At 65.6% G+C, this 226,524-nt stretch carries 191 protein-coding genes, 3 tRNA genes and 5 pseudogenes; 104 read left to right on the top strand and 95 right to left on the bottom strand.

Going from position 1 to position 226,524, the window contains the following annotated elements; genetic code table 11:
• Positions 1 to 786 (bottom strand): annotated as a pseudogene (locus EYW47_RS42410) (hypothetical protein); the annotation flags it as partial.
• Between the two features lie 48 nt (positions 787 to 834).
• Positions 835 to 963, bottom strand: a pseudogene (locus EYW47_RS42650) (ESPR domain-containing protein); the annotation flags it as partial.
• Positions 964 to 1,657: 694 nt separating this feature from the next.
• Here EYW47_RS42650 and EYW47_RS07435 point away from each other — a divergent pair.
• From EYW47_RS07435 to EYW47_RS07420, 4 genes are all read left to right on the top strand, one after another.
• Positions 1,658 to 2,521: a hypothetical protein gene (locus tag EYW47_RS07435; protein ID WP_240763579.1), complete on the top strand. Its 864-nt coding sequence runs from the start codon at positions 1,658 to 1,660 to the stop codon at positions 2,519 to 2,521.
• Between the two features lie 98 nt (positions 2,522 to 2,619).
• Complete coding sequence (locus EYW47_RS07430; RefSeq protein WP_133194181.1) at positions 2,620 to 3,840, top strand: HlyD family secretion protein; 1,221 nt, start codon at positions 2,620 to 2,622, stop codon at positions 3,838 to 3,840.
• A 1-nt stretch (position 3,841) separates the two neighbouring features.
• On the top strand, positions 3,842 to 5,956 hold the full coding sequence (locus EYW47_RS07425) for a peptidase domain-containing ABC transporter (protein WP_133194180.1): 2,115 nt from the start codon (positions 3,842 to 3,844) through the stop codon (positions 5,954 to 5,956).
• Positions 5,953 to 7,857 (top strand): TolC family outer membrane protein, encoded by a 1,905-nt coding sequence (locus EYW47_RS07420; protein WP_205710030.1) that lies wholly within the window; start codon positions 5,953 to 5,955, stop codon positions 7,855 to 7,857. The genes EYW47_RS07425 and EYW47_RS07420 overlap by 4 nt, the downstream gene beginning before the upstream one ends.
• A 114-nt stretch (positions 7,858 to 7,971) precedes the next feature.
• Here EYW47_RS07420 and EYW47_RS07415 read toward each other — a convergent pair whose 3' ends face one another.
• Positions 7,972 to 9,165 (bottom strand): urate hydroxylase PuuD, encoded by a 1,194-nt coding sequence (locus tag EYW47_RS07415; RefSeq protein ID WP_133194179.1) that lies wholly within the window; start codon positions 9,163 to 9,165, stop codon positions 7,972 to 7,974.
• A 205-nt stretch (positions 9,166 to 9,370) separates the two neighbouring features.
• The gene (gene uraH, locus EYW47_RS07410; RefSeq protein ID WP_133194178.1) at positions 9,371 to 9,724 is read right to left on the bottom strand and encodes a hydroxyisourate hydrolase; all 354 of its coding nucleotides are present in this window, start codon (positions 9,722 to 9,724) and stop codon (positions 9,371 to 9,373) included.
• A gap of 616 nt (positions 9,725 to 10,340) precedes the next feature.
• On the opposite strand from uraH, the gene EYW47_RS07400 reads away from it, so the two are divergent.
• Positions 10,341 to 11,762, top strand: a complete 1,422-nt coding sequence (locus EYW47_RS07400) for an 8-oxoguanine deaminase (protein WP_133194176.1) — start codon at positions 10,341 to 10,343, stop codon at positions 11,760 to 11,762.
• Positions 11,763 to 11,894: 132 nt separating this feature from the next.
• On the opposite strand, the gene EYW47_RS07395 is transcribed toward EYW47_RS07400, so the two are convergent.
• Positions 11,895 to 12,827: a LysR substrate-binding domain-containing protein gene (locus EYW47_RS07395; protein ID WP_103703842.1), complete on the bottom strand. Its 933-nt coding sequence runs from the start codon at positions 12,825 to 12,827 to the stop codon at positions 11,895 to 11,897.
• A 278-nt stretch (positions 12,828 to 13,105) separates the two neighbouring features.
• Here EYW47_RS07395 and EYW47_RS07390 point away from each other — a divergent pair, with 278 nt between their 5' ends.
• The 4 genes from EYW47_RS07390 (at position 13,106) to EYW47_RS07375 (ending at position 18,260) form a co-directional block, all read left to right on the top strand.
• On the top strand, positions 13,106 to 14,764 hold the full coding sequence (locus EYW47_RS07390) for an ABC transporter ATP-binding protein (RefSeq protein ID WP_133194175.1): 1,659 nt from the start codon (positions 13,106 to 13,108) through the stop codon (positions 14,762 to 14,764).
• A gap of 154 nt (positions 14,765 to 14,918) precedes the next feature.
• Positions 14,919 to 16,025, top strand: coding sequence for an ABC transporter permease (locus EYW47_RS07385; protein ID WP_133194174.1), 1,107 nt, complete (start codon positions 14,919 to 14,921; stop codon positions 16,023 to 16,025).
• A 72-nt stretch (positions 16,026 to 16,097) separates the two neighbouring features.
• Positions 16,098 to 17,027: an ABC transporter permease gene (locus EYW47_RS07380; protein ID WP_133194173.1), complete on the top strand. Its 930-nt coding sequence runs from the start codon at positions 16,098 to 16,100 to the stop codon at positions 17,025 to 17,027.
• A gap of 147 nt (positions 17,028 to 17,174) precedes the next feature.
• Positions 17,175 to 18,260 carry a BMP family ABC transporter substrate-binding protein gene (locus tag EYW47_RS07375; RefSeq protein ID WP_133194172.1) on the top strand — a complete coding sequence of 362 codons (1,086 nt, stop codon included), beginning with the start codon at positions 17,175 to 17,177 and terminating at the stop codon, positions 18,258 to 18,260.
• A gap of 201 nt (positions 18,261 to 18,461) precedes the next feature.
• Here the strand turns inward: EYW47_RS07375 and EYW47_RS07370 are convergent, their stop codons facing one another.
• On the bottom strand, positions 18,462 to 18,671 hold the full coding sequence (locus tag EYW47_RS07370; RefSeq protein ID WP_133194171.1) for a dodecin: 210 nt from the start codon (positions 18,669 to 18,671) through the stop codon (positions 18,462 to 18,464).
• 231 nt (positions 18,672 to 18,902) lie between these two features.
• Here EYW47_RS07370 and EYW47_RS07365 point away from each other — a divergent pair, with 231 nt between their 5' ends.
• The 6 genes from EYW47_RS07365 to EYW47_RS07345 all read left to right on the top strand — a co-directional run bounded on the left by EYW47_RS07365 (position 18,903) and on the right by EYW47_RS07345 (position 25,783).
• Positions 18,903 to 19,829, top strand: a complete 927-nt coding sequence (locus EYW47_RS07365; protein ID WP_240763578.1) for an NAD(P)-dependent oxidoreductase — start codon at positions 18,903 to 18,905, stop codon at positions 19,827 to 19,829.
• A 244-nt stretch (positions 19,830 to 20,073) separates the two neighbouring features.
• Entirely contained in the window at positions 20,074 to 21,666 is a 1,593-nt protein-coding gene (locus EYW47_RS07360) for an ABC-F family ATPase (RefSeq protein ID WP_133194170.1), read from the top strand.
• Positions 21,667 to 21,804: 138 nt separating this feature from the next.
• Positions 21,805 to 21,966: a hypothetical protein gene (locus EYW47_RS40790; RefSeq protein WP_165976509.1), complete on the top strand. Its 162-nt coding sequence runs from the start codon at positions 21,805 to 21,807 to the stop codon at positions 21,964 to 21,966.
• A 293-nt stretch (positions 21,967 to 22,259) separates the two neighbouring features.
• Positions 22,260 to 23,693: an aldehyde dehydrogenase family protein gene (locus EYW47_RS07355; protein ID WP_133194169.1), complete on the top strand. Its 1,434-nt coding sequence runs from the start codon at positions 22,260 to 22,262 to the stop codon at positions 23,691 to 23,693.
• Between the two features lie 170 nt (positions 23,694 to 23,863).
• Positions 23,864 to 25,054 carry an NAD(P)H-dependent flavin oxidoreductase gene (locus tag EYW47_RS07350; protein WP_133194168.1) on the top strand — a complete coding sequence of 397 codons (1,191 nt, stop codon included), beginning with the start codon at positions 23,864 to 23,866 and terminating at the stop codon, positions 25,052 to 25,054.
• 84 nt (positions 25,055 to 25,138) lie between these two features.
• Positions 25,139 to 25,783: an OmpW/AlkL family protein gene (locus EYW47_RS07345; RefSeq protein ID WP_133194167.1), complete on the top strand. Its 645-nt coding sequence runs from the start codon at positions 25,139 to 25,141 to the stop codon at positions 25,781 to 25,783.
• Positions 25,784 to 25,954: 171 nt separating this feature from the next.
• Here the strand turns inward: EYW47_RS07345 and EYW47_RS07340 are convergent, their stop codons facing one another.
• Entirely contained in the window at positions 25,955 to 26,158 is a 204-nt protein-coding gene (locus tag EYW47_RS07340) for a DUF1289 domain-containing protein (RefSeq protein WP_133194166.1), read from the bottom strand.
• Between the two features lie 577 nt (positions 26,159 to 26,735).
• Between EYW47_RS07340 and EYW47_RS07335 the strand changes: the two genes are divergently transcribed.
• The 4 genes from EYW47_RS07335 (at position 26,736) to EYW47_RS07320 (ending at position 30,901) form a co-directional block, all read left to right on the top strand.
• Positions 26,736 to 27,836 carry a polyamine ABC transporter substrate-binding protein gene (locus EYW47_RS07335; RefSeq protein ID WP_133194165.1) on the top strand — a complete coding sequence of 367 codons (1,101 nt, stop codon included), beginning with the start codon at positions 26,736 to 26,738 and terminating at the stop codon, positions 27,834 to 27,836.
• 154 nt (positions 27,837 to 27,990) lie between these two features.
• A complete protein-coding gene (locus EYW47_RS07330) occupies positions 27,991 to 29,154 on the top strand; it encodes an ABC transporter ATP-binding protein (protein ID WP_377784936.1) in 1,164 nt (387 codons plus the stop codon).
• Positions 29,151 to 30,086 carry an ABC transporter permease subunit gene (locus EYW47_RS07325; RefSeq protein ID WP_133194163.1) on the top strand — a complete coding sequence of 312 codons (936 nt, stop codon included), beginning with the start codon at positions 29,151 to 29,153 and terminating at the stop codon, positions 30,084 to 30,086. The genes EYW47_RS07330 and EYW47_RS07325 overlap by 4 nt, the downstream gene beginning before the upstream one ends.
• Positions 30,083 to 30,901 (top strand): ABC transporter permease subunit, encoded by an 819-nt coding sequence (locus EYW47_RS07320; protein WP_133194162.1) that lies wholly within the window; start codon positions 30,083 to 30,085, stop codon positions 30,899 to 30,901. Before EYW47_RS07325 ends, EYW47_RS07320 begins: the two co-directional genes overlap by 4 nt.
• Positions 30,902 to 30,992: 91 nt before the next feature.
• On the opposite strand, the gene EYW47_RS07315 is transcribed toward EYW47_RS07320, so the two are convergent.
• Positions 30,993 to 32,411, bottom strand: coding sequence for a methyl-accepting chemotaxis protein (locus EYW47_RS07315; RefSeq protein WP_240763577.1), 1,419 nt, complete (start codon positions 32,409 to 32,411; stop codon positions 30,993 to 30,995).
• A gap of 241 nt (positions 32,412 to 32,652) precedes the next feature.
• Between EYW47_RS07315 and EYW47_RS42405 the strand changes: the two genes are divergently transcribed.
• Entirely contained in the window at positions 32,653 to 32,781 is a 129-nt protein-coding gene (locus EYW47_RS42405; protein WP_256377750.1) for a hypothetical protein, read from the top strand.
• Between the two features lie 135 nt (positions 32,782 to 32,916).
• Positions 32,917 to 33,687, top strand: coding sequence for a class I SAM-dependent methyltransferase (locus EYW47_RS07310; RefSeq protein WP_133194161.1), 771 nt, complete (start codon positions 32,917 to 32,919; stop codon positions 33,685 to 33,687).
• Positions 33,688 to 33,708: 21 nt separating this feature from the next.
• On the opposite strand, the gene EYW47_RS07305 is transcribed toward EYW47_RS07310, so the two are convergent.
• From EYW47_RS07305 to EYW47_RS07290, 4 genes are all read right to left on the bottom strand, one after another.
• A complete protein-coding gene (locus EYW47_RS07305; RefSeq protein WP_133194160.1) occupies positions 33,709 to 35,223 on the bottom strand; it encodes a flavin-containing monooxygenase in 1,515 nt (504 codons plus the stop codon).
• 114 nt (positions 35,224 to 35,337) lie between these two features.
• Complete coding sequence (locus tag EYW47_RS07300) at positions 35,338 to 36,510, bottom strand: tetratricopeptide repeat protein (protein ID WP_133194159.1); 1,173 nt, start codon at positions 36,508 to 36,510, stop codon at positions 35,338 to 35,340.
• 110 nt (positions 36,511 to 36,620) lie between these two features.
• Entirely contained in the window at positions 36,621 to 37,301 is a 681-nt protein-coding gene (locus EYW47_RS07295) for a PspA/IM30 family protein (protein WP_133194158.1), read from the bottom strand.
• Positions 37,302 to 37,647: 346 nt separating this feature from the next.
• A complete protein-coding gene (locus EYW47_RS07290; protein WP_133194157.1) occupies positions 37,648 to 38,289 on the bottom strand; it encodes a hypothetical protein in 642 nt (213 codons plus the stop codon).
• Between the two features lie 634 nt (positions 38,290 to 38,923).
• Here EYW47_RS07290 and EYW47_RS07285 point away from each other — a divergent pair.
• On the top strand, positions 38,924 to 41,425 hold the full coding sequence (locus EYW47_RS07285; RefSeq protein WP_133194156.1) for a penicillin-binding protein 1A: 2,502 nt from the start codon (positions 38,924 to 38,926) through the stop codon (positions 41,423 to 41,425).
• A 366-nt stretch (positions 41,426 to 41,791) separates the two neighbouring features.
• Here the strand turns inward: EYW47_RS07285 and EYW47_RS07280 are convergent, their stop codons facing one another.
• From EYW47_RS07280 to EYW47_RS07265, 4 genes are all read right to left on the bottom strand, one after another.
• Positions 41,792 to 42,214, bottom strand: a complete 423-nt coding sequence (locus tag EYW47_RS07280) for a YfiM family lipoprotein (protein ID WP_133194155.1) — start codon at positions 42,212 to 42,214, stop codon at positions 41,792 to 41,794.
• 308 nt (positions 42,215 to 42,522) lie between these two features.
• Positions 42,523 to 44,085, bottom strand: a complete 1,563-nt coding sequence (locus EYW47_RS07275; RefSeq protein ID WP_377784888.1) for an efflux transporter outer membrane subunit — start codon at positions 44,083 to 44,085, stop codon at positions 42,523 to 42,525.
• On the bottom strand, positions 44,082 to 47,228 hold the full coding sequence (locus EYW47_RS07270) for an efflux RND transporter permease subunit (protein WP_133194154.1): 3,147 nt from the start codon (positions 47,226 to 47,228) through the stop codon (positions 44,082 to 44,084). Before EYW47_RS07270 ends, EYW47_RS07275 begins: the two co-directional genes overlap by 4 nt.
• Positions 47,225 to 48,346, bottom strand: coding sequence for an efflux RND transporter periplasmic adaptor subunit (locus tag EYW47_RS07265; RefSeq protein ID WP_240763576.1), 1,122 nt, complete (start codon positions 48,344 to 48,346; stop codon positions 47,225 to 47,227). The genes EYW47_RS07270 and EYW47_RS07265 overlap by 4 nt, the downstream gene beginning before the upstream one ends.
• A 413-nt stretch (positions 48,347 to 48,759) precedes the next feature.
• Here EYW47_RS07265 and EYW47_RS07260 point away from each other — a divergent pair, with 413 nt between their 5' ends.
• Positions 48,760 to 49,392 (top strand): TetR/AcrR family transcriptional regulator, encoded by a 633-nt coding sequence (locus EYW47_RS07260; protein WP_133194152.1) that lies wholly within the window; start codon positions 48,760 to 48,762, stop codon positions 49,390 to 49,392.
• Positions 49,393 to 49,411: 19 nt separating this feature from the next.
• Here EYW47_RS07260 and EYW47_RS07255 read toward each other — a convergent pair whose 3' ends face one another.
• Together EYW47_RS07255 and EYW47_RS07250 are read right to left on the bottom strand one after the other, a co-directional pair.
• On the bottom strand, positions 49,412 to 49,642 hold the full coding sequence (locus EYW47_RS07255; RefSeq protein WP_133194151.1) for a DUF2795 domain-containing protein: 231 nt from the start codon (positions 49,640 to 49,642) through the stop codon (positions 49,412 to 49,414).
• Between the two features lie 273 nt (positions 49,643 to 49,915).
• On the bottom strand, positions 49,916 to 50,185 hold the full coding sequence (locus EYW47_RS07250) for a hypothetical protein (protein ID WP_133194150.1): 270 nt from the start codon (positions 50,183 to 50,185) through the stop codon (positions 49,916 to 49,918).
• 344 nt (positions 50,186 to 50,529) lie between these two features.
• Between EYW47_RS07250 and EYW47_RS07245 the strand changes: the two genes are divergently transcribed.
• Both EYW47_RS07245 and EYW47_RS07240 read left to right on the top strand, forming a co-directional pair.
• Positions 50,530 to 50,796 carry an AbrB/MazE/SpoVT family DNA-binding domain-containing protein gene (locus tag EYW47_RS07245; protein ID WP_133194149.1) on the top strand — a complete coding sequence of 89 codons (267 nt, stop codon included), beginning with the start codon at positions 50,530 to 50,532 and terminating at the stop codon, positions 50,794 to 50,796.
• Positions 50,793 to 51,188: a type II toxin-antitoxin system VapC family toxin gene (locus EYW47_RS07240; protein WP_133194148.1), complete on the top strand. Its 396-nt coding sequence runs from the start codon at positions 50,793 to 50,795 to the stop codon at positions 51,186 to 51,188. Before EYW47_RS07245 ends, EYW47_RS07240 begins: the two co-directional genes overlap by 4 nt.
• A gap of 2 nt (positions 51,189 to 51,190) precedes the next feature.
• Here the strand turns inward: EYW47_RS07240 and EYW47_RS07235 are convergent, their stop codons facing one another.
• The 4 genes from EYW47_RS07235 to EYW47_RS07220 form a co-directional block, all read right to left on the bottom strand.
• Positions 51,191 to 52,528 (bottom strand): C45 family autoproteolytic acyltransferase/hydrolase, encoded by a 1,338-nt coding sequence (locus EYW47_RS07235; protein ID WP_133194147.1) that lies wholly within the window; start codon positions 52,526 to 52,528, stop codon positions 51,191 to 51,193.
• 94 nt (positions 52,529 to 52,622) lie between these two features.
• Positions 52,623 to 54,368 (bottom strand): ClcB-like voltage-gated chloride channel protein, encoded by a 1,746-nt coding sequence (locus tag EYW47_RS07230; protein ID WP_133194146.1) that lies wholly within the window; start codon positions 54,366 to 54,368, stop codon positions 52,623 to 52,625.
• Between the two features lie 40 nt (positions 54,369 to 54,408).
• The gene (locus EYW47_RS07225; RefSeq protein ID WP_133194145.1) at positions 54,409 to 55,143 is read right to left on the bottom strand and encodes a glutathione S-transferase; all 735 of its coding nucleotides are present in this window, start codon (positions 55,141 to 55,143) and stop codon (positions 54,409 to 54,411) included.
• Between the two features lie 288 nt (positions 55,144 to 55,431).
• A complete protein-coding gene (locus EYW47_RS07220) occupies positions 55,432 to 56,502 on the bottom strand; it encodes a YeiH family protein (protein WP_133194144.1) in 1,071 nt (356 codons plus the stop codon).
• Positions 56,503 to 56,619: 117 nt separating this feature from the next.
• Here EYW47_RS07220 and EYW47_RS07215 point away from each other — a divergent pair, with 117 nt between their 5' ends.
• From EYW47_RS07215 to EYW47_RS07180, 8 genes are all read left to right on the top strand, one after another.
• Positions 56,620 to 57,615, top strand: coding sequence for a LysR family transcriptional regulator (locus EYW47_RS07215; RefSeq protein WP_133194143.1), 996 nt, complete (start codon positions 56,620 to 56,622; stop codon positions 57,613 to 57,615).
• 330 nt (positions 57,616 to 57,945) lie between these two features.
• Entirely contained in the window at positions 57,946 to 58,734 is a 789-nt protein-coding gene (locus EYW47_RS07210) for a TIM barrel protein (protein ID WP_133194142.1), read from the top strand.
• A 129-nt stretch (positions 58,735 to 58,863) separates the two neighbouring features.
• Entirely contained in the window at positions 58,864 to 59,853 is a 990-nt protein-coding gene (locus EYW47_RS07205) for a sugar kinase (RefSeq protein ID WP_133194141.1), read from the top strand.
• A 135-nt stretch (positions 59,854 to 59,988) separates the two neighbouring features.
• Positions 59,989 to 61,272 (top strand): MFS transporter, encoded by a 1,284-nt coding sequence (locus tag EYW47_RS07200; RefSeq protein WP_133194140.1) that lies wholly within the window; start codon positions 59,989 to 59,991, stop codon positions 61,270 to 61,272.
• A gap of 97 nt (positions 61,273 to 61,369) precedes the next feature.
• The gene (locus tag EYW47_RS07195) at positions 61,370 to 62,335 is read left to right on the top strand and encodes an NAD(P)-dependent oxidoreductase (protein ID WP_133194139.1); all 966 of its coding nucleotides are present in this window, start codon (positions 61,370 to 61,372) and stop codon (positions 62,333 to 62,335) included.
• A gap of 74 nt (positions 62,336 to 62,409) precedes the next feature.
• Positions 62,410 to 63,477 (top strand): substrate-binding domain-containing protein, encoded by a 1,068-nt coding sequence (locus tag EYW47_RS07190; protein WP_133194239.1) that lies wholly within the window; start codon positions 62,410 to 62,412, stop codon positions 63,475 to 63,477.
• A 208-nt stretch (positions 63,478 to 63,685) separates the two neighbouring features.
• Positions 63,686 to 64,504: a YhfC family intramembrane metalloprotease gene (locus EYW47_RS07185; RefSeq protein ID WP_133194138.1), complete on the top strand. Its 819-nt coding sequence runs from the start codon at positions 63,686 to 63,688 to the stop codon at positions 64,502 to 64,504.
• Between the two features lie 87 nt (positions 64,505 to 64,591).
• Positions 64,592 to 64,957, top strand: coding sequence for a DUF3022 domain-containing protein (locus tag EYW47_RS07180; protein ID WP_133194137.1), 366 nt, complete (start codon positions 64,592 to 64,594; stop codon positions 64,955 to 64,957).
• Positions 64,958 to 64,989: 32 nt separating this feature from the next.
• Here the strand turns inward: EYW47_RS07180 and EYW47_RS07175 are convergent, their stop codons facing one another.
• Complete coding sequence (locus EYW47_RS07175; RefSeq protein ID WP_133194136.1) at positions 64,990 to 65,424, bottom strand: PGDYG domain-containing protein; 435 nt, start codon at positions 65,422 to 65,424, stop codon at positions 64,990 to 64,992.
• A gap of 352 nt (positions 65,425 to 65,776) precedes the next feature.
• On the bottom strand, positions 65,777 to 66,340 hold the full coding sequence (locus EYW47_RS07170) for a Spy/CpxP family protein refolding chaperone (protein WP_133194135.1): 564 nt from the start codon (positions 66,338 to 66,340) through the stop codon (positions 65,777 to 65,779).
• A gap of 276 nt (positions 66,341 to 66,616) precedes the next feature.
• Between EYW47_RS07170 and EYW47_RS07165 the strand changes: the two genes are divergently transcribed.
• Together EYW47_RS07165 and EYW47_RS07160 are read left to right on the top strand one after the other, a co-directional pair.
• Positions 66,617 to 67,081, top strand: coding sequence for an Lrp/AsnC family transcriptional regulator (locus EYW47_RS07165; protein ID WP_028216302.1), 465 nt, complete (start codon positions 66,617 to 66,619; stop codon positions 67,079 to 67,081).
• Positions 67,082 to 67,288: 207 nt separating this feature from the next.
• Positions 67,289 to 68,395 (top strand): saccharopine dehydrogenase family protein, encoded by a 1,107-nt coding sequence (locus EYW47_RS07160; protein WP_133194134.1) that lies wholly within the window; start codon positions 67,289 to 67,291, stop codon positions 68,393 to 68,395.
• Positions 68,396 to 68,458: 63 nt separating this feature from the next.
• On the opposite strand, the gene EYW47_RS07155 is transcribed toward EYW47_RS07160, so the two are convergent.
• Both EYW47_RS07155 and cydX read right to left on the bottom strand, forming a co-directional pair.
• A complete protein-coding gene (locus tag EYW47_RS07155) occupies positions 68,459 to 69,049 on the bottom strand; it encodes a P-loop nucleotide/nucleoside kinase family protein (protein WP_133194133.1) in 591 nt (196 codons plus the stop codon).
• A gap of 113 nt (positions 69,050 to 69,162) precedes the next feature.
• A pseudogene (gene cydX, locus EYW47_RS07150) lies at positions 69,163 to 69,276 on the bottom strand (cytochrome bd-I oxidase subunit CydX); the annotation flags it as partial.
• Positions 69,277 to 69,545: 269 nt separating this feature from the next.
• Here cydX and EYW47_RS07145 point away from each other — a divergent pair.
• The 19 genes from EYW47_RS07145 to EYW47_RS07050 all read left to right on the top strand — a co-directional run bounded on the left by EYW47_RS07145 (position 69,546) and on the right by EYW47_RS07050 (position 95,936).
• Entirely contained in the window at positions 69,546 to 70,010 is a 465-nt protein-coding gene (locus tag EYW47_RS07145) for a hypothetical protein (protein ID WP_133194132.1), read from the top strand.
• 186 nt (positions 70,011 to 70,196) lie between these two features.
• A complete protein-coding gene (gene corA, locus EYW47_RS07140; RefSeq protein ID WP_133194131.1) occupies positions 70,197 to 71,174 on the top strand; it encodes a magnesium/cobalt transporter CorA in 978 nt (325 codons plus the stop codon).
• A 158-nt stretch (positions 71,175 to 71,332) separates the two neighbouring features.
• Positions 71,333 to 72,313, top strand: a complete 981-nt coding sequence (locus tag EYW47_RS07135) for a sugar ABC transporter substrate-binding protein (RefSeq protein ID WP_133194130.1) — start codon at positions 71,333 to 71,335, stop codon at positions 72,311 to 72,313.
• 253 nt (positions 72,314 to 72,566) lie between these two features.
• Positions 72,567 to 74,324, top strand: a complete 1,758-nt coding sequence (locus EYW47_RS07130; RefSeq protein WP_133194129.1) for a sugar ABC transporter ATP-binding protein — start codon at positions 72,567 to 72,569, stop codon at positions 74,322 to 74,324.
• Entirely contained in the window at positions 74,321 to 75,388 is a 1,068-nt protein-coding gene (locus EYW47_RS07125; protein WP_133194128.1) for an ABC transporter permease, read from the top strand. The genes EYW47_RS07130 and EYW47_RS07125 overlap by 4 nt, the downstream gene beginning before the upstream one ends.
• A 290-nt stretch (positions 75,389 to 75,678) precedes the next feature.
• The gene (locus tag EYW47_RS07120; RefSeq protein WP_133194127.1) at positions 75,679 to 76,722 is read left to right on the top strand and encodes a LacI family DNA-binding transcriptional regulator; all 1,044 of its coding nucleotides are present in this window, start codon (positions 75,679 to 75,681) and stop codon (positions 76,720 to 76,722) included.
• Positions 76,723 to 76,821: 99 nt separating this feature from the next.
• Complete coding sequence (gene rbsK, locus EYW47_RS07115) at positions 76,822 to 77,826, top strand: ribokinase (RefSeq protein ID WP_165976513.1); 1,005 nt, start codon at positions 76,822 to 76,824, stop codon at positions 77,824 to 77,826.
• Positions 77,827 to 78,036: 210 nt separating this feature from the next.
• Positions 78,037 to 79,848: a methyl-accepting chemotaxis protein gene (locus tag EYW47_RS07110; protein ID WP_133194126.1), complete on the top strand. Its 1,812-nt coding sequence runs from the start codon at positions 78,037 to 78,039 to the stop codon at positions 79,846 to 79,848.
• 395 nt (positions 79,849 to 80,243) lie between these two features.
• The gene (locus EYW47_RS07105) at positions 80,244 to 81,005 is read left to right on the top strand and encodes a 2-keto-4-pentenoate hydratase (protein ID WP_133194125.1); all 762 of its coding nucleotides are present in this window, start codon (positions 80,244 to 80,246) and stop codon (positions 81,003 to 81,005) included.
• 756 nt (positions 81,006 to 81,761) lie between these two features.
• Complete coding sequence (locus EYW47_RS07095; RefSeq protein ID WP_133194123.1) at positions 81,762 to 83,684, top strand: PrkA family serine protein kinase; 1,923 nt, start codon at positions 81,762 to 81,764, stop codon at positions 83,682 to 83,684.
• A 158-nt stretch (positions 83,685 to 83,842) separates the two neighbouring features.
• Positions 83,843 to 85,111 carry a YeaH/YhbH family protein gene (locus EYW47_RS07090; protein ID WP_133194122.1) on the top strand — a complete coding sequence of 423 codons (1,269 nt, stop codon included), beginning with the start codon at positions 83,843 to 83,845 and terminating at the stop codon, positions 85,109 to 85,111.
• Positions 85,108 to 86,838: a SpoVR family protein gene (locus EYW47_RS07085; protein ID WP_133194121.1), complete on the top strand. Its 1,731-nt coding sequence runs from the start codon at positions 85,108 to 85,110 to the stop codon at positions 86,836 to 86,838. Before EYW47_RS07090 ends, EYW47_RS07085 begins: the two co-directional genes overlap by 4 nt.
• A gap of 219 nt (positions 86,839 to 87,057) precedes the next feature.
• Complete coding sequence (locus EYW47_RS07080; RefSeq protein WP_133194120.1) at positions 87,058 to 88,734, top strand: SulP family inorganic anion transporter; 1,677 nt, start codon at positions 87,058 to 87,060, stop codon at positions 88,732 to 88,734.
• A gap of 278 nt (positions 88,735 to 89,012) precedes the next feature.
• The gene (locus EYW47_RS07075) at positions 89,013 to 90,416 is read left to right on the top strand and encodes a GH1 family beta-glucosidase (RefSeq protein ID WP_240763593.1); all 1,404 of its coding nucleotides are present in this window, start codon (positions 89,013 to 89,015) and stop codon (positions 90,414 to 90,416) included.
• Positions 90,417 to 90,510: 94 nt separating this feature from the next.
• Positions 90,511 to 91,752 carry an ABC transporter substrate-binding protein gene (locus tag EYW47_RS07070; protein ID WP_133194118.1) on the top strand — a complete coding sequence of 414 codons (1,242 nt, stop codon included), beginning with the start codon at positions 90,511 to 90,513 and terminating at the stop codon, positions 91,750 to 91,752.
• 7 nt (positions 91,753 to 91,759) lie between these two features.
• Entirely contained in the window at positions 91,760 to 92,716 is a 957-nt protein-coding gene (locus EYW47_RS07065; RefSeq protein ID WP_133194117.1) for a carbohydrate ABC transporter permease, read from the top strand.
• Positions 92,713 to 93,648, top strand: coding sequence for a carbohydrate ABC transporter permease (locus tag EYW47_RS07060; protein WP_133194116.1), 936 nt, complete (start codon positions 92,713 to 92,715; stop codon positions 93,646 to 93,648). Before EYW47_RS07065 ends, EYW47_RS07060 begins: the two co-directional genes overlap by 4 nt.
• A gap of 64 nt (positions 93,649 to 93,712) precedes the next feature.
• A complete protein-coding gene (locus EYW47_RS07055) occupies positions 93,713 to 94,816 on the top strand; it encodes an ABC transporter ATP-binding protein (protein WP_133194115.1) in 1,104 nt (367 codons plus the stop codon).
• Between the two features lie 97 nt (positions 94,817 to 94,913).
• On the top strand, positions 94,914 to 95,936 hold the full coding sequence (locus EYW47_RS07050; protein ID WP_133194114.1) for a LacI family DNA-binding transcriptional regulator: 1,023 nt from the start codon (positions 94,914 to 94,916) through the stop codon (positions 95,934 to 95,936).
• Positions 95,937 to 95,993: 57 nt separating this feature from the next.
• On the opposite strand, the gene EYW47_RS07045 is transcribed toward EYW47_RS07050, so the two are convergent.
• Complete coding sequence (locus EYW47_RS07045; RefSeq protein ID WP_240763575.1) at positions 95,994 to 97,439, bottom strand: cytochrome c peroxidase; 1,446 nt, start codon at positions 97,437 to 97,439, stop codon at positions 95,994 to 95,996.
• Positions 97,440 to 97,747: 308 nt separating this feature from the next.
• Between EYW47_RS07045 and EYW47_RS07040 the strand changes: the two genes are divergently transcribed.
• From EYW47_RS07040 to EYW47_RS07030, 3 genes are all read left to right on the top strand, one after another.
• Positions 97,748 to 100,057 carry an Orn/Lys/Arg family decarboxylase gene (locus EYW47_RS07040; protein ID WP_133194113.1) on the top strand — a complete coding sequence of 770 codons (2,310 nt, stop codon included), beginning with the start codon at positions 97,748 to 97,750 and terminating at the stop codon, positions 100,055 to 100,057.
• Between the two features lie 7 nt (positions 100,058 to 100,064).
• Positions 100,065 to 101,393: an arginine/agmatine antiporter gene (adiC, locus tag EYW47_RS07035; RefSeq protein WP_133194112.1), complete on the top strand. Its 1,329-nt coding sequence runs from the start codon at positions 100,065 to 100,067 to the stop codon at positions 101,391 to 101,393.
• Positions 101,394 to 101,559: 166 nt separating this feature from the next.
• The gene (locus tag EYW47_RS07030; RefSeq protein WP_133194111.1) at positions 101,560 to 103,905 is read left to right on the top strand and encodes an Orn/Lys/Arg family decarboxylase; all 2,346 of its coding nucleotides are present in this window, start codon (positions 101,560 to 101,562) and stop codon (positions 103,903 to 103,905) included.
• 181 nt (positions 103,906 to 104,086) lie between these two features.
• On the opposite strand, the gene EYW47_RS07025 is transcribed toward EYW47_RS07030, so the two are convergent.
• Complete coding sequence (locus tag EYW47_RS07025) at positions 104,087 to 104,983, bottom strand: citryl-CoA lyase (protein ID WP_133194110.1); 897 nt, start codon at positions 104,981 to 104,983, stop codon at positions 104,087 to 104,089.
• 2 nt (positions 104,984 to 104,985) lie between these two features.
• A complete protein-coding gene (locus EYW47_RS07020; RefSeq protein WP_240763574.1) occupies positions 104,986 to 106,188 on the bottom strand; it encodes a CaiB/BaiF CoA transferase family protein in 1,203 nt (400 codons plus the stop codon).
• A 374-nt stretch (positions 106,189 to 106,562) separates the two neighbouring features.
• On the opposite strand from EYW47_RS07020, the gene EYW47_RS07015 reads away from it, so the two are divergent.
• The 4 genes from EYW47_RS07015 (at position 106,563) to EYW47_RS42400 (ending at position 109,470) form a co-directional block, all read left to right on the top strand.
• Positions 106,563 to 107,468 (top strand): DUF2092 domain-containing protein, encoded by a 906-nt coding sequence (locus tag EYW47_RS07015; RefSeq protein ID WP_165976508.1) that lies wholly within the window; start codon positions 106,563 to 106,565, stop codon positions 107,466 to 107,468.
• A complete protein-coding gene (locus tag EYW47_RS07010) occupies positions 107,465 to 108,019 on the top strand; it encodes a DUF6515 family protein (RefSeq protein WP_133194108.1) in 555 nt (184 codons plus the stop codon). The genes EYW47_RS07015 and EYW47_RS07010 overlap by 4 nt, the downstream gene beginning before the upstream one ends.
• 241 nt (positions 108,020 to 108,260) lie before the next feature.
• The gene (locus EYW47_RS07005; protein ID WP_240763573.1) at positions 108,261 to 108,845 is read left to right on the top strand and encodes a Fur family transcriptional regulator; all 585 of its coding nucleotides are present in this window, start codon (positions 108,261 to 108,263) and stop codon (positions 108,843 to 108,845) included.
• A gap of 289 nt (positions 108,846 to 109,134) precedes the next feature.
• Positions 109,135 to 109,470, top strand: coding sequence for a DUF1493 family protein (locus EYW47_RS42400; RefSeq protein WP_133194234.1), 336 nt, complete (start codon positions 109,135 to 109,137; stop codon positions 109,468 to 109,470).
• Between the two features lie 62 nt (positions 109,471 to 109,532).
• On the opposite strand, the pseudogene EYW47_RS42395 reads toward EYW47_RS42400, so the two are convergent.
• The 8 genes and pseudogenes from EYW47_RS42395 to EYW47_RS06965 all read right to left on the bottom strand — a co-directional run.
• A pseudogene (locus EYW47_RS42395) lies at positions 109,533 to 109,808 on the bottom strand (PhzF family phenazine biosynthesis protein); the annotation flags it as partial.
• A 3-nt stretch (positions 109,809 to 109,811) separates the two neighbouring features.
• Positions 109,812 to 110,564: a maleate cis-trans isomerase family protein gene (locus EYW47_RS06990; RefSeq protein WP_133194107.1), complete on the bottom strand. Its 753-nt coding sequence runs from the start codon at positions 110,562 to 110,564 to the stop codon at positions 109,812 to 109,814.
• Between the two features lie 26 nt (positions 110,565 to 110,590).
• The gene (locus EYW47_RS06985) at positions 110,591 to 111,910 is read right to left on the bottom strand and encodes an MFS transporter (protein WP_240763571.1); all 1,320 of its coding nucleotides are present in this window, start codon (positions 111,908 to 111,910) and stop codon (positions 110,591 to 110,593) included.
• Positions 111,911 to 112,037: 127 nt separating this feature from the next.
• Positions 112,038 to 112,922 (bottom strand): LysR substrate-binding domain-containing protein, encoded by an 885-nt coding sequence (locus EYW47_RS06980; RefSeq protein WP_133194105.1) that lies wholly within the window; start codon positions 112,920 to 112,922, stop codon positions 112,038 to 112,040.
• Positions 112,923 to 112,970: 48 nt separating this feature from the next.
• On the bottom strand, positions 112,971 to 113,936 hold the full coding sequence (locus EYW47_RS06975) for a D-2-hydroxyacid dehydrogenase family protein (RefSeq protein WP_133194104.1): 966 nt from the start codon (positions 113,934 to 113,936) through the stop codon (positions 112,971 to 112,973).
• Between the two features lie 138 nt (positions 113,937 to 114,074).
• On the bottom strand, positions 114,075 to 115,196 hold the full coding sequence (locus EYW47_RS06970) for an alkene reductase (RefSeq protein ID WP_133194103.1): 1,122 nt from the start codon (positions 115,194 to 115,196) through the stop codon (positions 114,075 to 114,077).
• Positions 115,197 to 115,286: 90 nt separating this feature from the next.
• Positions 115,287 to 115,433 carry a hypothetical protein gene (locus EYW47_RS40785; RefSeq protein ID WP_165976507.1) on the bottom strand — a complete coding sequence of 49 codons (147 nt, stop codon included), beginning with the start codon at positions 115,431 to 115,433 and terminating at the stop codon, positions 115,287 to 115,289.
• Positions 115,426 to 116,373 (bottom strand): GlxA family transcriptional regulator, encoded by a 948-nt coding sequence (locus EYW47_RS06965; RefSeq protein ID WP_133194102.1) that lies wholly within the window; start codon positions 116,371 to 116,373, stop codon positions 115,426 to 115,428. Before EYW47_RS06965 ends, EYW47_RS40785 begins: the two co-directional genes overlap by 8 nt.
• A gap of 119 nt (positions 116,374 to 116,492) precedes the next feature.
• Here EYW47_RS06965 and EYW47_RS06960 point away from each other — a divergent pair, with 119 nt between their 5' ends.
• Together EYW47_RS06960 and EYW47_RS06955 are read left to right on the top strand one after the other, a co-directional pair.
• Positions 116,493 to 117,293, top strand: a complete 801-nt coding sequence (locus EYW47_RS06960; protein ID WP_133194101.1) for an SDR family NAD(P)-dependent oxidoreductase — start codon at positions 116,493 to 116,495, stop codon at positions 117,291 to 117,293.
• 79 nt (positions 117,294 to 117,372) lie between these two features.
• Complete coding sequence (locus EYW47_RS06955) at positions 117,373 to 118,095, top strand: hypothetical protein (protein WP_205710029.1); 723 nt, start codon at positions 117,373 to 117,375, stop codon at positions 118,093 to 118,095.
• Between the two features lie 10 nt (positions 118,096 to 118,105).
• Here EYW47_RS06955 and EYW47_RS06950 read toward each other — a convergent pair whose 3' ends face one another.
• Together EYW47_RS06950 and EYW47_RS06945 are read right to left on the bottom strand one after the other, a co-directional pair.
• On the bottom strand, positions 118,106 to 119,005 hold the full coding sequence (locus tag EYW47_RS06950) for an IclR family transcriptional regulator (RefSeq protein WP_133194100.1): 900 nt from the start codon (positions 119,003 to 119,005) through the stop codon (positions 118,106 to 118,108).
• Between the two features lie 216 nt (positions 119,006 to 119,221).
• On the bottom strand, positions 119,222 to 120,778 hold the full coding sequence (locus tag EYW47_RS06945; protein WP_133194099.1) for a class I adenylate-forming enzyme family protein: 1,557 nt from the start codon (positions 120,776 to 120,778) through the stop codon (positions 119,222 to 119,224).
• Between the two features lie 353 nt (positions 120,779 to 121,131).
• On the opposite strand from EYW47_RS06945, the gene EYW47_RS06940 reads away from it, so the two are divergent.
• From EYW47_RS06940 to EYW47_RS06910, 7 genes are all read left to right on the top strand, one after another.
• Entirely contained in the window at positions 121,132 to 121,860 is a 729-nt protein-coding gene (locus tag EYW47_RS06940) for an SDR family oxidoreductase (protein ID WP_133194098.1), read from the top strand.
• 88 nt (positions 121,861 to 121,948) lie between these two features.
• Positions 121,949 to 122,578, top strand: coding sequence for a 2-hydroxychromene-2-carboxylate isomerase (locus EYW47_RS06935; RefSeq protein WP_133194097.1), 630 nt, complete (start codon positions 121,949 to 121,951; stop codon positions 122,576 to 122,578).
• Between the two features lie 217 nt (positions 122,579 to 122,795).
• On the top strand, positions 122,796 to 124,502 hold the full coding sequence (locus EYW47_RS06930) for a site-specific integrase (protein WP_133194232.1): 1,707 nt from the start codon (positions 122,796 to 122,798) through the stop codon (positions 124,500 to 124,502).
• Positions 124,503 to 124,642: 140 nt separating this feature from the next.
• Positions 124,643 to 125,074 carry a hypothetical protein gene (locus tag EYW47_RS06925; protein WP_133194231.1) on the top strand — a complete coding sequence of 144 codons (432 nt, stop codon included), beginning with the start codon at positions 124,643 to 124,645 and terminating at the stop codon, positions 125,072 to 125,074.
• Between the two features lie 117 nt (positions 125,075 to 125,191).
• Positions 125,192 to 125,500 carry a hypothetical protein gene (locus EYW47_RS06920; RefSeq protein ID WP_028216367.1) on the top strand — a complete coding sequence of 103 codons (309 nt, stop codon included), beginning with the start codon at positions 125,192 to 125,194 and terminating at the stop codon, positions 125,498 to 125,500.
• A gap of 98 nt (positions 125,501 to 125,598) precedes the next feature.
• Entirely contained in the window at positions 125,599 to 127,602 is a 2,004-nt protein-coding gene (locus tag EYW47_RS06915; protein ID WP_133194096.1) for a DUF5107 domain-containing protein, read from the top strand.
• Positions 127,603 to 127,839: 237 nt separating this feature from the next.
• Complete coding sequence (locus tag EYW47_RS06910) at positions 127,840 to 128,283, top strand: thioesterase family protein (protein WP_133194095.1); 444 nt, start codon at positions 127,840 to 127,842, stop codon at positions 128,281 to 128,283.
• A 14-nt stretch (positions 128,284 to 128,297) separates the two neighbouring features.
• Here EYW47_RS06910 and EYW47_RS06905 read toward each other — a convergent pair whose 3' ends face one another.
• Positions 128,298 to 128,615 carry a YnfA family protein gene (locus EYW47_RS06905; protein WP_133194094.1) on the bottom strand — a complete coding sequence of 106 codons (318 nt, stop codon included), beginning with the start codon at positions 128,613 to 128,615 and terminating at the stop codon, positions 128,298 to 128,300.
• Between the two features lie 324 nt (positions 128,616 to 128,939).
• Between EYW47_RS06905 and EYW47_RS06900 the strand changes: the two genes are divergently transcribed.
• Positions 128,940 to 130,052, top strand: coding sequence for an asparaginase (locus EYW47_RS06900; RefSeq protein ID WP_133194093.1), 1,113 nt, complete (start codon positions 128,940 to 128,942; stop codon positions 130,050 to 130,052).
• A gap of 130 nt (positions 130,053 to 130,182) precedes the next feature.
• Here EYW47_RS06900 and phnX read toward each other — a convergent pair whose 3' ends face one another.
• The 3 genes from phnX to EYW47_RS06885 form a co-directional block, all read right to left on the bottom strand.
• Complete coding sequence (gene phnX / locus EYW47_RS06895; protein WP_133194092.1) at positions 130,183 to 130,986, bottom strand: phosphonoacetaldehyde hydrolase; 804 nt, start codon at positions 130,984 to 130,986, stop codon at positions 130,183 to 130,185.
• A 107-nt stretch (positions 130,987 to 131,093) separates the two neighbouring features.
• Positions 131,094 to 132,266, bottom strand: coding sequence for a 2-aminoethylphosphonate--pyruvate transaminase (locus EYW47_RS06890; RefSeq protein ID WP_133194091.1), 1,173 nt, complete (start codon positions 132,264 to 132,266; stop codon positions 131,094 to 131,096).
• Complete coding sequence (locus tag EYW47_RS06885; protein ID WP_133194090.1) at positions 132,263 to 132,442, bottom strand: hypothetical protein; 180 nt, start codon at positions 132,440 to 132,442, stop codon at positions 132,263 to 132,265. Before EYW47_RS06885 ends, EYW47_RS06890 begins: the two co-directional genes overlap by 4 nt.
• Here EYW47_RS06885 and EYW47_RS06880 point away from each other — a divergent pair.
• Positions 132,441 to 133,298, top strand: coding sequence for a LysR substrate-binding domain-containing protein (locus EYW47_RS06880; RefSeq protein WP_028216375.1), 858 nt, complete (start codon positions 132,441 to 132,443; stop codon positions 133,296 to 133,298). The genes EYW47_RS06885 and EYW47_RS06880 overlap by 2 nt on opposite strands.
• A 12-nt stretch (positions 133,299 to 133,310) precedes the next feature.
• Here EYW47_RS06880 and EYW47_RS06875 read toward each other — a convergent pair whose 3' ends face one another.
• Entirely contained in the window at positions 133,311 to 133,568 is a 258-nt protein-coding gene (locus tag EYW47_RS06875; RefSeq protein ID WP_133194089.1) for a hypothetical protein, read from the bottom strand.
• Positions 133,569 to 133,798: 230 nt separating this feature from the next.
• Here EYW47_RS06875 and EYW47_RS06870 point away from each other — a divergent pair, with 230 nt between their 5' ends.
• Positions 133,799 to 134,449, top strand: coding sequence for a phosphoribosyltransferase (locus EYW47_RS06870; protein WP_133194088.1), 651 nt, complete (start codon positions 133,799 to 133,801; stop codon positions 134,447 to 134,449).
• Positions 134,450 to 134,594: 145 nt separating this feature from the next.
• On the opposite strand, the gene EYW47_RS06865 is transcribed toward EYW47_RS06870, so the two are convergent.
• Positions 134,595 to 134,891, bottom strand: a complete 297-nt coding sequence (locus EYW47_RS06865) for a YciI-like protein (RefSeq protein WP_133194087.1) — start codon at positions 134,889 to 134,891, stop codon at positions 134,595 to 134,597.
• Between the two features lie 220 nt (positions 134,892 to 135,111).
• Between EYW47_RS06865 and EYW47_RS06860 the strand changes: the two genes are divergently transcribed.
• The 3 genes from EYW47_RS06860 to EYW47_RS06850 all read left to right on the top strand — a co-directional run bounded on the left by EYW47_RS06860 (position 135,112) and on the right by EYW47_RS06850 (position 136,924).
• Positions 135,112 to 135,444, top strand: a complete 333-nt coding sequence (locus tag EYW47_RS06860; RefSeq protein ID WP_133194086.1) for a PsiF family protein — start codon at positions 135,112 to 135,114, stop codon at positions 135,442 to 135,444.
• Positions 135,445 to 135,752: 308 nt separating this feature from the next.
• Positions 135,753 to 136,199, top strand: coding sequence for a hypothetical protein (locus EYW47_RS06855; RefSeq protein WP_133194085.1), 447 nt, complete (start codon positions 135,753 to 135,755; stop codon positions 136,197 to 136,199).
• A gap of 137 nt (positions 136,200 to 136,336) precedes the next feature.
• The gene (locus EYW47_RS06850) at positions 136,337 to 136,924 is read left to right on the top strand and encodes a BPSL1445 family SYLF domain-containing lipoprotein (RefSeq protein ID WP_133194084.1); all 588 of its coding nucleotides are present in this window, start codon (positions 136,337 to 136,339) and stop codon (positions 136,922 to 136,924) included.
• Positions 136,925 to 136,997: 73 nt separating this feature from the next.
• Here the strand turns inward: EYW47_RS06850 and EYW47_RS06845 are convergent, their stop codons facing one another.
• The 10 genes and pseudogenes from EYW47_RS06845 to mltG all read right to left on the bottom strand — a co-directional run bounded on the left by EYW47_RS06845 (position 136,998) and on the right by mltG (position 146,876).
• Entirely contained in the window at positions 136,998 to 138,065 is a 1,068-nt protein-coding gene (locus tag EYW47_RS06845) for a glycosyltransferase family 4 protein (protein ID WP_133194083.1), read from the bottom strand.
• A 263-nt stretch (positions 138,066 to 138,328) separates the two neighbouring features.
• Positions 138,329 to 139,501 carry an AAA family ATPase gene (locus EYW47_RS06840; protein ID WP_133194082.1) on the bottom strand — a complete coding sequence of 391 codons (1,173 nt, stop codon included), beginning with the start codon at positions 139,499 to 139,501 and terminating at the stop codon, positions 138,329 to 138,331.
• A 127-nt stretch (positions 139,502 to 139,628) separates the two neighbouring features.
• Entirely contained in the window at positions 139,629 to 141,035 is a 1,407-nt protein-coding gene (otsA, locus tag EYW47_RS06835; RefSeq protein ID WP_133194081.1) for an alpha,alpha-trehalose-phosphate synthase (UDP-forming), read from the bottom strand.
• A 150-nt stretch (positions 141,036 to 141,185) separates the two neighbouring features.
• A pseudogene (locus EYW47_RS41320) lies at positions 141,186 to 141,543 on the bottom strand (mechanosensitive ion channel domain-containing protein); the annotation flags it as partial.
• A gap of 193 nt (positions 141,544 to 141,736) precedes the next feature.
• Positions 141,737 to 142,093, bottom strand: coding sequence for a Rap1a/Tai family immunity protein (locus tag EYW47_RS06825; protein ID WP_028216386.1), 357 nt, complete (start codon positions 142,091 to 142,093; stop codon positions 141,737 to 141,739).
• Between the two features lie 251 nt (positions 142,094 to 142,344).
• Entirely contained in the window at positions 142,345 to 143,058 is a 714-nt protein-coding gene (locus EYW47_RS06820; RefSeq protein ID WP_133194080.1) for an ankyrin repeat domain-containing protein, read from the bottom strand.
• A 75-nt stretch (positions 143,059 to 143,133) separates the two neighbouring features.
• A complete protein-coding gene (locus tag EYW47_RS06815; protein WP_133194079.1) occupies positions 143,134 to 143,919 on the bottom strand; it encodes a TatD family hydrolase in 786 nt (261 codons plus the stop codon).
• Between the two features lie 194 nt (positions 143,920 to 144,113).
• Positions 144,114 to 145,157 carry a DNA polymerase III subunit delta' gene (locus tag EYW47_RS06810; RefSeq protein WP_133194078.1) on the bottom strand — a complete coding sequence of 348 codons (1,044 nt, stop codon included), beginning with the start codon at positions 145,155 to 145,157 and terminating at the stop codon, positions 144,114 to 144,116.
• Positions 145,158 to 145,244: 87 nt separating this feature from the next.
• Positions 145,245 to 145,865 carry a dTMP kinase gene (gene tmk / locus EYW47_RS06805; RefSeq protein WP_133194077.1) on the bottom strand — a complete coding sequence of 207 codons (621 nt, stop codon included), beginning with the start codon at positions 145,863 to 145,865 and terminating at the stop codon, positions 145,245 to 145,247.
• Positions 145,866 to 146,876 carry an endolytic transglycosylase MltG gene (gene mltG / locus EYW47_RS06800; protein WP_133194076.1) on the bottom strand — a complete coding sequence of 337 codons (1,011 nt, stop codon included), beginning with the start codon at positions 146,874 to 146,876 and terminating at the stop codon, positions 145,866 to 145,868.
• Between the two features lie 78 nt (positions 146,877 to 146,954).
• On the opposite strand from mltG, the gene ygfZ reads away from it, so the two are divergent.
• Together ygfZ and EYW47_RS06790 are read left to right on the top strand one after the other, a co-directional pair.
• Positions 146,955 to 147,977 carry a CAF17-like 4Fe-4S cluster assembly/insertion protein YgfZ gene (gene ygfZ / locus EYW47_RS06795; protein WP_133194075.1) on the top strand — a complete coding sequence of 341 codons (1,023 nt, stop codon included), beginning with the start codon at positions 146,955 to 146,957 and terminating at the stop codon, positions 147,975 to 147,977.
• Positions 147,978 to 148,121: 144 nt separating this feature from the next.
• Positions 148,122 to 148,973, top strand: coding sequence for an NRDE family protein (locus EYW47_RS06790; RefSeq protein ID WP_133194074.1), 852 nt, complete (start codon positions 148,122 to 148,124; stop codon positions 148,971 to 148,973).
• A gap of 43 nt (positions 148,974 to 149,016) precedes the next feature.
• Here the strand turns inward: EYW47_RS06790 and EYW47_RS06785 are convergent, their stop codons facing one another.
• From EYW47_RS06785 to EYW47_RS06745, 9 genes are all read right to left on the bottom strand, one after another.
• A complete protein-coding gene (locus EYW47_RS06785; protein ID WP_133194073.1) occupies positions 149,017 to 149,979 on the bottom strand; it encodes an alpha/beta hydrolase in 963 nt (320 codons plus the stop codon).
• A 70-nt stretch (positions 149,980 to 150,049) separates the two neighbouring features.
• Positions 150,050 to 150,931, bottom strand: a complete 882-nt coding sequence (locus EYW47_RS06780; RefSeq protein ID WP_133194072.1) for an SDR family oxidoreductase — start codon at positions 150,929 to 150,931, stop codon at positions 150,050 to 150,052.
• Between the two features lie 87 nt (positions 150,932 to 151,018).
• Positions 151,019 to 152,017: an NADP-dependent oxidoreductase gene (locus EYW47_RS06775; RefSeq protein ID WP_133194071.1), complete on the bottom strand. Its 999-nt coding sequence runs from the start codon at positions 152,015 to 152,017 to the stop codon at positions 151,019 to 151,021.
• Positions 152,018 to 152,132: 115 nt separating this feature from the next.
• Positions 152,133 to 152,630 carry a PaaI family thioesterase gene (locus EYW47_RS06770; protein ID WP_240763570.1) on the bottom strand — a complete coding sequence of 166 codons (498 nt, stop codon included), beginning with the start codon at positions 152,628 to 152,630 and terminating at the stop codon, positions 152,133 to 152,135.
• A gap of 17 nt (positions 152,631 to 152,647) precedes the next feature.
• The gene (locus EYW47_RS06765; RefSeq protein ID WP_133194070.1) at positions 152,648 to 152,950 is read right to left on the bottom strand and encodes a Dabb family protein; all 303 of its coding nucleotides are present in this window, start codon (positions 152,948 to 152,950) and stop codon (positions 152,648 to 152,650) included.
• 222 nt (positions 152,951 to 153,172) lie between these two features.
• Positions 153,173 to 154,351 carry an acetyl-CoA C-acyltransferase gene (locus tag EYW47_RS06760; RefSeq protein ID WP_133194069.1) on the bottom strand — a complete coding sequence of 393 codons (1,179 nt, stop codon included), beginning with the start codon at positions 154,349 to 154,351 and terminating at the stop codon, positions 153,173 to 153,175.
• A gap of 97 nt (positions 154,352 to 154,448) precedes the next feature.
• Entirely contained in the window at positions 154,449 to 155,084 is a 636-nt protein-coding gene (gene pncA, locus EYW47_RS06755) for a bifunctional nicotinamidase/pyrazinamidase (RefSeq protein ID WP_133194068.1), read from the bottom strand.
• Between the two features lie 24 nt (positions 155,085 to 155,108).
• Positions 155,109 to 157,190: a 3-hydroxyacyl-CoA dehydrogenase NAD-binding domain-containing protein gene (locus EYW47_RS06750; protein WP_133194067.1), complete on the bottom strand. Its 2,082-nt coding sequence runs from the start codon at positions 157,188 to 157,190 to the stop codon at positions 155,109 to 155,111.
• Positions 157,191 to 157,437: 247 nt separating this feature from the next.
• The gene (locus EYW47_RS06745; protein ID WP_133194066.1) at positions 157,438 to 159,180 is read right to left on the bottom strand and encodes a 3-(methylthio)propionyl-CoA ligase; all 1,743 of its coding nucleotides are present in this window, start codon (positions 159,178 to 159,180) and stop codon (positions 157,438 to 157,440) included.
• Between the two features lie 187 nt (positions 159,181 to 159,367).
• Here EYW47_RS06745 and EYW47_RS06740 point away from each other — a divergent pair, with 187 nt between their 5' ends.
• The 5 genes from EYW47_RS06740 (at position 159,368) to EYW47_RS06720 (ending at position 163,203) form a co-directional block, all read left to right on the top strand.
• On the top strand, positions 159,368 to 160,966 hold the full coding sequence (locus tag EYW47_RS06740) for a protein adenylyltransferase SelO (protein WP_133194065.1): 1,599 nt from the start codon (positions 159,368 to 159,370) through the stop codon (positions 160,964 to 160,966).
• A gap of 59 nt (positions 160,967 to 161,025) precedes the next feature.
• Positions 161,026 to 161,445, top strand: coding sequence for a peptide-methionine (R)-S-oxide reductase MsrB (gene msrB, locus EYW47_RS06735; protein ID WP_133194064.1), 420 nt, complete (start codon positions 161,026 to 161,028; stop codon positions 161,443 to 161,445).
• 100 nt (positions 161,446 to 161,545) lie between these two features.
• Positions 161,546 to 162,079 (top strand): septation protein A, encoded by a 534-nt coding sequence (locus EYW47_RS06730; RefSeq protein WP_133194063.1) that lies wholly within the window; start codon positions 161,546 to 161,548, stop codon positions 162,077 to 162,079.
• A complete protein-coding gene (locus tag EYW47_RS06725; protein ID WP_133194062.1) occupies positions 162,076 to 162,387 on the top strand; it encodes a BolA family protein in 312 nt (103 codons plus the stop codon). The genes EYW47_RS06730 and EYW47_RS06725 overlap by 4 nt, the downstream gene beginning before the upstream one ends.
• Before the next feature lie 36 nt (positions 162,388 to 162,423).
• Entirely contained in the window at positions 162,424 to 163,203 is a 780-nt protein-coding gene (locus EYW47_RS06720) for a peptidylprolyl isomerase (protein WP_133194061.1), read from the top strand.
• Between the two features lie 119 nt (positions 163,204 to 163,322).
• Here the strand turns inward: EYW47_RS06720 and EYW47_RS06715 are convergent, their stop codons facing one another.
• Complete coding sequence (locus EYW47_RS06715; RefSeq protein WP_133194060.1) at positions 163,323 to 164,447, bottom strand: Fic family protein; 1,125 nt, start codon at positions 164,445 to 164,447, stop codon at positions 163,323 to 163,325.
• Positions 164,448 to 164,669: 222 nt separating this feature from the next.
• Positions 164,670 to 168,746 carry a phosphoribosylformylglycinamidine synthase gene (gene purL / locus EYW47_RS06710; RefSeq protein WP_133194059.1) on the bottom strand — a complete coding sequence of 1,359 codons (4,077 nt, stop codon included), beginning with the start codon at positions 168,744 to 168,746 and terminating at the stop codon, positions 164,670 to 164,672.
• Positions 168,747 to 169,256: 510 nt separating this feature from the next.
• Here purL and EYW47_RS06705 point away from each other — a divergent pair.
• From EYW47_RS06705 to pgi, 3 genes are all read left to right on the top strand, one after another.
• Positions 169,257 to 170,552 carry an FAD-dependent oxidoreductase gene (locus EYW47_RS06705; protein WP_133194058.1) on the top strand — a complete coding sequence of 432 codons (1,296 nt, stop codon included), beginning with the start codon at positions 169,257 to 169,259 and terminating at the stop codon, positions 170,550 to 170,552.
• A gap of 171 nt (positions 170,553 to 170,723) precedes the next feature.
• Positions 170,724 to 172,388: an NAD(P)H-hydrate dehydratase gene (locus tag EYW47_RS06700; protein ID WP_133194057.1), complete on the top strand. Its 1,665-nt coding sequence runs from the start codon at positions 170,724 to 170,726 to the stop codon at positions 172,386 to 172,388.
• A 215-nt stretch (positions 172,389 to 172,603) separates the two neighbouring features.
• Positions 172,604 to 174,223, top strand: a complete 1,620-nt coding sequence (pgi, locus tag EYW47_RS06695) for a glucose-6-phosphate isomerase (RefSeq protein ID WP_133194056.1) — start codon at positions 172,604 to 172,606, stop codon at positions 174,221 to 174,223.
• 84 nt (positions 174,224 to 174,307) lie between these two features.
• Here pgi and EYW47_RS06690 read toward each other — a convergent pair whose 3' ends face one another.
• The gene (locus EYW47_RS06690; protein WP_133194055.1) at positions 174,308 to 175,087 is read right to left on the bottom strand and encodes an ABC transporter ATP-binding protein; all 780 of its coding nucleotides are present in this window, start codon (positions 175,085 to 175,087) and stop codon (positions 174,308 to 174,310) included.
• Between the two features lie 6 nt (positions 175,088 to 175,093).
• Between EYW47_RS06690 and EYW47_RS06685 the strand changes: the two genes are divergently transcribed.
• Positions 175,094 to 175,858, top strand: a complete 765-nt coding sequence (locus EYW47_RS06685; protein ID WP_240763569.1) for an arylesterase — start codon at positions 175,094 to 175,096, stop codon at positions 175,856 to 175,858.
• Between the two features lie 172 nt (positions 175,859 to 176,030).
• Positions 176,031 to 176,378: a hypothetical protein gene (locus EYW47_RS06680; RefSeq protein ID WP_133194054.1), complete on the top strand. Its 348-nt coding sequence runs from the start codon at positions 176,031 to 176,033 to the stop codon at positions 176,376 to 176,378.
• A gap of 117 nt (positions 176,379 to 176,495) precedes the next feature.
• Here EYW47_RS06680 and EYW47_RS06675 read toward each other — a convergent pair whose 3' ends face one another.
• From EYW47_RS06675 to tig, 8 genes are all read right to left on the bottom strand, one after another.
• The gene (locus tag EYW47_RS06675; protein WP_133194053.1) at positions 176,496 to 178,436 is read right to left on the bottom strand and encodes a SurA N-terminal domain-containing protein; all 1,941 of its coding nucleotides are present in this window, start codon (positions 178,434 to 178,436) and stop codon (positions 176,496 to 176,498) included.
• Positions 178,437 to 178,538: 102 nt separating this feature from the next.
• A tRNA-Asp gene (locus EYW47_RS06670) sits at positions 178,539 to 178,615 on the bottom strand.
• A 63-nt stretch (positions 178,616 to 178,678) separates the two neighbouring features.
• Positions 178,679 to 178,754: transfer RNA gene (locus EYW47_RS06665), tRNA-Val, on the bottom strand.
• Positions 178,755 to 178,847: 93 nt separating this feature from the next.
• Entirely contained in the window at positions 178,848 to 179,174 is a 327-nt protein-coding gene (locus EYW47_RS06660) for an HU family DNA-binding protein (RefSeq protein ID WP_165976512.1), read from the bottom strand.
• 309 nt (positions 179,175 to 179,483) lie between these two features.
• Positions 179,484 to 181,910, bottom strand: a complete 2,427-nt coding sequence (lon, locus tag EYW47_RS06655; protein ID WP_133194052.1) for an endopeptidase La — start codon at positions 181,908 to 181,910, stop codon at positions 179,484 to 179,486.
• Between the two features lie 191 nt (positions 181,911 to 182,101).
• A complete protein-coding gene (gene clpX / locus EYW47_RS06650) occupies positions 182,102 to 183,373 on the bottom strand; it encodes an ATP-dependent Clp protease ATP-binding subunit ClpX (protein ID WP_028216418.1) in 1,272 nt (423 codons plus the stop codon).
• A 243-nt stretch (positions 183,374 to 183,616) separates the two neighbouring features.
• Positions 183,617 to 184,270 carry an ATP-dependent Clp endopeptidase proteolytic subunit ClpP gene (gene clpP, locus EYW47_RS06645; RefSeq protein ID WP_028216419.1) on the bottom strand — a complete coding sequence of 218 codons (654 nt, stop codon included), beginning with the start codon at positions 184,268 to 184,270 and terminating at the stop codon, positions 183,617 to 183,619.
• 168 nt (positions 184,271 to 184,438) lie between these two features.
• Entirely contained in the window at positions 184,439 to 185,785 is a 1,347-nt protein-coding gene (tig, locus tag EYW47_RS06640; protein WP_133194051.1) for a trigger factor, read from the bottom strand.
• Between the two features lie 571 nt (positions 185,786 to 186,356).
• Between tig and EYW47_RS06635 the strand changes: the two genes are divergently transcribed.
• Together EYW47_RS06635 and EYW47_RS06630 are read left to right on the top strand one after the other, a co-directional pair.
• Entirely contained in the window at positions 186,357 to 187,514 is a 1,158-nt protein-coding gene (locus EYW47_RS06635; protein ID WP_133194050.1) for a glycerate kinase family protein, read from the top strand.
• Positions 187,515 to 187,713: 199 nt separating this feature from the next.
• The gene (locus EYW47_RS06630) at positions 187,714 to 188,160 is read left to right on the top strand and encodes a MarR family winged helix-turn-helix transcriptional regulator (RefSeq protein WP_028216422.1); all 447 of its coding nucleotides are present in this window, start codon (positions 187,714 to 187,716) and stop codon (positions 188,158 to 188,160) included.
• A gap of 128 nt (positions 188,161 to 188,288) precedes the next feature.
• Here the strand turns inward: EYW47_RS06630 and EYW47_RS06625 are convergent.
• Positions 188,289 to 188,375: transfer RNA gene (locus EYW47_RS06625), tRNA-Leu, on the bottom strand.
• Between the two features lie 317 nt (positions 188,376 to 188,692).
• On the opposite strand from EYW47_RS06625, the gene EYW47_RS06620 reads away from it, so the two are divergent.
• The gene (locus EYW47_RS06620; RefSeq protein WP_133194049.1) at positions 188,693 to 189,535 is read left to right on the top strand and encodes a squalene/phytoene synthase family protein; all 843 of its coding nucleotides are present in this window, start codon (positions 188,693 to 188,695) and stop codon (positions 189,533 to 189,535) included.
• 52 nt (positions 189,536 to 189,587) lie between these two features.
• Here EYW47_RS06620 and EYW47_RS06615 read toward each other — a convergent pair whose 3' ends face one another.
• From EYW47_RS06615 to EYW47_RS06605, 3 genes are all read right to left on the bottom strand, one after another.
• Positions 189,588 to 190,829: a DUF1501 domain-containing protein gene (locus EYW47_RS06615; protein ID WP_133194048.1), complete on the bottom strand. Its 1,242-nt coding sequence runs from the start codon at positions 190,827 to 190,829 to the stop codon at positions 189,588 to 189,590.
• 117 nt (positions 190,830 to 190,946) lie between these two features.
• Positions 190,947 to 192,413: a DUF1800 domain-containing protein gene (locus EYW47_RS06610; protein WP_240763591.1), complete on the bottom strand. Its 1,467-nt coding sequence runs from the start codon at positions 192,411 to 192,413 to the stop codon at positions 190,947 to 190,949.
• 224 nt (positions 192,414 to 192,637) lie between these two features.
• Positions 192,638 to 192,955: a hypothetical protein gene (locus EYW47_RS06605; protein WP_240763568.1), complete on the bottom strand. Its 318-nt coding sequence runs from the start codon at positions 192,953 to 192,955 to the stop codon at positions 192,638 to 192,640.
• A 263-nt stretch (positions 192,956 to 193,218) separates the two neighbouring features.
• Here EYW47_RS06605 and ompR point away from each other — a divergent pair, with 263 nt between their 5' ends.
• The 3 genes from ompR to EYW47_RS06590 all read left to right on the top strand — a co-directional run bounded on the left by ompR (position 193,219) and on the right by EYW47_RS06590 (position 196,098).
• On the top strand, positions 193,219 to 193,953 hold the full coding sequence (gene ompR / locus EYW47_RS06600; protein ID WP_027814652.1) for an osmolarity response regulator transcription factor OmpR: 735 nt from the start codon (positions 193,219 to 193,221) through the stop codon (positions 193,951 to 193,953).
• Positions 193,954 to 194,006: 53 nt separating this feature from the next.
• A complete protein-coding gene (locus tag EYW47_RS06595; protein ID WP_028216430.1) occupies positions 194,007 to 195,356 on the top strand; it encodes an ATP-binding protein in 1,350 nt (449 codons plus the stop codon).
• A gap of 193 nt (positions 195,357 to 195,549) precedes the next feature.
• The gene (locus EYW47_RS06590; protein ID WP_133194045.1) at positions 195,550 to 196,098 is read left to right on the top strand and encodes a peroxiredoxin; all 549 of its coding nucleotides are present in this window, start codon (positions 195,550 to 195,552) and stop codon (positions 196,096 to 196,098) included.
• 61 nt (positions 196,099 to 196,159) lie between these two features.
• Here the strand turns inward: EYW47_RS06590 and EYW47_RS06585 are convergent, their stop codons facing one another.
• From EYW47_RS06585 to ispD, 3 genes are all read right to left on the bottom strand, one after another.
• Positions 196,160 to 197,308, bottom strand: a complete 1,149-nt coding sequence (locus tag EYW47_RS06585; protein ID WP_133194044.1) for an acyltransferase family protein — start codon at positions 197,306 to 197,308, stop codon at positions 196,160 to 196,162.
• A 230-nt stretch (positions 197,309 to 197,538) separates the two neighbouring features.
• Positions 197,539 to 198,018, bottom strand: coding sequence for a 2-C-methyl-D-erythritol 2,4-cyclodiphosphate synthase (gene ispF / locus EYW47_RS06580; protein ID WP_133194043.1), 480 nt, complete (start codon positions 198,016 to 198,018; stop codon positions 197,539 to 197,541).
• Positions 198,019 to 198,100: 82 nt separating this feature from the next.
• Positions 198,101 to 198,820 (bottom strand): 2-C-methyl-D-erythritol 4-phosphate cytidylyltransferase, encoded by a 720-nt coding sequence (gene ispD, locus EYW47_RS06575; RefSeq protein ID WP_133194042.1) that lies wholly within the window; start codon positions 198,818 to 198,820, stop codon positions 198,101 to 198,103.
• Between the two features lie 321 nt (positions 198,821 to 199,141).
• Here ispD and mfd point away from each other — a divergent pair, with 321 nt between their 5' ends.
• The 4 genes from mfd (at position 199,142) to mscL (ending at position 205,810) form a co-directional block, all read left to right on the top strand.
• Positions 199,142 to 202,630, top strand: a complete 3,489-nt coding sequence (mfd, locus tag EYW47_RS06570; protein WP_133194041.1) for a transcription-repair coupling factor — start codon at positions 199,142 to 199,144, stop codon at positions 202,628 to 202,630.
• A gap of 198 nt (positions 202,631 to 202,828) precedes the next feature.
• Entirely contained in the window at positions 202,829 to 204,094 is a 1,266-nt protein-coding gene (argE, locus tag EYW47_RS06565; RefSeq protein ID WP_133194040.1) for an acetylornithine deacetylase, read from the top strand.
• 76 nt (positions 204,095 to 204,170) lie between these two features.
• Positions 204,171 to 205,181 carry a threonine/serine dehydratase family protein gene (locus EYW47_RS06560; RefSeq protein WP_133194039.1) on the top strand — a complete coding sequence of 337 codons (1,011 nt, stop codon included), beginning with the start codon at positions 204,171 to 204,173 and terminating at the stop codon, positions 205,179 to 205,181.
• A gap of 182 nt (positions 205,182 to 205,363) precedes the next feature.
• On the top strand, positions 205,364 to 205,810 hold the full coding sequence (mscL, locus tag EYW47_RS06555) for a large conductance mechanosensitive channel protein MscL (RefSeq protein ID WP_133194038.1): 447 nt from the start codon (positions 205,364 to 205,366) through the stop codon (positions 205,808 to 205,810).
• A gap of 146 nt (positions 205,811 to 205,956) precedes the next feature.
• On the opposite strand, the gene EYW47_RS06550 is transcribed toward mscL, so the two are convergent.
• The 3 genes from EYW47_RS06550 to EYW47_RS06540 form a co-directional block, all read right to left on the bottom strand.
• Positions 205,957 to 207,969, bottom strand: a complete 2,013-nt coding sequence (locus EYW47_RS06550; protein WP_240763567.1) for a hybrid sensor histidine kinase/response regulator — start codon at positions 207,967 to 207,969, stop codon at positions 205,957 to 205,959.
• Positions 207,970 to 208,128: 159 nt separating this feature from the next.
• The gene (locus EYW47_RS06545) at positions 208,129 to 208,725 is read right to left on the bottom strand and encodes a response regulator (RefSeq protein WP_133194037.1); all 597 of its coding nucleotides are present in this window, start codon (positions 208,723 to 208,725) and stop codon (positions 208,129 to 208,131) included.
• 42 nt (positions 208,726 to 208,767) lie between these two features.
• Entirely contained in the window at positions 208,768 to 210,492 is a 1,725-nt protein-coding gene (locus EYW47_RS06540; protein WP_133194036.1) for a sensor histidine kinase, read from the bottom strand.
• Between the two features lie 444 nt (positions 210,493 to 210,936).
• On the opposite strand from EYW47_RS06540, the gene EYW47_RS06535 reads away from it, so the two are divergent.
• A complete protein-coding gene (locus tag EYW47_RS06535; RefSeq protein WP_133194035.1) occupies positions 210,937 to 211,440 on the top strand; it encodes a hypothetical protein in 504 nt (167 codons plus the stop codon).
• Between the two features lie 119 nt (positions 211,441 to 211,559).
• On the opposite strand, the gene EYW47_RS06530 is transcribed toward EYW47_RS06535, so the two are convergent.
• A complete protein-coding gene (locus tag EYW47_RS06530) occupies positions 211,560 to 214,061 on the bottom strand; it encodes an AsmA family protein (RefSeq protein WP_133194034.1) in 2,502 nt (833 codons plus the stop codon).
• Between the two features lie 133 nt (positions 214,062 to 214,194).
• On the opposite strand from EYW47_RS06530, the gene EYW47_RS06525 reads away from it, so the two are divergent.
• Together EYW47_RS06525 and EYW47_RS06520 are read left to right on the top strand one after the other, a co-directional pair.
• Positions 214,195 to 214,947, top strand: a complete 753-nt coding sequence (locus tag EYW47_RS06525; protein WP_133194033.1) for an ABC transporter ATP-binding protein — start codon at positions 214,195 to 214,197, stop codon at positions 214,945 to 214,947.
• A complete protein-coding gene (locus EYW47_RS06520) occupies positions 214,944 to 215,768 on the top strand; it encodes an ABC transporter permease (RefSeq protein WP_133194032.1) in 825 nt (274 codons plus the stop codon). The genes EYW47_RS06525 and EYW47_RS06520 overlap by 4 nt, the downstream gene beginning before the upstream one ends.
• Before the next feature lie 147 nt (positions 215,769 to 215,915).
• Here EYW47_RS06520 and EYW47_RS06515 read toward each other — a convergent pair whose 3' ends face one another.
• Positions 215,916 to 216,473: a DUF6013 family protein gene (locus EYW47_RS06515; RefSeq protein WP_205710028.1), complete on the bottom strand. Its 558-nt coding sequence runs from the start codon at positions 216,471 to 216,473 to the stop codon at positions 215,916 to 215,918.
• A gap of 245 nt (positions 216,474 to 216,718) precedes the next feature.
• On the bottom strand, positions 216,719 to 217,795 hold the full coding sequence (gene ligD / locus EYW47_RS06510; RefSeq protein ID WP_377784879.1) for a non-homologous end-joining DNA ligase: 1,077 nt from the start codon (positions 217,793 to 217,795) through the stop codon (positions 216,719 to 216,721).
• Positions 217,796 to 218,104: 309 nt separating this feature from the next.
• On the opposite strand from ligD, the gene serB reads away from it, so the two are divergent.
• A complete protein-coding gene (gene serB / locus EYW47_RS06505; RefSeq protein ID WP_133194030.1) occupies positions 218,105 to 218,944 on the top strand; it encodes a phosphoserine phosphatase SerB in 840 nt (279 codons plus the stop codon).
• Between the two features lie 87 nt (positions 218,945 to 219,031).
• On the opposite strand, the gene EYW47_RS06500 is transcribed toward serB, so the two are convergent.
• From EYW47_RS06500 to rimO, 4 genes are all read right to left on the bottom strand, one after another.
• Entirely contained in the window at positions 219,032 to 220,246 is a 1,215-nt protein-coding gene (locus EYW47_RS06500) for a cystathionine beta-lyase (RefSeq protein WP_133194029.1), read from the bottom strand.
• A gap of 206 nt (positions 220,247 to 220,452) precedes the next feature.
• Positions 220,453 to 221,082, bottom strand: a complete 630-nt coding sequence (locus tag EYW47_RS06495) for a hypothetical protein (protein ID WP_133194028.1) — start codon at positions 221,080 to 221,082, stop codon at positions 220,453 to 220,455.
• Between the two features lie 5 nt (positions 221,083 to 221,087).
• Positions 221,088 to 222,020 (bottom strand): sugar kinase, encoded by a 933-nt coding sequence (locus EYW47_RS06490; protein ID WP_133194027.1) that lies wholly within the window; start codon positions 222,018 to 222,020, stop codon positions 221,088 to 221,090.
• Between the two features lie 5 nt (positions 222,021 to 222,025).
• Positions 222,026 to 223,363 carry a 30S ribosomal protein S12 methylthiotransferase RimO gene (rimO, locus tag EYW47_RS06485; RefSeq protein ID WP_205710027.1) on the bottom strand — a complete coding sequence of 446 codons (1,338 nt, stop codon included), beginning with the start codon at positions 223,361 to 223,363 and terminating at the stop codon, positions 222,026 to 222,028.
• 270 nt (positions 223,364 to 223,633) lie between these two features.
• Between rimO and EYW47_RS06480 the strand changes: the two genes are divergently transcribed.
• Together EYW47_RS06480 and EYW47_RS06475 are read left to right on the top strand one after the other, a co-directional pair.
• The gene (locus tag EYW47_RS06480; RefSeq protein WP_133194025.1) at positions 223,634 to 223,948 is read left to right on the top strand and encodes a transcriptional regulator; all 315 of its coding nucleotides are present in this window, start codon (positions 223,634 to 223,636) and stop codon (positions 223,946 to 223,948) included.
• The gene (locus tag EYW47_RS06475) at positions 223,941 to 224,225 is read left to right on the top strand and encodes a helix-turn-helix domain-containing protein (protein WP_028216452.1); all 285 of its coding nucleotides are present in this window, start codon (positions 223,941 to 223,943) and stop codon (positions 224,223 to 224,225) included. Before EYW47_RS06480 ends, EYW47_RS06475 begins: the two co-directional genes overlap by 8 nt.
• Before the next feature lie 30 nt (positions 224,226 to 224,255).
• Here EYW47_RS06475 and phaR read toward each other — a convergent pair whose 3' ends face one another.
• The 3 genes from phaR to EYW47_RS41730 form a co-directional block, all read right to left on the bottom strand.
• A complete protein-coding gene (gene phaR, locus EYW47_RS06470) occupies positions 224,256 to 224,867 on the bottom strand; it encodes a polyhydroxyalkanoate synthesis repressor PhaR (RefSeq protein ID WP_133194024.1) in 612 nt (203 codons plus the stop codon).
• A gap of 156 nt (positions 224,868 to 225,023) precedes the next feature.
• The gene (locus EYW47_RS06465) at positions 225,024 to 225,764 is read right to left on the bottom strand and encodes a 3-ketoacyl-ACP reductase (RefSeq protein WP_133194023.1); all 741 of its coding nucleotides are present in this window, start codon (positions 225,762 to 225,764) and stop codon (positions 225,024 to 225,026) included.
• A gap of 215 nt (positions 225,765 to 225,979) precedes the next feature.
• On the bottom strand, positions 225,980 to 226,524 hold a 545-nt coding region (locus tag EYW47_RS41730; RefSeq protein ID WP_240763566.1), incomplete at its 5' end, for an acetyl-CoA C-acyltransferase.

Raw genomic sequence — 226,524 nt, 5'->3', positions numbered from 1 at the left:
GACGTCGCCAGCGAGGTTCGAGATGTTCGAGTTCGTGGCGTAGAGCTGGGAGCCGTTGACAGCGTCAGTGCTGGCTACCGAAAGGTCACCGTTGGCGACGTTATGCAGTGCGACCGGTGCGCTGGCCTTTGCGCCACCGAGCGTCACCGAATTGTGCGCCGACGAGTCGTAGACCACCGCATCGGCGAGCTTGCCGTTGATGTTGGTGATGTCGCCCTGGATGTTGGTGACGTCGCCAGAGAGGTTCGAGATGTTCGAGTTGGTGTCGTAGAGCTGCGCGCCGTTGACGGCGTCGGCGCTGACAGGCGACAGCACACCGTTGGCGACGTTATGCAGTGCGACCGGTGCGCTGGTATTGGCTCCGCCCAGGGTGACGGAGTTCTTTGCCGGCGAGTCGTATTGCACCGCGTTGCCGATGCCAGAAGAGATGGCATAGAGCTGCGAGCCGTTGACGGCCTCCGTGCTGTCCGCCGAAATCTTGCCCGGCGCGAGTTGCACGATCTTCTGGTTGCTCATCGTGACGACGCTGTCGAACGTCGTCGGGCCATAAACCATGACGCTCGCGCCGCGGATATTGAGCGTGCCATTCGTGTAGCCGGCCACCTGCGCCGTCGATGCGCCGAACCCGTAGCCGCCCTTCGTATCGGCCGCGTTGTTCAGCGAGAAGGCGAGGCCGTCGCTTGTGCCCTTGCCGTCGGTCGAGCAGTCCAGCGATTCGCTGCCGCCGCTGTAGCCCCACGCGTACCCCTTTGCGCCCGAGCAAATCTCAAGGCCGCCTTGGCCCACAGTTCCAACTGGCGCGGCAAATGTTGAACCAGATGAGAGGCTTGTTGCGAGTCCGACAGCCCCAGTGGCGAGGACGGCGAGGCGGCGTGAAGATTTGCGGTGAGCCGTGGCGGTTTCGGGCGCCGCGACCCAAGTTTGGTCTGTTTCGCTCCAGACTGAGCGATAGGTCTTATTCATTCAGGAAACCATATTAGAGTTGATTTTAGTCCGCGCATGCGCCTCTGACATCCTGGTGAATGCCTGGATCTCGAAAAAAAAGCCAAGTTTTGGCGATGCGTTGCGCAACTCTATTGGTGGAACACGGGTGTCAGGAATACGAATATTCTTAATTCGGGTTCGAATCTGTTATCAATTCCGGATGGCGAATTTTTTTGTGCATGGGGCATGCGCAATTATTTTTACAGCTTGACGGAAGAGATAAATCAATATTCTTATTAATGTGATCAGCAAAGCCAATTAATTAAGAATATTGTGGATTTATGTAAATTATTATGAAAATATGTCAACGATGGATTGGATTTAATTCCACCTGTTAAGATAGCCGCGCCACCAAAACGGGGTGGTTTTCACCTATCCATTGGAGAACCAGAAATGGAAAAAATCGATCGCGGCCAACTCGCCAACGCCAAACTCGCAGGCGGTTGCTGCAAGTCCAAGAACCAGCCGCAGCCGGACCCGACGCCGGTTCCGCGCTAATCGCCTGAGCTGAACGAAAGGGGGGACGCCCCCTTTCTGCTTTTTGGACGAGAGCTCGTTCCGACTTCGTTGGGCCATGCATATGACCGCCGGCGTACTTTCGCAATCCCTCAAACGTCTTTCCGCACGACTCGCGAGACGGCGGCTGGCGCTGCGCCGAAGGTTGCTTGCGTGCTTGCCTTTCGCGGCGGTCGAGCGAATTGCACTCGCCAACTGGATGATCCGGGCGGCCTATGACGGCCGGCTTCGTGCGACTGGCGTGTCGCGCTACGAGACTGGGCGCATCGACGTCGGCCTCGCGCGCGCAGATGCGTTGCGCACCATGAGCGCAAACGTGCGCGAAGCGTGGCTCGACGAACGCATTTACGCCGGGCGCGCGCTGCGCCGCGACGCGTGGCCCGATTTGCGTGCTGCCGCACATCAACTGGCTTCGCGGATCAAGCAGATCAAGGCAAACGAACCCGGTCGTGTCGTGGTGCTCTCGCCATTTCACTACGTATCGCAATACGCGAACATCTATGTGGTAGACGAAGTGCGCCGCATGTTGGGTCTGGAGTCGATGGCGGTCGTGTCCGGTGTGCCGCGAGACATTTACGGCAACGACGCTGCGATGATTCCTTCGCTTCGCGTCCTCTACACCTACGATGAAAAAGGTCGCGAAAGCCGCAACGGTTTGGGTTTGCGGGTCATACGCGCACTGCGTCGTGACGGCGTAGCGGTGGTGTTTTCCGACGTTCCGCCGTTTACGCTGGCCAAATATCCTATGGAGACGGTCGGTGTGACGATCGGCAGCAAGTCGGCGCGCTTGCACAACGGCGTCTTCAGACTCGGCACTCCCGTGGATGCGCTTTTGCTGCCGTTCTATCTGAGCTTTGAGAAAGGGCGCTTCGGCATGAGGATGTTCGAGCCCATCGCACTTGCCGATGCCGCCGCGCCGCAACGTCTCGCCAACAATATCGAGACTGCGCGCCGCGAGAATTATCCGCATTGGCTCTACGCCGGGCATCCGTCGGTCTATCACTTCGCCGCGACCCGTTAGGAATCGTTACAAATAGCCGCGTGAGCAGACCAATCGGCGCATAGCGCCGGAGAATACACGATCGGCCGGCACGACCGGTCGCGGGGATTTATAACAACGTGGAACCGATTTATCTTCCCGAGTTCCGGGATATCCGCTGGCGCTGGATTGCCTATGCGGCATCGACGATCGTCGTGCTGGGCGTTGCATTTGCCTTTACGCATGAAGTCGAACTCAAGCAGGACGTGCGATGCGAGATCGTGTCGCCTGCGGAAATCAAGATTCAAGGCGCGAGCGGACTGATCTCGTCGATCTACGTTCGGCCACCGGAGCAGGTGAGTGCCGGCCAGCCGCTTTTTCGCGTCGAGCGCGATTTGTCGCTCGCGAGTGACGGTATGCGTCGGACCGTATTCGACGCCCAGGTGCGCGACGAGGAGCGTCGCGCCGCTGACGCGCGCTACACCCAGCGGCATGTCGATCTCACGAGCCAGCTCGCCACGTCACGCACGAACGAAGCGAGCCGTCGCGCCGAGCTTGCCGAGCTGGACGTGCAGGGCGCGCAGAACAGTCTGCTTGTGAGCGAGGCGCAAAAGAAGCTCGCACGCCTCGAATCTGTTTCGGACTATGTCGCCGCCGACCGTGTCGAGCAGGCGCGCGCGGACCTGCATCAGAGCCGTATCGCGCGTGCGGAGGCGTCCTCGCGTCGGCAGCAGACGGTGGCGGCGCTTGCCGACCTGCAGAACAGTCAGACCTCGCTCACCGCGCAGCTCAACGAACTCGAAGCGAGCCATGCGCGCGATCTTCAGGAAGCGGATGCGCGCTTTGAGCAAAACCGCCGCGACGCGACTATTTCAGCACCGAAAGCGGGCACGGTGACGTTCTCGCGTCTCGTGCAGGGGAGCACGCTTCAGCCCAGTGACGTCGCAATGGTGATCGTCACGGATCCGACACAACCCTTGCGCGCCGAATTGCGCATTCCGTCGCGCCGCCGCGGCTTCGTGCACGAGGGGCAGACGGTGCGCCTGAAGTTCGACGCGTTTCCCTATGCGCGCTTCGGCTCATACGAAGCGCGCATCGACTCGATTTCGCGCACGACGGTAGCCGCAGCGTCGGCTCCCACCGGGCCGGAAGCTGCCGCGGCCGCTGGCAACGGCGGCACGCCGCCGGACCAGGGCGACGAGTACGTCGCGTGGGTCACGCTGCCCGGTCATACGTTCCATTACGGCTCGCAGCGTTTCGACATTCTGCCGGGCATGCAGGCGACCGCGAGTGTCGTCGTCGAGCGGCGCACCATCGCCGAATGGGTGCTCGAGCCGCTGTTCAAGATCGTGCGAGGCTGAAATGCAGGTGATTTACCAGAACGAAGTCGCCGAGTGCGGCTACGCGTGTCTTGCCATGGTGCTCACGCATTTCGGGCGCGCCACGGAGGTGCGCGAGCTTTCGGCGTATCGGCCGATCTCCGCGAACGGTCTTTCGCTGATGGACCTGTACGATACGGCAACCGATTTCGGCCTCGAAGTCCAGGCGTTCCGCTTCGACGCGTCGCAGGTCGGCGAAATCAAGCGCGGCTCGATCATCCATTTCGGCGGTGCGCATTTCGTGGTGTTCGAGCGCGCGACGCGCAACTACGTCACCTTGCTCGATCCGGCGGTCGGACGCCGGCGTATTGCATTGGACACTTTCCTCGCTTGCGTTTCCGGCTATCTGATCGAATGCGCGCCAACCCCGGCGCTCACGCAGATCAAGCGGCGCTCACGGGTGCCCGCTGCGCTTGCGCGCCTGCGTGCGCTCAATCCGCAACTGCGGGGTCAGTTTGGGAAGATTCTCTTCGTTGCGCTCGGGGCGCAGTTTGCGATCCTCGCGCAGCCTTATTTCGGCTCGTTCGCGCTCGATCATGTCGTGGCCGCGGACAATCTCGAGCTGCTCAACGTGCTTGCGCTCACCTTCGGGACGATCTTCCTCGTCGGCGCGCTCAGCCAGTATGTGCAGGGCGTGCTCGTCGAGCTGCTGTATGCGCGCATCAGCGTGAATTCCACGGAGGGGCTCTTTGCGCACCTGCTGCGCGTCCCTATCGCCTACTTCGAGAAGCGCAACGTCGGTGACATTTTCACGCGCTTCAAGTCCCAGGAGGAGATCAACGTATTCGGCTCGCGTCAGGCCGTGTCGTTCTGCATCGACGTGACGGTCGGTTTGCTCGCGATGCTTTTGATGTTCGTTCAGAACGCCAAACTATCCGTCGTCGTGCTGGTGATCTTTGCTGTCTACATCATTGTTTCAGGGGCGATCTTCGCGTCGATGCGCGACGCGCACGCACGCGTTCTGCAGGAAGGGGCCCGTTGCGACGACGCACTCTTCGAGACCGTGCGCGGCGCGTCGCTCATCAAGCTTTCGCAAGGCGAGACGCGCCGCGTGGCGCGTTACATGGAGCTCTTTCGCACCTATGCCTCGGCGCTGTTCCAGAGCAGCCGGCTTTCGGCCACGCGCGACGCGGTGCTCAAGCTGCTCATGCACGTGGAGACGCTCGCCGTCACCTGGTTCGCCGCGAAGCTGATGCTGGGCGGCGTGCTCTCCGTCGGTGCCTTCTACTCGTTCATGATCTACAAGGCGCTCTTTTCCGAGCGGATCGCCGCCACCATCAATACGGGCTTTGCGTACTACATGCTGAGCGTGCCCGTCGCCCGGGTCGACGATATCGTCGCCTGTGAGCCGGAGCGCTATACGGCGCTCGCTGACATGCACAAGACCGTCGAGGTGCGCGAATTCGAACGCATCGGCGTGCGCAACGTGACTTTCGCTTATGGCGTTTCAGACCAGCCCGTGCTCGCGGGGGCGAACATCGATATCGCGCGCGGCGACAAAATCGTCATCACCGGACCGTCGGGCGCGGGCAAGTCCACGCTCTTCAAATTGCTCGCCGCTTCGGAAGTGCCGCAGCAAGGCGAGATCACGCTCAACGGGATTGCATGGCCCAATCTGAGCGTCGACGAGATCCGCCGTCACGCCGTCCACATGCGGCAGGGCGACATCATCCTGCACGGCTCGATCGCCGACAACATTTCGCTGTTCGAAGGCAATCCCGACGAAGCGCGCATTCTCGCGCTGCTCGATGAGGTCGGGCTGCTCGAGGACGTGATGCGCTTGCCGATGCGCACGCGCACGATCATCAGCGATTCTCTTGCGAATGTCTCCGCAGGGCAGCGGCAGCGATTGCTGCTGGCCCGCGCGCTGTATCAGCGGCGCGAGCTGCTGCTGCTCGACGAGCCGACTTCGAATCTCGACCCCGTTGCCGTGCGGCGCATATCGGCGCTGCTCCAGCGACTCGATCGCACGGTCGTGGTCATCACGCACGACGTTGCCATGGCCGAGGGCTTCGAGAAGCACTACCGGCTCGTCGATGGCGCGTTCGTGCGTGTCGAGCGCGAGCACGCCGGCGCCGCGATGGAGGGCATGGCATGAGCGGCGCTCGTCCACGGCGCGCCGTGCGCGCGATCGCGTTTGCCTGCCTCCTGCTCGTGAGTGGGGCGCGCGCCGCGGACCTGCTTTCCGTGGTCGACGACGCGCTCGACCACGACCCGTCGCTCGCCGCCTCGCGCGCGGCTTCACGCGCCGCCGCACAGGCCGTCCCCAAAGCGCGCGCGGGACTTCTGCCTCATGTCACCGGCGGATGGGGCCGCGCCTATAACGGCATCGTGACCGAGGATTTCCCGACCCAGCACTACTGGCAAAGCGGCTGGACGATCGGGCTGACGCAGCCGCTCTTCAACTGGGCGAGCTGGACCGCTTACCGGCAGGCCGACTACGAGGTGGCGCGTGCCCACCTGCAGGCGGCCAGCGTGACGCAGGACACGATCCTCGCGGTGGCGCAGGCGTATTTCGACGCGCTCGCCGCCGGCGACGAAGTGGCGCGGGCGACTGACTATTCGCGCGCGCTCGATGCGCATCTCGCGCTGGTCATGCGCGCGAAGGCGGCCGGAGAGGCGACGCTCATCGACGTGCAGGACGGCGAGGCGAGCCGCGCGCAGGCGCAACTGCAGTTGCTCGACGCGCAGAGCCAGGCGCGGCTCGCGCGCGCGGCGCTCGAGCGCCGCGCCGGCAAGAACGTGGAGACGCTCGCACCGCTGCCGTCCGGCGGCGCACCGAAGTTGCAGCCTCCCGACGTCGAGCCGTGGGTCACGCAGGCGCAAACGCAGGGTTATACGGTGCAGATCGGCGAGGTGGCGCTGCAGATCGCGAAGTTCGAGACCGAAAAGGCGCGCGCGGGACGTTATCCGACGGTCGATTTGCAGGTTACCCACACGCCGGCCGGCGCTGCGGGCGGCTATTCGAGACCCACGACGACGACGACCGGCATGGTCTCGGTCACGATTCCCATTTTCTCGGGCGGCGAGATCACGGCGAAAGTTGCCGAGGCGACGGCGCTGGAAGACAAGGCTCGCGATGAGCTCGACGCGGCGGTGCGCGACTCGGGCGCCGGCGCGCGCGATGCGTGGCTGCGCGTGAGCGCGGGCGAGGCGCGCGTGAAAGCGCTGGAGCAGGTCGTGGGGCGTGCGCAGACGGCGCTCGACGCGACGCGCATTGGCTTCGGCGTGGGTAGCCGCACGAGCCTCGATGTGCTGCGCGCGACCGACACGCTCTATGCGAGCCGGCGCGACCTGATTCGCGCGCGCTATGACGCCGTGCTCGCTTTGCTCAAGCTGCTCTCGCAAACCGCCACGCTCGATCTCGACGCAGTCGGGCGCATCAATGCGCAGCTCTTTGCCGGGGGCGGGGTGCAAGAACGCGGGCAGGCGACCAGCGCGGCAATGCCGGCGCCGCCAGCGCAGCCGGTGCCAGCCACAGGAAGCCAGGCTGATGCCGTCAAGACGCCGGCGCGCCACGACGTGAATGCTGTAGAGAAAATCGCCAGCGGTCCGCGCGCAGCCGTAGCAGCGACGTCGCGCACTGACGCGCCGGTGGTGCGGGATGCCGGTCCTCGTTTGCCCGTTCTCGCGCGACCGACGGCGCAAAGCGAGGCACCCGCCGTGCCGAAGCGCGAGGCGACGTTGCCGCCGCAAAGCGCCATCATGGCCGCGCCAGTGCCAGTGCCAGTGCCAGTGCCAGTGCCAGTGCCAGTGCCAGTGCCAGTGCCAGTGCCTGCGCTCGCGCTCGCGCTCGCGCCATCGCCATCGCCATCGACTGCGCTAGCGACATCGGCATCGCCATCGCCATCGACATCGACATCGACATCGACATCGACATCGACATCGACATCGACATCGACATCGACATCGCCGCGGGCACCACGTGTGCTTTCTGCATCGGATATGGCACCCGCGGTGCCGGTCCTGCGTAATGCTTACGTGCCGCTCGCTCCCTGAGCGTTGCGCACTTGCGCCGCTTACCAGACTGTACCGACCAAAGAAAAAAGCCCGAAGCGTAGCGCTTCGGGCTTTTTTCGTGTTGCCAGGCTGCTTGAGCCGTGACTGCGGCGATTACTGCTTCGCTCCGCCTTCGAACCACGCGGCAATCTTTTGACGCTCGTCGTCGGTCATGTGCGTGACGTTGCCGAGCGGCATGGCCTTGAGCGTGACAGCCTGCTGATACAGCCGCTGGGCGTTCTGCGAGATCTCGTCGGGCGTATCGAGCATCACGCCGGCGGGCGCCGAGCCCATCATCGTCGGGTGTGCCGAGTGGCAGGTCGCGCAGCGCTGCGTCAGGATCGGCTGGATGTCCGAGATCTTGAGCGTCGGGGCGTTCGCGGCTTCGGCTTGCGGCACGACCGGGCGCGGCAGCGTCCAGACCAGCGCGACGAACATCAGCACCACACCGCCGATCGGCAGATACCACAGCTGCTGACCACGGTGACGCATCACGAAGAACTGGCGAATCAGCGCGCCGGCCAGCATGATCACGACGAGCACGGCCCAGTTGTAGGCGTGCGAGTAGGTCATCGCGTAGTGGTTCGACAGCATCGCGAACACGACGGGCAGTGTGAAGTAGGTGTTGTGCACCGAGCGCTGCTTGCCGCGCTTGCCGTAGATCGGGTTCGGCGTTTCGCCCTTGAGCATCGCCGCGACCATCTTGCGCTGACCGGGGATGATCACGAAGAACACGTTCGCCGACATGATCGTCGCCAGCATCGCGCCCATGATCAGGTACGCTGCGCGGCCCGAGAAAATGTGGCAGGCGAGGTAGGCTGCGATCACGACATAGATGCCGACGCACACGCCGAGCAGCTTGTCGTTGGTGCCGAGCACGCGGCACAGCGAGTCGTAGACGATCCAGCCGGCGGCGAGGAAGCCGAGCGCCGAGAAGACCGCGACCACGGGGCCCATGTCGAGCACGTTCTTGTCGATCAGGTACGTGTTCGGCGCCATCAGGTACAGCACCGTGAACAGCGACGCGCCCGAGAGCCACGTCGTGTACGAGGGCCACTTCGACCAGTGCAGGTCGTCCGGCATTTCAGGCGGCGCGACGGTGTACTTCTGCATGTTGTAGAAGCCGCCGCCGTGCACGTGCCACAGCTCGCCGAACACGCCGCGGCGGCGCTGGTTCGGGTCCGTAGGCGGTTTGAGGCTGTTGTCGAGCGCGACGAAGTAGAACGATTCGCCAATCCAGGCGATGGCCGCGATGACGTGGAACCAGCGCAATGCGAGGTTCAGCCAGTCGGTAATAAAGCCTTCCATGAAACTCCTCCACTCCTGATTCGTTGCGCGCGGACGGCGATGCGTCTCGCGCTGACTGGGGGGCGGCGCGCAGGACCCGGATGATCCGGCCTCGCGCCAAACGCCGTGAGAAAGTTCGGCGCCGCAAAAGCGGGGCGTCGCTTGCGCGCGCTTGCCGCCAGTCTCGTTGCTATGCTGTTATGCGTTTTTGGTTGCGCAGGACCGCTCAGCTACCGCGATAGGTGCTGTACGCCCACGGCGAAACGAGCAGCGGCACGTGGTAGTGCGCGCCGGTGTCGGCGATGCCGAAACGCAGCACGACGCGGTCGACGAAGCGCGGTTCCGGCACTTTGGCGCCAAGCGCGGCGAAGTAGTCGCCGGCGTGGAACACCAGTTCGTATTCGCCCGTGACGAGTGCCGTGCCTTCGAGCAGCGGTTCGTCGCAGCGGCCGTCGTGGTTGGTCGTGACGGTCTTCAGCGCACGGCGTGCCTCGCCGTCGAGCGCATAGAGTTCGACCTTGATGCCCGCGCCGGGACGGCCGTTCGCGGTGTCGAGCACGTGGGTAGTCAGCTTGCCCATTCGCAGTTTTCCTTGTCTTTTCCTGGTGTCATTGCGAGGTTTCGGCGGTAGCCCGATCCGTTGAATCCGAAGATTCTTGCGGCGGATCGAGGCTCCACGTCAGCTGTGGCTACATACCCGTCGGCGGATCGAAGCGAGCGCCGTGCACGCATTTTAAGAACGATTGCGGCATAAGCGCGCGAGCGATAGGAAAGATAATGCCGGCAGCATGTGCCTCGCGCTCCGGGCCTTGCTCCATGGGGCTTTCGGGCCTGTTCCGTGTTCGGGTTTTCACCCATGGCAGCATCGTAAACCTGCCAAAAATCGACCTTTATATGAATCGCGTGAATTTGGGTATCTCGTCTGGGCGAATTGTCAGCGTATTTTTGGCCACGGAAGGTAACGCTCATGCGCGGCTCGCCGGAAGGTGTGCCGCGCGTCCCGAAGACGGCGCCAGGCGCTGGGTAACCGGGCCAGCGGCGTCTGCAGTCGGGACGCGTCGGCACCGGGTTCCCCGATGGCCGGCGCGTGCGGCGAGGGCGTCTGCTTCACATTCACGGTATCTCAAACGCGGTGTACCGCGCGCCAACCCGCGCGAGGCGTGCACCGCGGCAAGACAACGGAGCGAACAGACACGATGGAACCCACCAACCGCACATCGCGCGCCCAGAGCGCAGCGCAGGGCACAACGCAAGGCCGCGGCAAGACCCTGCTGGTGAAGAACGCCGACATGCTGGTGACGATGGACGACGCGCGGCGCGAGATCCGCGGCGGCGGCCTCTATGTCGAAGACAACCGCATCGTCGCGGTCGGCCCGAGCGACGAGTTGCCCGACACCGCCGACGAAGTGCTCGACATGCGCGGCCATCTGGTGCTGCCGGGGCTCGTCAATACGCACCACCACATGTACCAGAGCCTCACGCGTGCCGTGCCCGCCGCGCAAGACGCCGAGCTGTTCGGCTGGCTCACGAATCTCTACAAGGTCTGGGCGAACCTCACGCCCGAGATGATCGAGGTCTCGACGCTCACGGCCATGGCCGAGCTGCTGCTTTCGGGCTGCACGACCTCGAGCGATCACCTTTACATCTACCCGAACGGCAGCCGTCTCGACGACAGCATCCGCGCCGCGCAGCAGATCGGCATGCGCTTTCACGCGAGCCGCGGCAGCATGAGCGTCGGCCAGAAGGACGGCGGCCTGCCGCCGGACTCCGTGGTCGAAAACGAAGACGCGATTCTCGCCGATACCCAGCGCCTCATCGAGACCTATCACGACGAGGGCCGGTACGCGATGCTGCGCGTCGTGGTGGCGCCGTGCTCGCCGTTCTCCGTGAGCCGCGACCTCATGCGCGAGTCGGCGACGCTCGCGCGCCACTATGGCGTGTCCATGCACACGCACCTCGCGGAAAACGTCAACGACATCGCCTATAGCCGGGAAAAGTTCGGCATGACGCCCGCCGAGTACGCCGAGGATCTGGGCTGGGTGGGCCGCGACGTCTGGCACGCGCACTGCGTGCAGCTCGACGAGCACGGCATCGGCCTGTTCGGGCGCACCGGCACCGGCGTCGCGCATTGCCCGTGCTCGAACATGCGGCTGGCCTCGGGCATCGCGCCCATCAAGAAAATGCGGCTCGCGGGTGTGCCGGTGGGCCTGGGCGTGGATGGCTCCGCCTCGAACGACGGCGCACAGATGGTGGCCGAGGCGCGTCAGGCCATGTTGCTCGCGCGCGTGGGCTTCGGCCCTGACGCGATGACCGCGCGCGAAGCGCTCGAGATCGCCACGCTGGGCGGGGCACGCGTGCTGGGCCGCGACGACATCGGCGCGCTCGCACCGGGCATGGCCGCCGATTTCATCGCCTTCGACCTGAACCAGCCGCTCTTTGCCGGTGCGTTGCACGATCCGGTGGCGGCGCTCGTGTTCTGCGCGCCGTCGCAGGTCGCGCTCTCGGTGATCGGCGGGCAGATCGTCGTGAAGGAAGGCGTGTTGCAGACGGTCGAACTCGGACCCGTGATCGAGCGGCATAACCGGCTCGCGGGGCAGCTCGTGCAGTCGGCGAGGTAAAGGGTAGAAGCGGCAGAGGGTGCCAATGAAGCGGGCGGCGCGCGTGTGTGCGCCGCCCGTGGCGAAACTACGTTGAAAGTGCCGTAACGCGACGCCGGACCGTTATCTCGCCGTGGCCGCGTCGCGTACCGTTCAGGGCTTGTCGATCAGCGTCTTCGTCGCTTCGGCTACGAGGCTGCGTAACCAGCGTACTTCGTCCGAGTAATGACAACGTTCATGCCACAACTGGTAGTACTGCATCGGCGGGAAATCGAGCGGCGCGGGCACGACCGTGAGCGGCAGGAAGCGCGCGTAGTGGTCGGCGAACAGGCGCGTCGTGGTGAAGACGAGATCCGACTTGATGAGCACGTAGGGCGCGAGGTTGAAGTACGGCAGCGTGACGACCACGTGCCGCTTGAGGCGCTCACGCGCGAGGTGCACGTCGATGGCGCCGCGCTGGCCCACGGAGTAGGGCGTGGGCGCGAGATGCGGCGCGTTCAGGTACTGGTCGAGCGTGAGCCCGCCGCGCTTGGCGAACGGATGCGTATTGCTCATCAGGCAGACGATCTGGTCGACGAACAGGTTCGAGAGGTGCAATTGCTCGGGCGGCTCGGGCCAGTTGCCGATCACGATGTCGAGCTTGCCCTCTTCGAGCGCGAGCTCGTAGTCGAACGCGGGCCCAAGCGAATGAAACTCGAGCGTGGCATTGGGCGCGGCCTGGCGAAAACGCTCGACCACGGTGGGCACGAACAGCACGTTCAGGTAGTCCGGGCAGCCGATGCGGTAGCAACGGATGGACGTGGCCGGATCGAAATTGTGCTGCTGGAAGCGAATGCGCTCGATCTCGCGCAGGGCATTCTGCACGGGTTCGAGCAGGCGCAGGCCGTATTCGGTGGGCACCATGCCGGACTTGCCGCGCACGAGGAGCGGGTCGCCGGTAATGTCGCGCAGGCGCCGCAGCGCCGCGCTGATCGCAGGTTGCGATTGATTGAGCTTGACGGCGGCGCGCGTGACGCTGCGCTCCATCAAAAGGGTGTGCAAGACGCGCAAAAGGTACGTGTCGATCGCCTCGCGTTGCTGGCTCATGAACTCTCCGGATTATATGTTTAGGCTGATCGAGGGGCTTTGTGAGTATACGTTTTTTAATATGAACAGCAAAGGCCGTCAAGGGAGGCTTCCACCAGGCGTCCCTGTCGGGGCGGCCTGGCGCGGGGTACGCAGATTTTTGGCGGCTCGACGCTGGCACGGCTAACAAGGTATTGTCGTTTCAAACGGCGAGGCTTCACGGGGGCTCGCTGCGGCATCGAGCGGCACCGCACCACGTCAGAACACAGATAGCCATAACGTACTACGGCGGAACCTCCATGGGCGATTCTTCTTCACGTCTGGCCGGCAGTCCACACGCGGGGGGCGCAGACGCGCGCGTCCCGCGGCTCGCGCTTGCGGGCATCACGAAGCAATATCCGGCCGTGCGAGCGAACGACAACGTCACGCTAACGGTCGCGCCCGGCGAGATTCACGCGCTGCTCGGCGAGAACGGCGCGGGCAAGAGCACGCTCATGAAGATCGTCTACGGCGCAGTGCGCCCGGACGCGGGCGAAATCCGCTGGGAAGGCGAGGCGGTCGAAATCCCGAACCCGGCTGCGGCGCGCAAGCTCGGCATCGGCATGGTGTTCCAGCATTTTTCGTTGTTCGAAACGCTCACCGTGGGCGAGAACATCGCGCTCTCGCTCGACGAGGCGTTCGACCTCAAGGCGCTCGGTCAGCGCATCCGCGAGGTGTCGGCGCAATACGGGCTCGACGTCGATCCCCAGCGCCACGTGCACAGCCTCACGGTGGGCGAGCGCCAGCGCGTGGAGATCGTGCGCTGCCTGCTGCAGAACCCGCGCCTGCTGATCATGGACGAGCCGACCTCGGTGCTCACGCCGCAGGCCGTGCGCAAGCTGTTCGGCACATTGCGCCGGCTGGCATCGGAAGGCTGCAGCATTCTCTATATCAGCCACAAGCTCGATGAAATCCAGGAGCTCTGCGACACGGCAACGGTGCTGCGCGGGGGCAAGGTGACCGGCAACGTGATTCCGCGCGAGGAAACGCATGCCTCGCTCGCGCGGCTGATGGTGGGCCACGAGCTGCCCGCCTATACGCGCCGCGCGCATACGCCGGGCGAGGTGCTGCTCGACGTGAAGCATCTGTCGATGCCCAGCGAGGACCCGTTCGGCACTTCGCTCGACAACGTCACGTTCGCCGTGCACGCCGGCGAGATCCTGGGGATTGCAGGCGTGTCCGGCAACGGCCAGGCGGAATTGCTCGCTGCGCTCTCGGGCGAGGCGCGCGACGCGTTCCAGTCCCGGGCGGGCCGCCACGGCGCGGCCGCCGATTCCGTGACGCTCTGCGGCAAGCCCGCCGCGCGCCTTTCCGCCGGCGCGCGGCGCAAGCTGGGCTTCGCCTTCGTGCCCGAGGAGCGGCTCGGACGCGGCGCCGTGCCCGCGATGTCGCTCTCGGAGAACGCGCTGCTCACGGGGCATCGCCAGGGCATGGTGCGTTCGGGCTGGCTCAGGACCGGCGCGATGCGCGCGTTCGCCGAGCGCTGCATCGGCGCCTTCGACGTGCGCTGCGGCGGCCCCGACGCGCTTGCGCAGAGCCTCTCGGGCGGCAATCTGCAGAAGTACATCGTCGGGCGCGAGATCCTGCAGGCGCCGAAGGTGCTGGTGGTCGCGCAGCCCACCTGGGGCGTGGATGTGGGCGCGGCGGCGTTCATCCGGCAGCAGTTGCTCGACCTTTCTGCGCGCGGCGTGGCGATCCTCGTGATTTCGGAGGAGCTCGAAGAGCTCTTCGACATCTGCGACCGCATTGCGGTGCTTGCGGGCGGGCGGCTTTCGCCCGCGCGTCTCACGGGCGAGACCAATGCCGAGGAGATCGGCCGCTGGATGGCGGGCCTGTTCGGCAATCGTGGCGAGCAGGCCGGGCGCCCGGACGGCGGGCCGCCGCCCGCGGAGCCGGCCGCGCCTCCCGCGCATGCGTGACGCTGCCGGTCTGCGATGCAGGCGCAATGTGCGCCCGATATGAACGCGACGGGCACGTGAAAGACCCATGACGCAGACCTGAGCGAAGCGCGCCCCGAAGTTCTCCACCCGAGCCGAAACCACGACCACCGGACCGATTGCCGATATCGTCATCATGACCTTTCCGTACCGCCTCGAAGCCCGCACGACGCCTTCCCGCACAGTTCGCATCGCCGTGCCGCTGGTTGCCGCACTCCTCACGCTCGCGATCGGCTTTGTGATTTTCGGCCTCGTCGGGCGCGATCCCGTGCAGGCGATGCACGCGTTCTTCATCGACCCGCTTTCCAGTATCAACGGCTGGTCCGAGCTGTTGCTCAAGGCCTCGCCGCTATGTTTGATCGCACTGGGTCTCGCCGCGGGCTACCGCGCCAACGTCTGGAACATCGGCGCGGAAGGGCAGATGGTGCTGGGCGGCATCGCAGCGAGCGGGGTGGCCATCTACTTCGATCAGTCGAGCGGCTGGTGGATCCTGTTTCTCATGATGCTCGCGGGCGTGCTGGGCGGTATGGCATGGGCGGCGATTCCCGCCTGGCTCAAGAGCCGCTTCAACACGAGCGAGATCCTGACGAGCCTGATGCTCACCTACGTCGCCACGCAATTGCTGATCTGGCTCGTGAGCGGTCCGTGGCGCGACCCGAATGGCATGAACTTCCCGCTTTCGGAGATGTTCAGCGGCGACGCGCTCTATCCGACATTCGGCGGCGACTGGCGCATCCACTGGCTGCGCGGCACGCGTCTGAACGCGTCGATCTTCCTCACGCTCGCGGCCATTCCGCTCGTCTGGCTCTTCATGCGCCGCAGCTTCGCGGGCTATCGCATGAGCGTGGGCGGCCTCGCGCCGCTCGCCGCGCGCTACGCGGGCTTCTCGGAGAAGAAGACGATCTGGACCTCGCTGCTGCTCTCCGGCGGCCTCGCCGGCCTTGCGGGCATGGGCGAGATCGCGGGCCCGATCGGCCAGTTGCAAGCGACCTGGTCGCCCGGCTACGGCTTCACGGCGATCATCGTCGCGTTCGTGGGGCGGCTGCATCCGGTCGGGATCGTGCTCGCGAGCCTCCTGATGGCGCTGCTCTATCTGGGCGGCGAAGCGGTGCAGACCTCGCTGCAGTTGCCCCAGGCGCTCTCGGGCGTGTTCCAGGGCCTGTTGCTGTTTTGCCTGCTCGGCGCGGACCTCTTCGTGAACTACCGCGTGCGCCGGCGTCACCCTGTTGCGGCTGCGCGCTGAAGCACTGATCCGTCGATCGAACCGTCCACAAAAAAGCACCCACGAAAAAGCATTCGAAAGAGGCTCCACGACATGGATATCCAGCAAGCCAGCTCGCTCGCGTCGAGCGCCGTCACCGCGGCCATCCCGCTGATGTTCGCGGGCGTGGGCGAGCTCGTCACGGAAAAATCGGGCGTGCTCAACCTAGGCGTGGAAGGCATGATGCTGATGGGCGCTGTGACCGGCTACGCGCTCACGACGATCACCGGCGACCCCTGGCTCGGGCTGCTGGCCGGCATGGGCGCGGGCATCGTCATGGCGCTGCTGTTCGGCTTTCTCACGCTCACGATGCAGGCCAATCAGGTGGCCACGGGACTCTCGCTGACGATCTTCGGCGTCGGGCTTTCGGCGTATGTGGGCAAGCCGTACACCTCGGCGGCCACCTCGGCTACGATCGGCGCCTGGCCGATTCCGGGCCTCTCGCATCTGCCCGTGGTCGGGCCGGCGTTTTTCAGCCTCACGCCCGTCGATTACCTCGCATTCCTGATGTTTGCCGTGGTCGGCTGGTTTCTCTATCGCACACGTGCGGGGCTCGTGCTGCGCTCGGTGGGCGAGTCGCCGCAGGTCGCGCATTCGGTGGGCTTTCCGGTGACCGGCGTGCGCTATTGCGCGACGGCGTTTGGCGGTGCGATGGCGGGGCTCGCGGGGAGCTACTACTCGGTCGTCCAGCTGCATTTGTGGCAGGAGCAGATCACAGCGGGGCGCGGCTGGATCGCGCTCGCGCTCGTCGTGTTCTCGACCTGGCGGCCGGGGCGCCTCCTGATCGGCGCGCTGCTGTTCGGCGCGGTCACAGGCGCGCAGTTCTATGCACAGGCCGTCGGCGTGCCGGTGCCCACGCAGTTCCTTGCGATGCTCCCCTATGTGGCGACGATCGTCGTGCTCGTGCTCATTTCCCGTAACCCGAACACGATCCGCCTGAACGCGCCGGCCTCGCTCGGCAAGCCGTTTTATGGGGCCGCCTAGGTGGGTCGCCCAGGTCGGGCTGCCTAGGTGGGGCCGCGCAGGTCAGTCCGCTCAGGCAAGGCTGACTCGCGGCCGGCTGGGTTGTCCAGGCGCCCCGCAGAAGATTCGAACGCTCGCAGTATCCCTATCCACGACAGGAGATCCACGATGAGAAAAACCATCCTGACCGCTTTCGCCGTTGCCGCAACCTGCGGCGCGGCGGCGCTCGCGCCGCAGGCTCAGGCCGCCGACGCGCCGGGCGTTGCGTTCGTCTATCTCGGCAATCCGGGCGACGCCGGCTGGACCTACGCGCACGATCAGGGCTCGAAAATGGTCGAGCAGAAGTTCGGCAACAAGATCAAGATCACGCGCGTGGAGAACGTGCCCGAATCCGCCGACTCGGAGCGCGTGTTCCGCGATCTCGCGAGCAAGGGCAACAAGATCATCTTCGGCTCGAGCTTCGGTTATCAGGACTTCGAACTGAAGGTCGCGAAGGACTTCCCCGATACCGTGTTCCTGCACGCAACCGGCTACAAGAAGGCCGCGAACTTCGGCACCTATGATGTGCGCATGTATCAGGGTGCGTATCTCGCGGGCGTCGCGGCGGGCTATGCCACCAAGACCAATACGCTCGGCTTCGTCGCCTCGGTGCCGATTCCCGAAGTGGTGCGCAACATCAACGCATACACGCTCGGCGCGCGCTCGGTGAATCCGAAGGTGCATACCAAGGTCATCTGGATCAATAGCTGGTTCGATCCGGGTAAGGAGAAGCAGGCGGCCGAGACGCTGATCGGCCAGGGCGCCGACGTGCTGCTGCAAAACACCGACTCGAGCGCGACGCTCGCGACCGCCGAGGAGAAGCACGTTCACGCGTTCGGCTGGGATTCGAACATGAAGAAGTTCGGCCCGCACGCGCACCTGGGGTCGGTGGAGGCTAACTGGGGCGTTTATTACGTTGCCGCGATCCAGCAGGTGCTGGACGGCAAGTGGAAGAACGATCCAGTCTGGTGGGGCATTCCGCAAAAGGCCGTCGATCTCGGCGACGTGAACACGGCCGAGTTGCCCGCCGACGCGCAGAAGGCCGTCGCCGCGAAGCGCGAGCAGATCGCGAGCGGCAAGTGGGACGTCTTCACGGGCCCGATCAAGGATCAGACGGGCGCGGTCAAGATTCCGGCCGGCAAGACGCTGACCGATCCGGAACTCCAGCGCCTGAACTGGTACGTCGAGGGCGTGGACGGCTCGCTGCCGAAGTAAGCGCACGGCGCGGGGGTGCGATTGCGGCGCGAGGCGTGCCGCAATCGTCCCGGAGCAGGCGAAATCCTAACGTCCGGGCCGCGCTTGCCGTCCGGTCTGTGCAGCACCATGCGGTTGCGCGCAGCCTTCAAGGCTCGCGCAGCCGCTTGTTTTTTAGGGCACGAAGCCGGGCGCATGCAGCCCGGCTTCGCGGCCCGTACCTCACTCGTCGATGCGCAGCCCGACCTTGATCGTCACCTGCCAGCGCGTGATCTGATCGTCTTCGATCATGCCGCGCGTTTCGGTGACCTCGAACCAATGCAGGTGGCGCAGGGTTTTCGAGGCGCGCGAGATGGCGCAGCGTATGGCGTCGTCGCTCGAGACGGTGGACGAGCCGGTGAGTTCGATCTGCTTGTAGACGTGGTCGTTCATGACAATGTCTCCTTTTTTGCGGACGGCGCGCGGGGCGTTCGGCACACGCGTCAATCGAGTATAGGCAACAGCCCGGCGAGCGGCAGACCGCCGGTGCGAATGCCGTGCCGGTATGAATGCCGTGCCGGTATCATGGCGCCTCGCCATTGCGCCGCATCGGCCATGCCGGCCAGGGTTGGACGGCGCGACGCGGATTTTGAAATGGCCTGAGCTGGAACGTAGCGAGACACGATGCAGGAGACGAAGAAGATGCAGAAGCAGGAACTGGGATTTTGCGGACCGGGCTTGATGGGCGCGCCGATGATCCGCCACTTGTTGCGCGCGGGTAACGCGGTGCGCGTGTGGAACCGCACGCCGGAGAAGGCCGAGGCGCTGGTTGACGATGGCGCGCAGGTCGCCGCCACGCCGGCGGAGCTGGCCCAGCATGCGGACGTGGTGCTGCTGTGCGTCGCGGACGGCGCCGCGGTCGAGCAGGTGGTGTTCGGCGAACACGGCTTGCTGGCCGCCGTGGAGCGTGAAGGCGAGGGCGGGCGAAGCGTGCGCGTGCGCTGTATCGTCGATCATTCGAGCATTCCGCCCGAGCTGACGCGCGAGCTGGCCGCGCGCGCGGCGGCGCTTGGCGTGGGCTGGGTGGATGCGCCGGTCTCGGGCGGCGTGGCGGGCGCGCAGGCGGGCTCGCTCGCGGTCATGGCGGGTGGGGCGGCGCAAGACGTTGATGCCGTTGCGCCGATCCTTGCCGCCTACGCGGCGCGGGTGACGCACATGGGCGGTCCCGGCGCGGGCCAGACCACGAAGCTGTGCAATCAGGCGATTGTCACGGCGACGGTCGCGGCGATCGCCGAGGCGGTGGGCCTCGCGCGCCGCAGCGGCATCGACGCCGCCAAGCTGCCCGAGGCGCTCGCGGGCGGCTGGGCCGATTCCACGCTGCTGCGCACGTTCGTGCCGCGCATGACCCAGGAGGGCCTCGCGCCAATCGGTGCGCTGAAAACGTTCCAGAAGGACGTGGATACGGTCGCGGACGCCGCGCGCCAGACCGGCACGCCCATGCCGGTCGCGGGCACCGTGCAGCAAATCCTGCGCCTGGGCGCGGCGATGGGACTGGCCGAGGCGGACCTTTCGGGCTTTGTCGACGTCCTGCAGATACCGCGGCGCGGCTGATGCCGCGGCTCGGGGGGCAGGCGGCAAGCGGCTCCCCTGGTTCACAAGTCCCAGGCCCCCGGCACCCGTCGGGCTCCCCAGACTGCCATCCGGCAGTCCAGGCATTGCCGGCACGAATCTGCCACGAATTTCCGGTAATTTTCCAGGGCGCGCCTGCGAGGCCAGAGCGCTGGCAGCCGCGCGCGAACTGGCATAACCTGCTAAAATTACAGGTTTTTCGTCGATCTACTTACCGGGACGCGCTGTGCTCTCTACCGCCAACATCACCATGCAATTCGGGCCGAAGCCCTTGTTCGAGAACATCTCGGTCAAATTCGGCGAAGGCAACCGCTATGGCCTGATCGGCGCGAACGGTTGCGGCAAGTCCACGTTCATGAAGATCCTGGGCAGCGACCTCGAGCAGAGCTCCGGCAACGTCATCCTCGAGCCGAACGTGCGTCTGGGCAAGCTGCGTCAGGACCAGTTCGCGTACGAAGATGTGCGCGTGCTCGACGTCGTCATGATGGGCCACACGGAAATGTGGGCCGCGATGACCGAGCGCGACGCGATCTACGCGAACCCCGAGGCAACCGACGACGATTATATGCACGCCGCCGAACTCGAAGCGAAGTTCGCCGAGTACGACGGCTACACGGCCGAGGCGCGCGCGGGCGAGCTGCTGCTCGGCATCGGCATTGGCACGGAGTTCCACAACGGCCCGATGAGCGGCGTGGCGCCGGGCTGGAAGCTGCGCGTGCTGCTCGCACAGGCGCTGTTCTCGAAGCCGGACGTGCTGCTGCTCGACGAACCGACCAACAACCTCGACATCAATTCGATCCGCTGGCTGGAAGACGTTCTGAACGAGTACAACTCGACCATGATCATCATCTCCCACGATCGACACTTCCTGAACCAGGTCTGCACGCACATGGCGGACATGGACTACGGCACGCTGAAGGTCTGGCCGGGCAACTACGACGACTACATGCTGGCCTCGGCGCAGGCGCGCGAGCGTCAGCAGGCCGCCAACCAGAAGGCGAAGGAGCGCGTGGCCGACCTGCAGGACTTCGTGCGCCGCTTCTCGGCCAACAAGTCCAAGGCGCGCCAGGCGACCAGCCGCCTGAAGATGATCGACAAGATCAAGATCGAGGAATTCAAGCCGTCTTCGCGCCAGAACCCGTTCATCCGCTTCGAGTTCGAGAAGAAGCTGCACAACATTGCCGTGGTCGCGGAAGAAATCACGAAGACGTACGAGCGCAGGATTTTCAACAAATTCAGCATCAGCGTGCAGCCGGGCGAGCGCATCGCGATCATCGGCGAAAACGGCGCGGGCAAGACCACGCTGCTGCGCTCGCTGCTGGGCAATCTGGCCGTCGATAACGGCTCGGTGAAGTGGGCCGAGAACGCGAGCATCGGTTACATGCCGCAGGATACGTACGAAGAGTTTCCGGCTGACGTCACGCTGATGGACTGGATCGACCAGTACCGCCAGGAAGGCGACGACGAGCAGTCCGTGCGCGGCACGCTCGGCCGTCTGCTCTTTAACGCCGACGACATCCGGAAGTCGGTGAAGGTGCTCTCGGGCGGGGAGAAGGGCCGCATGATCTGGGGCAAGCTGATGCTCGGCCGCCACAACGTGCTGCTCATGGACGAGCCCACCAACCACATGGACATGGAATCGATCGAGTCGCTGCAGATCGCGCTCGAAAAGTTCGAAGGCACGCTGATCTTCGTGTCGCACGACCGCGAGTTCGTGAACGGTCTCGCCAACCGCATCATCGAAGTGAAAACCGACGGCAAGATCAACGACTACAGCGGCAACTACGAGGACTTCCTTGCGAGTCAGGGCCTGCATTGAGGTTCGGCTCGTAGTCTGAGCCACGAATGAAAACGGGCGGCGCGAATGCGTCGCCCGTTTTGCTTCGAGCGTCTGGGTGCCAGGGCCTATTCCTCTGTCCGTGCCGTGTTGTCGTCCAGCGTCTTCCAATGCCCGATCATGTCGTTGTTCTTCACCGTGGGCGGGCCGTCCGAGACACTGCCGGGCGTGTCTGACGACCTTTCCGGTGCAAGCGCACTCGAGAACGTGCTCGAGAAGCTGGTTGAGCCGTTGGGCGGGGGCGGTGCGAAGGGCGTGGCTGCACCCGTCGAGAATGTCTGAGATAAAGCCAGGGCGGGCAAGAACGCGGTCACTGCTGCAACTGCGATGATCCGGCCACTACGCGGACGGCTACGAGGGGCGAGCCAATTCATTTCTTTACTCCTCCGTAACAAGTCGGCGGGAAGTTTAAGGCACGCATGCTGCAGCCCATCTCAATTTCGGCATTCGTGGGCAAATGGCTTTTTCCCTGTGTCAACGGCGTACCTTCCGTTTGCGTCAACCGCGCTAGAATGCGGGATCTTCGCGGCATGGCCGCGAGCTCAGATGGACCATACGGAGACAGGAGTACCCGCATGAACAACTACGAGCAGCTCTACATCAACGGCCAATGGGTCGCGCCGCACGGCAAGGGCACGATCGACGTGATCGACTCGGGCACCGAGGCTGTCATGGGCCGCATCCCCGAAGGCAACGAAGCCGATGCCGAAGCGGCTATCGCCGCCGCGCGCGCCGCTTTCGACACATGGGCGGCAACGAGCCCGCAAGAGCGCGGCGCCTACCTCCAGAAAATCGCCGATAACCTCAAGGCCCGCACCGACGAGCTCGCCCAGTTGATCGCGGGCGAAGTGGGCATGCCGCTGAAGCTCGCGCGCGCGATCCAGGTGGGCGGCCCCGTCTACAACTGGGGCGCCTACGCGAAGCTCGCGAACGAGTTCCAGTACGAGGAGCGCGTGGGCAACTCGCTCGTCGTGCGCGAGCCGGTGGGCGTGGTCGCGGCCATCACGCCGTGGAACTATCCGCTCAATCAGATCACGCTCAAGGTGGCCGCCGCGCTCGCCGCGGGATGCACCGTCGTGCTCAAGCCGTCCGAGGTGGCGCCGCTCAACGCGTTCGTCCTCGCCGAGGCCATTCACGAGGCGGGCCTGCCCGCAGGCGTCTTCAATCTCGTGACCGGCTACGGGCCGGTGGTCGGCGAGTTGCTCGCGCGTCACCCCGACGTCGACATGGTCTCGTTCACCGGCTCGACGCGCGCGGGCAAGTGCGTGTCGGAGGTGGCTTCGGCCACCGTCAAGCGCGTCGCGCTGGAGCTGGGCGGCAAGTCGGCCTCGGTCGTGCTCGACGACGCGGATTTCGCGGCGGCCGTGAAGGGCACCGTGGGCGCCTGCTTCCTGAACTCGGGGCAGACCTGCTCGGCACATACCCGCATGATCGTGCCCGAAGCGCGCTACGAAGAAGCGCGCGCACTCGCGAAGGAGGCCGTCGAAGCCTATACGGTCGGCGATCCGCGCGACGAAAAAGCGAAGCTCGGACCGCTCGCCTCGAAGGTGCAACAAGAGCGCGTGCAGCAGTACATCGAGCGCGGCATCGCCGATGGCGCCGAGCTGGTGACGGGCGGCGCAGGCCTGCCCGAAGGCGTGACGAAGGGCTTCTTCGTGAAACCGACCGTGTTCGGCCGCGTGCCGCGCGATGCAGCCATCGCGCAGGAGGAGATCTTCGGCCCGGTGCTCACGATCCTCACGGCCAAGGACGAGGATGACGCCGTGGCAATCGCCAACGACTCGCCCTACGGCCTGGGCGGCGCGGTCTGGGCCGGCAGCGACGAGCGCGCGGCACGCGTGGCGCGCCGCATCCGCACGGGCCAGATCGACATCAACGGCGGCACCTGGAACATGGCCGCGCCGTTCGGTGGCTTCAAGCAGTCGGGCCACGGCCGCGAGAACGGTGTATATGGTCTCGAAGAGTACCTGGAGTACAAGTCGATGCAGTTCAAGGTGCCGAAACCCTGATGTGAAGCCGCTTCGCGCCTTGCAAAGGTTTCGGTGCGACGTTTTGATTTTCATCATTAATGCGGAGATCTTCGCTGTTCTCCGCATTTTTTATTGATATTTATCAATATCGTCCGTGGGCAGCGCGCGACCATTGACGCTTTGCCATCGACAACGCAAAGCGGGTCTCCATGTTTCCTACACATTCATTCGCGCCGCTCGACATCCGCGGCCGCCAACTGCTGCCCATCGTGCAAGGCGGCATGGGCGTCGGCATCTCGGCGCACCGGCTCGCGGGCAGCGTCGCGCGCGAAGGCGCGCTCGGCACCATCGCGAGCATCGACCTGCGCCATCATCACGCCGACCTCGTCGCGCTGTGCCGCGCCGACCCTCGGCATGAGACGCTCGCGCGCGCGAATCTCGTCGCGCTCGGCCGCGAGATCGAGGCCGCGCGCAAGCTCGCGCAGGGCAAAGGCATGATCGCCGTGAACGTCATGAAGGCGGTCAATGCCCATGCCGACTACGTGCGCGCGGCCTGCGAGCATGGCGCCGATGCGATCGTCATGGGCGCGGGCCTGCCGCTCGATCTGCCCGATCTCACCCAGGGCGTGGATATTGCGCTCATCCCGATCCTTTCCGATGCGCGCGGCGTTTCGCTCGTGCTCAAGAAGTGGATGAAAAAAGGGCGTCTGCCCGACGCCGTCGTGCTCGAGCATCCCGCGCACGCGGGCGGCCATCTCGGCGTGACCGATATCGCCGACATGGGCAATGAGCGCTTCGCATTCGATCGCATCTTCGAGGAGCTCGACAGCGTTTATGCGTCGCTCGGCATCACGCGCCGCGAGGTGCCGCTCATCGTGGCGGGCGGCATCAACAGCCACGAGGCCGTGCGCAAGTGGCTCGACGCGGGCGCCAACGGCGTGCAGGTGGGCACGCCGTTCGCCGTGACGGAGGAGGGCGATGCCCATCCGAATTTCAAGCGCGTGCTCGTTGACGCCAAACCGGAAGATATCGTCGAGTTCGTGAGCGTGACCGGCCTGCCCGCGCGTGCGGTGAAGACGCCGTGGCTCGACCGTTACCTGCGCAACGAGTCGCGCATCCGCAACAAGATCGGTCTCGTCAAGAATGCGTGCCCGACCGGGCTCGAATGTCTGTCGATCTGCGGTCTGCGCGACGGCATCGAAAAATTCGGCCATTTCTGCATCGATACCCGTCTTGCGGCGGCGTTGCGCGGCGACGTGGCGAATGGCCTGTTCTTCCGTGGCCGCGAAGCGTTGCCATTTGGCAACGCCATCCGCAGCGTAAGGGACCTGCTGGAGCTGCTTTTGACCGGCGTTTTGCGGCCTGCTGTCGCACATCGGGCGGCATTTGCGCTGACCTGACGGCCATCAAATTCGCGATGGAACCCCCCGTTGACAATTTCTACGGACTTGCGAATCAGCGCAGGGATAACGGGGGTAACCATCATGAAGAGGCAATTCAAAACCATCGCGGCTGCCGCCGCACTTGCGTTCGGTGCGGCTTTCGCCGCATCGGCCGCTCACGCTGCCAGCACACCCGAAACGGGCATTTATGCGGGCGACTGGCTCGTGCGCCTGCGCGCGATCGCCATCACGCCGCAGGTGGGTTCGAGCGGCACGCTCAATGCGATCAAGGCAGACGTCAACAACGCGATCGTTCCCGAGCTCGACTTCACCTACATGGTGACGAACAACATCGGCGCCGAGCTCATTCTCGGTACGTCGCGCAACCAGATCACGTCAAGTCTCGGCGCGCTGGGTGGCGTTGGCGTGCTGCCGCCCACGCTGCTGCTGCAGTATCACTTCAATAACGCGGGCGTGTTCCGGCCGTACGTCGGCGCCGGCATCAACTACACGCTGTTCTACAACAACGGTCTGCACGTGGGCGATCAGTCCGTGTCGATCGACAACCATAGCTTCGGCCCGGCGCTGCAGTTCGGCGTCGACTATCAGGTCGCCAAGAACGTTTTCGTGAACGCGGACATCAAGAAGATCTGGATGCGCACGGGCGCGTCGCTCAATGGCTCGTCGCTCGGCACACTCTATATCGATCCGCTCGTGGTGGGCGTGGGTGTCGGCATGAAGTTCTGATCGCCGCCGCGCGAGGTGAGTCCTGCGCGACGTCGACACGAAAGCAACGCCGGCTAGTCCGGCGTTTTTTTTGCTTTGTTCGACTGGCCTGCCACGGCTGGTCAGGCGTAGCAGGCCAGGCACGGCCAGTCAGGTGCGGCCGGCCAGGCACGACCGGTCAGGCGCGGCCGGCTAGGCGCGGTTCTTCTGAAAGCGCATTGCGGTGCCCTCGTGCTCGATGCGCGTCCAGACGGCGCGCTTTTCCTCGTCGGTCAGGAAGACCCAGTTCGAGACTTCCGTCGCGGTGCGGCCGCAGCCTTTGCAGATGTCGTCGAAGAGCGTCGAGCACACGCCGATGCACGGACTGTCGGGGAGGTCGTGGAGATTGGAGGCCATCGATATGTCTTGGGGCGGGATGGCCGGCGCGCAAGCATGTGCACCGGCCGTGCGGAAAACCCCGCTATGTTAACCGATTCGCCGGCGTCGTCTGCTTTGTCCGTTTGGCTGAGGGGGCAACGGCTCGGTGGCGCCATGCGTGTGCTCGTCTTGGGTGCATGAGCGGCGTGCGCCGGTCATGCCGTTGGGTTCCGGGCCGGCAGGGCGAATGCGAGGTGCATGCCTTACGAATTCATTCAACCGGAAAGGCCCACGGCCTGACGGGCAGCGGCGTCGCGCGACTGCTGCGCAGGCGGTTTTTTTGGTGGACAGGGCCGGATAAACGGCTAAAATTGCGCGCGATTTACCGGCCATCATGGCCATCTACGGTGACCGTCCTCGCTGCGCGGCAGATCCTGTTCCGTTTGCGCGACACGGCGGCGCGCTTTTTTTGTCGCATGGCATGTTTGATGGTAGGTTCGGTAAATGCAGGGGAGCCGCGTCGGACGCGGCAGACAGACAGGGTGGTCGGCCGGCGCGAGCGGGCCGCAGCCAGGCCGGATCCAGGCCAAAGACAGGCTAACAAGCGGAGAACGGGATGAAGAAACGGGTTTTGGCGAAGCTGGCTGTACTCGCGCTGTGCGCGGCGCCGTGGCTGACGTCGGTGGCGAAGGATACGCAACTGAACGTGTACAACTGGTCCGATTACATCGCCAAGGACACGATTCCGAACTTCCAGAAGCAGACCGGCATTCAGGTCAAGTACGACAACTACGACAGCGACGACACGCTCCAGGCCAAGCTGCTCGCGGGCAATTCGGGCTATGACATCGTCGTGCCGACCAGCAACTACGCGGGCAAGCAGATCGCCGCCGGGATCTTCGCGCCGCTCGACAAGTCGAAGATCCCCAACCTCAAGTATCTCGATCCGCAATTGATGGCGCTGGTCGCCGGCGCGGATCCGGGCAACAAGTTCGCCGTGCCCTGGGCCTACGGCACCACCGGTCTCGCCTATAACGTCACGAAGGCGCAGCAGATCCTTGGCAAGAATGTGCCGCTCGACAACTGGGACATCCTCTTCAAGCCCGAGAACATCTCGAAGCTGAAGGCCTGCGGCGTGTCCGTGCTTGACGCGCCGGACCAGATGTTTGCAGCCGCGCTGCACTACATCGGCAAGGACCCGCTCTCGACCAACCCGGACGATTATCGCGCCGCGCTCGCGATGATGAAGAAGATCCGTCCGTACATCACGCAGTTCAACTCGTCGGGCTACATCAACGACCTCGTGGGCGGCGACATCTGCTTCGCCTACGGCTGGTCGGGCGACGTCGTGATCGCCAAGCACCGCGCCATCGACGCGAAGAAGCCGTACAAGATCGAATATTACATTCCGAAGGGCGGCGCGCCGATCTGGTTCGACGTGATGACCATCCCGAAGGACGCGCAACACAAGGAAGCGGCGTACGAGTGGATCAACTACATCGAGACGCCGCAGGTCCACGCGGCCATCACGAATGCGGTCTACTACCCGAGCGCGAACGCCGAAGCGCGCAAGTACGTGAACAAGGACATCGCCAACGACCCGGCCGTGTACCCGTCGCCGGAAGTCCTGAAGACGCTGTTCCTGCTCAAGCCGCTGCCGCCTGAGATCCAGCGCTTGCAGACGCGTCTGTGGACCGAATTCAAGTCGGGCCGCTGATGCGCCAGCACGCGGGCTCCCGGCTGTCCTCAGCGCGCGGTTAGCGCCCGCTTGGCGCGCAGTGATCGTTTTACCCGAGCCCTCGGCACGATGCCGGGGGCTTTGTTCGTCAACCCCGTCCAGCATCAAGGCAGAACCAGGCAGGGCAGAGAGAATCATGAGTGACCAGACGAGCGTGCCGGTAGCCTCCGGCGCGCTGCCTTCGGGCTTCACCGCGGCAGATTCGGCCGCGGACAACTTCGTGCAGGTCGTCGACGTCGTCAAGAAGTTTGGCGAAACGGCGGCCGTCAAGGGCGTCAACCTGTCGGTGAAGAAGGGTGAGCTGTTCGCGCTGCTCGGCAGCTCGGGCTGCGGCAAATCCACCTTGCTACGCATGCTCGCCGGTCTGGAGACGATTACCTCGGGCAAGATCCTGATCGACGGCGAAGATCTCGCGGCGCTGCCGCCGTACCGCCGGCCGGTCAACATGATGTTCCAGTCGTATGCGCTCTTTCCGCATATGACGGTGGAGTCCAATGTCGGCTTCGGACTGCGTCAGGAAGGCGTGAAGAAGGGCGAGCTCAAGGATCGCGTGGCCGCCGCGCTCGAGCTCGTGCAGATGTCGCGCTTCGCGAAGCGCAAGCCGCATCAGCTCTCGGGCGGCCAGCAGCAGCGCGTCGCGCTTGCGCGCTCGCTCGTGAAACGCCCCAAATTGCTGCTGCTCGACGAGCCGATGTCGGCGCTCGACAAGCAGATTCGCCAGCGCACGCAGATCGAGCTCGTCAATATTCTCGAGCGAGTGGGCGTCACCTGCATCATGGTCACGCACGACCAGGAAGAGGCGATGACGATGGCCAACCGCCTTGCCGTCATGAGCGAAGGCCAGATCGTGCAGCTCGGCGCGCCCAACGAAGTCTACGAATTTCCGAACAGCCGCTTCTCGGCGGAGTTCATCGGCTCGACGAACCTGTTCGATGGCAACGTGGTGGAAGACGAGCCTGATCACGTGTTCGTCGAATCGCCGGACCTGCCCGTGCGCCTCTACGTGAGCCACGGCATTACTGGCCCGCTCGGCATGCCCGTGACGATCTCGGTGCGCCCCGAGCGCATCGCGCTCACGCGCAAGCCGCCCGAGGGAACCTTCAACTGGGGCAAGGGCGTCGTCAAGAACATTGCTTACATGGGCGGATATTCGCTCTATCACGTCAAGCTCGATTCGGGCAAGACGGTGATCGCGAACATGTCGAGTCTCGCGCTCTCCGAGATCGATTCGCCCACCTGGGAAGACGAGGTCTACGTGCGCTGGAGCGCATCGGCCGGCGTGGTGCTGACCTCATGAGCGCGCTGACCTTCAAGCGCATCCTGAACTGGCCGGTGCAGCGCTTCAACCTGACCGGCCGCACCGCCGTGGTGGCTGGCCCGTTCTTCTGGCTGCTGCTGTTCTTCCTCGTGCCGTTCATCCTGGTGGTGAAGATCAGCTTCGCCGACCAGCAGCTCGGCATTCCGCCGTACACGGAGCTCACGACGTACGCCGAAGGCGTCTGGCACATCGCGCTGGATCTCTCGCACTACGCGTTCCTGTTCCAGGACAGCCTGTATTTCGCGACCTACGTGAATTCGGTGGTGGTGGCGGCCATCTCGACGCTGCTGTGTCTGCTGATCGGCTATCCGATGGCGTATTACATCGCGCGCTCGAACCCGGCCACGCGCAACATCCTCATGATGGCAGTGATGCTGCCGTTCTGGACGTCGTTCCTGATTCGCGTCTACGCGTGGATCGGCATCCTGAAGAACAACGGACTGCTCAATAATTTCCTGATGTCGACAGGCATCATCCATACACCCATCGAGCTCTATCACACGAACACCGCGGTCTATATCGGCATGGTGTATTCGTATCTGCCGTTTCTCGTGATGCCGCTCTACGCGCACCTCGTGAAGATGGACCTCACGCTGCTCGAAGCCGCCTACGACCTGGGCGCGAAACCGTGGCGCGCGTTCGTGGAGATCACGCTGCCGCTCTCGAAGAACGGCATCATCGCGGGCTGCCTGCTGGTGTTCATTCCGGCGGTGGGCGAGTACGTGATCCCTGAGCTGCTCGGCGGCGCGAACACGCTGATGATCGGCCGCGTCATGTGGAACGAGTTCTTCGACAACGCCGACTGGCCGATGGCCTCCGCCGTCACCTGCGCGATGGTCCTGCTGCTGCTCGTGCCGATGGCGCTATTCCAGCACTTCCAGGCAAAAGAGCTGGAGGGCCGCGGCAAATGAAACCGAATCGCGTTTTGATGTTCATCGCGCTCGGCATCGGCTTTGCGTTCCTCTATATTCCGATTCTCAGCCTGATCGTCTACTCGTTCAACGACTCGCAACTCGTGACCGTGTGGACGCGTTTCTCGACGCGCTGGTATCAAGCGCTCGCGACCGACGACGAACTCATCACCGCCGCGTGGCTGTCGCTGCGCATCGCGCTGATGACGGCGTTCGCCTCGGTGATCATCGGCACATGGGCGGGCTTCGTGCTCGCGCGCATGGGGCGCTTTCGCGGCTTCACGCTTTATACCGGCATGATCAACGCGCCGCTCGTGATTCCCGAAGTGATTCAGGGCATCTCGCTCTTGCTGCTGTTCGTGGAAATGGGCAAGCTGTTCGGCTGGCCGGCGGGGCGCGGCGTGTTCACGATCTGGATCGGCCACGTGATGCTCTGCATCTCCTATGTGGCCATCATCGTGCAGTCGCGCGTGCGCGAGCTCAATCCTTCGCTGGAAGAGGCTGCGCTCGACCTGGGGGCCACGCCGTTCAAGGTGTTCTTCCAGATCACGCTGCCGCTGATCTCGCAGGCGCTTGCGGCGGGCTGGCTGCTCTCGTTCACGCTCTCGATCGACGACCTCGTGCTCTCGGCGTTCCTCTCGGGCCCCGGCTCGACGACGCTGCCGCTCGTGGTGTTCTCGCGCGTGCGCCTCGGCCTGAACCCGGAGATGAATGCGCTCGCAACGCTCTTCATCCTCGTGGTGACGGCGGGTGTGATCGTCGGCAACTACTTCATGCAGCGCGCCGAGCGCAAGCGCATGGCGATGGCGGTCTGACGCGCTCGCAAGCGGGCGATTCCGTTGAGAACGGCGCGTGGGCTTCGGCTCGCGCGCCGTTTTGCGTTATCGGCCAGCTGGCACGCAAAGCTCAAAGCCGGTATCCCATGCGCAAGCCGCCCCAATGCCGCCCGTTCACGACGATGGGCGCGGAGGCGTCCTTCATCATCGCAAACTGGCCGCCGCCCATGTCGCGCCGGTAAGTCTGCAGCAGGAACGGCTTCGTATGCGAGCCTGCCGCGAGGCCGGTGCGGTCGTTGAAGATGCGCCGATTGCGGCAGTTCGCGGCGTTCCAGACCGGATCGCTGCCCTGAGGATGCGAGAACTTGCGGTTGTGCGTGGGAATGTAGCCGCGCGGATCGATCGCGACGCAAAACGCCACGCGCTCGTCGAGCGTGAGCAGCGGCTCGATGATGGCGGGCAGCACGCGGTCGGTGAACGCGGCGAAGCGCGTGACGTGCTGCTGCGGATGGGTATCGGGCACCGGCACGTAGACCTGGTCGAACAAGTCCGTCGCGGCGATCTCGCCGCGCGCGAGCGCCGCTTCGAACAGCTTGCCGACCTGCGCCGCCGCGCGCTGCACGGCCTCAATGAAGCGCGTATCGTCGGTCTGAACGCCGGTAGCCGCCGAGAGCTCGATCAGCGTTTCGGACACCGAAAGCAGCTTGCCGAGCTGGTCCTTGGCCTGCGCGAAATTGCGGCTCGAATCTTCCACGCCATTCGTCATCTGGCTCACCTGCGTTTCCAGGCCGTCGCATTTCGCTTCGATCTCGCCCGTGAGCTGCGCGATCTGCCCAGCGTGCGCATCGAGCTGCGTGATGGCGTCGCCGGTGCTGTGCACGGCCTCGCCGATGGTGTGCGTGCCCTCGCGCACGCGATGCGCGCGCTCAGTGTTGGCGGCGCCTTCCGCGCAGAGCCGTTCGGTCTGCTGAGTGAGCTGCGCGAGCGTCTGCTCGATCTGCCCGGTCGCCTGCGCGGTCTTGGCCGAGAGGTTCTTGACCTCGGCGGCGACGACGGCAAAGCTCTTGCCCATCTCGCCCGCGCGCGCGGCCTCGATGGCGGCGTTCAGCGCAAGCAGCTGGGTCTGCCGGGCGATCAGCGATATTTCCTCGGAGACCTTCGAGACGTGCGCGAGCGCGCTCTTCAGTGCGCCGATCTGGCTCTCGATGACGGTCACGCCCTCGACGAGGCCGTGGATATCGTCGAGCGACGCCTCGATGGTTTGCTGCGAGGCCTGCACGGTGGCGGCGGTGCCCGCGCTCAGTTCGCGCATGGCGCGTGCGGCTGTGGCGATTTGATGATTGCCGGCGAGGGTGTGTGCCGCCGACTCGCGCAGCGCGTGGCACACGCCGGCCTGGTGCTGCACGCGCTCGGCAACGGCGTCGACGTGTCCGGACACGTCGCAGATTTCGATGCCTAGCCGGCCCGCGTGCGCGGCGATATCGCCGACGATCGAAGCCGATTTCCCGGTGCGGCGGCGGCCGCGCCAGCCCATGCGCAAAACTGTCATCGGTTGTCTCCTTGCCCGGACCCCATGCAAAGCTGTCCGTGTGATTTTTTGTGTGACGTGTCGCGCCCGGTCGTCGCGCAGCGAGCGCGCGAGCGTCGGGATTTCAACGCGTTTACGGCAGGCCGCGCGGGGACTTTAGCGCGCCTGGGCATCGAGGGGCTATGATCGGGGAGTACGGGCCGGCAGCGAGCGACCGGTGGCATGCCATCAGGCGTGCAGCACCGCCCGCAGCGGGAACACGATGATTGAAGCATTAGTGAAGGAGGGCGCGATCGCAGCGCTCTGGCAACAGCTGATTCAGCTCTGGGAGCTGATTGTGATGGTCTGCCGCTTCCTCTGGGCGTTGCTCAAACTCTTGAGCGGCGCCTGAGTGCGAGGCCGCGCGGTGCGCAGCCGGGCTGCGGTGGACGGGGGCGGCGCGCTCATTGGAGCGCGTTGCATAGGGTTTGACGCCGTGCCCAGGGGCCAAGCGGCCCATGCGCGGACAACGACACAAGGGCACACGATGATCGACGATTCCACGCGGCGCTTCACTGACCGGGTCGCAGACTATGTGAAGTACCGGCCGACGTATCCGCGCGAAGTGGCGACCTTCGCGCACGTCGAATGCGGCGTCGCGCCGGGCGCCGCCGTGGCCGACATTGGCGCGGGCACCGGCATCTCCTCAAAGCTTTTTCTCGATGCGGGCCACCCGGTTGTGGCGGTCGAGCCAAACGCAGCGATGCGCGAGGCGGCAGACCGTTACCTCGCGGACTATGCGGGCTATCGCAGTGTGGCCGGCACCGCGGAGGACACGACGCTCGAAACCGCGAGCGTCGACCTCGTGACGGCGGCGCAAGCGTTCCACTGGTTCGAGAAGTCCGGCGCACGGCGCGAATTCGCGCGCATCCTCAAACCGCGCGGCAAGATCGTGTTGTTCTGGAATAGCCGGCTCGTGAAGGGCTCGGCGTTTCTCGAGGGCTACGAAGCGCTGCTGCGCGAATTCAGCACCGATTATGCAAGCGTGGCCGAGACTTATCCCGACGACGACGCCATGGCCGACTGGTTCGGCGACGGCTTCGAGCAGAAGACCGTGTTTCCGAACGCGCAACTGCTCGACTTCGACGGGCTGAGCGGGCGCCTCGCTTCGTCGTCGTACGCCCCCAAGCCCGGCGATGCGCGTCATGAGCCCATGCTCGCGGCGTTGCGCAAGCTCTTCGAGGCGTCACAGCGGGACGGCTGCGTGAACTTTGCCTACGAGACGCGCGTGTATGCGGGCAGGCCGGCGCCTCGCTAAAGTGTGGGCAGGCGTGGGCAATTAGCGCCCGAACTCGTAATCGCGCTCGCGCACACGACGCGTGCGGCGACGAAACGCGAACGTGAAGCCAGGCCAAAGCGACGTGACCTTGCCGCTACGGGTCTGGTAATAGCTGTGGCACCCCGAGGTCCATACAGTGCGTGCGAGTTGCGCCTGTAGCTTCGCGTTGAAGGCTTGCTGCACCTCCGGCCGCACGCTCATCGTGCGCGCGCGCCGGCGCCGCAGTGCACCGATGCACTCGGCGATATAGCGGACGTGCGACTCGATCATGTAGATCATCGAGTTGTGCCCGAGGCCCGTGTTCGGCCCGATGATGATGAAGAAGTTCGGAAAGCCCGCCACGCTTGCGCCGAGATAGGCCTCGGGGCCGTCGCGCCGCCATGCCTCGCCGAGATCGGCGCCGTTGATGCCCGTCACGCGAAACGGCGCATCCACATCGTTCACCTGGAAGCCGGTGCCGCAAACAATCGCATCGAATGCGCGATGCACGCCGTCTGCGGTGACGATGCCGTCGGCGACCACCTCGCGAATCGGCTCGGTCACGAGATCCACGTTTGGCTGCGCAAGCGCCGGAAAATAGTCGCTCGACAGCAGCACACGCTTGCAACCGAGCACATGCTCGGGCGTGAGCTTCGCGCGCAGCGTACGATCCTTCACCTTGTGCGCGAGATAGTTGCGCGCGAATTTCATCGGCGCGTTGAGCAGGCGCCGATCGACGATGAAGCCCAATGCGCGCGATTCGAGCTGGCAGTAAATCGCCGCGCGCGCGACGCGCTGCGCGAGCGGCACATGGCGATACACCCAGCGCCGTCGCGCGCCGATGGCGCGATCGCGGCGCGGCATGATCCACGGCGCCGTGCGCTGGAACACCGTGAGCTGTGCGACGCGCGGCTGGATTTGCGGCACGAACTGGATGGCGCTTGCACCGGTGCCGATCACGGCGACGCGCTTGCCGTCGAGCGCGTAATCGTGGTCCCAGCGCGCCGAATGAAAGAGCTTGCCCTCGAAGCGCTCGAGCCCGGCGACGGTGGGCAGGGCGGGGCGCGAGAGCGGGCCGTTCGCGGCGATCAGCAAATCGGCCTCGACCGTGTGCATGACGCCGTCGCGCTCGATCTCGATGAGCCACACGCTGCGTGCCGCGTCGAAGCGCGCGGCGCTCACGCGCGAGCGATAGTGAATATAGCGCTCGACATCGTACTTGTGCGCGCAGTGGCGCAGGTAGTCGAGAATCTCGCGCTGCGGCGCATAGGTGCGCGTCCAGTCGGGATTCGGCTCGAACGAAAATGAATAGAGGTGCGAAGGAATATCACAGGCGGCGCCGGGGTAGGCGTTGTCGCGCCAGGTGCCGCCGAAACTTTCGGCCGCTTCGTAGATCGTGAACGTGTCGATGCCCATGCGGCGCAGGCGGATCGCCATGCCGATGCCGGCAAAGCCGCTGCCGACGATGGCGATCCGCGGCGTGGCGTGCGCGGCGTTGGGCGTCTCTTGCCGCGGGGGGCGCGCGTGTGAGGTCATGTCTGAATGAATGCAATCGCAGCGTGGCAGAGGATGCTAAAGATGCAAAACGGGCTCCGCGAGGGAGCCCGTTGTTGCCTGGATGCGGCGGGTGAGTCGCCTCGGTGGACGCGTTCAGGTATTCCAGTCGTCCGAGCTGTCGTTGCTACCCATATCGACACCGCCACCCGAGCCGTCGTCCCAGTCGTTCGAGCCCTGGCCAAAGTCGACGCCGCCGCCGTTGCCGCCGTCACGCGGATTGCGCCGGCCTTCGTCGTCGATGATCACGTCGCGCTCGCGGCCCCGGTTGAGCGCTTCGCCGAGCAACACGCCGGTGAGCAGCCCACCCATGCCGCCCATGCCACCGCCGCCTTGCTGCACGATGACCTGCGGCTGCTGTTGCGGCGGATACTGCGGAGGATATTGCGGGTTATGCCCGAACGCGGCATCTGCCTCGCGCGCGTACGACGAGCCGCTGCCGTCATACGACGGCGCGGCGGCAGCCTGCGCGTTCGGATCGGGCCGGCCCTCGGCGCGCGCCTTGAGGCTCGCGAACTGGCGCTCGAGATCCTCGATCTGATACGGGGCCACCGGGTTCGTGCTGCCCGAGAGCGTTTCGACCACGCCGCGCAATTGCGTCTCGAAGCCTTCTACTTCCTTTTCGAGCGCTTCGTGGCCGGGCGCCGTCGAGAGCTTCAAGTCGAGCTTGAGCGAGCGCACGGCGTTGAGCAGGTCGGTGGCGCGCTTGAGCTGGTCGCGGCGGTCGTCTCCTGCCTTCGCGTCTTCCGTGGATTTCGCGCGGCGCAGCGTCCAGCGCAGCACGAGCGCGACGCCCACCAGCACGACGGCGATGCCGATCCACATGCCGATGCCGGGACCGTGCTTTTGCGGCACGGTCGCAGCGGCGAGCGCCGCCGGCGCCGCCGATTGCGACTGCTGTGCGAAGGGGTTGTTCGCGCGGTTCGTCGTGACGGCGCCTGCGCGCGTCGCGTCGGAGCGGATCTTCGCTTCGACTTGCGCAAAGCGCTGCGGCTGCGTGAAACGAATCTGCGGATCGAGCGACTTCGCCTGCTCGACCTGGGTGAGCGCGTCGGCGTAGCGGCCTTCGCGATTGAGCACCTGCGCATAGAGGTAATGCGCGCGCGCATTGTCGGGATGGGCCTGCAGGACTTGGGTGAGCCCAGCGTCAGCGCGTTGCCAGTCGCCTTGCGACATCGCGGATTCGATCTGCTGCACGCTCGGCACGGCGAACGCCAGGCCGCTCACGAGTGCGAGCGAAGCGAAAAGTGCGACAAGAAACTTTTTCATGTTGCAGGCCGGGCGGCTTGTCGCCCGTCTCCATGACATACGAAACGTGGATGCGGCGCGGGGCGCGCCGAAGCTGGCTGGCCGCGCCGCATCCGTTACGCCCGGCGCACTTACTGTGCCGGCGTATTGAGCTGCTTCTTCAGGGCTTCGAGGCGGTCGTCCACCGACGGGCCCTTGTTCAGCGCGGCGAGCTTGTCTTCGAGCGCCTTGCCGCTTGCCGTATCCGCCGAGTTGATGCGGGCGTCCGAGCGCGCGTTCGACAGGTTCACCTTGTCTTCGAGCTTCTGGAAATCCTCAGCAAGATTCTTGCCGCCGATACCGCCGAGCGCCGTGGCCGCCACGTCCTTCGCCTGGGCGATCTGCTGCTTCGCCTGCAGGATGTTCGAGCGCGCGTTCAGGTCGTTGCGGCGTGCGCGCATGTCGTCGATCTGCTGCTTCAGTTGATCGACCGACGGTTCGAGCTTGGCGAGCTCAACTGCGAGCGCATCGCGTTCGGCTTCGGCCGTGGACTGGGCGCCGAGCGCTTCGCGTGCGAGCGCTTCGTCGCCCGATTGCAGCGCGCGCTTGGCGCCGTCTTCATACTTCTTTGCCTTGTCCGCGGCCACGTCGCGCTTGCTTTGCTGCATCGCGACCTGCGCCTGGATCTCGACGAGCGAGTTCTCGGCCTTGCCGATGCTGTCGTCGAGTTCGCGCACGATCTGGCGCGCGTCGCGCGACGGGTCTTGCACGGAGTCGGCGGCGTCGTTCAAGAGACCCTTGACCGTGCGAGAGATAGAGTCGAAAAGCGACATGAATTCCTCCGGTGAAATAAGATCGGTCCCGCCGTTGTGCAGCGGGCCGCGATGCGCGTGTGCGGCGTTCGCGTTGCGTCGCGCAAGCGTTGCGGCGGACACGATCGGCACGCCTGGCAATCTCGCGTTTAGCTTACGCCGCTTTGTGCGAGCCGCGCATGCAGCGCGCAATTCGGGGCGCTTTTGCCAATTGCAACAGGCCAACGCCGCTAAATTAACCGTTGCGCCACACATCGGGCCGATTCGCTGGCCCTGGCGCATCGCTCGCGGATATTACACCACGGGGTCTCTTAAAAGGGACTTAAAGGCCATGCGGCTGCGGTGCGAACGGCGCGGCTCTCCGGCATCAGGCGAATTTGCCAGCATCGGGTGCGGGATCGTTGCGGTGCGCCTCTTTTTCCTCGTCGCGTGTGGCGTGCGCGAACGGTGTGCCGCCACGCGGCTGCAGCGGTTCGGCGTCTTCGCCATGCGCGTCCTCGGGGAGCGCGGCGCCAGCTTGCGCCTCGGCGTCCTCGGCCGCCTGAGCAGCTTCGCCGGACAGGCGGGCAACGGCCTGAGCCAGGTCGCGCACGGAGCTGCCGGTGTCCGGCTCAGTGCCGCTCGCGGGCAACGCGGCCGCGTTTTCGCTGCTTCCGGTGGGCAACGGCGCTACGGTCCCGGTGGCAAGAGGCACGGCCGCCTCACCATCCACTTGCGCATCTGCCGCCGCGGACTCCGCAGCAGCCGGCCGCAGCCCCGCCGCGCGCCCGGCGCGCAGCGGCCTTGCCGCCTTGCGCAGGACTTGCGCGAGGGCGTCGGGCGCGCGTGGCGCATTCAGCCGGTCGACGATGTTCGCCGCCTTCACCTGGTCGCTCGTCGCGCTAAAGGCGATCACGGCGCGGCGCATCAGCTCGCTGATGCTGATGCCGAGTTCATCGGCCGTGGCCGAGATCGCACGCTTTTGTGCGGGCGTGACGAAGACGACGATGCGTTCGCTGGGCTTGTTCATGATCGGCTGGCCGTTGGATCGGCTTCGAGTGAACCCGGATCCCGCACGCGTGCGACGGCGAATGGAGTCGTTCGTATTGGCCGGCGAGCAAGGCGAGCAGGGCGTGCAGTAACTTTTCCATCATATGACGTGACGCGCGATGCGCAACGCAAAGTTGCGCGTGTATCGCGCGCGCATGGCGCAACAATGTTCCAAACGTGAGCCTGAGCTGCATGCATTGCAGATCCGCGTCCCGATTTGCTTCGCCACTTTCTCCACGGAACGTACAGGTTGGCGCAAGGTGCCGTCACGCAGGGAGAAAAAAGAGGGTCGCAGACCTGTCCTCAAGAAACTCTTACAAAAAAAGCCCGACCGGCTGCGTACGAATTATTTAGAATGCGCTGTTACATTTCGCACGGGTGCTTCCCGCAGAGGCCTCATGCGAAAGGGTATTGAAAGAGTAACCTTGCGACGGCGCGCCGAACATGCGCGCCGCGTGGCCGGACGGGGGCGTTGCCGGTCACGCCAGGGCGCCGCGTTCAGGAATGCGGCGCTGTCACACGCCGCATTGGCGCCATGACGCCAGGATCGAGATCTATGCGCGCGAGCCGCGCGCAGCCGGGGGCGCAGAACGCACGCGCCAATCATTCCAGTCATGCCTATCATCAAACGACCGCCTTCCACGCCGCACTACCCGAACGACGATCGGGAACCCTCCTTCAACAATGGACGCCAGCCGCAGCGCCGCCCGGACTCGCGCAGCGAGCAGCCGCGTCGCCGCTCGTTTTTCGCGTCGATCATGCTCTGGTTTGCCGGCCTGATTGCCACGCTCTGCGTGGTGGGCGCGCTGATCGTCGGCTACGCGCTTGTCGTGATGGGGCCGCAGTTGCCCTCGCTCGATGCGCTCACCAACTATCAGCCCAAGGTGCCGCTGCGCATCTATACCGCCGATCACGTGATGATCGGCGAGTTCGGCGAAGAGCGGCGTCAGCTCGTGCGCTTCCAGGATATCCCCGACGTGCAGAAGAAAGCGGTGCTCGCCATCGAGGACTACCGTTTCTATGAGCACGGCGGCGTGGACTTTGTCGGCATCCTGCGCGCGGGCGTCGCCGACCTGATGCACGGCGGCGCATCGCAGGGCGCGAGCACGATCACGATGCAGGTCGCGCGCAACTTCTTCCTCTCGAGCGAGAAGACCTATACGCGCAAGATCTACGAGATGCTGCTGGCCTACAAGATCGAGCGTGCGCTCACGAAGGACCAGATCCTCGAGCTGTACATGAACCAGATTTATCTGGGGCAACGCGCCTATGGCTTTTCGGCCGCGGCGCGCGTGTACTTCGGCAAGGACCTGAAGGACATCACGCTCGCCGAGGCAGCGATGCTCGCGGGCCTGCCGAAGGCGCCGTCCGCCTATAACCCGATCGTCAATCCGAAGCGCGCGAAGATTCGCCAGGAGTACATCCTCAAGCGCATGCTCGATCTGAACTACATCACCCAGGCGCAATACGACGAGGCGATCAAGGAGCCGCTGCATACGCGCACCGCGGGCACCGAGTACAGCGTGCACGCGGAGTACGTCGCGGAAATGGTCCGCCAGATGATGTATTCGCAGTACAAGGACGAAACGTACACGCGCGGCCTCACGGTCACGACGACGATCGATTCCGCCGATCAGAACGCGGCCTACGCGGCGGTGCGCAAGGGCGTGATGGACTACGAGCGCCGCCACGGCTATCGCGGCCCCGAAGGCTTCGTGCAGTTGCCCGCCGCGGGCGACGACCGCGACCAGGCCATCGACGACGCGCTCACCGATCACCCCGATAACGGCGACATCGTCTCCGCCGTGGTCATCGACGCGAGCCCGAAGTCGGTCACCGCGCAGTTGCTCGACGGCACCCAGATCACCGTCACGGGCGACGGCCTGCGTTTCGTCGCAGGCGGTCTTTCGGCGCGCGCCTCGAACGCGTTGCGCATCAGGCAGGGCTCGATCGTGCGCCTGATCACGGACGCGAAGGGCAACTGGCAGATCACGCAGCTGCCGCAGGTCGAAGGCGCGCTCGTTTCGCTCACGCCGCAGGACGGCGCGATCCGCGCGCTCATTGGCGGCTTCGACTTCAACAAGAACAAGTTCAACCACGTCACGCAGGCGTGGCGCCAGCCGGGCTCGAGCTTCAAGCCGTTCATCTATTCGGCCTCGCTCGAGAAGGGTCTCGGGCCGGCCACCATGATCAACGACGCGCCGCTGTACTTCCCGCCCAGCACGCCGGGCGGCGACGCGTGGGAACCGAAGGACGACGACTACCCCGAAGGCCCGATGACGATGCGCCTCGCGCTGCAGAAGTCGAAGAACCTCGTGTCGATCCGCATCCTCTCGTATATCGGCACGAAGTACGCGCAGGACTACGTCACGCAACGTTTCGGCTTCGACGCGGACAAGACGCCGCCGTACCTGCCGATGGCGCTGGGCGCGGGCCTCGTCACGCCGCTGCAGTCGGCGGGCGCGTACAGCGTGTTCGCGAACGGCGGCTATCGCATCAACCCGTACCTGATCGCCGAAGTCGACGACGCGCACGGTCAGCCGATCCTGCGCGCCCAGCCGCTCGTGGCGGGCCAGAATGCGCCGCAGACGCTCTCGCCGCGCAACGCGTACGTGATGAACAGCCTGTTGCATTCGGTGGCGACGGCCGGCACGGGCGCGGGCACGAACGTCCTGCACCGCGACGACCTGCAGGGCAAGACCGGTACGACCAACGAGGCGCACGACGGCTGGTTCGCCGGCTATCAGCGCAACCTGGTGGCCGTGGCGTGGATGGGCTACGACCAGCCGAAGAGCCTCGGCAGCCGCGAGTTCGGCGCACAGCTCGCGCTGCCGATCTGGGTGGACTATATGAGCCGTGCCCTGCGCGGCATCCCGCAGGAAGAGCCGCAGATGCCGGAGGGACTCACGACGCTCGGTGGTGAGCTGTACTACTCCGATGCGACGCCGGGCGCCGGCTTCGTTTCGGCGATCGGCATGGAATCGGGCAACCCGGCCGGAGCGGCCAGCGACGCCAGCGGCGCGACCGGCAGCATGGGGACGGGCGGCCTGACGCCGAGCGTCACCTCGAGCGAGCGCAAGCAGATCATGGATCTGTTCGAGACGAACAAGCCTTGATGGACGCTCGCTGAACGATTCGGGCTGGCCGATATGCGCTGGCCCGTTCGGGCTGCCTGGCAAGCTAAACCTGCTTGCGCGGAGCCGCTCGTATCGAGGCCTTGAACGCGGCACACCGGCAACGGTGTGCCGCGTTTTGTTTGGGCGCGCCGTTTTCCTTGTGCGTCAAGGACTTGGGTGAGTTGCCCAGGGCTTTTCCACAGGGCCTTCAACAAAAATTGGGGATAACCCTTGCGCGAGCGCGATGCTCCGTTGTCCACAGTTTTTGTTGAAGGCCCTGTTGATAACGTCGGGAGAGCGAAGCTAACTCACTGATCCGCAAGGGCTTGCAAGCTCCGAAGCACCCCGAAGCACTTTCGGAGCACTTCAGAACGTATTGTCGTACTGCAAACCGATTGTTCGGCTGCGCGGCTCGCGCGAATAGATGAGAGCCCAATGCGCGAGCCAGGCCCCCGTGAGCGCGCCGAACGTATCGGCGAAGAGATCCTTGTACGAGAAGCCATCCGTGCGGCAGGTGCCGTCGAACGTCTGCTTCGCGAGCCCCGGCACCGTGCCGATCAACGTGCCGTAAATTATGGGATGGTCGGTGTCGCGCGTGAGCCAGCCGCCGAGCGCGCCAAACGGCACGGAAGCGCCGAAGTGCTCCAGTTTGTCGGTGTCCACCCAGCTGTCCGAAGTCATGAACCGGAAGCCGCCGCGCGAACCGGAGCAGTCAATGCCTGCATGCGCGGCGGCGCTGGCCACGAGCAGCACTGCGGCGCAAAGGCCGCGATTCGATACGAGTGCCATGATCGATGTCGTAGAGGTTGTGGTGCGCCGTTGCGTGTGTGGACTGCATGGGCAGCTCGAACACACAACGGTCGGTTTCCTGACGATGCGTTTGCGATTTATGTAGCAATCCGAATCAAACGGCGCTTGCTATCTCGATTTGCGACGCAGTGTAGCAGCTATATCTTGAAATTAGGGCTCAGATCTTTCCGACGGATTTAGGCGATCGAGGCCAGCGAAGGGGCAGCGGGAAGAGGCTGGGATGGCGTGCGCGCGGCGTATGCGTCGTTCTATTTTTCGCTCGCGCGCATCGGTGCCGAATGCGTGTTTTAGTCTCGCGCCGGTGTCGGCGCAGTCGTGGCGTTCTCGCCATTCGCAGCACGCGCTTGAGCGTCTGCAGCCGGGGCATCCGCGGCCGTCGGGGGCTGTCCCATCGCCTGCAACAGCGCAGCCGTATCCGAGAGCCGTGCGCCGCGATAGCGGACTTCGTCGAGCCGCGCATTGCGCCATTGCTGCTCGCTCTGGCGCACGGCGTAGTAGGGTACCGCGCCTAGCTGGTAGCGCGCATTCGTCTCCTCATAGACGCCTTGCGCGGTTTGCGCCGACGTGCTGGCCGCGTCGAGCGCCTGCGCGTCGTGCTCGAGCGCGGCGAGCCGGTCGGCGACGTCCTGGAACGCCGCGAGCACGGTCTGCTGGTACGAGGCGTTCGCCGCGTCGTACGACTGCAGCGCCGCGCGGCGCTGGGCGAGGAGTGCGCCGCCATGGAAGATCGGCTGCGTGAGCGAGGCGCCGATCGCCCATAGCGCGCCCACGCCGGAGGTCACCACGGGCCAGCTGAAGCCGCCCTGGCCGAGCGCTGCGGAAAGCGTAATGCTCGGGAACATCTGCGCCGTGGCCGCGCCCACCTCGGCGGAAGCGGCGACCAGCGCCGCGCCGGCGGCCTGGATGTCGGGCCGCGACTCGAGCAGCTCCGACGGCACGACGACGGGCACCTGCGCGGGCAGGGTGAGGCTCGCGAGGTCGAGATCGGGTGGTGCGGCGTCGGGCGTGCGGCCGAGCAGCACGGCGAGCGCGTGGCGCATCGCCGCGAGTTGCTTGCGCAGCCCGGGCAGGTTGAGCGCAAGCGAAGCCGCGCTTTGCTGCGCATTGAGCAGGTCGGTATGCGAGACCGCGCCCAGCGCGTAGCGCTTTTGCATGTCATCGGCCTGCGCGTTGGCAAGCGCGACGAGCCGCTCGGTCGTGTCGATCTGCGCATGCAGCGTGGCCGCGCCGAGCGCGCTCGCGACGATGTTTGCCGCGAGCGCGCGGCGCGCCGCCTCGTACTGGAATGCCTGTATGTTCACGCGCGCGGCGAGCGCGGCGTTGTTCAGGCGCGACGCGCCGAAAATGTCGAACGAGTAGCGCACCTGGACGAGGCCTGCGAACACGTCGTACTGCAGCTTGTCGATGCCGAGCTGCGGGACGCCCGGCGCGCGCTGGCGCTGCGCCGTGCCGAGCGCGTCGACGGTCGGCAGCATCGCGCTGCCGACCAGGCCGCGCAACTGCTCGCGCGCGGCCTGCAGGCTGTGATCGGCGGCGGCGAGATTCGGGTTCCTGGCGAGGCCTTCGTCGACGAGCGCATCGAGCTCGGGCGAGCCGTAGAGCGTCCACCATTGCGGCACCGGCTGCGCGCCCGTCACGAATCGCTGTGCGACGCCTTGCGCGGCGACGGTCTGCGCCGGCTGCGCCTCTACGCCATAGTGCGCGGGCTCGGGCATCGCGGGCGGCGCGCCGCCCGGTCCCCATGCACAGGCAGTCACGAGGAGCGCGCCAAGCGCGGCCGCGCACGTGCGCGGACTCGCTGGATTCGCCAGGTGTGGACGGCGTGTTTTCATCGGCGCGCGGGGGTTCATGATGCGTTCTCCGCATTGGGGCGGGGCGCGTCGGTTTCGCTGCTGCGCACGTGGAACGCGGCGGCATAGAGCGCGGGCAGGAAGAACAGCGTGAGCACGGTCGCGCTCGTGATGCCGCCCATGAGCGCGGTCGCCATCGGCCCGAAGAAGTTCGAGCGCACCAGCGGAATCAGCGCGAGCACGGCGGCAGCGGCGGTCAGCATGATCGGCCGGAAGCGCCGCACCGTTGCGCCGACCACGGCGTCGAAGCGTTTGTGTCCGGCGCGGATGTCGCTCTCGATCTGGTCCACGAGGATCACCGAATTGCGCATGATGATGCCGAACATGGCGATCACGCCTAGCATCGCGACGAAGCCGAACGGCTCGCCGAAGATGAGCAGCGCGATGGCCACGCCAATCAGGCCGAGCGGCGCGGTGAGCACGACCATCATGACGCGCGAGAGACTCTGCAACTGGATCATGAGCAGCGTGAGCACGGCGATCACGAGAACCGGCAGCTGCGCATAAATGGACGCCTGGCCCTTCACGCTTTGCTCGACCGAGCCGCCCACCTCGATGCGATAGCCCGTGGGCAGCGTCGCGCTGATCGGCTCGAGCTGCTTTTGCAGAGCATGTGTGACGTCGATGCCTTGTGCGCCCTCGCGCACGTCGGCCTGGACGGTAATGGTCGGCTGCCGGTCGCGCGACCAGATCACGCCGTACTCGAGCGTGTTCACGAGGTGTCCGATCGTGCCGAGCGGCACGGAGCCGTTCGGCGTGGGCATGGCGAGTGAGAGCATGCGGGCCGGGTCCACGCGTTCGCTGGACGGCGAGCGCAGATCCACGCTGATGAGCTTGTCGCGCTCGCGGTATTGGGTGACGGTGTAGCCGGAGTAGGTCATCTGCAGGAAATTCGCGACGTCCTGCGAGGAGATGTTGAGCGCTCGCGCCTTTTGCTGATCGATCTCGAAGTGCAGCGAGCGCTCGGCGGGCTCGTCCCAGTCGAAGTTGACGTTCTCGGTGCGCGGGTCGGCGCGCATGGCCGCGGCCACACGATCGGCAATGCTGCGCACGGTCGCGATGTCGTCGCCGCTCACGCGGAACTGCACGGGATAGCCTACCGGCGGCCCGTTTTCGAGGCGCGAAAGGCGCGTGCGCACAGCCGGGAAGTCGTTGCGCAACTTCGTTTCGAGCCAGCTCGCGAGTTTCTCGCGATCCTTCACGGACTTCGCGGTAATGACGAACTGCGCGAAATTCGGCTGCTGCAATTGCTGATCGAGCGGCAGATAGAAGCGCGGTGCGCCGGTGCCGACGAAGTCGATCGAATGGTCGATCTCGGGCCGGCCCTTCAGCGCCTGCTCGAGGCGCTTCGTTTCGCGCAGCGTGGCCTCGAACGAGCCGCCCTCGGGCAGGCGCACATCCACGAGCAGCTCGGGGCGGTCCGAGCTCGGGAAGAACTGCTGCGGAATCAGCGTGAAACTCGCGAGCGCGACAACGAACAGCACGACGGTGAGCGCGAGCACGACGATATGGCGCTCGATGCACCAGCCGACCCAGCGGCGCAGTTGGTGGTAGAAGCGCGTGTCGTAGATGTCCTCTTCGTGATGTTCACCGTGTTGCGCACCGGGATCCGGTTTGCGCTCGGGCAGCAGCCGGTAGCCGAGCAGCGGAATCAGCACGACGGCCGCGAACCACGAGGCGATCAGCGCGATCGCCGAGACCTGGAAGATCGAGCGCGTGTATTCGCCGGTGCTCGACTTCGCGAGCACGATGGGCAGGAAGCCCGCGACCGTGACGAGCGTGCCGGTGAGCATCGGGAACGCCGTGCTCGTGTACGCGAACGCGGCGGCGCGCGTGCGGTTCCAGCCCTGGGCGAGCTTCACGGCCATCATCTCCACGGAGATGATGGCGTCGTCCACGAGCAGGCCTAACGCGAGCACCAGCGTGCCGAGCGAGACCTTGTGCAGGCCGATGTCGAACAGATACATCACGAGCGAGGTCACGGCGAGCACGATCGGAATTGTGATCACGACCACCATGCCAGTGCGCACGCCGAGCGAGACGAGGCTCACGACGAGCACGATGCCCACGGCTTCGGCCACCGCCTCGACGAAGTCGTCGACCGAGCGGGAGACCGCGTCGGGCATGCTCGACACCTCCACGAGCTTCAGGCCCGCGGGCAGTTCGCGGCGCAGTTCGTCGGTGCGTTGGTCCAGCGCCTTGCCAAGGCGGATCACGTCGCCGCCGGACTGCATCGTGATGCCGATACCGAGCACGGCCTTGCCCTGGAAACGCATCTGCGTGGCGGGCGGATCGTCGTAGCCGCGCCGGATCGTGGCGATATCGCCCAGGCGAAAGCTACGCCCGTTCACGCTGATGAGCGTGTCCGCCAGCGCCTTGAGGTCGGTGAACTGGCCGCTCGGGCGCACGAATACGCGGTCGTCGGCAGTGGTGAGCGTGCCGGCCGCGGCGACGCTGTTCTGCGCGCCGATCACCTGGCCTATCTGCGTGGGCGAAATGCCGAGGCGCGTGAGTTGCGCATTCGGAATCTCCACGTAGATGCGCTGGTTGGGATCGCCGAAATAATCGACCTTGCCGACGTCCTTCACGCGCAACAATTCTTCGCGCAGGTTGTCGGCGTAGTCGTGCAGTTGCGCGGGCGAGAAGCCATCGCCTTCGAGCGTGTAGATGTTGGTGTAGACGTCGCCGAATTCGTCGTTGAAGAACGGGCCCTGCACGCCGGGCGGCAGCATCGGCTCGATGTCGCCCACTTTCTTGCGCACCTGGTACCAGGTCTGGCGCACCTCGCTCGCGGGCGCGGAATCCTTCATCGTGAAGAACACGAGCGATTCGCCGGGGCGCGAGTAGCTGCGCATGAAGTCGATATACGGCGTTTCCTGGAGCTTGCGGCCGATGCGCCTGGTGACTTCGTCCTCGACCTGGCGCGCGGTGGCGCCGGGCCAGAAGGTCTGGATCACCATCACGCGGAACGTGAAGGGCGGATCTTCGGACTGCGAAAGACGGGTATACGAAAGCGCGCCGAAAATCGTGGCAAGGGCGATCACGAACGTCACCAGCGCTTGATGGCGCAGCGCCCACGCCGAAAGATTGAAGCGCCCCTCTGCGTGATCGAAGCCCGGTTCCTGGTCACCGACCTGACTCATGACGCGAAATCCTCAGGATGCAGCGGTGCAATCGGGTGCACTTTCTCGCCAGCGGTGACCGTGTGCACGCCTTGCAACACGATGCGCTCGCCGTCCTTCAGGCCCTGCGTGACGGTGATCGTGCGCGCGTCGTAGCGCGAGACGCTCACGCGGCGCAGTTGCAGCACGTTGTCCGCGCCTTGAACGATCCACAGCGCGGGAGCGTTGCCGTCGTGAAAGAGCGCGGTGGCGGGTATCGTGAAGGTCCCGTTGTCCGCCTGCGTGGCATTGGCGGCGTTGCCCGCGAGCACGATGTTCGCGGTCATGCCGAGGCGCACGTCGGCGCCCGGCTGCTCGAGCGTGAGCTTCACGCGCCAGGTGCGGCTTTGCGGGTCGGCGGCCGCGGCCAGCTCGCGCACGGCTGCCGCATAGTGGCGGCCCGGCAGCGCGGGCAGGGTGACCTGCGCCGCGTCGCCGGTGTGCAGGGCGCCGATGGCGTTCTCGGGCAGGTCGCTCACGACGTCGACGTCGCCACTCCACGCGAGCTGGTAGACGGGCTGGCCGGACTGCACGTTCTGGCCGGTGTCGGCGTTCTCGGCGGTGATGATGCCGGCGTGATCGGCCACGAGCTGGGTGTAGCGGCGCTGATCCTGGGCGAGCGCGAGCTGCTGCTTCGCCTGGTCGCGCTGCGCCATGGCCGAAGCGTAGGCATCCTGGGTTTGCTCGAGCTGCGCGCGGGCGATGAGGTTGGCCTTGGCCTGGGCGGCATCGCGATCGAGCTGCTGCTCAGCGAATACAACGCGGTGCTGTGCCGCATCGTATTGCGCCTGCGCGCTCGCGGCATTCCTGTCGTAGTCGGCCGGGTCGAGGCGCGCGAGCACCTGGCTTGGCTTGACGGTGTCGCCAAGGTGCACGCTGCGCTCGACGATCTTGCCGTTCACGCGAAACGAGAGCGGGGTGGCATAGCGTGCCTGCACGGTGCCGGGCCAGCTGGCTGTCGCACCGTGACCATCGGGATGGACGGTCATCGAGACAACGGGGCGCGGCGAGGGCGCCGCTTCCGGCTTCTTCCCGCAGGCGCCGAGACCGGCGAGCGCGCAGAGCGCGATCAACGAGACAGCCGGGCCAACCGGGCCCATGAGGCGCGCCAGACCGCGCTGGGCCATTTGCCGGACGGACGGGATGGACTGGACGGGTTCGACGAACCCACTGCACTGACTACGCATCCTGCTCGATGCGCCGCGACCGCAACGATTCACATGGACCTCGACATGCCTGGAATGCATGCGCACAGGCCCCGTGCGCCGTGCTGGCTTGATGCTTGCCGGATTGACCGGGATGGCCGGGTTGACCTGTTACGCGCCCTTGCTGAGTCCGTGCGTGCGTGGCGCGCTTCGATGTCGCTTGCCTCGCACTGCGGCCAGTCTCAGATGATTCGATGCATTCTAATGCAATGCTGTATCTGAATACAGATTTGAATCTGAGGAAGCATTCGGTGCTGGATTCACGCTACTATCGCGCTATCCCAATTCCTGCCGGCTCCCCTTCTCCCATGACGCGCCAGCCCACCAAGCGCACCCGACTCACCCGCGAGCAAAGCCGCGGCCAGACGCGCGAGCGTCTGCTCGACGCCGCGCAGGCCATGTTCATGAGGAAGGGTTTCGTCGGCGCGAGCGTGGAGGACATTGCTCAGGCGGCGGGCTATACGCGCGGGGCGTTCTATTCGAACTTCAGCGGCAAGTCGGAGCTGCTGGTGGAATTGCTGCGGCGCGATCACGAAGCGGTGCAAGCCGACCTGCGCGCGATCTTCACGGCGCATACGTCGCGCGAAGACATGGAGGCCCGCGTGCTCACCTACTACAGCCGTTTGCCGCAGGACAACAAGGCGTTCTTGCTGTGGGTCGAGGCCAAGCTGCTCGCGGCGCGCGACGCGCGCTTTCGCACGCTCTTCAACGCGTTCATGAAGGACAAGCGAGATCAACTGGCCGCCTGTATCGAGGAATTTTCGGCGCGCGTGGGTACGCCGCTCACGCTCGCGTCCGAGCTCCTCGTGATCGGTCTGATCGGCTTGTGCGACGGTGTGCAGTTTCTCGCCGCAGCCGATCCGCAGCACATTACGCCGCCAGTTGTTGAAGAAGTGCTTGGCCGCTTCTTTGCGCGCGTGGTGTTCGGGCGCGACGCCTGACCCGTGCGCGCAACGGGCCTCAGATACCGAGGCCAGGGCTGTAATTGCTGCCGATCAGGCGCGTGACCGAGGCCACGTCGCAATAGTCCTGCTCGGGCAGGCCGTCGAGGATCGCCAGCACCTCGTTGCTCGCACCGGCGGCGCGAGCGGCCTCCACAAGCTCGTCCTTGTTCGCGGGCCAGCGCACTTCGCGCAGCACGTCGGAGAACTGGAGATCGATCGGCTCGTCGGGGATGGGTGTGGCGGACATGCGCAAGATCCTTTGCACGGTGGGGGGCGGACGAGCGGGAGCGCGGGATGGAGATCTCGTCAGCCTGAACGGCGTCGCGGATCAAGCATACACAATCCTTGCCGCGCGCCGCCGCTGGGTGTGCGTGGCACGGGGGGCGCTCACGCCGGCCTCGCGCGGCCCCTGACACGCGCGCATGGCGCAGCCAGCAACGCCGCAATGCCTGAGCGGGCGGGCGCGCCAAGGCGCGCTATCGCACAGGCAGGGACTGCGTGCGGGGCAGCGCAGCGGCGTCTAGGTTTGCTGATGCAGCACGGGTACCAGCGTCTGGTCCAGGCGATGCGATTTCGGCAGTGCCAGATATTCCCAATGCTGGTTGCCCGTTGCCGTAACGGGGACATCGGGCGCGGGCGGTGCCACGGGGGCGTCATCCATCGGCGAGCGCACGGACGGCGCGTAGGCGGGGGCACTCGCGCGGTCAAGCTGGGCGTCCTGGGTGCGCACGGGTGCGGCAAAGCACGAGGCAGACAACAGCACGGTGGTCATCAGTGTCGAGGTTTTCATCGCTCGACCTCCTTTCCTCATGCGGCCCGAGGGTCGCAGCAAGTGCCGTGCCGTGACGGTCAGGCTGACCGGCGCGGCACAGCGGCCGCGGTTCGGGGGCAGGGCCTCCAGCGCGGCACGCCGCGGCGTGCGCGGTCTGGACGGCGCCCCGACGAGATGGGAGACACCGCCCACCGGTGTGTACACGCAAGCGGTGGTTCCATAATGGCAGCAAATGCGTCGATTAGTCTCGAACGCGCGTGCTTTTTTGATCTTGCTCGATCTTGTTCGCCAAGCAGCCTTGGCGTCATGGTAATAATGCATATTTGCATTACAATGTATCTGTAATCGATGGAGGCAAGGTGATGAGTACATTGACTGTCACAGAGCGGGGCCAGGTAACGTTCCGGAAAGACGTCTTGCAGCACCTGGGCATCAAGCCTGGCGAGAAGATCGAGCTGAATCTACTGCCTGATGGCCGGGCCGAGTTGAGGGCAGCGCAACCGAAAGGCTCGTTCCAGGATCTTCGGGGCATTCTCAAAGGCAAGACGAATGGTGCCCGATTGAGCATCGAGGAAATCAATGATGCGATAGCGCAAGCGGGCGCAGCAGCCGGCGCGGGTAACCGATGAAAGTAGCCGCCGATACGAATGTCCTGCTGCGCGCCATTGTTGACGATGATGAAGCACAAACAACGCGCGCCATCGAACTGCTGGAAACGGCCGACATGGTAGCGGTGAGCCTGCAAACGCTTTGCGAGCTGGTGTGGGTACTGCGCAGCCGATACGATGCCGCTCGCGCAGACGTTGCGGACGCGCTTCGCTCCCTGTTGAACACACGCAATGTCGTGGTCAACCGGCCGGCCGCCGAGGCCGGCCTTGCCTTGCTCGATGCAGGGGGGGATTTTGCCGATGGCGTCATTGCCTATGACGGCACCTGGCTCGGTGCGGAAACCTTCGTTTCCTTCGACAAGAAGGCTGTGTCTCTGCTAACGAAGCAGGGGCACGCCGCACGCTTGCTCTAACTCTAGCGCAGCGCCTCGAAGCGCGTCCACGGCCACGAAGGGCGGTCGCGCATATAGCCGTTCAGCCAGTTCCACTGCGCATGACGCTCCATGAACGCCTGGGCGTCGAACGGCCGCCCGCAGGGATGCCCCCAGCGCGCCCAGAACGCGAGATCGCGCGCCATCTCGCTGTCCGCGACCTTGCCGTCGTTCGCGCCCCACGGATTGAAGGGCCCATGATCGGGGCCGGCGAAGCGCGCGTCGTCGAGTTCGAGATGGCCGCAGATCGTGCGCGAGCACGGGTTGTCGTCGCGTTCGAGATAGACGTCGTGGTGGTCGGCGATGATGGCTTTCGCAAGCTCGACGTCGATCTTCCCGTGATGTAGCTCGGCGAGCTGCATGAAGCGCAGACGGCGCGCGCCGTTGCGGCGCACGTCGGTATAGTCGTCGCCTTCGCCCACGCATTCCTGATTGCGGATCTTCAGGTCGCTCGCCGCGTTGAAGCCGCTCAAGAAGCCGTCCTGCGTGCTCTCGAAGCCAGCGTGCTGCAGGCCCAGTTCGTAGCGCGCAATCTCACCGGTCTTCACGTCGCCGAGCAGCCAGCTGTTCGCGTAGCCGCCGTTGTTGTCGAGCGCGAACATTTCGCACCATTCGCCGATGCTGGACGCGTATTGCGTCGCGCGCCGCGAGCGGTAGAACTCGGGGGCGCCCCCTGCACGATAGCCGACGAAATTCGAAATCGTCGTTTCGGTGACCATCAGGCCGGCCGCGTTGATCCAGAAGTCGGTGAGGCTAGAGATGCAGCCCGGCAGCCCTTGCATGAGGATGCGGTGCCCGGACCCGGGCACGATGTCGAAGACCACGTTGAAGGCGTCGCCGGCCGCGTAGCGGTCCCACGAGTTGTGCGCCATGACGATGCGCCCGTCGTGCGTGGCGCCGCCCGTCGCGATGAAGGCGCTGCAGTGGTGGCCGCGCCGCCCGCGCCACAGGCGCACGGCCTGGTGTGGCGATTGCGCCGCAGCGTGGGTTGGCCACCAGCCTTGCAGCAGATCCATGTAGCCGTTCCACGCGAGCAGCTCGCTGAACGGCAGCTTCGCACCGTCGGCGATGCCCTGGATTTCGCTGGCGAATTCAATGTCGAGGCGCGGCATGAATTGCGCGATCGCCGCATGGACGAAGGTGTCGAATTCTTCGCCCGTGTCCCATTTCGCGAGGTAGCGCGCCGTGCGGATGGCGCTGCGGATTTCGTTGGCCAGCAGCTTGCCGTGCTGCTCGCCGCGCTCGTATGGTTCGCCTTCGAGGTGCACGAAGATCCACCCCGCGTGGTTGCGGCGCACAGCGTCGAGAGAGGGTTCGCTCATCGTCGCTCCGGTGGCTCGGTGCCGGTTTCCATTGTAGAAAATCCGCCGCGCTTTGCCATGGCGCGGCGCGCGCCTTTCGACGAAGACGCCCGCGTCAGCGCTCCGGCGTCATGCGCTGATACGCGTCGAGCAGCGACGTTTTGTAGACCACGCCGGCAAGCGCCGGATGCTGCGCGCTTTCGATCACGGGCAGGCGCTCGCCCTGGAACGACATGAAATGCTGCAGCGCCACCGCGAGCGGCATGTCGGGCGTGAGCACGTCGAATGAGGGCTTGAGATAGTCGCACGCGTGCTTGTGCGTGGTGTCGCGCTTTTGCAGCAGGTCGCCCGTGATGTCGGCGAGCGCGACCGCGCCCAGAAAGCGCCCGTTTTCGTCGGTCACATAGAGATACTTCACCGGATATTCGAGGAACACGCGCGTCATCTCCTGCACGCTGGCGTCGGCGCGCACCACAGTGTCGGCGGGGCGGATCAGCTCGCGCATCTGCGTCGCGCGCAGGCGCAGCCGTTCGGCTTCCTCGCGGTTGCGGTGCAGCGTGATCTCGTACATCGACTTCGTGCCCGTCGCGCGCGCGACGAAATACGCCACGACACACGAGAGCATCAGCGGCAGCACCACCTGATAGCTGAGCGTCATTTCGAAGATCATCAGGATCGCCATGAGCGGCGCCTGCGTCGCGCCCGCAAGGAACGCGCCCATGCCGACCATCGCATAAGCGAACGGCGCAGAGGTGCCGTGCGGCCACAGCGCGTGCATGCCCAGGCCGAACAGGCAGCCGATCACGGCGCCCATGAAGAGCGTCGGCGTGAAGACGCCGCCCACGGCGCCCGAACCCACCGTCGCGGCGGTCGCCACGAGCTTGAACACGAGCACCGTGGCGAGCGCGGTCCACGTCCACGGCGAATGCAGGAGCGAGTTCACGACGCTGTAGCCGTTGCCCCAGACCTCGGGCGTCCAGATCGAGAGCACGCCGCAGACGAAGCCCCCCAGCGCGAGCTTCGCGGGCAGTGGCAGCTTCAGGCGCCCGAAGCCGGCCTTCGCCACGTCGAGCAGTGAGAGAAAGCGCGGCGCGAGTACGCCGCACAACAGGCCGAGCGCCACAAAGAGCAGCACCTCGACGCCCGTGACGGGCGGAAACACCGGCATCTCGTAAGGCGGCTTGTAGCCCGCGAATTCGCGCATCGTGATGTTGGCGACCACCGAGGAAACGACGATGGGCCCGAAGCTCTCCATCACGATCGCGCCGAGCACGATCTCGGTCACGAAGAAGGCGCCCGCGATCGGCGCGTTGTAGGCCGAGGTGATACCGGCCGCCGCGCCGCAGGCCACGAGCAGGCGCAGGCGCTGTTGATCGAAGTGCACCCAGCGGCCGATCAGCGAGGCGGCGAGCGCGGCGAGCTGCACCATCGAGCCTTCGCGGCCGATCGAGCCGCCGCTCGCAATGGTGAAGAGCGAGGAGACGCTGCGCCAGATGCTCTTGCCGACGGGCATCACGCCGTCGCCGATCGCTACGGCTTCCACGTAGTCGGTGTGCATCGGCTTGCCGCCGTTGCCGGGCGAGCTGCGTTTAGCGATCAGCAAGCAGCAGCCCGCGACGAAGCCGCCCGCGGCCGGCAGCCAGATGCGCGTGTGCCAGGGCAGGCGGCGCGCCATCGCCACGAAGCTGCCCTCGCTGCCCGTGAAGAGGATCTGCAGATGCGCGATGCCCTCGCGGAACAGCACGGTCGCGAACGCGCCGGCTATCCCCACGATGACCGACCAGATCAGCATCGTGTGGGCGTCGGAGAGGCGAAAGAGATCGCGGGCGCGGGTGCGCAGTTTCAGCAGGAATGACAGCACGGCGAGTGGGCGGTTTTTCTGGTTAGGGGATGCCGTGCGCTCAGCGCGCGGCGCGGTCGAGTTCCGGATAGTGGCGGAAGATGCCGGTCTCGTTGAACGGCAGCCGCCGCTCCGAGACGAGATATGCCGCGATGTTCGCTCGCGCGGCCACGGCGTCGTGCAGCGCGATCACATGCGGGTAGTGCTCCGCCAGATGCTTCGTCGCTTTCGGGAACGCATAGCGCAGCCCCTCGACGATCTGAAACATCGACAGGTCCACATAGGTGAGCGTCTTGCCGACCATGTGCTGCGGCCCATCGGGATTCTGCGTGAGCACGCGCTCGAAGTAGCCCATGAATTTCGGCAGGCGATGCGCGATGAAGTCCTTCGCGCGCGCCTTCGCTTCTTCCTTCTGGTCCTCGTAATAGAGGCCGCTCGCGATCGGGTGATGCGTGTCGTGCACCTCGGTCACGAAGTCGGCGATCGTCAGTTGCAAGCCGTTCGCGACGATGCGCAGCGCCTCGTCGTGCGGTGCGAGCTTCAGCTTCGGGCCGAGATAGAACAGGATGTTCGCGACATGCGGCACGATCAGGTCGCCGTCCTTCAGGAACGGCGGCGCAAAGGGCGGATACGGGCCGTCGCTGTCGAGCCTCGCCATCATCGCGCTCATGCCCAGGCCTTCCTCTTTCGCACCGCGCGCGACGTCCACATAGGGCGCGCGCGCTTCCTCCAGCGCGAGCCGCACGAATTCGCCGCGGCCCTGCAGGCCGTCCCAGTAATACAGCTCGTATGCCATCGGTCGTCCCTCCGTCGACCCGGAGTTGGCGCGTGAACGCCGCACTCCGGTCGCGTGCAAAGCTCTCGAGATTGCCACGACAGCCGCCCGCTAGACGAACGGCATGGGACGACAGTATCGCGCGCAATTGCACGTAGCGGCGTAGCGGTTGTGCTCTTGTCGCGTCGTGTATTGGCCTGGCGCCATTGCCAGTGCGCAAAACGCAAAAAGCCCCGCCGAGGGCGGGGCAAGCGACCGGCAGGGCCGGTACGCGGTCTCTCAAGGGGGGCGAAGCCGTGCGGCGCCGGGTCATCCGAAGAGCCGCTGCACGGCCCAGGTGATTGCGAGGCCGCCGCCGACCAGCCAGACGTAGACGATGAAACCCGTGGTGAGGGCGCGCGGGCCGGCCTGGCGGATCTGCGAGACGCGCGTCTCGATGCCGAGCGCCGTCATTGCCATGGTGAGCGCGAAGGTGTCGAGCATGTTCAGCGTCTGGGTAGCCGAATCCGGCAGCACGTGCAGCGAGTTCACCACGACGAGCGCGAGAAAGCCGAGCGCGAACCAGGGCACCGCGAGCTTGCGTGCGCCCTGCTGGCCCTGGGCCGCGTCGCGCGCCAAGCGATTGAGCCAGACGCCGAGCGCAAGCAGCACCGGCACGAGCAGCATCACGCGGGTCATCTTCACGATGGTGGCGATGTGCGTGGCCTCCGGGCTCACGTTGCTCGCGGCGCCCACGACCTGCGCGACCTCGTGGATCGTGCCGCCGAAGAAGAGCCCGGCGCCCACGGTATCGAGATGCAGCCAGCCGGCGCGATAGAGCAGCGGGTAGAGGAACATCGAGAGCGTGCCGAACAGCACCACGCTGCCCACCGCCATGGCGCTCTTGTGCGGCTTCGATTGCAGCGTGGATTCGAAGGCGAGTACGGCGGCGGCGCCGCAGATCGCGCTGCCGGCCGCGGTGAGGATGGCAGTGTCGCGGTCGAGCTTCATGAGCTTCATGCCGGCCCAGGTGCCGATCGCGAGCGTGCTCACGACGATCACCACCGATTCGACGAGACCCGGCAGGCCCACCTGGGCGATCTCCTGGAGACTCACGCGCAGCCCGAAGAACGCCACGGCGATGCGCAGCAGCTTACGCGCCGAGAAGTTGATGCCGGCGGCCCAGCTTTCGGGCATGCCGTCGCGCAGCGCATTGCCGTAGAACGCCCCCGCGACGATACCGACGATCAACGGGCTCAGGCCGAGACCGGCGATGGCGGGCAGCGCGGCGATACGCGTGACGGCGGCGGCGAACAGCGCGACGAACAGCACGCCATTGAGCTGGCCGCGCGTGGCGGATGCGGCGGACGACGAGTCAAGAGAAGTCGACGGTGTGGACATAGCCTTATGGAACAAATTTGTCTGACTGACGAATGTTCCAATCCTAAATTAGATATAAGAATATGAAAAATCGTCATTTACGACGTAAAATATAGGTCAACACGATAGTTGGACGCGATGACCCCGGAGCAACTGATAACTTTCGCCGCCGTAGCCGAGCACCTGAACATCAGCCGGGCGGCGCTCGCGCTGCATTTGTCGCAGCCCGCGGTGTCGGGGCAGTTGCGGCTGCTGCAGGAGGAGTTCGGCGAGCCGCTCTATCTGCGCGACGGGCGCGGCGTGCGTCTCACGCCCACCGGCGAGCAGCTCGCGGCCTACGCGGCGCGGCTGCGCGACACCTGGCGCGACGCGCTGACGTTTCGCGACGCGCTGCGCGGGCTCGAGCGCGGGACGCTGCGCATCGGTGCGAGCACGACGCCCGCGAGCTACCGGCTGCCGTACCTGGTGGCGGCGTTTCATCGGCGCTATCCGGACGTGAAGCTCGAAACGGCGAGCGGCAACACGACCGACGTGGTCGCCATGCTCGGCGATCTCGATATCGCGCTGGTCGAAGGGCCGGTGGGCGAGCAGTTGCCCGCCGATTGCGCCGTGCACCCGTGGCACGAGGACGAGATCGTGGCCATCGCGCCGCGCGGCCACGCGCTTGCCGCCCGGGCGGCGGATGAAAGCGAGGGCGCAGGCGCCGCGCGCGAACACGCCGCTGCGGCGCCGCTGCGGCGCGAGCTGAGCGCATTCGCGGATCTGCCGCTCGTGCTGCGCGAGGACGGCTCGGGTGTGCGTCAGGTGGTTGAGCGCGCGTTCGCGCGCGCGGGCGTGCCGATGCGTGTCGCGCTGGAAATCGCCGGCGTGGAGGGCGTCAAGGAGGCGGTGCGGGCCGGCATGGGCATCGGCTTCGTCTCGGCCATGTCGATGCGTCACGAGGACAACGCGCTCCAGCTCATCCGCATTCGCCCGGAGCCGCTGGCGCGGCGTTTTTCGATCATCGTGCCGCACGCGGGCGCGGCTTCGCGCGTCGCCCAGCGCTTCCTCGAGCTGTGCCTGCTCGACGCGCCGGAAGAAGGGCCGAACGGGGGACTCAATGGCGGCGCGGGCGGCACGAGGTTCCCGCCTTGATCCCAACGCGGATTAGGGGATTTCCATAATGGCGCCATGCGGCGCCTCAGCGCACTATCCGCCCATCAACCGGGCGCGCAGGCGCTTTTTTTAGGCCCCGGTTTGGAACCGGTTCCAAACGCAACGTTCCACCGATTCGACGGCGCAGGAACCGGACCGCGAAAAACCTGCATGGGACCGGAGTCTCGGCTTTGCATGGGACCAGAGTAAGCGCTCTGCATGGGGGTGGAGTAAGTGCTAAAGCACTAACTCCACCCGACAGCTAAAGCGCTAACTCTGGTCGACAGCTGAAGCCCTGACTCTGATCGACAGGCAACAGGACAGAAGACGATGGCGGAAGTAGCAATAGTGGCAAGCGCATTCGGCGCCGCAGCGATTCGGCGTGACGGGCATGCGGCGTGGTTCGGCGCGACGAAGGCGGCGGGCGCTTGTGCGTTCGAGGTGCGGCGAGAGCTGATGGACGACGCCGATACGCAGCCCGAGGCGCTGCGCGCGCTCGGCACCGTGCTGGCACGTGAAGGCCTGTGGCCCGTGTGGTCGACGCCCGACTCGCTGTACGGCGAAGACGGCGCGCTCGACGCGGCGGCGCTGCGCGCCGCCATCGCCTGCGGCCGCGCGCTCGGCGCGCGCTTCGTCAAGCTGCAGCTGGGCGGTTTCGCCGGCGACGCTCAGGTCGCGCGCCTCGCGGCGGTGCTCGAAGAAGAGGCGGTGGCGGACGCGCAAGCCCATGAGACGCTGCGCGTGGTCGTCGAAAACGGCCAGCTCGAGCAGGGCGGCAAGCTCGCGCAGTTCATCGGCCTGTTTCGCGCGCTGCGTGCCGCTGGGCAGGACAAGCTGATCGGCATGACCTTCGATATCGGCAACTGGCACTGGACCGGCGAAGCGCCGCTGATGGCCGCCGCCGCGCTTGCGCCGTACGTCGAGTACATCCACTGCAAGGCCGTGGACGGCGTGGGAGCGCGCCGCTTTGCCTGCGCGCCGGCCGCCAACGATGCGCTGTGCCGCGCCGCGCTCGCGCGCCTGCCGGCGGGCGTGCCGCGCGGCATCGAATTTCCGTTCGACGAGGCGTGCGTGACCGAGGACGCCGCGCGCTACGTGGCGTGGCTCGGCACTGCTTGACGAGCTCGAGGCACGTGAGGGCCGCGCTCGCCGTGACAGGGCGCTAACGGCTCGAGCGCACATTGGGCCGGTCTCGCGTAGACGCCGGCGCTCGCGGCACCCGAATACGATTTTTCAGGAATGCATTCCATGACGCACTCACTCGATGTCATCACCTACGGCGAAGCCATGGCGATGTTCGTGGCCATCGACACCGGCCCGCTCTCCGAGGTCGCGCACTTCACGAAGCGCGCCGCCGGCGCCGAGCTCAACGTGGCGACCGGCCTCGCGCGCCTTGGCTTCAAGGTGGGCTGGATGAGCCGCGTGGGCGCCGACTCGTTCGGCCAGTTCGTGCGCGGCGTGCTCGCGCACGAAGGCATCGACGCGCACTGCGTGCAAACCGATGCGCGCTATCCCACGGGCTTTCAGCTCAAGTCGAAGAACGACGACGGCAGCGACCCCACCGTCGAATACTTCCGGCGCGGCTCGGCGGCGAGCCACCTTTCGGTCGACGACTTCAAGCGCGACTACGTGCTGGGCGCCCGCCACCTGCACCTGAGCGGCGTGGCGCCCGCGATCTCGGCAAGCTCGCGCGAGCTCGCTTTCATGCTCGCCCGCGCGATGCGCGAGGCCGGGCGCACCGTCACTTTCGATCCGAATCTGCGCCCGACGCTGTGGGGCTCCGAAGCCGAGATGGTGCACACGCTCAACGAGCTCGCGCGTTTTGCCGACTGGGTCCTGCCCGGCGTGAACGAAGGCCGCATTCTCACGGGTTCCGATGACCCCGCAACGATCACGCGCTTCTATCTCGAACGCGGCGCGCGCGGCGTGATCGTCAAGCTCGGCGCCCAGGGCGCGTACTTCGCGACGCAAGCAGGCGAGTGCGGCCATGTGAAGGCGCAGCCGGTGGAGAACGTCGTCGATACGGTCGGCGCCGGCGACGGCTTCGCAGTGGGCGTGGTGAGCGCGCTGCTCGAAGGGCGCACGCTGCACGACGCCGTGGCGCGCGGCAACCGCATCGGCGCGCTCGCCGTGCAGGTGATCGGCGATTCGGAAGGGCTGCCCACGCGCGCACAGCTCGATTCGCTCGAGGCCCAGGGCGCCGCGAAGGACGCCAGCCCCGCACGCGCCACCGCTTAAGCGGAGTACGAGGGGCCGCTCGCTCCGCGATTTCAGCAGCCTTGCCCGAACCAGGGCAGGGCGCCACGAGAACTGCTTTGCATCGGATCGCAGCAAGCGCCAGAACGCTCACTGCAATCGACACTGGAGACACCGATGACCTCAACCTCGCTCGCACCGCGCCGCTGGTGGGCAATCATGCCGATCGTGTTCATCACGTACAGCCTGGCCTATCTCGATCGCGCCAATTACGGCTTCGCTTCGGCGGCCGGCATCAATCGCGATCTGGGCATCAGCCCCGGGCTTTCGTCGCTGATTGGCGCGCTGTTCTTCCTCGGTTACTTCTTCTTCCAGCTGCCGGGCGCGGTCTATGCCGAACGCCGCAGCGTGCGCAAGCTCGTGTTCGTGAGCCTCGTACTGTGGGGCGGATGCGCCGCGCTCACGGGCGTCGTCACGAACATTCCCTCGCTGATGGCGATCCGCTTCGTGCTCGGCGTAGTCGAGGCGGCGGTGATGCCCGCGATGCTCATCTACATCAGCAACTGGTTCACCAAAAACGAGCGCTCGCGCGCCAATACCTTCCTGATCCTCGGCAATCCGGTCACGGTGCTGTGGATGTCGGTGGTCTCGGGCTATCTCGTGCACTCGTTCGGCTGGCGCCACATGTTCGTCGCCGAGGGCGTGCCCGCCGTGGTGTGGGCCGTGTGCTGGTGGCTGCTGGTGCGCGACAAGCCGGCCCAGGTGAGCTGGCTCTCGAACGACGAGAAGCGCGCGCTCGACGCCGCGATGCGCGCCGAGCAGGCCGCCATCAAGCCGGTGAAGAACTACGCCGAAGCGTTCCGCACGCCCGCCGTGATGCTGCTCTCGGCGCAGTACTTCTGCTGGAGCATCGGCGTGTACGGCTTCGTGCTGTGGCTGCCGTCGATCGTGAAGAACGGCTCGGCGCTCGGCATGGTCGAAACGGGCTGGCTCTCGGCGCTGCCGTATCTCGCTGCTACCATTGCGATGCTCGCGGCCTCGTGGGCCTCGGACAAGCTCAACAACCGCCGCGCGTTCGTGTGGCCGTTCCTGCTGATTGGCGCGCTCGCGTTTGCCGGATCGTATGCGCTCGGCTCGACGCACTTCTGGAGCTCGTACGTGCTGCTGGTCGTGGCGGGCGCCGCGATGTACGCGCCATACGGCCCGTTCTTCGCGATCGTGCCGGAGCTGCTGCCGAAGAACGTGGCCGGCGGGGCGATGGCGCTCATCAACAGCATGGGCGCGCTCGGCTCGTTCGTCGGCTCCTGGGTGGTCGGCTACCTGAACGGCGCGACCGGCTCGCCCTCGGCATCCTACGCGTTCATGAGCGTGGCCCTGGTGGCCTCGGTGGTCCTCACGCTCGCGGTGAAGCCGCGCCGCGACGACGCCCACGCCTACGCGACTCCGGTCCATGGCAAGTGACGCGCGCGAAGCCATGCGCGGGAGATGACGCGCGGGGAACGCATCACGCGAGATTCACGGAACGTAACTGACTGAAACAGACGGACATAGCGCACTCATGAAGCAGAAAATCGTTGCCTACAAGACCTTGCCCGCGGACGTGACCGAGTACCTGCGCGAGCATCTCGATGTGACGTTCGTCGACGCAAGCAACACCGAAGCGTTCGCCGCCGCGCTCAAGGATGCCGACGGCGCGATCGGCGCAAGCGTCAAGGTCACGCCGGCGATGCTCGAAGGCTCGCGCATCAAGGCGCTCTCGACCATCTCGGTGGGTTACGACCAGTTCGACGTGCCCGATCTCACGCAGCGCGGCATCGTGCTCGCGCACACGCCCGACGTGCTGACCGAGTCCACCGCCGACACGGTCTTTTCACTGATCCTCGCGAGCGCGCGCCGCGTGGTCGAGCTGGCCGACTGGGTCAAGGCGGGCCACTGGAAGGCGAGCATCGGTCCCGCGCAATTCGGCGTGGATGTGCAGGGCAAGACGCTCGGCATCGTCGGGCTCGGGCGCATCGGCGGCGCGGTTGCGCGGCGCGCGGCGCTTGGCTTCAACATGAAGGTGCTCTACACGAACCGCAGCGCGAACGAGGTGGCCGAGCGCGAGTACGGCGCGCGCCGCGTCGAGCTCGACGAACTGCTCGCCGCCGCCGATTTCGTGTGTCTGCAGGTGCCGCTCACCGACGCCACGCGTCACCTGATCGGCGCCCGCGAGCTGCAAAAGATGAAGAAGAGCGCGATCCTCATCAACGCCTCGCGCGGCGCGATCGTCGACGAAGCGGCGCTGATCGCCGCGCTCGAAGCGGGCACGATCCACGGCGCGGGCCTCGACGTGTTCGAGAAGGAGCCGGTCGATCCAGCCTCGCCGCTGTTGCGCATGCCGAACGTCGTCGCGCTGCCGCACATCGGCTCGGCCACGCATGAGACGCGTCACGCCATGGCGCGCTGTGCCGCAGAGAACCTCGTGGCGGCGCTTTCCGGCACGCTCGAAAACAACATCGTCAATCGCGAGGTGCTCGCGCGATGAGCACGGGCGGCGCCTCCAGGACCCTGCAAGCGGGCGGCAAAGGCGGGGAAGGCGGCAAAGGCGAGGCCGTCGCCATGGGCGCGCCGCCGCGCCGCGCGACCATCAGCGACGTCGCCCGCGAGGCGGGCACCGGCAAGACCAGCATCTCGCGCTATCTGAACGGCGAGCTTTCGGTCCTCTCGCCGGACCTGCGCTCGCGCATCGAGGCAGCAATCGAGCGGCTCGACTATCGGCCCAACCAGATGGCGCGCGGCCTCAAGCGCGGGCGCAACCGGCTGCTCGGGCTGTTGCTCGCCGATCTCGCGAATCCCTATTCCGTCGAAGTGCTGCAAGGCGTGGAGGCCGCGTGCCACGCGCTCGGCTATATGCCGCTGATTTGCCACGCAGCGAACGAAATCGACATGGAGCGGCGCTATCTGCAACTGCTCACCACGTATCGCGTGGAAGGCGTGATCGTGAATGCGCTCGGCGTGCCCGAGTCGATGCTCAAGCCGATGGGCAGCGGCGGCATTCCCGCCGTGCTGGTCGACCGCACCGTGGACGGCCTCGACGCCGACATGGTCGGGCTCGACAACGCGGCCGCCGTGCGCCTCGCCGTGCAGCATCTGCTGGAACGCGGCTACGACGACCTCGTGTTCGTCGTGCAGCCCTTCGAGCACGTGAGCTCGCGGCGCGAGCGCGAAGCGGCGTTTCGCAGATCCATCGATGGGGCGGCGGGTGCGTCGGCGCAGCAGGCCACGAAGGGCGCGCAGGAAGTTCGCGCGGCCACGCACGTACTCGATCTGCATGACGATGCAAGTGTCGACGCGGCGCTCGCCGTGCTCGATGCGCATATCGCCGACGCCGCGCGCCGCGGCGCACGCTGCGCGCTCTTCGCCGCGAATGCGCCGGTCGCCTTGCGGCTCGCGCTGCATCTGAAGGCGAAATTCGGCGCGCAATGGCAGCAGCAGGCGGCGTTGATCGCCATCGACGATCCCGAGTGGGCCGAGCTCGCCGGCATCACCACCATCCGCCAGCCGACTCGCGAGATCGGCTACCGGGCGGTGGAGTTCCTGAACGAGCGCATCGAGGGCGCGGCGCTGGCCGCGCGCGCAGCGGCATTTCCGGGCGAGCTGGTCGTGCGGGCCTCGACGCTCGGCTAGCGCCGCCTCGGGTGTTCTTTCGAGCTCAGGCGGCTTGCATGCGACCGGCGCGGGCCGGCGCCGCGACCGTACGCCCGCATGGTCCGCGCCCGTCCCGCCCGCATGGGCCGGGTAGCGCCGCGCCGCCGGGGCTGCGCGAGCGCCCCGATATCTGCGATGATTCGGGCTGCGGCGCGCGCCTCGCGCGTCGGACGTTTCAAGGAACCCCATGCACGTCGATCCGGTCACGCTGGTCTGCCTTTCGCTCGCGACGCTCTTCGTTGCCGTCTTGCCCGTCTCGCTCTATCGCCGGCTGCGCGCGCCGTTCGCATTCGACTGGCGCGCCACCGTCACGGGCGTGGCCATCTTCGCCCTGTTCGCGACGGTGATCGAGCGTGCGCTCAACGGCTACGTCCTGCACGAGAATCCGGTCACGGCGCAACTACTCGCCAATCCGCTCACCTTCGTGCTGTATGGTGCGCTCGCGGCGGGCGTGTGCGAAGAAGTGGGGCGGTACATCGCGATGCGCATGCTCGCGCGGCGCGCGGGGCGGCTGGCAGGTCGGCCCAATGCGCCGGTCGACAGCACGGGGCTCGCGTACGGCATCGGCCATGGCGGCGCGGAGGCGTGGCTCGTCGGCGTGCTCGTGCAGTTGCAGTGGATCGCCTTCGCGGTGCTCGCGAACCGTGGTGAGCTCGACGAGCATCTGAGCAATCTCACGATGGATGCCGTGCTGCGCGTGCATCTGATGCTCGCCACGTTCTCGCCGCTGGTGGCGGGCGTGTTCGCGCTCGAACGCACGGCCGCGTTCGTGTTCCAGATCGGTCTTTCGGTGCTGATGTGGCGCGGAGTGCGGGCCGGGCGCAAGTCGATCCTGCCGATCGCGATCGCGCTGCACGCGGTGATCGACGTGCCCGCCGCCATGTTCCAGGCGCGTCTTGTGCCGCTTTTCGTCGTGGATGCGCTCTACGCGGTCGTGGCGCTCGCGGTGGCCGTCGTGCTTTTCAGAATGTGTGCGCCGGGCAACCGCGTGGCGCGCACGGCCTGACGCGCCGCGCCACGCGCGCGATAACGCCTCTCCCTAATCGTTGTTACGTTGCGCCTGCAACGTTTTCTCAATTCCTCATGGACAGCAATGGAAGATTATCTGTTTGAATGCGCGAGCCGCGATATCGACGAGCTTGCGCGCGTAATCGCCGATCTGTTCCCTGAGCAGACGCGCTTTAGCGAGCAGCCCGCCGAAAACGGCGCGCCGCTGCTCATCGTGCATTGGGTGGCGATGCGCATGGGCGCCGCCGCGCGCCGCATGACGCTCACGGTCGCCATCGCGCCGGCAGCGCTGGCGCGCTATCGCGCGCTGCCGCCGCGCATGCGTGGACGCAGCTTCGCGGTGCTGCACGCCTATGTGGAGGCCACCATCGGCTCGCTCGAGGAACAGCACGCGAAGGGCGAGGAGACCCCGCGCAACGTCACGCTCGATCTCGACGAGGAGTTTGCCTGAAGCGCGCGACACGGCGCGCGCCGGCACGCGGCTCAATCGGCGAGCCGATACACCTTCGCAAAGCGCTCGGCCTTCACCACGCCATAATCGCCGGGCGCATATTGCATGACCCAGTCGCCGGCTGCGCCGGTGAGGCGGTCGCCGCCTGCCGAGCGCACGATCGAAAACGGCTCGTCGATGCGCTTGGCCAGCACCACCGTCGGCAGGTTGCGATAGGCGCCGGGCGCGCCGTGTGCGAGCGCGGCGTCGGCCGGCCGATACTTCGGGTCGAAGCGCTCGCGCGAGACGACCCAGCGCTCGCCCGTCGCACCGGTGATGATCGCGTCGCCTGGCGCATAGCGGTTCGGGCCTTCGAGGCTCATCAGCTCGCCGGGTGCCGCGGCGAATTCGACAGTGACGGTTTCGTCCTTGACCACGCGTTGCGCGGCGGGATCGGCGGCGAGGTCGAGTTGGGTCAGTTCGATCATGGTGGCGGCAGCGGACCTGTTCCGTTGGGAGGTCGCCGATGAAGTGCGGGCCGTGCCCGATTCACGCGGCGTCGATACGGGGAATAGCCAGAAATATAGGCCAGATAAAGCACGACGGCCGGGCATGCTTGCCCGGCCGTCGAGAGGTCCGCGAGCGTACCACGAATCGGCTTCAACGGGCCCGGGAATAGACCGCGCCGGATCCTGTGCGCTCGCCAAAGTGGCCTCGCGTGCGCGAGCCGCAGCGGATCCCAAAACGGCGCAGCGCGCGAGCGGGCCGATTGCTCGACCCGCTCGCGCGCTGCAAAAGCGCTGTGTGTGCGCTATGTACGCGCTGCCTGTCTGCGCCGGCTTACTGGGCAGCCGGCGTGCTCGCAGCGTCAGCACCGCTTGCCGCTGCGGCGGCCGGCGCCTTCGCATGGGGCTTGCCCTTGTGCTTCGGATGGGCTGCGGCCTTGCCGCCTTCGGACTGGCCGTGGCGGAAGGTGGCGTCGGCAAGCTTCTTCTGTTCCGGCGAGAAGCTGGTGTAGAGCGGCTCGAACGCCGTGACGAGCTTCTGCATGTCGTCGGCGTGCGTCTGGGCGATTTGTGCGTACTGCTTCATGTCGTCGAGCGCGTTACGCTGCGCTTCGCCTTCCATGCGCTGCTTGTACAGACCTGCCATGGTCTCGCCGTTGCTGCGCATGACGTCGGCAAACGCCTTCCATTGCGGCTCCTGGTCGGACGTGATCTTCAGCGCCGAGTGCAGGTAGGTGATGCGCTCTTCCACGCGCTGCTGATGCTGCGCGGCGCGCGCTTCGACCTTCGATGCCGCTGCGGCAGCCGCAGGCGCGGCCGTCGCCGACGATGCGGCGGTCTGTGCGAAAGCGCCGCTCATCGAGAGCGTCGCGGCAAGGATGACGAAAGCTTTCTTCATTGTTGCTCCTTGAATCTTCAATTCGTAGAGGTTACGTAGCGAGTAGGCGCGGAACCCATCGGTTGCAGGCGCTATGTGTACCACGATATCGCCTCAATGCGGCCGCTGCGCGACATCTGCTTACAAACGAAACTCACGGAAATAAGCTGCAAGAAGCAGCGTGCACCGCGCGTGCGTATTTGCTTGCGGGTTCGTCCGGAACCCGCCGCGCGCGATAATGGCGCGATATTCAGCCATTGCCTCCAACCATTCGACATTCCGGGAGCCCGCCCCACGATGAGACCGCCGCGCCTCGACCAACTCGACGACCTCGACCGCAGCCTCGTAGCGCTGCTGCAGGAGAACGCCCGCGAAAGCGTGGCGAATCTCGCGCGCCAGCTCGGCGTTGCGCGTACCACGGTGCTCGCGCGCATCGCGCGGCTCGAGCGCTCCCAGGTCATCGCGGGCTACGGCGTGCGCCTCGGCCAGGACGTGCTCGACGCGAGCCTGCAGGCCTGGGTCGGACTCATCATTGCGCCGCGCAATGGCCCCGAAGTGCAACGGCGCCTGTCCAAGATGCCCGAAGTGCAGCTGCTCTGCGCAGTGAGCGGCGAGTACGACTATGTGGCCTGGCTGCGCGCGGATTCGCCCGATCGCCTGAACGACCTGCTCGACCAGATTGGCGGCATGCAGGGCGTCGAGCGCACGACCACGTCGATCGTGCTCGCACGCAAGATCGACCGCGGCACGGTGATGGGTTGAAGGGCAGGACGGACCGGCTTTCGCGCCGTCGTTGACACCATTTTTACGCCTTTTCGTCGTTATGACGAAAATCATCGTCGAAATGACGAAACTCTCCGACAAAGCGCATCATTTTGCGTCTAGGATCTGATTTCGCACCTCCTTAGACTGTGTGCACCGGGCAACAGCATGGCCCAGAACCACAGAAAACCCCTAAGGAGATACCGAATGAAAGTCGCGATTGCAGGCGCCGGCCTGATTGGCCACACCATTGCACACATGCTGCGCGAAACCGGGGACTATGAGGTCACGGCGCTCGACCGCGACACCCACGCGCTCGAAAAGCTCGCCGCGCAAGGCATTCCCACCATGCGTGTCGATTCCGGCGACGCGGCCGCACTGCGCGGCGCGCTCGAAGGCTTCGACGTGCTCATCAACGCGCTGCCTTACTACCTCGCGGTGAACGTCGCGTCGGCGGCGAAGGGCGCGGGTGTTCATTACTTCGACCTGACCGAGGACGTGCGCGCGACGCACGCGATCCGTGCGCTCGCCGAGGGCGCCGATCACGCGTTCATGCCGCAATGCGGGCTGGCGCCGGGCTTCATCGGCCTCGCTGCCCATGCGCTCGCGAGCCGCTTCACCGAGATCCGCGAAGTCAAAATGCGGGTGGGCGCGCTGCCGCAATTCCCCACGAACGCGCTCAAGTACAACCTCACCTGGAGCGTGGACGGCCTCATCAACGAGTACTGCCAGCCGTGCGAGGCGATCCACGAAGGCCGCACGCAGATGGTGCAGCCGCTCGAAGGCCACGAGCACTTCTCGCTCGACGGCGTGGAGTACGAGGCGTTCAACACCTCGGGCGGTCTCGGCACGCTGTGCGAGACGCTCTCCGGGCGCGTCGAATCGCTCGACTACAAGTCGGTGCGCTATCCGGGCCACCGCTCGCTCATGCAGTTCCTGCTCGAAGACCTGCGCCTCTCGGGCGACCGCGACACGCTCAAGTCGATCATGCGCCGCGCGATTCCGTCCACGGAGCAGGACGTCGTGCTGATCTTCATTACCGTGACGGGCACGCGCAATGGTCAACTCGTGCAGGAAGTCTTCACGCGCAAGATCTTCGCGAAGACGGTCTGCGGCGTGCCGATGAGCGCGATCGAGATCACCACGGCAGGCGCCATGTGCGCGGTGCTCGATCTGTTCCGCGAGAAGAAGCTGCCGCAAAAGGGCTTTGTGCGTCAGGAGCAGGTGTCGCTCGAGCAGTTCCTCTCGAACCGCTTCGGTCAGGTGTACGAAGGCGCGACGCTCGAGGCGCTGGCGACGGCACACGTCGCTTAAAGCACGAGACGCACGCGGCGCACGCGGTGCAAACGGGGCGCCGCGGCTGCGAGCCCATTTCGCTCAGGCCGCGGACGCCTGCACGATGCGCTGCAGCAATGTGTCGTAATCGGCAGGCGCTGGCGCGCTGGTGTCGAACACGATGAGGCCGTCGAGCTGCGCGCCCTGGGGCTCGAAGCGCCGTTTGCGATAGCTCTTCCAGTGCGCGAGCTTGTAGGCATCGTCGGGGTGGGCGCGCGCCACGATGCGCTGGCGCGCCGTTTCCTCGTCGGTGCGCACCCAGACAGCGGCGAGCCCCACGTCCGCCGCCACCCCCAGCCACGCTCGATCGAGCAGGCGCCGCTCGCGCACCTCCGCCGAAAGCGGCCCGACCGCAATCACGCTCACGCCCAGCGCAAGATTTTCACGCGCGGTGTCGAGCATGCCCTGATATTCGGGGTCCCGCAGATGCTGGAGAAATAGCGGACTATCGCGGTCGCGCGGATCCTGGCCGAGCGCGGCGAGCGTCGCGGCGCCGGTGCGTCCGTACAGCGTGTCCTTGTCGAGCAGGCAGAACGGCTCGCCGGTTGCGCGGGCGAGCGGGGCGATCAGGCGTTTGGCGAGCGAGGTCTTGCCGGTGCCGGCGTGGCCGCAAAAGAACACCAGCCGTGTCACGAACGACGGTCCTGGACCGGGTCCGCCTGTGCGCCGCCGGCTTGATTGGCTTGATTGGCGAGAACAGCTTGATCGGCTTGACCAGTGAGAACGGCTTGATCGTCAAGGGGCGACGGCGCTACGCCCTGGCCATCGAGGAGTTTGCCGTTGGCGTCGAGCCACATCACATTGATGATGCCAAAACCGAGCGCCACGCCGATGCCGAGTATCCACGTGAAGTACCACATCGCCTGCATTCTCCTCGCGTGACGCGATGACTGAGCGGGATTGAGCCCGCTTCCGAAGCTTATACCATCGGTGCGCGGCGTGGCCCGGCGCCCGCGCCCGCGCGCTGTCCGGTGACGGCATGCGATGCGCAATGTGCGGCGCCTCGCGCGGGCAGGGCGCGGCGTGCGTATATCATGGGCGCACACGGACCAGGACGCCGCCGGCGGCGAGGATCGACGTACGGCGCGCGGCACGAAAGCATCAAAAAACCGACGAGGGGATCGCGCCCATGCCATCGCGCGTGTTCAAAGTGAGGTTGGGTTCAGCCGCGCTGACGGCCGCACTCGTGGCGGCGGCCGCCCTCGCGCTGACGCTGGCGCTGGGCGGCTGCGCCGAAGAGCGCGCGCCGCCCGTGCCCTTCAAGCCCGTGCCGGCCGAGCGCATCGTCAAGCCGGGCTATACGCAGGCCGGCGAAGGTCTCGTCGCCGTCGACGTGCGGCGCGAGCGCACGAGCAACGTCATCGTCAAGTTCCGCGACGCGCCGGTCTATATCGATGGCGAGCAGGTCACCGACCTCATGAACGGCGAGCACGTCACGTTCTACCTGTCGCCCGGCGTCCACCGCATCGGCGTGACGACGCAGTTCGATCCTGTGGTCGAGCTGCGCTTTCTTGTCGATCCGCGCTACACGAACCGTGCGAGCGTAACCTTCGACAAGGATCATCGCATCACCCTTCGTCGGGTCGCGCAGTAAGCGGGCGGCCGGCTGGTCCTCGTGCAAGCCCCGCGCGGGCGCGGGCAACACGCGCTCCAGGCCGGCAAGCGCCGCCCGCGTGCCGCCTCGCAGATCGATGCAACGCTAAACTTGGCGGATCGATCAACTTGAGGACACGCGGCGCGCTCACTCTCCCCAGCCGCGCCGCCGGGACGAACACGACACATGCTCATCAATTGCGCCGCGTACCAGGGCGGCAAGAAACTGGCCGATATCGGCATCGAGGCCATCAGCGACTATCTCCAGAAACCCGAATGCTTCGTCTGGGTCGCGCTCAAGGACCCCGACGCGGGCGAGATGGCCGCGATGAAGGAGGAATTCGGCCTGCACACGCTCGCCATCGAAGACGTGATGAACGGCAAGCAGCGCCCGAAGATCGAGGAATACGGCGACACGCTCTTCGCCGTATTCCATACGATCGAGCTCGACGAGGAGGGCGAGATCGTCACCGGCCAGGTGAACGTGTTCGCGGGCTCGAATTTCGTGCTCTCGGTGCGCCATCGCGCGCAGCAGGGCTTCCAGGACGTGCGCGCGCGCTGCGAGCGTGAACCGGAGCTGCTCAAGGAGGGCGCCGGCTTCGTGCTCTACGCGCTCATGGACAGCGTGGTCGACCGCTACGCGCCGGTGCTCGAGAAGCTCTCCGGCGAGATCGAGGACCTGGAAGACCGCATCTTCGAGAAGCACACGCTCGCGCAATCGCGCGCCATCATCGAGGATCTCTATTCGATCAAGCGCCGCCTCGTGATCCTGGAGCACCACATCACGCCGCTCGTCGACGCCGTGGGCAAGCTCGTGGGCGGGCGCATTCCGCAGGTCTGCGTCGACATGCAGGCGTACTATCGCGATGTCTACGACCATCTCGTGCGCGTGTCCAACCTGGTCGATGCGCGCCGCGAAATGATCGTGACGGCGATCCAGGTGAATCTCGGCATGATCTCGCTCGCGGAAAACGAAGTGACCAAGCGGCTCGGCTCGTTCGCAGCCCTCTTCGCCGTGCCGACCATGATTGCGGGTATCTACGGGATGAACTTCGCAAATATCCCCGAACTGCATTTCGAGTATGGTTACCAGGTTTGCCTCGCCATGATGGTGGTGATCGACGTCGTGCTGTTCATCCTGTTCCGCCGCGGTGGGTGGCTCTGAGGTCGATGCGCATGGCGGCTGCTGCGCCGCAGCGCGGCGCACAGCGGCCGGCGCCATTGACATCGCCGATTGCGCGCCCCGAGAATGGGGCGCCTGAAAACGTTTGCGCATAACCAGAAATACGGCCCGACCGGGCCCGACAACCGGAGACACAAACGATGAACTCCCGCATTCGCCGGCGCGTTCTTGGCGCCGCAGCCGCACTTGCCACCGTTGCCTTCGCGGCCACCATGCCGCTTGCCGCTCACGCCCAGTCGGCGGCCGGCCACAAGCCGAAAGTCGCGCTCGTCATGAAGTCGCTCGCCAACGAGTTCTTCCTCACCATGGAGAACGGCGCGAAGGACTACCAGAAGCACAATGCGTCCGAGTTCGACCTCGTGACCAACGGCATCAAGAACGAAACCGACACAGCCGCGCAAATCCAGATCGTCGAGCAGATGATCGTCTCGAAGGTCGACGCCATCGTGCTCGCGCCGGCAGACTCCAAGGCGCTCGTGCCGGTCGTGAAGAAGGCCGTGGATGCGGGCATCATCGTCGTGAACATCGACAACCGGCTCGATCCCGACGTGCTCAAGTCCAAGGACCTGAACGTGCCGTTCGTCGGCCCCGACAACGCCAAGGGCGCGCGCCTCGTCGGCGAGTATCTGGCGAAGAAGCTCAAGGCGGGCGATCAGGTGGGCATCGTGGAAGGCGTCTCGACCACCACCAACGCGCAGCAGCGCACGGCGGGCTTCAAGGACGCGATGCAGGCCGTGGGCGCGAAGATCGTCTCGGTGCAGTCGGGCGAATGGGAAATCGACAAGGGCAATGCGGTCGCCTCGGCCATGCTCAATGAATATCCGGACATGAAGGCGCTCTTGTGCGGCAACGACAACATGGCGATCGGCGCCGTGTCGGCGGTGCGCGCGGCCGGCAAGCAGGGCAAGGTCTACGTGGTGGGCTACGACAACATCGACGCCATCAAGCCGATGCTCAAGGATGGCCGCGTGCTCGCCACCGCCGACCAGTACGCCGCCAAGCAGGCCGTATTCGGCATCGACACCGCGCTCAAGGCGCTCAAGGGGCACAAGAAGCAGTCGGATCTCTCGGGCGTGGTCGAGACGCCGGTCGTGCTCGTGACGAAGGATGCCGTGAAATAAGGCGGCAAAATATGCACGCCGAATCGTTTGGCGTGCGTTTATCGCGCGAGCGCTTTTCGGGCCGCCTTTTCGGGTCGCGTTTTGGTGTAATAAGCGCTCAAGAAAAGCGCCGCGCCGCCGTTATTTGTACCGTGATGGCCGCGCCAGCGAGCGAGCCGCCGTGGTGTGCCGCTTCACCGGTGGCCGGGCGCTGCGCAAGCCTGCGCTACCGCCGCGGGATCCGGGCGGCGCGGCACCCGAGAACAGGATCGTGATGGAAGCAATTGCCCCCGACGCCCAGCCGGGCGCATCCGCCCAAGGCGCGGTGCTGACGGTGACGGGCGCCGGCAAGACCTACGAGCAGCCGGTGCTCGCCGACGTCAGCCTCGCGCTGCACGCGGGGGAGGTGCTTGCGCTCACGGGCGAGAACGGCGCGGGCAAGAGCACGCTCTCCAAGATCGTGGGCGGGCTCACGGCACCCAGCGCCGGCAGCATGACGCTGATGGGCGAGCCCTATGCCCCGGCGAGCCGCAAGCAGGCGGAAGCGCTTGGCGTGCGCATGGTGATGCAGGAGCTCAACCTGCTGCCCACGCTTTCGGTTGCCGAAAACCTGTTTCTGAACCGCTTGCCGCGCCGCTTCGGGCCGCTCGGGTGGACGGGCTGGATCGATCGCACGCGGTTGCGCGAAGACGCCCGCGCCGCGATGGCGCAAGTCGGACTCGAGGCGATCGACCCCGACACGCTGGTGGGCGAGCTCGGCATCGGCCACCAGCAGCTCGTGGAGATCGCGCGCAACCTGATCGGCGACGAGGCGCAGGGCGCCGCGCCGTTGCGCGTGCTGATCCTCGACGAGCCCACCGCGATGCTCACGGGCCGCGAGGTCGAGCTGCTGTTCGAGCAGATCGCCCGGCTGCGGGCGCGCGGCGTTGCGCTCGTCTACATCTCGCACCGGCTCGAGGAGCTCGAGCGCATCGCGCAGCGCGTGGCGGTGTTGCGCGACGGCCGGCTCGTGCGCGTGGATGCGATGGCCAGTCTCACGCCCGAGCGCATTGTCGCGCTGATGGTCGGGCGGGAGCTCGGCGAGCGCATCGAGCTGGGCGAGCGGCGCATCGGCGCGCCGCTGCTCAAGGTGGATGGGATCGGCCGCGCGAGTGTCGTGCGCGATGTCTCGTTCGAGGTGCGCGCGGGAGAGATCTTCGGCGTGTCGGGGCTGATCGGCGCGGGGCGCACCGAGCTCATGCGCCTCATCTACGGCGCCGACGCGAAGGATCGCGGCACGGTCGCGCTCGCGGGCACGCCGGGCGCGCCGCCCGTGCCGGTGCGCATCGACTCCCCGGTGGATGCGGTGCGCCACGGCATCGCGCTCATCACCGAGGACCGCAAGGGCGAGGGCTTGTTGCTGCCGCAACCGGTGGCTGCAAACGTGTCGCTAGGCAACGTGGGCGCCGTGGCCCGCTATGGCGTGGTGGACGCCGCGCGCGAGAACGCGCTGGCCGGTGCGCAGATCGACGCCTTGCGCATCCGCACGTCCGGCCCCGGCCAGAGCGTGGGCGAGCTTTCGGGCGGCAACCAGCAGAAGGTGGTGATCGGCCGCTGGCTCGCGCGGCGCAGCACCGGCGCTCAGGCCGCCAAAGGTGTAAGCGGCAGTGTGCACGGCGTGCGCGTGCTGTTGTTCGACGAACCCACGCGCGGCATCGACGTGGGCGCGAAATTCGACATCTACGCACTGATGGGCTCGCTCGCGCGCGAGGGCTGCGCGCTCGTCGTGGTCTCGAGCGACCTGCGCGAGCTGATGCTGATTTGCGACCGTATCGGCGTGATGTCGGCGGGAAAAATGACGGCGATCTTCGCGCGCGGGGAGTGGACCCAGGACGCACTGCTTGGCGCCGCCTTCGCGGGCTATCGCGCCGAAGACGCGATGCTCGCCGACGCCGCCGACCTGCCCGAGCTGAAAACTTCCGTGCCCGCGCAGCGGCCCGGAGACCGCGTTCAATCGCCGCCGCCCGATGGGCGAGGAGGAAGCGCTTCATGACGAATCCACCGTTGCGCGAACAACCAGGAGAGCCCGCAGAGCCGGCACGGTCCGCGCCGCCCGGCAGCGCTTCGCACGCCGCCGCGACGACGGCCGCGAGCGCCAAACCCGTCGGCACGCGCTTTGGCTTTTCGAATTATCTGGGCCTCGCGCTCGCGCTGGTCGCGATGATCGTACTGTTCTCGCTGCTGAGTTCGCACTTCCTGACTTACGATACGTTCAGCACGATCGCGAACCAGATTCCCGATCTCGTCGTCATGTCCGTGGGCATGACATTCGTGCTGATCATCGCGGGCATCGACCTCTCGGTGGGCTCGGTGCTGGCGCTCGGGGCGTCGGTGGTGAGCGTGGCCGCCCTCAAGTGGGGGCTCGGCGCGCTGCCCGCGGCGCTCGTCGGGCTGCTGGCCGCAGCGGCCACGGGCACGCTCACGGGCGCGGTCACGGTGGGCTGGCGCATTCCGTCGTTCATCGTCTCGCTCGGCGTGCTGGAGGCCGCGCGCGGCCTCGCGTACCAGATGACGAATTCGCGCACGGCCTATATCGGCGATGCGTTCGACTTCCTTTCGAATCCGCTTGCGTTCGGCATCTCGCCCGCGTTCCTGATCGCCGTGGCGGTCATGGTGATCGCGCAACTGGTGCTCACGCGCACGGTGTTCGGCCGTTACCTGATCGGCATCGGCACCAACGAGGAGGCAGTGCGGCTCGCGGGCGTCGATCCGCGCCCGTACAAGATCGTCGTGTTCGCGCTGATGGGCGCGCTCTCGGGGCTTGCCGCGCTGTTCCAGATCTCGCGCCTCGAAGCCGCGGATCCGAACGCGGGCGTCGGCCTCGAGCTGCAGGTGATCGCCGCCGTGGTGATCGGCGGCACGAGCCTGATGGGCGGGCGCGGCTCGGTCATCAGCACGTTTTTCGGCGTGTTGATCATTTCCGTGCTCGCGGCGGGGCTCGCGCAGATCGGCGCGAACGAGCCGACCAAGCGCATCATCACCGGCGCGGTGATCGTGGTCGCGGTGGTGCTCGACACGTATCGAAGCCACCGCAGCCGCAAGCGCGGCGGGAAGTGACGCGGCAATGGATGCAAGCGTCAGGATGTGGCCGCGCGCAGGGTGGCGAATGGAGTCACTGAAGCCGTAACTGCGGCAGTAACTGCGGTAGTAACTGAAGCAGCGAGTGAAGTAGAAGCACGAAGGGGTTAGAAGAAAAAAACGAGAGCGGCCGGGTAAACGACTAACCGACCGGTGCGCTCACCGAGGGCCATCGCCGTGCAAAGCCGCCTCCAATAACAAAAAAGAGGCGCGGCCGTGCGGCGGCAGCAGTAGAAAACGAGCAGGACGAAGCAGGAGCAACAGCAAAGATGGCGACGATCAAAGATGTGGCCGCCGTGGCGGGGGTGTCTTTCACGACGGTGTCGCATGTCGTGAACAATTCGCGGCCGGTGTCGGCGGACGTGCGGGCCAAGGTCGAGCAGGCGATTCGCGACCTCAACTACGTGCCGTCGGCGGTCGCGCGCTCGCTCAAGGCGCGCTCGACGGCGACGATCGGGCTCGTGGTGCCCAACGGTACGAATCCGTACTACGCGGAGCTCGCGCGCGGCGTCGAGGACGGCTGCGCGCAGAAGGGCTACTGCGTGTTCTTCTGCAATTCCGATGACGATCCGCTCAAGCAGCGCAACTATCTGCGCGTGCTGCAGGAAAAGCGCATCGACGGGCTGATCGTGGCGTCGGCGGGCGACGATGCCGTGCTCGCGGCGACGCTTGGCGAAACGCGCGAGCCGATCGTCGTGGTGGACCGCAACATCGAAGGCCTGAACGCCGATCTCGTGCAGATCGACCACGAACGCGGCGCATGGCTCGCGACGCGCCATTTGCTCGAGCTCGGGCACTCGCGGATCGGCTGCATCACGGGGCCGGTCAGCGCGGCAGTGGCCGCGATGCGCATGCACGGCTTCCTGCGCGCGATGGCCGAGCGCGGCGTCGAGATCGCGCCGGGTGCGATCGTCGAGGCCGACTTCTCGGGCACGGGCGGCTACCGCGCCGCGGCGCAACTGTTCGACACCGTGCGCCCCAGCGCGATCTTCGCCGGCAACGACATGATGGGCATCGGGGCGCTGCGCGCGGCCGCCGAGCGCGGCCTGCGGGTGCCCGCCGACTGCTCGATCATCGGCTTCGACGACATCGAGCTCGGCCAGTTCACCTGGCCCGCGCTCTCGACGGTCGGCCAGCCGGCGCGAGCACTCGGCGAGATGGCGGCGCTCACGCTGATCGAGCGGATTGGCGCACCCGGGCATGAGCGCAACGACGCAACGGTGCTGCGGCGCGTGATGGCGCCGCAACTCTTGCCGCGCGAATCCACCGCGCCGTGGTGCGGCGCCTGTAAGCCGGCGACGCGTGCGGCCTGAAGCGCGGTCTGAATCGCGTGCACGAGCGCGTGCATAATCGGCCGACTGGATCTTGCACAGGAGGCAAACGAAGTGGCGATTGACGAAACCCGGCGCTCAGTGACGCAAACGGCGGCGCAAGCCGGCACCCAAGACCATGCCCGGCACGACGCCAACACGGCGCGCGGCCGCGTTGCGGTAGTCGGCAGCCTGAACATGGATCTCGTCGCGCGCGCGCCGCGCCTGCCGCGCCCGGGCGAGACGCTCGCGGGCAGTGCCTTTGCGCAGGTGGCGGGCGGCAAGGGCGGCAACCAGGCGGTCGCGGCGGCGCGTCTTGGCGCGCGGGTGGCCATGATCGGCTGCGTGGGCGCCGACGCCAACGGCGAGCTGCTGCGCGCAGGGCTCCTTGCCGAAGGCATCGATTGCGGCGCGCTCGATACCGCGCCGCAGGCACCGACCGGCGTGGCGCTGATCGTCGTCGACGACGCGAGCCAGAACGCCATCGTGATCGTGGCGGGCAGCAACGGTGAAGTGACGCCCGCAACGCTCGCGCGCCACGAGGCGGCGCTCGCGGCCGCCGACGTCGTCGTCTGCCAGCTGGAGACGCCGCCCGCCGCGGTGCACGCGGCGCTCGCCGCCGCGCGCCGGCTCGGCAAGACCACCATCCTCAATCCCGCGCCGGCCACCGGCCCGCTGCCGGCCGAGTGGCTGCCGCTCATCGATTACCTCGTTCCCAACGAACTCGAAGCCGCGACGCTCACGGGCCTGCCGCTCGCCACACCCGAGGACGCCGCGCACGCCGCGCTGGCGCTGCATCGCGCGGGGGCGCGCAACGTGCTGGTGACGCTCGGCGCGCAGGGGGTCTGCGCGCTGCTGGGTGAGGGGGGCGCGCAGGCATCGGACGCGGCGGGCGCGCCTTCGCCCGTGCACTGGCCCGCGCCCAAGGTGGCCGCGCTCGACACGACGGCGGCCGGCGACACGTTCATCGGCGCCCTGGCCGCCCGGCTCGCCGCCGGCGAGGCGCCCACACAGGCGATCCAGTTCGCGCTGCGCGCGGCTTCGATCTCCGTGACGCGCGCAGGCGCGCAACCGTCCATTCCTCGGCTGGAGGACATGGGGCGCTGAAACGGAGCCCCTGGACCCGGTGCGCCTTCGCGTTGGGCGGAGCGCCCGCGCGTCATCCAGGGGTTGTAATTTATTCGTCAGGAATCTCGCCCAATTCTTCACACCATATAATAATTTCAAGCCTCCCAAACGTTTGCCGTAAACCCATTCAGGGCAGCAGCCCGCAATCTGGAGCGCAGCAAGCCGCTTCACGGCAAGCACGGGAGAGCAATGAACAACGGCATCAGCATCAAGGCGCGCATCGGCCTCACGATGGGTTTCCTGGCGGCGCTCATCGTCGCCATCAGCGCGGTGGGGCTGTTCGGCCTGACGCGCTCGAACGAGGCATATCGCGCGACCTACACCAATCAGATGCCGAGCAGCCATGCCGTGAACATGGCCGAGATCTATGCGGCGCGCGAGCGGCTCGCGCTCGACCGCGCCGCGTTCCAGATCGGCACGCCCGACGTGGCCGCCACGCTCGCGCGTGCGCGCATGCTGCGCGGCGTCTCGGACGATTACTGGAAGAAGTACCTGAGCTTGCCGCGCGAGCAGGAGGAAGTGCGTCTCATGCAAGACGTCGGCGAGCGCCGCACGGCGTTTCAGCAGGCCGCTGACGGTTTTTCCGCCGCCATCGCCGCGGGCGACCAGAGCAAGGTGATTGGCGGCGCCAACGCGCTGCAGAGCGCATACAGCGCGCTTTCGCAGGCCGATCTTGCGCTCGACAAACTGCAGGACACGCTCGCGCGAGCAGGCTTCAACGACGCGGAGTCGGCATTCGGCGCGTTGCGCATCGCAGCCATCGCGGCGCTTTTGATCGGCATCGGCGCTGCGGTGCTTTCGTTTCTCACGCTGCGCCGCGCGATCTCGGAACCACTTCGCGAGGCGCTCGGCGCCTTCTCCGCGATCGCCGCGGGCGATCTGCGCCGCCCCGTCGTGGTGCGCACGCGCGACGAGATGGGCGAGCTGCTCGGCGGCGTCGCGCGCATGCAGCACAGCCTCGGCGACACCGTGCGCTCGGTGCGCATGGGCACCGAGGCGATCGCCACGGCCACGCGCCAGATCGCGGCCGGCAACATCGATCTCTCGTCGCGCACGGAGGAGCAGGCCTCGGCGCTGCAGGAAACCGCGTCCAGCATGGAGGAGCTCACCGGAACCGTGAAGCAGAACGCCGAGAACGCCCGCCAGGCGAGCGCGCTGGCCGCCAGCGCCTCGGATATCGCTAACAAGGGCAGCCGGGTCGTGAGCGAGGTGGTGGGCACGATGGGCGAGATCAACGAGAGCTCGGCGAAGATTGCCGACATCATCTCGATCATCGAGGGCATCGCCTTTCAGACCAACATTCTCGCGCTCAACGCGGCCGTGGAAGCGGCTCGCGCGGGCGAGGAGGGGCGCGGCTTCGCGGTCGTGGCGGGCGAGGTGCGCAGCCTCGCGCAGCGTTCGTCGGCGGCGGCCAAGGAGATCAAGGGGCTCATCGACACCTCGGTCGAGCGCGTGCACGCGGGCTCGGCGCTCGTCGACGAGGCGGGCCGCACGATGGCGGAGATCATTGGCGCGGTGCAGCGCGTGACCGACATCATGGGCGAGATCGCGGCGGCCTCGCAGGAGCAGTCGAGCGGCATCGACCAGGTGGCGCGCGCCGTCACGCAGATGGACGAAGTCACCCAGCAGAACGCGGCACTCGTGGAAGAGGCCGCCGCCGCGGCGCAGTCGCTCGAAGACCAGGCGAGCCGGCTGCGCGCCGCTGTCGCCGTTTTCAACGTCGACGATTCCCACGCGCCGCCGGCGGTGCAAACCGCAAAGCGTGCGAGTTCGCAGGCCGTAATCGAGCCCAATATGCCGCCCGTCGGCGCGCAGCCCATCGCGCGCCCGGCCGCGAAGTCCGCTGTGCGCGTCGCGGCGCCTGCGCCGCGCAGGCCCGCGCTCGCCACGACCCGCCTGGCTGCGAGCGTGCCTGCACGCGCAGCCGCAAGCACCACATCGGTGCCGACTTCGGCGGCCACAGCGGTGGCCGGATCAAACGACGACTGGGAAACCTTCTGACGCAAGGCTGCGGCGTCTTCATGCACGTCGCGCGAGCCGCCATGGCCGTATCCGCCCCGCGCGGGTGCAGCGGCGTTATTTCTGGCCACAAGGCCAATGCATGCGCGGTGCGATGCCGGTTACGGTACATTGTGAAACTTGTCACGCGCGCGGACGGGGTCGCACGGTACACTGCGCTGCGCTTCGGTGCCGAAGCCAATCTGACGCGCCACGCACCGCAAGCGCGCGGCAGGTCCGGGCGCAGCGGGACGCTCCCGCGAAGCCGAAGCGCCTGGGCGAGGCGCTTCGCAGTGCAACACGCACCGCATTGCCATGGCGCGACATGACGCAAACATGCCGGCTGAACGCGAGAGACCTGCGCTGCCGGCGCACGAACTCCAGGAAAGGACCCAGACATGACACGTGACGATCTCGCGCAGCGCCTCGTGGCGGCGCGCCGCCGCCATCAGATGATCGAGACGCTGGCGCCCGAGTGCCTGCCGCCCGACGCGGCCACGGCTTATGCAATCCAGCAGGCCGTGCTCGCCGGGCTGGGCACGCGCACGGGCGGCTGGAAGATCGGCGCGCGCACACCCGGTGGCCCGGTTTCCGGCGCCCCGATCGCGGCCACGCACGTGCACGCCTCGCCCACGCGCGTCGAGCGCCAGTCGTTCTTCCGGGTGCTCGTTGAGCTCGAGATCGCCTTTCGCTTCGCCGAGCCGATCGCGCCGCGCGCCGACGCCTATGCGCGCGACGAGGTGCTCGCGCTCGTCGGACAAATTCTTCCCGCCATCGAAATCGTCGACAGCCGCTTCGCCGAATGGCCAAACGTCGCGCCGCTCGCGCAGCTCGCCGACGCGCAGAACAATGGCGCGCTCGTGACCGGCCATGCGCAGCCGTACGGGGCGCTCGCGCGGGCGCTCGACTTCGTCGCTCCCGAGCTCGAGCTCGCCTTCGACGGCGTCTCGCTCGTGCCGGAAATGGCGGGCAATCCGGCAGGCGATCCGCGCGAGCTGCTGGTCTGGTTCGTCAACCATTGCGCCGCGATGGGGATCACCATCGAGCCCGAGTGGACCATCACCACGGGTTCCTACGTAGGGGCGCACCGCATCGAGGGAGCGGGCCTGCTGCACGGCCATATCGATGGGCTAGGCGAGGTCGAGATCGAGTTCGTCTGAGCACCGTGCGCCGGCGGCTTCCATGCAGGGGCCGCACCACGCTTCGGCCTCCATGTGAGATCGACGGCCGTCACGCATTGCGCGCGACGGCCGTTTTCGTTGGCGCGAAGGCGCACATGAGAAGCGATCGTCTGCGCAACCTGTCACGCGTGCCATATTCGCAGGCGTAAATTGAAACGATGAATAGGGACGGCGATGCTTTTTGCAACGTCCGCGCAATACCCATTCGAGCCACGGGAAAGCCACTACTGACGAAAGGGACAGCGCGGCCGGGCGTTGGCTCATGTGCGAATGCGCGCCAACTCACCGACGTGCGTGCATACGACCTGTAAAACGAGAAAAAGATCGTCGATGCATGCACGCGACGGCAGCGCATGTGCTGTTACAAACACGGCGTTACAAGTATGCGTTGCGCTCTGTGCACGGCTTGCGAGGCCATGCGTTCTATGATGAAGCGACGAGCATCGCCGAAGGGGTACGGCGAAGTTGGGTACAGGCTGGATTAGCTGCGGACTCGCCGTTCGAGCGTCGAAGTACGGCGCTTGTGCATGCGCGTGCGGCTTGAAAATTGCGTGAGAGGAGAAAGATTGTACGGCGTACCCCGCCAGGCTCCAAGGGTTCAAATTTGAACCTTCAATCAGGCGCGATTTTTGTGTGAAAAAAAATTCGAAAAGGTTTAGGATGAATTCGAGCGATGTCGTTTCCGAATAGCGCGCCGCGCACGACATCGGTCGCAGATCTCGGCGAGGAGGTAGCATGGATATCTACAGCAGCTTCGCGACCCGCTTCGAAAAAACGCGAGAAGAAGAGTTCTCGCTCGAGGAGTATCTCGCGCTCTGCAAAGAAGATCCCAGTGCGTACGCCACGGCTGGCGAACGCATGCTGACGGCAATCGGGGAACCAGAACAGATCGACACTCGCATCGATCCGCGCCTGTCGCGCATCTTTGCGAACAAGGTGATCAAGGTTTATCCCGCGTTCCGCGAGTTCTATGGCATGGAAGACGTGATCGAGCAGGTCGTCGCGTACTTCCGCCACGCGGCGCAGGGTCTCGAAGAGAAGAAGCAGATCCTCTATTTGCTGGGCCCGGTAGGCGGCGGCAAGTCTTCCATAGCGGAACGGCTCAAGCAGCTCATGGAGCGCGTGCCGCTTTACTCGATCAAGGGCTCGCCCGTGAACGAGTCGCCGCTCGGTCTGTTCGACTATGACGAGGATGGTCCCATCCTCGAAGAACAGTACGGCATTCCGCGCCGGTATCTGAAGAGCATCCTGAGCCCGTGGGCGGTCAAGCGTCTGCACGAATTCAACGGCGACATCCGCAAGTTCCGCGTGGTGCGCCGCTATCCGTCGATCCTGCGGCAGATCGGCATCGCGAAGACGGAGCCGGGCGACGAGAACAATCAGGACATTTCCTCGCTCGTCGGCAAGGTCGACATCCGCAAGCTCGAGCAATACGCCCAGGACGACGCGGACGCGTACAGCTATTCCGGTGGCCTGTGCCTCGCGAATCAGGGCTTGCTCGAATTCGTCGAAATGTTCAAGGCGCCGATCAAGGTCCTGCACCCGCTGCTCACGGCCACCCAGGAAGGCAACTTCAAGGGCACCGAAGGGTTCGGCGCGATTCCGTTCAACGGCATCATCCTCGCGCACTCGAACGAGTCGGAGTGGAAGGCGTTCCGCAATAACCGCAACAATGAGGCCTTGCTCGACCGTATTTTTGTCGTGAAGGTGCCGTACTGCCTGCGTTATTCGGAAGAGATGAAGATCTACGAGAAGCTCCTGCGCAACTCGTCCCTCGCCGAGTCGGTTTGCGCACCGGGCACGCTCAAGATGATGTCGCAGTTCTCGGTGCTCACGCGTTTGCAGGAGCCGGAGAACTCGAGCCTGTTCTCGAAGATGCAGGTCTACGACGGGGAAAATCTCAAGGACACCGATCCGAAGGCGAAGTCGTATCAGGAATACCGCGACTTCGCCGGTGTGGACGAGGGCATGGCCGGGGTCTCCACGCGCTTCGCGTTCAAGATCCTCTCGCGCGTGTTCAACTTCGATTCGACTGAAGTGGCCGCGAATCCGGTGCACCTCATGTACGTGCTCGAGCAGCAGATCGAACGCGAGCAGTTCCCGCCGGAGACCGAGCAGAAGTATCTCTCGTTTGTGAAGGACGTGTTGGCGTCGCGCTACGCCGAGTTCATCGGCAAGGAGATCCAGACCGCTTACCTCGAATCGTATTCCGAATACGGGCAGAACATCTTCGATCGCTATGTCACGTACGCCGACTTCTGGATTCAGGATCAGGAGTTCCGCGACCACGACACGGGCGAGAGCTTCGACCGCGCAGCGCTGAACGCGGAGCTGGAGAAGATCGAGAAGCCCGCGGGCATCAGCAACCCGAAGGACTTCCGCAACGAGATCGTGAACTTCGTGCTGCGCGCGCGCGCGGCCAATGCCGGCAAGAACCCGGCATGGATCAGCTACGAGAAGCTGCGCGTGGTGATCGAGAAGAAAATGTTCTCGAACACGGAAGAACTTTTGCCGGTCATCTCGTTCAATGCAAAGGGATCGGCGGAAGAGCAGCGCAAGCATGAAGACTTCGTCAACCGCATGGTGGCGAAGGGCTACACGCCCAAGCAGGTCCGGTTGCTCTGCGACTGGTATCTGCGGGTGCGCAAGTCGTCATGAGCGCAGAAGCAATACCTTCCTGCTGCGCCGCCGCAGGTTTCATGCGGCGGCGCAAAAAGGAAATCCGGCGGGGCGCAGGCCACGAAGCCGTGAGTCAGTGAACGTGGCATTCCAGACTGCGCACTTCGCCCATTCGAAACGTGAGCGGGAGACTGGATGTGCTTCATCAAATCATCGACCGCAGGCTGGCCGGCAAGAACAAGAGCATTGCCAATCGCGAGCGCTTTTTGCGCCGTGTGAAGAACTATATTCGTCACGCCGTCTCGGAAGCGGTGCGTGACCGCAGCATCAAGGACATCCAAAGCAACCAGAGCATCACCATCCCGCGCAAGGACATTGCCGAGCCGTCGTTCCGGCACGGCCCCGGCGGCCGGCGCGAAATGGTGCACCCCGGCAACGAGGACTACATTCGCGGCGACCGCATTCCGCGTCCGCAAGGCGGCGGGGGCGGGGGTGGCAGCCAGGCGAGCAACGAGGGCGAAGGTCAGGACGACTTCGTGTTCGAGCTCTCGCGCGAAGAGTTCATGCAGTACTTCTTCGACGACCTCGAGCTGCCGCGCCTCATCAAGACCCATCTGATGGCCGTGCCCACGTGGAAGAGCATCCGCGCGGGCTGGGCCGCCGAGGGCACGCCCAACAACATCGACGTGGTGCGCTCGCTCAGGAGCGCACTGGGCCGGCGCATCGCACTGGGCGCGCCGCTCGTCAACGAGCTGCACGACCTCGAAGAGCAGCTCGAGGCGCTGATGGCCGATCCGTCCGACCGGCGCGAAGACATCAAGCAGCTCGAGGAGCAGATCCACCATTTGCGCGGGCGCATCTGGCGCATCCCGTTCATCGACCCCTTCGACTTGCGTTACGTGAACCGCGTAAAGCAGCCGCAGCCGTCGAGCCAGGCCGTGATGTTTTGTCTGATGGATGTGTCCGGGTCGATGGACGAGCAGCGCAAGGATCTCTCCAAGCGCTTCTTCATCCTGCTGTACCTGTTCCTCAAGCGCAATTACGAGAAAATCGAGGTGGTCTTCATCCGCCACCACACGCGCGCCGAGGAAGTGGACGAGGACACCTTCTTTCATTCGACGGAAAGCGGCGGCACGGTCGTGTCGAGCGCGCTGGAGCTCATGAAGAAGGTGATCGAGGACCGTTATTCGCCGAGCGAATGGAACATTTACGGGGCACAGGCCTCGGACGGCGACAATTGGACCGACGATTCGCCGAAGTGCCGCAAGCTTCTCGCGGATGACATCCTGCCTCAGGTGCGTTATTTTGCCTATATTCAAGTGACGCCGGAGGAGCAGAACCTCTGGCTCGAATATGCGCAGCTGGCGCTTAGCGAGCAGCATCTGGCGATGAAGAAGGTGGACAACGCGGCGGACATCTACCCGGTGTTCCGAGAGCTTTTCGAAAAGCAGGTGGAGACTTCATGACGACACGCCACCTGCACAACGAGGCGCGCGGCTATCAGCCGGAGCGCCGCAAGACCGGCGGCCACGGGAAAGGACAGCACGGCGATCACGAGGCCGCCGCAAAACGGGGGGGACACCCGGCCGAGCCGGCGCGCCCAGACGCGCACGGGCTCCCCGACCATGACCTCCCTGAACCCCGGCTTCCGGAAACCAGGGAATTGCATATGAACGTAGCCGACAGACGGCCGTTGCCGTGCCCATCCGACTGGACCTTCGAGCTGATCGAAGAATACGACACGCATATCTCGCATGTTGCAGAGCAATACGAGCTGGACGTGTATCCGATCCAGCTCGAGCTGATCAGCGCCGAGCAGATGATGGACGCCTATGCGTCGGTCGGCATGCCGGTCAATTATCGCCACTGGTCGTTCGGCAAGCACTTTCTCTCCACCGAGAAAAGCTATCGCCGGGGCCAGATGGGTCTCGCCTATGAGATCGTCATCAATTCGAATCCGTGCATTGCGTATCTGATGGAAGAGAACACGATGACGATGCAGGCGCTCGTCATCGCGCACGCGGCGTACGGACACAACTCGTTCTTCAAGGGCAACTATCTCTTCAAGCTCTGGACGGACGCGCACGCGATCATCGACTACCTCGTCTACGCGAAGAACTACATTGCCGAATGCGAGGAGCGCTTCGGTCTGGACCGCGTGGAGGAACTGCTCGACTCGTGCCACGCGCTCATGAATTACGGCGTGGACCGCTACAAGCGGCCGCAGAAGCTCTCGCTCGAGCGCGAGGCCGCGCTACGCCGCGAGCGCGCAGCGTATCTGCAATCTCAGGTCAACGAACTGTGGCGCACGCTGCCGAAGACGCAGCAGCCCATTGCCGAGGAAGTCGACGAACGCTTTCCGCCCGAGCCGCAGGAAAACCTGCTGTACTTCGCCGAAAAGAACTCGCCGCTGCTCGAGCCCTGGGAGCGCGAAGTCATCCGCATCGTGCGCAAGGTGGGTCAGTACTTCTATCCGCAACGCCAGACTCAGGTGATGAACGAGGGCTGGGCCACGTTCTGGCATTACACGCTGCTCAACACGCTGTATGCGCAGGGCAAGCTCGAAGACGGCTTCATGATGGAGTTCCTGCACTCGCACAGCAATGTGGTCTATCAGCCGCCGGTCACCAAGCACTACTACAGCGGGATCAATCCGTACGCACTGGGCTTTTCGATGATGAGCGACATTCGCCGCATCTGCGAAAACCCCACGGAAGAAGACCGCAAATGGTTCCCGGAGCTTGCCGGCAGCCCGTGGCTCAAGGCGCTGCACTACGCGATGCGCAACTTCAAGGATGAGAGCTTTGTCGCGCAGTATTTGTCGCCGCATCTGATCCGCGAAATGCGCCTGTTCTCGGTGCTCGACGACGACATGCGCGACGCGCTCGAAGTCTCCGCCATCCATGACGAAAGCGGCTACCAGTACGTGCGCCAAGCCCTCTCGCGGCAGTATGACATGCATCACCGCGAGCCCAACATTCAGGTGTGGTCGGTGAACACGCGCGGCGACCGCAGTCTCACGCTGCGCCACTTCATGAGCGATAACCGCCACCTGTCGGGCGACACCGACGAAGTGCTGCGGCACATGGCGCGGCTGTGGCAGTTCGACGTGTATCTGGAAAGCGTCGACGAGAACGGCACGGTCAGGAAGCGCTACGAATGCCGTTACGTGCCGCCGCCCGTGCGGGTGTAACGCCCACGCTTTCGCCAATTGGCATTGCCACCGAAGGCCAGCCAGCGCGCTGGCCTTTTTCTTGTTGTCGCGCAGCGTGCCTTTCGCTTTGATTTCAGCATTGCAAGCGGCCCTGAACGAACGCGCCATGCCGCGCTAAGATACGGCGCTATCCCGCCTCGTATAACGTATCGATCATTCAGGAACCTATGCGGATGCAACAATCGAAAGGAAGCCGTCATGGCGTTTGACCTGTTCAGCGGCGTGCGGCCGCTCAACCGCGCCGGGGCTTTGCGCGACGCGAAAGCGGGCGTGCTGCTCGCGTCGATGAACATCCCGCAACTGCTCGGCTATGCGCGCATTGCCGGCATGCCGGCCGTCACCGGCATCTATACGGGCTTCCTGCCACTGATTGCGTTCGCACTCTTTGGCGCTTCGCGCCACCTCGTGGTGGCCGCGGATTCGGCCACGGCCACCATCTTCGCGAGCAAGCTCTCCGCTATGGCGGCGCCTTCGAGCGCCGAATATGTCGCGCTGGCCGGCATGACTGCGCTGCTCACGGCGGTCCTTCTGCTGCTCGCCCGCATCTTCCGGCTGGGCTTTCTCGCCGACTTTCTCTCGCGCACGGTGCTGGTGGGTTTTCTCACCGGCGTGGGCGTGCAGGTGGGCGTGGCCATGCTCGGCGACATGCTCGGCATCCCGTTCACCTCGCGGCGCACCGTCCTGCAGATCAAGCAGATCGTCATGCAGTTTTCCGCCATTCACTGGCAGACGCTTGCCATTGCCGCATTCGTGGTCGCGGTGATTCTCCTCTTCAAGCGCTTGAGGCCGGGCTGGCCGGTGGCGCTGGTTGCGGTGATCGGCGGCATTGCCGCGAGCGCCATGTTCGATTTCGCGGGCCACGGCATCGCCGTGACCGGGCCGGTGCAAGGGGGGCTGCCGCATATTACGTTTCCGGCCGTCGGCTGGTTTGAGATGATCGATTTGCTGCAGGTGGCGGCCTCGTGCTTCGTCATCATCGTCGCGCAGAGCGCTGCGACGAGCCGCGCTTTTGCCGAGCGCTACGGCGAGCGCGTGGACGAAGACCAGAATCTGCTGGGCCTCGCCGCGGCGAACGCGGCGGCATCGCTGAGCGGCGCCTTCGTCGTGAACGGCAGCCCGACGCAAACGGCCATGGGCGAGCAGGCCGGCGCGCGCAGCCAGTTCGCGCAGCTCGTGTTCGCGGGCGTCGTCGTGGTCGTGCTGCTGTTCTTCAGCCACTGGCTGCAATATCTGCCGCGCTGCGTGCTGGCAGCGATCGTGTTCACGATTGCTGTCGGGCTCGTGCATATCGGCCAGTTGATCGACATTCGCCGTGAGAGCCGCGGCGAGTTCCGCCTCGCCATGACCACCGCGATCTCCGTGGTCGTGATCGGCGTGGAGAACGGCATCCTCATTGCGATCGCGCTCTCGTTGCTGCGCCACGTGCGCCACAGCTACCGGCCGCACACGATGGTGCTCGAGCCCAATGACGCGGGCCGCTGGATGCCCGTGCCCGCGCACGCGGGTCTCGTGACCGCGCCCGGGCTCATCGTTTACCGCTTCGGCGCAGACCTCTTCTACGCCAACGATCATCTTTTCGTCGACGAGGTGCGGGGCCTGATCGACGGTGCGCCGGCACCCGTTCACTCGCTCGTGATCGATGCGGGCGCGATCACCGATGTCGATTATTCGGCAGGCCGTTCGGTCAACGAACTATGCGAGTCGCTGCGCAAGCGCGGCATCAAAGTGATACTCGGGCGGGTCAACCGATACCTGCGCGCGGACATGGATCGGCACGGCATTACGCCCGTGGTGGGCGCGGAGAACATCTACACGACGCTGCACGAGGCCCTTGCGGCCGTGCATCCCGATCTCGACGCGCACACGGATGAGTGACGCAGCCTGACGCAGCGCGCGGCGGGCGAGCCCCGCTGTGGCCGCCTCGCGCGTGTGCCTGACGCATTGCCGACGGCTGCCCGATGGCAGTTCTTCGGCAGTTCGCGCGCTGGGCAGGAACGACTTCAAAGCCTCCAGAGAAACCCGGATTGCCCGCGGGATTTCGCGGCTGATATTGTGCGCCTCAAGCGCTGTGGAAGCGCTTCCACTCCGCCGCCGGCGGGTTGCAGCAACACCCGGCTCGCGGTCCTCGCGCAGGAGCTTTCGTGACACACGATATCGCCGCTTCGCCACACGCCGCCCCGACCGCCCCGAGCGCCACGCTCGAAGGCGACGCCTTCACGCCGTCGCCCGATTCCGCGCTGTGGCGGCGCGATTTCCTGCTAGGCGCGGCCACCGCGTCGTACCAGATCGAAGGCGCCGTGGCCGAAGACGGCCGGCTGCCTTCGATCTGGGACACCTTCAGCGCCACACCCGGCAAAGTGCTCGCAGGCGACACGGGCGCCGTGGCCTGCGACCACTACCACCGCTGGGAAGGCGACCTCGATCTGCTCGAAGCGCTGAATTTCGAGGCCTATCGCTTCTCGATCGCCTGGCCACGCGTGATGGACGCGTCGGGCCGTCCCAACGCGAAGGGCATCGGCTTCTACAGGCGCTTGCTGGAGCGCCTGAAGGAGAAGGGCATCCAGACCTTTGCGACGCTCTATCACTGGGACTTGCCGCAGCATCTGCAAGACCGCGGCGGCTGGCTCAACCGCGACACCGCGTATCGGTTCGCCGACTACGCCGATCTCATGAGCCGCGAATTCTCGGGCCTCGTCGACGCGTGGATGACGCTCAACGAACCGTGGTGCTCGGCGTATCTCGGCTATGGCAACGGCCATCACGCGCCGGGCCTCGCGCAAGCGCGCTATGCGACTCAGGCCATGCATCATCTGCTGCTGGGCCACGGGCTTGCTGTTGCGGCGCTGCGCGCGAACGATCCGCACTCGGCCAAGGGCATTGTCGCGAACGTCGGGCGTGGCACGCCGGATTCGGACTCGCCCGCCGACCGCACCGCCGCGCGCCGCTTCGAAGTCCAGCACAACGCCTGGATTCTCGATCCGCTCTTCAAGGGCGAGTATCCGGCCGAACTGTTCGAGCTGTGGCCGGGCACCGAGCCGCTCGTGCTGGACGGCGACATGCAGACGATTGCCGCACCGCTCGACTTCCTCGGCATCAACTACTATTTCCGGACCCATGTGAAAAGCGATGGCGCGCACGGCTTCGTCGAAGTGCCGCTCGCCGGCGTCGAGCGCACGCAGATGGGCTGGGAGGTCTATCCGGACGGTCTGCGCGATTTGCTTGTGGGTTTTCGTCGAACGTATGAAAACCTGCCGCCCGTGTACATCACCGAGAACGGCATGGCCTCCGACGACCGGGTACGTGACGGACAGGTGGACGATGCGCAGCGCATCTCGTTCCTCAAGCGCCATCTAGCCGCCGTCGATGCCGCGATCAAGGCGGGCGTGGATGTGCGCGGCTATTTCGTGTGGTCGCTGCTCGATAACTTCGAGTGGGCGTTCGGCTATGAGCGGCGCTTCGGTGTCGTGCATGTGGACTACGGCACGCAAATGCGCACACCCAAGCGCAGCGCGGAACTGATTGCGCGCTTCATCGCGGAGCGGGGCGCGCGAGTTTGACTTCATCGATTAGCAGACAAACCGGAGCATTCCGGGCTCTGCATGGGACCAGAGTAAGCGCTAAAGCGCTAACTCTGGTCGACAAGGAGACGCAATGAAGCAACACGCACTCGTCCTGCGCGGCATCGTCGCGGCGCTGGCCCTGGCCGGCGCCGTCGTGGCCCACGCAGCGGACGCGCCGCTCAAGGCCACCGTGATTCACTGGTGGACCTCGGGTGGCGAATCGGCCGCCATCAGGCAATTCGCGCAAGCCTATGACCAGGCGGGCGGCCAGTGGGTCGACAACGCGATTGCCGGCGCGGACCAGGCGCGTGCCACGGCGATCAACCGCATCGTCGGCGGCGAGCCGCCTACAGCGGCGCAATTCAACACATCCAAACAGTTCCACGATCTCATCGACCAGGGACTCCTGAATAATGTCGATACCGTGGCGGCCAAAGAGAACTGGAACGCCATCCTGCCCGAATCGGTGCTCAACCAGATCAAGGTGAACGGGCACTTCTATGCAGCGCCTGTGGACATCCACATGCAGGACTGGTTCTTCTATTCGAAGCCGGCGTTCGCGAAAGCGGGCATCGCGAGCGAGCCGAAGAACTTCGACGAACTCTTCGCCGACCTCGACAAGCTCAAGGCGGCGGGCCTGATTCCGCTAGCGCTCGGCGGCCAGCCGTGGCAGGAGAAGATCACCTTCGACGCGATCTTTGCCGACATGGACCGCAATCTCTACATGAAGGTGTACCGCGACCGCGACACGAATGCCGTCAATTCGCCGGCGTTCAAGAACGTGCTGATGACTTTCAAGCGTCTGCACAACTATGTCGATCCTGGCTCGCCTGGCCGCAACTGGAACGACGCAACGGCGCTGGTGATTTCGGGCAAGGCGGGCGTGCAGATCATGGGCGACTGGGCAAAGGGTGAGTTCTCCAATGCGAACCAGGTGGCGGGCAAGGATTTCGGCTGCTTCCCCGGCTTTGCCAATTCGCCGTACATGGTCGCGGGCGATGCGTTCGTGTTTCCGAAGACCGACAATCCGCAGGCCGTGAAAGCGCAGCAACTGCTCGCCACGGTCATGACCTCGCCCAAGGCGCAGGCGGCCTTCAGCGAGAAAAAGGGCTCGATACCGATCCGCCAGGACGTGGACACCTCGGGCTTCGACGTCTGCGCGAAGGAGGGCATGGCGATCATGAAGGACAAGTCGCGCCAGTTGCCGAACCCGGAGATGCTGATTTCACCTGACATGCAAGGCGCGCTTCAGGACGTCATCACGAACTTCTGGAACAAGAACCAGTCGGTCGATGATGCACAAAAAGCTTTCGCCACGGCGATCAAGAGCTGAGCGGCCCATGTACGCGCTCAAGCTGGATCACGAGAGACGGCAAGCCCGCCGCCAGGAGCGCGCGGGTCGTCCCATGCGGCGCTGGTCGCTCGCCGCATGGATCGCGCTGCTGCCCATGGCGGCCACGGCCGTCTTCGCATATCTCGGCACGATGCTGTGGACCGCGCGTGTCTCGATGACCTATTCGCGCTCGCTGCCGACGAACAGGTTCGCCGGCGCGACGCAGTATGTGCGGCTCTTCGAGAACGACCGCTGGATCGTCTCGTTGCAAAATCTCGCGATCTACGGCGTCTGCTTCATCGCGGCCTGTCTCGCGATCGGCCTGCTGCTCGCGATCTTCATCGACCAGCGCGTCGCGGCCGAGGGCGCGCTGCGCACGATCTTCCTCTATCCGTATGCGATGTCGTTCGTGGCCACCGGGCTCGTCTGGCAATGGATCCTCAATCCCGAGCTGGGCGTGCAGGCCGTGCTCCAGCACATGGGCTTCGCGCACGCGCACTTCGACTGGATCGTCTCGCAGCGCTTCGCGATCTATACGCTCGTGATCGCGACGGTGTGGCAGGCCTCGGGCCTCGTGATGGCGTTGATGCTCGCGGGACTGCGCGGCATCGACGAAGAGATCTGGATGGCCGCGCGCCTCGACGGTATTGCGCGCTGGCGCGTCTATGCGAGCATCGTCGTGCCGATGTTGAAGACTTCGATGTCCACGGCGTTCGTGCTGCTCTTCGTGATGGTCGTGAAACTCTACGACGCCGTGGTCGCGATGACGCAAGGCGGTCCCGGCACCGCGAGCGAAGTGCCCGGCAAGTTCATCATGGATTACCTGTTCAATCGCGCGAACATCGGGCTCGCGTCCGCGGCCTCGATTGTGTTGCTCGCCACCGTGCTCGCCATACTCGCGCCGGTGCTCTATGCGCGAAGTCGCATTTCGGCCATGGCGGCGCGCAGGGGAGAGCGCACATGAGCGCGCCGCTTGCCGATCCATCCGGTGCCGGCGTGCGTGCAACGGGCGGAGCGCGCCGCAATCCAGCGCCCAGGCGCCGGCGCCACTTCACGCCGGCGCGTCTCGGTGTGTATGGATTCCTGATTATCGCGGCGCTCTTTTTCCTGTTGCCGCTCTACGTGATGCTCGTCACGTCGGTCAAGCCGATGGACGAGATCCGCATGGGTCATCTGCTTGCGCTGCCGCGTCATCTTACGTTCGCGCCCTGGCAGGACGCCTGGTCGTCGGCGTGCACGGGTCTCGAATGCGCGGGCATTCGCGTGGGTTTCTGGAATTCGGTGCGCATCGTCGTGCCGAGCACGATCATCTCGATCGCAGTGGGCGCCGTGAACGGCTATGCGCTCTCGTTCTGGCGGCCGCGCGGCGCGGGCGTGTTGTTCGCGGTGCTGCTCGCGGGCGCGTTCATTCCCGTGCAGGTGATGGTCTACCCGCTCGTGCGCGTGCTGGCAACCGTGCACCTGTTCGCTTCACTGCCTGGCATCGTGCTGATCCATACGATCTTCGGCATGCCGGTCATGACGCTCCTGTTTCGCAACTACTATGCGGCGTTACCGCAGGAGCTCTTCAAGGCGGCGCGCGTCGACGGCGGCGGTTTCTGGCGCATCTTCGTGCAGCTCATGCTGCCGATGTCGGCGCCAATCGTCGTGGTCGCCTTGATCATGCAGGTCACGGGCATCTGGAACGACTACATTCTCGGCCTGGTCTTCGCAGGCACGAAGAATCTGCCGATGACCGTGCAGCTCAACAACATCATCAATACCACCACGGGCGAGCGGCTCTACAACGTCAACATGGCCGCGACGATCCTCACTTCGCTCGTACCGCTCGCGATCTATTTCGTGTCGGGCCGCTGGTTCGTGCGCGGCATCGCCTCGGGCGCGGTGAAGGGATAGCAACAAGTTGCATGGGACCAGAGTAAGCGCTAAAGCGCTAACTCTGGTCGACAGGAGACTGACAATGACGCATCCGGCAAACGTAGCGGTGCGCAACCTGCGCATCGAGCTTGGCGCGAACACCGTGATCGACGATCTCGACCTCGATGTGCGCGCGGGCGAATTCGTCGTGCTGCTCGGTCCTTCGGGCTGCGGCAAATCCACGTTGCTGCACAGCATCGCGGGCCTCATCGACGTGGCCGACGGCAGCATCGAGATCGCCGGCGAGGACATGACATGGGCAGACCCGAAGGATCGCGGCGTGGCGCTCGTGTTCCAGTCGTACGCGCTCTATCCGACCATGAACGTCGAGCGCAATCTCTCGTTCGCACTGCGCATCAATGGCACGCCGCGGGCCGAGATCGAGCGCCGTGTGCAGCGTGCCGCCGAGATGCTCCAGCTCGGCCCGCTGCTCTCGCGCAAGCCGGCACAGCTCTCGGGCGGCCAGCGTCAGCGCGTGGCGATCGGCCGTGCGCTGGTGCGCGAGGCCGACGTGTTCCTGTTCGACGAGCCGCTCTCGAATCTCGACGCCAAGCTGCGCACGGAGCTGCGCCGTGAGCTCAAGCAGCTGCATCAGCAACTGGGCGCGACGATGATCTACGTGACGCACGATCAAGTCGAGGCCATGACGCTCGCCACACGCATGGCAGTGATGAAGGGCGGTGTGATCCAGCAGTTCGGCACGCCCGCGCAAGTCTATGCGCGGCCCGAGAATCTGTTCGTCGCGAGCTTCCTCGGCACGCCGCCGATGAACCTGCTGCGCGGCGTGCTCGAAGCCGACGAAGGCAAGCTGTGGTTCCGCGCCCCGCACCTTTCGGTCGAGGTCTCGCGCTACGCGTTCAACGGTGTGCCCGATCTCGCGAAGCCGTGCCTGCTGGGCGTGCGCCCCGAGGATGTGCGGGCAGCCGCCGCGGCGCATGCGGCATCGCGGGGCGAGGCGCTGCAGGGTCGAGTCACGCTGGTCGAGCCGATGGGCAACCACCGAGTCCTCTGGCTCGATTATCATGGCTCGCAGATCGCGTCGATCGACCAGGACAAAGTCCCGCTCGCGCACGGGGCGCTCGTGCCGTTCGAGATCGACGCCGGGCAGTTGTCGCTGTTCGACGAGGCAAGCAGCCTGCGGCTCTAAGGAGTGCCGAACGCGCATTCATCAGATGAAAGCGGGCGAACGGCCAGGCGTGCGTGGGTAAAAACGCAACGACAAAAAGCAGAGGGGCAAACACGAAGTGGCAACCCTGAAAGACGTGGCAACGTTGGCTGGCGTGGGTCTTTCCACGGCATCGAGGGCGATCTCCGGCAAGGGGCCGGTGTCGGCCGAGGCCGCCGCGCGCGTGCAGGCCGCCATCGAGCAACTCCATTTCCGGCCTTCGTCCATCGGGCGGGCGATGGCGACGCAGTCGCTCGGCATCGTCGGCATTTTCGTGCCGACCTTTTTCGGCTCGTATTACGGCACCATCCTCAAGCAGACCGATACCGAATTGCGCGCGGTGGGCCGTCATGTGGTGGTGGCGACGGGCTGCGGCGAGGGCTCGCTGCGCGAGCAGGCCGTCGAGGCCGTGCGCTTTCTGATTGGCCGCGATTGCGACGGCGTGGTGGTCATCAGCCACGACCTGCACGACGAAGATCTCGAGATGCTGCACGCCCTGCATCCGCGCATGGCATTCCTGAATCGCGTGTTCGACGGGTTGCCCGAGGCGTCGTTCTGCGCCGACCACTTTCGCGGCGGCGAACTGGCCGCGCGCACGCTCGTCGAACACGGCCACCGCGAGATTGCTGCGATTGGCGGACCGGCCAGCTCTTCGGACAACCTCGCGCGTCTCGATGGCTTTTTCACCGAGCTTGCGCGCCATGGCATCGCACGCGCAGCGGTGCCGCTCATCATGTCCGACTTTTCGCCCGAGGGCGGCTATGCGGCGGCAGGCGAGCTGCTCGACTCGAAGCGGCGCTTCACGGGCCTGTTCTGCGCGAACGACACGATGGCCATGTCGGCACTCGCGCGCCTGCAGCAGGCGGGCATCGCGGTGCCGCACGAGGTCTCCGTGATCGGCTACGACGACGATTATTCGGCGGCCTACATGGCGCCCGCGCTGACCTCGGTCCATATTCCGACCGCCGAGCTCACGCGCAATGCCGTGCGCTGGCTCATCAACCAGTGTTACGGCACGCACTGGGACATCGAGCGCAACTTCGAAGTGAGCGTGTCGATGCGCGCGTCGGTCGCGCGGGCGAACCCGGCGCGACTTGCCTGAAGCGATACAGCGTGCACGGGCGGTGGCGCGCAGCCGCGTGCCACCGCCCGCAGCGGATCACGGTTGCGCGGCGAGCGCAGGCGAGGGCGCCGAGGTGGGCGACGGGGTGAGCGCCGCGTGTGGCTCATAGGTGCCGGTGAGCGCGTTGAGGAAGGCAGTGAGCGCATCGACGTCCGCTTCCGAAAGCGTGGTGCCGAGCTGATACTGCGCCATCTTGCGCACTGCCTCACGCAGATCCGTTACGCTGCCGTCGTGGAAATACGGTGCCGTGAGCGCCACGTTGCGCAGTCCCGGGACCTTGAACCACTGGCGATCACGCGTGTCATGCGTGACGTTTTCGCGCCCGTTGTCGGCGTCGGTCAGCGCATCGCCGCGCGCGGCGAAGTAATCCCCAGCTCTGCCCATGCGCTCGAACGACTGCCCGCCCAGGTTCGCGCCTACGTGGCAGCTTGCGCAGCCCACCGACTTGAACAACTGATAGCCACGCACTTCCTCGCTGTTCAGCGCCTCGCTGTTGCCGCGCAGCCAGGCATCGAAGCGGCTCGGCGTGAGCAGCGTCTTCTCGAATTCCGCAATGGCGTCGGTGATGTTCGGGCCGCTCAGGCCATCGGGGTAGACCTTCACGAACGCCTGGGAAAACGAAGGATCGGCGTTGAGCTTGCCGACGATCTGATCCCACGATGCCGACGCCATTTCGACCGGATTGAGCGGCGGGCCGCCCGCCTGTTCCTGCAGCGTGGCGGCGCGCCCGTCCCAGAACTGCATGTGGTTGAGCGCCGCGTTGAACACCGTGGGCGCATTCACGCCGCCGAGCTGGCCGCGCACGCCGAGCGAGCGCTTGCGGTTGTCCACGCCGCCGGTCGAGAGCGAGTGGCAGCTCGCGCACGAGATGGAGTTGTCGACGGACAGGCGCGGGTCGTGGAACAGCTGCATGCCGAGCGCGACCTTGCGCGGATCGGTGGCCAGCGCATGCGGCAACGGCTGCACCGGATCGTTCTCGAAGGCCGGCGCCACGCCGGGTGTGACATACCAGCGCTTGCGTTCGTGCGAGATCCAGGTGAGCAGCGTTTGCTGGTCGTGCTGGCTCAGGCCGGTGCTCCAGTGCACCATGCGAAAGCGCATGGGCGGCATCGTGTCGTTCGTCACCACGCGCTCGAGCTTGGCGAGATCGGCCTGCGCGGGCGGCGTGCCGTCGCGCAACGCGTTGAACAGCGGGTCGAGGCGGAAGTAGCGCTGGCCCTTGTCGACGTCGAACTGCGAGATCTGTCGGATGCCGGGTAGCGCGGCGTAGGGCGGCAAGACGGCCTTGGCCGAATGGCAGTAATAGCACGCGTTGCGATCGAGGATGTCGCGAACGCGTGTGGCGTCGGCCGACGCGGCGGGCTTTGCGGCCGCGCTTTCGGCGTAGAGCGTGTCGTGATACCAGGCGATGCCACTGAGGCCGAGATAGCCGGCCGTGAGAAGCGCGGCGGCGCCGACGAGGATCTTTTTCATGGTGGGCATGAGTTGTAGGGAACCTGGGAATCCTGAGCGGATATCCGGCCCGTCCATGCCCTGGAACATGGCGGCAGCAGAGGAGGGCACGCAGCCGGATCAGCGTGCGATGCTACCGAGACCCGGCGTGCGAGCCATTGCGGCATATCAAGCTGCACGACCTTAGCGCCCAAACCCGCGCGCGGCGCGGCGGCTGGCCTGTTCATGGCGTCATGTCTTGAATGATGAGCATCAAGGTCGCCTCCACTACGCCTTGCCCCTCGCAAGTGCTCCCCGGATTATTGAGGACCATTTATTCGGGTGGAGGCTCGAGGCCAATGATCGAACGGACCAGCAAGCTGCTTCGGTATCGCGTGCTGATCGTGGACGCCATGCTGGCGAATCCGTCCAGCGCGGGCGGACACGTCGTGCGCGATCTCGTTCAGGAATTCGAGGCGCGCAGTGTCGAGGTGATCGGGGCGAGCACGATGCAGGACGGCGAGGCGATTGCACTCGCTGATGCGAACATCGACTGCGTTTTCGTGCGCTGGAACACGGGGCAGGGCGAGGCAGTGTCTGGCGCCACCGCCATCGATCTGCTGCGCAGCATTCGAGGCCGCAATGCGGAGGTGCCGATCTTCCTGATGGGCGAGCGTTCGCGCGAGCATGCGCCCGACCTCGAAGCCATGTCGCTCGCGAATGAATTCGTGTGGACGCTGGAGGACACGAGTCCGTTCATCGCCGGCCGTGCGCTGGTGGCGATGCACAGGTACAAGGACAACCTCCTGCCGCCGTTTACGAAGGCGCTCTTCGACTATACGGCCACGCGCGAATACTCGTGGGCCGTGCCGGGCCATCAGGGCGGCGTGGCGTTCACGAAGACGCCTCAAGGGCGGGCGTTCTTCGACTTCTTCGGCGAGAACCTGTTTCGCACCGACACAGGTATCGAGCGCACGCCGCTCGGCTCGCTGCTCGATCACGAAGGCCCCTGCGGCGAGGCCGAAAAGTATGCGGCGCGCGTGTTTGGCGCACACGCGAGCTACTCGGTGCTCAACGGCACCTCCGGCTCAAACCGGACCATTCTTTCAGCGATCGTTGCCGACAACGAATTCGCGGTATGCGACCGCAATTGCCACAAGTCCATCGAGCAGGGGCTCGTGATCAGCGGTGGCATCCCTGTATTTCTCGTGCCCACGCGCAACCGCTACGGCATCATTGGACCGATCCCGCCGCGCGAGTTCGCCGCGCAATCCATTGCGCAGAAGATCGAAACGCATCCGCTCGCGTCGCGCGCGGCGAAGCGCAAGCCCGTCTATGCGGTCGTGACGAACTGCACCTATGACGGCATGTGCTACGACGCTGAGCAGGTTCAGTACCAGCTTGCCCGGTCCGTCGACGTCATTCACTTCGACGAAGCCTGGTACGCCTATGCGCGCTTCAACCCGCTCTACGCGAAGCGCTTCGGCATGCGCGGCGATCCGCGCGAGCACGGCGCCGACCAGCCCACGCTGTTCGTCACGCACTCGACGCACAAGCTGCTCGCCGCGCTGTCCCAGGCGTCTTATATCCATCTGCGCAGCGGGCGCCGGCCGATCGTCGCGAGCCGCTTCAACGAGGCTTACATGGCGCAGGCGACAACGTCGCCGCTCTACGCGATCATCGCCGCCAACGAGATCGGCGCGTCGATGATGGATGGTCCGCGCGGACGTGCGCTGACCCAGGAGGTGATTGACGAAGCGGTCGACTTTCGCCAGACGCTCGCGCGCGTGCATCGCGAATTCGCGCGCAAGCGCGAATGGTTCTTTACGCCATGGAATGCGCCCGAGGTCACGGATCCGGCAACGGGCGAGAAAGTTGCGTTTGCCGATGCGCCGAAAAGCTTGCTGGCCAGCGACCCGAGCTGCTGGGTGCTGCATCCCGGCGAGAAGTGGCACGGCTTCGACGGTTTGCCCGACGGCTGGTGCATGCTCGACCCGATCAAGGCCGGCATCGTCTGCCCCGGCATGGGCGAGGACGGCGAGCTCGAAGCCTCGGGCATCCCGGCCGCGGTACTGAGCGCTTATCTCTATCGGTTCGGCATCATTCCGTCGCGCACGACGGATTTCATGGTGCTCTGCCTCTTCTCCGTCGGCATCACGAAGGGCAAGTGGGGGACCCTTGTCAACACGCTCCTGCAATTCAAGCGCGCCTACGACGCGAACCAGCCGCTGACCGAGTCGCTTCCCGATCTGCTCGCGCGTGCGCCGCAACGCTATGCGGGAATGGGCTTGCGCGATCTCGCCAACGACATGTTCGCGAAGATGAAGTCGAGCGCCATGGACAAGGCACAGGCCGCGGCATTCGCGGCGCTGCCGCGCCCGGTTCTCACGCCGCGCCAGGCCAACGCGAAGTTGATGGCGGGCGACGTGGAACTGCTGCCGCTCGCACAGATGGCGGAGCGCACGATCGCCGTGGGCGCCATTCCGTACCCGCCGGGCATCCCGATTCTGATGCCAGGCGAAAGCGCCGGCGCGGCCGATGGCCCCTGGCTGCGCTATCTGCACAGCCTCGGGCACTGGAACGACGCGTTCCCGGGGTTCGAAAAGGTGGTGGAGGGCGCGGTCGTCGAGAACGGCCGATATCAATTCTGGTGTGTAAAAGAGGACTGAAACCGAGATGAGCAACGCGGTGAAGAAAGTCGGCGTCGTGCCCGCGACGCTGATGGTGGCCGGCAACATCATGGGCTCGGGCGTATTCATGTTGCCGGCCAACCTGGCCGCCACCGGCGGCATTGCGATTTTCGGCTGGCTGGTCACGATCACGGGCGCCGTCGCGCTGGCGCTCGTGTACGCGAAGATGTCGTCGATCGATCCGGCGGCCGGCGGCTCCTATGCCTTCGCGCGCAAGGCGTTCGGGCCGTTCGCGGGCTATCAGGTCAACATGCTGTACTGGCTGTCCGCATGGGTCGGCAATATCGCCATTGTCGTGGTGGGCGTGGGATATCTGAGCTTCTTCATACCGGCGCTCAAGAGTCCGCTGGCTCTCACGCTTGCGGGTATCGCGGTGCTCTGGCTGTTCGTGTTCGTGAACATCCTCGGGCCGACTGTGATGACCAAGGTCCAGTCCGTGACGACCTTGCTCGCGCTCGTGCCGATCGTGGGCGTAGCGATCATCGGCTGGTTCTGGTTCAAGCCGGGGTTGTACATGTCGGCCTGGAACGTCAGCGGGCATAGTACTTTCACTGCGCTGCAAAGCACGCTGAACGTCACGCTGTGGTCCTTCATCGGCGTGGAGACGGCAGCGGTGTCGGCGGCCGTGGTCGAGAATCCGAAGAAGAACGTGCCGATCGCCACGATTGGTGGCGTGCTGATTGCCGCGGTTTCCTACGTGCTGTCCACCACGGCCATCATGGGCATCATCCCGAACCACGCACTGCAGGCTTCGGCATCGCCGTTCGGCGACGCCGTGCGCATCATGCTGGGCGAAAGCGGTGGGGCGATCGTCGCGCTGTGCGCCGCGCTTGGCTGTCTCGGCTCGCTCGGCGGGTGGATTCTCGTCACGGCGCAAACGGCCAAGGCCGCGGCGGACGACCGGCTGTTCTCGCCGATCTTCGGCAAGGTCAACAGCAAGGGCGTGCCGGTTGCGGGCCTCGTCATCGTGGGCATCCTCATGACGATCGTTCAGTTGACGTCGATCTCTCCCAATGCGAGCAAGCAGTTCGGCGTGATCTCGTCGGTCAGCGTGATCTTCACGCTGGTGCCTTACATCTACACCTGCGCGGCGTTGCTCGTCCTCGGGCACGGCCACCTCGGCTCCAGCAAGAGGCGCTACGCGGCGATCATGTGCGTGGCCTTTGGTTATTCGCTCTGGGCCATCGTGGGCTCGGATCAAGGCCAGGTGCTGTGGTCCTTTGTAGTCGTGCTCGCCACGACGGCGCTCTATGCGCTCAGCTACAACCGGACTCACCCGGCAGCGTTCCCCCTCGACGAATCACCGGGATCATGAAGTTACGGCAGGCGCGCGCGATATATGAGGCGCGTCTGCCGACGCGTGCCAACAGGGCGTGACCTGCTTTTACCACGCTGTATTGCCGCGTTATTTCCGCACCCGCCGCGCGCGGCAGCCCGCATTCGTTGCTGCGGCGCGCGGCTCATTCAGGGATTCACCCACCATGACTATGACGATGCATTCCGGTGCACGCCGCCTTGGCATGAAGGCGCTGCTCGTGCATGAGCAAATCGATTCGAATACCGCGGGTGGACGGGCCGCTCAGGCGCTCGTCGCCGGGCTGAGTGATTACGCGGTCGATGTGACGCTCGCCTTGAGCGCCGACGACGCCATCGCCGTGATCAACGCCGACCCATCCGTGCAGTGCCTGCTGCTGAGCTGGGACCTTGCCTGCGTGGGCTCTGGCGCCGGCACACGCGTCGAGGCGGACCACCGCGAAGCGCAAGCCGTGCTTGATGCGCTGCGCGCGCGCAACGAGCACGTCCCCGTGTTCCTGATCGCCGAGCGCTCGAGTGCGTCGAGCGTGCCCGTAGAGGCCATGAGGAAATGCGACGACTTCATCTGGCTGCTCGAAGACACGACGGCGTTCATCGGCGGCCGTATCGTTGCGGCCATCGAGCGCTATCGCGAGACGGTCTTGCCGCCGATGTTCCGCGAACTCGTGCGCTTTGCGCGCGTCCACGAATATTCGTGGCACACGCCGGGGCATACGGGCGGAACGGCCTTCCTGAAGTCGCCCGCAGGACGGGCGTTCTTCGAGTTCTTCGGCGAACCGCTGTTCCGCTCGGACCTCTCGATTTCGGTGGGCGAGTTGGGTTCGCTGCTCGATCACAGCGGCCCGATCGGCGAGAGCGAGCGATACGCAGCGCACGTGTTCGGTGCACACCGCAGCTACCATGTGACGAACGGCTCATCCACGTCGAACCGTGTGATTCTGATGGCGAGCGTCACGCGCAATCAAGTGGCGCTGTGCGACCGCAACTGCCACAAGTCGGTCGAGCATGCGATGACGATGTCGGGCGCGATTCCCACGTATCTCGTGCCCTCGCGCAACCATTACGGCATCATCGGGCCGATCATGCCCGAGCGGCTCACGGCCGAAGCGGTGCGGCTCGCGATCGGGCAGAACCCGCTGGTCCAGGGGCGCGAGGGAGTGCGTCGCACGCCGGTTCACGCCATGGTGACGAACTCGACCTACGATGGCCTGTGCTACAACGTCAAGCGCGTCGAGGCGCTGCTCGGCGAGAGCGTGGACCGGCTGCATTTCGACGAGGCATGGTACGGCTACGCGCGCTTCAATCCGCTCTACCGCGACCGCCATGCGATGCACGGAGACCCCGCCGAACATGACGCGAGCAGGCCCACGGTCTTTGCGACCCAGTCGACGCACAAGCTGCTCGCCGCGCTCTCGCAGGCCTCATATATTCATGTGCGTGACGGGCGCAACCCCATCGAACATGCGCGCTTCAATGAAGCGTTCATGATGCATGCGTCCACGTCGCCGCAATACGCCATCATCGCCTCGAACGACGTGAGCGCCGCCATGATGGACGGCGCGGGCGGTGCGGCGCTCACGACCGACGCGATCCGCGAAGCGGTGGCGTTCCGGCAAATGCTGAGCCGCCTGCATGCGCAGTCCGGCGACGAGGACGACTGGTTCTTCAATGCCTGGCAGCCCGAATCGGTAGTCGATCCGCAGACCGGCCGCCGTTTCGCCTTCCATGAGGCGAGCGAAGACCTGCTCGTTTGCGAGCCCGCGTGCTGGGTCCTGCATCCAGACGAAAGCTGGCACGGCTTCGGCAATATCGAAGACGACTACTGCATGCTCGATCCGATCAAGGTGTCGATCGTGACCCCGGGTGTCGCGCCGCAGGGCGGGCTGCTTCCTGCCGGCATTCCTGCGTGCATCGTGACCGCGTATCTGGACCGCCAGGGCATCGTGGTCGAGAAGACTACCGACTTCACGATCCTCTTTCTCTTCTCCATCGGCATTACCAAAGGCAAGTGGGGAACCCTCGTCAATACGTTGCTGGATTTCAAGCGCGATTACGATGCCAATGTGCCGCTCGCCCGCGTGCTGCCAGCGCTCGTGGCAGCCCATCCGAAGCACTACAGCAAGCTGGGTTTGCGCGATTTGTGCAACCTGATGTTCGACGCCATGAAGGAGCTGAAGACCACCACACTGATGGCGAGTGCGTTCTCGACGCTGCCCCATGCCGACTACAGCCCGACCGAAGCCTACGAGAAGCTCGTCAAGAACGAAATCGAATGGGTGGGGCTGGAGCAGATGGCAGGGCGCACGGTGGCGACGGGGGTGGTGCCGTATCCGCCGGGCATTCCGCTCCTGATGCCAGGCGAGAATGCGGGCGATGCCGACGGTCCGTTCCTTGGCTATCTGCGGGCGCTTGAGCGCTTCGATCGTCGCTTCCCGGGTTTCGCGCACGATACGCATGGCGTCGAGGTGGTGGATCACGCCTATCGCATTGCCTGCATCAAGGCGAGTGCCTGAGCACGAAGTGCCGTTCTCCCCGCGCCGGGGAGCGGCACTGTCACGGTGTTTTCCGCCGGCGGCTACGGCTCGCGCTCTCGCTGATCCAGCATCGGCTGCTATTGCGTCTCGACGACGGCCGCTATCCGCTCGGGCCCGCCACCTTCGCGCGCGGGCCGCTCGTGCGTTTGCGCGGCTGTTTTCAGGTGCCGCCGGGTTCGAGGTGGCGCTCGCCAGGCCCCGTGTACGCGTAAGGTATCTGCCGCGGCATCGGCCCTTTGTTGCGCTCGCCGCGCCCGCTTTGCTCCCAGGCATGCGCGAGAATGCCCACCGCGCGTGACAGGCAGAACACGCCGCGTGCGAGTTCGGGCGCGAAGCCCAGTTCCGCGTAGATCACCGCGGTCACGCCATCGATGTTCATCGGCACCGGCTTGTCCTTGCGCTTTTTCAGAAGTGCTCCAATTGCGCGCGCGATCTGTGCATAGCGTCCGCCGATGATGCCCGCTGCGACGCGCGCATCCACGAGCTCGAGCAGCCGTCCGGCACGCGGATCCACGGGGTGGAAGCGATGCCCGAAGCCCGGCAGATATTTTCCCCGCGTCGCGATGAACGCATCCACGCCCGCTTCGACCGCCTCCTCGAGCGCGCTGCCCGCGTCGATGCGACCGGCAATCGCCTCGTAGAGCTCGACCGCCTGCTGGCCCGCGCCGCCGTGCACGTCGTCGAGCGCGTTGAGCGCCGACGCCATCGCGCCGTTCAGCGGCAGCCCGCAACTCGTCGCCATGCGCGAGATCGCAATCGACGGCGCCTGCGGCCCATGGTCGACCGAAGCGACGAGCGCCGCTTCGAGCAGCGACGCTTCGCCTTCACCGGGCAGTTCGCCGCGCAGCATCAGCCAGATCATCTGCGCGAAGCTCACGCGGCCGATGAGCTCCTGGATCGGGTAGCCGCGCACGGCAATCGACCCCGGATGAATGTCGATGATCGACGTGCGCCAGTAGTCGGCGCACAGCGCGGCGAGATCGGCGTTGTGCGCGGCGGGTGTTGAGGGCGAGGAGGGCGAAGGGGGCTTGCCCGATGCGTCGTTCGTCGTGGACATGATCAGATGACTCCTTGCGCATGCAGCGCGTCGATCTGCGCGGCGTCATAGCCGAGTTGCGCGAGCGTTTCGCGCGTGTGCGCGCCGAGCGTGGGTGCGGGCGTGGCGGGCGCGGCGTCGCCGTCCGAGAGGCGCAGGCCCGCGCGCGTCACGCGCTGCGCGGCCTCGCCCTGCGCCGCAGCGAACTCGCGCACGAAGCGCCGCTCGGCCAGATGAGGATGCGCGAGAATCTGCGGCACCGAGAGCACGCGGCCCACCGGTACGCCGCGCGCAAGCAGGCGCGTCTCCCAGTTCGCGGCGCTGTCGCCCGCGAGCGCGGCCTCGATCTCGGCCTTGAGTTCGGCGCGATGTTGCTTGCGCAGATCGCGCGCGGCGAAGCGTGCGTCGCGCGGCAAGTCGGCGCGGCCGATCACCTCGCACAAGCTCTCGAACTGGCGCGTCTCGTTTGCAGCGATGTTCAGCAGGCCGTCGCCGGTCCTGAACGTGCCCGAGGGCGCAGCGGTGAAATTCTCGTTGCCCATGGGCGTGGGCTCCACGCCCGCGTTCAAATAGTTCGACACGACCCAGCCCATCGTCGCGAGCGTGGCTTCGAGCATCGAGACGTCCAGACGCCGGCCGCGCCCCGTCGTGCGCGCATCGACGAGCGCCGCGCAAATGCCGAACGCCGCCGTGAGCCCGCCCACCGTGTCCGAGACCGGATAGCCCACGCGCAGCGGCGCGCTCCCGGCGTCGCCGGTCACGCTCATCACGCCCGCCATGCCCTGGATGATCTGATCGTAGGCGGGGCGGGGCGAGAGCTCGCCGGAATCGCCGAAGCCGGAAATCGCGCAATAGACGAGGCGCGGATTCATTGCGGATAACTGATCGTATCCAAGGCCCAGGCGATCCATCACGCCGGGGCGGAAGTTCTCGACCAGCACGTCGGCGTCTTTCACGAGCTCGAAGAAGATCGCCTTGCCGCGCGCGTCCTTCAGGTTCAGCGTGATCGAGCGCTTGCCCGCGTTCACCGCCACGAACGAAGCGCCCATATTGCGCGCGGCGGCCTCCTTGTCGGCGCCGAGGCGGCGCGCGAGATCGCCGCCCTCCGGGTGCTCGATCTTGGTGACGTCGGCGCCGAGAAGGGCCAGTTGATACGCACAGAATGGCCCAGCGAGCACGTTCGACAAGTCGAGAACGCGCACGTCGGCCAAAGGCAACGGAGTCACTGTGGCGTCTCCTGAGCAAGGAAAAAGGGCATCGCAGCCGTATCGTTCTGCCTGCCAGAACGATGTTCTATGAAAGGTGAGCGGATGATAGCGCGGGCCATCTGGCGCTTCGGCCCAGGGATTTTACGGAGCGCAATGCGCCTGCATCGTCTGTGCGACCACGCTGCGTACGAAAGCACGGGCGGGGCCTGGTGCAGGGCGGCGCATTCGTGTCACGACCAGCCAGCCACTGGTAAGCTCAATCGTCCGAAGCATGTGCAACATCATCCATATGCTTCGCTGACCATTGCCAGCTTGCGCATGGATGGCACAGGGCGATGCCGCAGACCGCGAATCGGCGGTCGGAACAGACGACCTTTCAGTCAGGAGACGATGTGAACAAAAAAGTCTTCCCTGGAGTCATTGCGCGAGCGTTGCCGGCAACGCTCGCCACTTCGGCTTGCGTGGCGCTCATCGGCGCTGTCGTGCTCGGAGGCTGCGCTCATCAGCAAACGCCAGGCGAGCCCGTGCCAGCGCAGTCGAACGTGCCGTCGCCGCTCAACGACCTCGGCGTCGGACCGGGCGAGGGCGGGCAAGGCGGCGAGGGTGGCACGAGCGCGGTCGATGCGCGCGCAACGGATGCGCTCGACGCCATGGGCGAGTATCTGCGCTCGCTGCGTAGCTTCGAGGTGGACGCCGACACTTCCACCGACGTCGTGCTCGACAACGACCAGAACGCCGCGCTCCTGCGTCACGCAGTGCTCAAAGTGAAGCGGCCCGATCGCATGCGTGCCGACATCACCGGCAATGGCAATGTGCGCGGCCTTGTCTACGACGGCCATCGCTTCACGATCTTCAACGAAAAGAAGGGCTATTATGCGCGGCACGACGCGCCACCCACGCTCGACGGGCTCGTGCGCGATCTGGCCGCCAACTGGCACATCGAGACGCCGCTCGCCGACCTGTTCTATTGGGGCAACGGCAAGTCGGACGACGCCGCAATCAGCTCGGCTCAGACGCTCGGCGTGGAGAAGGTCGACACGCGCAGCTGCACACACTACGCCTACCGGCAGGCGGGCGCGGACTGGGAACTGTGGATCGAGACAGGGCGCCGAGCGCTGCCGTGCAAGATGATCATCACCGATACGACCCAGCCGACGCGTCCGCGCCATGAAGTGACGTATCACTGGAGGCTCAATGCGGCCTTCGCGGCATCGACATTCGTGTTTCATCCGCGGCCCGGCGCGCGGCAAATCGAGCTCAAGCCTGCCGATCGTCCGCCTTACGAGGAGGCGGAATGATGAAGACGAATCACGCACAGCGAGCGATCGCCGCGAGCCTCGTTGCATCGATGGTGCTGGCTTCGCCCGCGGCGCTCGCGTTCCGCGGTATGGCGCGCACCAGCATTCATCCAATGGGCGGCAATTTCGGCGGCGGCCAGCTCACGCGGCCCGGCTTCAATGGCGGCGGCGAACAGTTTCATGGCGGACCACCGGGACCGCAGCCGGGACCTGGACCTGGGCCTGGGCCGGGACCGCATCCGCCCGGGCCGCCGCCTGGTCCTGGGCCACATCCGCCGGGGCCGCCACCCGGGCCGCCGCCTGGTCCCGGGCCGCATCCGCCCGGTCCGCCTCCGCCATACTGGGGCGGCGGGTGGTACGTCGATCCGGTCGCGGCAGCCGTCACCGTTGGCGTGACCGCGGCGGTGGTCGGCTCGATGGTTGCGACCCTGCCGCCTTCGTGCAGCGCCGTGGTGGTCGGCGGCACGACATACGAGCAATGCGGCGCGACGTGGTATCGACCCCAGTACATCGGCACGCAGGTTCAATACGTCGTCGTGCCGGCGCCATAGTTATGCGAGCCGGCGCGTAGAGGCAAAGCGTTTCAATGCACATGTCCCGGTCATTGCCGATGACCGGGACGTCGATTTTCCTGCGAACGCGACCGACGCGAACGGCACCCGGCGGCGCGCTCATTCGTCGTTTTGCCCGGATGTTCAACGACGCGAGAAAGCGCGCGGGGCGGGGCGCCGAGATTTTGCACTTGCGAGCCATTAGCGTCTAAGCGGATGCACCGTAGCAAGCAGCGGCTGCATGGATCAGGGCATTGGCCTAATCGCTTGGGGGGCGAAGGGACTTAAGCAAACCTTAAGCTCCCGGCGACGAGACTGTCGGCTAAGTCTGAAAGAATGTGCCGATGGAATGAAAGCGATTTACGCCGATCTGAAACGTGCCCGCATGCGCCCGACCTCGAGTCGCGTCGCCGTTCTGCAGTTGTTTCATGAATTTCCGTACGAGCATTTGACCGCCGACCAGGTCTTTCGGCGCGTCCCGCCCGCGACTGAGCAATGCAGCCTCGCGAGCGTCTACCGCGCACTTGCGCAGTTGCTGGACGCCGGGCTGATCTCGAGCGCGTGGATTGGCGAGCAGCGCGTTGTGTACGAGCTCAATCGCGGCACACGCCATTCGCATCTGGTTTGCAGCGATTGCGGCACGGTTCGCGATATCGACGACAGCGCACTCGAATCGCAGCACGAGGCCATTGCCGCCGCGCGCGAGTTTCGCTACGCGAGCGCCAGCCTCGTGATCTTCGGGCGCTGTGCGCAATGCGAGGCGTCGCTGGATTCAGCCGTACGGCGTACGGGGGCGTTGCATGGGGTGGATCGGCGCGCGGAATGAAGCTGGCAGCAGGCGGTTTGGAACTGGGTGGTTGGGGAATTGCGCGGGCTGGTGGCTGAGGGGGCTGTAATTTTTGATTTTACATAACACAAATTATCGACTTTTTGTTTGTAGGTCCCAAATAGAAATGTCCGATTCTGGCTCATTAGAAATGTCCGATTCCTGCCCTGGTTGAGGCGCTTCTTGCGTACGATGCGGCGACCATTACCTACAGGAGCGTCATTCGCTATAACCAGCTCGTTAAGCCAGAAGACAAGGTGTTCTAACGAGTGCTCAAGGATTCAGCGTCATAGAGGATTTTGTTCGCGCGACAACCGGCGCCTCAAAGCGCAAGCAGATCACCGCCAACACAAAGCTTGAGGACGACCTGGGTGTGAGCGGTATCGAGGCCGAAGCGTTCATGGAGAAGTTCTTCGACGCATTCGAGCTCGATATTGGCGACTTCAGCTTTGATCGCTACTTCGTGAACGAAGGGTCCGGCATCGTTCTGTCGCTCATCACCCTTCTGTCCAGGAAAAGACGCGAAGCGCTCAACCGCGTTCCTCTTACGGTCGGGATGCTTGTCGATGCCGTGGCGCCAAGTCGATGGGATTCACGGGCGCTGGAAGCCAGGCACAACGGGTAACGCACCGGCAACAAGCCTCGCTCCCACTGGAGGACCGCCACGCTGCCATTGCCATTGCCGCTGCCGCAGACCGGACCTTCCTCCCCCCCGCAGGACGGCGCGAAGCTACGCACTTCTATTGCCGCGTCTCCACGCTCGTGAACGCCAAACACGGTCTGGCCCGTGACGCCGAGGCGGCGCTCGAATTGCGCCAGGCTGGCGAAATCCGGCCGCAGATCGAGTACGGCAGTGGCATCGCTCAACTGCGCGATAGTCCAGATGGGGCCAACGTTGACGGTGGCAGGCGCAGTGTTGCCGAACAGTGTCCGGCAAAAGCGTCGCCCCGCCGCTCCCCTCAATCGTCAGAATCGCCCGGAAAGCAGATATCCCGCTTGCGGCACTTGCGCCTTCAGCCCGAGTGTCTTGAGAATCCGGTAGACCGTCGCAACCGACGCGGACAAAACGGGCTTGCCGAGCCGATCCTCAACCCTCTGAATGGAGGGCAGCGACGGCATTTGCACGCATGCCGACAGCACAACGGCATCCGCGTTGCGGATATCGAGGCGATCCGCATGCGCAACGAGGTTCGCAGGATCGAGGCGCCCCACTTCGAGATTGTCCGCCACCTCGAGGCTGATGGAATCCGTCACCTCGATGTCTTCGCTCTCGATGTAGTCGATGACTTGCTGCGTCAGGGGCTTCATATACGGCGTAATGATCGCCACTCGCTTGAATCCCATCGTCTTGATCCCCTCCACCAGCGCGCCGGCTGAGCTCACGATCGGCGTCGGCGCACCATTGCCCTCCACCACCTTTTTCAAGCGTGCCTCGGACTGGCGATGATAGCCGGCGCCCTGGCACATGATGGCGACGAGGCAGGCGTACGCCAGCACATCGCATCGCGCGTCGCTGAGCTCGAGCGCGCAGCGGTCGCTGTCCACGTCCATCTTGCGCAGTTCCTCCGGTGTCACGTGCATCATCCGCATGCGCGCCGAGTGAAACGTAAAGCGCTCTTCAGGAAGGAGTCCGTAGCGCGACGTCAGCATTGCGGGAATTTCCGTCTCCATCGTGGTGTTGGAGCTCGGTACGATCTGACCAATCCGATAGTGCTTCATTTCAAAATCCACCTTTACAGAAGTCATCAATTGCCACTCGTCAGTTCGACACCCCGCGTCTCGCGGAGCGCAAACACGAGCAGTGCGGCGCACACATAGGCGATAGAAGCGATGCAGTACGTTTTTGTGAACCCTATGAACGGCATCAAGGCGGGCACCAGCTTGATGCCGGCAATCGCGCCCACCCGGCCGAAGTTGAAGCAGAAGCCGGCGGCCGTCGAGCGCACGCTGGTCGGAAACAACTCCGCATACCACGCACCGAATCCGCTGAAATAGCCTGTGAAGAATCCCAGCGCCGCGCTGAGCAACCCGATGACGAGGATGTTGGCCGCCGTCATGGCAAGCTTGCCGTGGGTCAGCGGAAGCATCGTCACGCCATAGGCAAACAACGGCACAGCGATCGCCACACCCACGAAGAAGGCCGCGAACGCGCGCCGCCTGCCGTAACGCTCGGCGAGAACGCCGTAGTAGAGGTAGCCCAGCGTTGCGCCAATGCCCGTCCACACGAGGAATACCGGTGCTTCGTCCACGCGCACATGCAGAACACTCTGAAGATAGGTGGCTGTGAACGTGGTAATGATCCAGTAGCCGAACATGCCGAGGATGGAGATCACCAGTGCGATGAGCGTCGTGCGCCGGTATTGCGGCGTGAAGATCTGCGTAAGTGAAGCCTTCGTGGCGTTTTTACGGAGAAATTCCCGGTTGGCCAGCCAGAGCGGGGATTCCTTGACGAAGAGGAGAATGATTGCGCCCATCGCGTAAGCCGGAATCGACGCAAGTATGAAGAGGCGGCGCCACGAATCGGGATCGTTCGCGTTGAGAAAACTCCACGCAAAAATTGCGGCCAGCAGGCTGCCGCCGGACCAGCCGGTCTGCAGGAGCGAGATGGCTCTCGCCCGGCCCGATGCTGGCCAGATTTCGCTCACGAGTGCGACGGCGGCCGACCAGAGACCACCCACGCCGATCCCCACGGCAAACCGGTACACATTCAGCTCGGTCAGGCTATGAGCGAATCCGCACAGCAGCGTACCGGTGCCATAGGTCAGGACCGAGATCAGCAACGTGCGCTTGCGCCCGATCTTGTCGGAGACATTGCCGAGAAAGAATCCGCCGATGCCGGTCGCCAGGAGAAACCAGGCAACCGTCGAAACGACGTCACGCAGCGTTGCGGAGAACGTGTGCGCAACGGAAAGGATGACGAACCCAAAGATCGTGGCATCGAGCGCATCGAATAGCCATGCGCCCCAGCTCCCGCCCAGGTTGACGAGGCGTCCGGTACGCGAGAGTTGACCCGGCGCTTCGGTGGGCTTGTTTTCGACCAGCCCGGTGACTTCCGCTGTTTTCACTTGCTCCTCCATTCGCTTCTCGATCGAATGTCTCGTATCGTAGTGAGGCGCTGAATCGGTGTATATCAGTCATTGGCGAGCCTGCCATCGTCATCCGCGATGGCAGTATCGGATCGCGGATAACCGATCAGGAATGCGAACGAAGGTGATCGAAGAAGAGGCGCGCGACGGGAGACAACGCATCCACGCGGCGCACACAGATGAAGAGCTCGCGCGTCGCCCACGGCTCGGCGAGCTTTAACGTGCGGGTTCCCGGGAGATGATAAATCCCGGCATTGCCGGCAGGCAGAATGCCGATGCCCACGCCAACTTCGACCATGCGGCACAACGCATCGTAGGACGACACCTCGACGTTGGCGCGAAGCGACTTGCCGTGCCGGCCGGCGGCCGTGAGCATCTGAAAGCGCAGATGCGTGCCTGCACGCAGCACGACATGCTCGTAATCGAGTGTCTCGCTGAAGGTGACTTCGTCGCGTTCTGCAAGCGGGTGCCCTGCCGGCACGATCACCGTGAGTTCGTCGCTGCGAAACGGATACACCTCGATATCGGCGCTGTGCGGCAAATAGGTGAAGATGCCGATCTCCGCCAGATTGTTGGCGATGCCTTCGGTAATCGTAAGACTGTCGTGCTCGTGAAGCGAGATATGCACTTCCGGATAGCGATCATTGAATGACTTGACGAGCGGTGGCACAAAGGTCGCAACGGCCGAAATATTGGCGAAGACGCGCACCGTGCCGCGTCGGCCATCCGAAAAGTCCCGCATGCGCGCGACAATATCGTGCAAGCCGTCAAGCACCTCGCGCGCCAGCACCGAAAGGTTCACGCCGGCTGCGGTCGGCGTGATGCCCTTGTTGGTTCTCACGAGCAGCTGGGTGCCGAGCATCTGCTCGAGCTCGCTTAGCCGCTTGCTCACGGCCGCCGCGGCAATATGTTCGCGCGCGGCGGCGCTGGCGATCGTGCCGTCCTCCACGACGGCTATGAAGAGCCGCAGCGACAGCGGATCGAGCTTCATGACACCCTCCACGCGCGGCGATCGCCTGCGGGGACCCTGCCGTGCACGTCAAGCCTTCCCGGAGGATGGCCGTGCGTCGATCCACTCCACGATATTGCGCACGGTGTCGCCATAGAACGTGCGATAGAGCTCACTCGAAACGTAGCCGATATGCGGCGTGGCAAGCACGTTGGGCAGCGTGCGGAACGGATGATTGGCATCGAGCGGCTCGCGGTCATACACGTCGAGTGCGGCACCGGCCAGCCGCCCTGCTTTTAGCGCATCGACGAGCGCGGCTTCGTCGACGATCGGGCCGCGCGACGTGTTGATGAGCCGGCTCGTCGGCTTCATTTGCGCAAGCTCCGCAGCCCCGACGAGGTGGTGCGTGCGCTCGCTCAGGCGGACGTGGATCGAGAGGAAATCGGATGTGGCGAAGAGCGTTGCCTTGTCGACAAGCTGCACGCCCTTTTCCTGAGCACGCTCCGGCGTCAGGTTCTCGCTCCACGCAATGACGTTCATCCGGAACGCACGGCCAATCACGCCCACGGCAGAGCCGATCCGCCCTAGCCCCAGCAGGCCCAGCGTCTTGCCGGCCAGCTCGGTGCCGAGCGACACCTGCCAGCCGCCACTTCGCAACGATTCGTTCTCCAGAGGGATATTGCGTGCCATGGCGAGAATGAGCGCCCACGTGAATTCGATGGTCGGCGTCGACGAGTAGCCCGTGTGGCGGACTTCGACGCCGCGCTCCGCGGCCGCCTCGAGGTCGATCGCGGCGTTGCCGGGTCCCGTCGAGGCGATCAGCTTCAGCTTCGGCAGTTTCTCGATGAGCTCGCGCGAAAGCTCGGTTCGCTCGCGCATTACACACACCACGTCGAAAGGCTCGAGCCGTTTGGCGATTTCGTCGACTTCGAAAAGGTGGTCCGTAAAGACGGTGATCTCCGCACGCGCCTTGAGCGGCGACCAATCGGCCTCGCGCAGCGCGATGTTCTGGTAGTCGTCAAGAATCGCAACCTTGACCGGGAGTGAATGGACCATGGCGCAACTTCTCCTTTTATGGTGTGCGCATCGTTGGAGCGGCGGAACTCGAACTGTTCCGTGCGGGAACGCGTGCGGGGCCGATCGCGGAACCTGTGCATCTTTGTCCCACGAGCGCCCTGTTGCGCTGACATCACCTCATGCCGTTGCGGCAGCCAGCGCCGGATAGTCGGTATAGCCGGCGCTCGTCGCGCCATACACGTTGGGCCAGTCGATCTGCGCCAGCGGCGCAACGCTCGCGAAACGGGCCGGCAAATCCGGATTGGCGATGAAGGGGCGACCGAACGCGACCATATCCACGAGCCCCTTCTCGATCAAGCGGTTGCCGCGCGCGCGATCGATATCGACGTTCGCGATGATCTTGCCGCGATAGTGCTCGCGGAAATGCCGGAACATGCCGTCGCCGGCCAGCGCGGCAAGAGGCGTCGCCCGGAGATCGGCCATCGCGCCCATCAGCAGCAAATGCGAGAGGTCGAATTCGTTGAGACGGCCAATCACATATTCTGCAGTCGCAAGCGTTTCGTCCGTGGACACGAAAGCGCCCGTTTCCGATGTCGCCGGACCGGTCTTCACGCCAACGCGCTGTGCGCCAACCGCATTGGCCACCGTTTCCAGCACTTCGAACAGCAAGCGTGCGCGATTCTCCACTGTGCCACCATATTCGTCGGTACGCAGATTGGTGCGCACATTCAGGAACTGGTTGAAGAGATAGTGGTAACCGCCCTGAATCTGCACGCCGTCAAATCCGGCCTCGATCGCGCGGCGCGCAGCATGACCGAAGTCTGCAACCGTCCGGCGAATCTCCTCCTTCTCCATGGGGCGTGGAATCACGGTCTCTTGCTTGCCTTGCGCGGTCACGCTCTGCTGTAGCGGATTGACTGCCGAGGCGGAAGGCGGCGCCTCGCCACCGTGGAAATCGGGGTGTCCGATCGAGCCCGTATGCCAGAGCTGCGCGACGATCCGGCCGCCGGCCGCATGAACCGCGTCCGTCACCACTCGCCAGCCACGCACCTGGGCGTCGCTCCATAGACCCGGCACGTCGGCCCAGCCCACCGCGTGCGGACTCACGAAAACCCCTTCGCTGACGATCAGCCCCGCCGACGCGCGCTGCGCGTAGTACTCGGCATGCAGACGGTTGGGCGCGAGTTCGGGATTGGCCGCGCGCATGCGCGTGAGGGGCGCCATCACGATGCGGTTTCGCAGATCGAGGTCGCCCAGCCGGATTGGCGTGAGCAAGGGCTGGTTGCTTTCCGGAGGCATGACTTTCCTTTCGTATGACATTGACGGGCTCACCCAATCACAATGGCGATCGACATTGAGTTTAGGTGTGGCCGCCCGGCAAAGTCAATGTCAATCGTCATTGTCTTTTCCGAATGCGGTGATAGGGATCGAACCGGGCCGCCTGCCTGCAGCAGCCCCAGCGCCGATGCCTTCAACGTCGCAGCCGCGCGCGGCATGGGCGAAGAGCTGACCAATCTCTTTGCTGAAATCACGCATCCATGCGCGCTTCGCGCCGGACCGCCTGGGGTGGAACGCCAAACCCGCGCATGAAGGCTTCGCGCATGTGGCGGCGGTCGCGAAAGCCCGTTTCTCTCGCAATGACCTCGAGCGGATGGCGGCTCTGCTCGATCATCAGCCGTGCGGCCTCGAGGCGCAGCCCTTCGATAGCCTTGGCCGGAGATTGTCCCGTCTCCAGCGTGAACACGCGGCTGAACTGGCGAGGGCTCAGATGGACGCTCTCCGCCAGTTCCTCCACCGTCAACGCGCGGCCCAGGTTCTGGCGCGCATAGTTCAGCGCGTTCTGGATGCGATCGGACTTCGGCGCAAGATCGAGCATTTCCGAATGCTGCGACTGCCCGCCCGCGCGGCGCTGATGCATGACCAGCTTATGCGCCACCGAACGCGCCACGTCCGCACCCAGATCCTTCTCCACCATCGCCAGCGCCAGATCGAGGCCCGCCGTCATGCCGGCAGAGGTCCAGATGGGGCCATCGACGATATAGATCCGGTCTTCCTCTACGCGGATGTCCGCAAAGCGCTTCTGCATTTCGCGCCCGAATGCCCAATGCGTCGTGGCGCGCCGGCCGGACAGCAAGCCCGCTTGCGCCAGCACGAACGCGCCGGTGCAGATGCCGGCGATGCGCCTCGCGCGGGGCCCCTTCTCGCGCAGGAAGGCAAGCATCTTTTCGGGTGCCGGTGAGGCGAGCGGATCGTTCACCCCGCCAACCACCCACGTGTCCACATCGATCTTTCCGCGCAGCGCCCGTGTGCTCACCGCGATGCTGAGCGACGAGCGCACTTCGCCGCCGCCAACCGAGAAGTTCTCGAGCGCATAAAACGGCTCGCCCGCGACCATGTTCGCGTACTCGAAGACGGCCTGCGGCGCGAGCGCCATGATCTGAAAGCCGTCGCTGATCAAAAAGCCGATCTTGTGCATGTCCGTTCTTCACCTGCCAATGTCCTGAATCATACACATCTGTGTCATTTCCGTCATGCCGGTTTGAAGCCAGAATGCACTCACCCAAACATCAACGCAGTTCGAAACGGAGTGACATCATGGATCAGGCACACAAAGGTACGGCCCTCATTACGGGCGCATCGTCGGGCATTGGCGCGGTCTATGCCGAGCGGCTCGCACGGCGCGGCTATGACGTGATTCTGGTGGCGCGCAACCGCGACCGGCTGCTCGCCCTTGCCGAGCGCATCACGAACGAGACGCGCCAGAGCGTCGAAATCGTGGACGCGGATCTCGGCGAGCGCGCCTCGCTTGCCGCCGTCGAAGCGAAGCTCAAGCAGGACGCCAGCATCACGCTGCTCGTCAACAACGCGGGCGTGGGCACGCACACGCCCCTGCTCGACAGCAACGTCGACGCGATGACGCAGTTGATCGACCTTAACATTACCGCGCTCACGCGCCTCACGTACGCCGCGATTCCGGGGTTCGTCGCGCGCGGCAAGGGTGCCGTTATCAACATTTCCTCCGTCGTCGCCATCTCGCCGGAAACGCTCAATGGCGTGTATGGCGGCAGCAAGGCTTTCGTGCTCGCCTTCAGCCAGTCGCTGCACCACGAGCTCGCCAGCAAGGGCGTGCAGGTGCAGGCCGTGCTGCCAGGAGCCACCGCCACCGACTTCTGGCAGACCGGCGGCCTCCCGATCGAGAACCTGCCCGAGAGCATCGTCATGTCGGCCACCGACATGGTGGACGCAGCCTTGACGGGTTTCGAGCGCGGCGAGCTCGTGACGATCCCGTCCCTGCATGCTGGTGAGGAGTGGGAAGCGTTCGAAGCTGCGCGCCAAACGATGGCCACCCATCTCTCGTCAAACGTTCCCGCGTCGCGCTATACGACGGGGCAATGACCGCAACACTGCGCTTCCATAGGAGCACTAACGCTGCCCTAACGGACACTCACGCGGACACTCACGCGAGGAACACACTATGAGCACACTACTTGAAGAGGCCATGCGGGCGCACGGTGGCATCGAAAACTGGACGAAGTTCGGCGCCGTCTCGGCCGAACTCGACATCGGCGGCGCCATCTGGCACCTGAAGGGCCAGCCCGATATTTTCAAGGGCATCGAGCTGGCTGCGAACCTGCGTGACCAGTCCATGGCGATCGCGTCGCCGACCGGCGGCTGGAGCGGCACCTACGCCCCGGACGTCGTGCGGATCGGCTCGCTGGACGGCCGTAACGTCGAAGAGCGCCACGCGCCGCGCGCGGCGTATGAAGGCCAGACCCAAGAATCGCCGTGGGATCGCCTGCATGCGCTGTACTTTACCGGCTACGCCCTCTGGACCTATCTGACCATCCCGTTTCTCTACACGCTGCCCGGCTTCCATACGGAAGAACTACCCGCGTGGAAGGAGAACGGCGAAGTCTGGCGGCGCCTGAAGGTCACGTTCCCTGAATCGATCACCAGTCATGCACGCGAGCAGATTTCGTATTTCGGCGAAGATGGTTTGCTGCGGCGCCACGACTACACGGTGGACGTGATGGGCGGCGCGCGGGGCGCGAACTACGCGTCGGACTATCGCAACGTGCGCGGCATCATGGTGCCCATGTCGCGCCGTGTTTACGCTTACGACGACGCGGGGCAAAGAGTCGACGAGCCGCTGCTCGTGTCCATCGATTTTCGCAGTATCGATTTCCAGACCGAATAACCCCGACGCATCAGCGAGGAGCACATGAATCGCCGGAGCTCGTTGGGGCTCCAGCGTGCTCATCTATCTGGCCCAATTCGAGTCGAATATTATTGACGACCTGAATCAGCCTGGGACGCACTTCCTGAAAAAGACGCTCGGCAGAAAGGTCTTGTGTCGCCCCGCCTACATTGACGACCATCACGGGCAGGCCCCTGCCCGGCCTGAAGGGCATGCCGATGCCACTCACGCCCTTCAGCCACTCGTCCACGGACGAGCAACATCCCGTTTGCGCGTACTCCTCGAGCGCCTTGTCGATACCGCGCTTGACGCTCGGCCACGCCCCCTCGTCGAAAGAGCGGATCCGCTCCAGCAACTCCGCGCGCTCACCCGGTTCGATCGCGGCCAGATACGCGCGGCCCATCGACGTGGTGGCGAGCGGTATGCGCGTCCCCACGTCCATATTGAGCGTCACAACGGAGTTGGCGCGACAGCACTCGAGGTGCAACATCGCCGTTCGGTCGCGTGTTGCCAGTGCCACCAACGAGCCCACGTCGGCGGCGAGGTCCTGCATCAACGGACGGGCGATCTGCCGCACATCGAGCTTGACCAACATCGCGCTGCCAAGCGCAATAGCGCCTGCACCCAGGCGGTATTTGCCGGTTTCGGGCATCACATACAAGTAGCCGAGCTTCGTGAGCGTATACGTCAAGCGGGTGATGGTCGATCGCGGCAACTGGCACCGCTCCGCAATTTCATGATTGGCGAGGAACGTGTCGCCACTGCGAAAGCAGCGGAGCACGTCCAGCCCCCTCGCCAGTGCGGTCACAAAGTGCCGATCGCCGTCGCCGTCCGTCAATGCATCGTTATCGGACACCAGGCTGTCGCTCGCGCACTTCTCCGGGGAAGCGGTCCGCGTGTTCGAAGTCATATCATTCTTCCGAAAGAACAGAGCCAATGTACAAGAGCAACCGGCCAGTCCGCTCGGCCCACGCTCCCGGAGAGTAGAAGCAAGCCGCCACCCGTTGAATGCCGGCAGCCGCCTCTCTCATCCCGGGGCGGAAAAATACCATACGGCCGGATGCAACGGATCAAAATCGCGGCACCCGGCTTTTGCCAATTTCCTTGCATGCCGGCAGAGCGGCGTTCAGCCTCGCGGCGCTTGCGCCGGTTTCATGGCCAAATCCTTGAGCGCATTTTTTAGAATCTTGCCCGTGGGCGCCGCCGGCAACTGTGCCATGAAGTGAATCTCGGCCGGGATTTTGTACGGAGACAATCGCGCCCGCAAATGGATTTTGAGTTCGTCGGCCGTTACCGTCACGCCGGGCGCCATTTCGACGAACGCGATGACCTCTTCGTTACCTTCGACCTCCCTGCCGACAACCGCAGACTGAACCACCGAGGCGTGGCTGTTCAGAGCCTGCTCCACTTCCGTGGGGTACACGTTGAAGCCCGAACGAATGATCAACTCCTTTTTCCGGCCCATGATGAAAACGCCGCCATCGGGCTCCTGCCGACCGAGGTCCGCGGTATTGAACCAGCCCTCGGCATTGATGGCCTCGCGCGTCATCTCCTCGTTGCGGTAGTAGCCCAACATGAGGTTCGGCCCACGCACCCAGAGCGCACCCACTTCGCCAGGCACCACGTCGTTGCCACGCTCATCGACGATGCGCAATTCCACGCCTGGTACTGGCTTGCCGACCGAGCAGTCGCGCCGCGGGTCGGAAGGCACCGTCTGCGTCACCGTCGGGGCCATCTCGGTTAGCCCGTAATTGTTTTGCAGCATCATGCCAAACGCCCTTTCCACATCCTCTTTCAGCTTGGGCGTCAACGGCGAGCCTGCCACGCCGATGAGGCGCAGACTGTGCTTGCTGATATCGGTACCCGTGCTGCGACACCAGTCCAGCAGTTTCGCAAACATCACGGGCACCCCAAAGAGGATGGTCAGACGCTCCTCCAGTATCGCGCTGGCAAGCGCAATCGGTGAGAACCGGTCTTCGAGCAGCAACGTGCTTCCGCACGCCAGAGCCGCCACCAGATTGCCGGACAGCCCCATGATGTGCGCCATGGGCAGCACGCCATAGACCTTGTCCTGCGGACCAAGACGGCGCACCGTGCGAATCACCTGGGCGATGTGCAGCATGTTGGCGTGACTGAGCATCACCGCCTTCGGCTGCCCGGAGGTGCCCGACGTGTAGATCATGACCGCCGTCTGCTTGCGTGGGTCGTCCCAGACCGGCTCGGCGATGGCCCGCTCATTGAGCGGTCCAATCGCAAACTCGCCGATGCCCGGCCATGATTCTGGAACCGCACCATGACGGGCAGCATGCTCACCCGCATCCTTGCCGACCGTATGGGTATAAAACGCGCGCCGCGCGCCTGAATGATCGAGGAACGTTTCGATCTCTCGCGCCGAGAGACGGGCATTGACCACCACGGCCCAGGCGTCGACCGCACTCAGCGCCATCACCAGGACGCCTGCGGCCACACAGTTCTCCGCAACGACCAGAACGCGATCACCGGGGCGCACGCCCAACGCAATGAGCCGCTCGCTCACATGACGGATTGCAGCATCGACTTCGCGGTACGTCAGGCGCCGCTGCTTGTCCTGCAAGGCAACGCCATCCGGACGCTGGCTGACCCACGGCTCGATAATTTGATGGATGCGCGAGTATTGCTCGCTCAACTGCCTGGCTTCTTGCATGGACACGTCTCCGTATTGGGTGTCGGGTATCGCTCGACAGCGTTCCGCTGTCATCGGCGTTGGCTCGATATCGGTTCATGAAACCGCATTGCAGAACACATCGCAATGATGATCGATTGCCGCAGCTATACATAGACCCAAAATACTAGGGATTCCGCCAATATTGACGCCCCGGAAGCCCAAGAACTAGACTTATATGCAGTTTTAAATTCTGCAATGCAGTTTAATATCCGAGGCCACCACAGGATCCGACCCCACCATGCGAGAAGCCGCCATTGTTTACTGGGAGACCTGTCATCGAACTGGCGATCAGGATCATCATCTCAAACGTTACCTGTCACGCGGAGAATGAAATGTCGGACAAGAAAGCAATTCTGGTCATTGGTGCAGGCGATGCAACGGGCAGCGCGATCGCGCGCCGGTTCGCCAGCGAAGGGTATATCGCGTGCATGACGCGCCGCCAGGTGGACAAACTCGCACCGGTCGTGGAGGAGATCAAGGCGGCCGGCGGCGACGCGTACGCGTTCGGCACCGACGCGCGCAAGGAAGAGGAAATGGTGGCGCTTATCGAGCAAATCGAGCGCGACATTGCCCCCATCGAGGTTGCGGTCTTCAACATTGGCGCGAACGTCCAGTTCAGCATCACCGAAACCACCGCGCGCGTGTACTTCAAGGTGTGGGAAATGGCCTGCTTCGGCGGGTTTCTCATGGGCCGCGAAGTCGCCAAGGCCATGTTGCCGCGCGCACGCGGCACGATCATCTTCACGGGCGCCACGGCCAGCTTGCGCGGCCGCGCCGGCTATGCGGCGTTCTCGGGTGCCAAGCACGGACTCAGGGCGCTCGCCCAAAGCATGGCGCGCGAGTTGTGGCCCAAGGGCATTCATGTTGCCCATCCGATCATCGACGGCGCCATCGACACTGAATTCATCCAGAGCAACTTCCCGCAGCGTTACGCGCTCAAGGAACAAGACGGCATCGTCGATCCCAACTCCATTGCTGAGGCCTACTACCAGATTCACATGCAGCCCCGCAATGCCTGGACTCACGAGACGGAACTGCGCCCGTGGATGGAGGCCTGGTAATCACGACGGCATAGATCTCCTGATAGCCAGGCGACACAGTCCGCTTTCAAACCACCGAAGCTTTGCCACCATTGCCTGCGAGTAGCTCATGACATCGTCTCGTGTCCAGTTCCTGTTCGACTTTGGCAGCCCGAACGCGTACTTCTGCCATAAGGTCATTCCGACCATCGCCGCCCGCACGGGTGTCGAGTTCGAATACGTGCCCATTCTATTGGGCGGTCTGTTCAAGCTGACCGGTAATCGCTCCCCTGCTGAAGCGTTTGCCGGCATCGTGAACAAAGTCGCCTATGAGAGGCTGGAAACTCAGCGTTTCATCGCCAAAAATAACATTGATGGTTATCGCCAGAATCCCTTTTGGCCGATCAACACCCTGCAAATCATGCGCGGCGCAATGGCGGCACAGCGTCAAGGATGCTTCATGCCTTACGTGAACGCGGTCTACGCTCACGTGTGGGAGCAACAGCGCAACATGGAAGATCCTGAGATCATCGTGCAATCCCTGCGGGAAGCCGGCCTCGATGGCAAGGCAATCTATGAAGGCACGCAAGATCCCGAGGTGAAAGCGGCATTGTTGGCGAATACTCAAGCTGCCTTCGAGCGCGGAGCCTTTGGTTCACCGACGTTTTTTGTGGGTGACGAGATTTTCTTCGGCAAAGACAGACTGCGCGAAGTCGAGGAAGAGATCGTTCGGGTCTGCGGACTGAACCAGGCAAGCTAACGTCAGGATCCAACCAACGACAGCGAGGTTTCCGAAACGTCCGCCCTACTCCCACCCCGTTCACGTGCCTTGACGCGTGAACGGAACGCTTCGTATGACATGACTTCTATTTCCCTTTTCGGGAGGCCCATCGTCGCTAGCTGGCTGAATGTCGATGTCACTATTAAGATAACTTTTCTTATCATAAGGTCTGTATTTATGACTTAAACTCGTGAGCATGAAAAACCGCCTCACTCGCCCTCACGTTCCGCCTTGTGCCACACCACCCGGCTTTCCCGATGCCGACGAACTCGCGGTGCTGCGCGCCTGGTATGCCGGCCTGCCCGTCCGCCAGGCGGTCGTTCGCTACCTGCCTTCAAGGCTCGGCGAGAACAAATCCGCGCGCGGCGTGCTCGGCGCGATCCGGCGCAGGCTGCTGGGCATCGCGCGCGCGGCGCATCGTGACGATCTCGCTGCCCTGCTCGATCATCCCGCCGAGGAACGCGAGCGCCACGCGAAGGCCGTCGCGCAGGCCATCGATATCCTGCGCACGGCACGCCCGCCGGAGCCCCAGATCGCCGACGACATCGCGCAGTGGTTCACGCCGCGCGCGGTTCGTGTGCTGCACGCGCACGGCATCACGACGCTGGCCGACCTCACCGTGCGCATCCCGCGCCGCCGCCAGTGGTGGAAAGCCGTGCCGGGACTCGGCATGGCAAGTGCGCGCGCCATCGAGGCGTTCTTCGCGGACTGGCCCGCACTCACGGAAAAGGCGCGCGCGCTCGTGGTCGCGGGCCAGCGCGGCGACATCGTGCCCTGGGAAGCCATCAGGCTGCCGCACGAGGTCGACGGCACGGCCGGCACCTTTCGCGCTCCACAGGCCACCTGCACGCTCGATGCGTCCAACGATTACGAGGCCGTGCAAACCTGGCTCGCGCTGCACGAATCGCCGGCCACGCAGCGCACCTACCGCAAGGAGGCAGAGCGGTTGATCCTGTGGGCCATCGTCGAGCGCGGCCGCGCGCTCTCCTCCCTCACCACGGAAGACGCAATCGCGTATCGCGCCTTCCTGCGCCACCCAAGCCCGCACGGCCGTTGGGTCGGGCCGGTGCGAACGCGCACCTCGCCGGACTGGCGGCCGTTCAACGGCAGCCTCTCGGCGCGCTCGGTCGCGCATGCGCTGTCGATCCTCGGCGCCCTGTTCCGCTGGCTCATCGAGCAGCGCTACGTGCTCGCGAATCCGTTCGCCGGTGTGAAAGTGCGCGGCGGCAACGCGGCATCTGCGCTGGATGCCTCGCACGCGTTCAGCGAGGGCGAATGGGCGCTCGTGCGCACGATTGCGGAGGGTCTGGAGTGGTCGTACGGCTGGTCGGCTCCAGCGGCGCGTCGCCTGCGGTTTCTGCTGGATTTCGCGTATGCGACCGGACTGCGCGCAAGCGAGTTGGTCGGGGCGACGCTGGGCCATGTCGAAACGGATCCGCACGGCGATCACTGGCTGCGCGTGACGGGCAAGGGAAAGAAACTGGCGCGCGTCGCGCTGCCGCCGCTCGCGTGGGACGCGCTGGCAAGCTACCTGGCCGAGCGCGAACTGCCGGTGATGCCGGTGCGCTGGAATCCGGCCACGCCGGTCATCGGCAGCCTCGAAGCCGACAGCGACGCGGCGATCAGCGGCGTGCGGCTCTGGATGGTGATGCGGCGCTTCTTTTTGCTGGCCGCCGGCGCGATCGAGGCCGACCACGCGCCGCTTGCGCAAAAGCTGCGCCGCGCGAGCCCTCACTGGATGCGCCACACCCATGCGACGCACGCACTGGGTCGCGGCGCGGAGCTCACCACCGTGCGGGACAACCTGCGGCACGCCTCCGTGTCCACGACCTCGATCTACCTGCACAGCGACGAAGTCAAGCGCGCACGGCAGATCGGCGAGGCTTTTGCGAGAGCAAAGTGAGTTGCAGCACGGCCGGTCAGGCACGGCCGGCCAGGGACATTCGACGTATCGACGAAAATTGGCGAGAATGCCCCGCAGCACCGTTTATCAGGCGCACTCCGTCCCCGGAGTTGCCGCTCAATCTGGAAAGCAATATGAAATTGAAACGCCTCTTGCTCGCTGCGCTCGCGGCAACTTCGTTCGTGACTGGCGCTCATGCGCAAAGCAACGCGTCCGACTCGCTCGCCACACCCGCGGGCACGTTGCAATTCGTGCGCGACGACCGCGATTACCTGGCTCTGCTCGACAAGCAAATTTTCGACCGTTTCGGCGCAAAGACGCTCGAGCACTTCGACGACATGGGCCACGATGGCGGCACCATCACGCGCATGCTCGTGCAGACCGCTTACGGCCCGGTGCTCTACGACTTTCGCAGCCGTCCGCCGCTGGTGAAACGCGCGAACGTGCGCATGACGGTCAAGCGCGTGTACTGGCAGCCCGATGAAGTCGTGATGCAGGGCCCGCAAGGCTGGTTCCGCTTCAAAGACGGCACGCTGACGAAGCTGCAATCAACGACCACGACGTACCACTAAGTGCGCTCGTACGCCTCTGGCTTTCCATGGCACGCCAGAGGCGGCGTAGCGTTCTCGCCGCTTTCCAGCCGCCGTCGAACGGACTAGCATATTAATCTCGCTTCGAAGGAGGTGACTATGGCTACGTTTGCTGTCGACGGAGTGCGTATCAGCGCGTCAACGGACCGGGTGACGCACGTGCGCTGGGCGCCAATTGACCCTCATTCCCATGACTGGCTCTCGCCGCCCAGGATCTCTGAAGTGGCGGACGTCGCGCACGATATTCGCTTGGGCGCGGTGGTGTATTCCGTTTTCACGCTGGGCGGGATGAAGTTCCTCGGGCCAAAGATCAAGACGGTTCCGCACCCGAACGGGGTCGACGGAATCGATATGGAAGTCCCCGACGGCAGCGTCGAGAAGTCGATGGACGATCTGCCCCGCGTCTAGCAAAAACCGTATGCGTTCCCGCGCGACTCTTCCGGCCTGGCTGGCGCTCGTCTCGCCTTCTTGAGAGATGGCCACCGCCCAGCAGCCGGAAGGTTGTCATGACACACATACGCACCGAGCGTCTTGCCCTGCCCGTCTCCCGCCTGGGTCCGGCCAACCCGTTGCCGATATTCCGCTGGCAACAGCCCACGTCGGCGAATCCGGCGCCGCCCGCCAATAATCTGAGCGCGGACGAACGCAAACATGCCTTCGTCTGGGGCGACGCGTCGATTCTGCCGTACCGTGTCCAGGACGATTACGACCGTCACTTGCAGCCCGGCCATCTCGATGCAGTCGTGCTCGACAACGGCTTGTTGCGCGCAACCGTGCTCCCGGGTCTTGGCGGGCGCCTCGCCTCTCTCATCGATCTGAGCAACGGAGCGGAACTGCTGTTTCGCAACCCCGTATTCCAGCCCGCGAATCTGGCGGCGCTCAATGCGTGGTTTTCCGGCGGCATCGAATGGAATGGCTTGATTCCCGGGCATACGCCTTTTACCTGTGCAGCGGTTTTCTGCGGCGTCGTCGAAACGGACGACGGCCCGATCCTGCGGCTCCATGAATTCGATCGAGTCCGCGAGGCCAGTTGGCAAGTCGACCTGTTCCTGCCGCACGGCGAAAGCCGCCTTTACGTGCACGGCCGCATCGTCAATCCCAACCCCACGCAGATTGCCTGCTATTGGTGGACCAATGCCGCGGTTCCGTATCGGCCCGGCATGCGCGTGCTCGCGCCCGCCGATTACGGCATCGAACACGTGCTGCCGGACAATCATCTCGAGCGATTCGCACTGAATGCCCATGGTTTCGACGCCAGCTATCCGGCGCGATGGCACGCTGCCACGTCGGTGTTCTTCCGCAAGCCCGATGCGGACCGGCTCTGGATCGCCGCGCTCGACCACGAGGGGCGCGGCATTGTGCAAACCGCGACATCCGGGATGCGCGGCCGCAAAATGTTTTTCTTCGGCACCGGCGCCGGCGGACGACACTGGATGGAGGTGCTCGGGCGGCCCGGCGACACGGAGTATGTCGAGATCCAGGCCGGCATCGCACCAACGCAGGATCAGGAATTCATGCTGCCCGGCGGCGGCGCGCTCGAATGGACCGAGTGCTGGATGCCGTTCGCGCTCGCTGCCCCGGCCGCGCACGATCCGTGCTGGCATACCGCCTGCTCGGCGGTGCGGCGCGCGCTCGACGCGCAACTTCCGGCGCACACGCTTGCCTCGCTCGACGCGCGCATGCGGGTTCACGCGATAAAGCCGGTGTCGCGCCGGCTTTATCGCGGCGCGATCTGGGGCCAACTGCACGAAGTCCTGACTGGCCGGCCGGTCGCATCGGGGCTCGATTTCGACGCGCCGCCGGACGTCGCGCGCCCATGGGCAGAGCTTGCCGAGACGGGCCGGTTTTCTGCCGGGTCGCTCGCCGCGCTGCCCGAGATCTGGGTTGCGGGAGATCACTGGCAGCAGGAGTTGCTCGATTCGTCGGCCAGGCATGGCGAGACCTGGCTGCATGCGCTGGCGCTTGGCATCATCGCGCTCGATCGCGGCCACACGGAGCCGGCCCATGCTTTCTTCCAGCGTGCACACGCGTTGCGACCGAACGCGCTCTCGCTGCGCAACCTCGCATTGTCCGAGGGCAATGTGCAAGCGGCCGAGCGGCTCTATCTGAGCGCATGGGATGCGCCCGATGCGCCGCCCCAACTCGCCACCGAAATCGCCGAATGGCTGCTGCGGCACGACCGGATCGCCGCGCTCCGGCGCTTCCTCTCCGGGTTGGGCCCGGACGCCGAACGCCACGAGCGCATCCGGCTGATACGCGCGCGGCTCTCCTTGCTCGACGGGAATCTCGACCTGGCCGAGCAATGGCTCGACTACGAATTTGCGACGATCCGCGAAGGCGAAACCGCGCTCGACGAAATTTGGTCTGCACTCCAGATCACGCGCGCAAGCCGGCGTCTCGGTCGCGCGCTGAGCCCCGATGAAGAGCGCGCGGCGCTCGCCGCGGCCCCGATTCCCTATCGGCTCGATTTCCGCATGGTGCGCGATCCGCGAGCCGCGAGCCGGCGCTAAGGCGGCGCCCGCCTGTGCCATTGTCCCGCCGCGAATCGAGGCCATTCGCGGCCACCCATCGGGCACCCGTCGGACACCCATCGGCCACCCATCGGCCACCCATCGGCCACCTGCGGCGAGCCCGACAACGAGGCGCCGCAAACCGATAAAATCGGGGTTTGCGCGCGCCGGCGCACACGCTGCAAATGACCAGCCGCCCCGCGCCGCGCCCCTCATTCCAACTCAACGCATCGCGCCATGGCCCGCATCGAGCTCCATTTTCCCGAAGACCAGTACTTCTATTCGACGCATCTCACGGTGCGCGTCACCGACATCAACTCGGCGAACCACCTTGCGAACGACTCGATGATCTCGATGATTTCGGAGGCGCGGGCGCGCTTCCTGTTCGACACCGGCATCGAGGATATGAAGGACGCCCACATCAGCATCATCGTCACGGATCTCGCGACCACTTATCGTGCCGAAGCCTACGCGCGCGACCAGCTGTGTTTCGAGGTGGGCATCATGGATTTCAACAAGTACGGCGGCGACATCATTTTCCGCATTACGCGGCCCGCGGACGGCGCGCTTGTCGCGATGGCAAAGTCGGGGTTCGTTTTCTTCGACTACGAGTCGAAAAAAGTCGTGCCGATGCCGCCGGCATTCCGCGCGAAATTCCCGAACGTCAACTCGGTTGCCTGAAACGCCGCGCGTATTCAGCGCGGCTGGAACGCGATGAGCGCCATGCCGGCCAGCGCCAGCGCCATGCCAGCCCAATCCCAGGCGCTCGGCCGGATCGCTTCCACAGCCCACAGCCACAGCATCGCCACGCAGACGTATACGCCGCCGTAAGCGGCGTAGGTGCGCCCCGCCGCGCTCGGATGCAGCGTGAGCAACCACGCGAAAAGCGCGAGCGAAACGGCGGCGGGCACGAGCAGCCACGCACTCGCGCCCTCGCGCAGCCAGCGATACGGCAAGTAGCAGCCCACGATCTCGGCAAGCGCGGTGGCAACGAAAAGCACAAACGTCTTCATGAATGGGACACATTCGGCGGTGGCATCGAGGGGGGCCATGGTAGCGCAGGCCGCGCTACACCGTAAAACGGCCCGATACTGGCCGATGCCGGCGAATTCACTAATCCGGCTGGCGTCCGGTTTATTATCCGGGCGGGAAGAAACATTTTCTGAGTTTCAAATTATTGAGCAATTCGTTCGCGCGTTTCCATTTTAGATTCAAATTCAATGCGATATAAATCAATATATTTCCAGGGCGGCATTGAATTTATCCGTAATTGGCGAATAATCTTTTTCCGCAGCACTCATTTTAAAAACGATTATCAACCGCCAAGGAAAACAATCATGAGAAACGCCATCCGCGCCAAATGCCTTGCCGCCACATTCGTGCTTGCCGCCACTGCCCTGCCCACTAGCGTTTCGCTGGCCGCCGGTGAAGCCACCGCCACTTCCACCACTGCATCCGCCGCGCTGCCGCGCGTGGCCGTGCTCGCCACCGGCGGCACGATTGCGGGCCAGGCGGACACGCGCGCGGCAAACGCCTACAACGCGGGCGCCGTGGGCGCGCAGCAACTCGTACAAGCGGTGCCCGGCATCGAAAAGCTCGCCCACCTCAGCACCGAGCAGGTGGCGTCAATCGGCTCGCAGGACATGAACGACAAGGTCTGGTTCGCGCTCGCGCGGCGCATCCAGGAAATCTTCGACCGTAACGAAGCCGACGCCGTGGTCATCACGCACGGGACGGACACGCTCGAGGAAACGGCCTTCTTCCTCGACAACGTGCTGCATACCGACAAGCCCGTCGTGCTGGTGGGCTCCATGCGGCCTTCGACGGCCACGAGCGCGGACGGCCCGAGCAATCTCTACGAAGCCGTCGAAGTGGCGGCGAGCCCGGCGGCGCGCGGGCGCGGCGTGATGGTGGTGCTCAACGACACGATCCAGTCGGCGCGCGCGACCACCAAGACGAACACGACGAGCGTGCAGACGTTCGCTTCGCCCAACAGCGGCCCGATCGGCTACGTCGATCCCGCAAGCGTGCGCTTTCTCGCTCCGGCGTTCCAGCCGGACAGCCACAAGTACGCGCTGCCCTCGGGCGAGCAGCTGCCGCGCGTCGAGATCGTTTATTCGCACGCCAACATGGACGGCGTGCAGATCGACAACGCCATCGCCAACAAGGCCAAGGGCATCGTGCTGGCGGGCGTCGGCGACGGCAACACCTCGAAAGCGGCGCTCGAGGCGCTTCAGCGCGCCGCGAAGCAAGGTATCGTGGTGGTGCGCGCAACGCGCGTGGGGTCGGGATTCGTGAACCGCAACGTCGAAGTGAACGACGACACGAGCGGCTTCGTCGTCTCACTCGACCTGAATCCGCAGAAAGCGCGCGTACTCACGCAATTGCTGATCGCCAACGGCATCACCTCGCCCGCACAGGTGCAGAAGGCGTTTGCCGCGACGTGGTGAGCGGCGCGGCATGACCGGGCGAGATCGGATTCGATCGCCTTTAAGGAAGCGATCCTGGCGGCAGCGAGCCGCCAGGATCGCGCTCGCCGCTCGCACCTGATCAGGCGAGATCAGGACAACTCACGGCAACTCAGGGACGCTCGCCGCGTGCGAGCCGCGTTTCGATTTCCGTGACCACGGGCAGCAAGTCGGCGACGCTGTCGATCACATAGTGCGCGCCTGCGGCGCGCAGGCGTTGCACGGCGGCTTCGCGGCGCTGCGCGAAGTCTTCCGGCGAGAGTGCGCGGACTTCGTCCTCGGTGAGGCCGAACGCGTTGCCGCTGACGGCCACGCCCACGGTCCAGGTGCCGCCGTTGATGCCCTCTTCGATACCCACTTCGGTGTCGTCCACCTTGATCGCTTCGCGCGCGCGCCACACGCCGAGCTGCGGCAGCGTCCGGTAGATCATGTACGGCGACGGCCGGCCTTCGGGCGTGTCGCCCGTGCACACGATGCTGTCCGCGGTGAAGCCTTGCCTGGCCGCGCCCGGCACGATCTGGTCGATGATCTCGCGCGTGTAGCCCGTGGTCGAGCCGATGCGCACGCCATCGGCGCGCAGTTGCGAGGTGACGGCCGCGACCCCTGGGATCACGTCGCTATATTGTGCGGCCACGGCAACGTTCTTCGGCACGAACACGTCGTAGACCGCGTCGATATCGGCCTCGCCGGGCGCATGGCCATGGCGTGCTTCCCAAGCCTTGGCGACGCGCGGCAGCGCCATCAGGGCCGCAATGTGCGGCCGCTTGGCCATGCCCATCGGGCCGCGTGCCTCTTCGATCGTGATTGGTACGCCGAACTGCTCGAACGTCTCGACGAACGCGCCCATGGGCGCGCGCGAGCCATAGTCGACCACCGTGCCGGCCCAGTCGAAGATCACTGCCTTGACGTATTTCATTTCCGTAAGTCCTGGAAGATGCACTGCAAAATGCGCTGCAAAAGTTCGTGTGTCTGGATTGGAGGGAAAGGCTGCGCGCCTGGAAGCGCGCAGCACGCACACCGTCCTCAGGCCGCGAGCGCCTCGCGGGCGTCGAGCGCCGCATGCGCAGGCGCGCCGCTGGGCACGCCAAGCGTGCGCAAAGCGGCGCCGCAGGCCTGGACAACGCGCTGCATGACCGCCTCGTCGAGCGCGCCGATGCAGCCGATGCGAAAGCTCTCGACACTGGTGAGCTTGCCCGGATAGATGATGAAGCCCTGCTCTTTCATCAATTCGTAAAAGCGCGCGAAGCTGAACGACGGATGAGCGGGCGAAAAGAACGTGACGATGATCGGCGAGCGCCACGCTTCGGTCAGCAGCGGCTCGAAGCCGAGCGCGCGCATGCCTTCGACCATGACGTCGCGATTGCGCGCGTAGCGCGCGAGACGCCCCGGCTGGCCGCCCTCGGCCTCATGCAGGCGCAGCGCTTCGAGAAACGCGGCCACGGCGTGCGTGGGCGGCGTGAAGCGCCACTGTCCGGTGCGGTTCATCACGTCCCACTGATCGTGCAAATCCAGTGCGAGCGAATGGCTGTTGCCCTTCGCGGCCGCGAGCGCCGCCTTTTTCGCCACGACGAAGCCGAAGCCCGGCACGCCCTCGATGCACTTGTTCGCCGACGAGACGAAGGCCTCGCACGGCAGCGTGCGCATGTCGAGCGGCACGGCGCCGAAGGCGCTCATCGAGTCGACCAGCAGGCGCCGGCCATGGCGCGCCGTGACGGCGGCGATCTCCTCGATCGGGTTGAGAATGCCGGAACTCGTTTCGCAGTGCACCACGACGACGTGCGTGATGTCGGCGTGGGCGGCGAGCAGGCGCTCGACGTCGGCGGCACGCGGCGGCAGATAGTCGCCCGTGTCGTGCACGGTGTGGCGGCGGCCCAGATAGCGCAGCGTGGTGGCAATGCGCTTGCCGTAGGCGCCGTTGGCGAGCACGAGCGCGTGGCCGTCCCGCGGCACGAAGCTGCCGAGCATCGCCTCGACGCAGTAGCTGCCGCTGCCCTGCAGCGGTACGCAGTCGTATTCGCCGTTTGCATCATGGGCGTCGCAGCCGGCGATCTCCAGCAGCGCACTGCGCAGACGTGCCGTCATTGCCCGGAAATCGGCGTCCCACGAGCCCCAGTCGCGCAGCATCGCGGCTTTGGTCGTTGCGGCCGTGGTCAGCGGGCCGGGGGTCAACAGGTACGGGTCTGCAGGGATGGTCATGCAGCTGCTCCAGTGATAGTCAGCAGGAAAGCCGACACATTACTGCAGCGCAGCACATAGGTAAAATCGATATAATCGATGTTCATATCGATAAAACTTATACCATCACTGCTGTGCCCGCTCGACCCGTCTCGGGCGCGGATGGGCGCATCTTCGAGCCGGGAGCCGACCACCATGCAATACGCCCAGTTGCGTGCCTTTCACGCCGTTGCCGAGCACGGCGGCTTCTCGCGCGCCGCACAGGCGCTCTCGCTCACCCAGCCGGCCGTCTCCGACCATGTGCGGCGGCTCGAAGCGGATTTCGGCGTGAAGCTGTTCGAGCGCGCGCCGCGCGGCGTCGAGCTCACCGACCTCGGGCGCCGGCTCTACGCGGTGACACGCCAGATGGTGGGCTGCGAGCGCGACGCGCGGCGCCTGCTCGAAGCGGCGGGTGCGCTGGAATCGGGGGAGCTGGCACTGGTCGCCGACGCGCCCGACCTCGCCGTCAAGCTGATCGGCGCGTTCCGGCGCCGCTATCCGGGCGTGGTGGTGAAGCTCGCCATCGCGAACGCCACCGAGTGCATGCGGCGCGTGCTGTCGAGCGAGGTGGACGCCGCGATCACGGCTGCGCACCAGGTGCACAGCCGCCTGCACTCGCGCGTGCTGCGCGAGGACCCGCTGGTGGCGGTCGTGCCCGCCGAGAGCGCCGCGGCGAAAAAGCGCCGCATGACCTACGAAGAGCTGGTGCGCGAGCCGATGATCTTCCGCGAGGCCCAATCGGTCACACAGCAGATGCTCGAGGCGGAACTGGTGCGCAAAGGGTTGCAGGTCGAGCCCGTGCTCTATGTGGATGGCCGCGAGGGGCTGCAGACCGCCATCGCGCAGGGGGTGGGCGCGGGCGTCATCGCGGGCGCGGAGTTCGGCGAATCGCGGCGGATTCGCGCGATCCCGCTCGTGGATTGCCAGGTGCACATGGTGGAAACGCTGGTGCGGCTCGCCGAGCCTTCGTCGTCGAATCTGCTCGACGCGCTCTTCGCGACGCCGCTCGACTGAGCGCCAACCCGCTCACGACACGACGATGTCGGCCCCCACCTGGTGCAGCAGGTCGCGCAGCGTCTCGGCCTGCTCCATGCGCGCGCCATGGCGCAGATGAATGCGCAGCGCTTGCCCCGCGATGCCGTCCACGGGCCGCACCAACGTGAGTTCCAGCGCGAGCCCGAGTCCGTCGGGCGCATCGGCTTGCGCGGGCTCGACGACCCGCGGCGCGAAATTGGCAGGAGGCGCGGCTGAAATACGGGTCGAAAAACAGGCGGAATCGGACATGGCACGGACCTCGTCGATGAAAGGTTCGAGGTCATCGTAACCATGCCGGCGTGCCGCTCCAAACGAGAAATCGGCGTATGCAAATGAGCCCGCGGCTGCGAAGCATGCGCCTGAATGCCAGTCATTCCCAAGCGCCCTTTTTTGTCCGCGATTTCCGCTCACGCAGGTGCAGCACGTGGCACACTGGACAGATCGTTCCACCTCAGCCATGCACGGGACCGGAGTCGCTCATGGAACGTCCCTTCACCGATCGCCGCGAAGCAGGACAAATGCTCGCGGCGCAACTTGCGCCCTACGCCGGGCGCCGCGATATCGTCGTGCTGGCGCTGCCCCGCGGTGGCGTACCGGTTGCGTTCGAAGTTGCCGAGGCGCTGCGCGCGCCGCTCGACGTGCTGCCCGTATGCAAGCTCGGCATGCCCTGGCAGCCGGAGCTCGCGATGGGCGCGCTCTCCTCGAACGGTGCGCAATATGTCGACGAAACGCTCATCCGCGAAGCCGGCGTGAGCGAGGCGCAATTGCAGAGCGCGCTCTCCCTCGCACGCATCGAGCTGGGCAGGCGGGAGGCCCGCTACCGCGGCGCGCGGCCGCCTGTGCCCGTGGCAGGACGCGTGACGCTCCTGATCGACGACGGCATGGCCACGGGCGCCTCGATCAAGGCCGCCGCGCGCGCGCTCGCCTCGCTTGGCCCCGCGCGCATCATCGCAGCGCTGCCGGTCGCGCCGGCCGGTGCGCGCGCACGGCTCGCGGGCGCCGTCGACGATCTCGTCTGCGTGCACACGCCCGCGTCGTTCATGAGCGTGGGCCAGTTCTATTTCGACTTCGACCAGGTCGACGACGAAACCGTGCGCGATTTGCTCGACCGCGCGGCGACGGACGATTGAGACCTGGCAGGCGACACCGGTTGGCCGCCGCGGATCGCGGGCATGCAGGGGCCGAGAACATTGTGTGCGCAGCCATCCAACACTCACCGGCTAGACGACTGCGCGAGCGCACCAACTGCGCCCTGGGTGCGCCGCGCGCCAGGGATCAGCGCACCGGATTCGCCGCGTGCTCCCCGACCACCGTCTGCCAGGGCCGCACGCGCCACGCCTTGACGAGGCCCGCCTTCACATAGGGATCGGCGCGCGCGAACGCTTGCGCGACCGCGGGGCTGTCGCCCTGGAATAGCAGCAGCGCCCCGTCCACCGGGTCGGCGATTGCGCCCGCTAGCAGCAACTCGCCGCGCCCGGCCGCCGCCCACGCGAGTGCCAGGTGCTCGTCGCGGTGCTCGGGGCGCCGTTCGAGATAGTCGTCGGCGAGGTCGTACATCAAGAGGTAATGCATCGCTTGTCTCCCGTGGCATGCAAAGCGGTCGGCGGTTTGCGCTGCAACGAATGCCGCGCAGGGTCGACACGCTTCATTGTGCCTGAGCGCGCGTCAACCGAAGGCACCGCCGGTTCGTTTTCAGGGTGGCTTTGCCATAATGGTTGCAGCGATGGGCAAAGATAAGGCGCCTGCTCGCGCGACTACCGACAACAATGTCGACATCCCATGGGAGTGAACAATGAAGATTCAATCCGTCATTGCTGCAATCGTGCTGAGCGGCGCGCTGGCCGCGCCGGCGTTCGCACAGACCGCCGCACCCGCGGCGCCGGCTTCCGGGGCCATGAGCCCGAATAGCCAGCAGTCGAAGATGAAGACGTGCAACACCCAGGCCGGCAGCAAGAAAGGCGACGACCGCAAGGCGTTCATGAAGCAGTGCCTCTCGGCCGCTGGCGTGCCGGCGCCGACCATGTCGCAGCAAGAGCGGATGAAGGCGTGCAACACGCAAGCCGGCGACAAGAAGGGCGACGACCGCAAGGCGTTCATGAAGCAGTGCCTCTCGACGAAGAGCTGATCCGCCGCGTGACCGAAGCGCCTTGTTTGCGCCCGGTCCCGGCTTCAGCGCTGCTTTAGCCTCATCGCGACGCGCCCCGGCCTATGCTGCGGCGCGTCGTTTTTTCATGGCGAGGCCGTCTTTGCGCATGGGCCTGTGCACCCGGGCCCCGCACGTGCGCCTGCGCATCTCCGAGCTTGCGCCTGCACGCCATTTTTCTCCTATGATGGCTGCAGCGGCGCCCTTCCGTGATACGAAACCACGCAGTCACCATCGGGCCGCCGAACGAACGCTGAAGCCTATGCCGGTCGCATCGCACGGAGGCGCGGATGGTGTGGAAACGCAAGAACCGCTGGATTCGCCGCTGGCTGGTGGTGATCGTTTTCTGGCTCGTACCGGTGATGATCGTCGTGGTGCGCGAGGCTCAGGACGAGATGGCCTATAACCGCGCGGATCTTCAGCGCGCGCTCACGAGCTGGACTTTCACCGACGCCGAACGTGCCGCCGGCGCGCCGCTGCATTGCCAGGGCACGACCGAGCGCGCACGCGCACTGGGCTGCCCTGCCGCCGTGCTCGCAGAGAATGCCGCGCCCCATCAGGCGGCGCTCGACGAATATGCCACCCGCCGCGCGACGCTCGTGAGCTATCTATGGCATGCGTTCGTCGGCTATTGGGTCGTGCCAGCGCTCGCGCTGCTCGCGATCGGCATCGTCCTTGGCGGCGTGAAGCGGGCGCTGCGCCGCCCTCCTGCCACCAAACCCGTGCCGGAACGCTGACGCGCGTCTTGTCACTGCACTGTCTCGAGCGGGCAAATCAGGAGCCTGTGCTATAACGGCGAAGCTGATCCCGCCATCGGCAAAGCGCCATGGCGGCACGGCTTTCGGATATTTCGGAACCCAGAACGGAGAACAACATGCAAGCACGCCGTTTCGTCCTGAAGACTTCAGTCGCAATCGCGCTCGCCAGCGCGGCGCTGGCAGGCTGCTCAACCACCGGCAACAATCCGCCCACCGCTCAAACCAACGATGCGCGCCGCCAGTCGATCGACGCTTCCGTCGACGGCACGCTCTCGCGCCTGTTCCAGACCGTGCCGGGCTCGCGCGAACTCGTAGGCAAGGCGCGCGGCGTGCTGGTGTTCCCGCAGGTGATCCAGGCGGGCATCGGCATCGGCGGCGAACATGGCGATGGCGCGCTGCGTGTCGGCGGCAGCACGGTCGGCTACTACAGCACGACGGGGGCATCGGTGGGCGCGACGCTCGGCATGCAGTCGAAGGCGGTCGTCTACCTCTTCATGACGCAGGACGCGCTGGAACGGCTGCGGACCTCGGAAGGCTGGGCGGTCGGCGGCGACGCCTCGGTCGCGCTCGTGAAGGTCGGCGCGAACGGCTCGATCGACACCACCACGGCCGTCAAGCCCGTGGAAGTCTTCGTGCTCACGAACAGCGGCCTGATCGGCGATCTCTCGCTCGGCACCACCAAGATCACCCAGCTGAAGCTGTAATCACTCCACGTGCGCGAGCGCCGTGGTTCGCCCGAGTCTCCCCGACTCGGGCCGCCTCAGGCTTTTCAGCCGCTCAGCTCGTGGACGTGTCGATCACCTTGAAGCGCGAACGCTTGTTCGCGCGTATCACCGCCTGATACGCCTCGATGTACTGCTGCGCCATGCGGTGCGACGTGAATCGCTCTTCGAAGCGGCGCCGCACACCGGCGCGCGGCACGCGCGCGAGCCGGTTCACGGCCGCGACGGCGCCAATCTCGTCCTCGACGATAAATCCCGAGACGCCCTCGTCCACCACTTCCGGCACCGCGCCGCGATTGAACGCGATCACGGGCGTGCCGCAGGCCATCGCCTCGATCATCACGAGCCCGAACGGCTCGGGCCAGTCGATCGGAAACAGCAGCGCATGCGCACCGGAGAGAAACTCGGCCTTCTGGCTGTCGTTGATCTCGCCGACGAACTCGACATTCTGGAGTGCGAAGAGCGGCTTGATTTCGCGTTCGAAATATTCGCGGTCGGCCTCGTCGACCTTCGCCGCGATGCGGATCGGCAAGCCGCAGCGCTGCGCGATGCGGATCGCGGTGTCCACGCGCTTCTCGGGCGAGATGCGGCCGAGAAACGCCAGATAGCGCTGTTCGACGGGCTGCGGCGTGTAGAGCGTCTCGGGCAGGCCGTGATAGACGGTCTTGAGCCATTTGGCCTGCGGTATCGGCTGGCGCTGCGAGTTCGAGATCGAAATGACGGGGGCCGTGTTGAACGTGTCAAACACCGGTTGCTGCTCCGGCAAGTCGAGGCGGCCGTGCAGCGTGGTCACGAACGGCGTTTCCTGGCGCTTGAACACCGAAAACGAGTAGTAGTCCATATGGAAGTGCAGCACGTCGAACTGATCGGCCTGACGGCGCACCATCTCCATGAGCAGCATGTGCGGCGCGATCCGGTCGCGAATGCCGGGGTCGAGGCGCAGCGCGCGCGGCCACACGGGTTCGAGCTTCGCACGCGTTTGTGAATCGCCGCTGGCGAACAGCGTTACGTCGTGCCCGAGATCGACCAGCGCCTCGGTGATGTACGACACGGCGCGCTCGGTGCCGCCGTAGAGCTTGGGCGGCACCGATTCGGTCAACGGGGCGATCTGCGCAATTCTCATCGGTTGTCTCCTTCGTGTTCCGCGCAAGAGGCACGCGGTAAATCCGGTAGCCGGTCCGAGCCATTGTAAGGCAAGCCAGGTACCGCGACCGCACCGCCGGGCATCGAAGGGACAGACCCGCACAGGGCATCATCGAGCGGCTGGAGGCGGCTCATTTAGCGATTATTCGCCCTGCGTGGCGCACGCGCTGCGAGTCTTTCAATTGCTATATCGAGTTACAGGTGGAAACAACTTGCGGCGCGCAGCCGGCACGGCGCCCACGCTCAGCGCGACGGCCATTTCCACGCCGGAACGTCAAGCGAGACGTCTTCGGCGAGCGCCGTCGCACCGAGGCGCCGCTCCAGCACGATCGACTGGCTGCCCGCCTCGCGCTCGAGCGCCGCGACGAGCCGCGCCGCATGCGAGACCACCAGCACCTGCGAGTGCACCGAGGCTCGCGCGATGAGCCGCGCGAGCGACGGCAGCAAGTCCGGGTGCAGGCTCGTCTCCGGCTCGTCGAGCACGAGCAGCGCGGGCGGCCGCGGGCTCAGCAGCGCCGCTGATAGCAGCAGATAGCGCAGCGTGCCATCCGAAAGCTCGGCGCCGCGCAACGGCCGCAGCAGCCCTTCCTGACGCAGCGCCACCTCGAAGCGCCCCTCGTGGCTCACGATTTCGACGCGCGCGCCGGGAAACGCATCGCCGACCGCCGTGTCGAGCGCTCCACCATCGCCGATCTCGCGGATCGTCTGCAGCGCGGCGGCAAGATTCGCGCCGTCGTCGGCAAGCACCGGCGAATGGGTGCCGATCTGCACCTGGCGCGCGGGGGCGTGCACGTCGGTGCGGAAGTGGTCGTAGAAGCGCCACGAACGGATCTGCTCGCGCACCGCAATCATCTCCGGCGCGCTGCGCGGGTCGGCGAACTCCGTCATCATGCTGTCGAAGCTGGCCACCGGTTGCGCGAGCGTGGTCCACTCGCCTCGCCCTGCCTCTTCATCGCGGATGCGGATCATCGGCCCCTGGCGGTCCACGAGCAAAGCCGATGGACGCAGCACCGGCCCACCCCAGATGCATTCGCGCTTGATGACCGGGTCAAGCGAAAAATACGACGAACCGGGCATCGGCAAGCCAAGGTCGATCGCATAGCCAAAGGTCTCGCCCGAGAAGCCGAGCTTGAGGCTCACCGCGTCTTTGCGCACGGTGCCCTCAACCGCGTACTCGCCTTTGGCGACCGCGCGCGAGAAGCGCTCGGGGCCGGCCCACAGCGTCGATTGCAGGCCGCCCTCGCGCGCCAGCGACGGAATCACGCCGCCGCGCGCCGTCAACGCGAGCAGGCGCAGCGCCCGATAGAGATTGGACTTGCCGCTGCCGTTCGGTCCCGTGATGACGTTCAGCGGGCCGAGCGGCACGATCAGCTCGCGCAGCGAGCGGTAGTTGGCGATGGCGAGGGTGGAGAGCATGAGCCGTAGCGGGCGCGCCTGCGCGCGGGTTGAGCCAGCGCCCGATGATACGCAATCGGGCGCGGCGCGCGTTGTCGCCAGTCGGCGGCGTCGTCGAATGGGCAATCGGGGACTGCCGCGCGATCGCTCAGCGCGGCTGCGGCACGGCCGCGAGGTCGCCGAGGAAGCGGTCGCGCCAGACGCCCAGATCGTTGCGGCGCAGCGCCTCCATATTGACGTGGTAGCGTGCCTTGCGCTCATCGAGCGGCATCGAGAGCGCCCGGCCGAGCGCCTCCGACATGCCGGCCGCGTCGTGCGGATTCACGAGCAGCGCGCCGGTGAGCTCGGCGGCGGCGCCCGCGAAGATCGAGAGCACCAGCACGCCGGGGTCCGCGGGATTCTGCGCGGCCACGTACTCCTTCGCGACCAGATTCATGCCGTCGTGCAGCGGCGTGACATAGCCCACCTGCGACTCGCGAAACAGCGACACCAGCTTCCAGCGGTCGTATTGCTGGCTCAGGTAGCGGATCGGTGTGTAGTCGAGCCCTGAATAGCGCCCGTTGATGCGCCCCGCCTCGCGCTCCAGTTCCTCGCGGATGACCTTGTAGCTCGCCACGTCGGAACGCGTGGGCGGCGCGATCTGCACGAGCGTGACCTTGCCGCGCCATTCGGGCGAATGCTCGAGCAACTGCTCGAACGCGTGAAAACGCTCGACCAGGCCCTTCGAGTAATCGAGCCGGTCCACGCTCATGATGAGCTTGCGCCCTTCGAGACTCTGCTTGAGGTCGAGCACGTGCTGGCGGCTCTCGTAGCGCGCGGCCTGCTCGGCGATCTCGTCGGGAAACACGCCGATGCGATAGACGCCAGTGCGCAGCTTGCGCCCGTAGGCCTCTACCTCGCCCTCCTCCTTGTTCTCGCCGTGCTCACGCACCGTGCCGCGCGCGGTCCGCACGATGTAATCGTGAAACGCCTGCTGGTCATTGCGCGTCTGGAAGCCGAGCAGGTCATAGCAGGACAGCGACTTCACGAGCTCTTCGTGCGGCGGAATCGTCAGCAGTACTTGCGGCGAAGGAAACGGAATGTGCAAAAAGAAGCCGATGCGATTGCGCACGCCCTCGGAGCGCAGCGCCTCGGCGAACGGGATCAGGTGGTAGTCGTGGACCCAGATCATGTCGTCGGGCTGGATCAGCTTGATGAGCTTGTGCGCGAGCCACGCGTTCACGCGCCGGTAGCCCGCGTATTCGTCGCGCTCGTAGCGCGCGAGATCGTTGCGGTAGTGGAAGATCGGCCACAGCGTGGCGTTCGAGAACCCGCGGTAATACTGGTCGTAGTCCTTCTTCGTGAGCCCGGCTGTCGCGAACGTGACGTGGCCCTCCTCGGCGAGCGTCGGGCCCGCGTTCGCCACCGTCTCGCTCACGACGTCGCCGCTCCAGCCGAACCACACGCCGCCCGCGTCCTTGAGCGCACCGAACACCCCGACGGCGAGTCCCCCTGCGGAGCCCTTGGTCTCCGTGGGCGTCGCCACGCGGTTCGAGACGACTATCAGTCTGGCCATCGAGATGCTCCTCCTGTTTGCTCCATTGCTTCCTCGGCTGTTTCTTTTGCCGCTTCTTATTTATAGGCTCGCTCGCGGGCTTGCATTGCTGGGCGGCCTGCAAACGCGCCATCCGGCTACGCTCAACGCGTGGTGCGAACTCACGAGCACGCGCAACGGGGCGAGCGACAGACGGTAGTCGAGCCACGGGACACCGCGCCGATGATCTGCAAACTGCTGTGCGTTCAGTTCGTGAGCCGATTCTCGACTCGATGAATCATTGCAGCGCCACGGCCAGGCGCCGCTGGTCCCAGATCCGTAACGAGACATAAGTGCCGGTAATTTCTTCGATGCGTCCCCACCCGGCCTGGATGACAACCACGTCGCAGAGCCGGATCGGCTGTGTCAGTGCGATTTGCAGCCCGGTGATCAGATTGCCCAGCACGAGACGTGCCACGAGAGCGGCCACGGCCGCCGGGGCCAGCAGGCTAGCGGCAATCTGACGCGTGTTCGGGAAAGTCATGCGCGCGACGGCGCGAGATGCGTTGACGGCCCGTGAGCCGTCCCGCTGGTGAATCGATTGAAGCGTACGCCGACGATTCAACGGCGTACGGCCGGGGCTACGCGCCCGGATGCGCAGCCTGCCGGGCAGTCAGGCGCGCGCGATGAGATCTATGGACAGGCGACCGGGCGAAGAGCCGGTTACAGGCTCAGCTGCCGGCTCAGTTGCTGGTTTTGCACGGAAACGCCTTGCCGAGCCCGAGCGAGATCGCCGTGCTGGCGTTGTAGCCGGCGACATTCGGATTGTCGGCGATGTACTTGCGCACGGCGTCGGTGAGTTGCGCCGAGCGCGCGTCCGCCGGCAGGCAGAAGTATTGGCCCACGCGCGGGCCGGTCGTGCCGCCGATTGCGTCGATGGTGTTGAAAATGCCGTCGGCGGCCCCTTCAATGTAGGCGGCGCATGCGCTGCGCGACGCCACGTCGGTCTTCGAGCACAGCCGGTTCAGATCGGAGGCGGTAAAGGCGAAAGCCGAAATCGGCACAGCGAGCGCGCCGGCGCAGATCAGAGCCCGCAGCATGATTCTCCTTGATTCGTCGTTGGGGGCGGCGCTTGCCGCGCCGCGAGCCGCCCGCTGGCGGCCGGCGGCAACCCCGGTATTGTGCACTGTTTTTGCGGGCGCGCCGTGCGGCGCCTCACGAAAGGACCGGCGAGCGGCATTGCATGGCCTGACGCGGCCGGCGCCGCACGTGGGGCACCCGGTCTCGCCACCGCCGCGAATGCGCCTGCGTTCGAGCCCGGATGCGGCCCCACTGCGGCCCTGCCGTGGCCTTACTGCGCTGTCTGACCCATGCGCGCCGAGAGATCCTTGATCGCGTCGGGTGCCTTGTACTGCTTGGCGAAATCGAGCGCGTTCATGCCGATCTGGTTCTTCGCATTGAGATTGGCGCCGTGGTCGAGCAGCAGCTTCGCGGTGCTCATATGGTCGCCGCGCGCGGCCATCATGAGCGGCGTCGTGCCGTTGGGCGACAGCGCATTGACGTCAGCCGAATAGCCGATCAGCAGCTTCGCCACGTCATCCTGGCCATTCGCCGCGGCATAGTGCAGCGCGGTCCAGCCCTGCTTGTTCACCTCGGCGCCCTTGGTGATGAGCAGCTTCACGAGCTCCATGTCGCCGTTGAGCGAGGCCAGCATCAGCGCATTCTCGCCAGCCTTGTCCTCGGCGGTGATGTTGGTCTTCGGATTGTCGAGCAGCAGCGCCGCCACCTTGTCCGACTTCTCGCGCGCGGCCAGCACGAGCAGCGGCATGCCCTGGCTGTCGGTGACGTTCGGGTCCATGCCGTTGGCGATGTCCTTGGCGACGCCCTTGTCGTCGTCGAATTTCACGGCCTTCACGAGCGAGTCGATCGGCGCGGCGTGGGCCGGCGCGCTCGCGAGGAAGGCGGCGCTCATGCCGATGGCGAGCGCGGCGGCGATGCGGCGCACGCCTGCGGCGCGCGGGGCTTGCGTAGCGTGGAAGGTGGACGTAAGCGGATTCAAGTTCATGTCAAGCCTTAACGTTATTCGCTATCTAATTGATAATAAATAATAAACGGAAGTTTGCCGCGAGCGGTTCGCGACTCAGGCCGTGGCCGGAATCTTGAAGAGCCGGAAAAAATTCTGCGTGGTGGCAGCGCCGAGTTCGGCGTCCGGCAATCCGCGTTGCTGAGCAATGAATCTTCCGACATGGCTAACGTACGCAGGTTCATTGGGTTTGCCGCGATAGGGCACTGGCGCAAGATACGGCGAATCCGTTTCGATCAGCAGACGCTCGAGCGGCACCCGGCGCGCGACGTCCTGAACCTCCGTCGCACTCTTGAACGTCACGATGCCCGAAAGGGAGATGTAGAAGTTCTGCGCGAGGGCGCGCTCGGCGATCGCCCAGGGTTCCGTGAAGCAATGCATCACACCGCCCGGCTCCCCGGCGCGCTCCTCCTCCATGATGCGCAGCGTGTCGTCCGAAGCCGCGCGCGTATGCACGATGAGCGGCTTGCCCGTAGCGTGCGCCGCGCGGATATGCACACGGAAGCGCTCGCGCTGCCACTCCATGTCCTCGATCGTGCGCTCGCCTAGGCGATAGTAATCGAGCCCCGTTTCGCCGATCGCCACGACCTTCGGATGCTTCGCCAGCTCCACGAGGTCCGCGACGGTGGGCTCCTGGACATCCTCATGATCGGGGTGCACGCCCACCGACGCATAGACGTTCTCGTAGCGGCTCGCGATATCGAGCACCGAGGGCAGCGTCTCGAAGTCGACCGAGACGCACAGCGCGTGCGTGACGGCTTGCGCGCGCATGTTTTCGAGCAGCTCGGGCAGCCGGTCGGCGAGGCCCTCGAAGTTAATGTGGCAATGCGAATCGACAAACATGGGCGGTCCTGCGATGGAGTGACGGGTAAGGCTGACTGCAAGGAATCAACGAAAAATGCGGCGGCAAGCCCTGCGCCTCTCGGGCCGCAACGCGCTTGTCGAGGGTGGCATCCCGGTAGACAAGGCTCGTGATGCGGTCGACCGGCGCGCGGCGGCGCATGCCGACGCCGGCCAGACACGCTCAGACAAAGATCTCAGGCGAACATTTCACGATAGCCGAGAAAAAGCTCCTCGAACACGAGGCGCGCATTCAGCGGATGGTTTTCCACGGCACGCTGGCGCGTGACGGTCTTCAGATAGAGTGCCAGTGCCGGTGCGTCCAGATGCGCCGCGCAGCGCGCGAGGGCCGTTGCCGACTGCGGGTAATAGCGAGGGCGGCCCGCCGTGCGCTCGGCCAGCAGGTCGTAGACCCAGCGCTGCAGCCAGCCGAGCACGAGCGGCACCGGCAGTTTTTGCAGCGTCTCGCCACATGCGAAGGCGTCGCACGCGGCGCCTGCCGCGAGTTGGCCGAGTGTCCAGTCGCGCAGCGCGCGGTTGTCGTCTTGCGAGAGTGCGAGCGCCGCAAGCGGCGCGCCGCCCGCTTCGGCGAGCAGGCCCGCCGGGTCGGCCACGCCTTGCGCGGTCAGCCACGCCTGCGCCTCCTCGGGCGCGGGCGTGCTCATCGGCCATTGGCGGCAACGGCTGATGATGGTGGGCAAGAGCCGGTCGATGCGCGCCGAAACGAGCAGGAACACGACGCCCGAGGGCGGTTCTTCAAGCGTTTTCAGAAGCGCGTTCGCGGCGGCGACGTTGAGCGCCTCGGCCGGATACAGCACGACCACGCGCAGGCCGCCGCGATGCGAGCCCACACCCGTGAAATCGAGTAGCGCGCGCACCTGCTCGATGCGGATCTCCTTGCTGGGCGCACGGGTCTTCTTGCCCTCGTCGCCGTCGCCCTTATCGGCTTTGGCGTCTTCCTTGTCGTCGGCGCCGGCGGGGCCGACCAGGCCGGCCAGCGCCTCGGGCACCACCACGCGGTAGTCGGGATGGTTGCCCTGCGCAAACCAGTTGCACGCCGGGCACGCGCCGCACGGCTGGCCGTCGGCATGCGGCGACTCGCACAGCAGCCCCTTCGCCAGATGCTGCGCGAACTGAAGCTTGCCGATGCCGGCCTGGCCATGCAGCAGCAGCGCATGCGGCCAGTGGCTGCGCAGTTGCTGAAGGCGCTCCCAGTCGCCGGATTGCCACGGGTAGATCATGTTTTAAATCAATCTATTAAGTGATATTTCTGAGAATTTACGCGAATTCGATCGGACGTCATAAGGACGGCAAGTCACGCCTTTCAATCACAGCGTTGCGATCACTTGTCCGAGCTTCTTGCGAATCTCGTCGATGCTTTGCGACGAGTCCACGATCGCGAAGCGGTACGGCGCCTCTTCCGCGCGGCGCAGATATTCTGCGCGGGTACGCGTGAAGAACGCGTCGGTCTCGCTCTCGAAGCGGTCCGGCTCGCGCGCGGCGCCACGCCGCTCGCTCGCGGTATCGGGCGCGATGTCGAACAGCACGGTCAGATCGGGCTGGAAGCCGCCCTGGACCCAGCGCTCGAGCGCTTCGAGCTTGTCGCGCGGCAGGCCGCGGCCGCCGCCCTGGTAGGCAAAGGTGGCGTCGGTGAAACGGTCCGAGAGCACCCAGTCGCCGCGCGCGAGCGCCGGCTCGATCACGCGGGCCAGATGCTCGCGGCGGGCGGCGAACATCAGCAACGCCTCGGTTTCGAGGTCCATCGGCTCGTGCAGCAGGATCTCGCGCAGCGTCTCGCCGAGCGGCGTGCCGCCGGGCTCCCGCGTCATGACCACCGAGCGGCCCGTGGCGGCGAGTTTCTGCTCGAGCTGCTCGCGAAACCACGCCAGATGCGTGGTCTTGCCCGCGCCATCGATGCCCTCGAACGTGATGAATCGGCCCCGCGCCATTTAATTACCCCGGATGTACTTGTCGACGGCCTTGTTGTGGTCGACGAGATTGTCAGAAAAAACGCTGCTGCCGTCGCCGCGCGCCACGAAGTACAGCGCGGCGGTCGAGGCGGGATTGAGCGCCGCCTGCAGGGCGGCCGCGCCGGGCAGCGCGATTGGAGTCGGCGGCAGCCCGGGGCGCAGGTAGGTATTGTAAATAGTGTTGGTCTGCAGATCGCTCTTGTGCAGCCGCCCCGTATAGCTCGCGCCGAGCCCGTAGATCACCGAGGGATCGGTCTGCAGCGGCATGCCCGCCTTGAGCCGGTTCGCGAACACGGCCGCCACGAGCGGACGGTCGCCGGCCTTGCCGGTCTCCTTCTCCACCAGCGAGGCGAGCGTGAGCGCCTCGTAAGGCGACTTCAGCGGCAGGCCCTGCGCGCGCGCGGCCCACGCCTCGTTCAAACGCGTCTGCATCAGCTTGTAGGCGCGCCGATAGACGTCCAGATCGCTCGAGCCCTTGTCGAACAGGTAGGTGTCCGGGAAGAACAGCCCTTCGCCGCTGCCCTGCGGCGCGGCCGGTGCGCCGATCGCCGCGAGCAATTGTGCATCGTTCATGCCGGCGGTGTCGTGGCGCAGCGCCGGATTCGCATCGAGCTCGTCACGCATGCGCTTGAAGGTCCAGCCTTCGATGATGGTCGCGACGTACTCGTTGACGTCGCCGAGCGCCATTTTCTGCAGCACCTCATAAGGCGTGACGCCGGCCTTGAACTCATAGTTGCCGGACTTGAGCTGGCTTTGCAGGCCGAGCACGCGCGTCATCAGCACGAACAAATCGGTCTGGACGGGCACGCCGCCACGACGCAATTGCGCGGTGACGCTGCGCACGGAGCTATGCGGTTTGATGGTGACATCGAGTTGCGGGACGGCGAGCGCCACGGGCGAGCTCGCCCAGCGCCAGACACCGCCCACTGCGACGGCGCCAAGCACGACAAGGCCGGCGCCGGCAACAAGGCATTTCTTGAGGAGGGACATGCGTAACGTGACTCAGGCGGACCTCATATAATAACTGCTTGCCCTCGCCAAAGTCAGGATTGACTGTTCCCCGAATCCATGAACTCCCCGCTCGCATCAAGTACCCCGTCCTCCATCGCCACGCCTGCCGCAGAAGACTTCGACGCCGTTCTCAAGGGCGGCGGCTATGCGATCCTGCCGCAATTCGGCGTGATCGACGCCAATGGCGACGACGCAGCCACTTTCCTGCACAGCCAGCTCACGAACGACATCCAGCATCTGGACGTGACCGGCGCGCGCCTCTCAGGCTACTGCTCGCCCAAGGGGCGCCTGCTCGCCTCGTTCCTCACGTGGAAGACCGGCGACACCATCCGCATGCTGCTTTCGAAGGACGTGCAGGCTGGCGTGCAAAAGCGCCTGTCGATGTTCGTGCTGCGCGCCAAGGCCAAGCTCACCGACGACAGCGACAAGCTGCTCGTGGTGGGCCTCGCGGGCGACGTGCGCGGCGCGCTCGCGCGCGTGTTCGATGCGCTGCCCGACGGCGTGCACGTGAAGGTGGACGATCCCGCCGGCACGCTGATCCGCGTGCCCGACGCGCACGGCCGCCTGCGCTATCTGTGGGTCGGGCCGAAAGCCGCCGTGGAGGCGAAGCTCGCCTCGCTCGGCGACGCGCTCAAGCCCGTTTCGCCTGCCGTTTGGGACTGGCTCGACATCCGCGCGGGCGAGCCGCGCATCATCCATGCCGTGAGCGAGCAGTTCGTTCCGCAGATGGTCAACTACGACGTGCTCGGCGGCGTGAACTTCAAGAAGGGCTGTTATCCGGGCCAGGAAATCGTGGCGCGCAGCCAGTATCGCGGCACGATCAAGCGCCGCACCGCGCTCGCGAGCGTCGCCGCCGGGCTCGACGTCGCACGCCCCGGTGCCGAGCTCTTTCACTCCGACGACCCGGGCCAGCCGTGCGGCATGATCGTCAACGCGGCGGCGGCGCCCGAAGGCGGTGTCGATCTGCTCGCGGAGATCAAGCTCGCGGCGCTGGAGTCGGGCAGCGTGCATCTGGGTGCCGCCGACGGCCCCACGCTGCGCATCCTGCCGCTGCCGTACGCACTGCCCGCCGAGGCCTGACGTCTTGGCGCCGGGTTGCAGGGTGGCGCAGGCCGCGCCGCGCTTTGCGCGGATCGCTTCATCGTCCTTCGCGCGCCCTGGCGCGCCGAAGGCGTTGCGCGCTTCACATGCGGCGTTTGCCATTGCTGCCAGAGGCCGTGCGCCATGTGCCTGATCGTCTTCGACTGGCGGCCGCACGCAGCCGATGGCGCGCTCTTCACGCTCGCCGCGAACCGCGACGAATTCCTGCGCCGTACCGCCGAGCCCATGCAGTGGTGGAAAGATGCGCCTGACGTGCTCGCGGGGCGCGACCTCGTGGGCGGCGGGACATGGCTTGGCATGACGCGCGATGGGCGCTTCGCGGCCCTCACCAACTACCGCGCGCCGCATGAGATGCGCCCCGACGCGCCCACGCGCGGCACGCTTGTTTCGCGCTGGCTGACCGGGCCCGGAGGCGCCGAAAAACTGCCCGATACACCGCTGGACTATCTCGAGGAAGTCGCGCGCGACGGCGAGATGTACAACGGCTTCAATCTGGTCGTCGGCGACTGGAAGCGGCGCGAGCTCGCCTGGTACTGCAACCGCGGCGAACGCGTGCCCGCCCTGCTGCCCGAGGGCACGCACGGCATTTCCAATGCCGTGCTCGACACGCCATGGCCGAAGCTCGTGCGCAAGCGCGCGGGGCTCGCCCAGCTCACGGCGGACGGCCCGGACGTTCCGCTCGAGCGCCTGATCGAGTTGATGCGCGACCCGAGCGTCGCGCTCGATAGCGAGTTGCCCGCGACCGGCATTCCGCTGGAGCGCGAGCGCGCGCTTTCGGCGGCATTCATCGAGACGCCCGAGTACGGCACGCGCGGCACCACGGCGCTGCGCGTGCGCGTGAATGGCGATCGATTGAGCGTGCAAGCGCGCGAGCGCAGCGACGACGACGGCTCGCACCGCATCGCGCGGCCGGGCGCATTCGAGCGCCATGAGTGCTTCACGGTCGACGTCGCGCCTGACACCTGTTCGCGCTAGTCACCGGCCCTGAGCTGGGGCTCAGCGCGAACCACCCGCCTCATCAATCCCCCGTGCCGAACGCCGTGCGCAACGCCTGCGCGGCCTGCGCCTGCGCGCGCCGCGCATCGTCCACGAAGCCACCCATCTTGAAGAACTCGTGGATCATGCCGTCGAATCGCACGAGCGTGACCTCGTTGCCCGCCTCGTGCAGCTTCTGCGCATAGGCTATGCCCTCGTCGACGAGGGGATCGAATTCCGCAACCGCGATCCACGCCGGCGCCACGCCGCGAAAATCGGGCGCTCCGTGCGTGCCGTCGAGCGGCGCGAAGCGCCAGTCGTCGCGATCGGACACATCGCGAACGTAGTGATTGAAGAACCATTGCACGGTGGGCGCCGTGAGCAGATACCCCTGCGCGAGACGCCTGTGCGACTCCGTTTGCTGGTGCCCGCCCGTGCCCGGATAGATCAGCAGCTGCAACACGGGCGGCATGCCCGCGTCGCGCGCGAGCACTGCGCACACCGTCGCGAGCGTGCCGCCCGCGCTGTCTCCGCCGACTGCGAGCCGCGTCTCGTCGATCGCGTACTCGGCTGCGTGCGCGTGCAGCCAGGCGTAGGCGTCGAACGCATCGTTCACGGCAGTCGGGAACTTGTGCTCGGGCGCGAGCCGGTAATCGACCGAGAGCACCGCGCAGCGCGCGTCGCGCGCGAACATGCGGCACAAGGCGTCGTGTGTGTCGACGCTTCCCACGGTGAAGCCGCCGCCATGGAAATAGACAAGCGCAGGCAGCGGCTCGGACCATTGCGGCTCGACCGGCAGATAGAGCCGCGCGCGAACAGACGCGCCATCGCGTGTGGGCAGTTGCAGGTCTTCGACCGAGTGCATCGGCGCGGTCGCGATCTCGAGCACCGACGCGCTCTTTTCATACGACGCACGTGCTTCCTGCGGCGTCATTTCGTGGTAAGGCGTGCGGCCCGCGCGGGCCACCATGTCGAGTACGAGAGCGATCTTCGCGTTGAGCGGCATGAGTCTTTCGGATGAGGTCTCGCTCGAACGCCACACGGCGCGCGCCGGAAAAGCGCGCGCGGGTGTGCTATCAATCTGGCGCCTTCTTCACTTCAGGCTTGAGCGAGAGCGGATCGGTGGGATTGCGCAGCGTCTCGATGTCTTCGTGGCGCAGCTTTACCGATGGGAGTATGCCCGGATGTGTGAGGATGTAGAAGCGCCCTTCGCGCACGGCGTCGAAAGTGGTCTTCGCGACATCGTCAGCCGTGAGACGCCCCGAGCGCACCGCGCGCTGCAACTGCAGATCGGCGGCCTGCTGCGAGCGCGTGGGCGGGGCAACGTTGCGCAGATCGTCGGGGCGGCTGCGCTCGGCATTGGCGATGCCCGTCGGCACGAACGCCGGGCACAGCAGCGAGCAGCCCACCTGTTCGCTCACGTTCTTGAGGTCGTGATAGAGCGTTTCAGTGAGCGCCACCACCGCGTGCTTCGAAGCGTTGTAGACGGCCATCGCGGGCGGCGCGAGCAGGCCCGCCACCGAGGCCGTGTTGACGATATGCGCGCGCTCGCCCTGCTTGAGCATGATCGGCGTAAAGCTGCGCACGCCATTCGCGACGCCCATCACATTCACGCCGAATACCCAGTCCCAGTCTCTCGCGCTGCTTTCCCACACGAAGCCGCCGCTGCCCACTCCGGCGTTGTTGAAGAGCAGATGGACCTTGCCATACGCGTCGAGCGCGGCCTGCGCGAGCGCATCCACTTGCGCCGGGTCGCGCACGTCGGTGCGCATGCCGATCGCCTGCACGTTCTGAGCGCGCAATGCCTTGACGGTTTCCTCGAGCGCGGCTGCATCGACATCGGCGAGCACGAGCTTCATGCCAAGCGACGCGGCCTGCTGAGCGAACGCACGGCCAAAGCCGCTCGCCGCGCCGGTAATGACGGCCACACGGCCTTCGAACTGAAACGGATCCGACATCGCGCTCCCTTACCTATTCGTTAGTACTGCACAAGCAATAAAAAAATCTGGCGAAGGCCGGCGCTCAGGGCCGGCCCGTTGCCTTCGTCAGATGAGCTTGACGAGCTGCTTGCCGAAGTTCTGGCCCTTGAGCATGCCGAGGAACGCTGTGGGCGCGTTTTCGAGACCTTCTGCAACGCTCTCGCGATACACCAGCTGCTTCTTCGCAACGAGTGCGCCGAGCTCGGACAGCGCTTGCGGCCAAACGTCGATATGCTCGCTCACGATGAAGCCCTGCACGAGCAGGCGCTGCGTGAGCAGCAGTTGCGGATGCTTGAGCGGAATCGGCTCGCCGTCGTAGCCCGCGATCATGCCGCACAGCGCGATCCGGCCGAAGGCGTTCATGCGCGCGAGCGTGGCGTTCAGGATGTCACCGCCCACGTTCTCGAAGTAGCCGTCCACGCCTTCTGGCGTTGCGGACTTGAGGTCCTGATAGAGATTGCCCGCCTTGTAGTCGACGCAGGCGTCGAAGCCCAGCTCCTCCACAACGTACCGGCATTTTTCGGCACCACCCGCGATGCCAACGGCGCGGCAGCCCGCCCGTTTTGCAAGCTGGCCCACGACGCTGCCCACGGCGCCACTCGCCGCGCTCACCACGACGGTCTCGCCCGCCTTCGGCGCGATGATGCGGTTCAGGCCGTACCAGGCCGTGACGCCCGGCATGCCCACCGGCCCGAGATACGCGGCCAGCGGCACGTGCGTGGTATCGACGACATGCAGGTCGCTGCCGTCCGAGGTGGCGTACTCCTGCCAGCCGCCCATGCCCACCACCTTGTCGCCGGCCTTGAATTTCGGGTTGAGCGACTCGACCACCTCGCCCGACGTGCCGCCGATCATCACGGCATTGAGCGGCTGCGGCGCCGCGTACGACTTGCTGTCGTTCATGCGGCCGCGCATGTACGGATCGAGCGAAAGCCAGTGATTGCGCACGCGCACCTGACCCTGTGCGAGCGGCGCGAGCGGCGTTTGAACGAGACGGAAGTTATCGACGCTGGCAGCGCCTTCGGGGCGCGAGGCGAGCAGAATCTGGCGATTAGTCTGGGTCATGGCGTTCGATGTGGGGTCGTGATGCACGGTTGGCACCGCGCGGGTTTGAAGCGGAATCGCAAGCGCATGCGAAAAGAAAAACCTGCATGCGGCTTGCGTGCGTCGGGCACGGCGTTCAGCCGTCGCTCGGGCCCGGTTTTGCGTTGGGGTCGCTGCGCAGGCGCTGACGCGTCACATCGCGGCCCACCGCGAGACGGCGCATGTATTTGAAGGTGCCGAGCGCCTTCGCCACGAAATGCCCTTCGCTGTCGCGGATCTCGCCTTCGCAATAGGCCATCGTGGTCGAGCGGTGCAGCACGCGGCCGTAAGCACGCAGCTCGCCGCGGCCCGGCTGCATGAAGTTCACTTTCATTTCGACGGTGACGACGCCCACGCCATCGGCGGCGACGCTGCGCGCGGCCATCGCAAGCGCGATGTCGGCGAGCGTCATGGTCACGCCGCCGTGCGCGACGTCCCACGTATTCATATGGCGCTCGGCGAGCGGCAGGAGCACTTCACTCGCACCGTCGCGCGCGCTCACGAGCTGCGCGCCCAGATGATCGACGAACGGGCTTTCGATCATCGGCTGCTGGCTGGACGCGCCGTCTTGCGTTGTATCTGCGGTACCGGTCATGGTTGAGCTCGAATCCCTCAGACCACGTAATCGACGCACTGGCGCGCCTCGACCACGCGCTTGGCGAAGTCCTTCACGATCTGGTGATCGGGGTGATCCTGATACGCGTCGAGCGCGGCCTTGTCGGCGAAATCGGAGACCAGCACGATATCGAACGTCGAAGCGAGGCCCGGCTCGGCGAGACCGGCTTCGAGATGCAACGTGCCCGGCACGAGATCGCGGCAGCCTTCGAGCATCGTCTTGAACTTCGCGATGTTCTCGGCGCGTGTCGCGCCTTCGGCCGATTCCCTGAATTTCCACATCACGATATGACGAATCACGGGTTCACCTTTTCAGTCTGTCTTGAACGGAGGCCGCGCCGCATGGGCGCGACTCAGCCGTCATGATACCTGCCTCGTCATTTGCGCGAGGGGCGCGATCATAGCCGCGCGAGGCCTGGCGGAAGGCTCGTGAGTGGGCTGCATGCCATGCGTGAGGCGCATGCGGCACGCGAGAAAACCTGAGCGGCCGGTGCGGCGCGCGCCGTACCGGCCCCGCAGCGATCAAACGATTTCGAACAGCCCCGCCGCGCCCTGCCCGCCGCCGATGCACATCGTCACCACGACGAACTTTGCGCCGCGGCGCTTGCCTTCGATGAGCGCATGGCCCGTGAGCCGCGCGCCCGAAACGCCGTACGGATGGCCGACCGCGATCGCGCCGCCGTTCACGTTGAGGCGGTCGGCGGGAATGCCGAGCTTGTCGCGGCAGTAGAGCACCTGCACGGCGAACGCTTCGTTCAGCTCCCACAGGCCGATGTCCTCGACCTTGAGACCGGCCTGCTTGAGCAGCTTGGGCACCGCGAACACGGGACCGATGCCCATCTCGTCCGGCTCGCAGCCGGCCACCGCGAAGCCGCGGAAGATGCCGAGCGGCTGCAGCCCTTCGCGCTCCGCGACCTTCGCGTTCATCACCACGCAGGCGCTCGCGCCGTCCGAGAACTGGCTCGCGTTGCCCGCCGTGATCACGCCGCCCGGCATTGCCGTGCGGATCTTCGAGACGCCTTCGAGCGTCGTGTCGGCGCGAATGCCTTCGTCGGCGGCAATCGTCACTTCCTTCGTGACGAGCTGGCCCGAGGCCTTGTCGGCCACGCCGGCGAGCACCGTCATCGGAACGATTTCGTCGTTGAAGAGGCCAGCGGCCTGCGCCGCCGCGGCACGCAGTTGCGACTGCACGCCGTATTCGTCCTGGCGCTCCTTCGAGATCTCGTAGCGCTTCGCGACGTTCTCGGCGGTCTGCAGCATGCTCCAGTAGATCTCGGGCTTGTGCTGGTTGAGCCAGCCTTCGAATGCCATGTGGCGGTTCATCTCGTTCTGCACGCACGAGATGGACTCCACGCCGCCGGCCACGAACACGTCGCCCTCTCCCGCAATCACGCGCTGCGCGGCAAGCGCAATCGTCTGGAGTCCGGAAGAACAGAAGCGGTTCACGGTCATGCCCGCCACCGAGACGGGCAGCCCGGCGCGCAGCGCGATCTGGCGAGCGATGTTGCCGCCGGTGGCGCCTTCGGGGTTCGCGCAGCCCATGATCACGTCCTCGACGCGTGCGGGGTCGATCTTCGCGCGCTCGACGGCAGCCTTCGTGACGTGGCCGCCAAGCGTGGCGCCGTGGGTCATGTTGAACGCGCCTTTCCACGATTTGGCGAGGCCCGTGCGGGCGGTCGAAACGATTACGGCATCAGTCATGTATGTCTCCAGTCGATCGCACTCAAGGCTTTGGCCCCGGGGTGCGATCCAATGCGAATGTGTTGATCCTGCGAATTGGACAAGCTTCGGACGTTCATCAGACGGTGCCGCTCAGCACATCGGCCGCTTGCGCGCGCTTCACGCCTGCCGCGCTCAACTGCTGCCACGCCGTGGCGAGCGAGCCGTTCAGGTCGATGGCGCGTGAGGCGTCTTCGATCAGCACGGTCTCGAAGCCGGCGGCGCGCGCATCGAGCGCCGACCACGCGACGCAATAGTCGGTCGCGAGTCCGCAGCAATAGACGCGCTTCACACCGAGATCGCGCAGATAGCCCGCGAGCCCGGTGGGCGTCGTGCGGTCGGCCTCGAGAAACGCCGAATAGCTGTCGACGTTGGCGTGATGCCCCTTGCGGATGACCGCGCGCGCGTGCGGCACGGCGAGATCGCGATGCAGCGCGGCGCCCTCGGTGCCCTGCACGCAATGCGTGGGCCAGAGCACCTGCTCGCCATAGGGCAGCGCGATCGTCTCGAAGGGCTGGCGCCCCGCGTGATTGCCGGCAAACGACACGTGCTCCGCCGGGTGCCAATCCTGCGTGAGCACCACGTTACGAAAGTTCTGCGCGAGCCGGTTCGCGACCGGCACGACTTCGTCGCCGTGCGCGACGGCAAGCGCCCCGCCCGGCATGAAGTCGTATTGCAGATCGATCAGCAAGAGCACGTCTTCAGCGCTTCTCATGATGTTCGTCCGTCACCAAATGGCTTAGTTGAACGTACCGCCCTTCTCGGCCAGTTCGGCAACCGACGAGGCGATCTGCCACGCGTCGCCGTTCGGCTGCTGTGCATAGCGGCGGATTGCGCGCGCCACGTTGTAGAGGCCAACGGTGTCCGCATAGAGCATCGGGCCGCCGCGCCACAGCGGGAACCCATAGCCCGTGAGATAGACCATGTCGACGTCCGACGCCTTCGAAGCAATGCCCTCTTCGAGGATCTTCGCGGCTTCGTTCACGAGCGCGTACACGAGTCGCTCGACAATTTCCTCATCGCCAATCTTGCGACGCTCGGTGCCCACTTCCTTCGAGTACGCGACGATCATGTCGTCCACGAGCTTCGAAGGCAGCGCATTGCGCTCGCCCGCCTTGTAGTCGTACCAGCCAGCGCCGGTCTTCTGGCCGAAGCGGCCCAACTCGCACAGACGGTCGGCGACCTTCGAATATTTGATGTCCGGCTTTTCCTGGTAGCGGCGCTTGCGGATCGCCCAGCCGATGTCGTTGCCCGCGAGGTCGCTCATGCGGAACGGGCCCATCGCGAAGCCGAACTTCTCGATCGCGCGGTCCACCTGCGCCGGCAGCGCGCCTTCTTCGAGCATGTAGAGCGCCTGGCGCACGTACTGCTCGATCATGCGGTTGCCGATGAAGCCGTCGCACACGCCCGAGACCACGGCCGTCTTGCGGATCTTCTTCGCGACCTGCATGACCGTGGCAAGCACGTCCTTGGCCGTGTCTTTGCCGCGCACGACTTCGAGCAGCTTCATCACGTTGGCAGGACTAAAGAAGTGCAGGCCCACCACGTCCTGCGGACGCTTCGTGAACGCGGCGATCTTGTCCACGTCGAGCGTCGAGGTGTTCGACGCGAGAATCGCACCGGCCTTCGCGACTTCGTCCAGACGCTTGAACACCTGCTCCTTCACGCCGAGCTCTTCGAACACGGCTTCGATGATGAGGTCGGCTTCCTTGAGGTCGTCATAGGACAGCGTCGGGCGGATCAGGGCCATGCGCGCTTCGAGCTTTTCGGCCGTGAGCTTGCCCTTCTTGACCTGGGCTTCGTAGTTCTTGCGAATCGTCGCGATGCCGCGGTCGAGCGCTTCCTGCTTCGTTTCGAGCAACGTGACCGGCAGGCCCGCGTTGAGGAAGTTCATGGTGATGCCGCCGCCCATGGTGCCCGCGCCGATCACGGCCACCTTCTGGATCTCGCGCGTGGGCGTGCTCGACGGCACGTCGGGGATCTTGCTCGCGGCGCGCTCGCCGAAGAACGCGTGGCGCAGCGCGCGGCTCTCCGGCGTCTGCACGAGCTCGAGGAAGCATTCGCGCTCGAACGCGAGGCCTTTATCGAAGCCCTGCTTCACGCCCGCGGCGACGGCGTCCACACACTTCACCGGCGCCGGATAGTTCTTCGACATTGCCGCGACGGTATTGCGCGAGAACTGCAGGAAGCCTTCGGCATTCGGATGCTCGATCTTGCGGTTGCGCACGAGCGGATGCGGCCCTTGCTTGTCGGCGGCCTTGCGCGCGAAGGCGACGGCTTCTTCGAGCAGATCGCCTTGCGCCATGGCGTCGAACAGGCCCGCATTCGCGAGCTTTTCCGAAGGCACCGGTGCGCCGCTCACGATCATGTTGAGTGCGGCCTCGAGGCCGATGGCGCGCGGCAGGCGCTGCGTGCCGCCCGCGCCGGGCAGAATGCCGAGCTTCACTTCGGGCAGCGCGATCTGCGCGCCCGGTGCGGCGATGCGATAGTGCGCGCCGAGCGCGAGTTCGAGGCCGCCACCCATCGCCACGCTATGGATCGCGGCCACGACGGGCTTCGCGCTCTTTTCGACTTCCTTGATGACGGTGTGGAGCGTAGGCTCCTGGGTCGCCTTGGGCGTATTGAATTCGGTGATGTCGGCGCCGCCCGAGAAGGCCTTGCCGGCGCCCGTGATCACGATCGCCAAGACGGCCGGATCGCTATTGGCGCGCACCAAACCCTCGACGATGCCGGTGCGGGTCGAATGCCCGAGCCCGTTGACGGGCGGATTGTTGAGCGTGATGACGGCGACGCCGTCGCGAGTCGTGTAATCCACTGCCATTTGCCTGCCTCCGTACTTGCGGGCCGCGTTGTGCCTCACATGAGTCACGCACACGCGCTGGCCGCTTCATTGTCCGGCATTCCCGGTCTACACGCAGAATACCGAAAAAAGAACGTTCGTTCAATTTTTTGCTGCGCACGAGATACCAGGGTTTGTACTGAGTCTTCGGCCAATGCGCGGGAGTCGGACAGACAGACGAAAAAAACGCAGCCCGAGGGCTGCGCTTCGTTCGGGCGCGTGCTAGGCGCTAACCGCGCGTGGCGGCCGATTTCGTGTTGGCCGTGGCACCACTGGCCGCGCCCTTATCCGAGTCGAGCGGCTCGAGCGGACACTTGTCGCCCACCTCCAGCGCGCTCGGCAGCACGTGATGGCGGAACTGCTCGCGCAGCTTGAGCTTTTGCAGCTTGCCGGTGGCCGTGTGCGGCAGTTCGTCGACGAACACCGCGTCGTCGGGCAGCCACCACTTCACCACCTTGCCTTCGAAGAACGCCAGCAATTCCTCGCGCGTCACCTGCGCACCGGGCTTCTTCACCGCGACGATCAGCGGCCGCTCGGTCCAGCGCGGATGCGCGCAGGCGATGCACGCGGCCTCCGCGATGGCCGGATGCGCGACCGCGATATTTTCGAGCTCGATCGAGCTGATCCACTCGCCGCCCGACTTGATCACGTCCTTGCTGCGATCGGTGATGTGCAGAAAGCCGTCGGGATCGATGGTCGCGACGTCGCCGGTCGGGAACCAGCCGTCCACGAGCGGCGTGCCGCTCTCCTGCCTGAAATACCGGTCGATAATCCACGGCCCGCGCACGTACAGATCGCCGAACGCCACGCCGTCCCACGGCAGCTCGCGCCCGTCGTCGCCGACAATCTTCATGTCGACACCGAAAATCACGCGTCCCTGCTTTTCGAGCAGTGCGCGTTGTGCCTCGGGCGGACGCTGCGCCTGCTCCCAGTTGAGCTTGGCGAGCGTGCCGAGCGGCGACATCTCGGTCATGCCCCACGCGTGGATCACCTGCACGCCGTAGTCGTCTTCGTAGGTGCGCAGCATGGCCGGCGGGCACGCCGAGCCGCCAATCACCGTGCGCTTGAGCGTGGAGAACTTCACGCCCGCCTCGCGCATATACGCGAGCAGGCCGAGCCACACGGTCGGCACCCCGGCCGAGCAGGTCACGCCCTCGGCTTCCATGAGCTCGTAGAGCGACTTGCCATCGAGGTCCTTGCCGGGCAGCACGAGCTTCGTGCCGTTGAGCGGCCCCGCGTGCGGCAGGCCCCACGCGTTGACATGGAACATCGGCACGACGGGCAGCATGGCGTCGCGCGCGCTGAGCCCCATCGCGTCGGGCAGCGATGCGCCATAGGCGTGCAGGACTGCCGAGCGGTGCGTATAGAGCGCGCCCTTCGGATTGCCCGTGGTGCCCGAGGTGTAGCAGAGATTCGAGGCGCTGCGCTCGTCGAGCAAGGGCCAGTCGAACTCGCCGTTTTGCGCCGCGAGCAGCGTTTCGTAGCAGAGCACCGGCGTGCGCATGGCGGGCCGGTGCGACTCGTCGCACAGCGCGATCCAGCCGCGCACCTGCGGGCACTGCGGCGCGAGCGCGTCGACGAGCGCGGCGAATGTGATATCGAAGAGGATGTAGCGGTCGTCCGCGTGATTGACGATCCAGGCGATCTGCTCGGGAAAGAGGCGCGGATTGATGGTATGGCACACCGCGCCGAAGCCGGTTACGCCGAAGTAGGCTTCGAGGTGCCGGTACCCGTTCCAGGCGAGCGTGCCGATGCGCTCGCCGGGTTCGACGCCGAGCGCAATCAGTGCCTGCGCCAGTTGCTTCGAACGCACTTCGCATTCGCGGTACGTGTAACGATGCACATCGCCTTCGATGCGCCGCGATACGATCTGCGCGTTGCCGTGATGGCGCGCCGCGTGCGCGATCAACGACGACACGAGGAGCGGCACGTCCATCATTTGTCCCAACAGCGGCGTGGTCGTCGCGGTCATGGTCAGCGGTCTCCTCGACTCGAATGCCAGGTTTTTGTATGGGATGGCGCAGTGCTCGCCGGCCTCGGCGCGGCATGCAGGAAGGCGCAAATGCAAGTCCAAGCGCAAGTCCGACACGCATTCGGACCGCGTCCTGCACGCCGGCGGGCGCGGACTTACAATATCGGCTATTCAATAGGCGCTCAATATGTCGTTTTCACCAGGCCAAACTGACTCAAACGGCGGCTCGACCGCCCCGCGCGCGCCGGCAAACGGCCCGCTCGCCGACTTCGAACGCGCGCTCGGCGTGCCGCGCGACGACACGTTCGCAGCGCTCGGCGCGACCTTCCATACGCGGCTGCCCGGCGCGCCGCTGCCCGCGCCGTACGTGGTGGGTTTCTCGAAGGGGACGGCGGCGCTGCTCGGCCTCGATCGCGAAGCGCCGTCCGATCCCGCATTCGCCGAGTATTTCTGCGGCAACTTCACACGCGAGCGAACGCCTTCGACGATGTCGTATGCGAGCGTCTACTCGGGACACCAGTTCGGCGTCTGGGCAGGCCAGCTCGGCGACGGCCGCGCGCTCATGCTCGGCGAGATCGAGCACGCGGGAAAGCGCCTCGAGGTCCAGCTCAAGGGCGCGGGGCGCACGCCCTATTCGCGCATGGGCGACGGCCGCGCGGTGCTGCGCTCGTCGGTCCGCGAATTCCTGTGCTCCGAGGCAATGCATCACCTCGGCATTCCCACCACGCGCGCGCTGACCGTGATCGGCTCCGACCAGCCGGTGCGCCGCGAAGAGCTTGAAACCGCCGCGGTCGTCACGCGCGTGTCGCCGAGCTTCGTGCGCTTCGGCCACTTCGAGCACTTCTATTCGAACGACAATGTAGAGGCGCTGCGCGCGCTCGCCGACCACGTGATCGGCCGCTTCTACCCGCATCTGCGCGAAGCCGACGATCCGTATCTCGGGCTGCTCGACGAAGCGGTGCGCAGCACGGCGGCGCTGATGGTCGACTGGCAGGCCGTGGGCTTCTGCCATGGCGTGATGAACACCGACAACATGTCGATCCTCGGCCTCACGATCGACTATGGCCCGTTCGGCTTCATCGACGGGTTCGACGCGAATCACATCTGCAACCACTCCGATTCACAAGGCCGTTACGCCTACCGCATGCAGCCGCAGATCGCGTACTGGAATCTGTTCTGCCTCGCGCAGGCGCTGCTGCCGCTCTTTGGCGCGCACTACGACATCGCCGACGAAAAGGCGCGCGGCGAGCGCTGCGTAGCCGATGCGCAAGCCGTGCTCGAACGCTTCAAGGGGCACTTCGCGCCGGCGCTGGAAGCGCGCATGCGCGCGAAGCTCGGCCTCGAGCAAACGCACGAAGGCGACGACGCACTTGCGAACCGCCTCTTCGAAATCATGCACGCGAACCGCGCCGACTTCACGCTGACGTTCCGCCGTCTCTCGCGCGTCTCGAAGCACGACGCGCAAGGCGACACGTCGGTGCGCGACCTGTTCCTCGATCGCGCCGCGTTCGACGCCTGGAGCCTCGACTATCGCGCGCGCCTCGCACTCGAAACGCGCGACGACGCCGCCCGCGCCGTCGCGATGAATCGCGTGAACCCGAAATACGTGTTGCGCAATCACCTCGCGCAAACGGCCATCGAGCGCGCCGCGCAGAAAGATTTCAGCGAAGTCGAACGGCTGGCGAGCGTGCTCGAGCATCCGTTCGACGAGCAGCCCGGGCACGAAGCCTACGCGGCGCTGCCGCCCGATTGGGCGAGCTCGCTCGAAGTCAGTTGCTCTTCGTGAGCACGCCCCCATCTACGGCAGACCTTTCCACCGCGCATTTGACCCGACAGGAACCCGACATGAGCCAGGACGATCACAACTCCGACGCCTACCCCGGTCACAAGTCCGACGCCGAGTGGCGTCAGCAGCTCGACGCGACGCAGTATCAGGTCACGCGCCACGCGGCCACCGAGCGCCCCTTCACGGGCAAGTACTGGGACCATACCGAGCGCGGCGTGTACGACTGCGTGTGCTGCGGCAAGCCGCTATTCGAGTCGGACACGAAATTCGACGCCGGCTGCGGCTGGCCGAGCTACTTCCGCCCGATCGACGGCGAAGTGATCGAAGAGCGCACGGACCGCTCGCACGGCATGCTGCGCATCGAAGTGCGCTGCAAAAACTGCGGAGCCCACCTGGGTCATGTGTTCGAGGACGGCCCGGCCCCGACCGGCCTTCGGTATTGCATCAATTCGGCTGCGCTACAATTCGAGCCCAAGTGAACGCGGGCGAGGCAAGCTCGCGTCCCGCACGGGGTGTGACGCAGGACTGAAAGCGTCGCGCCCTCTTTTTGCGGCTCATTTTGTAAACTTCCAGGCCGATATGAAATTTCTGTTTGATCTGTTCCCGATCATCCTGTTCTTTGTCGCCTTCAAGGTGTGGGGCATCTTCACGGCCACGGCCGTCGCGATCGTCGCGACGCTCGCGCAGATCGCGTGGGTGGCGTTCCGTCACCGCAAGGTCGACCCCATGCTGTGGCTGAGTCTCGGGATCGTCGTCGTGTTCGGCGGCGCCACGCTCATGCTGCACGACGAGACCTTCATCAAGTGGAAGCCCACGGTGCTCTACTGGGCCTTCTCGGTCGTGCTGCTGGTTTCGCAGGTGGCGTTCGGCAAGAACCTCATCGAAGCGATGATGGGCAAGCAGATCAGCCTGCCGCCGCGCATCTGGACGCAACTGAACTTCGTCTGGTCGGTCTTCTTCGCGCTGCTCGGCATCCTCAATCTGTTCGTCGCGTACCACTTCTCCACCGATGCATGGGTCGACTTCAAGCTGTTCGGCGCGACGGGCATCCTCGTGGTGTTCATCGTCGGCCAGAGCCTGTGGCTCTCGCGTTATATGAAGGAAGAAGAATGAGCGACGTGTTTCTCAATTCCAGCCCCGCCGAGCGCATGGCGCTGATCGAAACGCGCCTCACGGCGGCGCTCGCGCCCGTCGAGTCGATCGTCGTGCGCGACGACAGCGCACAGCACGCAGGCCATGCCGGCGCCTCGGCGGGCGGCCACTATCACGTCACGATCGTTGCGGCCGCATTCGCGGGGAAAGCCCGCGTGGCAAGGCATCGCATGGTGTATGATGCGCTGGCCGAAGCCATGCAGCGCGGCATTCACGCGCTCGCGATCACGGCGCTCACGCCCGAAGAGGCGGCAGCGCTGCCCCGCTAATCCCCACTTTTTGATTCGCCCCGTTAGGACTTTTCGATGACCCTGAAGAAATCCCGTCTCTGGGTGTTGCTGGCTGCGTTTGCGGCGGCTCCCGCCTTTGCGCAGAACGTCGCCGTCGTGAACGGCACGCCGATTCCGAAGTCGCAGGCCGACGCGCTCATCGCCCAGGTCGTGGCCCAGGGCCAGCAAGATACGCCGGACCTGGAAAAGGCCGTGCGCGAGGAACTCATCAACCGTCAGGTGCTGATGCAGGAAGCGGCGCGCCTGGGCATTCCGAACCGTCCGGACGTGAAGGCGCAACTGGCGATGGCGCAGCAGCAGGTCGTCCTGCATGCGTGGATCCAGGATTTCCTCAAGAACAACCCGCCCACCGACGCCGAAGTCAAGGCGATGTACGACAAGCTCACGCAAAGCGCGGGCGGCAAGGAATACCACCTGCATCACATCCTCGTTGACAACGAGCAGCAGGCGAAGGACCTGATCGCGAAGATCAAGGCCGGCGCGAACTTCGAAGACCTCGCGAAACAATACTCGAAGGACCCGGGTTCGGCGAAGAACGGCGGCGATCTCGACTGGTCGGACCCGAAGGCCTACGTGCCGGAATTCGCCGATGCGGCGACGCACCTGCAGAAAGGCCAGATCACCGATACGCCGGTGCACACGCAGTTCGGCTGGCACATCATCCGCGTGGACGACATTCGCGACATCGCGCCGCCGCCGCTCGAGCAGGTGCGTCCGCAAATCGTGCAGCAACTGCAGCAGCAAAAGCTGCTCGCGTTCGAGCAGCAACTGCGCGACAAGGCCAAGATTCAGTAAGGCTGCGTTCGCGGCTTGTTTGCTGCGATCAAAAAACCCCGCGACCTGCGAAGGCGCGGGGTTTTTTGTTGGCCTGGCGGATCTTGGCGCGCTGGCGGCCAGGCCGTTCAGGAGCGCCGCTACTTCGGCAAAGCATTCAACTCGTAGCTCGTGCTGCGGCCGCCGCCTTGCGCCTTGCGCAGGACGCCGCGCGCCAGCAGGTCGCTGATATCGCGTAGCGCGGTATCGGAGGAGCATTTGGCGATGGCCGCCCATTTGCCGCTGGTGAGCTTGCCGTCGAAACCATCGAGCAGCTTGTTGAGCAACTTGACCTGCCGCTCATTGAACGGCGACGTGGCCCAGTGACGCCAGAAGCTTGCCTTGGCCAGCACCGCGTCGAGCGTGAACTGCGCCTGGTCGATTGCACGACGCAGCGCATCGAGAGACCAGAGCAGCCATTCCGTGACATCCATGGAGTGCTTTTGCGTGCGCTCCAGAATCTCGTAATACGCGTTGCGTTCTCGCTGGATCTGCGCCGACAAGCTGTAGAAGCGTTGCGGGCTGCCGTCGGCGCGCGCGAGCAGCAAGTCGCCGATGGCGCGTGCCACCCGGCCGTTGCCGTCGTCGAACGGGTGCAACGTGACGAACCACAGGTGGCCGAGCGCGGCCTTGATCAGCGGCGGATCTTGCGGGGGCGCGTTGATCCAGTCCAGGAATCGGCTCGTTTCAGCCTCCATCCGGTCCGCCGGCGGCGCTTCGAAATGGACCCGCTGACGACCAAGCGGACCGGACACCACTTGCATGGGCCCACTGGCATCGTCGCGCCATGCGCCGACGTTGATCCTGGATAGACCTGTGTAGCCTGTCGGAAACAGCGCGGCATGCCATCCAAAGAGGCGCTCACGGGTGACCGGCATCTGGCTGTTGGATGTCGCGTCGAGCACCATCTCGACCACGCCCTCGACGTGGCGATCGACCGGCGCGAGCGCGCCAATATCCACGCCGAGACGGCGTGCAATTGACGACCGAACTGACGCAACATTGAGCTGCTCGCCTTCGATCTCGCTCGTCTTGACCACGTCCTCGGTCAAGGCCGCCAGGCTGGCCTGGTCGCGCAACGCCATGCCAACATCGGCCAGACGGCCCGCCAATAAACCTTGGGCGCGACTGGCCTCAGCCATGGGCTCAGCCAGCTTCGCCAGGTCGTAGCGCCAGATTGGCCAGTCACCGGCTTGCCAGATGTACGTGTAATCGCCGCTATTCATGCGGTGATTATGAGCCCTATTCGCCGCAGCGACAAGCCAATCGCCGCACAGAATGCGGCGAATAATGGCTGTATTCGCCGCAACGCGAAGCTCTCACCGCCCCGAAAGCATCATCCGCGCGCCCAAAACGCAAAAAACCCGGCCACACCCAGATCTGGAGCGTGGCCGGGGTCTCTCGACTCCGACAGGGCCGTCAGTCTGACGGCCAAACGGCAGCGCGGCTTAGCCCAGCCACTTGCGCGCGTTCTGGAACGCACGCAGCCACGGGCTCGCCTCGCCCCAGCCTTCCGGATGCCAACTCATCGTTACCGTGCGCTGCACGCGCTCGGTGTGCGGCATCAGCACCGTGAAGCGGCCGTCGGGCGTCGTGACCGAGGTGATGCCCTGCGGCGAGCCGTTCGGGTTGAACGGATAGCCTTCGGTTGCCTGGCCGCGGTGGTCGACGTAGCGCATCGCCACGGCCACCTTCGAGACGTCGCCCTGCTGCGAGAAGTCCGCAAAACCTTCGCCGTGCGCGACCGCGACCGGAATGCGCGAGCCTTCCATGCCGTTGAAGAAGATCGACGGCGAGCTCTGCACTTCGACGAGCGAGAAGCGCGCTTCGAACTGCTCCGACTTGTTGCGCGTGAACTTCGGCCAGGCTTGCGCGCCCGGGATCATCGAGGCCAGGCTCGACATCATCTGGCAGCCGTTGCAGATGCCGAGCGCAAACGTGTCCTCACGCGCGAAGAACGCCGCGAACATGTCCGCGAGCTTCGCGTTGAAGCGGACCGTCTTGGCCCAGCCCTCGCCCGCGCCCAGCACGTCGCCGTACGAGAAGCCACCGCAGGCCACTGCGCCCGCGAAGTCGGCGAGCGTGGCGCGGCCTTCGAGCAGATCGCTCATGTGCACGTCGTGCGCATCGAAGCCGGCGCGATCGAACGCATAGGCCGTTTCGAGGTGCGAGTTCACGCCCTGCTCGCGCAGGATCGCCACGCGCGGACGCGCGCCCTTGCCGACGAACGGCGCGGCCACGTCTTCAGCCGGGTCGAACGTGAGATGCGGCTGCATGCCCGGATCGGCGGCGTCGAGCAGCGCGTCGTATTCGGCGTCGGCGCACGCGGGATTGTCGCGCAGGCGCGCGATGCGCCAGCTCACTTCGCTCCACACGCGATGCAGTTCCGCGCGCGGCGCGGCGTAGATGCGCTTGGCGTCGCGATAGATTTCAATCGAGTCGCGGTTATTCAGCGTGCCGACGACATGCGAGCATGCCGAAAGACCATGCTGGCGCAGCACGGCAAACACGGCGTCGCGCTGCTGAGCCGGCACCTGGATCACGGCGCCCAATTCCTCCGAGAACAGCGCGCGCAGCGTGCGGTCTTCGCGGCGGCCGCTCGTCTGCTTCGCCCAGTCCTTCGCATCGCCGTAATCGGACTCGTGCTCGCTGTCGAGCGTGAGCATGTCGACGTTCAGCGACACGCCCGTATGGCCCGCGAACGCCATTTCGCAGACCGTCGCCCACAGGCCGCCGTCCGAGCGGTCGTGGTACGCGAGCAGCTGCTCGTTCGCGTTGAGCTGCTGGATCGCCGTGAAGAACTGCTTGAGGTCTTCGGCGCTGTCCACGTCGGGCACCGCGTCGCCCACCTGTTGCGTGACCTGCGCGAAGATGCTGCCGCCCATGCGGTTCTTGCCGCGGCCGAGATCGACCGCGATCAGCACCGATTCGCCCACCTCGTCGACGCGGCGCAGTTGCGGCGTCACGTGGCGGCGCACGTCCTCGACCGGCGCGAATGCGGAAATGATGAGCGAGACCGGCGCGACGACTTCCTTCGCGACGCCCTCCTCATTCCACTTCGTGCGCATCGAGAGCGAATCCTTGCCCACCGGAATGCCGATGCCGAGCGCCGGACACAGCTCCATGCCGATCGCCTTCACGGTGTCGTAAAGCGCGGCGTCTTCGCCCGGCGCGCCGCATGCGGCCATCCAGTTCGCCGAGAGCTTGAGCTTGTCGAGCGAGAGAATGGGCGCGCTCGCGATGTTGGTGATCGCCTCGCCCACGGCCATGCGGCCTGACGCGGGCGCATCGATCACGGCGAGCGGCGTGCGCTCGGCCATCGTCATCGCTTCGCCCTTGTAGCCCGCGTAGTCGAGCGCCGTGATCGCGCAGTCGGCCACCGGCACCTGCCACGGGCCGACCATCTGGTCGCGCACCGTCGTGCCGCCCACCGAGCGGTCGCCAATGGTGATGAGGAAGGACTTGCTGCCGACCGTCGGGTTGCGCAGCACGCTCTTTGCGACTTCGTCGAGCGAGATGCCCGTGACTTCGACCGGCGTGAGCGGCGTGCTCGCGTGCTCGACGTTGCGGTGCATGCGCGGCGGCTTGCCGAGCAGGATGTCCATCGGCATGTCGACGGGCTGGTGGCCGCCGTTCGCGGCGAGCGCCTGCTCATCGGTATCGATCAGCTTCAGTTCGCGCTCCGCGGTCGCCACGCCCACCACGGCGAACGGGCAGCGCTCGCGCTGGCAGATCGCTTCGAACATCGGCAGATCGGCGGGCGGGATCGCGAGGACGTAACGCTCCTGCGACTCGTTCGACCAGATCTCGCGCGGCGAGAGGCCCGACTCTTCGAGCTGCACCTGGCGCAGTTCAAAACGCGCGCCCTTGTCGGCGCCGTCGACGAGCTCGGGGAACGCGTTCGAGAGGCCGCCCGCGCCCACGTCGTGAATCGAGAGGATCGGGTTGGCCTCGCCCAGCTGCCAGCACGAGTTGATGACTTCCTGCGCGCGGCGCTCGATTTCAGGATTGCCGCGCTGCACCGAGTCGAAGTCGAGCTCGGCGGTGTTCGTGCCCGTGGCCATCGAGCTGGCCGCGCCACCGCCCATGCCGATGCGCATGCCGGGGCCGCCAATCTGGATCAGCAGCGTGCCGGCGGGCAGGTCCTGCTTGTGCGTGAGCGTCGCGCTGATGTTGCCGATGCCGCCCGCGATCATGATCGGCTTGTGATAGCCGCGCACGGTGCCCGCAACGTTCTGCTCGTAGGTGCGGAAGTAGCCGCCGAGGTTCGGACGGCCGAATTCGTTGTTGAACGCGGCGCCGCCGAGCGGCCCGTCGATCATGATCTGCAGCGGCGAGGCGATGCGGTCCGGGCGGCCGTAAGCCTCGCCGGTGTCCGTGGGATTGCGGTGCGCGAGCGGCGTGAGCGCGTCGCGGGCGTTTTCCCACGTTTCGCGCGCGTCGGGCAAATCGAGATTCGAGACGGTGAAGCCCGTGAGGCCGGCCTTCGGACGCGCGCCGCGGCCCGTCGCGCCTTCGTCGCGGATTTCGCCGCCCGAGCCCGTTGCCGCGCCGGCGAACGGCGAGATCGCGGTCGGGTGGTTGTGCGTCTCCACCTTCATCAGCGTGTGCGTGAGCTCGGTGTGGCGACCGTACTGCTCGCCCGGTGCGCCGTCAGCGTTGCTCTTGCGCGGGAACCAGCGTTCCGCGACCGCGCCTTCCATGATCGACGAGTTGTCCGAGTACGCGACGATGGTGCCCCGCGGGCTCACCTTCTCGGTGTTGCGGATCATCGCGAACAGCGACAGGTCCTGGTCCTGGCCGTCGATCGTCCAGCTCGCGTTGAAGATCTTGTGGCGGCAGTGCTCGCTGTTGGCCTGCGCGAACATCATGAGCTCGACGTCGGTCGGATTGCGCTCGAGCTTCGTGAAGTTCTCGACGAGGTAGTCGATTTCGTCGTCGGCGAGCGCGAGGCCCAATTCGGCGTTGGCCGTCTCGAGCGCCTTGCGGCCGTGGCCGAGCACGTCGACAGTCTGCATCGGACGCGCCGGCAGCTCGTCGAACAGATGCAGCGCCGTGTCGCGCGAGGCCGCCACGCTCTCGGTCATGCGATCGTGCAGCGCGGCCGCGACAGCGGCGTGCGCCTCGTCCGACAAGGTCTTCTTGCCGCCCAGCAGGCCGCTCTTGAGAGTCACCGTGTACTCGACGCCGCGCTCGATGCGGCGCACCTGCTCGAGGCCGCAGTGATGCGCGATGTCGGTGGCCTTGCTCGCCCACGGCGACACCGTGCCGAAGCGCGGCACGACGAGGAACGTCACCGCGCTGCCGCGCTCCTGGGGGGCCGCGAACGGCGCGCCGTAGTGCATCAGCGCTTCGATCTTCGCGCTGTCGTCAGCGGAAAGTGGCGTGGCCGAGTTGACGAAGTGCAGGAACTGACCGTGCACGCCGACGATATTGGCATCGATACGCTGAAGCGTTTCAAGCAGACGGGTCTGGCGGAAATCGGAGAGGGCCGAAGCACCGGGGAAACACGAGAAGTGGGCCATGGACTGGGGCGTTGCGTCGAAGTTGCGTCGCGCCTTCGCCTCGCACGGGCGTCTCGCGGGGTGGCGAAGCGTCGCACGCAGGCGGTGACGTCGGGCCGACGTCGGGCGATGAAAGGAGACCGCGATTATAACCCGGAAGCCCCCTTCCGGCCGCCCTTCCAGGCGGGCGCAACGCGTTTGAAGCGGCACGCCCGTGCGTCTTTTTGCGACATCGGCGTATGGCATCACGACGATCCACGTGGCGTCATGGCTATTTTCTTGATTCAGGATGCGCTGGCGTAGCGGTGGCCGGCCGGTATTGCGCGCCTCGCGAACGGCGCTAGCGCGGCGTGATTGCCCGCTTGCCTGGCATCGACGCGCGCGTGCCACGCACATGGCGAGCGGCCCGGTTTGGCTGCTATGATTGCGCGTTTCACCCGATCGGCGCGACAGCCCGCGCCGCATGCCACACCCCCTTCGGCAGGGTGCCCTCGCTCCTCGGCGCGCCGCCTGCCTGCAGATCGAATCATCATGGATGTCATCGTCATTGGCGGCGGAATCGCCGGCGTCGCCACCGCCTACCAGTTGCGCGCGGCGGGCCATCGCGTCTGCGTGGTCGAGCGCCACGCCACCGTTGCACAAGGCGCGAGCTATGGCCATAGCGGCGTCGTGCTGCCCACGCCACTCGACGTCTGGTTCGGCCCCACTTTCCTGCGCAACGGCCGGCAATCGTCGGGCGGAGTGATCTGCAAGACCGGCTTCACCGGCCATGCGCGCACCTTCGTGAAGCGTCTCTCGGCACTGCACGGCTCCGAAGCCTTCGCCGCGCGCTATACGCTCCTGCGGCCGTTGATCGAATCGGCGCAGAGTGTGCTGGACGACGCCGAGGGCCGCTTCCAGCTCGAATACGAGCAGCGCGAAGGCCTGCTCTACCTCGTTCGCGGCAGCGACGAATGGTCGCTCACGCAACCCGCGCTCGAACTGCTGCGTCATTTCGAGACGCCGCATCACGTCCTCACTGCGCACGAGTGCGTGGCAGCCGAGCACACGATTCCCGCCGATCCGCCGTTCGCGGGCGCCGTGCGCTTCGACCACGCGCGCGTGGCCAACTGCCCGCTCTTCGTCAAGCAGCTCAAGCAAGTGCTCGATACGCTCGGCGGCGTGCAGTTCCAGACCGGGCGCAGCGTGAGCGCGATCCGCCTCGAGAACACGCGCGCGGCCGTGGAGCTTGCGCCGCGCCCCGAGGAGGCGGCACGCAAGCGCGAAGTCGAAGTGATTTCCGCCGATGCCGTGGTCGTCGCGGCGGGCGCGCAAACCCCGAAGCTGCTCGCGCCGCTCGGCTTCAAGCTGCCGTTCTATCCCGTGCGCATGCACACACTGAACGCGCCCGTCGCGCATGAGGAATGCGTGCCGCATACGACGCTGATCGATGCAGCGCGGCGTATCGCGATCACGCGCACGAACCACCGGCTGCGCATTTCGGGCGGCGCGGTGCTTCAGCGCATGAAGGAGCTCGACGAGCCGCTGCCCGAGGCGCTCACCGAAGAGGCCCTCGCCCTGCTCGGCGAGGCCTCGCGCGATTGGGCGCCAGGCGCCGCGCGCATTTCGGCGGCGCTCGCGTGGGAGGGCATGAAGCTGCTCTCCGCCGACGGCATGCCCGCGGTGGGCACCGCGGGGCACCCGCGGCTCTACGTCAACGCGGGGCACGGGCCGGCCGGCTGGGCGCTCGCGCTGGGATCGGCGCGCCTCATTGCTGCGCAGATCTCGGGCACCGCCCCCGATCTGCCCGCCGAGACCATCGAAGCGCTCTGGCCCGGGCGCGGTTGAGGCGCTCTCGCGCCTTGTTTCCTTTGCGCTTCATGATGTTCCAGGGCCGCTGACACCCTCTGAGCGAGCGCGACAGCGCGTCTGCCTACACCCGGGCGCGCGGCGCTCGGGTATCGTTGCATTGTCGAATTCCCGCACGCGCGGCCGTCTCTTGCGGCTGCCTTCGCCACCATGACAGACGCCACGCTCACCCTGCCCCTTCCGATGCTCGTCAATCCGCACGACCGCGCCGTGCCACTCCTGAGCGTTGCGCAGCTACGCGAGGCCGAAACGGCCGCCCAAGGCGCGCTACCCGCGCACACGCTGATGGCACGAGCCGGCGCCGCCGCAGCCCATTTTCTGCGCGAGCAGATCGCGCATGCGCCGTCGCCGATCAGCGCGAAGCCCGTCTGGTTCGCCGCCGGCCCCGGCAACAACGGCGGCGACGCGCTCGTGGCCGCCGCCGAGCTCAAGCGCGCGGGCATCGCCGTCGAAGTCTGCATGCCGCTCGAAGTGAAGCCCGACGACGCGCGCTGGGCGCTCGCCGAGGCGCGCGCCGCAAGCGTATCGATCACCCGCGTGCCGCCCGAGTCGTTCGAAGCCTACGGCTGGCTCGTCGATGGCCTGTTCGGCATCGGCCTCGCCCGCGCGCTCGACGGCGCGTTCGGTGCGCTTGCGCAGCGGCTGGCGGCGCGCGCGCGCAGCCACGGCCATGTGCTCGCGCTCGATGTGCCGAGCGGCCTCGACAGCGACACGGGCAACGTCGTCGGTGGCGGCCCGGCCGTGCGCGCGACCCATACCGTCACCTTCATCGCCGCGAAGCCGGGGCTCTATACGGGCGCGGGCCGCGATTACGCCGGCGCCGTGAGCGTGGCGCCTATCGGCCTGGATGCGGGCCTGGCGTCCGACGTGGCGCCAGGCGCAAAAGCCACCCAGCCAACCGGCATCGAAGCCGGCCCCGGAGCGCATCCGGTGGCAGACACGAATGCCCGACCCGCGCGGCTCAACGCGCCGGCGCTATTCGCCGCGGCGCTGCCGCCGCGCGACTTCGCCACCCACAAGGGCAGCTTCGGCACGCTCGCCGTGGTGGGCGGCGACACCGGCATGTGCGGCGCGCCGATCCTCGCCGCACGCGCCGCACTGCTCTCAGGCGCCGGCAAGGTTCACGTGGGCTTCCTCGGCAGCGACGCGCCGCCCTACGACGCGCCACATCCCGAGTTGATGCTGCACACCGCCGGCAAGCTCGCCCTCGACACGATGAGCGCCGTCGCGGCGGGCTGCGGCATGGGCGGGAGCGCATCGGCGCGGCAGCTCGTCGACCGCATCCTGCAGCTCGATGTTTCGGTGCTCCTCGACGCGGACGCCTTGAACCTCGTCGCCCGCGACGACTTGCTCGCCAAGCGCGTGGCCGAGCACTTGCACACGCACGGCGCGCCATGTGTGCTCACGCCCCATCCGCTCGAAGCTGCGCGCCTGCTCGGCACCGATACGGGAGCCGTGCAGCGCGACCGGCTGGCCGCGGCGCGCGCACTCGCGATGCGCTACGCCGCGGTCGCCGTGCTCAAGGGCAGCGGCACGGTGATCGCCGCACCCGACGGCCGCATCGCCGTCAACCCCACCGGCAATGCGGCGCTGGCCACCGGCGGCACCGGCGACGTGCTCGGCGGACTGATCGGCGCCCTGCTCGCGCAACGCCTGCCACCCTGGGAAGCCGCGCTGGCCGGCGTCTACCTGCATGGCCTCGCCGCCGATACGCTCGTTAGCGAGGGCGACGGCCCCGTGGGTCTCGCCGCCGGCGAACTCGCACCGGTGGTCCGGCGCCTGATGAACCGCCTGTTCTACGCGCCGAAAGATTGATGCAAGCTTTCGGCCGCAGCCTTGCGGCACGCAACTTGCTGGTCTCGCCCGGCGATTAGCGCGGTGCTGCCCAGTGACACACGGCCCCGCTATACTGATCTTTCGCGCGCCGCTCACCGGCGGCGCGCGCATCCCCGCAGCGCGTGACGCGCGCGTCGGCACACCGGCGCAGCGCCGTCCGCCGCCCTCCCTTCGTTTTCCCGCGCTAGACGAACATGACGAATCCGCTTCCTGCCTGGTCCGCGCTACAGACGCACTACGAACAGATCCGCAACGAAAAGATGCGCGACTGGTTCGCACCCGCCAACGATCCCGCGCCGACTCGCGCTGAACGCTACACGTACACGGGCGGCGGCCTTGGAGCCGACTTCTCGAAGAACCGCATCAACGACGCCACGCTCAAGCTGCTCGTGCAGCTCGCGCGCGAGGCCGGCGTCGAACAGCGCCGCGATGCGATGTTCGCGGGCGAAGTCGTCAATCCGACCGAAGGCCGCGCCGCGCTGCATACCGCGCTGCGCGCAACCGAGCCCGACGCGCCGTTCCACGCGCAGATCGCCGCCGAGCGCGCCAAGATGGCGAAGTTCGCCGACGCCGTGCGCAGCGGCGCGTGGACCGGCTACACGGGCAAGCGCATCCGTCACGTGGTGAACATCGGCATCGGCGGCTCGGACCTTGGGCCGAAGATGGTCGTTCACGCGCTCAAGCATCTCGAAACGCCCGAGATCCACTCGCACTTCGTTTCGAACGTCGACGGCGCCGACCTCTGGCGTGTGATCGAGGACATCGATCCGGAGGAAACGCTGGCGATCATCGTCTCGAAGACCTTCACGACGCTCGAGACCATGACGAACGCGCGTTCGATGCGCGACTGGTTCGTCAAGCACGGTTGCCCGGAAAGCGCGCTCGCGAAGCACTTCGTGGGCGTTTCGGCGAATCCCGCCGAAGTCGTGAAATTCGGCATCGCCAAGGACAACGTCTTCGAGATGTGGGACTGGGTGGGCGGCCGCTATTCGCTGTGGTCGGCCGTGGGGCTCTCGATCATGATTGCGATCGGGCCGCAGCAATTCGACGAGCTGCTCGCGGGCGCCCACGACATGGACAAGCACTTCCGCGAAGCGCCGCTCGAAAAGAACCTGCCCGTGCTGCTCGGCATGATCGGCATCTGGTATCGCAACTTTTTCGGCTCGCAGAGCTATCTGGTCGCGCCGTACTCGGAAGCCCTGCACTACCTGCCCGCCTACCTCCAGCAGCTCGAAATGGAGAGCAACGGCAAGTCGGCGCGCCTCGACGGCCAGTTCGTCGATTACCCGACCGCTGCGGTCACCTGGGGGGAGCCTGGCACGAACGGCCAGCATGCGTTCTTCCAGATGCTGCACCAGGGCCCGACGATCGTGCCGATCGACTTCGTCGCCGTGCTCACGCCCGAGCATCCGCTCGGCGACCATCATCCGAAGCTGCTCGCCAACTGCTTCGCGCAGAGTGAAGCCCTGATGCTCGGCCGCACCGAAGAGGAAGCGCGCAAGGTGGCCGGCCCGGACAAGCCCGAGCTCGTGCCGCACCTCGTCTTCCCCGGCAACCGTCCGACCACGACGCTGCTCGTCGACGCGCTCACGGCACGCTCGCTCGGCGCGCTGATCGCGCTGTACGAACACAAGGTGCTGGTGCAGGCCTCGGTCTGGAACATCAACCCGTTCGATCAGTGGGGCGTGGAGCTCGGCAAGATTCTCGGCAAGGTGGTCGAGGCCGACCTCACGGCCGCGAGCGCCGACGTGAAGCCGCACGATTCGTCGACATCCGCGCTGATCGCGCGGGCGCGCGCGGCGCTCAAGCGTTGATGCGCTGATGGCATGAAAAAGGCGTGCGCGGTGAGAGCCGCGCACGCCTTGTTTGTTTGGGGAGCTAAAGCGTGTGGGGCCGGGTCAACGGCCCGCCTCGATACGCCCCCGCTCTGGCGCCTCGCGCACGTCCTCCGGGCTGCCTGTATGCGGCGCATTCGGCACGCGGCGGCCGGCCTCGATCGTCACCATGGAGTCGCAGCGGCGCGCGAGATCGACGTCGTGCGTGACGAGCACGAGCGTCGCGCCGCTTGCATCGCTGTTTCCACTACTGTTTGCACGATTGAGCTCGAACATCAGGTCGATGACGGCATGCCCGGTGGCGGCATCGAGGCTGCCGGTGGGCTCGTCCGCGAACAGCACGGCCGGGTGCGTGACGAACGCGCGGGCCAGCGCCACGCGCTGCTGCTCGCCGCCCGAGAGCAGCTTCGGATAATGGGCCGTGCGCTGCCCGAGCCCGACGCGCTCCAGCAGGGCGCGGGCGCGCGCGAACGCCTCGCGCGTGGTGAGGCCGCCCTGCAGCTCGAGCGGCAGCGCGACGTTCTCGAGCGCGGTCAGATGCGGCATCAGCTGGAACGACTGGAACACGAAGCCCACCGAGCCGTTGCGCAACGCCGCGCGCTGATCTTCGGCCATGCCAGTAAGCTCATGGCCGAGCAGGCGAACCGAGCCCGCGCTCGCGCTGTCCAACCCGGCCAGGAGGCCCAGCAGCGTAGACTTGCCCGAACCCGACGCGCCCACGATCGCCACGCTGCTACCCGCGTGCACGGTCAGGTCGATGCCGTCGAGTATGGTCAGCTCGCCGCTCGCGTCGGTGACCCGCTTGCACAGGCCACGCACTTCGATGACTGGATCGCTATTCATTCGCACATGATGAAGCAAAGATTCGCCGCCTGCGCGCGGCACGCCGCGCCGGCCGCCACGGCCCGCGCCGGCCTCAACACCATCGCTACCCTCGCTGCTTTTACGGCCACGGCCGTGCTGGGTATCGCTGCCAGCGCCGCCCTGCCCGGCGGCTCGCACGACGCCGTCGCAGCTACCGCGCCCGCCGTGCAGCCCGCCGCCGCGAAGCCCGTCATCGCCGTGCTCGGCGACAGCCTCTCCGCCGAATACGGCCTGCCGCGCGACACGGGCTGGGTCGCGCTGCTGCGCCAGCGGCTCACGAGCGAGCGGATCGATTATAGCGTCGCCAATGCGAGCATCAGCGGCGACACGACGAGCGGCGGGCTCGCCCGCCTCCCGCTCGTCATGCAGCGCATGAAGCCCTCCATCGTGATCGTCGAGCTCGGCGCGAACGACGCGCTGCGCGGCGTTCCGCTCACGACGACGGAAAGCAATCTTCGCGCGATCGTCGACCAGATCCGTAAAGGCCATGCGCAGCCGGTGCTGGTGGGCATGTACGTGCCACCCAATTACGGCCCCGACTATACCCGCAAGTTCCATGGCCTCTACGGCCAGCTTTCTACGGAGCTGCACGTGCCGCTAGTGCCGTTCCTGCTCGCCGGCCTCGCCGACAAGCCCAATCTCTTTCAGTCCGACCAGATGCATCCGAACCAGCAGGCACAGCCCTTGCTGCTCGACAACGTGTGGCCGACGCTCAAGCCGCTGCTCGGTGGCGGCGGCACGCAGCGTTGACAGCGTAACGGCGCGCATCTGCATGATGCGTCATTGCGCCCTCGTATCAGGCGTGTGACGCCGTAGTGTGACGCCGTAAAGCGCGTTGTGCGTCGTGTGCCAGGTCACACGTTTGCAGCGGACGAACGGCTTTCGTCTGATCCTCGACTGACTCTGACTGAAGGGAGATAACGTGAAATTCCTACCTCTGATTGCCATTACGGCCACCCTTGCAGCCTGCGCCAATCAGCCGTTGCCGAACGGCGCGCAATCGGTCGGCACCAGCCAGCAACCACCGGCGGCCGTTGCACAGTGCATCGCCAAGAAGTGGGCCGACCGCTCGCAGCAGCAAGTCGTCCAGCAAAGCGTCATGGCAAACGACCAGGCCGTCGATGTCTATGTGCCCGGCCAGCAGCCGCCGAACGGTGCGGCCGCAACGGTGCGCCCGGCGTGGAACGCCAATGCCAAGACGTGGGTCGGTTTCCGTGCCGGCGGTGGCGCGGGCAGCGACGCCACCAGCGATATCAGCGCCTGCCTCTGATTGCGAATGCACGCGCGCGCAGCACCTCAGTCGCGCTGCGAACGCCCAAACAAAAGCCCCGCATTTGCGGGGCTTTTTTTACACTCACGCGCCTTGGCGTGAAGCCGGCTGCGACGCTTACTGCCCGTCGCCGTCAGACTGGCTGGATGCGCTCAGGGAGCCATACAGCTTGACCTTGGAGCGATCGCGCAACGCATCGAGATAAGCCTGCGTCTCGGATTGGCCGCTCACGCCTGCGAGCTGCTGCTGCGCGGCGGTGAGACGCGGACCATCGGCGGGCGGGCCGTTGGTCACGCTGTTCACGCGATAGATCGCATAGCCCTGGTCGCCGAGATCGACGCCCACATAGGCGGGCAACTTCTGCGGGTCGGCCTTGAACACCGCCGAAAGCGCATTGGGCGGCAGTCCCTGTGCATCGTTGCGCGTGACCTTCACCGCCGACGAGAAACCGTCAGTGGCCTTCGACTTCTGCAGCGCCGCGAGCTTCGCTTCGCCGTCCTTGCGCGCCGTCTCACCGGCCTGCTGCGCAACCACCTTCTGACGCACGGCATCCTTGACGGCAGCGAACGCGGGCACGGCGGCGGGCTGGAAGCTCGTCACGTGCGCAGAGATCAGCGTGCTGTTGCCGACGTCGATCGCCTGGGTGTTGTTGTGCTGGTTCACCGAGTCGCTCGCGAACACCGCGTCGAGGAACTTCTGGTTGTTCAGCGGGCTGTCCTGCGGCAACGCGGGGTTCGGCTTCGGCGTGACCGTGGCCGTCTGGAGCGTGAGCTTGTACTTGTCGGCGGCCGGCTGGAGGCTCTTCGACTGCTCGTAGACCGTCGAGGTAAAGCCGTCCGTCGCGTCGGCGAGCAGCTTCGCCGCCTGCTGCGACTTCACGTCATTGGCGATCTGGCCTTTGACTTCGTCGAACGACTTGGTCACCGACGGCTTGATGTCCGTCAGTTTGACGATGTGATAGCCGAAGTCCGACTGGATCACGTCGCTGATCTCGTCCTTCTTGAGCTTGAAGACGGCATCGTCGAAGGCCTGGCCGCCCGCGATCATGCCCGGGCCGAAGTAGCCGAGGTCACCGCCCTTCGAGGCCGAGCCCGGATCCTGCGAGTCCTTTTGGGCGATCTGCGCGAACTGGTCGGGATGCGCCTTGACCTCGGCGAGAATCTGCTCGGCCTTCTGCTTGGCGGCGGCGCGATCGGCTGCGCTCGCGTCCTTCGCAACCGTGATCAGGATGTGGCTCGCCCGCACCTCTTCCTGCGTCTTGTAATGGGCGATGTTGTCGTCGTAGTACTTCTTGAGATCGGCATCCGTCGGATTGACCGAGGCCGCAACCGTTGCGGCCGACAGCACCAGATACTGGATCTGTGCCGTGGCCGGCGTGGCGAAGTCGTCCTTGTGCGCGTCGTAGTACGACTGCAGCTGGGCGTCGGTGGGCGTGATCTTCGGCGCGTAATCGCTCGCGTGGAACGCGAGCCCCTGCACCTCGCGCTGCTGCTCGGAAAGCTCCGTGAGCTGCTGCGCAAGCGCCTTCGGCGTGAACGCGCTGTTCACGAGCGCCGCCGGCAACTGCTGCATCGCGAGGCTATAGCGCACGCGCTCGTCGTACTGCTCGGGCGTCATGCCTTGCATGGCGAGCAACTGCTTGTACCTGTCGAGGTCGATCGAACCGTCGGGGTTCTTCAGCGACGAGATGATCGGATCGGACAACAGCGTGCGGCGCACCGCCTCGTCCGAGGCGGTCAGATGCAGGCGCTGGACTTCGTCCACGAGCACGCGCTGCTGGATGAGCCCGTCGAGAATGTCCTTGCGATGCTGCGGCGTATCGAACTGAGTCGCGTCGAAGCGCGCGCCCATGATCTGCCGCGCCTGATCCATCTGCTGACGCGTGGCATTGTCGAATTCGGCGCGAGTGATCTTGTGACCGTTGACGCTCGCAACGTTCGCGCTCTCGTCAAAGAAACCGCGGAAGCCTTGAATGCCGACGAAGCCGAGCCCTGGCAGAATCACCAGCATCAGCATCATCATCATCAGTCGTTTGTGATTGCGGAAAAAGTCGAGCATGCGTGACCAAGCGTTGGAAGGCGCCGAAAAATAGAACGCCCGATATTACAACAGCGGCCAACAAAAAAGGCGAACCGGAGTTCGCCTTCTTGCTGATAGATCTGGCGGAGCGGACGGGACTCGAACCCGCGACCCCCGGCGTGACAGGCCGGTATTCTAACCAACTGAACTACCGCTCCGTGCTGATGTACTGCGTGCGCTACTATCGCGCGCAGGATGCGCGTCGTGTGAACCTGAAGCTGTGGTGGGTGCTGAGAGGCTCGAACTCCCGACCTACGCCTTGTAAGGGCGCCGCTCTACCAACTGAGCTAAGCACCCAGCTTCATGATTCCCGCTGCAAACGTCTGCTGCGCTTTTTGCTGCCACTCTTACTGCCGCATTTCGCCGCGCAATCATCAAGTAGCAAGCCCATTAGTTTAGCGCATCTTTGAGCGCTTTGCCAGGCCTGAATTTAGGAACTTTTGCAGCCTTGATCTTGATCGCCGCGCCCGTGCGCGGATTGCGACCCGTACGCGCCGTGCGCTTGCCGACCGCGAAGGTGCCAAAGCCGATCAGCGTGACCGAGCCACCCTTCTTCAACGTACCTTTGACGCCGCCGATCATGGCATCGAGTGCGCGCCCCGCAGTCGATTTCGAGATATCGGCCTGTTGCGCGATGTGATCGATCAATTCCGTCTTGTTCATTCCAGTCCCCGAGAATGTGTTTGGGCAAATCGTGGTGGCGCAATGTGCCGCCATGCGCCGGCAAGGAACATCACTGACAAACGGCTCTGGTTTGGTCTGGAACCAGAGCCCGCTCATTTAACGGAGCCGAAAGTAGCGTGTCAAGCAGGGTTCGGCCCGATGCGCCCGCGCTTTCGATGGCCGTTATCCGTGTGCTTGCCAGGCGCAGTCCACCTGGCGCAACGTCAACGAATCTAACGGGCGCGCACGACGTGCCGCCGCTCGCAAACGCGCCCGGCAATAAAAAACCCGCGGACATGCCGCGGGTTTTTCGGGGGACGAGCATTTCAGCAAGCCGCGCCATCGGCGCGGCTCACGTGAAGCTCAATGCTTGACGACTTCGGTCGCGCCGGCTTCCTTCGTCTCAGCAACGGGCGCTTTGGCGTCGTCGGCCTTCACTTCTTCTTCCGGCAACGGCTGCGGCACACGCTCGAGCGCGAGTTCGAGCACCTTGTCGATCCAGCGGACCGGCACGATCTCGATCGAGTTCTTCACGTTGTCCGGAATCTCGGTGAGATCCTTGACGTTCTCTTCCGGGATCAGCACGAGCTTGATGCCACCGCGATGCGCCGCAAGCAGCTTTTCCTTCAGCCCGCCGATCGGCAGCACTTCGCCGCGCAGCGTGATCTCGCCCGTCATCGCGACATCGGCGCGCACCGGAATGCCCGTGAGCACCGACACCAGCGCGGTCGTCATCGCACCGCCTGCGGACGGACCGTCCTTCGGCGTCGCGCCTTCGGGCACGTGGATATGGATGTCCTGCTTCTCGAACGCCTCGTCCTTGATACCGAGACGACGCGAACGCGAACGCACCACCGAGCGAGCCGCTTCGACCGATTCCTTCATGACGTCGCCGAGCGAACCCGTGCGGATCACGTTGCCCTTGCCGGGCATGACCGCGGCCTCGATCGTCAGCAGATCGCCGCCGACTTCCGTCCACGCAAGACCGGTCACCTGGCCGATCTGGTTTTCCTTCGCAGCCAGACCGAAGTCGTACTTGCGCACGCCGAGGAAGGTGTCGAGGTTGCCGCTGTCAACCGTGACCGCCTTGTCGGCCTTCTTCAGCAGCAACATCTTCACGACCTTGCGGCAGATCTTCGAGATTTCACGCTCGAGCGAACGCACGCCCGCTTCACGCGTGTAATAGCGAATGATGTCGCGGATCGCGCCTTCGGTCACCTCGATCTCGCCAGGCTTGAGCCCATTGTTCTTCTTCTGCTTCGGCAGCAGGTAACGCTGGGCGATGCTGACCTTCTCGTCTTCCGTGTAGCCCGAGAGGCGGATGACTTCCATCCGGTCGAGCAGCGGCGGCGGGATGTTCAGCGAGTTAGACGTGGCGACGAACATCACATCGGAGAGATCGAAATCGACTTCGATGTAGTGGTCGGCGAACGTGTGGTTCTGTTCCGGATCGAGCACCTCGAGCAGCGCCGACGACGGATCGCCGCGGAAATCCATGCCCATCTTGTCGACTTCGTCGAGCAGGAAGAGCGGATTGCGCACGCCAACCTTGGTCAGGCTCTGCAGGATCTTGCCCGGCATCGAACCGATGTAGGTACGACGATGGCCGCGAATCTCGGCCTCGTCACGGACGCCGCCCAGCGCCATGCGCACGAACTTGCGGTTCGTTGCGCGCGCAATCGACTGGCCGAGCGAGGTCTTGCCCACGCCCGGAGGCCCGACGAGGCACAGGATAGGCGCCTTGACCTTGTCCACGCGCTGTTGCACCGCGAGGTACTCGAGAATGCGTTCCTTCACTTTCTCGAGACCGAAGTGGTCTTCGTCGAGCACGGCTTCGGCGTTCGAGAGGTCGTTGTTGACCTTGCTCTTCTTGCGCCACGGCAGGCCGATCAGCGTGTCGATGTAGTTGCGCACGACGGTGGCTTCCGCCGACATCGGCGACATCAGCTTGAGCTTTTTGAGCTCGGCGTCGGCCTTCTTCTTGGCTTCCTTGGGCATGCGCGCGGCGGTGATGCGCTTCTCGAGTTCTTCGAGATCGGCGCCTTCTTCGCCCTCGCCCAGTTCCTTCTGGATCGCCTTGACCTGTTCGTTCAGGTAGTACTCGCGCTGGCTCTTCTCCATCTGGCGCTTGACGCGCCCGCGGATGCGCTTCTCCACCTGGAGGATGTCGATCTCGGCTTCGAGCTGGGCGAGCAGATGCTCCAGACGCTCCACGACCGGGAACATCTCGAGGATGTGCTGCTTCTGGTCGAGCTTGAGCGGCAGGTGCGCGGCGATGGTGTCGGCAAGACGACCGGCCTCGTCGATGCCCGACAGCGAGGTCAGGATCTCCGGCGGGATCTTCTTGTTCAGCTTCACGTACTGGTCGAACTGCGAGACGATCGCCCGGCGCAGCGCTTCGGTTTCGGCGCTGTCGGCGTGATCGGGCTCGAGCGGCATGACTTCGCACGAGAACTGCGTTTCCTGCTCTTCGATGGAAAGCGTCTTCGCGCGCTGCAGGCCTTCCACGAGCACCTTCACGGTGCCGTCGGGCAGCTTGAGCATTTGCAGGATGTTGGCGATACATCCCACTTCGTACATGTCTTTTTCGGTCGGCTCATCCTTGGCGGCAGTCTTTTGCGCGACGAGCATGATGTGCTTGCCGCCTTCCATTGCCGCTTCGAGGGCCTTGATCGATTTGGGCCGGCCCACGAAAAGGGGAATCACCATATGCGGGAAGACTACGACGTCTCGCAGCGGCAGCAGCGGGAGCGTGGTGCGTTCCGGCGGGAGGAGTTGGGTTCCTGACATTTCATTTCCCCATGAGTGGAATCAATTGTTCGGTAAGTGAGGCCTGAAAAACCGATTGCAAGCCTCGAGCAAGTGGGAAAAGTTCAGTGACTCCAAAAAAAGTGCGCCATCGACCTCAAGATAAACGAAAAAGCCGTTCATCCCATTGTATGAACGGCTCTTTCCCGGAACTCTTTAGCCGATCACCACCATCAGTTCGAGCCTGCAACCTTTGGAGCGTCCTCGTAAATCAGGAGCGGCTTGCCGTCGCCGTCGATTACATTGTCGTCGATGATCACCTTGCTCACGCCTTTCATGGCCGGCAGCTCGTACATCACGTCGAGCAATGCCTGTTCCAGGATCGAGCGCAGGCCCCGGGCGCCGGTCTTGCGGCGGATCGCCTTGCGGGCGACAGCCTGCAGCGCGGCCGGACGGATCTCCAGTTCCACACGCTCCATGTTGAAGAGCTTGTGATACTGCTTGACGAGCGCATTCTTCGGCTCGACCAGAATCTTCATGAGCGCGGCTTCGTCGAGCTTGCCGAGCGTGGCGACCACCGGCAGACGGCCGATCAGTTCCGGAATCAAACCGAACTTGATCAGGTCTTCCGGTTCCGTTTCGCGCAGCACTTCGCCCGTGTCGCGTTCCTGCTTGCTCTTCACGCTCGCGCCAAAGCCGATGCCGGTTTTTTCCGTGCGGTCGGTGATGACCTTTTCCAGGCCGTCGAACGCGCCGCCGCAAATGAACAGGATATTGGTCGTGTCGACCTGGATGAAATCCTGGTTCGGATGCTTGCGGCCGCCCTGCGGCGGCACCGAGGCCATCGTGCCCTCGACGAGCTTGAGCAGCGCCTGCTGCACGCCCTCGCCGGAGACGTCGCGCGTGATCGACGGGTTGTCCGACTTGCGGCTGATCTTGTCGATTTCGTCGATGTAGACGATGCCGCGCTGGGCCTTGTCGACCTCGTAATTGCAGTTCTGCAGCAGCTTCTGAATGATGTTCTCGACGTCTTCACCCACGTAGCCGGCTTCGGTCAGCGTGGTGGCGTCCGCGATCACGAACGGGACGTTCAGAAGGCGCGCGAGCGTCTGCGCGAGCAGCGTCTTGCCCGAGCCCGTGGGCCCGATCAAGAGGATGTTGCTCTTGGAGAGTTCGACGTCGTCCTTCTTGTCGAGATGCTTCAGACGCTTGTAGTGGTTGTACACCGCTACCGCGAGGATCTTCTTCGCGCGCTCCTGCCCGATCACGTACTGGTCGAGGATATCGCGGATCTCCTGCGGGCTCGGCAGGTCCGAGCGCGACAGCGCCGCGTCGACGCCCGCGCCTGCGGCCTCGTCGCGAATGATCTCGTTGCACAGGTCGATACATTCATCGCAGATGAACACCGACGGGCCTGCAATCAGTTTCTTTACTTCATGCTGGCTTTTGCCGCAAAACGAGCAATACAACAGCTTTTCGCTGTTAGAACCTTTCTTGTCCGCCATGGATAAATGAGCCTCCGGACACTCTGTTACATGATACGCCGTTTCCCCCAGCGAGGCCGGGGGGCGCGTGAACCGCTTGCTGTGACGGCGTTGGCCGCAGGCCGCGAAGCGCGTTGCCGATTATTTCACACGGTCCGCGCGCCCGTGACTATCCCGTATTTCACGGGGTTCGCGCACGAGGCGAGCGGACCATCAGTTGGCCCCATCAATTGGCAAACAGGATGCCAAAAAACGCGTGCCGGATCAGGGGCGCTTGTGCAGCACCTGATCGACGAGGCCGTAGGCCTGCGCGTCATCGCCCGACATGAAGTTGTCGCGGTCGGTGTCGCGCGCGATGCGCTCGACCGGCTGGCCCGTATGGTTGGCGAGCAACTGGTTCAGGCGCTCCTTCAGGTACAGGATTTCGCGCGCCTGGATTTCGATGTCCGACGCCTGGCCGCGTGCGCCGCCGAGCGGCTGGTGAATCATCACGCGCGAGTTCGGCAGCGCGAAGCGCTTGCCCTTCGCGCCCGACGCGAGCAGGAACGCACCCATGCTGGCCGCGAGGCCCATGCAAAGGGTCGAAACGTCGGGCTTGATGAACTGCATCGTGTCGTAGATCGCCATGCCAGCCGACACCGAGCCACCCGGGCTGTTGATGTACAGGCTGATGTCCTTGTCAGGATTCTCGCTTTCGAGGAACAGCAACTGGGCGACGACGAGATTCGCGGTCTGGTCGTTCACTTCGCCAACCAGAAACACCACGCGCTCCTTGAGCAGGCGCGAGTAGATGTCATACGAACGCTCGCCGCGGCCGCTCGTCTCCACGACGATCGGCACGAGGCCGAGCGCCTGCGGTTCGAGGTCGCGCGAGGCGTGGGAGGTCAACGTGTCCAGCGATTGAGCGCGAATGGTCATGCGGTGCATCCTTGTCTGGAAGAGTTGTTCTGGTAACCCTGATAATGCTCAATGGCGACGGACCCTGCAAAAATCAACCACGACAAGAGTGTGGCCATATTCTGCGGATACAAAAACGGCGTGCTGGCCGTCGGTGCTCCGACAGCCGGCACGCCGTAGCGGGCAGATTTAAGCCTGCGCCGTTGCGCTTGCCAGTTCTTCGAAGCTCACCAGCTTGTCCGTCACCTTGGCCTTGCCGAGCACGAAGTCCACGACGTTCGATTCAACGACGTAGGCTTCCATTTCGGCGAGACGCTGCTGGTTCGAATAATACCAGCGCACGACTTCCTTCGGGTCTTCGTAGCTTTTCGCGAATTCGTCGACTTCAGCGCGGATTTGCTCCGGCTTCGCTTCGAGGTTGTTCGCCTTCACGAGCTCGGCCAGCACGAGGCCGAGCTTCACGCGGCGCTCTGCCTGCTCCTTGAACATCTCGGCCGGGATCGGCGCGTCCTTCGCGTTGGGCACGCCGCGCTGCGCGAGGTCCGCACGCGCCATTTCGACGAGGCGCTGCTGGTCCTGCTCGACAAGCGCGTTCGGCACGTCGAGCTCGGCGATCTTCAGGAGTGCATCCATGACCTGGTTCTTGACGATGGCCTGGGTGCGGCGCTTCGCTTCGCGCTCGAGGTTGTCCTTGATCTCGGCGCGCATCTTCACGAGGTCGCCGTCGGCGATGCCGAGCGACTTCGCGAATTCGCCGTCGATTTCCGGCAGGTGCGGCCACTCGATCTGCTGCATCGTGATCGTGAACTTCGCGGTCTTGCCGGCGACTTCCTTGCCGTGATAGTCCTCGGGAAACGCGAGGTCGAATTCGCGCGACTCGCCCTTCTTCAGGCCGATCGCCGCCTTTTCGAATTCCGGCAGCATGCGGCCTTCGCCCAGCACGAACGCGAAGCCTTCAGCGCTGCCGCCCGGGAATGCAACGTCGTCGATCTTGCCGACGAAGTCGACCGTCACGCGGTCGCCTTCCTTCGCTGCGGTGTCGGCGCCGCCGTCACCATGCTCGCCCGCTTCGCCGCGAGCGTGGAAGTGCACGCGCTGCTTGCGCAGGATGTCCAGCGTGCGGTCGATTTCGGCTTCGGTGATGGACGTGGTCGTGCGCTCGATTTCGGCGGTGCCGACGTCGCCGAGCGTCACTTCCGGATAGACCTCGAAGGTCGCGTCGAATGCGTAGTCGCCTTCAGTGGCTTCCACTTTCGGCGCGAAGCTCGGCTGGCCTGCCACGCGCAGGTTCTCGGCGCGGCTGATGTCGAAGAATTCCTTGCCGACCTTGTCGCTCAGGACTTCGGCTTCCACCTGGCCCGAGTATTGTTGCGTGACCATCTTCAGCGGCACCTTGCCCGGGCGGAAACCCGGCATGCGCACGTTCTTCGCGAGTTGGCGGATGCGCGAATCGACTTCTTTCTGCACGGCGTCCTTCGGCAGGGAAATCGTCACGCGGCGTTCGAGCTTGCCGAGGTTTTCAACAACGTTAGCCATGGCTTCAATCGTCCTAAAATTGTTCGAGCGTAATCAGTAATCTTTGCTGCCGCAGTCCGATGGGGCTGCCCGCACAGGGTGTGACCCGCATCACTTGCGTCTCGCTTGTGCCTCGTTGGCGCCGCCTGCCGGTCTGATCGAGCCAGAACGGGCGGCGTCCTTTCCGGGATCCGCGAGACCCATCCCGCTGCAAATCGGCTAAATTGGGCCGAATCGGGCGGTTTGCGGCGCGGTTCCGTCAAAAGAGCCGAGTATTTTAGCAAACTATTGACTCGCCCAAATGGAATTGCCGTTCCAGCGTAAAGATGACACCCAGCCCGGCGCGAGACCGGCCCGATTTCAAGTGCCGTGCAAGGCTCGATGGCAAGTGGCACGACGCTTCGCCAGCGTCTTCGCAACATGCGCTTTCAGCCCTTTCGACCCTCGAGCCAGGTCACCGCGAAACGCCTGCGATGCGTGCTATCTCGCCTGAGGTATCCAGCACGCCCCCGGGCACTGGTAAGCTAACGCTCGCGCCGGACGCCCCGCCGGTCACAGCCTCTGCCAACACAACTCTTCCTGTCGAGACACCATGCCTAACCAGACGTTTGCTGACGCACCCGTCGTCGTCATTGCTCCCGATTCTTTCAAAGGCTCGCTCAGCGCGGATGGGGTCGCCGCCGCGATCGCCGACGGCATCCGCCGCGCCCGTGCCGACGCCGATATCCGCATCTGCCCGATGGCCGATGGCGGCGAAGGCACGCTCGATGCGATGCTCAGCGTGGGCGGCGAGCGCCGCGTGATCAATGTTGAAGGCGCGTCCGGCGCACGGCGCGACGCTACAGTCGGCCTGCTGCATGATGGCAGCGCGATCGTCGAGACCGCCGAGATCGTCGGCATCACCGACCCGGTGGGCATGGGCGTGCCGGTCACCGCGCGCAGCACGCGCGGCATGGGCGAAGCGATTCGCGCGCTGCTCGACGAAGGCGTGCGCCGCTTCTACGTCGCGCTCGGCGGCAGCAGCACCAACGACGCCGGCGCGGGCCTGCTCGCAGGGCTCGGCCTGCAACTCTTCGACGCACACGGCAACGCGCTCGCACCCACACCGCAAGCGCTGGCGAGCGTGGCGCGCGTCGACGTCTCCGGGCTCGACGCGCGGCTCGCAGAAGCCAGCTTCGTCGCCATGTCGGACGTCGACAATCCGCTCACTGGCGGGCACGGCGCGACCGCCGTGTTCGGCCCGCAAAAAGGCGTGAAGCCCGAAGAAGTCGCGCCGATCGACGCGGCCCTCGCGCATTTCGCCGATCTGCTCGAAGCGGCGCTCGGCCGCCACGCACGCGGCGAAGCCGGTGCGGGCGCAGCGGGTGGCCTCGGCTTTGCGCTGCGCATGCTCGGTGCGAGCTTCGAGCCCGGCGCCGAAGTCGTGGCGCGCACAATTGGCCTTGACGCGGCACTCGCGGGCGCGCATTGGCTTATCACCGGCGAGGGCCGCTCCGACGTGCAGACGTTGCACGGCAAAGCCCCCTTCATCGCCTGCCGCCATGCACAGGCCGCCGGTGTGCCGGCCACGCTGCTTTCGGGCGCGGTGGACCCGGCTGCGCTGCCGCGTCTCGCCGAGCACTTCAGCGGCTGCTTCTCGCCTGCGCCCGGCCCGATCACGCTCGACACGGCCATCCGCGAAGCCGCCACGCTGCTCGCGAACGAAGCGGAGCAACTCACGCGCTTGAAGTACGGATCGCGTGGCGCATAACGCTGCGCGCGCAAGATTCGTCTGACTTTAGCTTGCGCGCCGTCACCCTTGTCCGCAGTAAGCGATTAATAGATTCGTACGCCCACTCAAGGTGGGCGTACGAGGGTTCTTGCGCGTTGACCCGAGCGCTGGTTGAGGCAACAATTAGAGTAAGCGCGGCATGATCGCGCAGACCTCACGCGACCAGACCAGGACGACCATGAAGGCAAGCAAAGCCGGACTTGAACAATATCTGACCTATCGGCTCCATGTCCTGAACAAGCTTTCCGAACGCGGTGCGAGCGAGCGCTACCAGGCCAAGCTCGGCATCACGCTGCCGGAGGCGCGCCTCATTGCCGCCGTCGGTGCGTTCGGCCCGTTTTCGGTGATGGAGCTCGCGCGCCACGCGAATCTCGACAAGAGCCAGGCCAGCCGCGCTGCCGAGGCGTTGATGCGCCGCGGCCTCATGCAACGCGACGCCAGCGAGGAAGACGGACGCCTCGTACTCGTTTCGCTCACAACCGACGGGCGCGCGCTCTATCGCAAGGTCATGCCCATCGCGCGCAAGTGGAACGTCGACCTGTTCGCCTGCCTCGACGACAAGGAACGCGAGCTGCTCAATCGTGCGCTCGAGAAGGTCATCGCGGCGGCCCAGGAAGAGTCGTGATGCGGCACGCGCGATAAACGGAATAGATGGCCCAGGCGTGCGTGATCGAATGCCTAAGCGAATGCATAAGCGAATGCGTGGGCAGCAGAAAAAAGGCCACATACCGTAAGGTATGTGGCCTTTGCTTTTGGTGCGTGAGGCCGGACTCGAACCGGCACACCCTTGCGGGCGTCAGGACCTAAACCTGGTGCGTCTACCAATTTCGCCACTCACGCGAATCCTTTGCCTGGCGAGACCGCTGCGAGTTCACGTGAGCGTGTGACGTGGGATACATCGCGTGCGATACAGACCTGCGCTACAGCCGGGCGGCCGGATAAGCCACCAGCAAAGCGCAAGCGCGAGATTCTAACCGATTGCCTGGCGCTTGTCTGCACCCTGGCTGCGCGTGCGCACCCGGCATCTCCGGCCCTCCCTACGCAGCCCGCCCAGCCCAAACCCGTGCCGGTGCTAGAATCGCCGCTCCGCGGCCACTTGCTGCGTTTGCCCCATCGGGACGCCCACAATTGCGCGCCCCTCCTCGCCCCCGAACGCCGTGAATTTCGACGAATACTGCCTGCAAAAGGCGGCCCCGCCCGGATCGAGCACCTACTACGCGCTGCGCCAGGCCAGCGCCGCCCATCAACCGCTGCTCGCCGCCCTCTTCGCGCTGCGCCGCGAACTCGAGGAAACCGCCAAGGAAACAAGCGACCCAACCGTCGGCCGCACCAAGCTCGCGTGGTGGCAAAAGGAACTGGCCGGACTGGCCGCCGGCAACGCCACGCATCCGGTGACGAAAGCGCTCGCCCAGCATCTTGACGACGCAGCCGGCGTCTATCCGCTGCTTCAGCAGTTGCTTGCCGGCTTCGAAATGGACTTCGAGCAGGCGCGCTATCTCGACCTGCCGAATCTGCGCCGCTACATGGACGGCGTGGGCGGCACGTTCGCCACGCTGGTGGCGCAGGTTGGCGCACGCGCGGGCGAAGCGCGCGAAGGCGTCGCACACTGGGCCTCGCCGCTCGGCAATGCGCTGATGTTCGCGCAGCTCGTGCCCGAGATCGGCAACGACGCGCGTCATGGCCGTATCTATATCCCCATCGACGAATTGCAGCGCTACAACGTCACCGCTGCCGATCTGATCAACCGCCGCTATAGCGACGCGTTCACGGAGCTCATGCAGTTCCAGACGGCGCGCGCACGCGAGGCCGTGAACGCCGCGCTCGATGCGATTCCCGCTTCGGAGCGCCGCCATCAGCGCACCTTGCGCGCACTCGCGGCGCTCGAGCTTGCGCTGCTCGATGAAGTGGAACGCGAAGGCTTCCAGGTGCTGCACCAGCAAATCGTGCTCACACCGATTCGCAAGCTCTGGATAGCCTGGCGCGCCGCACGACGCGCGTGACGCGCAGACGCACACCGGCGCTGCTGGTGCTGCTGGTGCTAATGCACAGCGCTTACACGCGCAGCAACGGCAGCGGCTCGAAGCGATGCTGCAGCACTGCTGGCGCGTCGAGCCCCCACCAGTTGCCAAGCACCGTCGCGTAAATCTGCCTGAAATCGACGGCCACCGGCAAATTGCCGTTGCCGTCGAGGCGCGCGAGCTGCGGCGCCTCGCCATAGAGCCCGCCCGCCACGCTGCCGCCCGCGACGAAATGCGCGGACGCCGTGCCGTGGTCCGTGCCGCGGCTCTGATTCTCGCGCACGCGCCGCCCGAACTCCGCATAGGTGACGATCAGCGTGCGGTCCCAACGCCCCATCTCGACGAGCGCGGAACGCATTGCCACCATGCCCGCCGCGAACTGGCGCAACAGGTCCGCGTGCCGCTGCGGCTGGTTCTGATGCGTATCGAAGCCGTTGAGCGTGAGCCGGATCGCAGCCACGCCCTGCCCCGGCACCGGCACGGGCCCGCCTTGCGCGCCCGCCACGGTTTCGCCCGAGGCCAGCGCCTGCATCGCGGTTTTCACCGAGGCGCCGAACGCGCCCGCCGGGAACGCCGTCTTCAGCACGTACTGGCCGGGGCGCGGACGCAACTGGTCGGCGGCATGGACGATATCGTTCTCGACATCGAGGATATGGGCGAGCGCCGGATTGCGCTCCTTGAGCGACACCGGCGTGACGAGCCGCGAGGCGCGCGCGAACTGCGCGGGATTGACGAGCGCTACGGCGCGCGCACCATTGGCGAGCGGTCCCATCTCCGCGCTGCCGAGCACGAGTCCGTCGGCCGCGAAGCTCCCCGGCACGGGCGCGCTCGCGAACGCGCGCGTGAGCCAGCCCTCGCGCAGGTACTGATCGGCATTCGAGGCCGTGTCCCAGATCTCGATCGAGCGGAAATGCGAGAGATTCGGCTGTGCGTAGCTCACGCCCTGCACGATGGCGAGTTCGTGGGCACGCCACATCGGCATGAGCGGCGCGAGCGCCGGATGCAACGCCGTGCGTTCGTCGAGTTGGATCGCATCGCCGCGGCGCACGCCGATGTTCGCGCGATAGCTGTAGTAGAGCGGATCCGCGAACGGCACGACCGTGTTCAGTCCGTCGTTGCCGCCCTTGAGTTCGATGAGTATCAGCAGATTGTCGTACCCGCTCGCAGGGCGCGGCGCGGCCACGCCGCCTTGCGCATGCGCGGCGCCGGGCAGCCACGATGCGGCGCCGGCGGCCGTCATCGCGGCCGCCGCGGCCAGAAAGTCGCGCCGCTTCATGCCATGCCTCGCGGGTCTACGCGGCGCCGTGCTGGGCCGCTGTTGTCGTTGCGATTGTCGTTGCAAACGTTCATGTCAATCGTTCACCGCTGGCGTCATTGGATCATCTCCATTGGGTCACTTCAACTGATAGACGGGGTCCATCAGGAGTGCTTCGAGATACGCTCCCGCACTGCTACCGGCCGCAGTCGCGTCGACGGGCGCGAGCGGCAGGATGGCATGCTGCATCTGCAACTGCACCGACAGTCCGGGCACGGCATCGGCCGTCAAACCGAAATGCCCGAGCCAGCCGTCCAGATCGAAGCGCATGCCGCCTGGCATCGCGCGTGCCGGCGGCCGCATGGCGCCGCTTGCCGGTGCGCCCGCCCTGGCATTGTCCGCCGCCTTCGTCATCGAGCCGCCCATGCGTGGGCGCACCTCCTCGGTTGCGCGAAAAAGCTGCTCGACAAACTGCTTGCGCGCCAGCAGCGTCACACTGTTGATCCAGGTGACGCCGCCGGGCCAGCCCTTCACATTCGGCGGATAGAACAGATTCTCGCCTAGCGCGGCCGAGGTGTGCGCGAACATCGCCGTATTCGCATAGCCCACCTCGAAGCGGCGCACGGTCCCCGCGATGAATTCGACCGGCGAACTCACCAGCACGCCTCGATTGCGCTCGTCCCAGAACGCGGGCGTGACAAGCAGCGCGCCGAGCGCCGTCCTGATGTCGTAGCCGCTCGTGCGAAAGCGCGCGGCCACGGTGTCGAGCTGCGCCGGGTCCGGCGTGTCCGAGACGAACTCGCACCATAGCTTCGCCGATACGAAGCGCGCCGTCTGTGGCTCGCCCAACAGGATGTCCAGCATGGCATCACCATCGAAAGGTCCGCTCTTGCCCAACACCGTCTTCACGCCGTCGTCGTGCTCGGCCGGGCGCCAGATGCAGCGCCACGTGTCGGGATCGACGCCCCAGCCCGTGTACGCACGCGCCGCCTCGGCGACATCCTGCTGCGAGTACTGCCCTTCGCCCAGCGTGAAGAGCTCCATGACCTCGCGTGCGAAGTTCTCGTTGGGCTTGCCCTTGCGATTGCTGGCGCCGTCCAGGTAAAGCAGCATCGCCGGGTCCTTCGCGACTTCGTGCAGCAGCGTGGCGAAGCTGCCGAGCGCATTGCGCCTGAGCAGTGCGTTCTGCTGGGCCATCAGCAGCGGCTCGGGGACCTTGTCCTCGCCCGTTGCGAAATGGTTGTGCCAGAAGAGCGTCATGCGCTCGGTGAGCGGCGACGGCGTGGTGAGGATTTCGCGCATCCACCATGCGCGCAGTTCGTCGTATTGCTGGCCGCGCTGGCGCTGCGCGTCGCGGCGCGCCTCGGGCGTCAGGGCATTGCGCTGCGCACGGGTCAAGGGAATCCCGGCGCTCCATGCGGGCAGGGGCGTCACGGCGTCGACGCGGGTCGTGGCCAGTACGCGCTCGACGGCCGCCGCACGCGTGAGCCCGACGTAGGGCCCGATCTCGGCAGGCGCGGGCGCGAAGCCGGTGCGGATGAGCAGATGCATGGCGTCGTCGGCGTCGAGGAGCGCCGTGTCCGGAGCCTGCGCGACGGCGGGCATGCTGGCCGGGCTACGACGATGCGAACGGCGCGCCGGCCGGACCGGTACGGGTTGTTGCGTGACGGACATGGCACACAAACGCGCGAGTTCGGCCCGCGCGCCCACAGTGGACGAATGTAACGCACTAACGAGGCAAGCGATGCCTCTGTTGACGGCGCAATTGCTACGGAATTTTTCAGCGATGCGTCGCGTGGTCTTCAAAGACACGCGGGCAGGCAGCACGCTCAGCGCTTGTAGAGTTCGCGCACGGCGTCTTCGATGTGCTGACGCAGGAGGCGGCGCTCGTCGGGCGTCATATGGCCGTCGCGGCGGCGCTGGTCGAGATCGGGGGGAACTGCGGTGCGCTGCGTGATGTCCGAAGCTGGGCGTGCTGGCACATCACGTGCCGTCACATCGTTGCGCATCTTGCGCGCCGGCTGCTTTTGGCCTGGGCGCCTGGTGGACGTGGCGGATGCCTGAGAGCCGTCCGGGAAGGTCTGGGCGTGGGCCGGCGCTGCCTCCAATGCAACCACGATGCCGCTGGCCAACGCCAGTGCAGTCATGGTGTGGCGCATCGTAGGCCTAACCCCTCCCATCGTTTTTTTCCCTTCTTGACGCGGCAAACGGCTACCTCGAATGCATGTGCGGACCCGGCTCGATACGGGCACTGGTTCGAAATTCGAATGAAGTATCTACCGAATGGCCGCTTTACGCAAAGAAGTCTATCTGTCAGTGCTTGATGCCGTGGCACAGCACGGGTAAATTTTGTAACTGACTGTAACCTTATATTTATTGCAAACTCGCACCCCATCTCAATCGCGCTAAGATGCCAGGCATGGAAACCAAGAACCCGTCCAAAATTCTCGTTGTCGACGACGACCCGCGACTGCGGGACCTGCTGCGCCGTTATCTTGGCGAACAGGGTTTTAACGTCTACGTGGCAGAAAACGCACCCGCCATGAACAAGCTGTGGGTGCGCGAACGTTTCGACCTGCTGGTGCTCGACCTGATGCTGCCCGGCGAAGACGGCCTGTCCATCTGCCGCCGGCTGCGCGGCAGTAACGATCGTACGCCCATCATCATGCTCACTGCGAAGGGCGAAGATGTGGACCGCATCGTCGGCCTCGAAATGGGCGCCGACGATTACCTTCCGAAACCCTTCAACCCGCGCGAACTGGTCGCGCGTATTCATGCGGTGCTGCGTCGCCAGGCGCCGTCCGAGCTGCCGGGCGCGCCCTCGGAAACCACCGAAGTGTTCGAGTTCGGCGAATTCGCGCTGAACCTCGCCACCCGCACGCTCACCAAGGCCGGCCAGGAAATTCCGCTCACCACGGGCGAATTCTCGGTGCTCAAGGTGTTCGCGCGCCATCCGCGCCAGCCGCTCTCGCGCGAAAAGCTCATGGAGCTCGCGCGCGGCCGTGAATACGAAGTGTTCGACCGCAGCCTCGACGTGCAGATCTCGCGTCTGCGCAAGCTGATCGAGCCCGATCCGGGCAGCCCGCGCTTCATCCAGACGGTCTGGGGCCTCGGCTACGTCTTCATTCCCGACGGTGCTGCCTGATCCCGGATGGTGTCTCGTTGTCTGCACTGCCTCTGTTGAAACGGGAAGGGTCCATGCGGATTGACCGGCGTTTGCTCACGCTCGCGTTTGGCGATCTGTTCTGGCGCACCTTCCTCCTGATCGCGCTTCTCATTGCGGTCAGTCTCGCGGCATGGTTTCAGAGCTTTCGCGTGATCGAGCGCGAGCCGCGCGCGCAGCGCGTGGCGCTGCAACTCGTTGCCGTCGTCAAGCTCACGCGCACCGCGCTCCTCTATTCCGACCCCGACCTGCGCCGCGCCCTGCTCCAGGATCTCGAGAGCAACGAGGGCGTGCGCGTCTATCCGCGCGAGGCCACGGACAAATACAAGCTCCAGCCCGACGAGTCGCTCAATCGCCTGATCGAGCACGACATCCGCGGACGCCTCGGCGACGACACCGTGATCGCGCAGTCGGTGAACGGCATTCCGGGCGTGTGGATCAGCTTCAAGATCGACGACGACGACTACTGGGTCGCGCTCGACCGCGACCAGCTGGACAACGTCACCGGCCTGCAGTGGGTCGGCTGGGGCATTTCCGCGCTCGCGCTCTCGCTCTTCGGGGCGGCGTTCATCACGAGCCTCGTGAACCGGCCGTTCGCGCGGCTGGCCATGTCCGCGCGCATGGTGGGCTCGGGGCAATCGCCGGCGAAGCTGCCCGAAAGCGGCATGGGCGTGGCCGCCGAGACCAATCGTTCGTTCAACCAGATGGTGCGCGACCTCGAGCAGCTGGAGGCCGACCGGGCGCTGATGCTCGCCGGCATCTCGCACGATCTGCGCACCCCGCTCGCGCGGCTGCGGCTCGAAACGGAGATGAGCCCGTCCGACCAGGCCACCAAGGACGCGATGATCGACGACATCGAGCAGATGGACATGATCATCGGGCGCTTCCTCGACTACGCGCGGCCCGTGCAGCGCATGCCCGAGCGCGTCGATCTTTCGGTCATCGCGGGCGAAATGGCCGCGCGCATGGCGACCGAAGACGGCGTGCGGCTCATCACGCGCCTCGCACCCACGGCCGTGATCGAGGCCGACGACACCGACATGCGCCGCGTGGTGGGCAATCTGATCGAGAACGCGCGCAAGTACGGCCTGAGCGAGGCCGACGGCATTCCGCACATCATGCTGGAGACGCGCGTCTCGCATTCGCGCGTGGAGCTGTCGGTGGTCGACGAAGGCCCCGGCATTCCCGAAGACCAGCTCCCGCTCGTCACGCGGCCGTTCTATCGCGTCGACAGCGCCCGCACCCAGGCCAACGGCACCGGCCTCGGCATGGCCATCGTGCAGCGCCTCGTGGGCCGCTATCGCGGCGCGCTGCGCCTGCGCAATCGCGCCCCGGGCCCCGGTCTCGAAGTCACCATCGAATTCCCGCTCGCCAAGGGCGCCTGAACCCCGCGTGGCCGCCCCGCTCTGCGGCCGCTTCCGTGTCAGGGCCTGTTCACCCTGATAGCCGGCCTGTGACACAGCACCGGCGCACGCTCGCAGCACGCGCCGCCCACCCCTGCCACAATTGCCGGAAGCAATCGGGCCAAGCGGCGCGCGCACGGGGCGCGCGTGCGCCCCGTCTTCAAGGAGCGACGCCATGAAAACCGTCGGCGACAAACTCGAAGCCTTCACCGTCACGGCCGCGAAGCCCGGCTTCAACCAGCCCGAAGAAAACGGCGAGTCCGCTTTCCAGGAAATCACCGAGCGGAGCTTTCCTGGCAAATGGAAAGTGATCTACTTCTATCCAATGGACTTCACGGTCGTCTGCCCGACCGAGATTGCCGCGTTCGCGCAGTTGCATAAGGAATTCGAAAACCGCGAGGCCGTGCTGATGGGCGGCAGTTGCGACAACGAATACGTCAAGCTCGCCTGGCGGCGCGAAAACAAGGCGCTCGACCGGCTGAATCACTACTCGTTCGGCGACGTGAAAGGCGAACTGATCGACCAGCTCGGCATTCGCGACAAGGAAGCAGGCGTGGCGCTGCGGGCGACGTTCGTCGTCGATCCCGATAACGTCATACAGCACGTCTCGGTGAACAACTTGAGCGTCGGGCGCAGCGCTGGCGAAGTCCTGCGCGTGCTCGACGGGCTGCAAACCGGCGAGCTTTGCCCCAGCGACCGCGAGGTGGGCGGCGCGACGCTCTGAGGCCCACGCAGTGAAGTCCGCTCCGCGAAGTCCGCTCCGTGGAGCCCGCGGTGAAATCCGCTCAGGTCGGGCCTGCCGCGGCACGCGCGGGCAGACGGCTGCGGATCGCCGTGGCGAGCGGCTCCTTCCACTCGAGAACGCGCTTTTCCAGCAACTGCCAGGACAGATGCGCAAGCAGCACGGAAAGCGCGAACTGTATGACTAGCGGCAGCAGGTCCTGCGCCAGCGGCGGCACGTGCAAGAACGTGTAGAGCGCCGACGCCTCGCCCAGGCGCGAAGGCACCAGATTGTGGAACAGATAGAAGCCATAGCTGATGGTGCCGAGATACGCGAGCGGCCGCGCCTCGAGTGCGGCCACGAGCAGGCTGTCCTGGTGCCGCACGAGCCATAGCAATACGGCGCCGAGCGACAGCGCGAGGCCAATATCGAGCAAGCCCGGCAAGATCGCGCGCTGCGCCGCTTCGCAGGCGTCGCAATCGGCGCGCGCGAGCGCGAAGGCCGCGAGACTCGCGCACGCGAGCACAAACCCGATACCGCTTTGCACCCGCCCTCCCCCATGCGCCGCAGGCGCGCGTGCGCCGCCGATGGCCAGCACGCCACCGAGCGCGAGCAAGGCGAAATTCCACGGCGAGAACGCATAAACGAGCGGCTCGATCGCACCGCTCGCGTAGAGCGCGAGATGCGCGAGCGCCGCGGCGAGGATCATGGCGATGCAAATCGCCAGATGCCGCGACGCGCGTGTGAACAGCAGCGCAAACGGCGCAATCAGATAGAACTGCTGCTCGACCGCGAGACTCCAGAAATGCGAGACCGTGCCCGGCCACCCGTCATGAACGATGCCGATCCAGAAATTGGAGAGGAATACGTAATGCCACGCGAGCCCGAGATCGACATCGCGTTGATAAAAGCACGCGTGCGCGATCGTCAGCGCAACGAGCAGCAAATAATAGACCGGGAAGATGCGCAACGCGCGCTTCACGAAGAACACATAGAGCAGCGCATCGCGACGCGCCGTGCGCTGTTCGACGCGCAGACGGTTGCGATGCAGCTCACCGATGATGAGATACCCACTGATGAGGAAGAACAGCCACACGCCGATCTTGCCGGCGTCGATCGCCTCGACGTGCGCCTTGTGAGCGAGGAACACCAGCATCACGGCCAGTGCCCGGAGACCGTCGAGGCCTTTCACGCGTCTTTCGAGTCCCGTCATTAACCTTTCCGTTTCCGGTGCGCCTCAATACGCTTTGAGTATGCGGGCAAAAAAACGGAAATTAATCGGCAAGAAAAGCAAAGGCGGTGATTGCAGGTGCAATCACCGCCCTTTATGCGGGAGCAGGCACGCCGCCTGCGCGACACGCCCGGCACTTTTCGGGCACGCCGTTTGCGGCGCGCCATTTATTTAGATGTGCCACGCGACGCAATCCGAAGACCGCGCGATTTTCACGCGCGCGTGAGCAGCACGGCCGCCTGCGCTTCGATGCCTTCGCCACGGCCCAGATAGCCGAGCTTCTCGTTGGTCTTCGCCTTCACGTTCACGCGATCGATCGGCAGTTGCAGGTCTTCCGCGATGCACGCGCGCATGGCCTCGATGTGCGGCGCAAGCTTGGGCGCCTGCGCGATCACCGTGCTGTCCACGTTCACGAGCGTGAAGCCCGCCGCTTGCACGCGGCGCAGACACTCGCGCAGCAGCACGCGGCTGTTCGCGCCGTAGAACTGCTTGTCGGTGTCCGGGAAATGGCGGCCGATGTCGCCGAGCGCGGCGGCACCGAAGAGCGCATCGGTGATGGCATGCAGCAGCACATCTGCGTCCGAGTGGCCGAGCAGCCCGCGCTCGTAGGGCACCGTCACGCCGCCGATGACGAGCGGGCGTCCCGGCACGAGCGCGTGCACGTCATAGCCTTGTCCGATTCTGATGTCCATGTGTGGGGTTTTCCGTGTAGTGATGCGCAGTGCGCTTGATGGTCCGCCTCGCCGCGGCTCAGTTGCCCGCTCGGTTGCCCGCTCAGTGTCCGGGATCGCGGCTGAGGATGGCTTCGGCGAGTGCGAAATCTTCGGGGTACGTCACCTTGAAATTACGCAGGCTGCCCTGCACGAGCCGCGGCGAATGGCCGAGCCATTCGAGGGCGCTCGCTTCGTCGGTGAGGTCGTGGCCTTCTTGCTGCGCACGCTCGATGGCCGTGCGCAGCATGCCGATGCGAAACATCTGCGGGGTCTGGGCCTGCCAGAGGCCGTCGCGCGATTCCGTACGGGCGATGCGCGGGCCGCCCGGCACATGGTGAGGCGCCACGCGCTTGAGCGTGTCCGCGACCGGCAGCGCCATGATGCCGCCCACGGGATCGTCCTTGAGTGCGTCGACGAGCGTGCGGATCAGCGCGGGCGTGATGCCCGGGCGCGCGGCGTCGTGCACGAGCACCCAGTCGTCGTCGGTGGCGCCGAAGTCCGCGAGCGCGACGAGGCCGTTATAGACCGACGCCTGCCGCGACGCGCCACCTTTGCGGCGCACCGCGAAGCGCAGGCCGGCGAAGCGGCGCGCGTCGAAATGGCTATCGTCGGCGGAAATGACGACGAGCGTCTGGCTAAATTCGCTGCAGGCGTCGAATGCCGCGAGCGTATAGTGCAGGAGTTCGCGTCCGGCAACCGTCCGATATTGTTTGGGCATCGCAGACCCCGAACGGCTGCCGGTGCCGGCGCAGGGGATCAGGGCAAAAAGGCGTGAAGTCACGGTATCGCGGGCCGCATGAGTCAAAGTAAAGGACGGATTTTATAATACGTCCTTTACTCGCATGCCCAAGGTCCGCAACTGACGCTGGCCGGCGGCCATGGCGGGTACGATGGCAGCCCTTCGCAAGGCCGGGTGCGCCTGGCACCTGAGGCGCATCGGCGCCGTTCAGGAATCGCTGGCGCGACTCTCCGAACGGTGCTTTTGCGCCTTTCATCCTTACGAATAGCTGTCGATACCCGGACCGCACGCGCCCTGCCCGCACGCGTTCCGGTATAACGCATACGAACCGCACACGCAGCGCCTCGCCAACCTGTTGCCCCTATGTCCGATATCGCCGCATCCCCGCTTTCGCCGTCTTCGTCCCCGTCCCCGGTCGCCGTCGTCAAGCCGGGGCAGCGCTTCGCGTTCGACGGCACGCACGGCTCGTCCGATGCGCTCCTGATCGCCCGTTACCGCGAGGCCGCGCGTGCCAGCGCGCCGAGTGTTCCGTTACTCGCCGTGATCTGCGCGAGCGCCGTGGACGCGCAGCGTCTTGCCCAGGAGATCCCGTTCTTCGCGCCCGAAGCACGCGTGCGCCTCCTGCCCGACTGGGAAACGCTGCCCTACGACACGTTCTCGCCGCACCAGGACCTCGTGTCCGAGCGCCTCGCGACGCTGCACGATCTCGGCGATGGCCGCTGCGACATTCTCATCGTCCCGGCCACGACCGCGCTCTACCGCATGCCGCCCGCCTCGTTCCTCGCGGCCTATACGTTCTCGTTCGCGCAGGGCGAGCGCCTCGACGAGGCGAAGCTCAAGTCGCAGCTCACGCTGGCCGGCTACGAGCACGTGAGCCAGGTCATGCGGCCCGGCGAGTATTGCGTGCGCGGCTCGCTGATCGACCTGTTCCCGATGGGCTCGCCGTTGCCGTACCGCATCGACCTCTTCGACGACCAGGTCGATTCGATCCGCGCCTTCGACCCCGACAACCAGCGCAGCCTCTATCCGGTCAAGGACGTGCGGCTCTTGCCGGGCCGCGAGTTTCCGTTCGACGAGGCCGCGCGCACGGCGTTTCGCAGCCGCTGGCGCGAAGTGTTCGAAGGCGACCCGAGCCGCGCGTCCATCTACAAGGACATCGGCAACGGCGTGCCTTCCGCTGGCATCGAGTATTACCTGCCGCTCTTCTTCGAGGACACGGCCACGCTGTTCCACTATCTGCCGGAAAACGCGCAACTGGTGTTTTCGGGCGATCTGGACGCCTCGATCCGCCGTTTCACCGCCGACACGAAACAGCGCTACAACTTCCTCGCACACGACCGCGAGCGACCGATTCTGGAGCCGCAGCGCCTCTTTCTGACCGATGAGGACTTCTTCACGCTCGCCAAGCCCTTCGCGCGTCTCGCGCTGCCGGCCACGAGCGCGGGCGGCTGGGCCAACGCGCTGCCGAGCCTCGCGATCGACCGCCACGCCGACGACCCGCTCGCCGCGCTGCGCGGCTACCTCGACACCACGAAGAACCGCGTGCTGTTCGCGGTGGAGTCGGCGGGGCGCCGCGAGACCATCGCGCAGCTGCTCGCCGAAAACCGTCTGCGCCCCACATCCGCGGACAGCTACGAAGACTGGCTCACCGGCGACGAGCGCTTCGCGATGGGCGTCGCACCGCTCTCGACCGGCTTCGCGCTGCCCGGCGAAGGACTCGCGATCATCACCGAGACCGAGCTCTACGGGCCGCTCGCGCGCCGCTCGGGACGCCGCCGCCAGGAACAGGCGAGCAACGTCGATTCGATGGTGCGCGACCTCTCCGAGCTCAAGGTGGGCGACCCGGTCGTGCACGCGCAGCACGGCATCGGCCGCTACCACGGGCTCGTGACGATGGACCTCGGCGAAGGCGACACCGAGTTCCTGCACCTCGAATACGCGAGCGCCAGCAAGCTCTATGTGCCGGTCTCGCAACTGCACGTGATTTCGCGCTACAGCGGCGCCGATCCGGACAGCGCGCCGCTGCACGCGCTGGGCTCCGGCCAGTGGGAAAAGGCGCGCCGCAAGGCCGCGCAGCAGATCCGCGACACCGCCGCCGAGCTGCTCAACCTCTACGCGCGCCGCGCCGCTCGCGAGGGCCACGCGTTCGCGCTCGAACCGCGCGACTACGTGAAGTTCGCGGAGAGCTTCGGCTTCGAGGAAACGCCCGACCAGGCCGCGGCGATCGCAGCCGTGATCGGCGACATGACGAGCGGCAAGCCGATGGACCGCCTCGTGTGCGGCGACGTGGGCTTCGGCAAGACCGAGGTGGCGCTGCGCGCGGCGTTCATCGCCGTAATGGGCGGCAAGCAGGTGGCGATCCTCTCGCCCACCACGCTGCTCGCGGAGCAGCACACGCAGACCTTCACCGACCGCTTCGCCGACTGGCCCGTGCGCATCGCCGAGCTTTCACGCTTCAAGTCGACGAAGGAAGTGGGGACGGCGATCCAGCAGATCAACGACGGCAGCGTCGACATCGTGATCGGCACGCACAAGCTGCTTTCTTCCGACGTGCAGTTCAAGCGCCTCGGCCTCGTGATCATCGACGAGGAGCACCGCTTCGGCGTGCGCCAGAAGGAGGCGCTGAAGGCGCTGAGAGCGGAAGTCGATGTGCTCACACTCACCGCCACGCCGATTCCGCGCACGCTCGGCATGGCGCTCGAAGGGCTGCGCGACTTCTCCGTGATCGCGACCGCGCCGCAAAAGCGCCTCGCCATCAAGACCTTCGTGCGGCGCGAGGAAGACAGCGTGATCCGCGAAGCCATGCTGCGCGAGCTCAAGCGCGGCGGCCAGGTCTATTTCCTGCACAACGAAGTCGAGACCATCGACAACCGCCGCGCGATGCTCGAGGCGCTCGTGCCCGAGGCGCGCATTGCTGTCGCGCACGGCCAGATGCACGAGCGCGAGCTCGAAGCCGTGATGCGCGATTTCGTGGCGCAGCGCGCGAACGTGCTGCTGTGCACGACCATCATCGAGACCGGCATCGACGTGCCGACCGCGAACACCATCCTCATGCATCGCTCCGACAAGTTCGGCCTCGCGCAGCTCCACCAGCTGCGCGGCCGCGTCGGGCGCTCGCACCACCAGGCTTACGCGTATTTGCTCGTGCACGATCCGCAGGGGCTCACGAAGCAGGCGCAGCGCCGTCTCGAAGCGATTCAGCAGATGGAGGAACTGGGCGCGGGTTTTTATCTCGCGATGCACGACCTCGAGATCCGCGGCACGGGCGAGGTGCTCGGCGACAAGCAGTCGGGCGAGATCCACGAGATCGGCTTCCAGCTCTACACCGACATGCTCAACGACGCCGTGAAGGCGCTCAAGGACGGCCGCGAGCCGGACCTGAACGCGCCGCTCGCCGCGACCACGGAGATCAACCTGCACGCGCCCGCGATCCTGCCCGCCGACTATTGCGGCGACGTGCAGGAGCGTCTGTCGCTCTACAAGCGCCTCGCGAACTGCGAGCACGACGACTCGATCGACGGCATCCAGGAGGAGCTGATCGACCGCTTCGGCAAGCTGCCGCCGCAGGCTCACGCGCTCATCGAAACGCACCGCCTGCGCCTCGCGGCCAAGCCGCTCGGCATCACCAAGATCGACGCGGGCGAAGCCGTGATCGGGCTGCAGTTCGTGCCGAATCCGCCTGTCGACGCCATGCGCATCATCGAAATGGTGCAGAAGCACAAGCACGTCAAGCTCGCGGGCCAGGACAAGCTGCGCATCGAAACGCGCAGCCCCGATCTCGCGGTACGCGTGGCGACGGTCAAGGAGACGCTGCGCGCGCTCGGCGCGCCCGCGCGGGCGGCGGCACGCTGAGCGCGTGAAAAGTGCCTCGGCGCATGCGCGGAAATGTTGCGCATGCACCGCCGCGAAGACGATGCTGCATCGCGTCATGATGGCGGATTCAACGCAATCGCGTGCCTGGGCCTGGTCAACGAGCCATTGCTGCCGGCGCCTTTGGCTTGGGCCATCCTTTTTGGGTAATATGGATGGACAAGCAAGCTGGAGTCCACCATGACCATAGCCGCTGAATCAGCGCAGTCTTCTACGCCGTCTTCCACAGTTTCGTCGTCCGCTTCGTCGTCCGCTTCCTCGTCCGCCGCCCTTCCCGCCTCGCTCCCCTGGGTCACCCGCCTCGTGTCGATGGACACGGTCAGCCGCCACCCGAATCTCGGGCTGATCGAGACCGTGCGCGACGACCTGCGCGCGCGCGGCATCGAAGCGACGCTCACCTACGGCCACGACGGCAAATGGGCCAACCTGTTCGCCACGCTGCCCGCGCACGACGGCTCGACCAACGGCGGCATCGTGCTCTCGGGCCACACCGACGTGGTGCCCGTCGACGGACAGAAATGGGACAGCGACCCGTTCAAGCCCGAGATCCGCGACGGCCTGCTCTATGGCCGCGGCACCTGCGACATGAAGGGCTTCATCGGCGCGGCGCTCTCGCTCGTGCCCGAAATCCAGCAGACGAAGCTCGCGAAGCCCCTGCATCTCGCCCTGTCGTTCGACGAGGAAGTCGGCTGCGTGGGCGCGCCGCTCATGATCGAAGACCTCGTGAAGCGCGGCGTGAAGCCCGAGGGCTGCATCGTCGGCGAGCCGACGAGCATGCGCCCGATCGTGGCGCACAAGGGCATCAACGCGTATCAATGCTGCGTGCGCGGGCACGCGGCCCATTCCTCGCTCACGCCGCGCGGCCTGAACGCCATTGAGTACGCGGCGCGCCTGATCTGCTACATCCGCGACATGGCCGACGAGTTCCGCGCGAGGGGGCCGTTCGACGAGCTCTACGACGTGCCGTTCACGACCGCGCAAACCAGCACGATCGAGGGCGGCAACGCCATCAATACGGTGCCGGCCGAGTGCCGCTTCGCATTCGAATTCCGCAACCTGCCCACGCTCGACCCCGAGCTTATCTTCGCGCGCATCGAGCAGTACGCGCGTGAGACGCTCGTGCCGAAGATGCAGCGCGAAAATCCGGCGGGCGCGATCGAGTTCATGAAGATCGCTGCGGCCCCGGGCCTCGACGACAGCGAGCAGGCGGCGATCACCCAGCTCGTGCGCGCGCTCACGTCCGACCGCACGCGCCACAAGGTGGCATACGGCACGGAAGCGGGCCTGTTCGCCCGCGCCGGCATTCCAAGCGTGGTGTGCGGTCCAGGCGACATCGAGCAGGCGCATAAGCCGAACGAATTCGTTTCGCTCGAACAGCTCGCGGCATGCGAAGGTTTCCTGCGCAAGCTTGTGCACGGCCTTTCGGTCGACGCCCAGGCACAGTAGCTGGCTCAGCAATGGGCTCCTGGCTAACCGGATAGTTATCCTCAACAATTACGTCCCGCACCGCAGGTCCAACGCCATGTCAACCGCCACGCCGCTGCCCACCGATCGCACGATCGACGGCGAAGCCGTTCCAACGCTGGACGAGATCGCCTCGCAGCACTTCACGCTTGCGCCGTGGGTGCTGCGCACGCCGGTGTTCGATCGCCACGACCTGCCCTCGCTCGGCAACACGCACGTCAACTTCAAGTTCGAACTGCTGCAGGCGAGCGGCAGCTTCAAGGTGCGCGGCGCGTTCACCCACCTGCTCGCGCTTGATGCGGCACAGCGCAGCGCGGGCGTGACCTGCGTCTCGGGCGGCAATCACGCGATCGCCGTCGCGTATACGGCGAGGCGCCTTGGCATCGGCGCGAAGGTCGTGCTCTTTCGCACGGCGAGCGAGGCGCGCGTCGAGCAGTGCCGCCGGCTAGGCGCCGAGATCGTGCGGGCCAGCGACAGCCGCGAGGCATTCGAGATCGTGCGGCGCATCGAGGCCGAGGAAGGCCGCTATTTCGTGCATCCGTTCAATGGCTATCGCACGGTGCTCGGCACCGCGACGCTCGGCTACGAATGGGCGACCCAGGCGCCCGACCTCGACGCCGTGATCGTGCCGATCGGCGGCGGCGGGCTCGCCGCGGGCGTCGCCACCGCGCTGCGTCTCGCCAATCCACGTGTGCAAATCTACGGCGTGGAGCCCGAAGGCGCCGACGCGATGAGCCGCAGCTTCGCGGCCAACCATACGGTGCGCATGACTCACATGCAGACGATCGCCGACTCGCTGATGTCGCCGCATACCGAGCAATACAGCTACACGCTGTGCCGCCGTCATATCGAGCGCATCGTCACCGTGTCGGACGACGCCCTGCGCGCAGCGATGCGCCTGCTCTTCGACGAAATGAAGCTGGCCGTCGAGCCTGCCTGCGCGACGGCCACCGCGGGCCTCTACGGGCCGCTGCGCGAGACGTTGCAGGGCAAGCGCGTGGGCGTCCTGTTGTGCGGGACCAATACGGACCCGCAGCGCTTTAGCGAGCAGATCGAGATCGCGCGATGAGGGCTAGCCGGCCCGGCCAGGCACGCGGTGTGCAATAGCGCATCCCGCGTGAGACAGGCAATCGGCGAAATGTCATGCAGTGTCAAATCGCTACCGCATTGCGAATGCGTTCGCTATCATTGCGCCATTGCGTCGTTACGCCCCCTGGCCCGTGCCGCCCCCCGATCAAGGAGAGCCCGCTCATGAGCATCATCAAGGAGTTCAAGGAATTCGCCGTCAAAGGCAATGTGATGGATCTTGCGGTCGGTGTGATCATCGGCGGCGCCTTCTCGACCATCGTCAACTCGATCGTGAAGGATCTCATCATGCCGGTGATCGGCGTAGTCACGGGCGGCCTCGACTTCTCGAACTTGTTCGTCCGGCTCGGGCACATTCCGGCCACCTTCAAGGGCAACCCCGACTCGTACAAGGATCTGCAAACCGCCGGCGTGGCCGTGTTCGGCTACGGTTCGTTCATCACGGCGGTGATCAATTTCGTTATCCTCGCGTTCATCATCTTTCTGATGGTGAAGTTCGTGAACAAGCTGCGCAGGTCGGACGAAGCCGCGCCCGCCGCGCCGCCGCCCACGCCCGAAGACGTGCTGCTGTTGCGCGAGATCCGCGACTCGCTCCAGAGCAATTCGCGCTAAGCGCCGCTTGCGCGTTTCAACGGATCAACGCTCGCCAGATAACCAGCCGGCAAAGAGAGTCACACAAAAACCCGCGTCGCCGTTTTTCGGCCACGCGGGTTTTTTTTGCGCCCTGTTGCGCGCGCCAGGCACGAATCGCGCGGCGCTCAAACCGCCGGCGCCGCCGGGTTCGACACTCCGCTTGCGCGCTGCGTGACCATCTCTTCGATCAGGCGCTCGAGCTGCTCGAAATTCACCGGCTTCGTGAGATGCGCAGTGAAACCGGCATCGATGCTGCGGCGCACGTCGTCGTCGGTGCCGAAGCCGGTGAGCGCGATGGCCGGCGCCTCCGACTCCTTGCGGAACGCGCGGATGAAGTCGATGCCCGAGCCGTCCGGCAAGCCGATATCGCTCACGACCAGATCGAAGCGTTGCGCGGCTGTGAGCGCGAGCGCACCGGTCACGCTCGTGGCCACCGCCACCTCGTGGCCGAGCGCGCGGATCAGTTGCGACATGACCTCGGCCGTGTCCTCGTGGTCCTCGATCAGCAGGATCTCGAGCGCGCCCGCGCGGTGCGGCCCGCTGTGGTCCGCAGGGCGTGCGGCACCCGAGCAAGGCGCGGCGGTCGGCAGCACGATCGTGAAAGTCGCGCCGCAATGCGGGCCGGGGCTCTTCGCGCTCACGGTGCCGCCGTGCGCCTCGGTTAGCGCCTTCGTCACCGCGAGCCCGAGTCCGAGGCCGCCGAACTGGCGCGTCATGTTGTGGCTGCCCTGCTCGAAGGCGTGAAAGAGCTTGCCGATCTGCTCCGGCGCGATGCCGATGCCGGTGTCCTCCACTTCGATCACCACATGCATGCGCTCGTCGCGCGTGCGCACGAAGATGTGGCCGCCGTCAGGCGTAAACTTCGCCGCGTTGCGCACGAGATTCCAGAACATCTGCTGCATGCGTGCGCGGTCGCCGCGCACGTAGTGCTGCTGCGCCCGGCGCTCGACGTGCACATCCTGCTGCTTGATCTGCATCTCGCTGTGAAAGAGCTCGAGCACGGCGTCGATCACTTCGTGCACGTCGACCGTGTCGAGCGTGAGACTCAGCTTGCCGTTCGCGACACGCGTGAGATCGAGCAGATCGTCGATCAGGCGCGCCTCGAGTTCGATATTGCGGCGGATCATCAGCACGCCCGCGCGCGCGGCCTCGGGCAAGTCAGGGATCTGCTCTAGCAGTCGCGTGCCGGCCAGCACCGGCGTGAGCGGCGTGCGCAATTCGTGCGAGAGCATCGCCAAAAAGCGGTCCTTTGCACGATTGGCCTCTTCGGCTGCCTGGCGCGCAGCCTGCTCGGAGGCGAGCAGCAGCTCGCGCTCTTCATTCGACTCGCGCTGCGCGTGGATGTCGGTACAGCTGCCGAACCACTTGTCGACGCTGCCGCGCGGACCGCGCATCGCAACGATTCGGACATCGAACCATCGATACGTGCCATCGTGACGACGAATGCGCAATTCGTGGCGATAGTCGTCGTCGTTGGTGCGCACAGCCTTGAGCCATGTATCGCGAATTTCATCCCGGTCGTCCGGGTGCACCGCGTCGAGCCACGCGAGGCCATGCGTCGTGCCGGCGTCGAGTGCCGTGTATTCGCGCCATTGCTTCGAAAGGAAATCGCACTCGCCGTCCGCTCCGCAGGTGAACACGAGGTGCGGCAGGGCTTCGGATAGCGTGCGGTAATGCTCTTCGCGATCGCGCAACAGCAGCGCCTCGTCCGAGGCGCGTTGCAGCGCGACCTGCGCGAGCACGCGCGCCACCGCTTCGGGCAGATAGTCGAGGTAGTCGCCCGATTTCGGCACCACGTCCGATACGCCCGCGCGCAACGCGGCAATCACGCGCGACTCGTCGGTGAAGCCGGTAACGAGAATCGCCGGCACGCGCACGTCCTCGGCACGCAGGCGGCGGAAAAAGTCGAGACCGGTCTCGGCGCCGTCGAGCTGGTAGTCGAGTACGAGCACGTCCGGCGTGCGCGCCGCGAGCACGGCGCGCGCCTCCCCAACGCCCGTGCAAGTGTCCACGCGCGCGCCGGCCCGCACGAGCGATTTGCGCGCGAGCCGCAGAATGCCTTCGTCGTCGTCGACGACGAGCACGTGCGCGCCAGCCAACATCGTTGCCGCTTCGTTCATGCCGCTCATGCCTTTCATGCTTCTGGCATCCCTCGTGGCTGGCGCCGCGCCGCTGGCGCGCCCAGTATCAATATTGTCATGGTGGTCACGCGCGAATCGAAAGCCGTATCTGATCGTTCAAGTCCCCGGCAAGCCGCGGGGCAGGCACGAGCACGCACAAGCCCACGCAAGCGCCCTTCAAGGACGCACAAAGCGATGCCCCGGCGGCAGCTTGACGACCTGGAGGAAAAAGCCAAGCCGCCGCACCGCCTCGATGAACGCGTCATATTCAACGGGCTTCGTGATGTAGACATTGCAGCCCAGCTCGTAGCAGCGTTCGATCTCGCGCGGGTCATCGGTCGTCGTGAGCACGATCACCGGCACCGACGCCGTCACCGGATCGGCCTTCAGCCGCCGCAACACCTCGAAGCCGTCCACGCGCGGCATGCGCAGATCGAGCAGGACGACGAAGTTCGCCAGCTCTTCGCGTGACGGATAATTCGACGCCGCAAGGGTATCGGCACCCGGCGTACCAAAGAAGTAATCGAGCGCCTCCTGGCCGTCGCGAAAACGCAAAAACCCGTTGGACACCCCCGAGCGCCGCAGGTTGCGCTCGACCAGCGTGGCGTGCCCGTCGTCGTCTTCGACCAGCACGATGCTCACGCGGTGCCCCGATTCCGCCGGCTCGGCCGGCAGGCCGGCGCTCAGCTCGCCCGGGAATGGGTTCGGCTGTGCTCCGGCATTTTCCCCCGCTTTTGCTCCCGCTTTTGCTCCCGTTTCTTCTCGTTCTCTCATGCCGCTCTCCGACGTATCCTCATCCGATCCGGTCGTGTGTCCTCATACTGCGCGCAGCGGTTCGTCGGGCAGCGCGACGAAGAAGGTGGAACCCGCGCCTTGCGTCGACTCGACCCAGATGCGCCCGCCATGGCGCTCCGCGATACGGCGTGCGAGCGCGAGCCCCGTGCCTTGCCCGATCGAATCGCCGCCGTGCAGGCGCTGGAACGCGCGAAACAGTAATGGCTGATACGCAGCCGGAATTCCAATGCCATTGTCGCGCACATAGTAAGTCCGCGTGCGTGTGCCGGATATGCGCAAGGCATCGCGTGCGTTGGCGTGCGCACTGACGTACGCATTGACGGGCAGCGCCGTCCAGCCAGCCACCTCGTCGACGGGGCCAGACGGGCCGCCGCCAGGCTCGGGGGACGAAGCCGGTGTTGCCGCCTCGCCCGGCTCGAGCGCGCCGATCTCCACCTGCCCGGGCCGAGCCGGATCGAGGTGGCGCAATGCGTTGTCGATCAAATTGCTGAAGATCTGCTCTAGCGCCCCCGGGTCGCCCCAGGCGGGCGGCAGTTCGCGCACCTCGATGCGCGCCTGCTGCGCGAGCCCCGCCGCGAGGCCGGCGAGCGCGCGCTCGACGACGCGGCCCACATTCACGCGCTGCCAGCGATAGTCGAGCCGCCCGGCGCGCGAAATGCGCAACAACGCGTCGATGATGGCCGCCGCGCGCGCCACGGCCTGGCGCAGGAATTGCAGCGATTCGTCGACGTCGCCGTCGAGCACCTCGACCATGCGCCGGTGCTCGTCGGCGGGCAGAGCCGCCGCATCGATCTGCTCGCGCAGATCGCCACACGAAACCTGCAGCTCCTTCGAAAAACCCTGCAGATTCACGAGCGGCGAACGCAGGTCGTGCGAGACGCTGTAGATGAACATCTCATTGTCCTGGCTCTCCTGCCGCAGATTGTCGTTGGCGGCGGCCAGGTCCGCGGCGCGTTCCTGCAGTTGCCGCTTGAGCGCCGCCTGTTCGTGCTCGGCCTCGCGCAAGCGCTGGCTTGTCTGATTGAGCACGGCGTCGAGCGCCGCGATTTCGTCGTCGCCGGCGAGCGGCCGCGCAAGCGCCACCCCCTCGCCGAGCCGCTGCGCATTGGCGCTCAGCGCGGACAGACGCGCGCCCACGTTGCGCGCGTACGCGATCGCCGTGGCGGCCCAGATCAGCATCGACCCGACCACGGCGACGATGAGCGCTTCTTGCTGCCGCTCGCGGGTCTCGCGCAGCGAGGCGCCGCGCGCGTCGTCAAGGCGCGTTTGCTCGGCGACGAATCCATCGAGCTCGCTGCGCACCGCATCGATTTCGGGCGGCAGACCGTCGCCGCCCGCGTGCGCGAAGCCGCTGATACGGCCGGCGCGCAAGGCGTCGGCCACCTCGCCGCAGCGCGCGCGCCACGCGTGCGCATAGTCGTTGATGCGCTGCACGCGCGCGAGCTGTACGGGGTTATCGCTCACCATATGCTCGAGCAGCGAGATGCGATCCGAGAATTCGGCCCAGACGGCGCGGCGGTCGATGAAGGAGGGATCTTCGAGCACGATCGCCGTGCGCACCCGCGCGGCCTCCCGCAACAACGGGTGAGCGAGGCTCGAAGCCTGCCAGAGGATCTGCTTGCTGTTCTCGGCGCTCTTTGCGGCCTCGGCGGCCTCGCCTTGCGTATCGAATACGACGCCGAGCAGCGCCAGCTCGATTGCGCTCGGTATCGCGATCAGCAAAAGCCCCTTGGCGAACAGTTTCATGTCGATTTGATTGGATGGCGCTCTGGGCGACGCCTCGTGCACCGAGCTACGCGAGCGGACCTCCCCGTCCAGGTCCACGCGCGGCGAGCCCCCCGCGGCAGGAAATCGCCGCGCCCGCCAGAGCCAAAACATTATCTGCGCGAAATTATGAGATTACAACGTATGTGTCTATGCGCACCCGGCAGTGAGAAAAGCCGGCATTTTCCCGAGAAATCGTCACACCGCACGCGCGTGCAGGTCTATTATTGAGACCGGAGATAAGTGAAAGAGAAGCGAAAGAGCGCCGGGATACCTACATGAGCGCGACGTGCGATCCGGCATGGCGTTTGCCTGACGCGGTGAGAGTTCTGGACGTGGTCTGCACGTGCCTGAATTCTCGTGAATCCGGCAAATCGGTATGCTATAAAGGATCGACGTGCGGCGCACCAGTCCGGGAGTGGTCGCATGGGAACGCTGCGTTTTTTGCAATCCACCTTTTTCAGGCGAATTTTTATGTCCTTCCCGAAAAAGCGTAAGCGCATCAAGGCGGATGGCGACGAGTCATTTCTCGCCGTGCTGAGCCACTTCAAACCGTTCGGTCAACTCGATACGAAGATTGCCCGTGCGCGTGCGCAGGATGAGCCCGTGCTCTACGCACACGTGCTGCCTGGGCTCGACGTGCTGTTGTGCAGCGTTCGCGGTGCGCAGCCACCCTATCCCGGTACAAGCGAATTGCGCAGACGCTGCATCGAATCCATTACGCATGCACTCGAGCAACCGCTCGAAGGGCTCGAGAACGGCGGCTACTGGTACGAGGCCGACGGTTTCGGCTTCCTCGTGTTCGCGAGCCGGGCACGCGGGCGGATCTTGCCCGAGTTTGGCGCGGCGCGGCCCGGCAACAGTTCGCGGCACGTGGCGCGCCGCCAGGACACCACCGGCGATCCGGCACCGCGCCAGCAATTGCGCTGAACGCCACTCAAAAAACGCCCGACGCTCTAGCGCCGGGCGTTTTTGTATCTGCCTGCCCGTCCAGACGCCGCGGTTCGCGGCACGCGTGCGGCCCACCCGCGCTGCGCGCGCGGGCAAGCTCAACTACCCTTGTAAAGACTTTGCAGTCCGGGCTGCGCAGCAGCGCCGGATGGCGTATTGCCGGCGTTGCGCGATGCGCCATGTGACGCGAACGGCGAAGCCGCTTTCGTGTCGCTGCCAGGAAGCGGCGCCGCGCGCATCTTCTGACCCGGCGGCGGCGCCACCGGATGCTGGCGAATCTGCGCAAACAACTGATCGCAAGGCAGCGGCTTGTTGTTGCTCGGCGCGATGAGCGGGATGAGCGCCGCGAACGGGTTGATGAGCCCGAGCCCCACCATGGCGCCGCCGCGCAGTGCGAGCGCAGCGGCATCCACGCCCACGTGCGGATTCTTGAAGGTGCCCTTCACGTAGAGCGGCGAGCGCAACGAGAACACCCGAAAGCCCTTGGTGTGCGGGTGCACCTTCATGTCCATCGACTCGTCGCGCAGATCGATGGGGCCATCGATGTCGATCACGGCGTCGTCGGTGTCGAGTGCGAAGACGCGCGGATCGAGCACGCCGTTGGTCGCCACGAAATCAGCCGCCGCGCAATTGATGTTCACGTCGCGATTGCCGAACAGCTTTTCGTAGACCACGTTCGCCACGTTCAGGCCCGCCGCCTCCATCAGCAGGCGGCTGATCGTACCCTGCGTGACCAGCGCCTTCACTTCGCCATTGGACGAGGCAGCGAGCGCCGCCGGTGAATTGCCCGTCGCGGAAAGCGAGGCGTCGCCGTTGACCTCGCCGAGCGCCGACTGCATCGACTTGAAGCTCGGGAACAGTTGCTTGAGCTTCAGGTGGCGTGCGGTGACCGTGCCACGTGCCTTGAGCGGCGTGCCGCTGCCGTCGAGCGAAAGCTGCGTGGCGAACGTGCCGCCCGCCACGCCGAACTGCAGCGGCTCGAAGGCGAGCACGCCGTTGGTCAAGCTCACATGCGCATAGAGGTCCTGGATCGGCAGGCTGCCCTGCTTGACGATGCGCTTGCCGGTGAACTTCACGTCGGCGTCAATGGAACTCCAGCGGTCGGTCTTGAACGGCTCTACGGGGATCACTCGGCCGGCGGGCTGCGTGACGGTGTCGCCGCGCTTCGCCTTGCTCGCCTTGTTGTCCGCGCCAATGATCGGCGCCAGATCGGAGAACTGCAGCAGGTTCGAGACGAGCTCGCCAGAGAGCAGCGGACGAGGCTGGCGCTGCTCGTACACGAGCGTGCCGTTCAGGTCGCTGCCGCCCACGCGGCCCGTGAAATTCTCATAGCGAAACACACTCGCGCCGCGACGGAACTGGCCGACAAAGCGCCCTTCGGTTGCGTAAGGCGGCGTTTCGGGCAGCGTCACGCCGGTCAGCTTGTAGAGATGCGCCATGCTCTGGCCTTGCAGCCAGAGGCGCAGATCGACGGCGGCGAGATGCGTGGGGTCCGTGAGCGTGCCGACGAGCGCGATATGCAAGTCGCCGGCGCGCACGTCTGCCTGGATCGGGAAAGGCCGCCTGGCGTCTTGCAGCGCGAGCACGCCGCCGAATTTGCCGTCGCCCGAGAGCGGCGTCTTGTTGTACGCGCCCTTGATCGTCCAGCCGATGGCGTAGAACGGCTCGCTCGACTTGCCGGCGGATGGCGCGCTCACCCCGGTTGTGGCATTCGCGGCAGGGACCGCGCTCGCGCCGCTCGCGGCCAGCTTCGAGCCGGTGCCCTGGGAGGCCGCAGCGCCGCTTGCGGCTGGCGCACTGGAGGCGGCGGCAATCGCCCCAGACGCGCCTCCGGCGCCGCTGGCAGCGTTGGTCGCACTCGCCGCACTCGCCGCAGCCGCCTCGGACGCCTGCTGCTTCTGCGCCTGCTGCGCGAGCCGGCTCGCCCCCGCGCGCCCGATCACCTGTGCGGAGCCCTGGCGCGACGCGGCCTCCTGCTGCTCCATCACCTTGCCAATGGGAATCCCCTGGCCGAGCAGGCTCACGGCGATCTTCACATCGGTTTTCGTCTGCTGGTCATTCACAGCGATGTTGCCATCGGAGAACGTGATGTCGTGCAGATCGAGCTTCCACGTGGAAGGCCCGCTCGACGATGCCAGCTTGAAGGTCCAGTTATTGCGCCCATCCCCGAGCCGCTCGATATCGATGGCAGGATTCACGAGATTGATCGCCGGAATCACGATGTCGTGCGCGAGCAGCGGCAGCATGGCCACTTCGAAGTCGACCTCGTCGAGCGTGGCGAAATGCGGCGCCTTCGCCCAGTCGGGATTCGCCACTTCGATCTGCGTGGCCGAGAAGCGCGGCCATGGCACCCAGGCGCGCCAGCCCGTTTCGTTCGGCGGCCTGCGCCAACCCAGCTTGAGGTCGCCGACAATGGCGAACGGCCGCCCGATGGCTTCCGTCACTTTTTCGTTGACATAGGGTCTGGCGCGATTCCAGTCGAAGGTGTAAATGAAGACGCCAAGCGCAGCGACGAGCACGACGACAACCGCCACCAGCCATGCGAAGATCTTGGCGAGCGTGCGGCCGAAGCCGTGGGCCTTGGGTTGCGGTGACTTCATGCGCACTCCATGTTATGCATTGTTGTTTCGCCAACGATAGCGCAGCAGCCTGCGTGCCCGGTTGCGCCCGCGATGCACTGCATCACGTCGCGCGCGTTGCATCGCGGCGTACTTTGTTTGATGAATTTCTTCGATGACCCATCAGAACGATTTGAGCCGCTCCGGCGTTGACGCGACGGCCACCGCGCCGCTCGTTGAAGCAAAACGCATCATGCGCCGCGACGCCCAGCGCGGCCAGGTCTTGCTGCATCCCGCCGACTTCGCGCTTCACGCGGGTCAACGCGTCGTGCTCACGGGGCCGTCCGGCTCGGGCAAGAGCGTGTTCCTGCGCGCGCTCGCGCTACTCGATCCACTCGACGGCGGCACGGTGCACTGGCACGGCCACGCTGTCACGCATGCGCAGGTTCCGCGCTACCGGCGCCACATCGCTTATCTGCGGCAGCGGCCCGCGCTGATCGACGGCACGGTGGAAGACAACCTGCGCTACCCCTATACGCTGGCTGTCTATCGCGATACGGCATTCGACGCGGCGCGCGCGCGTGCGCTCTTCGACGCGGCGGGCCGGGGGTCCGACTTCCTCGCGCGCGCCACCGCCGAGCTTTCCGGCGGCGAAGCGCAGATCGTCGCGCTCGTGCGCGTGCTGCAGCTCGATCCAGAGGCGCTGCTGCTCGACGAGCCCACCGCCTCGCTCGATCCCGAATCGGCGCGTGCGGTCGAGACGCTGATTGCACAATGGTTCGAGCATGCGCGCGCGGCGCGCGCAACCGTCTGGGTCTCGCACGATCCGGCGCAGGCGCAACGCGTGGGCGAGCGCCACATCACGATGCGCGCGGGCGTGCTCGAGGCGCCCACCTCCGCGCAAGCCGCCATGGGAGCGCTGCGATGAGCCCCGGCGTGCTGCAGGACCTCGGCATCGGCGACGTCGCCATCGCGGCGCTGCTGGTGTTCGTCAACGGCGCCGTTTCGGTGCTGCTCAAGCTCGACCTCGAACGCAAGCTCGCATGGGCCGCCGTGCGCACCGTCGTGCAGCTGCTCGCGATTGGCTACGTGCTCGGCTGGGTGTTCGCGTTCAACCGCTGGTACGCGGTGCTGCCGCTCATGGCGCTGATGACGCTCATCGCCGGCATTGCGGGCGCGCAGCGAGGCGCACGCACCTACGCGGGCCAGCGCGTGGACAGCATCGTGTCGATCTGGATCAGCGCGTGGCTCGTCGCGGCGGTGGGCCTGTTCGTCGTGATCCGCATTCGGCCGTGGTACGAGCCGCAATACGCGATACCGATCCTCGGCATGATTCTCGGCAATACGCTCACGGGCGTGTCGCTTGGCGTCGAGCGCATGATGCAGGAGCTCACGGCGCGGCGCGACCGCGTGGAAAGCGCCCTCGCGCTCGGCGCGACGCGCTGGGAAGCGGCCCAGGCGAGCGCGCGCGATGCCGTGCGCGCGGGCATGATCCCGACGCTCAACCAGATGGCCGTGGTGGGGGTGGTGAGCCTGCCCGGCATGATGACGGGCCAGGTGCTGGCGGGACAATCGCCGCTGCAGGCGGTGCGCTATCAGATCGTGATCATGTTCCTGATCGCGGCTTCGTCGGCGCTCGGCACGGTGGGCGCAGTGGTGCTCAGCTACCGGCGGCTCTTTTCGATCGAGCATTGCTTTCTGGCCGCGCGGCTCGTCGAACGGAACGCGCGCAACAAAGCGCGCGCCTGACGTGACCGGCGTGACCGAGGTGCCCGGCGTACCTGAGCCACGGGCGGCGCTTGCAGTGCGCACGCCGCCCATGTCTTCAAGCCATCCTTCGTCACGCGGGCGAGCACCGCAGCTCGAGAAGCACCGCTCGAGCGTAGCGCTCGCCGGCTAGCGCTGCGCCGAAATGCTCAACTGCGTGCCGTCGCTGAGCTTGAGCGTCTTGGCGGTGCCGTTGGTCGGCATCGAGAAGTGCAGCACCTCGCTATGCGCGACCACCTCGGGGCACTGCGCGCCGGCCGCCGCCTTGCCGGTACGCGGCGCCTGGGCCCGGAAGCTCACCTGCACATTCGCCGTGCCGTCCTTGGCGACGATTGGCGCGAGCCGCACCTGGGTCTGACGCACCATCGCACCGTTCGCGTCGAGCGGCAGCGAGCTGTAGTCCGGGCAACTCTGCGCGGCCGGCACCGCGCCGCCTGGCGGCGTGGTGCGCCAGGTGAAGTCGTCGGTGTCGCCCGAGCGCAGCGTGCGGGTTTCCTGAGAGTCGCCGTAGAGCTTCGACGTGACCTTCACCGTGTAACGGATCGGGCCGTCGGTCGGGGTCTTCGATGTCACGTTGATCGGCGTCGAGGCGAGCGCTGGCAGCGCGATCGCACAAGACAGGGCAACGGCGGCACTAACGAGCGCCGCGCGAGCGCGGCGGGGGCGGCTGGAGCTGCTGCAAGGCATGCGTCACCTCCTGGCGGGAGCTGCCGCGGCCGCGAAAGACGCGGTGCGGGCAGCGCGTGGCTGATCTTCTACTGTCAGTCTAGCGCGCCGCGCGAAGGCTTGCGCCGGACGATGACGTCGGCCCGACCAGGTTTTATCCGGCTTGCCACGCCGCGCATTTTGTTAGCAATGCGCAACGTGTCTCCAGGAACACCCTCACGGCTGCCGCGAAGCGCGTTGCCCCGCACGTCCGCCGAAGCCTGCGCCTACGCGCCGCCCTCCTCCAGCCGCAGCGTCAGCTCACTGCTGATCGACTGGCGTACGCGCGCATAGCGCGCCCACGGGTCCGAGCGCTTGACGTGCGCAAGTCGCGCGTCGATATTCGCGAGCGTCCATTGCGCGCCGCCCGTCGTATCGGCGAGCTCGTCCCACGCGATCGGCACCGAAATGCCCATGCCGGGCCGCGCACGCACGCCGTAGGCGACTGCCGTACTGGCGCCGCGCACATTGCGCAAATAATCGACAAAGATCTTTTTCTTGCGATGCTCTGGGCCCATGGTCGCCGTGAACTGCGTGGGCCAGCCCGAAGCGAGGCGCTGCGCCACCGCGCGCGCGAAGGCCTTGGCTTCGTCCCAGCCTGCGCCGGGCACGAGCGGCACGACGATGTGCAATCCCTTGCCGCCGCTCGTCTTGCAGAACGCCTCGAGGCCGAGATCGCCGAGCATCGTGCGCGTGAGCTGCGCCGCCTCGATCATGCGGTCCCAACCGAGTGCGGGATCGGGATCGAGATCGAATACGATGCGGTCGGGCGCTTCGATATCGGCGGCGACAGCGTTCCAGGTGTGCAGCTCAATCACGTCCATCTGCACGACGTGCACGAGTGCTTCGAGCGAATCGATGGTGAAGAGCGGCGGATGGCCGGGATCGAGGCCTTCGTGCTGCGTGACCTCGGGAATCGGCGAGCGCGTGCTGTGGCGCTGGAAGAAGACCTCGCCGTTCAGACCTTGCGGCGCGCGCACGAGCGAAACGGGACGATCGCGCAGGTGCGGCAGCAGCCACGGCGCGGCGCGCGCGTAATAGCGCACGAGATCGAGCTTGCGGGTGCCGCTGTCCATGTCGATGACGCGGCGCGCACTGGTGATGCGTATGCCGGCGACTTCGCCGAAGGTGCCGTGGCGGCCCGAAGAAGCCCGATGAGATCGAGGCGCCCGGGGAGTTGCGGCGCGCGGCGCGCGCGGTGCAGACGCACTGGGCGCGGTTTGCGCCGCAGTGTCCACTGCCTCGGCCCGCGCGCCGGTCGGTGTTCGGGCGGTGCCCGTCTGGGCGTTAAGAGCGTCCTGCATACCGGTTCCCCTTGCGCTCATCGAGCGCATGCGACGCATCGCGCGACGCGAGTCGCGAAACGTACGGTTGACGGCACGCGGCGGCCGTCCCCCGGCGGGCGCCGCACGAGCTTTCATTGTGCCTAAAAAGACGGCTTTCGTCTCCGTAAGCTTTGAACCGGGCCGCGAGCGCATCTCGAAACGGTACAATTCGCCTTTCGCCGCGTGCATCGGCCGGAGTGCCGGTCTTTGCGCCCTTTTTCTCGATACCCGTTCGATCCTCCGCCGTTTCCGGGGCGCCATCCCGGGAGCCTCAGCGCCGCTCACGTCATGAACCTCGTCATCCAGAGTCCCGCTCCGCTGCAAGCCGTCCACCACAAGCCGCTGCTCGCGCTCGCGCGCGGCAGCCGCCTCGTGCCGATCGACGCGCACGCGATCCGCATCGAAGACGCCGCGCCCGCGCAGCACGCCGACCTCGAGGTCTATTGCTCAACGCATCAGCTCGACCATGCGTTCATCGAGCCGGGCCTCACGCTCGCAAGTTTCGGGCTCGTCGCCATGGACATGGACTCGACGCTCATCACGATCGAATGCATCGACGAAATCGCTGACTTCTGTGGCCTGAAGGCCGAAGTCGCCACGATCACCGAGGCATCGATGCGCGGCGAGATCAAGGACTTCAACGAAAGCCTCACGCGCCGTGTCGCACTGCTCAAGGGCCTCGACGCGAGCGCGCTCGAGCGCGTCTACGAAGAGCGCCTGCAGCTCTCGCCCGGCGCCGAGAAGATGCTCGCCGGCGCGAAAGCCGCGGGCCTGAAAACGCTGCTCGTTTCGGGTGGTTTCACGTTCTTCACCGAGCGGCTGAAGGCGCGTCTCGGACTCGACTTCACGCGCGCGAACACGCTAGAAATCGTGGACGGCAAGCTGACCGGCCGCGTCGTGGGCGAGATCGTCAATGCGGATGTGAAGGCGCGCACGCTCGTCGAAACCTGCGCGCAGATCGGTATCGAGCCGCGCCGCGCGATTGCCATGGGCGACGGCTCGAACGACCTGAAGATGATGGCCGAGGCGGGCCTTTCGGTAGCGTTCCGCGCGAAGCCCGTGGTGCGCGAGGCGGCCAGCGTCGCGTTCAACTTCGTCGGGCTCGACGGCTTGCTGCGGCTCTTCTGAGCCGCCTGAAACACGTGCCGCACAAGCGGCACGCGTGCGACTGAAAAGACAACGGCCGCGCCTGTCGCCAACGACAGGCGCGGCCGTTTATTCTTGCGGGCCGTGCTGCAATGCGCCGCCTGCCAGCGTCGCGAGCGCGCGCTCGAGGTCGGCGCGCAGGTCGGCTTCGTCCTCGAGGCCGATGTAGAAGCGCACCAGCGTGCCGCGATGCGGCCAGCTCGCGGCCGTGCGCATCGACGCGATGTCGTACGGCATCACGAGGCTATGCGCCCCGCCCCAACTCCAGCCGAGCGCGAAGAGCTCGAGCGACTCGCAGAACGTATCGATCTGCGCGGGGCTATAGCGTTCGTCGAACACCACCGAGAAAAGACCGCCTGCGCCGGTGAAATCGCGCTTGTAGTATTCGTGGCCCGGGCAATCGGCGAACGCGGGATGCAGCATCGCGGCGATCTCGCCGCGCGTTTTCAGCCAGTTCGCGAGCGCAAGCGCCGTGCGATCGTGCATCTCGAAGCGCGCCGTCATGCTCGGCAGCCCGCGCAGGACGAGCGAGCAGTCGTCCGACGAGACGCCGATACCCAGCCTCATGCGCGCCGCCTTGAGCTTCAGGTGCAGATCGTGATCCCGCGTGATCGTCGCGCCCATGAGGACGTCGCTGCCGCCCGACTGATATTTGGTGAGCGCCTGCACCGAGATGTCGATGCCGTGCTCGAACGGCTTGAACGCGAGACCCGCCGACCAGGTGTTGTCGATCGCCGTGACGACATTGCGCGCGCGCGCCGCGGCGGTGATCGCACGCACATCGGGCACCTCCATCGTCACCGAGCCGGGTGCTTCCAGCCAGATCAGCTTCGTCTCGGGGCGGATCAGCTCAGCGATGCCCGCGCCGATCATCGGATCGTAGTAGCGCGCCGTCAGGCCAAAATCGCGCGCGAGCCAGTCGCCGTGATCGCGGTTCGGCGAATACACGTTATCGGGAATCAGCACGTCGTCGCCGGCCTTCAGGAGGCCGAAGTAGACGTTCGAGATAGCCGAGAGGCCCGACGGCTGCAAGAGCGCATACTCGCCGCCCTCGATGGCGGCCAGACGCTGCGTGAGCATCGCGGACGTGGGCGTGGCGTGCAATCCATAACGCCATTGCGAGTCGTTGCGCCAGTCGAGCGAGCGCACCGTCTTGAGGTCGGGGAATACGACGGTCGAGGCACGCGTGACGGGCGCGGCAAACGATTCGAAGCCGGGCATGATCTCTTCTTCGGGATGAACGATGCGCGTCTGCAGCGCGCGGCTGGATTCGGTTTTCTTCATGGCGGAAGGCAAGCGGTAAAAACGCTGGGGGTTAGGTGGCGCGGGGCGCCTGAGCGACGCCGGCGACCAGGCGCTACAGGAGCCGCGACGCGCGACGCATGCGCAAGATTAACATCTGAGCCAGGACGGCTCGCCTTAGTGGCCCAACGCGCGCGGTCTTGGGCTGTGGTCACGCATCGTCGCTGGCGAGCTGCCGGTCGCGCGCGTTACTCGCCGGTCACGAGATTCCCGACGCCGCCCACGGCATGACCGCCTTTCTCGGCAGGCGTGGCCGCCGTGGCCGCGCCGGCGGCGTGCGCAGCGCTCACCGCGGGCGCCGATGCCCCCGCCGCAAGCGGCTTAAGATCGAACGGCTGCGGATTCGAGTCGTCGACCTCCATGCGATCTCCGGAGAGCGCGCCGTCGGCTGCGAACGTGCCGACCCAGTTACCGGTGATGTGCGTACCATCGTTCGACTCCTCCGCCTCGAGCGTCGGGCCAGTGCGATCGCCCGCGATCAGGATCACCTCGCCGGTATCGGTGAATTGATATTCGCCGTGCACGCCCGACTTGTCGTCGGGGTCGTCGGTCTTGGCGCCGAGCCGCATCACGATCGGCCGCTTGCCGAGTGTGCCCACGTATTGCGGGAACCCGGCGAATTCGGGATTCGGCTTGAGCGACGAATGCACGGGCGCAGGCGCAGCCGATGCATTCGCAGCGCCGTTCGCCATATTGCCGCCCACGGCACAGGCGGCGAGCGGCAACGCCATCGCCGCCGCTGCGAGCCACGCGAGGCCGCGCGACGCGGCCCCGTGTCGTCGCGCGACGTTCGAGACTTTCGAGGTCGAAACTTGCATCGGACTCATTCCTTCGCGGCCAGCATGCGCTCGACATCGTCGCGATGCGGAATTGGCGCGACGGCGCCATAGCCTTGTGTCGAAAGCGCCGCGGCCGCATTCGCGTACTGTGCCGCCGCGAACGGATCGTCGCCGGCCACGATGCGGGCGATAAACGCACCACCAAAGCAGTCGCCGGCGCCGGTGGCGTCGACAGCCGCCACGACGCGGCCCGGCACGAGGCGGCGCTCATGCGGCGTCGCCACGTAGGCGCCGTCCTTCCCGAGCTTGAGCGCGACGACGCGCGAACCGAGCGAGAGCAGACGGTCGACGATTGCGTCGCGATCGTCCAGACCGGTCAGCACCGCGACGTCGTCCCAGCTGGGCAGGCAGATGTCGGTGGCGCGCAGCACCTCGGTCATGACCGCGCGGGCGCGCGCGAGCGGCCAGAGCTTCAGGCGCAGGTTCGTATCGAAACTCACCTGCACGCCATTCGCGCGCGCGTGCTCGATTGCCGCGAACGCCGCGTCGCAGGCGGCTTCGCCGATCGCGACGCTGATACCCGACAGATGCAGCACGCGGGCCGCAGCCAGCGTGGCGAGCGGCAGATCGGCGCTCGCGTAGCGGCTTGCCGCCGAGCCCTTGCGCAAATAGTCGAAGGCATGGCCGTCGGGGCCGTGCGAGACGAAGTACACGCCGGTCGGCGCGCTGGCGTCGACTCGCACCGTCGAGGTGTCGACGCCTTCGCGCGTCCACAGATCGAGCAGCAAACGCCCGAACTGATCGTCGCCGACCGCCGAAACGAAGCCCGTGCGCGCGCCCTGGCGCGCCGCCGCGATAGCGAAATTCGAGGTGTCGCCGCCGAAGCCCTGCAGGTACGCCGGCTTGCCAGGCTCGGCCTGATTGAATTCGATCATGGCCTCGCCATAGGCGAGGATTGCTGGCGTCGCTTGCGTCATCCCGCTCAGACCTCGCCCCAAAGATCGTGGCCGTCGGCGCCGGTGATCTTCACCGATATGAAGTCGCCGACTTTGTATCGCTTTGACGCCTTGGTCGCAGGTGCGACGTAGACCACGCCGTCGATCTCGGGCGCATCCGCCGCCGTGCGGCCGATGCCGCCGTCGGGATTGATCTCGTCGATCAGGACCTTGAGGGTCTTGCCGACCTTGCGCTGGATGCGTTTGGCCGACACTTCTTCGGCCACTTCCATGAAGCGCGCGCGGCGCGCTTCGCGCACTTCGTCGGGCAGCGCGCCGTCGAGCTCGTTGGCGCTCGCGCCTTCGACCGGCGAGTAGGCGAAGCAGCCCACACGGTCGAGCTCGGCTTCGCGGATGAAGTCGAGCAGCGTCTCGAACTGCTCCTCGGTCTCGCCGGGAAAGCCGGCGATGAAGGTGCTGCGGATCGTGAGGTCCGGGCACATCTCGCGCCAGGCCTTCACACGCTCCATCACTTTCTCCGCGTTCGCCGGACGCTTCATGCGCTTGAGCACCTCGGGGTGCGCGTGCTGGAACGGCACGTCGAGGTACGGCAGCACGTGGCCCTTGAACGGGCCTTGCGCCATGAGCGGAATGACCTCGTCCACGCCCGGGTACGGATACACATAGTGCAGGCGCACCCACGCGCCGTACTGCGCGGCGAGCTCGCCGAGCGCCGCGACGAGATCCGTCATGCGCGTCTTGATGGGCTTGCCGTTCCAGAAGCCGGTGCGGTACTTCACGTCGACGCCATAGGCGCTCGTGTCCTGCGAAATGACCAGCAGCTCCTTCACGCCCGACTTGAAGAGGTTCTCCGCTTCGAGCATGACTTCCGCAACCGGACGCGAGACGAGATCGCCGCGCATCGACGGAATGATGCAGAAGGTGCAGCGGTGATTGCAGCCTTCGGAGATCTTGAGATACGCGTAGTGGCGCGGCGTGAGCTTCACGCCCGCCGGCGGCACGAGGTCGACGAACGGATCGTGCGGCTTGGGCAGATGGCTATGCACCGCCTGCATGACTTCGCCCACGGCATGCGGGCCCGTCACGGCCAGCACCTTCGGGTGCACTTCCTCGATGAGATTCGAGCCGCTCGCGCTGGCCTTCGCGCCGAGACACCCGGTGACGATCACCTTGCCGTTTTCGTTGAGCGCCTCGCCAATGGCGTCGAGACTTTCCTGCACGGCTTCGTCGATGAAACCGCAGGTGTTGACCACGACCAGATCGGCGCCGTCATACGACCCCGAAATCTCGTAGCCCTCGGCGCGCAGCTGGGTAAGGATCTGCTCGGAGTCGACAAGGGCCTTCGGGCAGCCGAGGGAAACCATCCCGACGCGCGGAGCAGGATTGCGGGGGGTCGTTGATTCAACAGGGTTTTTCACGTGTACGTCCGGATGTGGGGCGCAGGGCGAAGAATGCGCCGCGCGAAATCAAGCCAATCTGCCATTTTACCCGTTTGGCGTATCGAGCGGCGCGCCTTGGCTGGCTAGCATCGAGTGGAGTCAGGGTCGGAAGAAGTATGGACTTCGGTCAACTTCTTTCGATTCATTGTCCAACATTAATACGGCATTGCCGTATAATCCATCTCGACGCGCTCCATGCTCACGATCATCGAAACCGAGACGTTCCAGCGTTATGCGGCCGAAGTCTGGCGCGACTCCGAACGCGAGGCGTTCATCACATGGCTTGCCGACAACCCGCTTGCCGGCGACGTGATCCCTGGCACGGGCGGCCTGCGCAAGGTGCGCTGGAGGCGCTTCGGCTTCGGCAAACGGGGCGGTACGCGCGTCATCTACTACAACGTCCTCAAAGACGGCTGCATCTGGCTGCTGATCGTCTACACGAAGGCGAAATTCGACAACCTGCCGGTGACCTTTCTCAACCGGTTGCGCGAAGAGGTGGAACGTGGATAAGGAATTGGAACAGTTTCAGGCAGACCTGCTGAAGTCGGTCCGCGAAATGAAAAGCGGGCGCGCGGCGCGCACCACGCGGGTCGAGCCCACCGCCGCCGCGCTCGCGCGCGCCAAGGTCGGGCTCTCGCAAAGTGCCTTTGCGGCACTGCTCGGCGTGTCCACGCGCACGCTGCAGGACTGGGAACAGGGGCGCCGGCAGCCAACCGGCGCCGCGCAGACCCTGCTGCGCGTCGCCGAACTCCATCCGGAAGCGCTGCGCGATCTGAAAACCGCCTGAGCGCTGCCTGGGCTCCACTGGAGCCCAGCCTTACTTCTTCTCGTCTTCGTCGCTGCCGCCTTCGTTCGCGCCTTGTGCAGGTGCAACCGGCGACGCGGGCGTCACCGGCTTGAACGGGAAGGTACTGAACATGTTCTTGGCCTGGTTCTGCATCTGCTCCTGCATCTGCACGAACATATTCTTCGACTGCTCGATGTAGCTGGTCATCATGCCCTGCATCATCGGCGCCTGCATGTTCATGAACTGCGACCAGACCTCGGGGTTCATCGCGTTGCCTTCGTAGAGGCTCTTCGATTGATCCGCGAGCTTGTTCTGGATGTCGATGAACGCCTGGATGTTTTTTTCCAGGTAGGTGCCCATCATGCCCTGCATCGCATGGCCGTAGAAACGGATGATCTGCGACAGCATCGACGACGAGAACATCGGCAAGCCGCCGCTCTCCTCTTCAAGAATGATCTGCAGCAGGATGCTGCGCGTCAGATCCTCATTGCTCTTTGCGTCGATGACCTTGAATTCCTCCTGTTCGAGCACGAGTTGTTTCACGTCCGTCAACGTGATGTAGGTGCTCGTCTCCGTGTCGTAGAGCCGACGGTTCGGATATTTTTTGATCAGTCGTTCGGCGGTTTTCTTTGTAGTCGTCATGTGTCGCCCTTGTAAGCGCCAACGCGCGACGGCCGTTGCCATCGCGCGCTGTCTTCGATCCCGGAAGCGGTGCCTGCCCCGGCGTGCAAACAGGCCCGCCGCCGCCGTCAATCCCTGCATTGCCGCCCGCCCCTGTCAGGGGCGCGGCGCGCGGGATCAGCCCATGTGCAACCCGCCGTTCAGCGAGAAGTCAGCACCGGTTGAGAAGCCCGACTCCTCCGAGGCGAGCCACGCGACGATCGAGGCGATTTCCTCGGGTGCGCCCAAGCGGCGCACCGGAATGGTCGCAACGATCTTTTCCAGCACGTCGGGACGAATCGACTTCACCATGTCCGTGCCGATGTACCCCGGCGAAACGGTGTTGACGGTCACGCCCTTGGTGGCCACTTCCTGCGCAAGCGCCATCGTGAAGCCGTGAATCCCGGCCTTGGCCGTCGAGTAGTTCGTTTGCCCGAACTGGCCCTTCTGGCCGTTCACCGACGAGATGTTGATCACGCGGCCAAAGCCGCGCTCGACCATGCCGTCGATCACCTGCTTCGTGACGTTGAAGAGGCTCGTCAGGTTGGTGTCGATCACGGCGGTCCAGTCTTCGCGCGTCATCTTGCGGAACACCACATCGCGCGTAATGCCCGCGTTATTGACGAGCACGTCGATCTCGCCGACCTCGGCCTTGACCTTGTCGAACGCCTGCTTGGTCGAATCCCAGTCGCCAACGTTGCCTTCCGAGGCGACGAAGTCGAAGCCCAGTGCTTTCTGGTCTTCGAGCCATTTGACACGGCGCGGCGAGTTCGGGCCGCAGCCTGCAACCACCTTGAAGCCCTGCTTCTCGAGGCGCTGGCAGATTCCCGTTCCGATACCGCCCATACCGCCCGTTACATACGCAACGCGTTGTGACATAAACCACACTCCATTATCGTTTTCCGGAGCGCCGACCGACGGCCCCGGCCTCGCCTCTGCCTGTTGCTCTCTTTACCGCGTCTTGCGCGATGCGCCGCCTGAGCACGCGGCGCATCGGGTCGGATCAGGTCGAGTGGCCTCGTTTGCCTGCGAGAGAGCGGACCGCGTACGGCCCGCGGCTTGGGGCGAGCATCCAGCGCTCAGTCTCCATCTACTCAGGCGCGCTCCACCGCGAGCGCCACGCCCATGCCGCCGCCGATGCACAGCGAGGCCAGACCGCGCTTCGCGTCGCGGCGCTGCATCTCGTGCAGCAGCGTCACCAGAATCCGGCAGCCCGATGCGCCGATCGGGTGACCGATTGCAATCGCCCCGCCGTTCACGTTGATCTTCGACGTGTCCCAGCCCATCTGCTTGTTCACGGCCAGCGCCTGTGCCGCGAACGCCTCGTTGATCTCCATGAGATCGAGGTCGCCCACCGACCAGCCCGCGCGCTCGAGGCAGCGCTTCGAGGCCGGCACCGGGCCCATGCCCATCACCTTCGGGTCCACGCCACCGGCCGCGTACGCCTTGATGCGCGCGAGTGGCGTGAGGCCCAGCGCTTCGGCCTTCTTCGCCGACATCACCAGCACCGCTGCCGCACCGTCGTTCAGGCCCGAAGCATTGGCCGCCGTCACCGTGCCTTCCTTCGAGAACGCCGGCTTCAGGCCCGCGAGCGACTCCGCCGTCACGCCATGGCGCACGAACTCATCGGTATTGAAGC

Source organism: Paraburkholderia silviterrae (assembly GCF_004353915.1).
Taxonomy (GTDB): domain Bacteria; phylum Pseudomonadota; class Gammaproteobacteria; order Burkholderiales; family Burkholderiaceae; genus Paraburkholderia; species Paraburkholderia silviterrae.
This window is presented reverse-complemented; position numbering and strand designations above follow the sequence as displayed.

Bases quoted from the DNA above. Each gene is read 5' to 3' on its own strand.
- EYW47_RS07425 (WP_133194180.1), top strand. From the start codon at position 3,842: ATGCAGGTGATTTACCAGAACGAAGTCGCCGAGTGCGGCTACGCGTGT.
- EYW47_RS07420 (WP_205710030.1), top strand. From the start codon at position 5,953: ATGAGCGGCGCTCGTCCACGGCGCGCCGTGCGCGCGATCGCGTTTGCC.
- EYW47_RS07415 (WP_133194179.1), bottom strand. From the start codon at position 9,165: ATGGAAGGCTTTATTACCGACTGGCTGAACCTCGCATTGCGCTGGTTC.
- uraH (WP_133194178.1), bottom strand. From the start codon at position 9,724: ATGGGCAAGCTGACTACCCACGTGCTCGACACCGCGAACGGCCGTCCC.
- EYW47_RS07400 (WP_133194176.1), top strand. From the start codon at position 10,341: ATGGAACCCACCAACCGCACATCGCGCGCCCAGAGCGCAGCGCAGGGC.
- EYW47_RS07395 (WP_103703842.1), bottom strand. From the start codon at position 12,827: ATGAGCCAGCAACGCGAGGCGATCGACACGTACCTTTTGCGCGTCTTG.
- EYW47_RS07390 (WP_133194175.1), top strand. From the start codon at position 13,106: ATGGGCGATTCTTCTTCACGTCTGGCCGGCAGTCCACACGCGGGGGGC.
- EYW47_RS07385 (WP_133194174.1), top strand. From the start codon at position 14,919: ATGACCTTTCCGTACCGCCTCGAAGCCCGCACGACGCCTTCCCGCACA.
- EYW47_RS07380 (WP_133194173.1), top strand. From the start codon at position 16,098: ATGGATATCCAGCAAGCCAGCTCGCTCGCGTCGAGCGCCGTCACCGCG.
- EYW47_RS07375 (WP_133194172.1), top strand. From the start codon at position 17,175: ATGAGAAAAACCATCCTGACCGCTTTCGCCGTTGCCGCAACCTGCGGC.
- EYW47_RS07370 (WP_133194171.1), bottom strand. From the start codon at position 18,671: ATGAACGACCACGTCTACAAGCAGATCGAACTCACCGGCTCGTCCACC.
- EYW47_RS07365 (WP_240763578.1), top strand. From the start codon at position 18,903: ATGCAGGAGACGAAGAAGATGCAGAAGCAGGAACTGGGATTTTGCGGA.
- EYW47_RS40790 (WP_165976509.1), top strand. From the start codon at position 21,805: ATGTCGTTGTTCTTCACCGTGGGCGGGCCGTCCGAGACACTGCCGGGC.
- EYW47_RS07355 (WP_133194169.1), top strand. From the start codon at position 22,260: ATGAACAACTACGAGCAGCTCTACATCAACGGCCAATGGGTCGCGCCG.
- EYW47_RS07350 (WP_133194168.1), top strand. From the start codon at position 23,864: ATGTTTCCTACACATTCATTCGCGCCGCTCGACATCCGCGGCCGCCAA.
- EYW47_RS07345 (WP_133194167.1), top strand. From the start codon at position 25,139: ATGAAGAGGCAATTCAAAACCATCGCGGCTGCCGCCGCACTTGCGTTC.
- EYW47_RS07340 (WP_133194166.1), bottom strand. From the start codon at position 26,158: ATGGCCTCCAATCTCCACGACCTCCCCGACAGTCCGTGCATCGGCGTG.
- EYW47_RS07335 (WP_133194165.1), top strand. From the start codon at position 26,736: ATGAAGAAACGGGTTTTGGCGAAGCTGGCTGTACTCGCGCTGTGCGCG.
- EYW47_RS07325 (WP_133194163.1), top strand. From the start codon at position 29,151: ATGAGCGCGCTGACCTTCAAGCGCATCCTGAACTGGCCGGTGCAGCGC.
- EYW47_RS07320 (WP_133194162.1), top strand. From the start codon at position 30,083: ATGAAACCGAATCGCGTTTTGATGTTCATCGCGCTCGGCATCGGCTTT.
- EYW47_RS07315 (WP_240763577.1), bottom strand. From the start codon at position 32,411: ATGACAGTTTTGCGCATGGGCTGGCGCGGCCGCCGCCGCACCGGGAAA.
- EYW47_RS42405 (WP_256377750.1), top strand. From the start codon at position 32,653: ATGATTGAAGCATTAGTGAAGGAGGGCGCGATCGCAGCGCTCTGGCAA.
- EYW47_RS07310 (WP_133194161.1), top strand. From the start codon at position 32,917: ATGATCGACGATTCCACGCGGCGCTTCACTGACCGGGTCGCAGACTAT.
- EYW47_RS07305 (WP_133194160.1), bottom strand. From the start codon at position 35,223: ATGACCTCACACGCGCGCCCCCCGCGGCAAGAGACGCCCAACGCCGCG.
- EYW47_RS07300 (WP_133194159.1), bottom strand. From the start codon at position 36,510: ATGAAAAAGTTTCTTGTCGCACTTTTCGCTTCGCTCGCACTCGTGAGC.
- EYW47_RS07295 (WP_133194158.1), bottom strand. From the start codon at position 37,301: ATGTCGCTTTTCGACTCTATCTCTCGCACGGTCAAGGGTCTCTTGAAC.
- EYW47_RS07290 (WP_133194157.1), bottom strand. From the start codon at position 38,289: ATGAACAAGCCCAGCGAACGCATCGTCGTCTTCGTCACGCCCGCACAA.
- EYW47_RS07285 (WP_133194156.1), top strand. From the start codon at position 38,924: ATGCCTATCATCAAACGACCGCCTTCCACGCCGCACTACCCGAACGAC.
- EYW47_RS07280 (WP_133194155.1), bottom strand. From the start codon at position 42,214: ATGGCACTCGTATCGAATCGCGGCCTTTGCGCCGCAGTGCTGCTCGTG.
- EYW47_RS07275 (WP_377784888.1), bottom strand. From the start codon at position 44,085: ATGAACCCCCGCGCGCCGATGAAAACACGCCGTCCACACCTGGCGAAT.
- EYW47_RS07270 (WP_133194154.1), bottom strand. From the start codon at position 47,228: ATGAGTCAGGTCGGTGACCAGGAACCGGGCTTCGATCACGCAGAGGGG.
- EYW47_RS07265 (WP_240763576.1), bottom strand. From the start codon at position 48,346: ATGGGCCCGGTTGGCCCGGCTGTCTCGTTGATCGCGCTCTGCGCGCTC.
- EYW47_RS07260 (WP_133194152.1), top strand. From the start codon at position 48,760: ATGACGCGCCAGCCCACCAAGCGCACCCGACTCACCCGCGAGCAAAGC.
- EYW47_RS07255 (WP_133194151.1), bottom strand. From the start codon at position 49,642: ATGTCCGCCACACCCATCCCCGACGAGCCGATCGATCTCCAGTTCTCC.
- EYW47_RS07250 (WP_133194150.1), bottom strand. From the start codon at position 50,185: ATGAAAACCTCGACACTGATGACCACCGTGCTGTTGTCTGCCTCGTGC.
- EYW47_RS07245 (WP_133194149.1), top strand. From the start codon at position 50,530: ATGAGTACATTGACTGTCACAGAGCGGGGCCAGGTAACGTTCCGGAAA.
- EYW47_RS07240 (WP_133194148.1), top strand. From the start codon at position 50,793: ATGAAAGTAGCCGCCGATACGAATGTCCTGCTGCGCGCCATTGTTGAC.
- EYW47_RS07235 (WP_133194147.1), bottom strand. From the start codon at position 52,528: ATGAGCGAACCCTCTCTCGACGCTGTGCGCCGCAACCACGCGGGGTGG.
- EYW47_RS07225 (WP_133194145.1), bottom strand. From the start codon at position 55,143: ATGGCATACGAGCTGTATTACTGGGACGGCCTGCAGGGCCGCGGCGAA.
- EYW47_RS07220 (WP_133194144.1), bottom strand. From the start codon at position 56,502: ATGTCCACACCGTCGACTTCTCTTGACTCGTCGTCCGCCGCATCCGCC.
- EYW47_RS07215 (WP_133194143.1), top strand. From the start codon at position 56,620: ATGACCCCGGAGCAACTGATAACTTTCGCCGCCGTAGCCGAGCACCTG.
- EYW47_RS07210 (WP_133194142.1), top strand. From the start codon at position 57,946: ATGGCGGAAGTAGCAATAGTGGCAAGCGCATTCGGCGCCGCAGCGATT.
- EYW47_RS07205 (WP_133194141.1), top strand. From the start codon at position 58,864: ATGACGCACTCACTCGATGTCATCACCTACGGCGAAGCCATGGCGATG.
- EYW47_RS07200 (WP_133194140.1), top strand. From the start codon at position 59,989: ATGACCTCAACCTCGCTCGCACCGCGCCGCTGGTGGGCAATCATGCCG.
- EYW47_RS07195 (WP_133194139.1), top strand. From the start codon at position 61,370: ATGAAGCAGAAAATCGTTGCCTACAAGACCTTGCCCGCGGACGTGACC.
- EYW47_RS07190 (WP_133194239.1), top strand. From the start codon at position 62,410: ATGGGCGCGCCGCCGCGCCGCGCGACCATCAGCGACGTCGCCCGCGAG.
- EYW47_RS07185 (WP_133194138.1), top strand. From the start codon at position 63,686: ATGCACGTCGATCCGGTCACGCTGGTCTGCCTTTCGCTCGCGACGCTC.
- EYW47_RS07180 (WP_133194137.1), top strand. From the start codon at position 64,592: ATGGAAGATTATCTGTTTGAATGCGCGAGCCGCGATATCGACGAGCTT.
- EYW47_RS07175 (WP_133194136.1), bottom strand. From the start codon at position 65,424: ATGATCGAACTGACCCAACTCGACCTCGCCGCCGATCCCGCCGCGCAA.
- EYW47_RS07170 (WP_133194135.1), bottom strand. From the start codon at position 66,340: ATGAAGAAAGCTTTCGTCATCCTTGCCGCGACGCTCTCGATGAGCGGC.
- EYW47_RS07165 (WP_028216302.1), top strand. From the start codon at position 66,617: ATGAGACCGCCGCGCCTCGACCAACTCGACGACCTCGACCGCAGCCTC.
- EYW47_RS07160 (WP_133194134.1), top strand. From the start codon at position 67,289: ATGAAAGTCGCGATTGCAGGCGCCGGCCTGATTGGCCACACCATTGCA.
- EYW47_RS07145 (WP_133194132.1), top strand. From the start codon at position 69,546: ATGCCATCGCGCGTGTTCAAAGTGAGGTTGGGTTCAGCCGCGCTGACG.
- corA (WP_133194131.1), top strand. From the start codon at position 70,197: ATGCTCATCAATTGCGCCGCGTACCAGGGCGGCAAGAAACTGGCCGAT.
- EYW47_RS07135 (WP_133194130.1), top strand. From the start codon at position 71,333: ATGAACTCCCGCATTCGCCGGCGCGTTCTTGGCGCCGCAGCCGCACTT.
- EYW47_RS07130 (WP_133194129.1), top strand. From the start codon at position 72,567: ATGGAAGCAATTGCCCCCGACGCCCAGCCGGGCGCATCCGCCCAAGGC.
- EYW47_RS07125 (WP_133194128.1), top strand. From the start codon at position 74,321: ATGACGAATCCACCGTTGCGCGAACAACCAGGAGAGCCCGCAGAGCCG.
- EYW47_RS07120 (WP_133194127.1), top strand. From the start codon at position 75,679: ATGGCGACGATCAAAGATGTGGCCGCCGTGGCGGGGGTGTCTTTCACG.
- EYW47_RS07110 (WP_133194126.1), top strand. From the start codon at position 78,037: ATGAACAACGGCATCAGCATCAAGGCGCGCATCGGCCTCACGATGGGT.
- EYW47_RS07105 (WP_133194125.1), top strand. From the start codon at position 80,244: ATGACACGTGACGATCTCGCGCAGCGCCTCGTGGCGGCGCGCCGCCGC.
- EYW47_RS07095 (WP_133194123.1), top strand. From the start codon at position 81,762: ATGGATATCTACAGCAGCTTCGCGACCCGCTTCGAAAAAACGCGAGAA.
- EYW47_RS07085 (WP_133194121.1), top strand. From the start codon at position 85,108: ATGACGACACGCCACCTGCACAACGAGGCGCGCGGCTATCAGCCGGAG.
- EYW47_RS07080 (WP_133194120.1), top strand. From the start codon at position 87,058: ATGGCGTTTGACCTGTTCAGCGGCGTGCGGCCGCTCAACCGCGCCGGG.
- EYW47_RS07070 (WP_133194118.1), top strand. From the start codon at position 90,511: ATGAAGCAACACGCACTCGTCCTGCGCGGCATCGTCGCGGCGCTGGCC.
- EYW47_RS07065 (WP_133194117.1), top strand. From the start codon at position 91,760: ATGTACGCGCTCAAGCTGGATCACGAGAGACGGCAAGCCCGCCGCCAG.
- EYW47_RS07060 (WP_133194116.1), top strand. From the start codon at position 92,713: ATGAGCGCGCCGCTTGCCGATCCATCCGGTGCCGGCGTGCGTGCAACG.
- EYW47_RS07055 (WP_133194115.1), top strand. From the start codon at position 93,713: ATGACGCATCCGGCAAACGTAGCGGTGCGCAACCTGCGCATCGAGCTT.
- EYW47_RS07045 (WP_240763575.1), bottom strand. From the start codon at position 97,439: ATGCCCACCATGAAAAAGATCCTCGTCGGCGCCGCCGCGCTTCTCACG.
- EYW47_RS07040 (WP_133194113.1), top strand. From the start codon at position 97,748: ATGATCGAACGGACCAGCAAGCTGCTTCGGTATCGCGTGCTGATCGTG.
- adiC (WP_133194112.1), top strand. From the start codon at position 100,065: ATGAGCAACGCGGTGAAGAAAGTCGGCGTCGTGCCCGCGACGCTGATG.
- EYW47_RS07030 (WP_133194111.1), top strand. From the start codon at position 101,560: ATGACTATGACGATGCATTCCGGTGCACGCCGCCTTGGCATGAAGGCG.
- EYW47_RS07025 (WP_133194110.1), bottom strand. From the start codon at position 104,983: ATGTCCACGACGAACGACGCATCGGGCAAGCCCCCTTCGCCCTCCTCG.
- EYW47_RS07010 (WP_133194108.1), top strand. From the start codon at position 107,465: ATGATGAAGACGAATCACGCACAGCGAGCGATCGCCGCGAGCCTCGTT.
- EYW47_RS07005 (WP_240763573.1), top strand. From the start codon at position 108,261: ATGGATCAGGGCATTGGCCTAATCGCTTGGGGGGCGAAGGGACTTAAG.
- EYW47_RS06990 (WP_133194107.1), bottom strand. From the start codon at position 110,564: ATGAAGCACTATCGGATTGGTCAGATCGTACCGAGCTCCAACACCACG.
- EYW47_RS06980 (WP_133194105.1), bottom strand. From the start codon at position 112,922: ATGAAGCTCGATCCGCTGTCGCTGCGGCTCTTCATAGCCGTCGTGGAG.
- EYW47_RS06975 (WP_133194104.1), bottom strand. From the start codon at position 113,936: ATGGTCCATTCACTCCCGGTCAAGGTTGCGATTCTTGACGACTACCAG.
- EYW47_RS06970 (WP_133194103.1), bottom strand. From the start codon at position 115,196: ATGCCTCCGGAAAGCAACCAGCCCTTGCTCACGCCAATCCGGCTGGGC.
- EYW47_RS40785 (WP_165976507.1), bottom strand. From the start codon at position 115,433: ATGCGTGATTTCAGCAAAGAGATTGGTCAGCTCTTCGCCCATGCCGCG.
- EYW47_RS06965 (WP_133194102.1), bottom strand. From the start codon at position 116,373: ATGCACAAGATCGGCTTTTTGATCAGCGACGGCTTTCAGATCATGGCG.
- EYW47_RS06960 (WP_133194101.1), top strand. From the start codon at position 116,493: ATGGATCAGGCACACAAAGGTACGGCCCTCATTACGGGCGCATCGTCG.
- EYW47_RS06955 (WP_205710029.1), top strand. From the start codon at position 117,373: ATGAGCACACTACTTGAAGAGGCCATGCGGGCGCACGGTGGCATCGAA.
- EYW47_RS06950 (WP_133194100.1), bottom strand. From the start codon at position 119,005: ATGACTTCGAACACGCGGACCGCTTCCCCGGAGAAGTGCGCGAGCGAC.
- EYW47_RS06945 (WP_133194099.1), bottom strand. From the start codon at position 120,778: ATGCAAGAAGCCAGGCAGTTGAGCGAGCAATACTCGCGCATCCATCAA.
- EYW47_RS06940 (WP_133194098.1), top strand. From the start codon at position 121,132: ATGTCGGACAAGAAAGCAATTCTGGTCATTGGTGCAGGCGATGCAACG.
- EYW47_RS06935 (WP_133194097.1), top strand. From the start codon at position 121,949: ATGACATCGTCTCGTGTCCAGTTCCTGTTCGACTTTGGCAGCCCGAAC.
- EYW47_RS06930 (WP_133194232.1), top strand. From the start codon at position 122,796: ATGAAAAACCGCCTCACTCGCCCTCACGTTCCGCCTTGTGCCACACCA.
- EYW47_RS06920 (WP_028216367.1), top strand. From the start codon at position 125,192: ATGGCTACGTTTGCTGTCGACGGAGTGCGTATCAGCGCGTCAACGGAC.
- EYW47_RS06915 (WP_133194096.1), top strand. From the start codon at position 125,599: ATGACACACATACGCACCGAGCGTCTTGCCCTGCCCGTCTCCCGCCTG.
- EYW47_RS06910 (WP_133194095.1), top strand. From the start codon at position 127,840: ATGGCCCGCATCGAGCTCCATTTTCCCGAAGACCAGTACTTCTATTCG.
- EYW47_RS06905 (WP_133194094.1), bottom strand. From the start codon at position 128,615: ATGAAGACGTTTGTGCTTTTCGTTGCCACCGCGCTTGCCGAGATCGTG.
- EYW47_RS06900 (WP_133194093.1), top strand. From the start codon at position 128,940: ATGAGAAACGCCATCCGCGCCAAATGCCTTGCCGCCACATTCGTGCTT.
- phnX (WP_133194092.1), bottom strand. From the start codon at position 130,986: ATGAAATACGTCAAGGCAGTGATCTTCGACTGGGCCGGCACGGTGGTC.
- EYW47_RS06890 (WP_133194091.1), bottom strand. From the start codon at position 132,266: ATGACCATCCCTGCAGACCCGTACCTGTTGACCCCCGGCCCGCTGACC.
- EYW47_RS06880 (WP_028216375.1), top strand. From the start codon at position 132,441: ATGCAATACGCCCAGTTGCGTGCCTTTCACGCCGTTGCCGAGCACGGC.
- EYW47_RS06885 (WP_133194090.1), bottom strand. From the start codon at position 132,442: ATGGTGGTCGGCTCCCGGCTCGAAGATGCGCCCATCCGCGCCCGAGAC.
- EYW47_RS06875 (WP_133194089.1), bottom strand. From the start codon at position 133,568: ATGTCCGATTCCGCCTGTTTTTCGACCCGTATTTCAGCCGCGCCTCCT.
- EYW47_RS06870 (WP_133194088.1), top strand. From the start codon at position 133,799: ATGGAACGTCCCTTCACCGATCGCCGCGAAGCAGGACAAATGCTCGCG.
- EYW47_RS06865 (WP_133194087.1), bottom strand. From the start codon at position 134,891: ATGCATTACCTCTTGATGTACGACCTCGCCGACGACTATCTCGAACGG.
- EYW47_RS06860 (WP_133194086.1), top strand. From the start codon at position 135,112: ATGAAGATTCAATCCGTCATTGCTGCAATCGTGCTGAGCGGCGCGCTG.
- EYW47_RS06855 (WP_133194085.1), top strand. From the start codon at position 135,753: ATGGTGTGGAAACGCAAGAACCGCTGGATTCGCCGCTGGCTGGTGGTG.
- EYW47_RS06850 (WP_133194084.1), top strand. From the start codon at position 136,337: ATGCAAGCACGCCGTTTCGTCCTGAAGACTTCAGTCGCAATCGCGCTC.
- EYW47_RS06845 (WP_133194083.1), bottom strand. From the start codon at position 138,065: ATGAGAATTGCGCAGATCGCCCCGTTGACCGAATCGGTGCCGCCCAAG.
- EYW47_RS06840 (WP_133194082.1), bottom strand. From the start codon at position 139,501: ATGCTCTCCACCCTCGCCATCGCCAACTACCGCTCGCTGCGCGAGCTG.
- otsA (WP_133194081.1), bottom strand. From the start codon at position 141,035: ATGGCCAGACTGATAGTCGTCTCGAACCGCGTGGCGACGCCCACGGAG.
- EYW47_RS06825 (WP_028216386.1), bottom strand. From the start codon at position 142,093: ATGCTGCGGGCTCTGATCTGCGCCGGCGCGCTCGCTGTGCCGATTTCG.
- EYW47_RS06820 (WP_133194080.1), bottom strand. From the start codon at position 143,058: ATGAACTTGAATCCGCTTACGTCCACCTTCCACGCTACGCAAGCCCCG.
- EYW47_RS06815 (WP_133194079.1), bottom strand. From the start codon at position 143,919: ATGTTTGTCGATTCGCATTGCCACATTAACTTCGAGGGCCTCGCCGAC.
- EYW47_RS06810 (WP_133194078.1), bottom strand. From the start codon at position 145,157: ATGATCTACCCGTGGCAATCCGGCGACTGGGAGCGCCTTCAGCAACTG.
- tmk (WP_133194077.1), bottom strand. From the start codon at position 145,865: ATGGCGCGGGGCCGATTCATCACGTTCGAGGGCATCGATGGCGCGGGC.
- mltG (WP_133194076.1), bottom strand. From the start codon at position 146,876: ATGTCCCTCCTCAAGAAATGCCTTGTTGCCGGCGCCGGCCTTGTCGTG.
- ygfZ (WP_133194075.1), top strand. From the start codon at position 146,955: ATGAACTCCCCGCTCGCATCAAGTACCCCGTCCTCCATCGCCACGCCT.
- EYW47_RS06790 (WP_133194074.1), top strand. From the start codon at position 148,122: ATGTGCCTGATCGTCTTCGACTGGCGGCCGCACGCAGCCGATGGCGCG.
- EYW47_RS06785 (WP_133194073.1), bottom strand. From the start codon at position 149,979: ATGCCGCTCAACGCGAAGATCGCTCTCGTACTCGACATGGTGGCCCGC.
- EYW47_RS06780 (WP_133194072.1), bottom strand. From the start codon at position 150,931: ATGTCGGATCCGTTTCAGTTCGAAGGCCGTGTGGCCGTCATTACCGGC.
- EYW47_RS06775 (WP_133194071.1), bottom strand. From the start codon at position 152,017: ATGACCCAGACTAATCGCCAGATTCTGCTCGCCTCGCGCCCCGAAGGC.
- EYW47_RS06770 (WP_240763570.1), bottom strand. From the start codon at position 152,630: ATGACCGGTACCGCAGATACAACGCAAGACGGCGCGTCCAGCCAGCAG.
- EYW47_RS06760 (WP_133194069.1), bottom strand. From the start codon at position 154,351: ATGACTGATGCCGTAATCGTTTCGACCGCCCGCACGGGCCTCGCCAAA.
- pncA (WP_133194068.1), bottom strand. From the start codon at position 155,084: ATGAGAAGCGCTGAAGACGTGCTCTTGCTGATCGATCTGCAATACGAC.
- EYW47_RS06750 (WP_133194067.1), bottom strand. From the start codon at position 157,190: ATGGCAGTGGATTACACGACTCGCGACGGCGTCGCCGTCATCACGCTC.
- EYW47_RS06745 (WP_133194066.1), bottom strand. From the start codon at position 159,180: ATGACCGCGACGACCACGCCGCTGTTGGGACAAATGATGGACGTGCCG.
- EYW47_RS06740 (WP_133194065.1), top strand. From the start codon at position 159,368: ATGTCGTTTTCACCAGGCCAAACTGACTCAAACGGCGGCTCGACCGCC.
- msrB (WP_133194064.1), top strand. From the start codon at position 161,026: ATGAGCCAGGACGATCACAACTCCGACGCCTACCCCGGTCACAAGTCC.
- EYW47_RS06730 (WP_133194063.1), top strand. From the start codon at position 161,546: ATGAAATTTCTGTTTGATCTGTTCCCGATCATCCTGTTCTTTGTCGCC.
- EYW47_RS06725 (WP_133194062.1), top strand. From the start codon at position 162,076: ATGAGCGACGTGTTTCTCAATTCCAGCCCCGCCGAGCGCATGGCGCTG.
- EYW47_RS06720 (WP_133194061.1), top strand. From the start codon at position 162,424: ATGACCCTGAAGAAATCCCGTCTCTGGGTGTTGCTGGCTGCGTTTGCG.
- EYW47_RS06715 (WP_133194060.1), bottom strand. From the start codon at position 164,447: ATGAATAGCGGCGATTACACGTACATCTGGCAAGCCGGTGACTGGCCA.
- purL (WP_133194059.1), bottom strand. From the start codon at position 168,746: ATGGCCCACTTCTCGTGTTTCCCCGGTGCTTCGGCCCTCTCCGATTTC.
- EYW47_RS06705 (WP_133194058.1), top strand. From the start codon at position 169,257: ATGGATGTCATCGTCATTGGCGGCGGAATCGCCGGCGTCGCCACCGCC.
- EYW47_RS06700 (WP_133194057.1), top strand. From the start codon at position 170,724: ATGACAGACGCCACGCTCACCCTGCCCCTTCCGATGCTCGTCAATCCG.
- pgi (WP_133194056.1), top strand. From the start codon at position 172,604: ATGACGAATCCGCTTCCTGCCTGGTCCGCGCTACAGACGCACTACGAA.
- EYW47_RS06690 (WP_133194055.1), bottom strand. From the start codon at position 175,087: ATGAATAGCGATCCAGTCATCGAAGTGCGTGGCCTGTGCAAGCGGGTC.
- EYW47_RS06685 (WP_240763569.1), top strand. From the start codon at position 175,094: ATGATGAAGCAAAGATTCGCCGCCTGCGCGCGGCACGCCGCGCCGGCC.
- EYW47_RS06675 (WP_133194053.1), bottom strand. From the start codon at position 178,436: ATGCTCGACTTTTTCCGCAATCACAAACGACTGATGATGATGATGCTG.
- EYW47_RS06660 (WP_165976512.1), bottom strand. From the start codon at position 179,174: ATGGCGGCACATTGCGCCACCACGATTTGCCCAAACACATTCTCGGGG.
- lon (WP_133194052.1), bottom strand. From the start codon at position 181,910: ATGTCAGGAACCCAACTCCTCCCGCCGGAACGCACCACGCTCCCGCTG.
- clpX (WP_028216418.1), bottom strand. From the start codon at position 183,373: ATGGCGGACAAGAAAGGTTCTAACAGCGAAAAGCTGTTGTATTGCTCG.
- clpP (WP_028216419.1), bottom strand. From the start codon at position 184,270: ATGACCATTCGCGCTCAATCGCTGGACACGTTGACCTCCCACGCCTCG.
- tig (WP_133194051.1), bottom strand. From the start codon at position 185,785: ATGGCTAACGTTGTTGAAAACCTCGGCAAGCTCGAACGCCGCGTGACG.
- EYW47_RS06635 (WP_133194050.1), top strand. From the start codon at position 186,357: ATGCCTAACCAGACGTTTGCTGACGCACCCGTCGTCGTCATTGCTCCC.
- EYW47_RS06630 (WP_028216422.1), top strand. From the start codon at position 187,714: ATGAAGGCAAGCAAAGCCGGACTTGAACAATATCTGACCTATCGGCTC.
- EYW47_RS06615 (WP_133194048.1), bottom strand. From the start codon at position 190,829: ATGAAGCGGCGCGACTTTCTGGCCGCGGCGGCCGCGATGACGGCCGCC.
- EYW47_RS06610 (WP_240763591.1), bottom strand. From the start codon at position 192,413: ATGCCCGCCGTCGCGCAGGCTCCGGACACGGCGCTCCTCGACGCCGAC.
- EYW47_RS06605 (WP_240763568.1), bottom strand. From the start codon at position 192,955: ATGACTGCACTGGCGTTGGCCAGCGGCATCGTGGTTGCATTGGAGGCA.
- ompR (WP_027814652.1), top strand. From the start codon at position 193,219: ATGCCAGGCATGGAAACCAAGAACCCGTCCAAAATTCTCGTTGTCGAC.
- EYW47_RS06595 (WP_028216430.1), top strand. From the start codon at position 194,007: ATGCGGATTGACCGGCGTTTGCTCACGCTCGCGTTTGGCGATCTGTTC.
- EYW47_RS06590 (WP_133194045.1), top strand. From the start codon at position 195,550: ATGAAAACCGTCGGCGACAAACTCGAAGCCTTCACCGTCACGGCCGCG.
- EYW47_RS06585 (WP_133194044.1), bottom strand. From the start codon at position 197,308: ATGACGGGACTCGAAAGACGCGTGAAAGGCCTCGACGGTCTCCGGGCA.
- ispF (WP_133194043.1), bottom strand. From the start codon at position 198,018: ATGGACATCAGAATCGGACAAGGCTATGACGTGCACGCGCTCGTGCCG.
- mfd (WP_133194041.1), top strand. From the start codon at position 199,142: ATGTCCGATATCGCCGCATCCCCGCTTTCGCCGTCTTCGTCCCCGTCC.
- argE (WP_133194040.1), top strand. From the start codon at position 202,829: ATGACCATAGCCGCTGAATCAGCGCAGTCTTCTACGCCGTCTTCCACA.
- EYW47_RS06560 (WP_133194039.1), top strand. From the start codon at position 204,171: ATGTCAACCGCCACGCCGCTGCCCACCGATCGCACGATCGACGGCGAA.
- mscL (WP_133194038.1), top strand. From the start codon at position 205,364: ATGAGCATCATCAAGGAGTTCAAGGAATTCGCCGTCAAAGGCAATGTG.
- EYW47_RS06550 (WP_240763567.1), bottom strand. From the start codon at position 207,969: ATGAAAGGCATGAGCGGCATGAACGAAGCGGCAACGATGTTGGCTGGC.
- EYW47_RS06545 (WP_133194037.1), bottom strand. From the start codon at position 208,725: ATGAGAGAACGAGAAGAAACGGGAGCAAAAGCGGGAGCAAAAGCGGGG.
- EYW47_RS06540 (WP_133194036.1), bottom strand. From the start codon at position 210,492: ATGAAACTGTTCGCCAAGGGGCTTTTGCTGATCGCGATACCGAGCGCA.
- EYW47_RS06535 (WP_133194035.1), top strand. From the start codon at position 210,937: ATGGGAACGCTGCGTTTTTTGCAATCCACCTTTTTCAGGCGAATTTTT.
- EYW47_RS06530 (WP_133194034.1), bottom strand. From the start codon at position 214,061: ATGAAGTCACCGCAACCCAAGGCCCACGGCTTCGGCCGCACGCTCGCC.
- EYW47_RS06525 (WP_133194033.1), top strand. From the start codon at position 214,195: ATGACCCATCAGAACGATTTGAGCCGCTCCGGCGTTGACGCGACGGCC.
- EYW47_RS06520 (WP_133194032.1), top strand. From the start codon at position 214,944: ATGAGCCCCGGCGTGCTGCAGGACCTCGGCATCGGCGACGTCGCCATC.
- EYW47_RS06515 (WP_205710028.1), bottom strand. From the start codon at position 216,473: ATGCCTTGCAGCAGCTCCAGCCGCCCCCGCCGCGCTCGCGCGGCGCTC.
- ligD (WP_377784879.1), bottom strand. From the start codon at position 217,795: ATGCAGGACGCTCTTAACGCCCAGACGGGCACCGCCCGAACACCGACC.
- serB (WP_133194030.1), top strand. From the start codon at position 218,105: ATGAACCTCGTCATCCAGAGTCCCGCTCCGCTGCAAGCCGTCCACCAC.
- EYW47_RS06500 (WP_133194029.1), bottom strand. From the start codon at position 220,246: ATGAAGAAAACCGAATCCAGCCGCGCGCTGCAGACGCGCATCGTTCAT.
- EYW47_RS06495 (WP_133194028.1), bottom strand. From the start codon at position 221,082: ATGCAAGTTTCGACCTCGAAAGTCTCGAACGTCGCGCGACGACACGGG.
- EYW47_RS06490 (WP_133194027.1), bottom strand. From the start codon at position 222,020: ATGACGCAAGCGACGCCAGCAATCCTCGCCTATGGCGAGGCCATGATC.
- rimO (WP_205710027.1), bottom strand. From the start codon at position 223,363: ATGGTTTCCCTCGGCTGCCCGAAGGCCCTTGTCGACTCCGAGCAGATC.
- EYW47_RS06480 (WP_133194025.1), top strand. From the start codon at position 223,634: ATGCTCACGATCATCGAAACCGAGACGTTCCAGCGTTATGCGGCCGAA.
- phaR (WP_133194024.1), bottom strand. From the start codon at position 224,867: ATGACGACTACAAAGAAAACCGCCGAACGACTGATCAAAAAATATCCG.
- EYW47_RS06465 (WP_133194023.1), bottom strand. From the start codon at position 225,764: ATGTCACAACGCGTTGCGTATGTAACGGGCGGTATGGGCGGTATCGGA.